Consider the following 230686-nt stretch of genomic DNA (forward strand, 5'->3'; position numbering starts at 1 on the left):
TCACCGGTGCGCTGGTCGGCTCATCCGGCGCGATCCTGTCCTACATCATGTGCAAGGGCATGAACCGAAGCTTCATCTCGGTCATTCTCGGCGGCTTCGGTGGCGAGACGGCAGCGGCCGCCGATGACGGCATCGAACGCACGGTCAAGCAGGGTTCTGCCGACGATGCCGCTTACCTCATGATGAACGCCCAGAAAGTCATCATCGTGCCGGGCTACGGCATGGCCGTTGCCCAGGCGCAGCACGCGCTGCGCGAAATGGCCGACAAGCTCAAGGCCAATGGCGTCGACGTGAAATACGCCATTCATCCGGTCGCCGGCCGCATGCCCGGCCACATGAACGTGCTGCTCGCCGAAGCCAACGTGCCTTACGACGAAGTGTTCGAGCTCGAGGACATCAACTCCGAATTCGCGCAGGCCGATGTCGCCTATGTCATCGGCGCCAACGACGTCACCAACCCGTCCGCGCGGGACGACAAGTCCTCACCCATCTACGGCATGCCGATCCTCGACGTCGACAAGGCGCGCACCTGCCTGTTCGTCAAGCGCTCGCTCGGTTCGGGATACGCCGGCATCGACAACACGCTGTTCTACAAGGACGGCACCATGATGCTGCTCGGCGATGCCAAGAAGATGACCGAAGAGATCGTCAAAGCCATGGATCACTGATCAGGAATCAGCACCGAGACAAGCCAAGAACCGCCCGGCTTCGCGCCGGGCTTTTTCTTGGCCGTGCTTTCTTGGCTTGACGGCGATTTCGGCGCTACGATGACGAATTCCCGCCTCGACGGCGGGACTGTCGTCGACGGAGACGTTGGTGCCTGACCTGATCGCATCGCTGCCCGGAAAACCGCCGCGCAAGCCTGGCCAGGCGGTGGTGATCGTGCATGGCATGGGCGAACAGCGGCCGATGGATACGCTGCGCGGCTTTGTCCAGGCTGTCTGGAGCCACGACCCCAGCCGCGCGCCGTTTTATGCCCATGTCGCCGATCCGGCCGACCCCGCCGGCGCGAAGATCAACCAGAGCTGGATCACTCCCGACAGCCGGACCAATTCGTACGAACTTCGCCGCATCACCACGCCCTACGATGTCGATGGGCGCCGCACCGATTTCTACGAGCTTTACTGGGCCGACATCACGCAGGGCACGACGCGGGGCCGGCTTGCCGCCTGGGTGATAAACCTGCTGTGGCGCAAGCCCGCCGACATACCGCCCGACGCCCGAAAGCTCTATCTGGTCACGCTTCTGGCCGTCATCATCGTTCTGGTCGCGGCTCTCGCGCTTGCGACGTCGGTTTGGCAGCAGCAAATTTCGTGGACCGTCGGCTCGCTCGTCACCATCCTGGCCTCGTTCGTCATCTGGTCGGTGGACCGTTTTGGCCTTCCCTATTTCGGCGATGTCGCCGCCTATGTGCGCGCTGAAGCTGCAACCGTCGAGAAGCGGGCTCTGATCCGCAGCCGCGGTCTGAAGCTGCTTGAGCATCTGATGATGGACGATACCTACGATCGCATCGTGCTGGTCTCGCACAGCCTCGGCTCGATGATCGCCTATGACCTGCTGCAGATCTTGTGGGCCGATTTCAGGCCCCGAAAACTGGAGGCCATCCGCGACAAGGCGAAACTGAAGGCGCTCCGCGCCATCGACAAGGCGACGCTTGTTGCCGACGGCTCGGCATGGCCCGGCAGCCTGGACGATCTTGCCGGGTTCAGGCGCGATCAGTGGGAGCTCTATCGCCAACTGCGCACCAAGGACGACAACCATCGGCCTTGGAAGATCAGCGATTTCGTCACGCTTGGCAGCCCGCTGACCCACAGCGAATTTCTGGTGACGCACAATCTCGCCGAATTCAGACGCGGCATCGCCGAGCGTCTGTTCTCGGCATGTCCGCCGGTCGCCGAGGGAGCGGCGGCCGGTGGCACTGTGCTTTATCAGGAAGGGCGCAACCGTTCTTCAGGCAAGCCGCAGCGTGCGGTTCATCATGGCGCGGTGTTTGCGGCGACGCGGTGGACCAACATCTTCGACAGCGGCAATGGCTGGCTGACCGGCGATCCGATCTCGGGGCCGATGGCGGAGAATTTCGGCCCAGGCGTGGAGAACATCCAGGTCGAGCTACGCGGTTGCCTCGGCCGTGTCTTCACCCACACGCTGTACTGGTCGTTGACGGCGACCGGTGTCGAGGTCGGCGATCGGCGGCGCTCGCATCTTGCCGTGCTGCGCGACGCGGTCGACCTCGGTCGCAAACTGGAGCCGAGCCAAGCCGAAGCACCGACGATTCCTCCCCGAAAATAGGAACGGATTTCAGCGAACGGGGCCGAGGCATCGCTGTGCGACAATTTCAAAGCAAAGCCACTCCGGCGGGCCGGAGTGGCTTTGTTGCAAGTGCAGTTCAGCGGTTGGCGATAAAAACCGCTTCCTCATCGTCGCGCTGCCTGCCTCCGAGGGCCGCGGCGGCACTGGCGATAAAGGCGCCGATGGCCAGCGAGAGCGCACCAAGCAGGGCAAACGTCGCACTGGCCTTCCTGGCGGTGTCGGCGGCCTGCTGCGCCTTGACTTTGGCGTCCTGAGCCCTGGCGATGATCGCATCCACCCGCGCCTTGGCATCTGCTTCCGAAAGACCGGTGCGGGCGGCGACGAGTTGCGACAGATAGGTCTTGTCGTCTGCCGAAACCTCGCCTGCCGCCGCACCGGCGATCAGGATGCGCGAAGCCTGACCGACCGCAGCCGCATCGCTGTCCGGATTGGCGGCAGCCAGCCTGCCCGGATCAGCCGGACGGAACAGTGAATCCACCAGGTAGGAGGTCGCATTGTCGGCCGATGTGCTGCCGACATTGGCCGAAGCCCCCGCCGACGCGCCCATCGCCGCGCCAGACGCGATGGTGGACACCGCCTGCACGCCTGAGCCTATCGCAGCGGAAAGCGCGGAGCCAAGCACCCCGACGACGAGCAACGTGGCCAGCGCCCAGGCAAGAAAGCCGTGTGCGGTGTCCCGGAAATAGACTTCATCGGTGTGGATGCCGACCCATTTGGTGCGCAGGCGTCCGGCAAGATAGCCGCCGACGCCGGAGGACAGCCATTGCACGATGACAAGCCAGATCGCGGTGGACGCCGCGAAAGTGGTCACAGATGCGCCCGATCCCGACCATGGCGACACCATGGTCAATCCCAGCCCCGAACCGAGCAGCATGAGGATGAGGGTCAATGTAGAGGCCGCGAAGGCTCCGGCGATGATCGGTCCCCAACTGACGGCGGTGGAGGAGGACTCGGTTGAGGCGGAAACATCGACCGCCGACAGGGTGGACTGCATGGAAGCCCCCTATCGTACGAACAGCATGATCAGAATGATGATCGGAATCGGAATGCCGAGCAACCAGAGCAAAATGCCACGTCCCATGGAGGCCTCCTGTTAGAATATTGTGAATCGATGTTGTCACAATGTTCCAAGGGAACTTCCGTTCCGGCGCGTTGTAAAATGATTTTCTTGCCGCCAGCGGAACATTGGCGCGCCGCAGCGCGCCAATTCAGATTTGATGTCCAGATCAGATGTCCAGATTGGCGACCGACAGCGCGTTGTCCTGGATGAACTCGCGCCTGGGTTCGACCTCATCGCCCATCAGCCGCGAAAACAGCGAATCCGCATCGGTCGCGTCATTGACCTTGACTTGCAGCAGCGAGCGCACGTTCGGATCGAGCGTGGTTTCCCACAGCTGTTCGGCGTTCATCTCGCCGAGACCCTTGTAGCGTTGCATCGTCAGGCCCTTGCGGCCGGTCGCAAAGACCGCGTTGAGCATCGCCAGCGGCCCCGAGATGGTTTCGGAGACATCTTTGCGGCGCAGCACCGGCGGCGACCCGTAGACCTCGCTGAGGCGCTGTGCGTAGCGGTCGAGCTGGCGTGCGTCGGCCGAATTGATCAGCGCCAGGTCGAGATGCGCGTATTCCTTGACGCTGCGCACCGTGCGCTCGAACACATAGCCGCCGACGCCTTCATTCGAGGTCGACATGCGGCCGGTCCAGCCGCGCTCGGTGTCCTCGGCGATGATGTCGAGGCGTTTTGCAATCCGCTCCGCCATGTCGTTGGCGCGGCCGAGATCGGTGAACACGTCCGGGTTGAGCCCGCCGGCGATCGCCGCCTGCTCGACGACGCCTCTGTTGTAGCGCGTGTGCAGGCCGTTGATCAGCTGGCGCACCGCCAGCGCGTCGTCGATGGCTCCGCGCAGGTCCTGTCCGATGCGAACCTCGCCCGAGCCGAGGGTAAGCGATGCTTCCTCCAGTCCCGAGCCGATCAGGAACTCCTCGAACGCGCTCTCGTCCTTGATGTATTGCGAGCTCTTGCCGCGCGTCACTTTGTAGAGCGGCGGCTGGGCGATGTAGAGATGGCCGCGCTCGATCAGCTCCGGCATCTGCCGGAAAAAGAAGGTCAGCAGCAAGGTTCTGATATGGGCGCCGTCGACATCGGCGTCGGTCATCAGGATGATCTTGTGGTAGCGCAGCTTGTCGGCGTTGAACTCGTCCTTGCCGATCGAGGTCCCGAGCGCCGTGATCAACGTGCCGATCATGTCGGAGCCGAGCATGCGGTCGAAGCGGGCCCGCTCGACATTGAGGATCTTGCCGCGCAGCGGAAGAATGGCCTGATTCTGGCGCGAACGGCCGCCCTTGGCCGAGCCGCCGGCGGAGTCACCCTCGACGATGAAGATTTCGGACTTCGCCGGGTCGCGTTCCTGGCAGTCGGCCAGCTTGCCGGGCAGGGAAGTGACGCCGAGCGAGCTCTTGCGGGTAATATCGCGCGCCTTGCGCGCCGCTTCGCGCGCCGCCGCGGCCTGGATCACCTTGTCGACGACCACCTTGCCTTCGCTCGGGTGTTCTTCCAGCCAGGTGCCGAGCGCTTCGTTGACCAGGCCTTCGACGACAGGACGGACTTCCGACGAGACCAGCTTGTCCTTGGTCTGCGAGGAGAATTTCGGATCTGGAACCTTGACCGACAGCACCGCCGTCAGACCTTCGCGGCAATCGTCGCCGATCAGCGAGACCTTTTCCTTCTTGGTCAGCCCAGAGGATTCGCCATAGCCGGTGATCTGGCGCGTCAGCGCGCCGCGAAAGCCGGCCAGATGCGTGCCGCCATCGCGCTGCGGGATGTTGTTGGTGAAGGCCAGCACGTTCTCGTGGTAGCTGTCGTTCCACCACATCGCCACTTCGACGGTGATCCCGTCGCGCTCGGCCTTGATGGCGATCGGCTTGTCGATCAGCGGTTTCTTGACCCGGTCGAGATATTTGACGAATTCTTCGAGGCCTCCATCATAGTGCAGTTCATGGCGCACGACATCGGCGTGACGGGCATCGGTCAAAATGATGCGCACGCCGGAATTGAGGAAGGCAAGCTCGCGCAGCCGGTGTTCCAGCGTGCCGAAGTCGAACTCGACCATGGTGAAGGTCTCGGACGACGGGAAGAAGGTGATCTGGCTGCCGCTGCGGCCCTCATAGGTGCCCGGCTGCTTGTCCTGCTCATAGCTGCCGGTCGCCTTCAGCGGTGCGTCGGCATTGCCATGCGTGAAACTCATCTCGAAGATCTGGCCGTTGCGGCGGATTTTCAGCTTCAGCCACGCCGACAGCGCGTTGACCACCGACACGCCGACGCCATGCAGGCCGCCCGAGACCTTGTAGGAATTCTGGTCGAACTTGCCGCCGGCATGCAGCTGCGTCATGATCACTTCGGCCGCCGAAATGCCTTCTCCGGTGTGGATATCGGTCGGAATTCCGCGGCCATTGTCGATCACAGTGACCGAACCGTCGGGGTTGAGCGTCACGGTGACGAGGTCGGCGTGACCGGCCAGCGCCTCGTCGATGGCGTTGTCGACCACCTCATAGACCATGTGATGCAGGCCCGAACCGTCGTCGGTATCGCCGATATACATTCCGGGGCGTTTGCGGACAGCATCCAACCCCTTCAAAACCTTGATGGAATCGGCGCCGTATTCGGCTTCAGCGCCGTTGTTGTTGTCGATCTGATCGCTCATGAAAACCTGTTGTCTGGATGCCGCTTGCACAGCGCAAAAAATCCGCGCCGAATCGCGCCTCTGATATCGACTAGATATAGGCGCAAAAGGCGGTTTTTCCAAGGTTTGCAGGCATTTCACGGGGAATCAGCCGGCTGTCCACGACAGGCTCTCGCCAAGCCCTATTTCACCTTGGCCAGCCGGTCCTTGAGAAACTTGATCATGAACTTGTATCGTGGCGCCAGCCGCCCGCTACGGTCGAGCTCCAGCGTCATGTCGAGCGCTTGCGAAAGCACCGTCTTGGGGTTCTTGGCGACCTGAGCGTAGTCGATCATGGCAACCACCAGGTCGCGCTGCCAGGTAGCGTTGTCCGGATCTGCCTCGGCAAGCCGCTGGCGGATGTCCAGGCTGTCCTGGAAAGCCTGCCGCGCGCCTTTGACGTCGCGCTGCTTGGCCTTGAGCATGCCGATCTCGGACAGAGTGATCGACAGGTCGCGTTGCCAGTCGGCATTGGCAGGGTCGAGCTTGGCCAGCCGGTCGGCGATGGCGAAACTATCTATATAGGCCTTGAGTGCTCCGGCGCGGTCGCCCTGAATCGCCAGAATGCCCGCTACTTTTTCCAAGCTGACCGAGAGGTCGCGTTGCCAGTCGGCGTTGGCAGGGTCACTGGCCGCCAGCACGCGGGCTATCGAGAGGGCCTGCCTGTAGGCGGCGAGGGCTGCCGGCCAGTCCTCTTGATCGCTCAGCGCATTGCCGATCTTTGCGTTGCCGACCGACAGGTCGCGCTTCAGCTCACTGTTGTCGGGGTCGCGGCCCACCAATTGTTCGACAATCGCATGGCCCGCTTTATAGGACGCGAGTGCGCCCGCCGCATCGCCGCGCTCGCGCTTGAGGTCGCCGATCGTATCATGGCTGACGGAGACATCGCGTTGCCGCTCGGCGTCCCGCGGCTTCTTCTCGGCCAGCGCCAATCGGACCTTCAGGCTCTCCTCGTAGGCCATCTGGGCGTTGTCCAGTCGCCCCATGACCCGGGCAAGGCCGCCGATCTCGTCATAGGTGATGGTCAGGTCGCGCTGCAGCTCGGCGCGCTCCGGTTCGTTATCGGCAAGCTGCTTCTTGATCGACAGGCCCTCCTGGTAGATTTGCGAGGCCCCAGCCAGATCGCCTTGCGTCACCAGCACATTGCCGATTTTGTCGTCGGCCATGGCGAAGTCACCGAACCATGACAGCCGATCGGGTTCGGCAGCGGTCAAATCCTTGAGCATGGTTCTGGCGGTCTGATAGTTTTCCAGCGCTTCCGGCAGGTCCCCTTGCGCCAGCTTGACGTTGCCGAGCTTGATGTGGCTGACGGCAAAATCGCGCTTGACGCTCGTGTCGGTTTCCCGGGCCGAACGCAGCTCGAGATTGGATACCAGCGCTGCAAAGGCGCGGCCTGCCGCATCGGTGTTGCCGACAAGGGTGTAGAGCTTGCCGAGCTCGTCCAGCGTGCGGATCTGGCGGTCGGCGTGGTCCAGGGTCAGATCGGTCTGCCCGGCCTCGCCGTAAAGGGCCAGGACCGATTCATAATCCTTGATGGCCGTGGCGTAGTCGAGGTCGGCGCGCGCCGCACCGCCGGACAGGAAACGCGTCGCCGCCTCGGACAGCGTGCGGTTGACGAAGTTGGCCTTCAAGGCGTTGCGCGAAACATTGTCGATGTCGGCGGCCTTTGCGAGGATGGCGCGAGCCCCATCGAAAGCGCCGAGCGAAAGCTGCTCCTCGGCCTGCCGGCGCAGCTCCGTCACCTGCGGATCATCGGAGGCCAGCGTCCTCATTTCGCTGCGCACCTTGACGAAGGCGTCCGCCGCCTCGCGCAACCGGGCATTCAGGCTGTCCGCCGAAAGGTGGCTGGCGTCGGAGCTGATCAGCACGCCGTAGAGAGGCGCCAGCGGCATGTTGGCATCGCTGGCAACCTGCTCGACCTCACCGCGCATTTCCGGCGTTACGTCGGCCATGGCAAGCAGCAGGCGCTCGCGCTCCGGCAATTGTTCCTTGGCGGCCTCGGCGAAGAACAGCTTCGGCAGGCCGCTCTCGACATAGGGCAGCTGCTTGCCCCGCGACAAATCGTAGACCTCCTGCTGCACCAGCGTCAGCACCGAGCGGATCTCGAGCCCGTCGGTGCCGAGATATCTGGTCAGCGCTGTCGTGAACGGCGAGTTCTGGCCGGTTCCGTCGGCGGCCGTCTCACCCGGTGCGGCGGAAAAGGCGAACAGGATGTTTTCGGCGCGGCCAGTCCGGCCGAGACCCGGCTTCACCTTGTCGGCGACATCCTTGGCCAGCGAGATCGCGCCGCGCCCTTCGCCGCTGCTTCCCGAGAAGGGATCGCTGCGGCAGGCATCGAGCATGATCAGGCCGACCTTGGCGGTGGCCGCCACGCTGTCGCGCACCTCCTCCAGCGGCAGGCTGGTCTTCTCCAGCGCATCGAGCGAGGAGGCGTCGGCATCGACCGGGAGCAGCCGGTTGTCGCCAGAGATTTCGACGCCGTGGCCGGAGAAATAGACCAGCGCCACGTCGGCGCCTTTGGCATCCTGGCGAAAATCGTCGAGCGCGCGGCGCATGCGCCGCAGGTCGCGGTTGGTTTCGAGGACGACCTCGAAGCCGAGCTTCTTCAGCACCGCTCCCATCGCCTCGCCGTCATGAACCGGGTTGGCAAGCGGCCGGATCAGGCGGTAGTCGTCGTCGGCGATGATCAAGGCCACGCGCCGCTCAGCCGCCGCGGTGGCGGTGGTCATGAGCATCAGCAGCAAGGCAAAAAGCAAACGCAAGTCGAACCGCCCCCCGGCTTGTCCCTTTGCGCGAACATTCCACCTCTTTATGCCATGAGCAAGCCGGGCTTTTTGCGGAAGACCAGCGTTTTCAGGCAGCCCGCATAGGCTTCAAAGCCTCGCTCCAGCGCAACAGCTCGTCGAGCATGGTTTTGGCTCCGCCCTGCACCTGTTCGCCGGCGTTGAAAGCGCCGTTCTCGTCGAGCAGTTTCTGATACATCGGCAGGGCGACGCCTTCCGAGATCGGCATGACACCCACCGAGGTCAGCAGCGGCTTCAGCGCTTGCGCCGCGCGCAGGCCGCCGGAGACGCCGCCATAGCTGAAAATGGCGGCAGGCTTGTACTTCCATTCACGCGAGAGATAATCGATCGCGTTGACGATCGCCGGCGCCACGAAATAATTGTATTCCGGCGCCACGAAGACGAAGGCATCGGCGGCATCGATCGCTTTCGACCAGGCCTTGGTATGGTCGTTCTGGTAATTGCCGAGTCTTGGATGGTGCGGTTCGTCCAGCACTGGAAGCTTGAACGTGTCGATGTCGGTCAGTACCGGCTCGAATTTTCCATGCTCGCGCGCGAACGTCTCCAGCCACTTGGCAAAAACCGGCCCTGCGCGGCCTGGCCGCGTGCTGCCGATGATGATGTTCAACTGGTGCTTCAAGCTGGGCTCCTGCGATAGCGGTATCCATTGGTGACTGCCACCTAGGGCATGCCGCTCGGGGCAACAAGAAGGCACCTCACGGTAACCGGTCACGTTCCGGAGAGCAGGGCCTTGCCGTACGGTCACATGGACGCCTGCTTTGCGGCCCACTACATTGGGTCATCAGCGGAGCACAGCATGGACATCCAGCCCGCCCCCTTCATTCCCCCGGCGCCGAAGCCGCGCACGACGCCGCCCTCGACGCTGGAGATGATCCGCATCGTCTACCGCAACCCGCTCGAATTGTGGGGTGAACACACCTACAACGAGCCTTGGATTTCGGCCAATGGCGTTGGCGGACATCTGATCGTCGCCAACGATCCCGGCCTGATCCGCCATGTGCTGGTCGACAACGCCAGGAACTACAAGATGGCGACGGTGCGCCAGAAGATCCTGCGGCCGATCCTGCGCGACGGCCTGCTGACCGCCGAGGGCGAGGTCTGGAAGCGGTCGCGCAAGGCGATGGCGCCGGTGTTCACGCCGCGCCACATCTTCGGCTTCGCCCAGCCGATGCTGAGACGCACGCTGGACTTCGTCACCCGCTATGAAGACGGCGGCACGTCCGACATCGCTCATGACATGACGCTGCTCACTTACGACATCCTGGCCGAGACGCTGTTTTCCGGCGAGATCGCTGGCGAGCCCGGCAGTTTCGCCAACGAGATCGACCGCCTGTTCGAGACCATGGGACGCGTCGACCCGCTCGATCTGTTGCGCGCGCCCGACTGGCTGCCGAGGCTGACCCGCATCCGTGGCCGCAAGACCATGGCCTATTTCCGCAAGATCGTCACCGACACGGTCAAGATGCGCGAAGCGAAATTCAAGCGCGACCCCGATGCCGTGCCGCAGGATTTCCTGACGCTGCTGCTCAAGGCCGAGGGACCCGACGGACTGACGCGGGCCGAGGTCGAGGACAACATCATCACCTTCATCGGCGCCGGCCATGAGACGACGGCGCGTGCGCTCGGCTGGACGCTCTATTGCCTCGCGGAATCGCCGTGGGAGCGCGACAGGGTCGAGCAGGAGATCGACCAGGTGCTGGCGCGCGAGCCCGATCCGACGAAGTGGCTCGATGCCATGCCGTTCACCCGCGCGGCCTTCGACGAGGCGCTCCGGCTCTATCCGCCGGCGCCGTCGATCAACCGCGAGCCGATCGAACCGGAAATGTGGAAGGATCTTTATATTCCGAAGCATGCCGCCGTACTGGTGATGCCCTGGGTCGTGCATCGCCACAGGAAACTGTGGGACAGGCCGGATGCCTTCCTGCCGGAGCGCTTCCACCCGGGAAATCGCGAAAAGATCGACCGCTTCCAGTATCTACCGTTTGGCGCCGGCCCGCGCGTCTGCATCGGCGCCAGCTTCGCCATGCAGGAGGCGATCATCGCGCTGGCGATCATGCTGTCGCGCTTCCGCTTCGACACCACCGCCGAAACCAAGCCCTGGCCGGTGCAGAAACTCACCACGCAGCCGCAAGGCGGCCTGCCAATGCGGGTCACGCCGCGATAGGCATGAGACACAGCTTCAGACGGTTGTGATAAATCAAGCTGCAGGCTTGCGCTGCTGGAACTGGCCGGCGGCGCGGTAGCGCCAGAGATAGCTGGGCAGGATCGTCGCGATCGATTGCGGCTGGATGCCGAGCCCTGCAAGCGTCCTGTTGGTCTTGTTGGCGGCGTCCGAAACGATGTTGTGCTCGCGCAACTGCATCACCTGGTCCTTGGTCAGCAGCGGATTGGGCAACAGGCCGAGGATCGAGGCCTGGATGTTGGCCACCCACCACGGAACCGGCACCAGCAGCCGCTTGCGCTCGATCACGTCGAGCAGCTCTTCCATGCACTGCTTGAAGGTGAGCACTTTCGGTCCGCCGAGTTCATAGATCTGGCCGCCATCCACCTTGCCGTCGACCGAGCGCGCCACCGCTTCGGCCACGTCGCCGACATAGACCGGCTGGAACTTGGTCTGGCCGCCGCCGATCAGCGGCAGCACCGGCGAATAGCGCGCCATGTTGGCGAAGCGGTTGAAGAAGCTGTCCTCAGGGCCGAAATTGATAGACGGCCGGAAGATCACGGCGTCTTTGATCGTCTCCAGCACAGCCTTTTCGCCAAGCGCCTTGGTTCGCGCGTAGTCTGATTCGGAGTCCAGATCGGCGCCAAGCGCAGAAATGTGGGTCAGGCCGGCGCCGACCGAGCGCGCGGCCTCGGCCACTGCGCGGGCGCCGAACTCATGCACGGCGGAGAATTTCTGCCGGCCGCTCTCATGCAGGATGGCGACCAGATTGACGACATGGTCGGCGCCTTGCACGGCGCGGTCTACCGACCAGCGCACGCGCACATTGGCCTGCACCGGCTGGATCTGGCCGACATTGCCGAGCGGCTGCAGATGGCCGGCGAGATCGGGCCGCCGGCAGGCGACCCGGATGCGATAGCCGCGCTTGGCCAACGCGCGCACGACATGGCGCCCGACAAAGCCTGACCCGCCAAAGACGACGACGAGCTTTGGGGTCTGCAGGATTTCGGTCATGGCTGGCTCCGGCGCTCGCAAGCTTGGCTGAAGCCGTTTCATAATCCGTTTCGTGCCAAAGGCAAAGGGCGACGCGTCGTCGCTATCAGCCTGTCAGAACGCTTTGCCGATACGGGCGTCGACCGAATGGCGGTTGCCGCCGCGAATGACGAAGAAGAGCAGGATCGCCGCCCACAGCAGCGACTTTTCCGCGCCCGAATAACCTTGGCCCATGGTGACCCAGTGGAACCAGACCGTGACCAGCAGCACGAACAGGCCGGCAAAGGCGGCCGGCCGCGTCAAAAACCCGATGGCGATGAAGATGCCACCGAAGAATTCAGTGCAGGCCAGAAGCAACGACCACAACGCGCCCGGATAGAAGCCGAGACCCTCGACCATCTCGGCGGCGCCGAAGGGATTGGTGATCTTCTGCGAACCGTGGATGGCGAGAAACCCACCGGCGACGACGCGAAGAACGGTTTCGGCACCATCGTGCAGAGCCGCGTAAAACCTGCCAAGGGCCGGAATGATAAGGGCGTTGCGGGGATTGTCCGTGCTTGCCGACATTGTAGCTCCTCTGTTTTGCTTGATCAGCGCAAACGGCCGATCAGGTCGGACGAAGTCAAATAAACAAAAGTTGACCAAACTACGAATGTTTTACCATTGCGCGATCAAAACGCAGAAAACCCCGCAGAAGCGGGGTTTTCCGGGCGACGTCCATGCGAAGTCAGGGGCCGACGGAGCGGCCTGACCTGAGACGGTATCAGGAGGGCGTGAAGCAAGTACGCCCACCCCAGCCCTGAACATCCGACATGGTGCCACCAACCTTCTTGCAGGCGGCGACGAAATCGGCGCTGCAATTGGCGAATTTTGCATGGCCGTTCTTGCAGTAGTGATCTTCGGTGGCCCCGCCGCTCGGGGCAGTGATGACACCCGGGCTGGACGGCTTGGCCGGCGCGGCCTTCAGGGTGGCTGCCTGTGTGGCACCCATGAACGAGCCGAGCAGAAGGACAGCGGTCAGCATGGTGATCTTGGTGTTGGTCATGACAATTTCCTTTTGATTTGGGTTGAGTTTTCCGAGGCGCGAAGGACCGGCCTTCGCGTGATGCAGGCTTTCGATTTCGGTTTGCTGCTTCCCCCGGGTGTGGATCGGGCAAGCTCGCCTTGCCCTGGACAAAGCTGTGTCGCAGCAAGGCGCGGAAAGGTTCAGCGGCGCGCAAAGAAAATCGCACCGCCCCGCGTCTCAGGCGGGCAGATTCCAGATATCTGTCTGATATCTAATGGATTATTCAGGAAGAATAGCGCGCCGCGAATTCGGAAATGCGCTGCACCACGGCCTTGGACGCGGTGATGCCTCGCGCTTGCGCCTTCTCTGCCGCCTCTGCACGGGCGCGGCCCGGCACGTGCACGCCGAAGCGCCGCCGCAACCGGTCGAGTTGGTCCTTCATCCGCTGCTCGAAATCCGGATCGAGCAGCTTGGGCTCGACGGCAAGCACGAACAGGCCGGTACCGGGACTGTCCGGCCCGCCGCTGAACCATGGCGCGTCGAGCGACCAGTTGGCGCCTGACAGGCCGGCTGCCAGCACTTCGACCATCAACGCGATGTTGGCGCCGCGCTGGCCGCCGAAGGCAAGCATGGCGCCCTTCATGGCGGCGGCCGGATCGGTGGTCGGGTTGCCGCTGGCGTCCAGCGCCCAGCCTTCCGGGATTGTCTTGCCCTCTTCGGCCGCCTTGCGGATATTGACGAAGGCGGTGGCGCTTGACGACTGGTCGATGACCAGCGGCGCGCCGTCGGCGGCGGGTGCGGCAAACGACATCGGGTTGGTGCAATAGACCGGCTTGACCGAGCCCGAGCCGGCAAGCACGGCCGGGCCGTTGGTGGCGGCGAACGAGACCAGCCCGAGTGCTGCCAACCTTCCGGTGAAGTAGCCGAGCGCGCCGCATGTATAGGCGTTTTTCTGCGAGAAGATGGCGACGCCGAACAGCTTTGCCGCCTTGGCGAGGTCGTCGATGGTGCGGTCGAAGCCGGTATGCGCCAGCCCGCCGCGTGCATCGGAGAGGTAGACCGCAAGCGCCGGCCGGGTGATCACCGGGTCGGCATTGCCGTCGATGCGTCCGGCTTCCAGCGCCTCGAGATAGTCGATGAAATGCGACAGACCGACCGAGGAAAGCCCTTCGGCCTCGGCTGATATGATCGAAGCAGCGAGCGATTGTGCCGCTTCCTCATTGGCGCCGGCGCCAAGTGCCGCCATCCGGCACAGCCCTTTTGCCTGGTCGAGACTGAGTTGCATCATGGCCGTCCTAGGGGAGTAAGGGAATAGGGGAGTACGGGACAGTGAGCAGTGAATAGCGAATGGGGATGGAAATGTGAATGTGGATAGTAGCCGGATACTCCCCTACTCCCCTACTCCCCTACTCCCCTACTCCCCTCTAACCAATCTTGTTGGGGATCCGCGCCTCGATCCTGCTGAACGCAAACACCAGAATGCCGGTGATCGTCATGTAGATCAGCGCCAGCAGCAGCAAGGGTTCATAGGTGAGATAGGTGTCCTGCCGCACCTTGGACGAAACGGCGAAGATGTCGATGACGCTGATCGTCGCCACCAGCGGCGTCGACTTCAATTGCAGCACGGTCTCGCCGGTCAACGTCGGCAGCGCCCGGTAGATGGCTTGCGGCAGCCAGATGCGCCGGAACGCCTTCCAGCGGCTCATGCCGAAGGCGCGGGCAGCCTCCAGTTGCCCCTTGGGCACGCCGGCAAAGGCGCCGCGCATCACCTCGCCCTCATAGCCGGCGAACGACAAGGTCAGTGCCAGCACGCCATAGGGCCAGGCTTGCCGCAGATATGGCCACATCCAGGATTCGCGGATCCACGGATACTGCGGGAACAGCGAACCCAGGCCGTAATAGAGCAGCCAGAGTTGGATCAGCAGCGGCGTGCCCCGGATAACGGTGCAGAACACCTTGGCGGGCGCGGCGAACCAGAATGAGCCGGCGGCTTGCGCCAGCCCTAGCGGCACGGCCAGCAGGAAGCCCAGGACGCAGGTGACGGCGAGGATCCACAGCGACCGCCAGATGCCGATCAAGCCCATTTCATAATATTGCGGCAGCCAGTCCCAGCGCATGAAAAAGGCGGCCGACAGAACCAGGCCGAGTGCGATCAGGATCAGCACGATGCGGTGCGGCTGCAGCCACAGCGACGTTCGCGCGACGACGTTGATGATGGCAGCCTCGTTGGCCATCAGCGCGCCTCCTTGAGCGAAGGCATGCCGCGCCGCGACCAGGTCTCGACACGGCCGATGACGAGGTTGGAGAACAGCGACAAAAGCAGATAAAGCACGCTCGCCGCGAAAAAGAAGGTGAAATAAGCTTTGGTGACACCCGCCGCCTGCCGCGTCGCCAGCGCCAGTTCGTAGAAACCGACGACCGCCAATAGCGCGGTGTCCTTGGTGGCGATCAGCCAGAGATTGGCGAGGCCCGGTATGGCGAAGGGCAGCATTGACGGCAAGGTGATGCGCCGCAACATCAGGCTCGGAGACATTCCATAGGCGCGCGCGGCCTCGATCTGGCCCTGCGGAATGGCCAGAATCGCGCCGCGTATCACCTCTGTCGAATAGGCGCCCTGGACGAAGCCGAGCACGGCGATGCCGGCGGCAAGGCCACTCACGTCGACGCGCTGATAGCCCATGGCCGTCAGCGCCTGGTTGATCAGGTCGGTCCCGGCGTAATAGAGCAGCAGGATCAGCACCAGTTCGGGCACCGCGCGCACGATGGTGGTGTAGACCGCCAGGAGATCGCGCACCACCGGCCCGCCATAAAGTTTGCCATAGGCGCCGCCGGTGCCGATCAGAAGGCCGAGGCACGTGGCGCCCAGCGCGATCTCGATCGAATGGAGCAGCCCAACCAGAAGAGCCCCGCCCCAGCCTGGCGGGTAGGGCGAGAGAAGCTCGGTGATGCCGGCCGCGGAGGCCGAAAGAAGTGCGTCGATCAGCGTCGCCCCCGAAGTGCTGGCCAACCGCCGACGGCTGCGTCGGCGGCAAACATGCCTGGGAAAGATCGAGCAGGGGGCATGGCGCTGGCGCCATGCCCCACCGCTCATACGAGGATCGTCAGTTCGACTGTGCGCCGCCACCGCCGTAAATGTCGAAATCGAAGTATTTCTTGGAGATCTCGTCATATTTGCCGTTGGCGCGGATCGCCTTGATGCCGGCGTTGATTTTGCCCTTCAGTTCGGTGTCTTCCTTGCGCACGCCGGCGCCGACGCCCGGTCCGAGCACTTCGTCGTCCGGAGCGACCATCCCCTTCAAGTCGCAGCAGGCCTTGCCCTGGTCGGATTTCAGGAACTCGCCAAGCGCGATGGAATCGGCCTGAACCGCATCGAGGCGGCCGGCGGCAAGATCGTTGTTGGCTTCGTCCTGGGTCTGGTATTCCTTGATCTCGGAGGCTGTGCTGCCAAAATGCTTCTTGGCGTAGACAGCGTGCACCGTCGAAACCTGCACGCCGACGATCTTGCCCTTGAGGTCGTCCGGGGCGGAGCCGAATTTCTGGTCCTTGGGGCCGATGATCGCGGTCGGCGTGTTATAGTACTTGTCCGAGAAATCGATCGTCTTCGCGCGTTCGGCGGTGATCGACATCGAGGAGACGATGAGGTCGATCTTCTTGGTCGTCAGTGCCGGGATGATGCCGTCCCAGGCGACCGGGGTAATGACGCAATCGAGCTTCTCCTCGGCGCAGACGGCATCGATGAAGTCGATCTCCCAGCCAACCCACTTGCCCGAAGCATCGGGCGAGGTGAAGGGCGGATAAGGCTCGGCGGCGACGCCGATCTTGACCGGATCGGCCTTGGCCACGCCCATGGCGGCGACGCCGAGCAGCATCGTTGCGGCGAATGTTTTCAGAACAGTCTTCATGTCACGACTCCCAGTTTGTTGTTGGTTCCCGGTTTTCTTCCGTCCCGGCCTGTCCTAGCCGATGTTGCGGATGAACTGCTTCAGCCTTTCGGATTTGGGCGCGCCGAAGATCTGCTCGGGCGGGCCCTCTTCCTCGACCAATCCATTGTAGAGATAGACGACATGCGTCGCGACCTCGCGGGCGAACTTCATCTCGTGGGTGACCAGCACCATGGTGCGGCCTTCGCGCGCCAGGTCGCCGATCACCTTCAGCACCTCACCGACCAGCTCGGGATCGAGCGCCGAGGTCGGTTCGTCAAACAGCATGACGCGCGGATTGATGGCCAGCGCCCGGGCGATCGCGGCGCGCTGCTGCTGGCCGCCTGACAGATAGGCCGGATAGACGTCGCGCTTTTCGGCCAGACCGACGCGGGCGAGCAGCTTTTCGGCCTCGTCGATCGCCACATCGCGCTTGATGCCAAGCACATGTACGGGAACCTCGATGACGTTTTCGATCAGCGTCATGTGGCTCCAAAGGTTGAAGTTCTGGAACACCATGCCAAGCTTGGAGCGGATGCGCTCGATCTGCTTGCGGTCGGCCGGAACCGTGTGCCCATGGCTGTCGGCCTTGAGCTTGATCTCCTCGCCATTGACGCGAATGATGCCGCTCGTCGGGTTTTCCAGGCAGTTGATGCAGCGCAGCAGGGTCGATTTGCCCGAGCCCGAGCCGCCGATTATGGCGATGACCTCGCCGTCGCGCGCCGACAGCGAGACGCCCTTCAGCACATGCAGCTCACCGAATCTCTTGTGCAGGTTCTCGACATGGATGGCTTCGGCGGCGCCGTCCTGCGCCGTATGTTTCAATGCGGGTGCGGCGCTTTGCGCTGTCATCCCGGATGCGGCGCTTATGGCCGTCATTCCTTCCACGCTCCGCGGAGCGTTCGAGCTCGTCGCTGCTGGTATCTTTTACCCATTACCCGTCACTGGACAGAGTTCCCATGCTCAGGATGGACCGTTCCGCTTGCCTCCGTCAACCATGGTTTTTGGACTATTGATCACAGCTTGCTGTAGTGGTTAGTGGCGCCAACCGACGTTGAGGGAGAATTTAGTGGGCAAATCATACGGGTCGCAGTCCATGGCCGGACCCCTGAAACGCGTGTTGATGCGGTCCGCCACGAGCGCCATGCGTCATGCCAGGGCACAGGAATGGCACTATGGTCCGGGGTTCGATCCGCAGAAGGCCGCGGCCCAGCATGAGCGGCTGACCAGCATGGTCGCGGCTTCCGGCGCCGAGATCGAATGGTTGACGGACGCCGATGACGGGCTGGCCGATTCCGTCTTCACCCATGATCCGTCGCTGATGACCGATCATGGCGCGATTATCCTTTCGATGGGCAAGGCGCTGCGCCGGGCCGAACCCGGTCTGCACGAGACAGCTTACAAGCGCATGGGGATACCCATTCTCGGCCGGATCGACGATCCGGGGCAGGTGGAAGGCGGCGACTGCGTCTGGGTCGATGCAACCACGCTGGCCGTCGGTCGTGGCGTACGCACCAACCAGGACGGCATCCAGCAGCTTTCGAACCTGCTCTCGCCCAAGGGCATTTCGGTCTTCGGTTTCGACCTGCCGCTCTGGCACGGCGAGGAAGCCTGCCTGCATCTGATGTCGGTGATCAGCCCGCTCGCCGACGATCTGGCGCTGGTCTACCCGCCCTTGCTGCCGGCCCCCTTCTACCAGATGCTGCGGGGTCGCGGCATCAAGCTGGTGGAGGGCGATGCCGACGAGTTCTTCGCTTCCAGTGGGCTCAGTCTCAATGTGCTGCCGACCGCGCCGCGCCAGATCATTGCCGTTGCCGGCTTTCCCAGGACGGCGGCCGCCATGGAAGCGGCCGGCTGCACGGTCGCCACCTTCGACGCGGATGCGCTCTGCATCGCCTGCGAGGGCGGTCCGACCTGCCTGACGCGCCCGGTGCTGCGCCAATGACCGCCACTGCGACCACCACTGGGACGACGGTCGGGGAGGCGTTGATTTCGCTGCTTGAAGCGCATGGCGTCGACACGGTGTTCGGGATCCCGGGCGTCCACACGGTCGAGCTCTACCGCGGGCTGGCGCGCTCGAAGATCCGCCACGTCACGCCGCGTCACGAACAGGGCGCCGGCTTCATGGCCGATGGCTATGCGCGCGCCAGCGGCAGGCCGGGCGTCGCCTTCGTCATCACCGGACCGGGGCTGACCAACACCATCACCGCCATGGGGCAGGCACGCGCCGATTCGGTACCGATGCTGGTGATCTCAGGCGTCAACGCCACGCCGACGCTGGGCAAGGGGCTGGGCCATCTGCACGAACTGCCCGACCAGCGCGGCATGATGGAGAAAGTGGCGCTGGTTTCGCAGCGCGTTACCGAGGCCGGCGAATTGCCCGCTGCTCTGGCGCAGGCCTTCGCCCTGTTTTCATCGGCCCGGCCCGGCCCGGTGCATATCGAGATCCCGACCGACGTCATGGTCAAGCCGGCGGATGGTATCGCTGCCATGCTGAGCAATGTGACGCCACCCGCGCCGGAAGGTGTTGCAATTGCCAGCGCCGCCAAACTCATCACGGCCGCGCGCCGTCCGTTGATCCTGGTCGGCGGCGGCGCCAAACGCGCCGAAGCGCCATTGCGGCGTCTGGCCGAACGTCTGGGAGCGCCGGTCGTCCAGACCGCCAATGGGCGCGGCCTGCTGCATGATCATCCGCTGTGCGTGCCGGCCAGTCCCAGCCTGAAGGCGGTGCGGGCGCTGATGGCCGACGCCGATCTGGTCATCGCCGCCGGCACCGAATTCGGCCCGACCGACTATGACGGCTACAGCGATGGCGGCTTCGTCCTGCCCGCCAATCTGATCCGCATCGATATCGGCGCCGACCAGCTTGCCCGCCGCCCGGCAACCGTTTCGATCCAGGCCGATTGCGGCGAGGCGCTCGAAGCGCTGCTTCTGGAAACGGGCCATGTCCGGGCAAGCGAGGGCGGTTCGTCGCGCGCCGCTGCTACACGAAAAGCCGCCTTTGCCGAGCTCAATCCGACCCTGCAGGCGCAAGTGCGCGCCGTCGAGATGATCCGCGACGCTTTGCCGGGGGCACTCATCGTCGGCGATTCGACACAGCCGATCTATGCCGCCAACCTCTATTATGACCATGATCGCCCCGGCGGCTGGTTCAACGCCGCCACCGGCTTCGGCGCGCTCGGCTATGGCCCGCCGGCAGCGATCGGCGCCGCCCTTGCGATACCCGATGCGCCGGTTGTCTGCCTGACCGGCGACGGCGGCTTCCAGTTCACGCTGCCGGAACTGGGCGCTGCGCTCGACGCGCGGGCACCGGTCATCTTCGTCGTCTGGAATAACAGAGGCTACCGCGAGATCGAAACCTCGATGCTCGATGTCGGCGTCGAGCCCGTCGGCGTATCGCCGGCGCCGCCGGATTTCTGCAAGCTGGCCGAGGCCTATGGCATCGGCGCCGAACGGCTTGCCGACATCGACGCTCTGCCGGACGCGCTGAAACGCGCCCGGGCCACCGGACTGCCGCGCGTCATCGAAGTCACGGTTGACTGAAGGACGGTGCTACGTATTTCCCGTCTCGACGGCCCTGAACCACGGCCGGCCGGTGGGCGGACGCATGCAAAGACGCGACAACTGCCATGTCGAGATGTCAATTGAGTGATGGCGCAAAAGGCGCGACGCTTCGCGTCGGCGGCACAGAAACGACCTAACGACAAAAAAATGACAGGAGCGTCCAAGATGACGGAAACACTTGAAGGCAAGCATATCGTCGTGACCGGTGGGACCGGTGCGCTCGGCGGTGCGGTTGTCGGCAAACTGCTGAGTGACGGCGCGATCTGCCATGTGCCCAACGCTCACGCTGCCGCCCCTACGCATTTCCCCTTTACCACGCATGACCGTGTCCAACTGGTGCACAACGTCGATCTTTCCGACCCCGCCAAGGTGGAAGCGTTCTACAGCCAGGTTCCAGGCCTTTGGGGTTCGGTCCACCTGGCCGGCGGCTTCACCTCGGCGCCTGTTGAAAAGATCGAGTCGGCGTCCTTTGCCGAGATGATGGACACCAATGCGCGCACCGCCTTCCTGTGCTGCCGCGCCGCGGTACGCTCTATGCTCGCATCGGATACCGCGGGCCGTATCGTCAACGTCACGGCGCGCGCCGGGCTCGACCCGCGGCGCGGCGCCGGCATGGTCGCTTACGCCGCCAGCAAGGCGGCGGTGGCAGCCATGACGGTGGCGATGGCCGAAGAGCTGAAGCACAAGGGCATTCTGGTCAATGCCGTGGCGCCGTCGACGCTCGACACGCCGGCCAACCGTGCCGACATGCCGGATGCCGACGTCACCAGATGGGTCAGCCTCGAAGCTGCCGCCGAAGCCATCGCCTATCTCGCCTCGCCGGCCAATCAGGCGATGAGTGGTACGCTGGTGCCGCTTTACGGCAGGGCATAACCTTCCAACCTTTACCTCGGTCAAAGAAAAACCCCGCCAGAGCGATCCGGCGGGGTTTTGTTTTCGAGCCTGTGAAGAACTTCGCTTCGCGAAGGACTTCGCGGTGCGAAGGACTTAGCTGCCCTGCTTCTTCAGCGCGGCACCCAGGATGTCGCCCAGCGAAGCGCCGGAGTCGGTCGAGCCGTACTGAGCGACGGCTTCCTTCTCTTCGGCGATTTCCAGCGCCTTGATCGAGACCTGCAGCTTGCGGGTCTTCTTGTCGAAGGCGATGACGCGGGCATCGACCTTCTGGCCGACGGTGAAGCGCTCGGGGCGCTGCTCGTCGCGGTCACGGCTCAGATCGGAGCGCTTGATGAAGGTCTCGATGCCGCTGTCGACCAGCCGCACTTCCAGACCGCCATCCTTGACGCCGATGACTTCGCAGGTGACGACCGCGTTCTTGCGCAGTTCGCCTGAAGTCGCCGCTTCGCCAACCGTATCCTTGGCCAGCTGCTTGATGCCTAGCGAGATGCGCTCCTTGTCGATGTCGACGTCGAGCACCTGCGCCTTGACCATGTCGCCGCGATTGTACTCTTCGATGACCTGCTCGCCCGGACGGGTCCAGTCGAGGTCGGAAAGGTGCACCATGCCGTCCACGTCGCCTTCGAGGCCGATGAACAGGCCGAACTCGGTCTTGTTCTTGACCTCGCCCTCGACCTGGCTGCCGACCGGATGGCTCGAGGCGAAAGCCTGCCACGGATTCTCGAGCGTCTGCTTGAGGCCGAGCGAGATGCGGCGCTTGGCCGGATCGACCTCGAGCACCACCACGTCGACTTCCTGGGTCGTCGACAGGATCTTGCCGGGATGCACGTTCTTCTTCGTCCACGACATTTCCGAAACGTGGATGAGACCCTCGATGCCCGGCTCCAGCTCGACGAACGCGCCGTAGTCGGTGATGTTGGTGACGGTACCCTTGATCTTCTTGCCGATCGGGAACTTGGTGCCGATCTCGGACCACGGATCGCTCTCGAGCTGCTTCATGCCGAGCGAGATGCGGTGGGTTTCCTGGTTGATGCGGATGATCTGCACCTTGACCGTCTGACCGATGTTGAGGATTTCGGTCGGATGGTTGACGCGGCGCCATGCCATGTCGGTGACATGTAGCAGGCCGTCGATGCCGCCGAGGTCGACGAACGCACCATAATCGGTGATGTTCTTGACGACGCCTTCGACAACCTGGCCTTCTTCGAGGTTCTGCACGATTTCCGAACGCTGTTCGGCGCGGCTCTCCTCAAGCACGGTACGGCGCGACACCACGATGTTGCCGCGGCGGCGATCCATCTTGAGGATCTCGAAGGGCTGCGGGTTGTGCATCAGCGGGGAGACGTCGCGGATCGGGCGGATATCGACCTGGCTGCGCGGCAGGAAGGCCACGGCGCCGTCGAGGTCGACGGTGAAGCCGCCCTTGACCTGGTTGAAGATGACGCCTTCGACGCGCTCACCCTTGGTGAACTTCTCTTCGAGACGGACCCAGCTCTCTTCGCGGCGGGCCTTTTCACGTGAAAGCATCGCTTCGCCAAGCGCGTTTTCGATGCGCTCGACATAGACTTCGACGGTGTCACCAACCTTGAGGGTGGTGTCCTTGCCCTTGACGCCGAATTCCTTCAGCGGCACGCGGCCTTCGACCTTGAGGCCGACGTCGATGATAGCCATGTCTTTTTCAATGGCGGTGATGATGCCCTTGACGACCTGGCCTTCGCCGGAATGGCCGGCGGTAAAAGATTCTTCGAGCAGGCTCGCGAAATCGTCGCGAGTGGGATTTGCAGCTGACATTGTTTCTCCTGGAGTGCCCCGCATCTAAAAAGCGGGACGGGCGCCGTGGGTTAGCGTTGCGTTGGCCTGCCGGCGTTCCGGGCTACAAAAACCCTGGGCCGCTCTTTAAGCGGCAATTCCGGCGCATGAAGAATGCTGGCAGGCTGGTTCGTGCCCGATATGGGTATTTTCTTCGCCTCCGACAACGGAAATACGAGGGAAAACCCGGATCAGGCCTTGTCTCTTTTGGCCAGCACGTCGTCTATGATCGCCATGGCTGCAAGAAACGCGGCTTCTATAGCCATTTCGCTGGTATCAAGCAAGTGCGCGTCGGCCGCCGGCTTCAACGGTGAGTCCGCTCGACCCATGTCGCGTTCGTCGCGGCGCACGATATCGGCGAGGATTTCGGTGAAATCAGCGGTCCCGCCGATGCTCTCGATCTCTGCCAGCCGGCGCTGTGCCCGCACCTCGGCGCTGGCTGTCACATAGAGTTTGATGTCGGCGTCGGGGCAGACAACGGTGCCGATGTCGCGCCCGTCGAGCACCGCGCCCGGCGGCGTCTTGGCGAAGTCGCGCTGCTTTTCGACGAGGATGCGCCGCACCGTCGGATACACCGCGACCTTGGAGGCCGCCTCGCCGACCGCATGCACCGACAGCACCGCGCGGTCGAGCTTTGCCAAGTCGACTTGGCGGGCAGCGGTTTCGGCCGCCGAGACATTGTCGAGCGGCAGCGCGTGCTGGAGCAGCGCATAGGCGACGGCGCGATAGGTGAGACCGGTGTCGAGCAGGTTCAGCCGGTAGTGGTCGGCCAGCCGCCGGGCAAGGGTGCCTTTGCCGGCGCCGGCCGGACCGTCGATGGCGATGATGAAGACGTGTGTCATTGGCCGGCCGCCGCGATTGACAGGTGCGATGAAGAAGACGGGCGCCGCGATCCTTCACACCCCCCTCTGTCCTGCCGGACATCTCCCCCGCAAGGGGGGAGATTGGCAGCTTTGACGCTCCGCGGAATTTTATACAGTCGGCGATTGGCGAAAACCGAGATAACGGCTGATCTCCCCCCTTGCGGGGGAGATGTCCGGCAGGACAGAGGGGGGTGTTGTCCCGCCAACGTGCCAAGGCTATTGGTTGCCACGACCGTCACCCGATCTCCGCGCCCAGCGCCTTCATCAGGCCCATGAACTCCGGAAAGCTCGTCGCGATCATCGCCTGATCGTCGATGGTAACCGGCTTTTCCGTCGCCAGCCCCATGACCAGAAAGCTCATGGCGATGCGGTGGTCGAGATGGGTCTGCACGGTCGTGTCCTGGCCGTTCGGATGGCCGCCAAGGCCCTTGCCGCCCGGTTTTCCGCGCACCGCAAGCGAAGCCTCGCCCTCGGTGCAGTCGACGCCGTTGAGCTTCAGTCCGTTGGCGACGGCCGACAGCCGGTCGGATTCCTTCACCCGCAGTTCCTCCAGCCCCTGCATCAGCGTTTCACCCTCGGCGAAGCTGGCAGCGACCGCAAGCACCGGATACTCGTCGATCATCGACGGCGCCCGCTCGGGCGGCACGGCGACGCCCTTCAGTTCGGAGTAGCGCACGCGCAGATCGGCGACATCCTCGCCGCCGGCATTGCGCGGGTTGAGGATTTCGATGTTGCCGCCCATTTCCTGCAGCGTCAAAAGCAGGCCGGTGCGGGTCGGGTTCATCAGCACGTTTTCGATTGTGATGTCCGAACCCGGCACGATCAGGGCGGCCACCAGCGGGAAGCCGGCCGACGACGGGTCACCCGGCACGGCGATGGTCTGGCCGGTCAGTCTGCCCTGGCCTTCGATGAAGATGTGGCGCACGCCGCGTTCGTCGGTTTCGACCGACAGATTGGCGCCAAAACCCTTCAGCATCTTTTCGGTGTGGTCGCGTGTCATCACCGGCTCGATCACCGTGGTGATGCCGGGCGTGTTGAGACCGGCGAGCAGCACAGCGGACTTCACCTGCGCCGAGGCCATCGGCACACGATAGGTGATCGGCGCGGCATGCTTTGGCCCATGCAGCGTGATCGGCATGCGGTCGCCCGGCGTCGCCTTCAACACCTGCACGCCCATCTGGCGCAAGGGTTCCAGCACGCGGCCCATCGGCCGGCCAGACAGCGAGGCATCGCCGATGAAGGTCGTTTCCATGTCATAGGTGCCGACAAGGCCCATGGTGAGCCGCGAGCCGGTGCCGGCATTGCCGAAATCGAGCGGGCCTTCCGGCTGCAGCAGTGCGCCATTGCCTGTGCCGCGGATCACCCACTCGTCGCCGTTCTTCTCGATATGTGCGCCCATAGCCTTCATGGCAGCACCTGTGCGCATCACGTCCTCGCCTTCGAGCAGGCCGGTGATGCGGGTCTCGCCCGAGGCGAGGCCGCCGAACATGAAGGAGCGGTGCGAGATCGACTTGTCGCCAGGCACGCGCGCGATACCAGAAAGGGCTGACGATCGGCGGGCGGTGGCCGGCTTGGGCGCGGCGGCGTGAGACATGGAATTTCCCTGGACGGAATGCCGGCAGGCCGGCGCTTTTCATTTGTTGCGGCGGTCTCGTATCACGGCGGGCCGAAATGGTCATCCCCCATGGTCGTCACTGACGCGACGCCTTTCAACGTATGGTTTTGTGACGCCGGCTTTTCGCTTTGACAGCGCTGCAAACTGTGGTTAAGGGGACCACTCTTTTATTGACGAGGCTTGCCGTGGCAAAAACCGAACTTGGCACAAAACGTATCGACCCGGAGACGGGCCGAAAATTCTACGACCTGAACAAGGACCCGATCGTCTCGCCCTACACCGGCAAGACCTATCCGCGTTCCTATTTCGAGGAAGGCAAGATTGCCGCTCTCGAGGAGGAAGAGGAAGTGGCCGAGAAGGAAGTGGACGCCGAGGAAGAAGAGGGCGTTGAGGTCGTCTCGCTTGAAGAGGCCGACGAGGACGCCAAGGGCGACGACCTGCCGGATCTCGGCGACGACGAGGATGACGTCGACCTGGGCGACGACGAGGATGACACCTTCCTCGCGGACGAAGAGGAAGAAGATGACGACGTTGCCGACATGATCGGCGTCGGCGACGACGACGACGAGGTCTGATCGGGCGTTGAACGCGGGCGTTTGCAGGCTTTCGCGGCCTGCGAAGAAAAAGGGGCTCTCGAAGGCTTGATATCTGAGAAGGGCGGGGTTAGAAGCCGCCTGCACTAACGGCGCGGTCTCCAACCCGCGCCGGATCTCTTCGCCGGAAACGGCGCCGGTTGACTGCCGGAAGTGGGGCCATAGCTCAGTTGGGAGAGCGCTTGAATGGCATTCAAGAGGTCGTCGGTTCGATCCCGATTGGCTCCACCAAACAGTCCCTCTGCAATTCGCAGCCGATGAATGTGCCGTACTGCGGTCATCTGCGTTTGATGGTCAGTTCAGGCAACGCCGCTGAAAGAGCCTCCATCAAACGGAACGAACCAGTCATTTCCCGAGAGCAACTGCTCGCCGGACAAAGTCTTCGCTGTTCATGGAGCGCTTAGAGAAGCCAGCCCGATCACCACTCGGCGAAGGAGCCGTCTTTGTGGCGCCAGACAGGGTTGCGCCAGCGGTGGCCTTCCTTGGCGCGTTCCTTGACATACTCCTCGTCGATCTCGACACCCAGGCCCGGGCCGTCGGGGATGGCGACATAGCCATCCTCGTAGCGGAAGACATCCTTGTTGGCGGCATAGTCGAGCAGGTCGTTGGAGGCGTTGTAGTGGATGCCGAGGCTCTGCTCCTGGATGAAGCAGTTGTAGCTGACCGCGTCGAGCTGCAGGCACGCGGCAAGCGCGATCGGCCCGAGCGGGCAGTGCGGCGCCACCGCCACGTCATAGGCTTCCGCCATCGCCGCGATCTTGCGGCATTCGGTGATGCCGCCGGCATGCGACAAATCGGGCTGGATGATGTCGACGACGCCTTCCTCGAACACCGACTTGAAGTCCCAGCGGCTGTAGAGCCGCTCGCCGAGCGCGATCGGCGTCGAGCCGAGCGCGGCGATCTCCTTCAGCGCCTCGCGGTTTTCGCTGAGCACCGGCTCCTCGATGAACATCAGCCTGTAGGGCTCGAGCTCCTTGACCAGGGCGCGCGCCATCGGCCGGTGGACGCGGCCGTGGAAATCGACGGCGATGCCGATGTTGGGTCCGACGGCCTCGCGCACCATGGCGATGCGTTCGACAGCGGCGTCGATCTTGTCATGGCTGTCGACGATCTGCAGTTCCTCGGTGCCGTTCATCTTCAACGCCAGGAAACCGCGTGCAACCATTTCCTTCGCACCAGCGGCCACTTCGGCCGGCCGGTCCCCTCCGATCCAGGAATAGACCTTGATCGTGTCGCGCAGCTTGCCGCCGAGCAACTCATGCACGGGAACGCCGAGCGCCTTGCCCTTGATATCCCACAGTGCCTGGTCGATGCCCGCAATGGCGCTCATCAGGATCGGCCCGCCACGGTAGAAGCCGCCGCGGTGCATCACCGTCCAGTGGTCCTCGATCAGGCGGGGATCCTTGCCGATGAGGTAATCGCCAAGCTCCTTGACCGCTGCCTCGACGGTCAGCGCCCGGCCCTCGACGACCGGCTCGCCCCAGCCGGTGACGCCGGCATCGGTCTCGATCTTCAGGAACAGCCAGCGCGGCGGAACGATGTAGGTGGTGAGCGAGATGATTTTCATGCGCAGTCTCAGTTGCTCTTGAGTTTCTTGGCGCTGACGAGGTCGCGCGCCGCAAGGTCGAGGATCTTGTTTGCGGCCCCACGCGCCGCCTCGGCATTGCGCATGCGCAGCGCTTCGACCACCTCGCGGTGCGCCGCCACGGCCTCCATGCGCCGGTTGAGCGAAATCACCGCCGTGGCCTCGAGCGAGAATTTCAGCCCGGTGTCGATGAGATTGCCGATCTGGCGAAAGATCGGGTTGTGGCTCGCGGCATAGACGATCTGGTGGAAAGCGATGTCGCTGCGCGAGAAGGCGGCGAGATCCTCGCCGGCGCTGGCCATGCCGCGCCAGGCGGCCTCCAGATCGGCGATCTCCTGCAGCGTCGCGCGCGTGGCAGCCAGTTCGGCAACCAGCGGCTCGATGGCCCGGCGCGTTTCAAGAATGGCGTCGAAGAGCTTGTCGTCCAGCGCGTGCGGCGCGTGCCAGGCCAGCACCTGTGGGTCGATAATGTTCCAGTCGTCCTCGTTGCAGACGATCGTGCCGACGCGCGGCCGCGACAGCACCAGCCCCTTTGCCGCCAACACTTTCAGGGCCTCGCGGATGACAGTGCGGCTGACACCATATTCGACGCCGAGTTCGTTTTCGGTCGGCAAGGAGGATCCGGCCGGGTAGCGCCCGGAAAAGATGTCTGAGGCCATTGCCTTGGTCACATCGGGCATGACGCGCGGGCGGCGAGTGGCTGTGTCGCCTTGCGGTTTCTTCAAAGTCCCGGTCACCTCAGCCCTCCTCCAAGGCGGCGAACCGCTGGTTTCGCACAACCGGTCCGGCCTTAACGGATGCGGATCAATTGCGCCAGCGACCGCTGGTCAGAGCATGTACATTAATTATCATACCAGATCAATTGACGAGTATGATAAAAGCGATTAGAGACTCCGGCATCCGGGCTGAGCGCCCGGTCTATCGCTGGGAGGTAATCATGCGACTTCTAAAGACCGCGCTCGTCGCGGGCGCGCTTGCCGCGCTGTCCGTCACGACCATCGCTGCATATGCTCAGGACACCAAGATCGGCTTCATCGTCAAACAGCCCGAGGAGCCGTGGTTCCAGGACGAATGGAAGTTCGCCGACCAGGCCGCCAAGGAAAAGGGTTTTACCCTGGTCAAGATCGGCGCCGAGGACGGTGAGAAGCTGATGTCGGCGATCGACAATCTCGGCGCCCAGGGCGCCCAGGGCTTCATCGTCTGCACACCGGACGTGAAGCTTGGCCCCGGCATCGTCGCCAAGGCCGCCGCCAACAATCTCAAGCTGATGACTGTCGACGACCGTCTGGTCGGCGCCGACGGCAAGGCGCTCGAAGACGTGCCGCATATGGGCATTTCGGCCACCAAGATCGGCGAAGCCGTCGGCCAGGCGATCGTCGACGAAATGAAGGCGCGCGGCTGGAAAGTCGACGAGGTTGGCGCCATCCGCGTCTCCTACGACCAACTGCCGACCGCCGTCGATCGCGTCGAAGGTGCCATCTCGGTGCTCAAGGCAAACGGCTTCAAGGCCGAGAACATTTTTGACGCCCCGCAGGCCAAGACCGACACGGAAGCTGCCCTCAATGCGGCGACCGTCGTGCTCAACGCCCATGCCGACATCAAGACGTGGGTCTCCTTCGGCCTCAACGACGAGGCGGTGCTCGGCGCCGTGCGTGCAGCCGAAAGCGTTGGCATTCCGGCGGATGCCATGATCGGTGTTGGCATTGGCGGCGCGGATTCGGCGATCAACGAGTTTAAGAAGCCGACGGCCACCGGCTTCGTCGGCACCGTGATCATCTCGCCGAAGCGTCATGGCTACGAGACGGCGCTCAACATGTATGACTGGGTTGCCAACAACAAGGAACCGGAGAAGCTGATCCTGACCTCGGGTGCACTCGCCAAGCGCGACGACTACCAGAAGGTCCGCCAGGGTCTCGGCATCGAATAATCCTCCCTGTACAAACAGGCGGCGGCTCATCCCGCCGCCTGTTTGCCATTCCATAAGAGGATCGCTGCCCGTGTCCTTTCTCGACTTCTCGCACATCACCAAGACCTATCCGGGCGTCAAGGCGCTGTCGGACGTCTCGTTCGGTGTCGACAAAGGCGCCGTGCATGGCCTGATGGGCGAGAACGGCGCCGGCAAATCCACCCTGATCAAGATCCTGTCCGGCGACCAGCATGCCGATCAGGGCGAGATCCGCATCGACGGCAGGGTTCAGGCCTATACCTCGACCCGGGATGCCTTCGACAATGGCGTCATTGTCATTCATCAGGAACTGCAACTCGTTCCTGAACTCACCGTTGCCGAAAACCTCAGCCTCGGTCGTTTCCCCGCCAACGCCGGCATCATCGCCGGCCGCCGGATGCTGGACGACGTCGGCGCCAAGCTGAAATCGGCCGGTATCGACATCGACATGCGCCGCAAGGTCAAGACGCTGTCGATCGGCGAACGCCAGATGGTCGAGATCGCCAAGGCGGTCATGCTCGACGCACGCGTTATTGCGCTGGACGAACCGACCTCGTCACTGTCCTCGCGCGAAAGCGAAATCCTGTTTGCCCTGATCGACCGCCTGCGCGGCGAAGGCAAGGTCATCATCTATGTCTCGCACAGGCTCGACGAAGTGTTCCGGCTCTGCGACAGCCTGACCGTGCTGCGCGACGGCAAGCTCGCGGCGCACCATGCGTCGCTGAAAGGCGTCACCCGCGACCAGGTCGTCGCCGAGATGGTCGGCCGCGAGATTTCGGATATCTGGGGTTTTCGCGCACGAAAAACGGGCGATGTCCGCCTGAAGGTCGACGCTCTCAGCGGCCCCAAACTGAAGACGCCGGCCAGTTTCGAGGCGAGGGCAGGCGAGATCGTCGGCTTCTTCGGCCTGATCGGCGCCGGGCGCTCGGAACTGATGCGACTGGTCTATGGCGCCGATCCGCGCTCGGGCGGCACCATCAACGTCGACGGCAAGCTGGTCCGAGCCAGCGATCCGCGTGGCACGATTCGGGCCGGCATCGTGCTGTGCTCGGAGGACCGCAAGCATGACGGCATCATCCAGGGCCGCTCGGTCGAGGAGAACATCAACATCTCGTCGCGGCGCCATCACACGCGCTTCGGCGTGCTCAACCGCGCCAGCGAGATCGCCACCGCCGAAACCTTCATCAAGAAGCTCAAGGTGCGCACGCCGTCGCGCAAGCAGGACATCATCAACCTCTCCGGCGGCAACCAGCAGAAGGTCATCCTTGGCCGCTGGCTGTCCGAACAAGGGGTGCGGGTTCTCATTGTCGACGAACCGACGCGCGGCATCGACGTAGGGGCCAAATCGGAAATCTACGAATTGCTCTACCAGCTTGCGCAGGACGGCATGGCGATCGTCGTGGTCTCGTCCGAACTGCCGGAAGTGATGGGCATCTGCGACCGTATTCTGGTGATGTGCGGTGGCCGCGTCAGCGCTGAACTCACCCGCGACCAGTTCGCCGAAAGGGCGATCCTGGCCGCCGCTCTCCCCGATCAGAAAACTCCCGACGCGATCGCATCCTGAGGACTTTGGCATGACCGACCAGTTGAAAAAAATCCTGCTCGGCGAACAGGGCCTCGTCGTCATCTTCGTCGTCGCCTTCGCGCTGGTGTCGGCTCTGGTGCCGAACTTCCTTACGGACCGCAACATGCTCGGCCTGCTGCAGTCGGTGGTCACCGTCGGCATCGTCGCCTGCACCATGATGTTCTGCCTCGCCGCGCGCGACTTCGACCTGTCGGTCGGCTCCATCGTCGCCTTTGCCGGCATGGTCGCCGTCATGGCATCGAACTACACCGGCTCGATCCTGCTTGGCCTGCTGGCGGCAATCGCCTGCGGCGCTTTCGTCGGCTTCATCAACGGCGTTGTCATCGCCAAATTTCGCATCAACGCGCTGATCACGACGCTGGCCACCATGCAGATCGTGCGCGGCTTTGCGCTGATCGCGTCCGACGGCCGCGCCGTCGGCATCAACAGCTCGGATTTCTATCAGCTGGCGCTCTCGAAACTGCTCGGCATACCGACGCCGGTCTGGGTGCTTGCCATTCTGTTTTGCATTTTCGGTTTCGTGCTCAACCGCACCGTCTTCGGCAAGAACACGCTGGCCATCGGCGGCAATCCTGAGGCCTCGCGTCTGGCCGGTGTCAATGTCGACTGGACACGCATCTGGATATTCGCGCTGCAGGGCGTCGTCTGCGGTATCGCCGGCATCCTGCTGGCGTCGCGCATCACCTCGGGCCAGCCCAACGCGGCGGTCGGGCTGGAACTCTCGGTCATTTCGGCCTGCGTGCTCGGCGGCGTCTCGCTCGCCGGCGGCCGCGCCACCATGTCGGGCGTCATCGTCGGCGTGCTGATCATGGGCATCGCCGAAAACGCCATGAACCTTCTCAACATCCCGGCCTTCTACCAGTACATCGTACGTGGCGTGATCCTGCTGCTGGCCGTGCTGCTCGACAATCTGCGCTCGTCGGCACTGGGCCGGCGCTAAGCTGGAGGGACAAAAATGGCTGAGCGCCTTTCCGGCAAACGCATCTTCCTGACCGGCGCCGCGCAAGGCATCGGGCTGGCCATCGCCGAGGCCTGCCTTGCCGAAGGTGCAAGACTGTTCCTCGTCGACCGCGACGGCGCACTGCTGGACAAGGCCGTCGCCGGCCTTGCCGCGCCGCACGGCCATGTCGGGCATGCGGCAGCCGACATCAGCGACGGAGCCGCGATTGCCACTGCCGTCGGCCAAGCGACCGACGAAATCGGCCACATCAACGCGCTGATCAACAATGCCGGGGTCAATGTGTTCTCGACGCCGCTCGAGGCGACCGAGGAAGAGTGGAACCGCAACTTCGACGTCAACGTCAAGGGAGCCTGGAACTGCAGCAAGGCGGTGCTGCCGGGCATGATCGCGAGCGGCGGTGGCGCCATCCTCAACATCGCCTCGACGCACAGCTTCACCATCATCCCGCACACCTTCCCCTATCCGGTCGCCAAGCACGCGCTGCTCGGCCTGACCAAATCGCTGGCACTCGAATATGCGGCGCAAGGCGTGCGCGTGAACGCGCTGGCGCCGGGCTATGTCGAGACGCAGAAGGCGATCGACTACTGGAACAGCTTTGCCGATCCGGCCGCAGCACGCGCCAACACCATGGCGCTGCATCCCGGCGGCCGCATCGCCACGGCGCGCGAGATCGCGCTTGCCGCGGTGTTCATGATCTCCGACGAATGCCTGTTCATGAATGCAGCGACGCTCGTCGTCGATGGCGGGCTGAGCCAGCTCCAGCATCCCGCCTGAACGCCGTAACGACCATGACCAAGAGACGATCGCAGCATTGGTTCGGCGGCCAAGGCAAGGATGCCTTCATCCACCGCAGCTGGATGAAGAACAATGGCCTGCCCGACGATGCCTTCGACGGCCGCCCGGTGATCGGCATCTGCAACACCTTCTCCGAATTCACGCCTTGCCACGTCCATTTCCGTGGCCTGATCGAGCACATCAAGGCCGGCGTCCTGGAAGCCGGCGGATTGCCGCTGGAATTCCCGGTCTTCTCCTGCGGCGAATCCAATCTGCGGCCAACGGCGATGCTGTTTCGCAACCTCGCCTCGATGGATGTCGAGGAGGCGATCCGCGGCAATCCGATGGATGGCGTGGTGCTGATGGCCGGCTGCGACAAGACCACGCCGTCGCTGGTCATGGGTGCGGCATCCTGCGACCTGCCGTCGATCGTCATCTCCGGCGGACCGATGCTCAATGGCCGCTTCCAGGGCCGCGAGATCGGCTCCGGCACCGACGTCTGGAAATTCTCGGAGGATGTCCGCGCCGGCGTGATGAGCGAGCAGGACTTCGCCAATGCCGAGAGCGCCATGTCGCGCTCGCCCGGTCACTGCATGACCATGGGCACGGCCTCGACCATGGCCTCGATGGTCGAGGCGCTCGGCCTGGCGCTGCCGGGCAACGCCGCCTATCCGGCGGTCGACGCGCGCCGCAGCCGCATCGCCCGCATGACGGGGCGGCGCATCGTCGAGATGGTCAACGAGGATCTGCGCCCGTCGGCGATCCTCAAGAAGGCGGCTTTCGCCAACGCCATCCGCGTCAACGGCGCGATCGGCGGCTCGACCAATGCGGTCGTGCATCTCATCGCCATTGCCGGCCGCGTCGGCACCGAACTGACGTTGGACGATTGGGACAGATATGGCCGCGACGTGCCGACCATCCTCGACCTGATGCCGTCCGGTCGCTTCCTGATGGAGGATTTCTGCTACGCCGGCGGCATTCCGGCCGTCATGAAAGAGATCGCCGATCTGCTCGATCTCGACGCGCTGACGGTCACCGGCAAGACTATGCGCGACAACATCGCCGATGCCCAAAACTACAATCCCGAGGTTATCCGCCCGCGCGACAAGGCGCTTACCGCCCAGGGCGGCATCGCGGTGCTGCGCGGCAATCTGGCGCCGGACGGCGCCATCATCAAACCTTCAGCCGCGTCGCCAGGATTGATGAAGCATCGCGGCCGCGCCGTCGTGTTCGAGGACATCGACGACTACAAGGCGCGCGTCGACGATCCCGCGCTCGATATCGACGAGAGCTCGGTCATGGTGCTGAAGAATTGCGGCCCCAAGGGCTATCCGGGGATGGCCGAGGTCGGCAACATGGCTCTGCCTCGGAAGCTGCTGAAGCAAGGCGTCCGCGACATGATACGCATCTCCGACGCCCGCATGTCCGGCACCGCCTTCGGCACCGTCGTTCTGCACGCTGCACCGGAAGCCGCCGTCGGCGGTCCGCTGGCGCTGGTCAGGAGCGGCGACTTCATCGAACTCGATGTCGAAGCAAGAAAGCTGCATCTCGACGTATCGGAACAGGAACTGGCGCGGCGGCGGACATCCTGGGCTCCGCCGGAGCCGGCGATGCGCGGCGGCTATCAGGGACTTTATGTCGACCATGTTCTGCAGGCGGATCGCGGCGCCGATCTCGACTTTCTCGTCGGATGCCGTGGCCATGCTATCCCTCGCGAAAGCCATTGAGGCCGACCTGCATGCCCAATTTCCAGCCTGACGATTTCCACGGCATTCACGCCATTCTCTACGCGCTGTTCGACAGCGACGAAAAACTCGACCGCGCAGCGATGCGCAGGCAGGTCGAGATTTGCCTGGCGAGCGGCGTGGACGGCATGGCGGCGCTCGGTCTGGCAACAGAAGTCGCCAAGCTGACTGAGGCCGAGCGCCGGGCGATCATGGACTGGACGGCGGAAGACACCGCCGGAAAAGTGCCGCTCGCCTTCACCATCTTCGGCGCTTCGGTGGCTGAGCAGGTGGCACAGCTTCGCCACGCCGAAAGCGTCGGAGCGGATTGGGTGATCCTGCAGCCGCCGCCTGTCGGATACTATGGTGCGCCGGAATACATCAGCTTCTTCGGCCGCGTCGCCGAGGCAACCGACCTGCCGGTGGCGATCCAGAACGCGCCGGCCTTTTTCGGGCGCGGCCTGTCATCGGACGAAATCCGCGAACTCGTCACGCTTCATCCCAACGTCCGGCTGATCAAGGGCGAAGGCCCGGTCACCGACATCGCCGGGCTGATCGAGCGCACCGAAGGCCGGATACCGGTTTTCAACGGACGCGGCGGTCTGGAACTGATCGACAATTTCCGCATCGGTTGCCGTGGCATGATCCTGGCGCCCGACTGCATCGATCTCGCTGTGCGCGCCTACAATGCGTTCCGGGGCAGAGACGAAGCAACGGCCGAGATCGAGTATGCAAAAATGCTGCCGGCAGCGGTCTTCGTCATGCAAGGCATCGAAAACCTGATCTGCTATGGCAAGCGGCTGTTCGGCGCCCGCGCCGGCATCCCGATACACGATCGGGCTCCGGCGATGCGGCCAAGCGAGCCTGGCCTTGCGATGGTGGAGCGCTTTGCGGTTGGTCTCGGCCGGTTGCCTGGCTGAACGGCAACTGCCTTTCAATAGGTCGTCCGCCCACCCGACAGGTCGAACGTGGAGGCGGTTGTAAAACTGTTCTCCTTGGAAACGAGCCAGGCGACCATCGCCGCGGCTTCGTCAACCTCCAGCAGGCGGCCGCGCGGAATGCGCGAGCGCATATATTCGATATGCTCCGGCGTCAGCTGTTCGAGGATGCGCGTCTGTGCCGTGGCCGGCGAGATGCAGTTCACGGCGATGTCGTACTGCGCCAGTTCTTTGCCGAGCGACTTGGTCAAGCCGATGACCGCCGCCTTCGAGGCTGAATAGGCGGAGGCGTTGGGGTTGCCCTCCTTGCCGGCGACCGAAGCGATGTTGACGATCCGCCCGTAATTGCGCTCCTTCATGCCGGGAACCACGGCGCGATTGACGTAGAACGTACCGTTTACGTTGACGTCGATGACCTTCTTCCACGTCTCGATGTCGTAGACGTCGAGCGGGGCGGCCGGACCGGCAATTCCGGCGGAATTGACCAGAATGGAAATCTTGCCGGCCAGATCTTCGGTCCTGGCGCGCGCCGCGTCCACCGACGCCCAATCGGCGACGTCCACGATCTCTGTCGTGGCGGCGTTGCCGAGTTCCTTCTTGGCGGTTTCGAGGCGAGCCTCATCGAGATCCCACAAGGTTACCGTCGCGCCGGAGGCGACGAAACGTCTGGCCATCGCGAAGCCGAGGCCTTGGGCGCCGCCGGTGACCACAGCGTGCTGGCCGTCAAGATCGATCCTGTTCATGTCGAGCGGTTCTTTCCGTTTGAGCTACTTCCGGGATAAAGGCCGGCCTATGCAGGCGGGCGATATCGCTACATGGTCGCGCCAAGGCTCCATGGCACGAACTCGTTGTCGCCATAGCCGAGCGCTTCCGACCTGGTGCGCCCGCCGGAAGCGACGCGCAGGATCTCGGCGAAGATCTCCTCGCCCTTCTCGGCCAGCGAGACGCCGTCCAGTATGTCTCCGCAATTGATGTCCATGTCCTCGCGCATCTGCTCGAAGATGAAGCTGTTGGAGGCGAGCTTGATCGAGGGCGTCGGCTTGCAGCCGAAGGCCGAACCACGGCCGGTGGTGAAGCACAATATGTTGGCGCCGCCGGCGACCTGCCCGGTGGCCGAGACCGGATCGTAGCCAGGCGTATCCATGAAGACGAGGCCGCGCTCGTTGATCGGCTCGGCATATTCCAGCACCGCGCGCAGATTGGTGGTGCCGCCCTTGGCGGAGGCGCCGAGCGATTTCTCCAGGATGGTCGTCAGCCCACCCACCTTGTTGCCGGGCGAAGGGTTGTTGTTCATCTCCATGTCGTGCCTGGCGGTATAATCCTCCCACCAGCGGATGCGCTCGATCAGCTTTTCACCCACCGCGCGGCTCTCGGCGCGCAAGGCGAGGAGATGTTCGGCGCCATAGATCTCGGGCGTCTCCGAGAGCACGGCCGTGCCGCCTTGCCCGACAAGCAGGTCCACCGCCGCGCCGAGCGCCGGATTGGCGCTGATGCCGGAATAGCCGTCCGAGCCGCCGCATTGCAGTGCAAGCACCAGTTCGGAGGCCGGCTGCGGCGTCCTTTCGGCGGCGTTCACCGTTGGCAGCATGTCGACGATCGCCTGAACCCCGGCCTCGACCGTCTTTCGCGTGCCGCCGGTTTCCTGGATGGTCATCGTGCGGAAAATCGTGCTCTCCTCGATGTTGTACGACTGCATCCAGCGCGGGATCTGGAACGCTTCGCAGCCGAGTCCGACCATCAGCACGCCGCCGACATTGGGGTTGGTGGCAAAGCCCCATTGCGTCCGTTTCAACAGGTCGTAAGCGGGGCCCTTGGTGTCGATGCCGCAGCCAGTGCCGTGGACGAGTGCGATGATGCCGTCGACATTGGGATAGTCGCGCAGGATGCCAGACCGGTTGACCTCGTCGGTGATGAACCGGGCGACGCTGGCAGAGCAGTTCACCGAGGTCAGGACGGCAATGAAGTTGCGCGTGCCCACCTTGCCGCTCGGCCGGCGGTAACCCATGAAAGTAGCGCGCTCGGCCTCGGCAACGATCTCGGTTTGCCTGGTATTGGTGCCGAAGACGTAGTCGCGTTCGAAATTGCGCAGATACACATTGTGCTCGTGAACCCAGTCGCCGGCGACGATGGGTTCCCGTGCAAAACCAATGGTCTGGCCGTATTTCACGATCGGCTCGTCCGAGCCGATGTCGCGGAAGGCCATTTTGTGCCCGCGCGGTATGCGTGCCCTGGCCGCCACGTCCCCGACTTTTTCGCCGATCTTCAACGGATCGACCGCCAGAAGAATGTTGTCGATATCCGACAGCTTGATGAACCGTGCCATGACCCAAACTCTGAAAAAGGCCTCCCCGACAAGGAGCGTCGAGAGGCAAAAGTGATTCAGAATACTAATATAACAGAATGTCAGCGGTCAAGGTGCGGTTGCGAAAGGCTTGGACTGCAGGGGCGTAGTGGCGGATCGGTTAGGTGAGCGTGCAATGAGTGCGCCTTGCGGCGCAGTTTGAGGGCGGCAAACGGCTGGATGAAACAACGGACCGCCGTACGCCCGGGACACGGTCAATCGAGATGGAAGACCTCTTCCATGGCCGCCCACCATTCGCCGTCGGCGCGCGTCGGCAGCGGCGTCTGCATGGGGTCGCACAGTTCCCACCATTTGCGCATGGCCGGCGACTCGCTCATCCGCGCCGCATCCCTAGCGAAGTCGGTGCCGTGATACTCCCAGGAGGCGAACAGAAGGTTCTCCGGTTCGCGCAGGAAGATCGAATAGTTGCGGATGTCGGCGCGACTGATGACGTCCAGCACCTCGGGCCAGACGGCGGCGTGGACGCGCTTGTAGTCCGCGATCGCCTCGGCTTTCACGCCGATACAAAGCCCCATTCTTTGCATGCCGGTTGCTCGCGGTGTTTCAGTCGAGAAGGTCGGCGGCGACTTCGAGCGTGTTGCGGAACGACGTCTCGAGATGATGTTCCATGGCCCTTGCCGCCCCCTCGGCGTCGTGGCGCTTCAGCGCGTCGAAAATGGCCTCGTGCTGCTCGATCGTCTGTTCGCCATAACCCGGCCTTGGGATGGCGAGATAGCGTCCGCGATCCATCTGTGCCTTCGAGATGTCGACGGCTCTCCAGATCATCGGCAGGCCGCAGATCTCGGCTATGGTGCGGTGGAAGACGTCGTCGAGTTGTATCGCGGTGGCATATCTGCCGCGGGATATGGCAAGCCGGTGCGCCGCCATGTTGTCTTCCAGCAATTCGCTGGCTGCCGCTGTGAACTTGGCGGCCGCGCGTCGGGCGCTTTCCATCTCCAGGGCCCGCCGGATGACATAGGCTTCTTCCAGGTCGGCCCGGCTGATCGGAGCGACATAGGTGCCGGTCTGCGCCAGGATCTTGACCAGGCCCTCGTCGCTGATGCGCTTGACCGCTTCGCGAACGGGGGTGCGAGACACCCCCAGGGCCTCCGCGATGGCGACTTCATTGATGACCTCTCCCGGCTTCAGCTGCCCGACGACGATCAGGTTGCGGATCTTGTGGTAGATCTGATCGCGGAGCGGAAGAGCCCGATTGAGCGTCGAAGGATCCAGGTCCATTGCAAATCCGTGTCTTCGTTCACCAGAAATGGCTAGATAGTACTAGAATGTCAATTGGAACGCATCCAATGGAAGCGTCGGGTGTCGGTGACACGATGTCCATAACGACCGCCGGAATCCAGCTTGCCAGAACTGTTATATTAGTGCAATAGTCCTCATCCGCGGTGAGAAATTCAATCCGCAACCGAGAGCCTGGACTGAGTCGCGTGTTCAAAAGCCCGGACGTTCAAGCCAGTTCGAAGAGGGGTCGAGCTGCCTTGAAGAAACTATTATACTAACATATCAATGGCCGATACCGAGGACGATCGGCCAGCCGCCAGGAGGAACCTAGCCAGATATGACTGTCGCCGCCGATTGCGCCTTGGACATGCGAGGCATCAGCAAGACGTTCCCGGGCGTGAAGGCTCTGTCCAACGTCAATTTCGCCGTGAAATTCGGTACCGTTCATGCGGTCGTGGGTGAGAACGGCGCCGGCAAATCGACGCTCATGAAAGTGCTCAACGGGTCCTACGCACCCACCAGCGGCACAATCAGGGTCGGCGGCGCCGAAGTGCGCATGCGCCGGCCGGCGGACGCCCAGGCGCTGGGCATCCGCATGGTGCATCAGGAAATCAATCTGGTCCCCGACCTGAGCGTCGCCGAAAACGTCTATCTCGGCCGCATGCCGGGCAAGTGGACCTTTCTGCGCAAGGGCGAGATGATCCGGGCTGCAGCCGCCGTCCTCGATGAGCTCGGAGCGGCCATCAACCCGCGTGAACGGCTCGGCAACCTGTCGATCAGCCAGCAGCAGCTCGTCGAGATCGCCAAGGCCTACGCGGCGCAGCCCAGGATCATCGTCCTGGACGAACCGACATCCAGCCTCAGCGAGCATGAGACGGCGGCGTTTTTCCGGATCCTGCGCAAGATGCGCGATGACGGCATCGCCATCATCTACATCAGCCACCGACTGAAGGAGGTGCTCGAAATCGCCGACGAGGTGACTGTGCTGCGCGACGGCTCAATGATCGAGACGCGTCCGATCGAAGGCATAAATGCCGCTCACATGATCAGGCTGATGGTCGGTCGCGAAGTCAGCAATGTCTTCCCGAAAAGCCCGGCCGAGATCGGCAAGTCGGTGCTGCGCGTCGAACGCATCAGCGACGGCACGCGCTTCCGCAATGTCAGCTTCGATGTACGCGCCGGCGAGATACTGGGCTTGACGGGGCTGGTGGGCGCTGGCCGCACCGAGGTCGCCCGCGCAATCTTCGGCCTGTCGCGGCTTGTCGAGGGCTCGGTCAGCGTCAACGGACGCGAGGTCTCGATCAACTCGCCATCCCAGGCGGTCAGGGCAGGCATTGCCTATGTTCCGGAAGATCGCAAGGGCGACGGCGTCGTGCCTGGAATGTCGATCCGGGAAAACATCAGCCTGCCCATACTGCGCCGCCTGAGCCGTTTCGGTCGCATCAGCCGCAGCGCCGATCACTCGCTTGCCGCGGACTCGGTCAAGCAGTTTTCGATTTCACCGCCCGACGGCGAACGGCGCATCAGCCTTCTGTCGGGCGGTAACCAGCAGAAGGCGGTCATCGCCAAATGGCTTGCCGCCAAACCTTCGGCCTTGATCCTCGACGAGCCGACGCGGGGCGTCGACGTCGGCGCCAAGGCCGAGATCCACCACATCATCGGCCAACTCGTCGCCGGCGGCATGGCGGTCGTGATGATCTCGTCGGAGCTGCCCGAAATCCTCGGCGTCTGCGACCGCGTGGTGGTGATGCGCGATGGCTATGCCTCCGAGCCTCTCCTGCGCAGCGAATTGAGCGAGGAGCGCATCATGGCGCTAGCCACGGGGGAGGAGACGGCGTGACCGAAGCTGCCACGGAGATCGGCGGCGTGAACCGCAACGACCGCTTTACGCGTGGCAGCAGGCTTGTCGATGTCCTGTCGAAGGCGGGGCTGGCCTTCGCTATCCTCGCCGTGATGCTCTACGGCTCCTTCGTCAGCCCCGCCTTCTTCACATCAGGCAATTTGCTCAACGTCCTGACCTCGATGTCCATCGTCGGCATCGTCGTCGTCGGCATGACCTTCGTGCTCGTGGTCGGCGGCCTGGCCGACCTGTCGGTGCCGGCCACCATCGCCTGCGGCGCCATCCTGTCGCTCGGGCTACAGCCGATGATCGGGCCGCTGCCGGCCTTCGTGCTGGCGGTTGGTCTCGCGGGCCTCATAGGCCTGCTCAATGGGGTCCTGGTCGGATATGTCGGCATCAATCCAATCATTGCCACGCTCGGCATTGGCACGATCGGACTGGGCATCGTCCAGGCGGCTGTCGGCGGGGTCATCGTCTATGGCAGCAATCCCGCCTCCGCCGAATTCGCCAAGGGCCGGCTGTTCGGCATTCCGGTCGTGGTGCTGATCTTCCTGGTCATTGCTCTTGTCGGCCATTTCGTCCTGTCCCGCTCCTTCTGGGGCAGATGGACGCTTGCCACCGGCGGCAATTACAGCGCCGCCGAGGCAAGTGCGGTTCCGGTGCAGGCCGTGAAGGCTGGCGCCTTCGTGATCACAGCACTCGCTTCCGGCATCAGCGGCGGCCTGCTCGGGCTGACGCTGCAGAGCGCGCGGCCGCTCATCGGCGGCGGCTACGAATTCAGTGCCATCACGGCGGTGGTGGTCGGCGGCGTGTCGATCGTCGGCGGCTTCGGATCGGTGCCACGGGCCATCGCCGGCCTCATCTTCGTGCAACTGCTGACCAACGTCATGGTGCTCGACGGTGTGCGCACGCCGATCCAGGGTTTCGTGCTCGGCATCCTGATCGTCGGCGCCGTCGGCATGGATGCGGCGCTGAGCAAGCGGGGCGTGTCGTGATGCGTTTTCTTTCGCTTGTCTCGCAGTATCGCGTCATCGTCATTCTCGGTCTGACGCTCGTCATTTCCGCGCTGGTGGTCCCCGGCTACCTCTCGGCATCGACCCTCGGCCTCGGCCTCGACCGGGCGGCGACAATCGGCCTGATCGCGATCGGCCTGACGGTGCTTTTGATATCGGGCCAGATCGACCTCTCCGGTGGCGCGGTGTTTGCCCTGGCCGGCATCGTATCGGTCATCCTGCAGCGAGAGATCGGCATCCTCTCTGCCGCGATCGTCGGCATCCTGGTCGGTACCCTGGCAGGCGCCGTCAACGGCATGCTGGTCGTCGGCCTGAAGGTGAATTCGCTCGTGCTGACGCTCGCGACGATGCTCATCTTCCGCTCGCTCGCGCACTGGATCACCAACAGCCAGCCGGTGACCGGAACCGACATCATGCTTTCCCTGGCGCTGGCCAAGATATATCTCGATGTCTTCACCCTCCGCAGCGCGCTGTTCATCGCCCTGATCGTGCTGCTGCATTTCTGGCTGACGCGCACCATACCTGGGCGTAACGTCTTTGCGGTGGGATCCAACCCGGCGGCTGCCAAGGAAAGCGGTATCGCCTCGGACCGTATCGTCTTTCTCGGCTTTGTCTTTGCCGGCACGCTTGCCGGCCTGGCGGGGGTTCTCCAGAGCCTCGTCACCAACACCGGCTCGCCCGTCTTCGGCTCGGAATTGACGGTCGCCGTCATTGCCGCGGTCGTTGTCGGCGGAACTCGTCTCGAAGGCGGCAGGGGATCCGCGCTCGGCACGCTCGGCGGCGTGCTGACAATCGGCTCGCTGACCATCGCCATGGAGTTCCAGTCCGTTCCCGCATACGTCCAGCAGGTCGTGTCCGGGCTTATCCTGATCCTGCTCGTCGTGCTCGATCGGGCCGTTACCACCAAGGGGAGGGCTCCGGGCACGCGCCCGGCGCTCGTTCGCGACAATCCAATCACTCAAGGAGGAACCACATGATTGGGAGGAAACACATGATTGGCAAGAAAAGCATGCTTCACGTCGCCGCCATGGCGGCTGTGCTGGCATCGACGGGCTGGGCCAGCGCCAAGACGGTCTGCTACGTAACGGCGGCGGATTCGCATGCCTACGCAACGCCGGCCAACAAGGCGCTTCAGGCGCGCGCCGCTGAACTCGGCATCGAGATCCTGAGCCTCAGCCAGGATTTTGATGTCCAGAAAGGCACCGAGCAGCTCAACACCTGCGTTGCGCGCAAGGTCGACGGCATCATCCTGTGGCCGCTCGACCCGCAGGCCTACATACCGGGACTGGCGCGCGCGCAGCAGGCGAACATTCCGGCGATCCTCATCAATTCGCCGATGAGCGACGATGCCAAGCCGTTCATCAAGTCGTTCACCGGGCCTGACGTCTACGAGGAAGGCAAGCTGGCGGCGGACTCGCTGAGCAAGGCGCTCGGCGGCAAGGGCTCCGTCGTCATCATCGCCGGCCAGGCCGGCAACGGCACCACGATCGGACGTGTCAGCGGCTTCACCGACCGTCTCAAGGAAACCAATGCCGACATCAAGGTGCTCGACACGGTCAACGCCGACTTCGACCAGCAAAAGGCGCTGGTGGTCAGCCGCGATCTGATCACACGCTTCGGCGACCAGATCAGCGGTGTCTACGCCAATGACGACACGATGGCCCGCGGCTTCATCGACGCATGGAAGGAGGCGAACCCCTCCAAGGCCGCACCGCCGATCGTCGGCATCAACGGCCAGAAAGACGCGTTCGAATCGATCCGCACCAGTGAGATGTACTCGACCATCGTCCAGTCGCCCGTCGAGGATGGCCGCCTGGCGATCAACACGATGGCCGAAATCATCGACGGCAAGGAGGTCAAGGACCGGCTGCCCATCCCGCTGACCGTCGTCACCAAGGACAACGTCAACGCGGTCGAACCCGCGTTCTGATACGAAGGGGGCCGGCCCGGTGTATTCGGGCCGGCTCCCTTTCCTTGCCAGAGAGAGAAATTCTAATAGCGGCGACAGAATTGGAATAAACTAACTCTACAGAGTTTGTGGAATAAGCAATCTGCACTGGCGATCTGGTTTCCACCCGGACAGGACCACGCCATGCCCACTCTCTTACGCTCGCCCTCGCCCAAAGCAGACATATCCAGTCGCCTCCGCCAGGCAGCGGGAGACAGGTCATGAGCCGGGACGTGCCAGACCGCATCAAGGTGCTCTGGTTTCTGCCGACGCATGGCGACAGCCGCTACCTCGGCACGGCCGAGGGCGGCAGATCGGTCGATCTGCCGTATCTGACGCAAGTGGCGAAGGCGGCCGACACGCTCGGCTACTATGGCGTGCTGTTGCCGACCGGCCGCTCTTGCGAGGATTCCTGGGTGATCGCATCGGCCCTCGTACCGATGACCGAACGCTTGCGTTTCCTTGTCGCCGTGCGGCCCGGTTTGCAGTCGCCGACGCTGGCCGCGCGCATGACTGCGACGCTGGATCGCATCTCCAATGGCCGCCTGCTGATCAACGTCGTCACCGGCGGCGATCCGCTGGAGAACAAGGGCGACGGCATTTTCCTGTCGCATGCCGAACGTTACGAGGTGACGCAGGAATTCCTTCGGATCTACAAGCGGGTGCTGAGCGGCGAGACGGTCGAGCATGAGGGCAAGCATTTCCGCATCGAGGATGGAAGGCTGCTGTTTCCGCCGGTGCAGACGCCCTACCCCCCGCTCTATTTCGGCGGCTCGTCCGACGCTGGGTCCGTGGTGGCGGCGCAGGAGATCGACAAATATTTGACCTGGGGAGAGCTGCCAGCCGATGTAGAGCGCAAGCTGGACGGCATGCGTGAACTGGCGCAGAAGGCTGGCCGCAAGCTCTCCTTCGGCATTAGGCTGCATGTCATCGCCCGCGAAACCACCGAGGAGGCCTGGGCCGCTGCCGACAGGCTGATCAGCCGGCTCGACGACGCGACGATCGCCTCGGCGCAGAAGGTCTTTGCCCGCATGGATTCGGTCGGCCAGGCGCGGATGAGCGCATTGCATGGCGGCAATCGCGCCAAGCTCGAGATCGCCCCCAACCTCTGGGCCGGCGTCGGCCTGGTGCGCGGCGGCGCAGGTACCGCACTTGTCGGCGATCCCGACACGATCGCCGAGCGCATCGACGAGTACCGGCGCCTCGGCATCGATACCTTCATCCTTTCCGGCTATCCACATCTCGAAGAAGCCTATCGCTTCGGCGAGCTGGTGCTGCCGAAACTGCCGACCGACCATCCGGTCAAGGCAGCCGGCTCGTCCGTAAACACCGGTCCGTTCGGCGAAACCATCGCCGGCGACCACCGGCCGAAGTCGCTCGCCAGCGCCTCGTGAACTTGCTTCCTGCGTCCTCGCGGTTGCGCGTCGCCATCATTGGCGGCGGCTTTTCCGGTGCGGCGGTGGCGTGGCACCTGGCGCAAATGCCTCGACCGGAGCGCATTTCCATTTCCGTGATCGAGCCGCGACCCTTGATTGGCGGTGGCCTTGCCTATTCCAGCGAGGAACCCTCTCATCGGGTCAATGTTCCCGCGGTCAGGATGAGCATGGCTCCCGACGACCCGCAGCATTTTGCACGCTGGTTGACTGGCAGCGGAGAACTCGAACACGACCCGGATGCGATCTGGATGAACGGCGACGCTTTTCCGCGCCGGCGCGTGTTCGGTCGCTATGTTGCCGAGCATCTGGCGCCGCATCTCAATTCCGGCCTTGTCCATCATGTTGAAGGTTCCGCCACACGCGTGACACGCGATGCCAGTGGCGCGGGCTGGACCGTGCACACCTCTGCCGGACCGGTCGCCTCCGACATCGTCGTTCTAGCAGCAACGCATCCGCAGCCTGCAATTCCAGCCGCGTTGATCCACCTGACGGAAGCGCCGGGTTTCATCGCCGACCCATACGCAGCTGCGGCGCTTGCCGGGATCGGGCCGGACGCCTCGGTGCTGATCGTCGGCTCCGGGCTGACCTCGGCCGACATGGTCGCCGAACTTGACCGTCGTGGCCATCGTGGTCGCATCCTCACGCTGTCGCGCCGCGGCTTACGCTCGCGCGGACACCCCGATGTCAGGGGCGAGCCTTTTGGCGATTTTGCATCCGCGCCGGCGACGACGGCGCTCGGCCTGCTCAGGACCATTCGCGCGACGCTGGCAGCGGCAAGAGCGGCCAATGTCAACTGGCAGTCGGTCTTTGACCAGTTGCGCCTGCAGGGGCCGGTGCTGTGGGCCGCACTTGCCCCGCCGGAGCGGGCAAGGCTGGTCCGCCAGCTGCGCGTGTTCTGGGACGTGCATCGTTTCAGGATCGCCCCGCAGGTCGCCGCCGTGCTCGACCGGCGCCATGCCGCCGGTACAGTCGACACCATTGCCGCCAGGCTTGTCGCGTCGAACGATGAGGACGGCAGCCTGGCTGTCAGCTTTCAACGGCGCGGGCAGACCCGGATCGAGGCGGCGCGCTTCGCTGCCGTCATCAACACCACCGGTCCGGCTCATGGGCAGGCGCTGCAGCTGAACCCGGCGCTGAGCTCGCTGGCTGAAGCCGGCTTCATCAGGACGGACCAATATGGGCTTGGCATCGAGACAGGTCGCGACAGCCGCGCGATCGGCCGGGACGGTGAGGCGGTCGCGACACTCCTGGTCGCCGGCCCGCTGGCGCGAGGCACTTTCGGCGAGCTCATGGGTCTGCCGGAAGTCGCCCGCCATGGCCAGGCGGTCGCGGTTGAAATTGCCAAGCTGCTGGGAACGCTGCCGTCAGCCGAGGCTATCGGCGCCAGTGCCGCGCAGGGTCCGGTCATGAGCTGACACCAGCAAACGGGCTGGCCGAGCAAAATTGGTATTTCCGTCCCAAGAGGGCCTCAAAAACGGAAAATCCTTCTTTGTATATAGATTCTATAAACATAATAAATATCGACGAAACCGGCTGCGGTCGGATCGATCAACGAAATGGCCTGAATGGGAGACAGTTCATGGCACACGCAGAGACCGACGCGATCAAGTTTGCCTACTGGGTGCCGAATGTTTCGGGCGGCCTGGTGATCTCCAACATCGAGCAGCGCACCAACCATTCGGCCGAGTACAACCGCAAGCTGGCGCAGATCGCCGAGAAGTCCGGCTTCGATTACGCGCTCAGCCAGATACGTTTCACCGCCGGCTACGGCGCCGACGAGCAGCATGAATCGGTGGCGTTCAGCCATGATCTGCTGGCGGCGACCACAACGCTCAAGGTCATCGCGGCGATCCTGCCCGGACCGTGGAACCCGGCGCTGGCGGCCAAGCAGATCGCCACCATCAGCTATCTCACCAATGGCCGCGTCGCGATCAACCTCGTCTCCGGCTGGTTCCGTGGCGAGTTCCATGCCATCGGCGAGCATTGGCTCGACCATGACGAGCGCTATCGCCGCTCGGAGGAATTCATTCGTGCGCTGCGCGGAATATGGACCGAGGACAGCTTCACCTTCCGTGGCGATTTCTACCGCTTCAACGAATATTCGCTGAAGCCGAAACCGCCGCAGCCGCTGCCCGAAATTTTCCAGGGCGGCTCGTCGCGCGCCGCGCGCGACATGGCATCGCGCGTCTCGGACTGGTACTTCACCAACGGCAACACCCCGGCCGAGATCGCCAAGCAGGTCGACGACCTCAGGGCCAAGGCGAAGGCCAACAACCATTCCGTCAAGGTTGGCGTCAACGCCTTCGCGGTCGTCCGCGAGACAGAGGACGAGGCCAGGGCGGTGCTCGCCGAAATCATTGCCAAGGCCAACCCCGAGGCGGTCAACGCCTTTGGCCATGAGGTGAAAAATGCCGGCAAGGCTTCGCCGGAAGGCGAGGGCAATTGGGCGAAATCCTCCTTCGACGATCTGGTCCAGTACAATGACGGCTTCCGCTCGAACCTGATCGGCACCCCCAGGCAGGTCGCTCAACGCATCGTCGACCTGAAGCGCGCGGGTGCGGATCTCATCCTGCTCGGCTTCCTGCACTTCCAGGAAGAGGTCGAGTATTTCGGCAAGCATGTCATCCCGCTGGTCCGCGAACTGGAAAACGTCGAGGCGGCGGCGTCGCTGGCGGCGGAGTAGCCATCCCGCAGCCTGGCCCGCCACGGTCCGGCCAGTACACGCATGAAGGTTGCCGGCGCGCTCGACCCGTCGAGCGGCAATGAGGTTTTGCGCGCCTAATCAAGGACGATTGGAATGCCGTTGCCCAGTTATACGCTCGGAGTGATGGACGCTTCGGTCTATGCGCCGGAAGTCTTTGCGCGCGGCCTGCCGTCAAGCCCGCGGGAGCAGCAGTCCGAAGCCGGCAGCGAGGCGATCGGCTCCGTTACTGGTGTCGCCGCTCCGCTGCTTTCGCTCCAGGGCATCGGCCTGTCGTTCGGCGGCGTCGTCGCACTGGCCGATATCGACCTGTCGGTTCACCCAGGCGAAATTCGCGCCATCATCGGCCCGAACGGCGCCGGCAAAAGCTCGCTGATCAACGTCATCAGCGGCGTCTATCGGCCGGATCGCGGCCACGTCCGGCTCGACGGCACCTTCTATGCCCAGGTGCCGACGCAGCAGCTGGCTCACCTCGGTGTCGCCAGAACCTTCCAGAACCTTGCACTGTTCAAGGGTCTCAGCGTCCTCGACAATGTCGCTTCCGGCCTCGCCTACAAGGTTCGCTCCAACTTTGCCGGCCAGGTGCTCGGCATCGGCCGCTCGCGCGGCGAGCAGCGCGAAACACGCAGCCGCGCGGAACAGATCCTCGAATTTCTCGACCTCACCGCCATTCGCGACCGTCTTGTCGGCACCTTGCCTTACGGACTGCAGAAGCGTGTCGAACTGGCCCGCGCGCTGGTGGCCGAGCCGCGCCTGCTTTTGCTCGACGAGCCGATGGCCGGCATGACAGCGAGCGAAAAGAGCGAGATGGCGGCTTTCGTCCGTGCCGCGCGCGATCGTTTCGCCACCACCGTGGTGTTGATCGAGCACGATGTCGGCGTCGTCATGGGGCTGTCCGATCGCATCGCCGTTCTCGACTACGGCCGCAAGATCGCCGACGCCACGCCCGACGAGGTCAGGAATGACCAGTGCGTCATCGATGCCTACCTTGGCGTCGCCTCGGATAATGAGGCCCTCTCCCGCAATGAAGGAAGGGCAAGCATATGATCGCCGATTTCGACTACCAGTTCTTCATCGAAGTGCTCGTCGGCGGCCTGCTCTCCGGCGTCATGTATTCGCTGGTCGCGATCGGCTTCGTGCTGATCTACAAGACCTCGGGCGTGCTCAATTTCGCGCAAGGCGCGATGCTGTTGTTCGCGGCACTCACCTTCGTCAGCCTTATCGAGCGCGGCATCCCGTTCGCGCTGGCGCTGGTGATCACTTTCGCCATCATGGTCGCCATGGGTGTCGCCATCGAGCGCACGGTGCTGCGGCCGCTGACCAACAAGCCGCCGATCACACTGTTCATGGCGACGCTCGGCCTGTCCTACATCATCGAGGGCGCCGCCCAGCTGATCTGGGGCACGCAGGTCCACGGCCTCGATCTCGGCATCGAGGACGTGCCGCTGGAAATCGGCGGCGTGCTGATCAGCCAGTTCGACATTTTTGCCGCAGTGGTTGCCGCCGGCATGGTCCTCTTGCTGTCGCTGTTTTTCCGCTACACCCGCATCGGCCTCTCCTTTCGCGCCGTCGCCGACGATCAGTTCGCGGCCCTCGCGGTCGGTCTCAGGCTGCCGCTGATCTGGGCCACCGTCTGGGCTGCTGCCGGTCTTGTCGCACTGGTGGCGGGACTGCTCTGGGGTGCGCGCCTCGGTGTGCAGTTCTCGCTGTCGCTGGTGGTGCTCAAGGCGCTGCCGGTGCTGGTGCTCGGCGGCTTCGATTCCATCCTCGGTGCCATCGTCGGCGGGTTGCTGATCGGCGCCAGCGAGAAGCTCGCCGAGGTCTATATCGGCGACTATTTCGGCGGCGGCATAGAGAGCTGGTTCGCCTATGTCGTCGCGCTGGTCTTCCTGCTGATCCGTCCTTCCGGCCTGTTCGGCCAGAAGCTCGTCGAGAGGATCTGAGCGATGACCGCGATATCAAGCGATTTCGTCGTCGCGCCGGTGCTGCCGAAGTGGGCCTCGCCCGTGCTGCTGCTCGCCTTCGCCTATGGTGTCGTGCCGCTGATCGGCTCGAGCTATCTGTTCGAAGCCATCTTGCTGCCTTTCCTGGCGCTCAGCCTCGCCGGCGTGGGCTTGAACATCCTGACCGGCTATGCCGGCCAGGTCTCGCTGGGCAGTGCTGCCTTCATGGCGGCGGGCGCCTTCGCCGCCTACAATTTCAACCTGCGCGTCGAGGGCCTGCCGCTGATCGGCAGCATCTTCCTGGCCGGCATCGTCGCCGCCGCGATCGGCATCGTCTTTGGCCTGCCGAGCCTGCGTCTGAAGGGTTTTTATCTCGCGGTCTCGACGCTTGCCGCGCAGTTCTTCGTGCAATGGGCGCTGACCAAGTTCAGCTGGTTCTCCAACAACTCGGCGTCAGGCGTCATCGACGCGCCGAGACTATCGATTTCAGGTTTCGCGCTCGACGGCGCCATCGGCCGCTATCTCTTCGCGCTGACCATCGTCACCGTGCTGACCTTCCTCGCCCATCGGCTGGTCTCGTCGCAGACCGGGCGCAACTTCATCGCCATCCGCGACAATGAAACCGCCGCCCGCATCATCGGCATCCCGGTGCTCAAGACCAAGCTGCTGGCCTTCGCCATCTCGTCCTTCATCATCGGCGTCGCAGGCGTCATCTGGGCCTTCGCCTATCTCAGGACCGTCGAGCCGGATGGCTTCGACCTCGACCGGTCGTTCCAGATACTGTTCATCATCATCATCGGTGGCCTGGCTTCGATCCGCGGCGCGTTTTTCGGCGCCGCCCTCATCGTGGTCTTCCCGCTCGCTCTTTCACGCCTCGGCGGCTTCCTGCTTGGCGATCTCTTCGATTCGGGCGTGCTCGACATGAGCCAGCGCATCGTGCTGGGCGCGCTCATCATCCTGTTTCTGATCCTTGAACCCGACGGGCTGGTGGCGCTGTGGGACAGGGTCCGAAGACGGCTCCTGTCCGCCTGGCAGTCGACTTGAGCTGACGCATCCGAAAATGAACCAGAGGCCGAACCCAAGACGGCCCATACCGGGAGTACCTCAACCATGAATTTCCTGAACACAATCAAGGCAGCGGCGCTGTCCGCGGCGATGATCGCGTCGGTGGCCTTGCCCGCCGCGCACGCCGACGAACAATATTTCCCGCTGCAGAGCTATCGCGTCGGGCCTTATGCGGCCGGCGGCACCGGCTTCTTCGGCGGGTTCATCGACTATCTCAACCTGATCAACATCCGCGACGGCGGTGTCAACGGCGTCAAGCTGACCTGGGACGAATGCGAGACCCAGTACGAGGTCGAGCGCGGCGTCGAATGCTACGAGCGGCAGAAGAGCCATGCCGGTGCCGCCGCCTGGAACCCGCTCTCGGTCGGCATCGCCTACGCCATGATCGACCGCATCACCGCCGACAAGGTGCCGCTGATCACCGTCAATCACGGCCGCACCGATTCCACAGATGGACGCGTTTTCCCCTACGTCTTCCCGCTGCTGCTCAATCCCTACAGCGAGACATCAGGCATCGTGAACTACATCGCCTCCAAGGAAGGCGGCATCGACAGACTGAAGGGCAAGAAGATCGTCGTGCTCTATCACGGCTCGCCTTACGGCAAGGAAACCATCCCGATCTATGAATTGCTGGCGCAGAAATACGGCTTCACCGTGCAGCAGATCGAGGTGCCGCATCCCGGTAACGAGCAGCAGTCGCAGTGGCTGACGATCCGCCGCGCCAAGCCGGACTTCGTCGTCCTGCGCGGGTGGGGCGTGATGAACCCCGTGGCGTTGAAAACGGCGGTCAAGGTCGGCTTTCCCGTCGATCACATCGTCGGCAATGTCTGGTCGAACTCGGAAGAGGATGTCATCCCGGCCGGCGACGCCGCCAAGGGTTACACCGCCATCACCACCCAGGCTTCCGGCAACTCCTACCCGGTGGTTCAGGAGATCGTGAAGACGGTCTACGGCGCCGGCAAGGGTAACCTCGAAGACAAGGCGCGTATCGGCTCGGTCTACCACAATCTCGGCATCGTCAACGGCATCCTCAATGTCGAGGCGATCCGCGTCGCGCAGGAGAAGTTCGGCCACCGCACGCTGACCGGCGACGAGGTCCGCTGGGGCTTCGAACACCTCAAGCTTGATCCGGCCAAGGTCGAGGCGCTTGGCGCCAAGGACCTGTTCCACTCGATCAATGTCAGCTGGGACAATCACGAAGGCGAGGGCTACGTGACCTTCCAGCAGTGGGACGGCAAGAAGTGGAACGTCGTCTCCGACTGGATCGCGCCGGACTGGGCGCTGCTGCGGCCGATCATCGAGAAGTCCGCCGAGGCCTACGCCGCCGAGAAGGGCATCAAACTGCGCACCGCCGACGATGCCAATGCTGTGACCACCAACTGATCAGTCAGTGCCGGGCGTCGCCGACCAAGTCTCCGTGGCGCCCGACCTGTTCGGTTTTCGAACCGCGAAAGAACAGCCTATGCCGAACGATGACGTCATTCTTGCCGTGGATACGGTTCATGCCACCTACAACCACGCCATCACGGCGCTGCACGGCGTCAGCTTCGAACTTCGGCGCGGCCAGATCCTGGCATTGCTTGGCGCCAATGGCGCCGGCAAGACCACGACGCTCAAGGCCGTCTCCAATTTGCTGCCGGCCGAGCGCGGCCAGGTCAATGCAGGTATCATCCGCTATGAAGGCTCGGATGTCTCGCGCCGCAAGCCGGGCGATCTCGTGCGCGCCGGCCTGGTCCAGGTGCTGGAAGGCCGGCATTGCTTCAAGAGCCTCACCGTCGAGGAAAATCTGGTTGCCGGCGGCATTGGCCGCAGTGGCCGCCGCGCCGAGATCAACGAAGATCTCGAGCGGATCTACGGCTATTTCCCGAGGCTCAGGGAAAAGCGCCGGACATCGTCCGGCCTGACTTCTGGCGGCGAACAGCAGATGACCGCCATCGGCCGGGCGCTGATGTCGCGGCCGCGCCTGCTGGTCCTCGACGAACCGTCGATGGGTCTCGCCCCGCTCATCGTCCAGGACATCTTCCAGACGCTCAGAAAGCTGAACCGCGAGACCGGCCTGTCGATCCTGGTTGCCGAGCAGAATTCGGCGGTGGCGCTCCGTTATGCCGACCACGCCACTGTGCTCGAAAACGGCGTCTCCGTTCTCACTGGTGCGCCCGCCGAGCTTCGCCAGCGCGAGGACATCAGGGCCTTCTACCTCGGTCAATCGACCGCCGGGCAACAGCATTCGCCCGCCGTCAAACCAGCCCATCTCCATGCCGTTGCCTGAAATGAAATCCCAAGGAGCAGTGAAATGACCGTTTCGACCGTCAAGACCGACCAGGCTTCCGCCGCCGTGCCGGCAGTCGCAAGACCGACCGCGCCAGCGCACATCATCAAGGACGCCGCCGAGGCGATTGCTATCGCCCACGCGCTCGCCGCCGAATTCGTCAAGGACTCCTCAAGGCGCGACCGCGAGCGGATCTGGCCGGTTGCCGAACTCGATGCCTTTTCGCAAAGCGGCCTGTGGTCGATCAACGTGCCCAAGGCATTCGGCGGGCCGGAATTGTCCTATGCGACGCTGGCGAAGGTGATCGAGATCATCTCGGCGGCGGATTCCTCGATCGGCCAGATTGCCCAGAACCATCTCGGCGTCGTCGCCGCCATCCGCACCGTGTCCGACGCGGACCAGCAGAAGCTGCTGTTTGCCGAAGCGTTGAAAGGCACGCGGTTCGGCAACGCCTTTTCCGAGTTCGGCTCCAAACGCGCCGCCGATTTCGAAACCCGCTTCACCGATGCCGGCGACCATGTCGTCGTCAATGGCCGCAAATTCTATTCGTCCGGCGCGCTGCTCGCTCATCTGGTGCCGATCGTGGCGCTCGATGACCAAGGCCGTGCCTGGTATGCGATCGCCGACCGTGGCGCGCCCGGCCTGACCGTCATCGACGATTGGTCGAGCTTCGGCCAGCGCACGACGCTGTCCGGCACCGTCATCATCGACAACGTCAAGGTGCCGAAGACGCATCTGGTGCCCGGCTACAAGGGTTTTGACAGGCCAACCGCCGACGGCGCCATCTTCCAGATCATCCAGGTGGCGGTCGACACCGGCATCGCCCAGGCAGCGATCGACGAGACGGTCAATTTCGTCAGGACCAGGAGCCGAGCCTGGATCGACAGCGGCGTCGACAATGCCTGGGACGATCCCTACACCATCCAGGCCATCGGCGACCTGACGCTGCGCCTGCACGCGGCGCAGGCGCTGCTGGAAAAGGCCGGCCTGGCAATCGACCGGGCGGTGATCGAGCCGACCGCCGACACGGTGGCGCACGCCCAGATCGTCACCGCCGAGGCAAAAATCCTGTCGACCGAGATCGCCATTGCCGCCACCAACAAGCTGTTCGAACTTGCGGGAACCCGCTCGACTCTGGCCGAACACAATCTCGACCGGCATTGGCGCAACGCGCGCACGCACACGCTGCACGATCCGGTGCGCTGGAAATATTCGATCCTCGGCAAATATTTCCTCAACGGCGAAAACCCGCCGCTGCACGCCTGGAGCTGATTTCTCACCGGCGGGCGAGAGGCTCGCCACAGCAAAATTTTTCGGCCACTATACCCCAAGAGGTTCACTGCCATGTCAAATCCAACAGTCGTCGGCTTTTCCGGCAACATCACCCGGCCGTCAAAGACGCGCGCCTTCGTCGATCTGGTCACCAGGGACATCGCCGCCAGCCACAGCCTGTCGGCGACCACTTATGATATCGAGGATCTCGGCCCGTCGCTCGGCACGGCAAGATGGGCCCGCGACCTCGATAGCCAGGCCCGGGCGATCCTGGACGAAGTCCTCGCTGCCGACGTGCTCGTCGTCGGCTCGCCGACCTACAAGGGCAGCTATACCGGCCTGTTCAAGCACTTCTTCGACTTGATCGATCCGGCAGCGCTGCGGGGGAAGCCCATCGTGTTGACGGCGACCGGCGGTGGCGAGCGCCACGCCTTGATCGTCGAACATCAGCTGCGGCCGCTGTTCGGCTTCTTCGAGGCCTTTGCGCTGCCCACCGCCGTCTACGCCACCGACAAGGATTTCACCGACGGCGTGCTGCGCTCGGAGGCGATCCTTAAGCGTGCCGCGCAGGCGGTCGACGAGGTCGGCTTCGTGCTGGCCAACCGCTCGGCAGGCAGGATCGCCGCCGAATAGACGCCGTCGGCGGATTACGCCGCAATCGAAATTCGCGTAATGATTGATCTCGCTTACGCAATTTACGACTGCCCGCTAAAAACGTTCCTGTCTGATTCGTCTGGGACAGGAACGTCATGAGCAAAGCCCTCACATCCTTCGCACTGGTCGCCGTGCTGACCGCCTTGCTCATGGCGTTGAGCCTGGCTGTCGCCAGGCACGGCTATCCCTATGGTGCCATCGGCGTCAGGCGCCTTGACGGCATCGCCGACGCCGGCGTGTTCATCCCGATTGCCGCTGTCTATTTCTTCAGCGCAATGCTGATGATGATCCTGCCGATCAGGGCGGCCGGCATCGTCCTGACCCATGCCGCCGATGCCCTCTTCTGGACCGTGATTGCACTGTTTGCGACCATCGTCGGCTGTCTTGTCGCCAGATGGGCGTTCGGGCAGGGCAGCGCCGTGTGGGCATTGCTGAACTGGCGGTTCCTGTTTGCGGCGGCGATCGTAGGTTGTCACTTCGTCATGAACGAGCTGCGCCGCAACGTGCTGCTGCGCAGCCTGTTCTTCGTGGTCTTTGCCGCCGCGACGCTGGCCTGCCTGTTCTGGTCGTTCACGCTCTGACGTGCCGCCGGCTAAGCGGCTGATCCGGTGGCGATGTTGCCAGCCGCCGTTTCCATCCATGTCCAGAGATAGGCGGCAAGACCGCGATCGACATGGATGCGCAGCTTGCCGTCATGGCGATAGACGAGGGCGCTGATGCCGGCAAAGGAAAGCGCTGCACTGGCACTTGGCTGGCTCTGATCGAGCGTCGTTCCACGCGCGATGAAAGCATCGAGCGCCGTGCCCTCGGCCTCGAATATTTGCAACCCGGCGCTGATCGCCGTCGCCGCGAACCCGTCTGCATGCCAGCCCGTGGGGATGGGGAGCGGGCTCTTCGACACGACGAGCAACCGGTCGCGCGCCAGCCGCGCCGCATAGCGGTCGCCCTGTGCGGTACCAAAAGCACCCACGCCAGTTCCGTCGATACCGGAAGCCCGTGCCCACGCGTCGAGGTTGCCGCTGACCAGCAACTGGTTGAGGCCGAGGGCTGCTCGTATCGCAAGGCCCGGCGTGGCGATAACCGCGCCCTGCCAGTCCGGTGCAACGGACCATCTTTCCGCGAGATCACGCATGCAGCCGGTCTCCTGCCGGGTCGAAGGCGCAAGGTGCGGTAATCGTCGCCTTGCTGATCTTGCCGAGATGCTGGATGTCGATCGCCTCGCCGTGGCGGGCCGCGCCGCGCTCGATCAGGCCAAGCGCAACCGGTCGGCCAAGCGTCGGGCTGTGGTAGCTCGAGGTGACAAAGCCCTGGCTGCGCAATCTGCCGTCGATCCGTCTGATGCCATGCGCGCCGGTTGGCAGCGGCGCTTCGCCTTGCGGCACCGCCAGCCCGACAAGCTGCACGCGGTCGCCGCGCGACGCCTCCTCGGTGAACAATGAGCGGCGGCCAACGAACTCAGTTTGGCGCTTGGCGCGCGGACCGTCGACGCCGAGATCATGCGGCAACGTGGTGCCGTCAGTGTCCTTGCCAATAACGATAAAGCCTTTCTCTGCCCGCAGGATCATCAGCGCCTCGAGTCCGATGACAACGGCCTCGAGCGCCTGGCCGGCCTGGCGCAGTTGCGCCCATAACGGCTCGGCGCGATCGGCCCGGATCGAAATTTCGTAGCTCCGGTCGCCGGTGAAGCTGACGCGGGCGATGCGGACTTCGTCGCCGGCATAGGTTCCATGACCGACCGCCATATGTGGCAGGTCGGCGTCGTCGAGCGAAAGGCTGAGGTCCAGCGCCTCGAGCAGTTTTCGGGCGTTCGGTCCTGAAACTGTCAACGTTGCCATGTCCGATGTGGCGTTGTGAATATAGACCGCGCTACGCCCGAAACGGTCCTGGCGCCATTCCTCCAGCCGGGCGTGAACGGCAGCGACATGCGAGGACGAGCACGAGACGACGAAGCGATGCTCGTCCAGCCGCACCAGAACGCCGTCGTCGAAGACCACGCCGTTCTCCGACAGCATGAAGCCATAGCGGCAGCGGCCGGGCTTCAGCGTCGACATGGTGTTGTAGTACAGAAAATCCACGAATGCGGCCGCCTGCGGCCCGATCACCTCGATCTTGCCGAGCGTCGAACCATCGAACATTGCCACCGACTGGCGGGCGCGCCGTGCCTCGTCCTGGATAGAGCGTTCCGCGTCCGCGTTGCCGCCATAGTGGGCGGGGCGCAGCCAGCCGCCATATTCCTGGAAGACAGCGCCGCTAGCGCGGTGGATAGTCTCCAGCGGCAGCCGCCGCACCGGCGCCATCAATTCGCCGACGCGCGCGCCGGCAAAGCTTGCCAGCGGCACCGGGGTGAATGGCGGACGATAGGTGGTGGTGCCGACCTCCGGCACGGTGCGGCCGGTGATGCCGGCCATCAGCGCCAGGCCGGGCAGGTTGGAGGTCTTGCCCTGGTCGGTCGCCATGCCGAGCGTGGTGTAGCGCTTCAGATGTTCGACCGAGACGAAGTTTTCGCGCGCTGCCAACTCGACGTCCTTCACCGTCACGTCGTTTTGATAGTCGATCCAGATGCGTCCCTTCGAGCCCGGCATCGGCCATGCCGCGACTATGCCGTCCGTTGCCTCCGGCCCGGTGCTCCGCGGTAGGGGAGCCTTCGTCTGGCCGAGCGATGCAACGGCGGTGCTGGCGCCAGCAAACACCTCCGACAAGGAAACCGCGCCGGCAGCCGCACCTGCCACCGCGATGTTATCGACCGGATCGCCCGGCAGAAAGGCCGCGCGCGCCTCGCTCCAGGCGAGCTTGCCCTTGGCTTGGCCGAAGAGATGGATGGTCGGCGTCCAGCCGCCCGAGATCAGGACGCAATCGGCATCGAACCTCGTGCCGTCGTCGAGCGTTACACCGTCGACGCGCAGCCTGCCGCTGGCGGATATGAGAGAACGCCCTTTGGCCAGCCGGACATTGGCCGGCGCGGCAGGCGTGCCGTCGCGCCGGATGTCGACAAGCCTGACTTCGGCGCCGGCCTCGGCAAGCGCCCCCGCCACCTCATAGGCGCTGTCATTGTTGGTGGCGACGACGATGCGGCGGCCGACCAGCACAGCGTGGCGCCGGAGATAGGCGAGCGCCGCATCCGCCGATAGGATGCCCGGCAGGTCGTTGTTGGCGAAGGGCAGCGGCCGCTCGATGGCACCAGTCGCCAGCACGATCCGGCGCGGCCTGACCCGCCACAGCGTATCCGGCCGGCCGTCGAGATGACGCTGGTTCAGCCCGACCAGATTGTGGTCGTAAATGCCGAAGGCGGTGGTCGAAGGCAGGATGAGGTGACCGCCAGCGGCAAGCTCGGCAATCGTCTCCTTGACCCATACGGCCGCCGGCTTGCCGTCGATCTCCGCGGCACGATGGCTGAGCGATCCGCCGGGGCTATGCTGGTCGTCCACCAGTGTGACGGTCAGGCCAGCACCAGACGCCAGCCTTGCCGCCGCCAGCCCGGCCGGTCCCGCGCCTACAACCAGCACATCGCAATGATGGTTTATCTGGTCCGCCGTGCCCGGCGAGATCCAGTCGGCCTCGACTGTGCCCAATCCCGCCATAGCGCGGATGCGCGGCTCGAACCTGTGCCAGTCCGGCCACATGAAAGTCTTGTAGTAGAACGCCGCCGGTATGAAGCGTGCGAAACGGTCGAGAAAGGCGTTGCGGTCGGCCAGCGCGCTGGGCGTGGCGTTGACGCTTTTCGCCACCAGCCCGTCGCGCGCCGGCTCGGTCGTGGCGCGCGTGTTGGGCTTCGCCGGCACGCTGCCGCCGAGATCGACCAGCGCGTTCGGCTCCTCGACGCCGGCACCCCAGATGCCGCGCGGCCGGTGATATTTGAAGCTGCGGCCGACGACCGCGACGTCGCCGGCCAGCAGCGCCGAGGCGATGGTGTCGCCGGCAAAGCCATGCACGGTGGCGCCGTCGAAGCTGAAGCGGATCGGGCGGGAGCGGTCGATAGCGCTGCCGCCGGTGGCAAGACGCGAGGCGGTCACGCGGCATGCTCCCCGTCGAGAGCGGCCGAAGACAGCACCTTGTGGCTGATGGTGTCCCGCTCCATGACGAAGAACTCGCCGCAAATCATGTGGGCCCAGATCTCGCGCGCCGTGCCTTTCGGATTGCCGCGCAGATAGAGGTACTCAGCCCAGCGATCGATCGGCACGTCGGCACCGTCAGGCCTGATGTTGCCGGCATCGCCGCCATAGTGGAATTCGGTCTCGTCACGCGGGCCGCAAAATGGGCAAGGGAACAACTGCATGATTGCCTCTAATGCGCGATGCCGGAGCCGGCCGCTTCGTCGATCAGCCGCCCGCTGGCGAAGCGATCGAGGTCGAAGGGGCGGCTGATGTCGTTGTGCTTGCCGGTCGCCAGCAGGTTCGCAAGCAGCGTGCCGCCGGCGGGGATAGCCTTGAAGCCGCCCGTGCCCCAGCCGCAATTGAGGAACAGGCCGGGCAGCGGCGATTCGCCGATGATCGGCGAGGAGTCCGGCACCACGTCGACGATACCTGCCCATTGCCGCATCAGCTTGAGCTGGCCGAAGATCGGAAACATTTCCAAAAGGCCGGCAATCACCCCCTCCAGCGTCGGCAGATTGCCGCGCTGCGCATAGGATGGAATGCGGTCTAGGCCGCCGCCGATGACGATCTCGCCCTTGTCCGACTGGCTGACATAGACGCCGCAGCCGGGCGACAGCACCACCGTGTCGAGGATCGGCTTGACCGGCTCGGACACGCAGGCTTGCAGCGCATAGGAATTGATCGGCAGCCGGAAGCCGGCCTTTGCCGCCAGCACCGAAGAATGCCCGGCTACCGCCATGCCGATGCGCTCGGCACGGATCGCGCCACGCGAAGTCTGGACGCCGCGACAGCGGCCGCCTTCGATGATGAAATCGGTGATCTCGCAGTTCTGGATGATATCGACGCCGAGCCGGCTCGCCGCCCGCGCGTAGCCCCAGGCGACGGCGTCATGGCGCGCCGTGCCGGCCCTGCCTTGCCAGATGCCGCCGAAGACGGGAAAACGTGCATTGGCTGAGAAATTGTAGATCGGCGCCACGCGGCGCACATCCTGCGGAGAAAACAGCTCGGCATCAATGCCGTTGATCTGCATGGCGTTGACGGTGCGCGCGCCGATCTCCATCTCGGCGGTCGAGTGGCAGAGATTGACCATGCCGCGCTGCGACAGCATGACATTGTAGTTCAGGTCTTTGCCCAGCCCTTCGTAAAGGCGGTGCGCCAGCCCGTAGAGCTCAACGCTTTCCGGGTAATAGTAGTTGGAGCGCACCACGGTGGTGTTGCGGCCGGTGTTGCCGCCGCCGATCCAGCCCTTTTCCAGCACAGCGACCCTGGTGATGTTGTGGTTCTTTGCCAGGTAGTAGGCCGTCGCCAGCCCATGGCCGCCGCCGCCGATGACGATCGCGTCGTAGGCTGGCTTCGGCTCGGGCGATCGCCAGGTCGGTTGCCAACCGGTCTGGCCGGCCAGGCCCTCCTTGAACAGCGAAAAGGCGGAATAGCGTGTGGTCATGACGTGCCGGACAGGTCTGATTTTCGCAAAGAAATGTGGATCATCGAATGGTCTTCCGCACCGACGTCATCGGTTCGATCGGTCATGCCCGCATCGCCTTGCCCAGTGGATCGTATGGCGACGAAGCGATGACGCGCGCACCTCTTTCGACGCCGACGATGTGGGTTGTCAACTGCGTATCGATCTCGGCCGCCTCGCGCTCGACCAGCGCCATGGCGAGGCTCTTGCCGACCGTATGGCCATAGCCGCCGGAGGTGACGAAGCCGGCAAGCCTGCCTCTGTTCCAGACCGGCTCGTAGCCACTGGCATCGGCATCCGCCGCGTCGATTTCGAGCGTCACCAGCGTGCGCCGGGATGGAGCCTTCTGCTCTTTCAGTGCCGCCTCGCGCCCGATGAAATCGCTCTTGTCGAAGGCGACCCAGCGGTTCATGCCGGTCTCGGCCGGCGTATAGTCCTGCGTGAACTCGCGCGACCAGATGCCAAAGCTCTTTTCGAGGCGCAGCGAATTGACCGCGCCGAAGCCGTATTCGGTGACGCCCAGATCGCTGCCTGCGGCAAGCAGCGCACGGCGCAGGTCCGCGTGCTCATTGGCCTCGCAATGGATCTCGTAGCCGAGTTCGCCGATGACCGACAGCCGCCCGACCTTGGCCCGCACCAGTCCGACATCCAACGTCTTGCAGGCAAGAAAGCCGAAGGCCTGGTGCGAAACGTCCTGATGTGTGAGGCGCTCAAGCAGCATTCGCGCATTGGGACCGGCGAGCGAGAAACCAACAATGGCGTCCGAAATGTCGCGGACGGTGACGCCGTCGCTCATATGCTGCTCGAACCAGCGCATATGCCACTGCCGCAGATAGTAGGACCCCATGATCCACCAGGAGCCATCGCCCCAGTTGAAGACGGTGAGGTCGCCCTTGAGCTTGCCGTTTTCGCCCAGCATCGGCGCGAGTTTGGCGCGACCCGGCTTGGGCAGGGGACAGGCAAGCAGCCGGTCGAGCCAGGCTTCAGCCCGCGGTCCGGTGATCTCGTAGCGCGAGAAGGCGGTGATATCGAGCAGCCCGACGCCTTCGCGCACCTTGCGGCATTCCTGTGCGACGATGTCGAAGGCGTTGGAGCGCTTCAGCGTCGGTGTCTCGACGAAGCCTTGCGGCGCGAAATAAAGCGGCACTTCCATGCCCCAGGAATTGCCCCACCGCGCGCCGGCGGCATCCATGGCGTCATGCGCGCCGGCCGTCTTTAAGGGCCGTCCCGCCGGCAACTGCTCATTGGGGTAGCTCATGACGAAGCGGCGCGAGTAGAACTGGCCGGTGGTCTGCCTGATGTATTCGCGGTTGGAGGCGAAGTCGCCATAGCGGGCGATGTCCATGCCGTAGACATCGGCTTCCGGCTCGCCATGGATCCTCCATTCGGCGAGCGACTTGCCGACGCCGCCACCTTGCAGGAAGCCGGCCATGACGCCGCAGGCCACCCAGTAATTGGGAACGCCTCGCACCGGGCCGACCAGCGGATTGCCGTCCGGCGAGAACGTGAAAGCGCCGTTCACCCAGCGCTTGATGCCGGCATTCTCCAGGCAGGGATACCGGCTGAAGCCGAGCGCCAGCTCGTCGGCGATGCGGTCGGTGTCCTCCTGGATCAGTTCGATGCCGTAGTCCCATGGCGCGCCTTCCATGTTCCAATGCTTATGGTTGATCTCGTAGATGCCGAGCAGCAGGCCTTTCTGCTCCTGGCGCATGTAGGTGAAGCCTTCGAGATCGACGATCAGCGGCAATTCCTTGTCCAGCGCCTGGATCTCGGGCAGCGCCTCGGTGACGAGATAGTGATGCTCCATCGGCGACACCGGCAGGTCGATGCCGGCCATCCGGCCGACCTGCTTGGCCCACAGCCCGCCGGCATTGACGACGTGCTCGGCAATCACCGTGCCCTTCTCGGTGACCACGTCCCAACTGCCGTCGGTGCGGCGGTTGAGTTCCAGAACCCGGTTGTGCTCGATGATGTCGGCACCGCGCAGCCTGGCTGCCTTGGCATAGGCGTGCACGACGCCCGAGGGGTCGATATGGCCTTCGCGCGCTGCATAGAGCCCACCCAGCATGCCGTCGGTGTTGAGGATCGGGCAGCGCTGCTTAATTTCGTCGACGCCGACCAGATGGACGTCATCGATGCCCATGGTCTGGAAGATGCGGTAGGAGGCCTTCAGCCATTCCCAGCGCTCCGGCGCCGAGGCTACCGAGATGCCACCGGTCATGTGCATGCCGATGTTCTGGCCCGATTCCTTCTCGACTTCGGAAAGCAGGTCGATCGTGTAGGCCTGCAGGGCGGCGATGTTGGGATCGGCGTTCAGCGCATGGAATCCGCCGGCCGCATGCCAGCTCGATCCCGCTGTCAGTACCTCGCGTTCGATAAGCGCGACGTCGCTCCAGCCGAACTTCGCCAGGTGATAGAGCACCGAGGCTCCAACCACGCCGCCGCCGATGACGATCGCCCTGTATTGGGATTTCATCCTGTCGCACTCCACCCAGTCAGTGTGGCGTACACTATCGGTATTGTACATATGTGTCTAGAGCTTGGCGGAGGACGGAATGAACGGTCCATGATGTCGCTTTGCGCCGATGCGGCAGAGGGGCGCCTCCGCTGCTGTCGGCAGCAAACGTGCTTGCTATTTGGGCCGATGCGCGCCCGCGAAGTCGCCAGGCGCGGGGGCCGAACGGGCCGTACTATCGGTTGCGCGAAAGCGTTTTCTCGACATAGCGCGAGAAGTCTTCGACATCCTCCGCCGGAGGCTCCTGGCCGGTGAAGCTGCGCAGATAACCGGCGACGTGAGGCAGGCGGCTGCTCATCGGCTCGTTGAGCTCAAGCGAGTAATAGCCGATCTGCATGAAGTACAGCACACGGGCTCGCACGAACGCGTCTTCTTCCTCATAGCCGTGGCGCATGAACATGTCGCGGATGGCGTTGACGCGCTCCTCGTCGGCTTCGTCGAGCGCGCGCCTGATGGCGGGCGAGCGGCGGGCCCAGGCCCTGATCGCGAAATCCAGCTGCGGATCGAACAGCCTTTCGTCCACCCAGCATTCGAAAATGCTCATCACTCCGCGGATGACGGTCGCGGAAGGCCGCCTGGCCCGTTCGACGATGAACCTGGTGTTGGTCTGCCGCCAGTAATCCAGCAATTGATCGAGCAGATCCTGTCGGCTCTTGAAATACCAGTAGAAGCTGGAACGCGACACATCGAGCTTCTGTCCAAGCGTCAGCACGCGGACGCGTTCGACCCCGTCAGAGATCAACGTTTCAAGCGCAAGCTTCAGCCAGTCTTCGCGAGTGGCCTTGATATTGCCGGTGGCGCCGGCGCGCTGAATCGTCGTTTCGAGAGCTGCCATCGACACGACGCATGACACGCTGCCTCAGGCAAATCAAGGCTATGGACATTTGTGTACAGACCAAATCGGCCCCAAGCCGAACGATGCATCGTGGCTGTTGGCTGCATCGAGGCTCGATGGGGCATTGTCGTCGCCCGCCATCCGCGCGGCGCAAGCGGGGATTTTTGTCGCGGCTGCTGGTTCACTGTTTGCTTTCCCGCGAGGCAATTGTCTGGCAAATACCAGTTCAGACAGATGCCCGCGCGGCCAACAAGCAGGAACATACGATATGACGCTGTTTCGAAAGAACCTCATCGATGGCGAGTGGGTCGGCGACGCCGGTTCGCGCAACATCAACCCCTCGGATACCGACGACGTCGTCGGCGATTATGCCTCGGCGGGTGTCGAACAGGCCAAGCAGGCGATCGCCGCGGCCAAGGCAGCGTTCCCGGCTTGGTCCCGCTCCGGTCCGCTGGCGCGTCACGCGGTGCTGAAAAAGGCCTCCGACGAGATTTTGGCGCGCAAGGACGAGATTGGCCGCAACCTTGCGCGTGAGGAAGGCAAGACGCTGGCCGAAGGCATCGGCGAGACCATTCGCGCCGCCCAGATTTTCGATTTCTTTGCCGGCGAAACGTTGCGTTTGACCGGAGAGGTCGTGCCGAGCGTGCGACCGGGCGTCGGCGTCGAGATGACGCGCGAGGCGGTCGGCGTGGTCGGCATCATCACGCCGTGGAATTTTCCGATCGCCATTCCGGCCTGGAAGATCGCTCCGGCGCTGACACACGGCAACACCGTCGTCTTCAAGCCGGCGGAGCTGGTTCCCGAGAGCGCCTGGACCATTGTCGACATCCTGCATCGCGCCGGCCTGCCAAAGGGCGTGCTCAATCTCGTCATGGGCAAGGGTTCGGTGGTCGGTCAGGCGATGCTCGACAGTCCCGACGTCAACGCCATCAGCTTCACCGGCTCGGTCGGTACCGGCAAGCGCGTTGCCGCGGCAAGCATCGAACACATGCGCAAGTTCCAGCTTGAAATGGGCGGCAAGAACCCACTGGTCGTGCTCGACGATGCCGATCTTGCGATCGCCGTCGATTGCGCGCTCAATGGCGCCTTCTTCTCGACCGGCCAGCGCTGCACCGCGTCGTCCAGGCTGATCGTGACCGAGGCCATCCATGACCGTTTCGTCGATGCCCTCAAGGATCGCATGAGCAAACTGGTCATCGGCGATGCGCTCGACGCGCAGACCCAGATCGGTCCTGTCGTCGACGCGACGCAGCTGAAGCAGGACGAGGACTATATCGCAATCGGCGTCAGGGAAGGTGCCACGCTCGCCTTCGGCGGGGAGCGGCTCGATCGCAAGACACCGGGCTTCTACCTGCAGCCGGCATTGCTGACCGAGGCCACCAATGCCATGCGCAGTTCGCGCGAGGAGATTTTCGGACCTGTCGCCAGCGTCATTCGCGTCAAGGACTATGACGAGGCGCTTTCCGTCGCCAACGACACGCCCTTCGGCTTGACCTCCGGCATCTGCACCTCGAGCCTCAAGCATGCCACGCACTTCAAGCGCAATTCGGAGGCCGGAATGGTGATGGTCAACCTGCCGACGGCGGGTGTCGATTTCCATGTTCCCTTCGGCGGCCGCAAGGGTTCGAGCTATGGGCCGCGCGAGCAGGGCCACTATGCGGCGGAGTTCTACACCACGGTGAAGACGGCCTATACGTTCGCTGGCTGATCGGTCACTGCCGACCATGCCGGCAACACCGCCATGCACATCTGGATTGGAGCGGCGCGAAAGGATGACAGTGCAAGATCTGGCCTGGTTTAACCCGCCGCCGCACCATTCTATCGACGGCGACAGCGTTCGTGTGCGCACCGGTAAGGAGACCGATTTCTGGCGCGAGACCTTCTACGGTTTCTGGCGCGACAACGGCCACTTCCTGCACCGGCCGGTCGAAGGCGATTTCAGCGCCGAAGTCACGGTCAAAGGCGACTACGAGGTCCTCTATGATCAGGCCGGGCTGATGGTCCGGCTCAGCGAAACGCACTGGATCAAGGCCGGTATCGAGTACACCGACGGCCTTGCCTATTTCTCCGTTGTCGTCACCAACGACACGTCAGACTGGTCGCTGGTCGCCATTCATGCCGATCCGAACGGCGTCAGGATTCGGTTGACCCGTCACGCCGAGGCGATCCGCGTCCAGTACCTCGATGCTTCCGACGGCCACTGGAAGCCTGTGCGGCTTGCCTATTTCCCGACCTCGAAGACGGTCGATATCGGCATGATGTGCTGTTCGCCGCAACGCGAGGGCTTTGAGGTAACGTTCTCCTATTTCTCCCTCGGTCCGCCGATATCGCGGGAATTGCACGATTGAGACGTGTGGTCTTGCGCTGAACCGCAAGCACTTCGACCTTTGCCACGATCAAGTCTGTAGACCGCCGCGTGCCTCCGTCCGTGCCGGGAGTTGGTCGCGGCACTGCAGCCGGCGAGATCGTCAGCCAGTTGCGACGCCGCCAGACGGCTCGAATTTTTGGCCCGGGTTCGGCTCAAGGCGAATATGCCAGGCAGGACGTTGCAACGCTATTGGCATCCGCGCTAGGAGTTGCCGATGGGCAGGTTTCGAAGGGCTGTCAAAAGAGCCGTCTATTCCAGGGCGCTAAGGTTTCTTGACGTTCCGCCCGTGCTGTGGTCGCAGGGCATCGGGCATTTCTGCGATTTCGCCGGGCCGCGCTGGTATCGCAACGCGCCAACTGCATCGACGCAGAGCGAGGCATTTTTCCGCCAACATTACAGCGGCGCGCATGGCATCGTCTGGCTGCGCCTGAGCACCTTGTCCAGGGATGCGCAAACCTGCGACCTCGACACGTTCGTCAGGATCGTGCTGCCGACGATCACGGCACCGTTCACGCTGCTGACGACCGACGGAGATGCTTCGGTGCCGTCGGATCTGGCGAAGGACACCGTCGACCAACTTCTCGCCAACCCTTTCCTGGTCTCCTGGTACAGCCAGAATTGTGACGGCACTCACCCCAGAGTGAAGCCTTTCCCGATCGGGCTCGATCTTCACACGCCTCGGTCCCTTGCCACGCCGGCAGGGCTTGTGAAGCAACTGGAAATCATACGCGCCCGGCAGGATCATGTGGACCGCCGCCCGCCCAGGCTGTTCTCTGATTTCAGCATCAGCAATGGCTCGAGGCAGCGCCGGGAACTGCTTGATGCCCTGGGCGGATGCCCGCACGTCGATTTCCTGACGAAACGGGTCTCGCAGCGCTCGATCTGGCAACTATACTCGCAATACCCGCTCGTGCTGTCCACCGAAGGCAATGGCCTGGACTGCCATAGGACATGGGAGCTGTTTTATCTCGGCTGCATCGTCGTCACCAGGACCTCGCCGCTCGACCCGCTCTACCAGGGCCTGCCTGTCATTATCGTCGACGACTGGCATGAGGTGAGGGACCCCGATGCGCCGAGACGCTGGATAGAGCAGGTCGCGCATCTGACCGACCGGGGCCATGTTTGGGGACGCTTGCATCCGCAAACCTATCTCGGCCCCATTCGGCAAGAGCTTCAGCACGCATCCTGATAGGGCAGACCACGAAATTCCGGCTGGACGTCGTGCGAAGCGGGCTCCTGCAAGCGATGTGGAACGATGTGGCTCCTCCATATTGGTGGAGGGACGGATCATGTGCCAGCCTCGTCCAGCCCCAGCCCGCCGCGGACGGCATTGCGGATGGCTTCTGGGCCGAACCTTGCCCAAACCGCTTGATGCGCGCGGATGCGCTGCCGTGCCCTGCGGTCGCCATCCAGGCAGAGTCCGACAGCCATTCCGGCAAGCCCTTCATCGGTATCCGACAGCAGCAGCTCCTCCCCGTCGACCAGATCCAGGCCCTCGGCCGCCAGAGGCGTGGCAATCACCGGCACGCCCCACGCCATCGCCTCCAAAATCTTGATGCGGGTGCCGCCGCCTGCCGCAAGCGGGATGATGGTGAGATGCGCTCTCGACAGAAGCGGCGCCATGTCTTCGGGGTCTTCAACGAGCTCCACGCCAGGCAATCCTGCCAGCGCTTGCACGGCCGTTTTCGGATTACGCCCGGCGAGAATTAGTGTCGCGGTCGGCAGGACCAGTCGGATGCGTGGAAATATGGAGCCGGCTAATCTCTGGGCGGCATCGACGTTTGGCGGATAGCCGAGATGGCCGACGAACAGGATTACCGGAAAGCTTTCGCCGGATCCGGGCTCGGCGGGCAGCGTTTCGGGGCTGTGCCCGGCCTGCGGAATTCCGTTTGGAACGACATCGATCGGCAACTTATGCCGGGAAAGCGCCATCAACCGCTCTCGATCCTGGCTCGAGCAGACCCAGACCCGGTCGACAAGGGCAAGCGCCTTTCTCTCGAGACGCCTGATGCCAAGGCCCGCGCTGATCGTCGCCACCCCAGGCCGCTTCACATCGACGTGCCGCAACTGCCCCGCCAAGTCGGACTCGACGTTGTGCATGTCGAGGATGAGATGTTTCGTCAGTGCCCGCAAAGGCCGCAGCAGCTTGAACAGGCCGATGCCCTCGATCAGCACCGTATCGGGGCGGAAGTCCCGAACCAGTGCCTCCAGCCGCGTCAAGGCGACGCGCGAGATGCGACGCTCCGCCCTTATGCGCCACCACCCGATCGAGGCGGAGCGGGCCTCTCCCTTGATCGACAAGGCTTCGGTGCGGATCGACGGAGCGGTTGTTTCCGTCGCCTGCGGCAGCACAGACACCAGGCAGACCGGGCCGAATTGCGCAGCAGACTCAGCATTGCGGTAGTTCCGCAAATCCGCCCCGGAGATCGGCGGAAAGGCCGGATCGTGGGACACAACCAGCACACGTCGCCCGGCTTTCGCCGCGGAGACAGCGTCGAGCGGTTGTGCGTCCGCGGGTTTCAAAGCGGACGCTCTGGGCTTTGCGCCGGAGGCTTTCATTCCAGACGACATGCGCGACGGCCCCAAAACCACAACAATCGGCTTCGACTTGTTCAGCCGAACGCCGCTTTCGTCAAGCGCCGCATCGTCGCTGAATGTCAGATGCACCAGCTGCGCGGCCTGCCGAATGTCACCATCGCCTGGACCACGCCAACCAGCGGCCCGCCAGACGCTTCCACGATGAGGTGAGCCTTGTCCGCCGATAGGCGTCACCGGCCATCTTGATGCCTTGCGCCTGCGTCGGAAATGGATGGATGACGTCGGCCAGCGCCCGCAGTCCCATGCCCGATTTGATCGCCAGCGACACCGCATTGATCATCTCGCCGGCATGGCTGGCGACGACCGTGGCGCCCAGGATGCGGTCGGACCCCTCCCTGACGTGGATTTTGACAAAACCCTCCTCCTCGCCGTCCATCACCGCACGGGCGACATCGTGCATCAGCACCGTATAGGTCTTGACCGGAATGCCGCTCTGGCGCGCCTCCGCCGGATAGAGGCCGACATGGGCGATCTCCGGATCGGTATAGGTGCACCACGGAATGACCAGTTCGCTCAGTTTCCTGCGTCCGAGAAACAGGGCATTGCGCACGACCATGCGGGCTGTCGCCTCGGCGGTGTGGGTGAATTTGTAGGCGAGGCAGACATCGCCCGCCGCATAGATGCGCGGATTTGTGGTGCGGAGACAGTCGTCTACCTTGATACCGTCGGCATCATATGCCACCCCGGCGTTTTCCAGGTCGAGGCCGTCGACATTGGGCGATCGGCCGATGCCGGTGATGATCTCGTCGACGGAAATCGTCGTCGTGACGTCGTCGCACACCAGGTCGGCGAGCTTCTTGCCGCCTTCCGTCCGCACCGCCACCACCTCGGTGTTGAGGCGAACTTCGACACCTTCGCGCGCCAGCGCGTCCGAAAGAATTTGGGCGGCATCGCGTTCCTCACCGGGCAGGAACATCGGTTCGCGCTGCGCCTGGATGACCTTTGCGCCCAGCAGGCAGAAGGCCTGCGCCGCTTCGCAACCGAGTGGTCCGCCGCCGATGACCAGAAGCCGCTTCGGGCACTCCGTGAGATCGAACATGGTCTCGTTGCTGAGATAGCCGGCGTCGGCAAGCCCCGAGATCGTCGGCAGCCTCGGGCGCGCGCCTGTCGCGATCAGCGCCTTTCTGAAACGCAAGGTTTGTCCGGCGACCGTGACAGCGTCCCTTCCGGAAAACCGCGCTTCGCCGAAATAAAGGTCGATGCCTTCGGAAATCAGGCTATCGGCGGCATCGGCGCGGCTGATCCGCTGCCGGATCTGCCGCATCCGCGTCATGGCGCGCTGAAAGTTGACGTGAAGACGGTCCGGCATGTCGCCGCCGAAATTCTCGGCGTCGCGCATGTCGGCATAAAGCCTTGCGGTGCGGATGATCGACTTCGACGGGATGCAGCCGACATTGACGCAAGTTCCGCCGATCAGGTTGCGCTCGATGAGCGCGACCTTTGCGCCGAGGCCGGCCGCTTCGTAGGCGGCGGTCAGTCCAGCCGGTCCGGCACCGATGACGACGAGGTTGTAGGGACCGTCCGGCTGCGGGTTCTTCCGGTGCGGCGGATGGGCGCCCTTGATCAGCTCAATGTCGTTGTGATCGACAGGAAAGGCGGCAGCCCTGGTCCGGTCACGCGACATCGCCGCCACCCGACGCCGGGCTTGCCGGCTGAGACAGCCAGCCGCCATTGAATCCGGCCTTGCGCAAGCCGTTGCGGATGTGTTGATTTGACCGCATCAGTCTCCAGATCAACCCTGACCGATGGTTCTCGATCATCATCACCACGATGCCTTGATCCAGCCCATAGTGGCCTTCCGACACCCAGCCGTGCCTCCCGAATTTACGCCGGTTCGCCAATGTCGGATTGAAACCGCTCGGCAGTCGGAAATTGTCGATCACCTGGGGGTAGCGATCACCGAGATGGCGCAACGCCGCCAGGCAGATCTCCGGGGCGAAAGGCAGTGATGCCGGATAGGACCAAGGCGCGATCGTCCCGTCATCGGGCCCGAACGGCGCGCCGCGCGCGGCATAGCCGGAAAACCGCCGGCGCTGTCGCTCCACGCTGGTGCGAAAACCGCCTGGCCCGTCGCCCGCCGAAAGACCCCAAAGGTTCTCGTCGTAGCCGCCATAGCCGTAGGGGTTGTGACGTGCATAGTCGCGATGCAGATAGGTCGAGCGGCGGCTGTTTTCGAAATAGTCCGAGTTCTTCTCGCGCATGAAGGCGTCGCGGATGCCGGCGAAATCGATCCAGGCATGCGAGAACTGGTGCATGAACAGCGGACCGCCATACAGCACGTCGTAGCCGTAAATGTTCTCCCACTGATAGGTCGCCGTCCAGCCCTCGTAGCTGTTGTCCGAGGTCGGACTGTCGGGCGAGGCCATCGACAGGACGTAGAGGATCGTGGCTTCGTTGTAGCCCTCCCAGCCATAGTGGAGAAAGCCGCTCCTCGGCTTCCAGCCTTGTCGCAAGGTCGGGCTTGAGCCTTGTGCCCACCGCCAGTCGACGCGCCGGTAGAGCGCCTCGGCCAGTTGGCGGATTTCGGCTTCCTCGTCATCGTCACCGGAGAAATAGGCGCCCGCCACCAGCATGCCCGATATCAGCAATGCCGTATCCACCATCGACAGTTCGCAGCGCCAGACGCGCAGGCCGGTCCGCATGTCGAGGAAATGGTAGTAGAAACCCTTGTGGCCGGTAACCTCCTCGCCATTGCCTTGCGAGCCGGCCGAGAAGAAACGCAACGCGGCCAGCGTCAGCTTCACGGCGGCATCGCGCGCCATCCAGCCGCGCTCGACGCCGACCGGATAGCTGGACAGCGCGAAGCCGACGACAGCGATGCTGGCCGGCGAATTCGGCCGCGAGGTGTCGGCGACCAGTCCGTTTTCGGGGTTCACGTTCTCAAGGAAATAGTCGAAGGCGGCGCGCTGATAGCGGTCCAGAAGCTCGTCCTCGGACAGCGCGCCAGGCTCGGCTCTAAGCAAAGCAAGCAAGCTCCCGCCGGATGGCTGCAGCGTCCGTCAACCGCCAACCAGTTGCCCCGCGCCGGCAGGTCATCACGCATGCTGAACTGTCATGCCGCGTCATAGCTTTCCCGCATAGCTTTGTTGCGTCAACGTCGATTCGACGTCTGGGACTATACGCCCCTACGCTCCAGTTCGTTGCGTCGTCACGCGGAATTGAGATGCGTCCTGCCTCAGTAGGTGGCGCGGCCGCCGGAAACGTCGATACGGCGGCGGTCGTGAACGAACACTCTTCCGAGGCGATCCAGCAGATCAGCGCCGCCACCTCGTCGACCTCGCCGAAGCGCGCCATTGGTATCTTGGACAGCATGAAGTCGATGTGCTCCTGGCTCATCTGCCTGAAGATCGCGGTGCGCACGGCCGCCGGTGTGACGCAATTGACCGTCACCTTGGTCTTGGCCAACTCCTTGCCGAGCGACTTGGTCAGGCCGATCACCGCGGCCTTCGAGGTGCTGTAGGCCGACGCGTTGGCATTGCCTTCCTTGCCGGCGATCGAAGCGATGTTGACGATGCGGCCATAGTTGCGCTCGAGCATGTGCGGGACAAGCGCCTTGTTGCAATAGAAGACGCCATTGATGTTGATGTCGATGACCTTCTGCCAATCTTCGACCGAGTAATTCCAGGTCGTCATGTTGGGTCCGGTGATCGCTGCACTGGTGACCAGGATGTCGACACCGCCAAGCGCTTCGATCGCCGACTGCTTGGCGCGTTCCACGCCGGCCGCATCGGCGACGTCGATGGCAACGCCGTGGAGGCCGGGAAGGATAGCCTTGGCCTGTTCGATCTGAGCCGGATCGCGATCCCAGACTGAAACCCGTCCGCCCTCTTCGACAATCCTCTGAGCCACTGCCAGACCGATGCCCGATGCGCCGCCGGTGATCACCGCCGCTCGACCGCTGAACCGTCCTGCAAAATTCATCGGCATCTGATTCTCCCCCCGTCACCTGAACCCGATGGCCGCCGACCACGCGCGACCGCCATACCATCGACGGCGACTGTGCGGTCACCATCAGGCAAGTTCAAGCCGGCATGCGAGGCCGATCGTCTGGGCCAATCCCGTTACCCGGGATTTCCCTCGAGCTCTCTGCCCAGCGCCTTCACCATCGCCACCAGCGCCGGTCCGATCTCTGCATGCGCGCGCTCTTCCGTGATGATCTCGCCGATGCCGCCGCAGGTGATGGCAACCAGCGGCGAGCCGTCACTCGGACGGAACGGCACGCCGACTGCATGGATGTAGCTGTGCCAGGCGCCGAACGACGTCACATAGCCCTTGTCGGCATACTGGGCGATCGCATCGTCGATCGCCGCCCCGATCATCGCCGCCCTGTCCGGCTCGGCCTCCTGCAAAGCCTCCACAAGGCGGGCACGCTCCTCGGATGAAAGTGCCGCCGCATAGGCCAGCCCCATCGATGTCTTCCAGATAGGCAGATAGGAGCCCGGGTTGAGGCGCAGCGTGACAAGGCTCTCCGACCGGCAGTTGGCGAGATAGACCATGTTGAGGCTGTCGCGGGTGCCGAGCGCCACCGCCGCCCCCGTCAAATCGGCCAGCGGCTGCATCAGCGGCCGGGCTACGTGGACAACCGCACTGGAACTCAGTGCCGAATAACCCAGCGCCACGGTGGCTGGTCCCAGGCTGTAGCGGCCGAGGTCCTTGTCGTAGAGGAGATAGCCGAGCGCGCTTAGCGTATAGGTGATGCGCGAAACCGTGGCCTTGGGCAGGCCGGTGCGGGCAATGATGTCCTGATTGCCGAGTGAGGCATCGCCCGGGCGGAAAGCGCGCAGGATGCCGAGCCCGCGCACCAGCGACGACGAAAGCTGCGCGCCTTCGACTTCAAGCTCCGTCTCGTCCCTGGTGGCTCGCTTGCGCACGCTGAGGTCTTTCTGGCGTCGTCGTCCGCCTGTCGGGTCGGTGTCGCCGGCGCTGTCTCAAAAATGAAATTAAATTCCATTTATATTGACAGGCGCTTTCCCCCACTGTCAATATGCTTCCCTCGATGGCATCTCCAAGCGCCTTGTGCCATCTTACGAAGCCCCTCCTTGTGAAGGTAGCCACGTGTCTCGCTATATTTTGCGCCGGCTTATCGCCATGCCGTTTCTGGTGCTCGGCATCGTCACCATTGCCTTCCTGATCACCACGGTGACCAAGGGCGATCCGCTGACCGCGATTGTCGCCGAACAGCAGATGAGCAACCCCGAAGTGGTGGCCGCCGCCAAGGCGCGCTGGGGTCTCGATCGTCCTTTGCCGGAACGCTATATGATATATCTTGGGAATCTGCTGAGCGGCGATCTTGGCACCTCGTTCATCACCAAGCGCAATGTCGGCACCGACATTCTCTACCGCTTGCCGGCAACGCTCGAACTGGTTTTCGCTGCGATGATCTTCGGCACCACGCTCGGCATTGTGCTTGGTGTGCTGGCTGCCTATTTCCGCAACAGCCTGATTGACCATGGCGCGCGGCTGTTCGCCTTGTTCGGCTCTTCGCTGCCGGTGTTCTGGTCGGGGCTCGGCCTGTTGTTCATCTTCTCCGTCATGCTGAACTGGCTGCCGGGGCCGGGCAGGGTCGATGCCCGCTTGGCATTGCCGCCCGGCATCACCGGCTTCCTGACCATCGATTCGCTTCTGGCTGGCGACTGGACAGTCTTCAGGGACGCGCTCTGGCATCTGCTGCTGCCGGCCTTCGTGCTCGGCTGGACGGTTTCCGGCACCATATCGCGGCTGGTGCGCGCCAACATGCTGGATGTGATGAGCCGCGAGTTCGTGCTCACCGCGCGCGCCAAGGGGGCCAGCGAATTCCGCGTCGTCATTGTCCACGCGCTGCGCAACACCATGGTGCCGACCTTGACCGTCATCGGCTACTCCTTCGCCTATCTGATCACCGGCGCGGTGCTGACCGAGACCATCTTTTCCTGGCCGGGCATGGGTTCCTATGCCGTCGAGGCGGCGCGCTCGCTCGACTTCCCGGCAATCATCGGCGTTACCATCGTCGGCGGCCTGGCCTTCCTGGTCACCAATCTCATCACCGACATACTCTATGTCGTGGCCAATCCGCGCGTGAGATTGAGCTGATGTCGGCGGTCGAGACCAGATCCCGTTCCGCCGCCGTTCCCGAATGGCTGACCGCGCCTTTGGTCATCGGCACGATCGTCATCCTGTTCTGGCTGTTCATGACCGTATTCGCCAATCTGGTCGTGCAGTTCGATCCGCTCGAAATGGTGGCGCGCCGGCTGCAGCCGCCGAGCTGGGCGCACTGGCTGGGCACCGACGCACTCGGGCGCGATGTGCTGGCCCGCACTCTGCACGGGGCCGCGCATTCGCTGCCTATCGCGGTCCTGGTCGTCGTCTCGGCTGTGGTGATCGGCTCGCTGCTCGGCGCCATTTCCGGCTTCGTCGGCGGCCTGACCGGCGCGGCGATCATGCGGCTTGTCGACGTGACTTTGTCGTTCCCGCCGATGCTGCTCGCCATGGCCGTCGCGGCGTCGCTCGGACCCGGCCTCGGCAATGCCGCCATCGCCATGGTGCTGGTCTGGTGGCCGGTCTACGCCCGGCTGATGCGGGCGCAGGTGCTGGAGGTGAAGGAGCGCGAGCATGTCGAGGCAGCGATCGCTGCCGGCGCCAGGCCTCGACGCGTGCTGTTCACGCACATATTGCCGCTTTGCTGGACCCCGGTGCTGATCAGCGCGACCATGGATCTTGGCCAGGTCGTGCTGCTTGCCGCGTCGCTCAGCTTCATCGGTCTCGGCGCCACACCGCCGACGCCTGAATGGGGCTCGATGATCTCCGATGGCGCCGTCCATTTCTACCAATGGTGGATCGCCTTCGGTCCCGGCGTCGCCATCCTCACCATCGTGCTCGGCTTCAACTTCATCGGCGACGGCCTGCGCGACATTCTCGATCCAAGGTCGGATTAAGCGATGAGCGCACAGATACCTACAGCGCCACCGGGCGCAGTCGACAAGGCAGCCGAGCGCGAGCCGCTGCTGTCCATACGCGGCCTGCGGGTAGACTTCCGACGGGCAGGCGATCAGTTCGAAGCGGTGCGCGGCATCGACCTCGACGTCGCCAAGGGCGAAGTGGTCGGCATTGTCGGGGAGTCCGGCTCGGGCAAGTCCGTTGGCATGCTCGCCGCGCTCGGCCTGACGTCGAAGAATGCGGTGGTCACCGGTTCGGTCCGCTTCAACGGCGACGAACTGGTGGGCAAATCGTCACGCGAAATGCGCAAGATCAGGGGCGCGCGCATAGCCATGATTTTTCAGGACCCGTTGTCCTCGCTAAACCCGGTGATGACCGTCGGCGCCCAGATCGCCGAGGCGGTCAGGCTGCATCAGCGCGTCACCCGCAAGCAGGCCATAGCGCGCGCGGTGGAATTGCTCAATCTGGTGGCGATCCCGCAGCCGGAGCGCCGGGTGAACCAGTATCCGCATGAATTCTCCGGCGGCATGCGCCAGCGCGCGGTCATAGCCATGGCCGTCGCCAACGATCCCGATTTGCTAATCGCCGACGAACCGACCACGGCGCTCGATGTCACGGTGCAGGCGCAGATATTGGCCGTGCTGCGTTCGCTGCAGGAACGGCTTGGCCTTGGCCTGGTGCTGATCACCCATGATCTCGGCGTCGTCGCCGGTCATGCCGACCGCGTCGCGGTCGTCTATTCCGGCCGCGTCGTCGAACAGGCTGGCGTGTCCGAGCTGTTCGACGACCCGCGCCATCCCTACACGCGCGGCCTGATTGCCTCGATCCCCAACCTCGAGGAAAGCCGCGAGCGGCTGTTCTCGATCGACGGTTCGCCGCCCGCACTTGGCCGCTTGCCGGGCGGCTGCGCCTTCCATCCGCGCTGCATCTATGCCGAGGCACGCTGCCGGACCGAGGATCCGCCTTTGCACGATATTGGCGGCCGGTTCTCGGCTTGCCATTTCGCGACGACCTTGCCGCCCTTCCACAGCGCTGCGCTGGCGGCGGCCAGCCTGGACAATGGAAGCGTGAGCCCATGAGCGTAGCGGAGCAAATTCAAGTCGAAACCAAGCCGGCGGCAGCGCTTTCGGTACGACATCTCGTCAAGGACTTCCCGGTTCGCGGCGGCCTCGTCTTCGACCGTGCCGTTGCCCATGTCCGTGCGGTCGCTGATGTCTCGTTCGACGTAGCCCCCGGCGAAACGCTGGGCCTTGTCGGTGAATCCGGTTGCGGCAAGTCGACCCTCGGGCGCTGCCTGATGCGGCTGATCGAGCCGACCAGCGGCGAAAGCTGGTTCCGGGGCCAGAACCTGCTCGCGCTCAATCACGAAGACATGCGCCTGATGCGGCGCTACATCCAGCTGGTCTTCCAGGATCCGTACGGGTCGCTGCATCCGCGCATGCGCATCGCCGACAACATCGCCGAGCCTTTGCGCATGAGCGACATGTCGGCGGCCGACCGCCGGGCGCGCGTCGCCGAATTGCTCGAACTCGTGCGGCTCAATCCCGATCACGGCAAGCGCTATCCGCATGAACTGTCCGGCGGCCAGCGCCAGCGCGTCGTCATCGCCCGCGCGCTTGCGCTCAACCCGCAAGTGGTGATCCTCGACGAACCGGTTTCGGCGCTCGACGTTTCGGTGCAGGCCGGCGTGCTCAATTTGCTTAGGGATATTCAGCAGTCCTTCGGCACATCCTATCTGTTCATCGCACATGATCTTTCGGTCGTGCGCCACATCTCGCACCAGGTCGCGGTGATGTATCTCGGTAAGATCGTCGAGATCGCACCCGCGGCCGAGCTCTATTCGAGGGCGTTGCATCCCTATACGCAGGCGCTGCTGTCGGCGGTGCCGCTCGCCAATCCCGAGAAGGAGCGCAAGCGCGAGCGCATCGTGCTGACCGGTGACGTGCCGAGTCCGCTCAACCCGCCGTCAGGCTGCCGCTTCCGCACGCGCTGCTTCAAGGCGCAGGCGATCTGCGCTGCCGTCGAACCGCCGCTCGATCCGCCTGGCGTTTCGCATCGGGTCGCCTGTCATTTCCCGGAGCCGGTCAACACGTTCAAGACTGTCTGACCGGTCCTCACGATTGCTGTACCCACGAAGGATATTATCGTGACTGAAGCTCAAACCGACGATGCCAGCACGGCGGGCCGCGGGCGCCTGCCGCTCGAAGGCATCAAGGTTCTCGATCTCTCGCGCGTGCTGGCCGGTCCGTGGGCGACGATGAGCCTGGCGGATCTCGGCGCCGAAGTCTGGAAGATCGAGAACATCGATGGCGGCGATGACACCAGGGCGTGGTCGGTGCCGAGCTACAAGGGTGTCTCGACCTATTATCTCTGCGCCAATCGGGGCAAGCAGAGCATCGCGCTCGACATGAAAAGCCCTGAGGGGCTGGCCATCGTGCGCGAGTTGGCGGCGAAGGCCGACATCGTCGTCGAGAATTTCCGTGCCGGCACCGCCGATCGCCTCGGCGTCGGTTTCAAGGAGCTCAGCGCGTCAAACCCGCGGCTGATCTATTGCTCGATCTCCGGTTACGGCCAGACCGGCCCCGATGCCGGACGGCCCGGCTATGATTTCGTCATGCAGGCCGAAAGCGGCCTGATGGCCATCACTGGCGAGAGCAATGGCGAGCCGATGCGTGTCGGCGTCGCCATCACCGACATCGTCTGCGGCATGGTCGCCACGCAGTCGATCCTGGCAGCGCTTTTCGAGCGAACGACGACCGGCAAGGGCCAGTTCCTCGACCTGTCGCTGATCGACTGCGCGCTCAGCCTGCTGATCAATGTCGGCAGCGGTTATCTCAACACCGGCCGAGAGGTCGCCCGATACGGCAATGCCCATCCGACGGTCGTTCCCTATCAGATATTCGAAGCCTCCGATGGCAGCTTTGCGCTGGCGGTCGGCAATGACCGCCAGTTCGCGGCGCTGTGCGAGAAGGTCGTTGATCTGCCATATCTGGCTGGGGATGCGCGCTTCATCAAGGCAGGGGCGCGCGCCACCAACCGCGAGGCTCTGATCCCGCACCTCACCGCCGTCTTCAAGACCAAGCCGCGTGACCACTGGATGTCGGCTTGCGCCGCCGCCAGCGTGCCGGCCGGCACGGTGAAATCGATACCAGAAGTCTTCGATAGTCCCAATGTGCGCGAACGTGGCCTCGTTCAGACCTTGCCGCATCCGCATCTCGGTTCCGTCGCCATGGTGCGCCCGGCGCAGGGACTTGCCGCGCAGTTGACCGCCGACTTCACCGCGCCACCGATGCTGGGCCAGGACACAGCTGCCGTGCTGGCCGACGTGCTCGGCTACAGCGCCGAGACCATCGACCAGTTGGTCGGCACTGGGGCTGTCAGCGTCTACACGCCTGCCGCCGAACCGATCCCCGCCTGATCTTTCACGGAGCGTGACATGTACAAGAACGTGCTTCTGCACATCGACGGCGCGTGGCGCCCGGCCCGCGATGGCCGCACCATGCCGATCGTCAATCCGTCGACCGAGGTCGAACTCGGCTCGCTCGCTCATGCCGGGATCGACGATCTCGACGAGGCGCTGGCTGCTGCCGCCAAGGGGTTCGAGACATGGCGGCGCGCCTCGCCCTTCGACCGCTCCAAGCTGATGCGCAAGGCCGCCAACATCCTGCGCGACCGCAACGAACACATCGCCACGCTGATGACGCTCGAACAGGGCAAGCCGATCGCCGAGGCGCGCATGGAGGCCTTTGCCGCGGCCGACATCATCGACTGGTTCGCCGAGGAGGCGCGACGCAGCTACGGCCGCATCGTGCCGGCACGCCTCGATGGCGTCAGCCAGTCGGTGGTCAAGGAGCCCGTCGGCCCGGTGGCCGCCTTCACGCCGTGGAACTTTCCGCTCAACCAGGCGGTGCGCAAACTGTCGGCCGCACTCGCCGCCGGCTGCTCGATCATCATCAAGGGACCGGAAGAAACGCCGGCGTCGCCTGCCGAACTGGTGCGCGCCTTTGTCGATGCCGGCCTGCCCGACGGCACAGTGAATCTGGTCTATGGCACGCCGTCGGAAATCTCGACCTATCTCATTGCGCATCCGGTCATCCGCAAGATCTCCTTCACCGGCTCGACGCCGGTCGGCAAGCAACTGGCCTCCCTTGCCGGACTGCACATGAAGCGGGCGACGATGGAACTCGGCGGCCATGCGCCGGTCATCGTCTTGCCCGACGCCGATCTCGACCGCGCCGCGCGCTCGATGGTGGCGGCGAAATTCCGCAATGCCGGCCAGATCTGCGTCGCGCCGACGCGCTTCCTTGTCGACCATGCGGTCTATGACGATTTCGTCGGCCGCTTCGCCGAGGCGACCCGCCAGATCAAGGTCGGGGACGGTCTTGCCGAAGGAACGACCATGGGCCCACTCGCCAATCCGCGTCGTGTGCAGGCGATGGAGGAGCTGGTCCACGACGCCGTGCAGAAAGGCGCCGAACTCGTCACCGGTGGCAAGCGCATCGGCAATTCAGGCTATTTCTTCGAACCGACAATCCTCTCCGGCGTCGGCACCGATGCTCGCGCCATGAACGAGGAGCCGTTCGGGCCGCTGGCGCTGATGACGCGGGTGAGCGGATTGGACGAGGCCTTAGCCGAAGCCAACCGGCTGAACTACGGGCTGGCCGCCTATGGCTTCACCCGCTCGGCGGCGAGCGCGGCAAGGATGTCGTCGGGCATCGCCAGCGGCATGGTGTCGATCAACCATTACGGCCTGGCACTGCCGGAGGTGCCGTTCGGCGGCATCAACGATTCCGGCAACGGCACCGAGGGCGGCGCCGACGCGCTGGACAGCTATCTCAACAGCAAGTTCGTCTCGCATTTACAGGTCGATTGAATAACCGCTGTCGTTTGCGGTGCATATCGTTGTCCCAAAACCGCTGCGCACTTTTGGGCGACATGCACTATTTCTGCTGACCGTAATTCTTGTAGCGCCCGCGAATGGCGGGTATCTCGCTGCCCTCGATGAGCACCGGTGTGCCGGCGCTGCGCGCCAAAAGATACTGCCGCGCCAGGGTTTCCAGCTTGATGGTGCGGGTGAGCGCCGTGTCGAGATCCCCGCCGAAGGCGATCATGCCATGATTGGCGAGCAGGCAGGCTGATCTGTCCTTGAGGGCGACGACGGCGACCTTGGCCAGCTCGCTTGACGCGAACAGCGCATAGTCCGAGCAGCGCACATCATCGCCGCCGAAGCCCGCCACCATGTAGTGGAACAGCGGCAGTCCTTCGCGTAGGCACGACAGCGCCACGCAATGGTCGGGATGGGCGTGCACGACGGCGCCGGCCTCGGGAAAAGCCTTGTAGATCTCGGCGTGCATTTCCCATTCACTCGACGGCCGGAATGCGCCGTCCCAGGATCCATCGAGCTGCATCGCCACCATCTGCTCCGGCCGCAAGGCGCTCGTGGCTATTCCCGTCGGCGTGATCAGCATGCCGCCGGTCGTGCGCACACTGATATTGCCGGTGGTGCCGACATTCATCCCGCTGGCGTCCAGCGTCTGCGTCGCGGTGATCAGGCTGGCGCGTGCAGTCTCGGTGTCCATCACGATGCTTTCCCTGTGGTTGGCCGCATGACAGGTTTTGCCGGTGGCCATATATCGATCGCCGGCGCGACGGTGGTCGCCCGTGTCATGTCTTGCAGGACGTCGGCGAAAATATCCGGGCCGCCGAGCTTTCCCGATTTCAGCATCAGCGCCAGCGGATCGGATGGCAGGTCGGGGAGGTGGGCGATGGCGCGCGACAATCCCGGGCCCTCATAGGCGCCCATTGCGATGCGGTCGATGCCGAGCGCCTTGACCACCGAACCGGCTGTCTCTCCGCCGGCGACGACCAGCCGCCGCACACCGAGATCGAGCACAAGAATTTGTGCGATCCCGGCCAAGATCTCTTCCGCCCTTGCTGCCACCACATCGCGGCCGTGCGCCTGCTGCAGCGCTTCGACCGTCGCTTGCGGCGCTGTCGTGGCAATGGCGATCATCGTGCCGGGCAAATGCCGCTGGGCAAAGGCACGCGCCTGCGCAACGACATCGGCGCCGGCAAAGGTGCTGGCAAGATCGATCGTCAGCAGCGGGTTATTCTCAGCAAACCGCTCGAGCTGTTCGATGGTGCGGTCGGCGACGCTGCCGGCCAGCACCGCTGCCGGCCCTTCGACGGCCGGCAGGCTGGCGGCAACGAGGTCGCCTGAATTCAGCAGGCTATGCGCCAGCCAGGCCGGTGGCAGATGTGCGGCGACCGAGGAATTGCCGGTCATCAGCGGCAGGTCGAAGGTCGCTTCCGCGATCGCAACCAGGTCGCGCTCGCGGATCGTATCGGTGATCAGCAGTATCTCGCCGCCCGCGCTGTGCTCTCGTATGGCGTTGCGGATGGCCTCCGACCCGGCATCGACGACGAGATAGGGCACCAGCCCGACCTTGCCTTTGCTCTGCGCCTGCAGCACGCGAACCAGATTGGAATCGGTCATCGGCGTCAGCGGATCGAAGCGCTTGGGCGATTCACCCAGCAATTGGGCGCCGCCGAACATGTGTCCCTGATAGACGGTGCGGCCGGTCTCACACAGGGCCGGGGTGAACAGCGTGACGCCGCCGCCAAGACGCTCGAGCAGCGCCTCGGCGCAAGGACCGATGTTGCCGGCAGGTGTCGAATCGAAGGTGGCGCAGTATTTGAAGAAGATCTGCCGCGCGCCCGCTTCGACCAGCCGGTCCGCCGCCTCCAGCACCTGGCGCACCGCATCGCTGGCCGCGATGACGCGGGTCTTCAGCAGGATCACATGGGCAAGATTGCCTGATGGGATCGGCGCGTCCAGCCCGACCGTGCATCCCGTGGGAATGCCGCGCGCGACCAGCATCGACGCCAGCTCGGTGCCGCCGGTCAGATCGTCGGCAATGGCGCCGAACAGCAGGGAAGGCATCGACGCGGTCATGCGGCCCGTCTCATGTCTGCCGGTTTCGGGGTGGCTTGTCTCATGTCGGTGGTCAGGCCATTCGTGGTATCATATACACAGGCCACGCGACGCAGGCCACGCCTGCGCCACTGCAAGAACGGAGAGCGGATGTGACTGCTTCTATCGCGCCGATCGCGCGCGACAATCTGACGACGCGTGTCTACGAGGAGCTTCGCCGCGCCATGATGGAAGGCCGTTTCTGGCCGGGCCATCGCTTCAAGATCCGCGACCTCGCCGCCAGCCTTCAGGTCTCCGAGACGCCAGTGCGCGAGGCGCTGATGCAGCTGGTGCGCGAAAAAGGCCTGGAGATGGAAGCTGGCCGCTCGATCACCGTCGCCCAGCTGTCGCTGGCCCAGTATCTGGAACTGCGGAGCATCCGGCTGCATCTCGAAGGCATGGCGGGTGCCGCGGCAACGACGCGCATCGAGCCGCGCGAGATCGACCGTCTGGCCGCGGTGCATGACAAGCTGATTGCCAACGAGGACAATGGCCGCTGGTTCGAAGCCGTCCGCGACAATTGGGAATTCCACCACTCGATCTACCAGGCGGCTGGTATGCCGGAGCTGCTGGCCATCATCGAGGGCATCTGGCTGCGCAACGGTCCGCTGGTGAACTATCAGTACCCGCACGCGAGGCCGACCTATGACGGCCGCCACCGGCATCTCGACATCCTCGACGCGCTGCGCGCCCGCGACGAGAACGGCGTGCGCAAGGGCATTCAGCAGGACATGATCGAAGGCGGCCGCCTGTTGGTCAAGGTGCTCGAGCGACTGAACGACGGTGCGGTCACGCCCGAGGAACTGCGCCGCGCGGCGCAGAACGGCCGACTGGTGTCGGCCGCCGGCTGAACGAACTTTTTCTCCGAACCGCATCGGCGCCGGTCACGCCACCTGCGCCGCGGCAGCCATGCCCGCATCGGCAGCCTGCAGGGCGAGATCTATGTCTTTTGCGGTGTGTGCGGCGCTCAGGAACATGTTGTGCCGGGGATGGAAATAGGCGCCTTCGCGCAAGGCGGCCGAGCAGAAGGCATTGGCCAGCTTGAACTCGGCATCGCCGTCGAAAAGCACCATCGGCATCGACACCGGACCGGTCTGTCGCAGCGACAGGCCATGCTTCTTCGCTGCCGCGTCGAGACCTGAGCGCAGCCTGTCGCCGGCTTCGGTCATGCGGGCAATGGCGTCGGTATCGCGCAGCGTGCTGATGGTGGCGATCGCGGCCGCCATGGCGACGGCGCCATACCAGAAGGAACCCGTCACATAGATCTTGGTCGCGGCCTCGCGAAACCGGTCGGTGCCGGTGATGGCGGCCAGCGGATAACCATTGGCGATAGCCTTCGAGAAGGCGGAAAGGTCCGGCCGTACGCCGAGCGGCTCCCAGCTGCCGGCGAGGTCGATGCGGAAGCCGGCCCGCACATCGTCGACGATCAGTGCCGCGTCGGCGGCGGCAGTCAGTTCGCGCGCCCGTTTGGCGAAGGCGGCTGTCGGCAATTCCTGGTCGCGGGCGATGTCGTGCCGGAAGGCGGTGACGACGACAGCAGCGAGATCGTCGCCGGCCTGCTCGACGGCTGCCTCGAGGCTCGCAACATCATTGTAGTCGAAATGGATGAGATGGGCGCGGTCCTCGGCGGTGACGCCGGCCAGCGATGGCGTGCACCACGGCACGGCGCCGTGATAGGAGCCGCGCGCGACCAGCACCTTGCGCCGGCCGGTGCCGGCACGCGCGATTGTCACGCAGGCCGTGGTGGCGTCGGTGCCGTTCTTCTGCAGCATTGCCCAGTCGGCATGCGCGACGGTCTTGACCAGCAACTCCGCCAGCTCGACCAGAACTTCACCCGGGCCGTTCATCGCATCGCCCAGGCGACGTTGCTTCTCGGCTGCCTCTTCGACGGCCTGGTGATGGTGGCCGAGGATGTTGGGCCCCCAACTGCACATCAGGTCGATGTATTCGCGCCCATCGACGTCCCAGACCCGGCAGCCGTCGGCGCGTTCGAAGAATTGCGGATAGGCGGAGCCGAGATAGCGCGTCGCCATGTGTCCCCACATGCCGCCCGGAATGACCGAGGCCGCACGCTCGCGCAGCAACTGGTCCTTGGAGTTGATCAGGGAAGGCATAGCGAGGTCTCCGTACATTGATATATCATATATTGAGTTTTGGCGCTGGAAGAACAGGATTTGCTGATCATCCAGGATGAGGAAACGGGAGGCGTCAGGCCGCCTCCCGCATCTTTCGCTCAGTGGCTGAGTTCCGCCAGCGGCAGGTTGCAGCAGGCGCTGTAGCGCACGCCCTTGACGTCCGACTTGTAGGCCAGGATCAGGTTCGGGCTGATCAGCGGCAGGATGATCCTGTCCTTGATCATCTCCTCGCCGGCCTGGTGCCACAGCTTGGCAGCCTCGTCGCCGCTCGCCGCGAGGGCTGCCTTGTAGATATCCGCTTCCTTTGGGTTGAGCACCGACGGGTCGCGCTCCGCGCCGGCGCGGCGTGCCCACGGGCTGCCCTTGGTCATGGCGAAATAATCGATGTATTGCGAGGTGCCGTAATAGTCCGGCGCGTAGAACACCGCGGTCATCGGGATGCCGTCGCCATTGACGCGTTCGCGCCAGTTGGCGAAGGGGATCGGCTGCAGATCGAGCTTGATGTTGATCTTGGCCAGATCCTGCTGAACCTTCTGCATCAGAAGCGACAGGTCGACGCCGTAGACGTTCATGCCGGGAAACGCCGCTTCCATCTCGAAGCCGTCGGCGTGTCCGGCCTTGGCCAGAAGTTCCTTTGCCTTGGCGACGTCATAGGGCTGCGCCTCGAAGCCCGAACCGCCGGGGAAGCCAAGCGGGATCGGCGCGCTGATCAGCTGGCCCTCGGAGCCGATGGTGAAGTCGAGGATGCTCGGACGGTCGAGGCCGAGCGAGATGGCCTCACGCACTTCGGGCGTCAGCGGAACCTTGTTGGCCTTGGCGCCCGGCGACAGCGCCACATAGATGAAGTTGTAGGACGGCACGGTCTCGATCTTCACGTCGCTGCCGGTCATCGTCTTGGCCGTGTCCGGGTCGATCTGCATGGCGATGTCGGCGGTGCCGCTCTGCAGCATCTGCGCCTGCGCCACCGCATCCTTGGTCTGGCGGATGACGACTTCGCTCAGCGCCGGCGCCGTGCGCCAGTATTTGTCGTTGCGTGCCAGCCGCAGCTCCGAATTGGGCTCATAGGATTTCAGCACGAACGGCGCGCTGCCGGCCGAATGCGCCAGGAACCAGGCCTCGGCATTGTCTGTCGTCGAGGCGTCCGCATCGGCCTTGGCGCCGGCTTCGGAAGCAACCTTGCTGTTGACGACCGCTGCGTAGGGCGCCGCCGCGATGTTGAGGAATTCGGAACTCGGCGCGACCATCTTGACGACCACCGTATGCGCGTCCGGGGTCTCGATCGAGGCGACATTGTCCATCAGAAACGAGGCGCTGCCCTTGAGGTTCTTCAGCCGCTCCCAGGACCATTTCACGTCCTTGGCCTCGACCGGCGAACCGTCCGAGAATTTGGCGGCCGGGTCGAGCGTGAAGGTGAAGCTGCTCTGGTCGGCATTGCCTTCCCATTTGGAAGCGAGCAACGGGATCAGCTTGTTGTCCTTGTCCAGCGTCAGCAGCGATTCATAGACGCTGGAATTGTAGATCTGGCAGGTGTCGCAGAACGCGCGGTGCGGATCGAGCGAGTTGAGGTCGATGTTGCGCGCGATGACCAGCGGCTTGCTGTCCTGCGCGAAGCTGGCCGGCGCCCAGAAGGCGCTGGTGGCCAGCAGCACGGCCGCCAGCATCGTTGCCTTGGTCTTGTTTCTCGGTAGGATGGTCATGTCAGTTCTCCCATTTTCTTGTCGGATCTTTGTGGCAATGCGTTCGCTCTATCCACTCACGGCAGTGAGGGATTGAAGCGCGGCCTTGAGCTTTTCAGCGCCGCCCAGTGCGGCGCGGTTGAGCGGGGCCGATACGACGGGAGCCGAGAGGCTTCCCGTCACATGCAGGATCTCGTGATCGAGATAATCGAACACGCGATCCTGAATCTCCTGTGTCAGTCGTCCGCCAAGCGATAGCCCACGCTGTACCTGCTCGATGACGGCCACTCGGTTGGTCTTGCGGATCGAGGCTTCCACCAGCGGCCAGTCGAGCCCGGTCGGGTCGAGGCTGCGCAGGTCGATGATCTCGGCATCGGCGCCGGTCTCCTCGACCACCTGTCTGGCGACGGCAACCATGCTGGCGCTGGTGAGCAGTGTGCAGGCGCTGCCCGGCCTGACGATCTTCGCCTTGCCGAGCCGCACGCAATAGTCGCGGTCGTCCGCAGGCACAGGGCCTTCGCTCGGGAACAGTTCGACATGCTCGATGACGACGACCGGATCGTCGCATTTCAGCGCTGAATTCATCAGGCCGATATAGTCGAAGGGCGTCGTCGGCGCGACGATGCGCCAGCCGGGAAACAGGGCGAACAGGCCGGACGGATCACCCGAATGCTGCGAGCCGTAGCCGGTGTGCGGCGAGACGCGCACCCTGACCACGATGGGCACCGGAAAACCGCCGCCGAACATGTGACGCACCTTGCTGACCGCGTTGAACAGCTGGTCGGCGGCAACCAGGCAGAAGTCGCCGAACATGATCTCGACGATCGGCCGCAAGCCGCAAAGCGCCGCACCCAGCGCCACCCCGACAAAACCGTTCTCGGCGATCGGCATCGCCAGCACGCGCTCCGGCCAGCGTTCCAGCGCACCTTTTGTGGCGCCCGAAACGCCGCCGCGCAGCCGGTGCACGTCCTCGCCCATGATGATGATGCGCGGATCCTGCTCCATGGCGCGAGCGATGACCTCGGACGCGGCAACCATGAATTTGACCGGCTTGGTCTCGGCCGGCGGCACGTCCTCGATCTCGAGGAAACGCTCGCCCTTCAGTTCGGAGAGATCGCCTCGTATCTGGTTGTCGACGTCGCTTGGGTCCGGCCACAGATGATCAGGAATGCGCAGCGCATTGCCGCTCATTTCGGTCAGCGAATCGGCAGCATTGTTGATCACGTCCATAACGCGCTGGTCGAGTGTACCGAGATCCGAATCGTTCAGGATGCTCATCGTCTTCAGGCGAGCCGCCATCGTGGCAAGCGGGTCGCGCGCTTTCCAGGCGTCCTCTTCGGCCCGCGTGCGATAGCCGAATTCGCTGCCCGGGCGGGCGCCGCTCTGATGCAGGAAGCGGTAGCAGAGCGCCTCGACCAGCACCGGGCCCCCGTCTTCCTCGATCGTCCGGCGCGCCTCGCGCATGGCATGGTGGACTGCCACCACATCCATGCCGTCGCATTCGATGCCGCGAAAGCCGAGCATAGGTCCGCGCGAGGCCAGCCGCGTCTCGCGCGTCTGCTCGTTGATGTGCGTCGAGACGGCATAGAGATTGTTTTCGGCGAAAAAGATCACCGGCAACCGGTAGAGCGCGGCGATGTTCATCGCCTCATAGGCCGGCCCCGCCATCATCGTGCCGTCGCCGAAGAAGGCGACCGAGACGTTGCCGGTGCCGAGCAGCTTGTCGGCCAGCGCATAGCCCGCCGCATGCGGCAGGTTGCCACCGATAATGGCGCTGGTGCCCGGTATGCCGGAAGCATCGTCGCGCATATGCATCGAGCCGCCACGGCCGCCGCAATAACCTGACTTGAGGCCCATGATCTCGGCCATCAGGCCGCGCACCGAGCCCTGCATGTCCGGGTTGAAAGCGTCATGCAACGGGTCGAATCCGCCGGGCGTCTGCGCGTTGACAAGCTTGGCCAAGACCTGGTGATGGGCGCGGTGGGTGCCGTTGATGCGGTCGCCCATACCGAGCACGGACATGGCGCCGACCGCCGTCGCCTCCTGGCCGATGCTGGCGTGTGCCGGACCATGCACCAGCCCGGCATTGGCGAGATCGAGCACTTTTTCCTCGAAACGGCGGATGAGCAGCATCTGGTGATACCAGCGCACCAGGCTCGAAACCTCGGCGTCGTTCCAGTCCGAATCGTCGACGTCTAGCCGCAACCAGGGCGCCGATGGCTGGATCGATGTCTGCTGGACCATGTCAGCTAATTCCGTTCTGGTAGATGATATATCAAATATTTCTCAGTCGATTGCAGCGAGTCATTTTCCTAGGCGCCGCGCTAGCTTGCGGCGTTGCCAAAATGGAATTAAATTTCATTTTCTGCACGAAGCCGAGACTAAGCCGGGACGGCGGCGTTCCGCAAGAGGAATTTTGAGGGGCGCTTTCGGGTCATTCTGCCAGATTGCAGCGAAAGCAACACCCTTAAGCAAGGCATGCCGGTTCTCACCGGATGACGGCGTCAGATTTCAGGTGCGGCTCTACGTTGGTATGATATAATCACACCGACGTTATAGGAGAAATTATGGCCGCCACCGAAAAACGCACCTTCAGCCTGCCGGCAGAGCAGGCTGCTTTCATCGACCAACTCGTTAAATTGGGAACCTATGCGACCAGCAGCGAAGTGATCCGCGCCGGCCTTCGCGCCCTGCAGGAGCGCGACGCAGCCGTAGAGCGCTGGCTCCGCGACGAAGTCGTGCCGACTTATGACAGATGGAAGGCAGATCCTTCTCAAGTGATCCCAGCCGACCAGGGTTTTGACAGTATCCGCGCTCATCACGCTGCCCGTCTCAAGGGGGATGTGTGAAGCGCCGGCATGTTGTTCTGTTGCCGGAGGCCCTAGCGGACTTACGATGGATATACGACACCATTGAGATCGCTGCCGGCAACGTCACGGCCATACGCTATATCGAACGGCTCGAGGCCTACTGCTTGGGTCTCGATTACGTATCGGAGCGCGGAACACGCCGTGACGATCTGCGGCCAGGGCTTCGGATCATCGGTTTCGAGCGCCGTGTGACGGTGACCTTTACCGTGGAATCCGACCAAGTGGTGATTTTGCGCGTGTTCTATGGCGGCGCCAATTGGGAGGATGAGCTCTAATCCGCAGCGGGAGAGAACAGTAACCGCTTGGCTGTCCGAACCCCACCTACCGCTCCGCTCGGTGTTGAAAAAACTGCAAGAACAATTCCCGCTCGGTGGTGATGTCGAGCTTCTCATAGATGCGCCGGCGATGGTTCTTGACCGTGCCGACGGTGATGCCGAGGCGCTCGGCGATGTTCGCGGTCGGGTGGCCGGCCAGGATCAGCTGGACCAGCTCCCGCTCGCGCAGCGACAGCTCCGGCCACAGGCTGGCTGGGATGGTCGGCTCCTGCCGGGGCGAGGCGCCGGGGCCTGTCGGCGCCGACGTACGGGAGAATTCCGTTCCGCGCGCCTTGATGTCGAGCGCGTGCAGCGCCTCGAATACCGGCAGCCGCTCATCCAGCAGGGCGATCTCGCTATCCTTGAATGACGTGGTCGAGCGGTCGAGGAAGATGCCGAGGCACCAGTCGCCGCCATCAGCAAGCATGATGCCGACCTCGTCGCAGATTTCCGACTGCGCCAGGAAGCCGGCTATGTATTGGCCGCGTTTGGCCGCGTCGTCGGCGAGCCGTTTCAGCGGCATGATGCCGAGCCTCCGTTCGCGCCGCCACGAGGCATAGAACGGGTCGAAGACGTAGTAGTTGTCGAGATAGCGGCGGACCATCTCGTCCGAGAAGCGTCGGTGTTTGATGAATTCGGGTGTCTGGGTCGCCGAATAGCGCGTCACGGTGACGAGATCGTGCTCGATATCCGCGCCGATCAGGTCGATCAGGCAGTCGACATGCCTGTCTGTGCCGGTGGCGGCGATCGCCCTGGCGAGCGGCGCCCAAATATTGCCCATGCGCATGCCCTTCTCGGCGATGTCAGCCCAGCCGTCATTGTGTCTTTAGGCATATGGCGCGAGTGCGCCCATCGAATCTAGCCTTGCGTCAACCTAGACCAGATCCGAGGCGACCGTGACCCAACCAAACCTGACCAGTCCAATCATTGGCAATCCAATCGTCGTTGGTATCGACGCCGGCGGCACCATGACCGACACGATCCTTGTCGATCAGGACGGCCACTTCAAGATCGGCAAGTCGGCGACCACGCCGAAGAACGAAGCCGAAGGTTTTCTGGCCTCGGCCGAGGATGCGGCGGATGCTTGGGGCATCTCGCTCGAATCACTGTTTTCCGGCGTCAATGTCGTGCTCTATTCCGGCACCGGCATGCTCAACACGCTGTTGTCGCGCACCGGGCGTCGGCTGGGTCTGATCACCACCAAGGGCCTTGAGGACATGATCCTGATGGGCCGCGGCCTGCAGGCCTGGGCCGACTATTCCTATGCCGACCGGCTGCATGCGGTGACCCATCACCATCCCGACCCGCTGGTACCGCGCCGCCGCACCCATGGCGTCACCGAGCGTATCGACCAGTTCGGCGACATCGTGCTGCCGCTCTACGAGCATGAGGTCTCCGCCGCCGCGAAAAAATTGATCGCCGACAAGGTCGAAGCGATCTGCATCATGACCATCTTCTCGCATGTCAATCCGGTGCACGAGAAGCGCATCGCCGAGATCTGCCGTGAGGAGGTCGACAAGGCCGGCGCTGACATCATCGTCTACACCAGCCACGAGGTCCGCCCGGTCATCCGCGAGCAGTCGCGGCTGAACTCGGTGCTGATCGAGGCCTACGCCACCTCGCGTGGCCGCAAGCAGCTCAAGGGCATCGAAGACGTCTCGAAGAAATACGGCTTCAAATATGGCGTGCAGACGCTGCTTTCCTTCGGCGGCCTGACCTCGATCAACCACCCACGCCTGCACGAAACCATGATCTCCGGCCCGATCGGCGGCATCCTCGGTGCGGCCTATGTCGGCAAGCTGATCGGCAACGACTCGCTGATCTGCTCGGACATGGGCGGTACCTCCTTCGACATGGGCGTCATCACGCGCGGCCAGACGCGGATCGAGAACGAGCCGCTGATGGACCGTTTCAAGCTCAACGTGCCGACGTTGCATCTCGACACGATCGGCGCCGGCGCCGGCATGATCCTCAAGGTCGATCCCCTGACCAAGAAGGTCTCGCTTGGGCCGGAAAGCGCCGGCTCCGATCCCGGCCCGATCTGCTTCGATCGCGGCGGCACCGAACCGACCATCGCCGATTGCGACGCCATTCTCGGCCGGCTGAACCCGCACTATTTCCTTGGCGGCAAGGTCGTGCTGCAGGTCGAAAAGGCCCGCCGCGCCTTCCAGGAGAAATGCTCCGACATCCTTGGCGTCGGGCTGGAGGAAGCCGCCGAAGGCATGATCGACATGCTGGAGTCCGATGCCAACAACGCGTTGCGCCGGGTCATCTCGGGTCAAGGCATCCACCCCTCTGAGTCCACGCTGCTGTCCTATGGCGGCTCCGGCCCGTTGCATCTGGCCGGCTGCTCCAGGGGCATCGGCTTCAAGGACATCATCACCTTCCAGTTCGCGGCCGCCTTCTCCGCCTTCGGCTGCACCACGGCCGATTTCATGCGGCGTCATTCCGTCTCTACTCAGCACGACATCCCGTCACGCCCCGACGAGGCTACGCTGGCCGCCTTCGGCGCCAAGGTCACCACTGTCTGGGACGACCTGACCAGGGCCGCGGTCGACGAGATGATCGCCGACGGCCATGCCAGGGAGAAGATCAGGACCGTGCCGTTCCTGATGATGCGCTACACCGGCCAACTCGAGGACGTCGAGGTCATGGCGCCGCTTGCCAAGGTCGATTCGGCCGACGAGATGCGCAGGGTTCTCGACGAGTTCGAGGCGGTCTATGCCAAGGTCAACCATCGCGTGTCGCGCTATGGCGAAGCCGGCTTCACCATCACCGAACTCGGGCTGATCGCCACCGCTGACAAGGTCAAGCCGGTGCTGCTCAAGCGACCCCTCGGCGCTTCCAATCCTGCTTCCGCCCACAAGGGTGTGCGCGAGGCGTATATCGGTGGGCGCTGGCACAAGGCCAATCTCTACGAGATGGACCTTTTGCAGCCCGGCCATGAAGTCATCGGCCCGGCCATCATCGAACATCCCGCCACCACGCTCGTCGTTCATCCGCAGGACCGCGTCCATGTCGATGAATGGACGTTGCTGCACTACACCCACGCTTGAGAGGGCGACCGCCATGTTGGACAAACCTGCCTCGGCCCTGCGCCTTCGCGAAAGATTGCTCGATTCCGAGCGGCTGATGGAGGAGACCGGTTGCTATGACGGCATCACCGAACTCACGCTGCGCAACCAGGATCCGCTGAAATTCGAGACGCTGCACACCAAGCTGCGCGCCTATTGCGTCTCGGCACGCGAAATGGCCCGCCGCATCTCGGCTTCGCCCGGCGTGCGAGAGGTCGGCGAAATGGTGGTCGCCATCTACACGCCCGAGGGCGACGCCATTGCGCTCTCCAACGGCATCATGGTGCATGTCCATACGATGAGCCGCTTCATCAAATGGATGATCAAAAACGGCTACGAGGACAACCCTCGCATCCGCGAGGGCGACATCTTCGCCAACAACGATGCCTTCATAGGCACCGTGCAGGTGCCAGACGTCATGGACGTCGTGCCGATCTTCCATGAAGGCACGCTGGTCGGCTGGGCCGGCGCTGTCTGCCACGAGCTGGAAGCCGGCGGCATCACGCCGGGCGGCGACGTGTGTCTGGCGCAGGAGCGCTTCACCGAGGGTCTGTTCGTCTGCGCCGAGAAGATCGGCGAGAATGACGAGATCCGCCGCGACTACGTCATCCGCTGCGAACGTAATCTGCGCATGCCGATCTACTGGGTGCTGGACGAAAAGGCCAAGGTCGCCTCCTGCATCGACATGCGCGAAAGCGTCAAGCAGCTGATCTCGGAGATCGGCCTAGACTACTGGATGAAGGTCTCGAAGGAGTTCATCGAGGAAGGCCGCCGCGCCCAGCTCGCCCGCACCCGCCAGCTTACCGTGCCCGGCATCTATCGCGGCCACACTTTTTACGGCCATGTCACGGCGGGAAAGCCCGGCTTCCAGCTGCTCGGCGATCCCGACTGGCTCTATAATATCCCGATCGAGATGGAGATCACCACCGACGGCAAGATCACCATGGACTTCGAGGGCACGCAGCCCTGGGGCTACCATTCGATGAACTGCACGCCGGCCGGCATGGATGGCGGCATGTTCGTGACGCTGACCCAGCACATGAATTTCGAAGGGCTGGTCAATGACGGCGCCTGGATGGCAACCGAACTGAAACTGCCGCACGGCACCTGGACCAACCCCGACAACGAGATGGTGGCGACCGCCACCTCGTGGGCGCTGCTGCTGCCAGCCTATGGCGTCTTCCAGCGCCTGCTGTCGCGCGGCTTCATCGCCCGCGGCTTCGTCGAGGAGGCCTTTGTCGGCCAGGTCAACAGTCCTATGATCGAAATGGGTGGCGAGAGCCAGTACGGCACGCCGTTCGGCATGGCGCATTTCGAATGCGCCGCCGCCGGCTCCGGCGCGCTCGCCATCAAGGATGGTCTCGACACCGCCTATGTCGGCTGGAACCCGGAATCCGACATGGGCAACATCGAGGTCTGGGAACAGTCGATGCCGATGGTCTATATCGGCCGCTCGATCGTGCCGAATTCCGGCGGTGCCGGCAAATATCGCGGCGGCTGTTCCTTCGTCTCGACCTGGCTGATCAACAAGACCTCGCATCTGCGGCTCCACACCTCCGAGCACTCCTCGCGTGTGTTCGACAACGCCGGCATGTGCGGCGGCTATCCGGCGCCGACCTGCCAGAAGCATCGCGCGGTGCGCAACTCAGACATTCACGAACTGGCGGCAAAAGGCGAACCGCTGGCGCATGCGCCCGGCATCGATCCGCATGTCTCCGACTACGAGCGGAACATCGGTGGCGACCATGTCGTGGTCGAGGGCCCCTACATCACCTCGCCGCACAAGTCCGGCGACATCTTCAGCCATTCCTACAATGGCGGCGGCGGTTACGGCGACGTTCTGGAGCGCGATCCGATCAAGACGGCCTGGGATGTCGAGAACGGCTTTCTCACCCGGCAAGCGGCGGACCAAGTGTTCGGCATCGTGCTTAAGGACGATGAGGACGGTTATCCCATCGCCGATATCGACGCCACGGTCGAGCGCCGAGCCGCCATGCGCAAGCAGCGTCTGGTCAAGGCGATTCCGGTGGCGGATTGGATTGCGGCCGAGCGCGGCCGTGTCGAGAAAGCCGACTTCGCGCCTGAGGTGAAGAAAATGTATGCCAGCGCGATCAAGCTGTCGTCGCGCTTCACCAAGGAATTCAGCGATTTCTGGAACGTCGACGCTAAATCGATCTTCACGCCGGGAGCAAAGCCATGACCTCGTACAGCAGGGAAGTCCTAGGCGATCTGGCCGCAGGCAAGCTGCCCTGGCCACAGACAAGGCGGATCATGAGTGCCTACAAGGACGATGACCGTTTCTTCAAGATGGTTGCCGTCTATCAGGATCGCGTTGCCTGGACGGACCCGATCCTGCTGCCGGTCTCGGACCATCTGTTCATCTGCCAGAGCGGCGATGAGCGCATTACCCGCTGCGAATGCGGCCACTCCTTCGGCGACTACCGCAAGAACTGGAAGCTGAAGGCTGCGATCAACGTCCGCAACACCGAGGAGGCTTTGCGCGAGATCTACCCGAACAGCGATCTCCCCGATCCCGAGTGGATGGAGATCCGCGAATTCATCTGTCCGCAATGCGGCACGCTGCACGAGGTGGAAGCGGCGGCACCTGGCTATCCCATCCTCCACGATTTCGAGCCCGACCTCGAAGGCTTCTATCGCGAATGGTTAGGCAAACCGCTCCAGCAAACATGAAACGCTGGCGATGGAGGCTGCGCCGGTGTGATTGCCAAATCCGGTCAGGCCTGATTGCCTGCCCGGAACGAAGTGGAGACCGTGCGCCATGACAAACCTTTCCGGCCGTAGCGCCATCGTTACCGGTGGGTTCTCGGGCATGGGCTTTGCCATTGCCACGGCTTTGGCTGAAGCCGGCGCCAATGTCGCCGTCGGCTCCTACATCGCGCCGTCCGGCGCCGACAGGTCCGACGCCGCTTGCTATCCCGGCGCGGACGAAATCGAGCGCGTGCATGCGGCCCTTGCCGCCCACGGAACGAGGGTTCATGCCGCTCATCTCGACGTGCGCGACAGCGACGTCACCAATCGGTTCGCGGCTGACGCCGAGGCGGCCATCGGCCCCGCCGACATCCTGGTCAATGCCGCTGGGACGACCGCGGAGCAGCCGGTCTGCGGTCACTCCGATGCGTTGTGGGACAAGATCGTCGATACCAACCTGACGGGCGCCTTCCGCGTCACGCGTGCGGTACTGCCGGGCATGATCGAACGCGGCTGGGGCCGCATCGTCAATATCGGCTCAACCGCCGCCTCGGTCGGCTGGAAGGACAACCCAGCCTACTGCGCGTCCAAGGCCGGCCTTCTCGGCCTCACACGCTGCGTGGCCCTGGAAGGGGCAGCGCATGGCGTCACCTGTGTCATGATCAGCCCGACCTGGGTCGAGACCGAACTGATGCGCCGCAATGTGGCGCAGGTCGTCGAGCGCGAAGGCAAGGGGCGCACCGCTGAGGAAGCGATGGCCGAGATCGCCAAAGGCAACCCGCAGCAGCGCATGCTGCAGCCGCAGGAGATTGCGGCTCTGGCGGTATTCCTGTGCTCGGATCTCGCCAAGGGGATCACCATGGAGAACATCCAGATCACCGGCGGAGCGCTTTGGTAGCGTCTCGGACGCGCAACCAGCCGATCTCTCCGCAGATGCCTCGCTGTAAGACAAGGTGACCGGATTTGCCATTGAGCGCCGGGCGCAATAGGTTATATTGCACTGCACAATGGAGACGCCGTTTATTGCACGCCCATATTTGCGAAGATTCCGGCCGGCTCATGGCTTGCCGGCCTTGGGTCGTGTCGGCGAGACTCTGAGATGAAGATTCCAAAGTCCCTGCTGATCGATCCCGAGAAGAATTCGGTCTATGGCGCCTTTGCCGTAGTCGTCTCGATCTGGGCGTTTTCCTATTCGGTCATTTTCGGCCAGGTGCTGATCCTGGCCTACTATGCGGTCTGGCTTCCGCTCATCCTGGTCGACTACCGGCGGTTTTCGCGACATCTGTCCAGCGCCTGGCTGCCGCTGCTGTTTGCGGCCTATGTCTGCTTCTCGGTTTTCTGGTCGCAGGCTCCCGGCGTCACCGCAAGGACGTCGGTCCAGTATTTTTCCCATATTGCCTGCGCCTACATAGCTGCGCGCACCGTCAGCGTGCGCACGTTGACCATAGGGGCGCTGGTCGGGATATTCGTCGTCCTCCTCTATTCTGTGAAGGTCGGGAATTATTCCGAGGATGTCCTTGACGGCACCGTGAACTTCGTCGGCGCCTTTGCCTCCAAGAATCAGATCGGCTTTGTCGGCTCGCTTGGCATCTATTTCTGCGTTGTCTTCCTTGCATTCTACAGACGCGGCCGGCTGAGCTTCATACTGGCGGTGCCCGTCGTGCTGCTGTCGGCCTATGTACTGGTCGCCTCGCATTCCGCCACCTCGATGGCCTCGATACCCGCGGTTCTGGCGCTGGTGGCGCTTCTTGCGATGAGCAAACTTCTGTCACGCCGCTATCGCCGGGTCATCTTCCTGATCGGCGCCGGCCTGCTGGTCGTGACGGCCTTCGTCGCCTTGAATCTCGGGCTGATGGACTTCGTCCTCGGCCTCTTCGGCAAGGATTCGACGCTCACCGGGCGAACCTATCTTTGGGAGCAAGGCTGGAACACGGTGCAGAAATCGCCGATTCTCGGCGTCGGCTATGCCGCCTATTGGGTGCAGGGCTTCGCTGAAGCCGAGCGGCTGTGGAACGAATTCTACATCACCACCCGCACCGGCTTTCACTTCCACAACACCTACATCGAGGCCCTCGTCGAACTCGGCTTCGTCGGAGCGACGCTGGTGTCGCTGATCATGCTGCGCACGCTCTACGGCCACGTCTCGGCGGTGATCTTCAAGGCATGGCAGGCGGACTCGGTGATCCTTTTCGGCGTGATGGTGCTGCTGCTGATCCGCTCCTTCGTCGAGGTCGAGATTCTCAACCCCTACATCATGGGTTCTTTCCTGATGTATTTCAGCTTCTTCAAGCTGGCGCGGCTGCCCGTTACCCGCAGGCGGCGGTCGCCGCGTCCCGAGCCGGCTGACGCGGCCGGGGGCGAGGCTGACTGGCCTCGGCGTGCCCGCCGTCCGGCGGTCGCCGATCAGGCGTGAGCTATCGTCTCGGGACCTGAAGTCGCGTCAATACAAATTCTCCTGATCGAAGCTCAAGCAGGCCGGGCGCGAGGCGGGAAATCCATGCCTCCGCGAAATAGACTGAAACGCTGGATTGTCAGACTCGCGTGCTCCGAGCGACCAGGACGTCCGGCGCGCAGCTGTTACTGTCCAAAAGCCGTGCTCCAGAAGCGCCAGCGCGTCCGGCCGGCACTTCCAGTTACGGCGCCGCGAAAACCAATCTCAGAACGTGCAAATGCGAATATCCGCGGACCATCCGCTCACAGAAGGCGACGAGCGTATGAAGCGGTTCTGCATTTCTGTAAAATGATGAACCGCTCAGCGCTTAGCAAGTCTACTGGCTGGCCAGCGGCGCCAGCTTGACCTTGATCACATCGCCAGGCAGCACCGGGGTTTCTTCCTTGGCGGCTATCTCGGTGGTCTTGCCATCGAGATTGCGCACCAGTGAATAGAGCAGGGTAGGTTGCTGATCGTTTGTTATAGCGGCCGCCATCGCGGGATCGCTGGCCTGGGCTATCAGGCCTTTCTGCATGTTCACCTTCAACGCGGCCTCGTTCAGGTCGGCTTCGGTCTGCTGCCGGTCAGTGGCGAGACTTGAACTCAAGGTGTTCTGGGCATCGATAGCATCCTGCTTCGCCTTGCTGATCGCCTGCTTGGCGGTGAGGATGGCGGTTTCGTAGTCCAGGATCTTGCCCTGCAGGTCGGCCACGGACTGGCGCGAATCCAGCAGACGGGCATTGGCGATCAGGCCCTTTTGCGCCAGCGGACCGATGCTGGCGAGTTGCTGCTGCGCCAGGTCGACCTGCTGCTGCTGATTGACGATCTTCTTCTGCAGCGATTCGATCTCGGACTCCAAGACACCTTTCAGATCGTCGAGCGCCTCGAGTTTCAGCTTCAGCGCCTTTTGGTCGGCCGTCAGGATCGTCATCTCGTCCGCGACGATGGCTGGCAGCCTTGGATCGCCCTCGACCTCCTTCGGCACGTCGAAACTCGCCTTGCCGGCCATATCCGCATCGATGCGGGCGCGCCTGACGATCAGTCGAATGTGCTGGTCGTCGGAGATGTCGAACATGCCCTTGGCGGTGACAAGGTCCTTGCCGAGCTGGGGGCCGTAATCGGCGTTGCGCCTGATGCCGCCCGCGACGCTGATCGCCTTCAACACCGTCAGGTCTGGGACATAAGGAAATTGGCCTGGGTTCTGAACTTCGCCCGAAATGTAGAATGGCCTGAACTGCGCCATCTCGACCGAGGCTTCCGGTCGGTCTGACAAAGCGAGCTTTTTCTGCAAAGCCTCGCCGATCGCCGTCGCGATTTCGGACGTGGTCTTGCCGGATGCCGGCAACTCGCCGGCGAACGGCACCGACAGCGTACCGGATGGACCGACCGTGTACTCGCCATTCACCGCCGACCAGTCGCGAAATGTGCCTTCGACGGTCTGCCATTCGGCGACGCGGATGGTGAGCTTGTCTTGCGAGCCGAGGCGATAGTCGCCGGCGGCGGCGATATGCGGGACGACGAGCGCCATGGCAAGGCATGTGGCCAGCAAACGCGCCCGCCGCAGCCGGCCGGAATCCGGGCCGCTGCGAAAGGCTTCGAACAAATCTGTTTTCAACTCAACGTTCCGATCCGCTATAGCCCCATCGCCCGATGAGCTTGCGTCGAATGGCCGATGCCAATGTCTGGCATTGGCCACCGGCCGGTCAGTAAGAACCGCGCGACATCCAGACGGCCGGGACGGTCTTGATGATGATGCGAACGTCCTCGAACAGCGACCAGTTCTCGACATAGTGGCGATCGAAGGCGACGCGGCTGTCATAGGACACATCGTTGCGGCCGCTGACTTGCCACAGGCCAGTCAGGCCCGGGCGGGATTTCAGGTAATAGACGGCGGACGTGCCATAGATCTCCAGCTCGTCGCGCACGACCGGACGAGGGCCGACAAGGCTCATGTCGCCCTGCAGGATGTTGATGATCTGCGGCAACTCGTCGAGGCTGAGTTTCCTCAGCACTGCTCCGACACGGGTAACGCGCGGATCGTTCTTCAGCTTGCGGGTGGCGATCCATTCCGCGTTGGCGTCCGGGTTGGTGGCGAGATAGGTTGCCAACACCCTGTCGCCGTCCGGAACCATGGTGCGGAACTTCAGGCAAGGAAAAATCCGCCCGCCGCGTCCAATTCGCCTGTGACCGTAGAAAATCGAGCCGCCGTCGGAAAACTTGACCAGCAGCGCTATCATGACAAACAGCGGGCTGAGTGCGATCAATCCAATCAGTGAACCGGCGATATCGAAGCTGCGTTTGAGCAAGCCGCCGATCGGTGGCGGAAAATCGATGTCAGCCTGCGAAAAGCTCGCCGTGGCCGACTTGGCAACGTCCCTCATGCCGTAAACTCCATGCGTTGAACGAATGGTTCACCGCACGATACCAAAAAAATGTTGCAGCGCAACACACAATTTACCACCCCGTTGAAATAGTCACGTCATGAATTGACTAAATAATAAGCTTGTCATGCACAAATTTCGGCGTATTTAGCACATTTGTGACAATAAATGGGCACGGCCGAAAAAATAGAGGCCTTTGTGGGGCCGTTTTTAGGCAGACCTACCTATCTGCCAAGGCAAGCTGCAAACTAGTGCTTTATCCTGCCCTGATGCATGGCGAAAACCGTATAAAATACTACTTAATATTGTCTATCTTACTGAAAATGCCGAGGAGAGGAGATCGGCTTAGCTCCCGTCGCGTGCATTGCAGCATGGCAGAGTCGATCGCAAAAGCTCGATCAAAAATATCCGAAGTTGCCCTTGCCGCCTATTGCTCGCCTTAATAGAATTGCAAATTATACCTGTCACGGTGACGATAGGTGGAAAAGGCCGGAAGCAACCGGTCGAGGGTGGGCGACCTTAACAAGCCCACATGACAAGGGACGGCGCTCGGGTGGGGCAATCGTGATAAATACCCGAGCCGGTTTATGGGCTGTTGGGCATGGCACTTCCAAAATTCATCCTCGGGATGATTTTCGCTCTGGCGATCGTCGTCGGCTGGTCCTGGCTGGGCGGTGCGTCGATAGGCACGATATTGGTGCGCGTCATCATCTGCGCCGTGATCATTCAGGCCGGCTATTTCGTGCTCATCTACACCATGATCGCCAGGAGCGCGCCGACGCCTGCCGACATAGCTCGTGACGCCGAGCGCAAACTGAACGCACCCGAGGTCGCCGAAAGCGAGAAGCTGGGCGGTGCCAGGCGCGGCCTGCATTGATGCAGAAACCTGCCCCCGGTTTGGAGGCATGCTTCGAAACAGGAGACTAGGCGCCGCGTGAATCCGTTTCGGCGCGTCTTGGTCGCCGGCTCACGCGACATCGGCGGGTTCGCTCTCTGACTGTTCCCCCGACAGCATCCTCGACAACCGGCTGCCGGTTTTTTCCTTCAGCCGCTGATATTGGCCGACCTCGACGATACGGCCGTTTTCCATCGCCACCACCCAGTCGGCGAAGGCGATCATCGACGGCCGGTGCGCGATGGTCAGGATCGTCATCGTGCCGCGCAATCCGTCGATCGACCTGGCGATCAGCGACTGGTTCTGCCAGTCGAGCGCGCTGGTCGCCTCGTCCAGGATGAGTAGCGACGGCTTGCGCAGCAGCGCGCGTGCGAGCGCGATGCGCTGGCGTTCGCCGCCCGAGAGCCGCACGCCGCGATCGCCGACCACCGTCTCGAGCCTGAGGTCGAGCCGTTCGACAAACTCGCCGGCGTGCGCCTGATGCAGCGCGGCCCACAGGTCGCCATCGCTGGCCCGTGGCGCGGCAAGGCGCAGGTTCGCCGCGATCGTGTCGTGCAGGAGGAACACGTCCTGCGGCACATAGGCCACCTGGTCGCGCCAGCGACGGCGATTGCTGGCATCGATCTCGACGCCGTCGACAAGCATCATGCCGGTGGTAGGCTCCAGCAGGCCAAGCAGCATATCGGCGATCGTGCTCTTGCCCGATCCGGACGGGCCGATCAGGGCGGTGACCTTGCCGGCCGGCAGGCCGAAGGTGATGCCGCTCACCACCATCTTGGCGCCAGCATCTCCGTAGGCGAATGAGACACCGCGAATATTCAATCCTGTATTGAGGGAGAGTGTCCCGGCGTCGGCGAACTCGGTATGGCCTGGTTCGCGTTCGGCGTCGAAACGTGCCTGCAGGCTGCGCATTGCCGTAAAGGCGGGCAGGTTGATCAGCACTTGCTGGGCTTGCGTCTGCATGTCCATGAAGCGCGGCGCGATGCGCATGAAGACCAGGAGCAGGACGACGATCTCGGCCAGCGACAGGTTGAAGCGGACCAAAGCCACATAGATGAACAGGCTCAGGCCCACCACGCTCGCCACCTGGAATACCGCGGTGCCGATGGTGCTGTTGCGCACATAGTCGATATTGTCGGCCTTCATCTTCTCAAGCGTCGACCGCAGCTGCGCGAAATAGCTGTCCTCGACATTCAGGCTCTTGACCACCTTGATGCCGCCGAGAAATTCCGAGACCGTCCGGTACTGATCCTGGCGATTGGCGGTCAGCACACGGCCGAAGGCAGTGGCCCGTGCCCGGAAGGGCCGCAGCGCCACGAACATCAGCATGCCGATGACGACGGCAAACAGCGTCATGACCGGCGAGATGAACATGGAAACCAGGAGATAGCCAGCCAGAAGAACGGCGATCTGCACCAGCATCAGCAGTGAGAACGCCGCGCCCTGGACGCGGTCGATGTCGCCGGTCAGGGCATGATCGAGATCGGAACTGCGCATGCGGGTAAAAACGCCCCAGCGCGCCTTGCCGATGCTTTCGAACAGGTTCATGCGAACGCGGTTGACGAAATCGAACAGCAATTTGGCCATGTAGACCGACTTGAAGCGATTGAACGCCGCCTGCGCTGCAACAAGCCCGACCAGCGCGCAAAGCACGGTCGTCAGCTGCAGCGTGCCGTCAGGCACCAGCCAGCGCACGAAATCATTGTTGGGCAGCCGAACAGCGAAATCCTGGTCGGCGCGTCCGACCAGATGCAGCAGCGGGATGAGCAGCAGGATGGAGATGCCCTCGGTCAGGCTGCCGAGGATGAGGAAGAACAGCGCCGTCCATGTTCGCCGGCCGCCGATCCGGGCAATGGCGGCGCCGAATGCGGCAATTTCTCGAAACAGCGACAGGCGAAGGATTGGCTTCGACATGGTTGCGCTCACGGCCGCCGGCTGCCAGCCGACAGATCCTTTTCGATCAGCTCCACGGCTTCGCCGATCCTGTCCAGGCCCGTCGGGACTTCCAGCCGGTACACGCCGATATGGTTAGCAATCCATGAACATTGCTGAAGATGCGCCGCCGCGAAGTCGTCGGGCAGCGCCGCACGGCCGAAGCGCGTCACATAGGAGAATTTGATGACGGCCGGCAGGGCGGCAATGGCGGGCAAGGGCGTGATGTCAGCCCTTTCGCCGCGCTCGAGGATATAGATCCTGGTCGCCGGCACCTTGTCGCCCGAAAAGTCACCGTTCAGGCGATGCTGCATTTTGTCGATCGCCGGATGCACTTGCGGCCGCACTTCCGCTTCCCCGAGCGAGATCGCCGCAGCGGCGTCGGCCGCCAGCTTGATCTGCGGAAAGCCCGGAACGGTCATTGGCTCACGCGGATTGGCAAGGTCCAGCGCCACCACGTCATCGGTAAGCAGTCGATGCCCGGCCCGGATCATCGCGCTTGCCGTCGTCGACTTGCCGGCTCCCTTGTCACCCATGAAGATGGCGCTCGTGCCGGCGGCGGCGATGGCACTGGCATGCAGGACAAGCAGGCCGCGCCGGTGCAAGAGCAGCGCCATGACCGGACCGAGCAGCGGAAACGCGAGCAGCGCATCGTCGACGCCGGGCGCCGGTTCGATGTCGATACGGCTGAAATCGGTGATCAGGAACGCGCCCACGGCATGCCAGGCCAGATATTGCCGGTCCGGCTCGAAGCGAAAATCGGTCGCGGCTTCGGGCGCCGGCTTTGGCAGGTCGATCGCGCCGACAGCGATCACGAGATCCGCCACCCCCGGCGGCGCCGGCTGCAGTTCGGGCAACATCACCTCCGACGCGATGGTCAGACCATAGGCGCGGTAGAAGCGGCGTTTTCGCATGGCCCGGCCATGTGAAAAGGCATCATCATTGTATAGAGCGAGCGGCTCGTTGCGCGGCATCACGTGGGGCTCCCGCCGTGCTGGAGTTGCCGCAGCCAGAGCGACAGCGAGGCCGAGCGCCAGACATACTGGACGTCCAGGGGGGCTGCCTGATCGGGTTGGCGCAGCAGCCGCGCATAGGCAGCACTCACTTGAGGCAGATTGACGTAGGGCGCGATGCGGTTCGCATCCGAGACCAGCAGCTGTTCCAGGAGGTCGCGATGGTTGCGCAGCATGCCGTTGACGAGACTGGCGGTGAAGTCGATCTTGTCGCGCCGCCACTGCACCGCCGCCGGCAATACGCCTTGCATGGCGCGGCGCAGCACATAGCGGCCAAAACCGTGGCTCAGCTTCTCCTCGCCCGGCAGTGCCAGGCAGAATTCGACCAGCGGCTTGTCCCAGAAGGGGTAGCGCGGCTCGACCCCGAAATTGGCGGCGGCCTTGTCGAGAACCTCGAAAGCATGCGGGACATAGCCGTTCGACAGGATCCAGCGATGGCTCAAGGCGTCGCTGGCCTGAACGCCGGGCGGCATATAGCCGGCCCGGTGAAACCGGTCGACAAGCTCGGTGCGCTTGGCAAGGTCCGGATTGATCAGGTCGCGCCAGCTTCGTGCGCGCTGCACGTGCTCGGGCTTGCGGATCCTGTTCAGGGCACGGTTGGCCAGATGCCTCAGCTTGGCGATGCGCCAGGCCGGCCCGTAGAGGGTCAGGAACTGGAGATAAAGGCCAAGCGTGCTGTCGCCATAGGTATTGGAGGCGCTGCGGACCTCGCGCCACAGATCCATCCATCGGCCGCCATTCGCAAGCTCGTGCAGGTGACCATGGCCTTGGGAAACGACCTCGTCGCCGCCATGGCCGTCCAGCAGCACCTTGATGCCCTTGGCGCCGGCAGTCCGGTAGATACCGCGGGTGAGCGTCAGGCCCGGCGCCAGGAACGTTCCTTCCTGTTCTTCCAGCACGCGTTCGAATTCGGCGAATGGGGCATAGTTGCCGACCGGGATCAGCGTCGCGTCGACCTTTTGCTGGTCGAGAACGGCCTCGATGAAGGGCCGCTCGTCCATCGGCGAGCCCCTCTCGAAAATCAGCGAGAAGGTCGGCAGCTTCGGCTTGCGCGCAGCGGCATTCTGCAGGCCGGCGACACAGGCGATAGATGAGGAATCGAGGCCGCCGCTCAGCATTGCGCCGACTGCCGAGGTCCCTCGCATGCGGTTGCGCACCGATTGCGAGAACAGATGGGCGAATTCCTCCGATGCATCCGACCGCAAGGGCCGCGCCGACGGCTCGATCTGCCAGTATCGACGCAACATCACCTGTTGCGCGGTGACGGTCAGGCTGTGGCGGGCCGGCAGGCTGAATATATCGCTGTAGGGGGTCGACTGCGGGTCGTCGGGAAGCCCGGCCAGGAAGCCGGAGATCTGGCGCTCGCTGACACGTGCGCGGATACCTTCGACCTCCAGGATCGGCCCGATCTCGGACGCAAAGGCAAAACGCCGGTCCGCCGCGTGGTAGTAGAACGGCTTGACGCCAAAATGATCTCGCGCGCAAAACAGCGATTGCCGCTCGTCATCCCAGATGGCGAACGCGAAATCGCCTTGCAGATGCTCCGGACAGGCTTCGCCCCAACGCAGATAGGCCCGCATCAGCACGATCGCGTCGGCCACCGACTGGTCGCGGATACCGAGCCTGGCCAGCAACTCGTCACGGTTGTCCAGCCGGCAATCGGCGGTGATGGCGAGCCGGCCGCCAGCCATCGTCAAAGGGCCTGGACCGACCTCATCCGATGTGTTGAGCCAGGCGTGGCCAAGGGCGATGCTGGTGTCCAGCCACCATGAAGCGCCGTCGGGACCGCGATGGCGCATGCGCGCCAGCATTTGCTGAATGTCTGCCGCCGCGACCGCCGGTGCGTGTGCTCCGCGCAGCAGGATTCCGGCGACGCCGCTCATCGGCTGCCGTGGTCGACGAGATGGGCGAAGCCGTCGATCGATCCGCCAAGCACGATATGGTTGTCGCTGACCAGCCAGGCATGTGCTTTCAACTGCTCGCCCGTACCACGTTCGATGCCGATGCGTATCGTCGATTCATTGCCTTGGCGGGCGAGAATATACTGGCCGGAGAGCGCCTGGGTCAGGCACGTAGCGTAAGGGACGAAACGGGCCGCGGCGGCAACACCCCAGGCGACACGCCGCAGTTCGCCCATCGAGGCGCACTGCCGCGCGTCGAGCCGCGTCACCAGGCTGCGTACACGATTGTAGGACAGCAGGGTCAGCCCCAGCCGAACTGTCGCCACCACCAGCAGGCAATGGCCAAGGAAGATCATTTCCGAGCCGCTCAGGGAGAAAATCCTGACCAGCCCGTGCCGGCTTCCGCCGCGCTTCGACTGCTTGAGGCCTGTTTCCCTCGCGGGTTCCTGCCGTAAAGCCGTGGCCCGCGAAACCAGGGCCCGCGAAACCAGGGTCCGCGAAACTATGGCCTGCCAAACCAGCGCCTTGTGCTGGGTCGGCTTAGACAAGTGCCTCATGATGCCGTCTCGCAAGCCCATTATCAGTCAGGCCCTTCAGCAATGCGTCGACATCGGCCTGGCAGCGCACCGGGTCGACATTATAGCGCGCAAGCACGGCGCTGCGGATGTCGCCGATCGACCGGGGCTCCTGGATCAAATCCCAGATGAAGGCGCCGACGCCATTCAGGCTGTAGTAGACATTGGATTTGAGATTGAGCAGCGCCAAGCCATCGCCGAACTCGCAAGCCACGGCATCCTTGGTCGCACTCACGCTATCGTGGTCGGCCAGATCATGGTCGGATTGCTTCCAGTTCATCCCCGCACCTCACTGACAAAACGCTTCGACATCTCCGGTTGGCGCAGGAGAAGTCGGGAGGCTGGCCCCCCGACCCTCTTACGTCTGCTTTTGAATCCAGAGTCCCAAAATGTCACTCTGGAAACGGCTATAAGTCTCAGGAGAACGTCAGGTCGCCGATCGGCGTGTGCGCGGGGAACGATGCGTCGATCGCCGTGTTGCCGCCGCCACCCTGGGTGATGGTCTCAATCGAACCATGAACCGTCAGGCTTGGTGTCTCGTATTCATGCTTTTCAACGTTCTGTTCCATTTTACTCTCCGATTTAGGACTGGAAACGGCCTGTCGAGTGCCGTCAGCACTTTTATGCTGCAATGCAATAGCTGCACGGCAGCATTCATGAGTCAAGACTGTTTTACCTTCCGTTAATCAATTACGTTGCTGGCGTCAGGACATGAGCGGCCATGCCTAAAACTTGTCACTTTTTAGCCGATTCCTTGGGCGCGATGGCAGCGCCCGCGCTGATTCTTTAAGCATGTGATTTTGCTTGCATAAGTCGTTTGCCTTGTGCCTATTTTTAGGCCTCGCTAATGGAAAGAATTTTCTGTTTGGAAAATTCGGCCGGGGATCGGCTAAAAGACCTGACAAGGATATTTCAGCCGCGGTTCTCACTTCTTTCCAACGCGATCTCGATAGGCGCTCGGTTGCAAAAATTCGCACTGCAAAAGGAAAGGCTTTACGGCACCGAGGTTTTTGGTGATGTTTGCTTCGCACATGCAGCATAAGTGTTCGCGCAAACCGCTTTCTTTGGAGATTGTGCGCTAAATGGCCTTGCCTGACGGCTCATACGAACGATTGCGCGCCGCCGGCTGTGCCGACGAGGTGGCCTACGTGCAGGCCTGCCTGCGATTGTATTTTGCCGGGCCGCACGCCGGCGCGGGCGACATTTCGATGCGTGATCTGGACGGTGCCAAAATTGCCGACATCGCCAGGCTGAACAAGGTCGCCACCTTTGTCCTTAAGGCCCTTTCGCGCGCACCCGCGCTTGAGAGGCCGCCTGAGCTTTTCCGATGGCTCGACACCTACCGCAGGAGAACGGTTTCGATGAACGCGTCCTGCATCATGGATTCCATGGCGGTCCATGATGTGCTGCGCGCCAGCGAGATCGATTTTGTTTTTCTGAAGGGTCCGTTCCAGCAGCAGCTTCTCTACGACGACCACTTCATGAAGCCGTCCGGCGATGTCGACATTCTGGTTTCGCCGCTCGGATTTTTCAGGGCGCGTGATGCCCTTCGCAAGATCGGTTATGAGGTATCAGGCAAGTCGAACTCCGTCTGGTGGGTCCGCTTCCTCGGCGAACAGCACATGACCCGGGACGACGGGCCGAGGTCGTCCACGGTAGATCTCCACTACCGCCTCCAGCAGCCCGGCTCGCCAAGCCCGCGCGACGCGGACGGGTTCCTGCGGCGCAAACGACAGGTCGAAATCGCCGGCGCGACGGTGCCGTTCACCTCGGTTGCCGATACTTTGCTTTTGTCCTGCATCAGCGTTGCCAAGGCACTTTTCAACCGGGAACCCTGCGCGGGCTACGTCTGTGATATCGGCGCCAGCGCCGGCCGGCTCGACGAGGCGGATCAGCAGCGTTTGCTCGATGCCGCAACCGTGCAAGGTTTGGACGACACGCTGCTGCTTGGCCTGCGCGCCGCCGATGTGCTACTCGGCGGTGCTGGCACGCTGCTGTCGAAGCGCGCGACCAGGATCCTGTCGCGCGTCGGCAACGAGGATCTGCTCAGCATGGTCATCGCGCCGTGGCTGCCGTCGCTGCGGTGGCCACAGCGGCGAACGGTGCTTTGGGAACTGTGCGGCCGCGCGCCGGTCCGCTACCTGGCCGAAGCCGGCTGGGCGGCGTCCGCCGATATCAGCCGCCGTATCTTCGAGCGGCCGGGGAGTCGCTGAATGAAGGCAAATGGGTGCTGATGGCAATTCTGTAGGGCATCGAAGGAGTACGGGGCGAGGGCAATCGATATTACCTGTACGAGAGGCAAATCCATGTCGATGACGAAATCCGAGGTCTGCGTGATCATCGCGGCAAAAAACGCCGCAGCGACAATCGCCGTCGCCATCGCATCCGCGTTGCGCGAACCGGAAGTGGCGGAGGTCGTCGTTGTCGATGATGCCTCCACCGACCACACCGCCGATGTCGCACGATCCGCCGATGACGGCAGCGGGCGGCTCTCCGTGATGCGCCTCGATGTCAATCGCGGCCCCTCCTTTGCCCGCAACGCAGCCATCGCCGGCTCGAAATCGCCGTTCATCAGCATTCTTGATGCCGACGATTTCTTCCTCGAAGGCCGGTTTCGCAACCTGTTTGCCGGCGCCGATTGGGATTTCGCAGCCGACAACATCATGCTGATCAGGGATGATGCGACGGGCGACGCGACGAAAATCGTCGCGCCGCAATTTGCCGCCGATCCGGAATTCCTCGATTTCGAGCGCTTCGTCGAAGGCAACATCTCCAGGCGCCGCGTGCAGAGGGGCGAACTGGGCTTTTTGAAGCCGGTGATCAGCCGTGCCTTCCTCGACCGCCACGGGTTGAGCTACGACGAGAGCCTGCGGCTGGGCGAGGACTATGAACTCTACGCCCGCGCGGTCGCATGCGGGGCGCGGTTCAAGGTCATTCGCTCCTGCGGCTACGGCGCCGTCGTCCGCGCCGATTCTCTGAGCGGCCGCCACAAGACCCAGGACCTGAAGCGTTTGGCCGATGCGGATCTGGCGCTGCTGGCGATCGACAGTCTGCCGGAAGGCTCGAAGGCGGTGCTGCGGCGGCATGAACGGCACGTGCGCGACAAATATCGGCTGCGCAATTTCCTTGACGTCAAGGCTGAGCGGGGGCTGGCATCGGCCGCGGCTTACGCTTTCGCCAGCCTGTCCAACCTCGTCCCCATCGTCCAGGGCGTGGCTTCCGACAAGCTCGAGGCGCTGTTTCGTCGCGTCGGCCTTATGTCCAGCCAAAAACATGTCCCGCCGCAGCGTTTTCTGATGGCCGGAACCAGCATGGGCAAGGAACGCTGAGAGCGGACCCCGGTGCTTGCAATTTGTCCTCGCGGCACGTCATCACGGAAACCATTTCGGCCGGATTTATGAGTTTACGAATTGGGTGGTTGCCTCGCGGCCCCGACGATGGCAGTCTATGTTGCGGTGCAGCATAGTGGACGACCAGCCGAACTGGCCCCCGATCGGATTGGTCTGATGTCTCTCCAGAGCAGGACAACGCAACACGAGTTTTTGAGCCCCGGCTGCGGGGATCGGCCAGAAGCCCGGCCCACAAGCCGGCGATGACAGGAACCTGAGTCCATGGCCTCGATATTCGGTTTCAGATCAAGGGATCCGGCCCGCGACCGGCAGGCCGATGTTTCACGTCTTGATCGTCTGGCAAAGCTGTTCGAGCAGATTGCGGCCGAGATCGAGGCCGAGAGAACCGGGCTTGAGAATCGCTACCGGACAACGTCGACCAACGCCGCCTTCCTGGTCGAAGCCATGGAAAACGGCTCAGCTTCCGACAAGCGGTCTTCGGAAGTCAGCGCACTGACACAGTCGATCCTGAATTGCGAACGCCGCATCGCGGCGCTGTCGCGCCAGGACGGCATGATGAAAGAGCTCCGTCATTCGCTGGATATGGTCTTCGACGAGAATGCCGATTCGGCCACCTCGGCGGAATTCGCCTGGCCGGCAGGCGCAGGCAGAGGTTGAACGTGAAGGCTCGGAACTGTTGCAACAGATTTGATGCAGGGCGGGAAGCAATCGAGAGGGTCACAAGGGAGGTCAAGGTTGGCCCGTTCAGGAGCGGTTCGAACGTCGACTTTGGGTTGGGGACACACAGCGCAAAGGTGAGTTTGGTATGAATTCGAATCCGAAACCTACGACAGCAATTGACGCACCGTCTCTCTCATATCGGGCCGGGCAAGCCGCCCGGCGGCGGCTGGGGTCGCTCGGTGCGTTGCTGCTGGCTGCTCTTGGCGCTTTCGTGGCAACCCCTTCCTACGCCCAGGACATTCCGACATCGCCGTCCTTCGTCGATGATTTCAAAAGCTTCGATCGTGCGCGCTGGTATGTTTCCGACGGCTGGAACAACGGCAGCCATCAGAATTGCACCTGGTCGAAAGGCATGGTCGGACTGTCGAATAATGTGCTGTCGCTCGGCTTCGAAAAGCAGACGTTGAAGGATCGCGACTACGTCTGCGGCGAGATCCAGACCAAGCAGCGCTTCGGCTACGGCACCTATGAGGCACGGCTGAAGACCGATACCGGCTCTGGCCTCAACGCGGCGTTCTTCACCTATATCGGTCCCAGCGACAAGCAGCCCTGGGACGAGATCGACTTCGAGGTCCTGACCAAGGACACCTCCAAGGTGCAGGTCAATGCCTATATCGCGGGCAAGGGCAAGAACGAGAAGCTGGTCGACGTGCCGGGCGGCACGGAGAACGCCTTCAACGACTACGCCTTCGTCTGGCAGAAGGACAGCTTGCGATGGTACGTCAACGGCCAACTGGTGAACACGATTACCGACCCGGCGAAGCTGCCCAGCCATGCACAGAAGATATTCTTCAGCTTTTGGGGCAGCGATACGATGAAGGGTTGGATGGGAGCGTTCGCGGATCCGGGCCGCAAGCTTTCCCTGCAGATCGAGCGGGTTGCCTTCACGGCGCTCGGCGAACCCTGTCAATTTCCGGAATCGCTGGCATGCAGTGTAAAGTAGTTGGGAAAGTCGTTTTGAACCGGCGGGACCGAAAACGGTCCGCTGCCTTGCATGGGAATGAAACCGAATGAATTTGACGGTGTTTGGAATTGGCTATGTCGGCCTCGTGCAGGCGGCGGTCCTTGCCGAAGTCGGGCACCAGGTGGTGTGCGTCGACATCGACGCCGCCAAGGTCGAGCGGCTCAACCAGGGCCTGGTTCCCATTTTCGAACCCGGTTTGGAAAACCTCGTCAAGGAGAACCATGCCGCCGGCCGCATCAAGTTCACCACCGATGCCGCCGCCGCTGTCAGGCACGGCGAGATCCAGATGATCGCGGTCGGCACGCCGCCGGGCGAGGACGGCTCGGCCGACCTCAAATATGTGCTGGCCGTCGCCGAGACCATCGGCCGCGAAATGGACAAACCCAAGATCATCGTCGGCAAGTCGACGGTGCCGGTCGGCACCTGCGAAAAGGTGAAGGCCAGGATCGCCGACACGTTGAAGAAAAGAGGCCGCGAGGACCTGGCTTTCGATGTCGCTTCAAATCCGGAATTCCTCAAGGAAGGGTCCGCGGTCGCCGACTGCATGAAACCGGACCGCATCATCGTCGGCACCGACAGCGAGGACACCGAGGCTGTGATGCGCGAACTCTACGCGCCGTTCAATCGTAACCACGAGAAGATGATCGTGATGGACGTCCGCAGCGCCGAATTCACCAAATATGCCGCCAACTGCATGCTGGCGACCAAGATCAGCTTCATGAACGAGATGGCCAATTTGGCCGAACAACTCGGCGCCGACATCGAGGAGGTCCGCAAGGGCATCGGCAGCGATCCGCGCATCGGCTACCATTTCATCTATCCGGGCCTCGGCTATGGCGGCTCGTGCTTCCCCAAGGACGTGCGGGCGCTGATCAAGACCGCCGAAGGCGTCAAGTTCGACGCCAAGCTGCTGCGCGCCGTGGAGGAGCGCAACAACGCACAGAAATCGGTTCTCTTCGACAAGGTGGACCGCTATTTCAAGGGCAACCTCAAAGGCAGGACCTTTGCGCTGTGGGGCCTGGCCTTCAAGCCCAACACCGACGACATGCGTGAGGCGCCGGCGCGCGTCCTGATGGAAGCGCTGTGGAAGGCCGGCGCCAATGTGCAGGCCTATGATCCCGAGGCGATGCAGGAATGCCAGGCCATCTACGGGCTGCGCGACGACCTGCTTCTGTGCGGCACCAAGGAGGCGGCGCTGCGCGGCGCCGATGCGCTGCTGATCGCCACGGAATGGAAGAGCTTCCGCGCTCCGTCCTTCGACGCGGTGAAGGATGCGCTGACCACGCCGGTCATTTTCGACGGCCGCAACCTCTATGACCCCAAGGTCATCGCCCGCCACGGCATTGAATATCACTCGATCGGCAGAATGGCGGCATGAGACCGGGCCCTGGCGGACGGATGCAAGACCGGTCCGCACACGGCCTGCGGGCGCTGGGACTGAGCGCGTATTTCTGTGTGGAGTTGTAGCTGATGGTGCTGGACGTAAAGCCGGAGCAAATCACCAAGGATCATTTCGATCTCGTCGCGATCGGTTCCGGCTTCGGTTCGGCCTTCTTCCTGCATGAGTTCGCCAAGCGCCGAAAGGCGCGCATTCTGGTGCTGGAGTGGGGACGCCACAACACCCATGAATGGCAGCTCGAACAGAACGTCAACACCGACATCGAAGACGAGACGACCTACAAGACCAATTCCGACAAGCCGTGGAACTACACGATCGGACTGGGTGGCGGGACGAACTGCTGGTTCGCGCAGACGCCAAGATTTCATCCCAATGATTTCCGGCTGAAAAGCAGTTACGGCATCGGCAATGACTGGCCGATCAGCTATGACGACGTCGAGCCGTTCTATTGCAACGCGGAAGACATCATGTCGATCTCCGGCGATCCCGACATGGCGGCGATGCTGCCTCGCTCGAAGCCGTTTCCGCAACCGCCGCATCGCATGTCGACGCCGGACAGGATGATGAAGGCGGCGCAGCCCGACCAGCACTTCGTCATGCCAACCGCGCGGGCTCGCGTGCCGACCGCGCAGCGCAGCTCGTGCTGTGCCAATCTGCGTTGCTGGCTGTGCCCGGTCGACGCCAAATTCACCGTCAACAACGGGTTGATGCACGTCTTCGAGCATCCCGACGTCTCGGTCTGCCTCGGTGCGGAAGTCCGCCGGCTCGATCACGTCGGCGGCGCTGTCCGTTCGGTCACGTTCAGCCATGACGGCAAGGAATACCAGGTCAGCGGCGATCTCTTCATTCTCGGCGCCAATGCCATCCAGAGCGCGGCGATCATGCTGCGATCCGGCCTGGGCGGCGAATTCGTCGGCAGCGGCCTGCACGAATCCTACGGCTGGAATTTCGAGGTCTATCTCGACGGCGTCGACAATTTCGACGGCAGCACCATCACCACCGGCCTGAATTTCGGCCTCTATGATGGTCCTCACCGATCGAAGCATGCGGCGGCACTGGTCTATTTCGAGAACCGCTGGCAGCACGGATTGCGTGCCGAAAAAGGGCGGCTGCGCCAGGCGCTGCCGCTTGTCGTGGTCACCGAGGACTTGCTCGATCCCGAGAACTTCGTCACGCTTGACGCGGATGAGAATGCCTTCGTCAGCTTCAAGGCGCCATCGGACTATGCGGTGAAGGGCATGGCGCGCGCTCTGGAGAAATTGCCTGACCTTCTGGCGCCGCTGCCGGTCGAAAAGCTCTTCGACCGCGGCATCCGGCCCACCGAATCGCACGTCCAGGGCACGCTGAGGATGGGCACTGGCCCGGCCGATTCTGTGGTCGACAGCGGCATGATCCACCATCAGCTCAGAAACCTGGTCGTCGTCGGCACCAGCACCTATCCAAGCTGCTCCTGCGCCAACCCGAGCCTGACTGCGGCAGCGTTGTCCCTGCGGGCGGCGAGCCTGATTGTGTGAAAGGAGGTACGAGATGATCGAGATTTCCAGACGCTCGGCCCTGGCCGTCATGGCCGGCGGAGTGGTCTCGACAGGGGTCGCCTACGCCACTGTTTCCTCCTTCTCGGACGAAGATCTGGTGCGCGTCACGCTGGAAAAATACCTTGGCAAGTTGAACATCCGCATCGAGCATCTGCAGCAGTTCGTGCTGGCGTTCCGCAACCGGAATCCGTGGAACTTTCCAAGCGGAAAACTGAGTGACGCCGTCACCCTGGTGGAGGAACTCAAATTGGGTGCCGCACGCCGCCTGCTGCCCCGGCGGAAGCGGGAAGATCTGGTGCATTTCGACCGCTGGGTGGTCGCCGAATTCCATATGCTGACGGACTACGCCTGGCGCAGTTCGCCCAACGACCCGATCCGATTTACCGGCTGGCAATCCTGTACCAATCCCTTCGCCAATCTGGAGCCGCCGAAACTTGCCTGACGTCGAAAGCGAGGCGGCGGACTTTGCCTGTTGTCTCCGAGCAAGGATACGAGATGCGACAAGGAGCCCGATCATGAAAGTTCTCTTTGCAGGCGGCAACGGCTACCCGCCCGAGTTCAGCGGCGGCGTTCAGTCGAGCACGCATCATCTGGCCGAACAGCTGATCGAGCACGGTCATGAAGCCGCTGTGCTCGCCGCCCTGTTCGGTGATGGTGTCTTCGGCTTCAAGGCGCGCGCCAAGATGAAGCTGTTGCGGCAGCCGGCGGTTGTCGACAGCTATCCCGGCTATCCGGTGGTGCGGGCCTGGTTTCCCTGGGAAGCGGCGGCCTTTGCCGTCGAGAGGCTGAAGCCCGATGTCGCCGTGGTCCAGTGTCACAAATCGGTTCCGATCGGCAAGGCGCTGCAGGCGGAGGGCGTGCCTCTGGTCGTCTATCTCCGCAATGTCGAGTTCCATGAACTGGGCGGCGATCTGCGCGAATTGCATTCAGCGCTTTACATCGCCAATTCTGACTTCACCGCGCGTACCTACAGACAGGAATTCGGCATCGAGGCGGTGGTGATCCCGCCGACCATCAATCCGGCGCACTACTCGACGCCGACGACGGGCCAGTTCGTCACGCTGATCAACCCTTATGAGGAAAAAGGGTTTGAACTCGCGGTGCGGATTGCCGGCGCCTGCCGCGAAATTCCATTCCTGTTCGTCGAAAGCTGGAAGCTCGACGACGATCACCGGGCGCGGATCGAACAGACGATCGCTCCCTTGGGCAATGTCGTCCTGGAGAGCCGCACCAGCGACATGAAGACGGTCTATGGCCGCACGAAGATCCTGCTTGCTCCCAGCAAGTGGGAAGAGGCCTGGGGCCGCGTCGCGTCGGAGGCCCATTGCAGCGGAATCCCCGTTGTCGGCTCGCGGCGCGGCGGTCTGCCTGAAGCGATCGGCTCCGGTGGCGTGGTGCTGGATTACGATGCACCGCTGGCCGACTGGGTCGCGGCCGTCAGGCGGCTGTGGAACGACCACCAGGAATATGACCGGCTTTCCAGTCTCGCTCGCAGCTTCGCCGGGCGCCCGGAACTCGATCCCGATCGCCAGTTCATCACCTTCTTCTCGATACTGGACAGGGCCATGCAGCAGCGCGCGCGACAGGCGGCGTAACGGCGCCGCCTGAGCGGGTCAGGCCGGGCGCTTGACCCGGCTTTTCAGCGTCTCGTAGCCGCGGGCGCCAAGCAGCGCGCGGGCAATGGTCTTGGCGGCGCTCTTGCGGCCCTCTTGCGACTTGATCTGCCGCAGCCTTGCCGGCAGGTTGCGGGCCGCCTGGCCAAGTGCCGGCAGCGACAGCGTGTTGGGAAAGCTGACCATATGCGTTTCCACGCACAGCACCGGCTTGCCTGACAGCTCGGTGATCCTCAGCGCCTGTTCGTGCTCGCTCTCGATGAACAGGATGGCATCGGACTTGCGGTAGAAGTCGGCCTTGAAACTGCCATGCGCGCCGAGCCGTTGCCGTTCCGCCTTGCTCGGCAGATCGAGCATGATCAACTGGTCGTATTTGATCTCATGCTTGGCGAGCCATGCCTCGGTGAGCGCGCGGTATTTCTCCAGCCGGCTGGTGACCAGCCAGCCGATCCTGTGGGTCGCGACATGGAGCGGCCGCGCTTCGCTGAGGAATTTCTCATAGGCCGGGCCGTCGTCATTTTCCGCCTCTGTCGGATCGAGGCACAGCACGCCGTCAATGTCGACGCAGCATTGCGCCAGGAATTTGTGATGCATGAAGTTCCACTGGAACATGCGCGGATGCGGCACGACCTCGAAGACGAGGTCGGTTTCCTGGTGCAGGGGCTCAAGGCCGAACACGGCGGCAAAGGTGAACTCCGCCTCGATGCCAGCAGCCTGGATGCGGGCGCGTGCGTCGCGCATGGCGTTGCCGCCGGCGACGCTGTCGTCGATCACCAGCACCTTGCGCATCTCGGAAACCTTGCGGTCGAGAGCGGCACGGCGCTTGGTGACGCCAGACGTATAGATACGCCCTTCCAGGAAGCTGTCGAGATCGGTCATCGGGATGTTCGCGGCAAGGCTGACCAGCGTCGCTGCCAAAACGCCGCTTCTCGGCACACCGACGACCAGGTCGATGTCGCGCGGCAGCCGGTGCAGGCCCCTGACGATGGCGTCGTTCATATCGGAGATCGATCGGTAGTGCATGGTTCAGACCTGGTCCTGGAGGAGATGTCCGTAGCAGTCGAAGACGCCCAAATTATTGCGCTTCGCGCGGCGCCGCCGCGGGCAGCCTTGCCGGCAGCATCTTGAGCGCCTCGCGCAAGGCTTCGCGGCCGGAGGCGAATGCCAGTGCGATGACGACGGTGATGAGGTAGGCGAGCACGGCGCCGCTGGCCAGGGCGACGACATGCTGCTGCGGCAGCGCTGGCTTGATGAACCAGATCGCGGCCAGCGCCAGATGGGCGCCAAGCACGAACGGCGCTGCCGCGCGAAGCACATGGTGCGCCTGCAGCGGCCCGCTCTTGCCGACATACAGCCACAGGAACGGCGTCCGCAGATACTCGCTGATCGCATAGGCGATCGCCACGCCCAGCGCGCCATAGGGCAGGCCGAGCATGAAAGCCAGCACCGACGTCACGGCCGTTATGATGCCCCAGCGCATGAAATCGCCGGAGCGGCCCTGGCTGACGAAAAGCCACCCCGCCGGATTGTTGAGCGGCTGCAGCAGCCCGGCAAAGCCGAGCGCCAGGAAAATCGAGGCGCTTGCGCGCCATTGCTCGCCGAGCACGAAGGGGATCAGCACATCCGACATCGCGGTGGCGAAGGCGACGCCGGGAAGCGCCACCAGCAGGATCAGCGGCATGACGCGCAGATAGGCGCTACGGTAGCGATCAGGCTCGTCCTTCAGCCTGGAAAGCGCCGGAACCATCACCTTCGACAAGGGGTTGGTGATCTGGCTCAGCGGAAACAGAAGCAGCTTGTAGGCGCGGTCATAGAGGCCCAGCTGCGCCTCGCCCCAATATTTGCCGATCAGCACATTGTCGAGGTTGCGGGCAAAGAAATTGGCGAAGTTGAAGCCGGTGATGCCGGCGCCGAAATTGATCAGCTCGCCGATGCCGGCGACCTTGCGCGGCAGGCCCGGACGCCAGCGCGAACTCGCCCAGTAGCAGAGCGTCGGCAGCACGGCGCCGGTCAGCGTGCCGGCAAACAGGGCCCAATAGGAGCGGTCGATGAAGGTCCAGGCGATCGACACGGCAAGCCCGGCAATGGCGCTGGCGACGTCGATGACGGCCAGCCGGCCGAACTGCATGCGGCGCGTCAAGAGCGCCAGATGCTGGGCGCCCAGCCCATAGGCCATGATCTGCAGCCCGAACGCAGCCACCAGACCCGTCACGCGCGGCTCGCCGTAGAAGGCGGCAACCAGCGGCGCCGCACCCGCAAGCACGCAAGCCAGGATCGCGCTGACCGCGACATTGATCCAGAAGAGGTAGTTCACCTCCTCATGCCGGATGCCTGACTTCTGGATCGTCGCCTGGGTCAGGCCGAAATCCTGGAACAGGGCGATAAAGGCAAGCACCGGGGCGCACATCGCCACGACACCGAAATCCTGTGGCGACAACAACCGCGACAAGACGATAACGGACAGGATCTGTGTCGCGACCCGCACCGATTGCGCCATGGCCGTGACAACCGCGCCGCGCCCAACTGATTTGCGCAAGGAGCCTTCTGGCGGATCGAATGCATTGGCTTCCAAATTCAGGATTCCTGATTTTTTACGTGGATTTTCCGAGCCCGAAAATCCACGACCGCCGCCGACCACAAACTACGGCAATAATTTTGCAGTGCAACAGAAAACGTCGATTGGTGCAGCAAAAATGTTGCGATGCAGCAAGAGCTGTACTAGCATTCCCTCGGGTGGGCCAACAGCGGTCGAGTTTTTATGCTGCATGTCTTGTACCTTGTGCACGACGTTTCCGACCCGGCGGTGCGCCGGCGGATCACGATGCTCAGGGCAGGTGGGGCCCAGGTCACCTTGGCCGGCTTCCGTCGCACCGCGAATCCGATTGCGGATATCGAGGGACTGCGGCCGATCGACCTCGGCGCGACGCGTGACGGGCGATTCGGCCAACGCCTCGCGGCCGTCGCCAAAGCAGCCGTTTCGATAGGCTCGAAGCTTGGCGGCATGCCAAAACCGGATCTCATCATTGCGCGCAACCTGGAAATGCTGGCGCTTGCCCGCCGCGCCAGGTCAGCCTTCGGTGCATCGGTTCCGATCGTATACGAGTGCCTCGACATTCATCGGCTTGTGCTGCGCAACGATGTCCTGGGCAAGGCGCTGCGCGCCACCGAACGCGTTCTGGCCAGGGATGTGAAGCTGCTGGTGACCAGTTCTCCTGCCTTTATCGCCAATTATTTCAAGCCGTTCGGCCAGGTCGCGGCACCCATCGAGCTGGTCGAAAACAAATATTTCGAGGCCGCGACGATCTTGCCCGGCGCTCCGGAGGCTGAAGAGAGCCCGGTCGGTCCGCCATGGCGGATCGGCTGGTTCGGTGCGCTGCGCTGCCGCCGCTCGCTCGAGCTGCTGGCCGATTTCTCCCGCCGCATGGAGGGCCGCTTTGAAATCGTGCTGCGCGGACGTCCGGCTTTGTCGGAATTCCCTGATTTTCACGGCTTTGTCGAAGCCGAGCCGTGGCTGTCGTTTCTCGGGCCCTACCGCAATCCGGAAGACATGGCGGCGATCTACAATGATGTCCATTTTTCCTGGGCGATCGATTTCTTCGAAGCGGGGCAGAACTCCGAATGGCTTCTGCCCAACCGGCTCTATGAAGGTTGCCGTTTCGGGGCGGTGCCGATCTCTATGGGCAACACCGAGACCGGGCGGTTCCTCAAACAGCAGGATATCGGCGTGCTGTTGCCGCAGGCGTCGCCCGAAGCGCTCGAAGCCGTGCTCGGCAAGATGGAAGAGCATCGCGTCGCCAGGCTGAAGGAGCACGTTCTGGCGCGCAATCCGAGGACCTGGAGCTACGATCGCAGCGATTGCCGGGCGCTTGTCGAGCGGCTGCGCAGCCTGACGGCCGTGCCCGGCTCCTTTGCCGCCGAGGCATTGGCATAGGATGGCCAAGGATGGACAGAGGCAAGATGGACAGGGGTTGATGACGCAAACCGAAAGACCCTCATCCAACCTGATCGTTATTCCGTGCCTGAATGAAGCCGCCCATATCGGTGCGCTGCTCGATCAATTGCGGCCCGCGGCCGCCCGGCTTGGCGCCCGGATCATCGTCGCCGATGGCGGCAGCACCGACGGCACGCTTTCCATCGTCGAGGACGTGATTGCCAAGGACCCGCGGGTTATCCTGCTCCACAACAAGCGGCGCATCCAGAGCGCGGCGATCAATCTCGCCGTCGGTACCTTCGGCGATGGTGCCGACTATCTCATTCGCATCGATGCGCATGGCGGTTATCCCGACGATTATTGCGACCGGCTGGTCGAGGAAGCCCTGGCTACATCAGCGGATTCGGTCGTCGTTTCGATGCTGACCAGCGGCAGCGGTGCCGTGCAGAAGGCGGCCGCCGCGGCGCAGAACTCCAAGCTCGGCACCGGCGGCTCGAAGCATCGGCATCTTTCGCAAGGACAGTGGATCGATCACGGCCATCATGCACTGATGCGGATATCGGCGTTCGGCGCAGTCGGCGGCTACGACGAAGCGTTCAGCCATAACGAGGACGCCGAGCTCGATTACCGCCTGCGCAAGGCCGGCTACAAGATCTGGATGAGCGGCAAGACGCAGATGGTCTACTATCCGCGCGCCTCGCTCTCAGGCCTCTATTTCCAGTATCTCGCCTATGGCCGTGGCCGCGCCAAGAATGTGCTGAAGCACCGCGTCATCCCGAAGGTGAGGCAGATGGTGCCGCTGCTGGTGTTTCCGGTGGTGCTGCTGGCGGCCTTCTCCTTCGTGCACTGGCTGGCGGCAGTGCCGCTGCTGCTGTGGGCGTCGGTGTGCCTGGGCTACGGACTGGTGACGGCTATCCGCCAGCGCAAGGCTGACGTTGCGCTGGCCGGTGTCTCGGCCATGGTCATGCATCTTGGCTGGTCGGTTGGCTTTTGGCTGCAGCTTCTCGGCCTCGGCTCGCGACGCGGAGTGGCCTGATGGCGGTGTCGACAAAGAACCGCAGCATCGACATCGGCGTCTGCACGTTCCGCCGGCCGGAGCTGGCTGACACGCTGCGCTCGCTCGACGCCATGGAGATGCCGGCGGGATTCGATATCCGCATCGTCGTCGCCGACAATGACGACACCCCGACGGCCCGTGACCTGGTGGCGGCGCTGTCGCGGGAATTGACGGTGCCGATCCACTATCGGCATGCCCCGGCGCGCAACATCTCGATCGCCCGCAATGCCTGCCTCGATGCGAGCACAGCGGATTTCGTCGCCTTCATCGATGACGACGAGACGGCCACGCCTCAATGGCTCGCCGAACTGGTCGCGATGGCGCAGCAAAGCGGTGTCGCCGTCGTGCTCGGCCCGGTCAGGGCGCGCTATCGCCCAGATGCGCCGGACTGGATGCGGCGCGGCGATTTCCATTCGACCTTGCCCGTCTGGGTGCGCGGCGAGATCCGCACCGGCTACACCTGCAATGTTCTGCTGCGGATGGGCTCGGACAGCTTGCGCGGCCGCCGCTTCAGCCTGGCGCGTGGCCAGACCGGCGGCGAGGACACCGAATTCTTCGACCAGATGCACAAGGCCGGCGGCCGCATCGCCTTCGCGCCCGAGGCGTGGGTCGACGAGGTGGTGCCGCGCTCAAGGGCGGCATTCGACTGGCTCGGCCGCCGCCGCTTCCGCGTCGGCCAGACGCATGGCCACCTCCTGGGCAGCAGCGCCAGCGGCATCGGCCTGGTCAAGCAGGTCGGCCTGGCCTCGGCAAAGGCCATCTATTGCTTCGCCTCGGCACTTCCGGTCGTCGTCAGTCCGGTCCGCAGGAACCGTAGCGTGCTGCGCGGCATTATGCATGTTGGTGTCGTCAGCGGCCTCGTCGGCATCCGCGAAATCCGCCTCTATGGCCAGCCGTCGCCACAGGAGGGAGGCAAGCGTGCAGTCTGACGTCAGCTCTGTCCCGGATGTTTCCTTCGTCATTGCCGCCTACAACGCCGAGGCGACCCTTGATCGGGCGATTGCCAGCGCCATCGCCCAAAAGGGTGTCAGCGTCGAAATCATCGTCGTCGACGACAAGTCGCGCGATGCTACGCTCGACGTGGCGCGGGCCTATCCAGGGGATATCGTCCGTGTCGTCGCCCTGGCCAGCAACCGCGGCCCCGGCGGCGCCAGGAATGCCGGCCTCGACGCCGCCCGAGGCAGATGGATCGCGGTTCTCGATTCCGACGACGCGGTCTTTCCTGGCCGGCTCGCGGCCATGATCGCTCGTGCCGAAAGCGCGGAGGCCCAGATCGCCGTCGACAATCTGCAGGTCGTTCGCGAAGATGGCGTCATCGAGGACGCGATGTTTCCGCGGCAGTATCTGGAAGGCTTGCGCGAGATTTCGCTGGCCACCTACATCGCCGGCAACGTTGTCTTCGAATCCAAGTTCAACCTCGGCTATCTCAAGCCGATCTTCCAGCGCGAGTTCCTGAACGAAAACCGGCTTCGCTACGACGAGAAGCTGAGGATCGGCGAAGACTACGTCCTGTTTGCCGAAGCCCTGGCCAAGGGCGGCAAATGCGTCGTCGAGCCCGATATCGGCTATGTCTACCATATTCGCCGCGGCTCCATTTCGCGCGTGCTCGAGCTTCACCACGTCGAAGCGATGCGCAGGGCGGATGCCGTGTTCGCTCAAACCCATCGGATGGACGAGGCCGCGCAGACCGCGTTCGCCCGGCGCGGCCGCAGCCTGCGCAAGGCGGCATCGTTTCTGTCACTGGTACAGCACATCAAGGCGCGGTCCCCGCTCAAGGCGATCCGGACAGCGCTCAGCGACCCGGCGGCGGTCAGGCATATGGGCATGCCGATCGCCGTGCGGTTGCGAAGAATGGCGGCACAATTTGCCGTTGGGGCGGGGAGGTGAAGATGCAGGCACATGGAGGGATTTTTCGTGGCCTGTGAATGGACTGAAGTCGATCTCCTCAGAAGGAATTTGCGATGAAGAAAATCAGGAAGGCCGTGATACCGGTGGCGGGGCTTGGAACACGGTTCCTGCCGGCGACCAAGTCGATGCCGAAGGAAATGCTTCCCGTCGTCGACAGGCCTGTCGTGCAATATGCGGTGGACGAGGCCTTCGAAGCGGGCATCGAGCACATCGTCTTCGTGACCGGTCGCAACAAGGCGGTGATCGAGGACTATTTCGACCTGCATCCGGAATTGATCGGCACCTTGGAGCAGACCGGCAAGAAAACCCAACTGGAGGCGCTCGAAAGCATGCTGCCCGTGGCCGGTGCCACCAGCTTCATCCGCCAGCAATCCCCGCAAGGCCTCGGCCATGCCGTCTGGTGCGCGCGCGAGGTTATCGGCAACGAGCCCTTCGCCCTGCTGCTGCCGGACATGGTGTCCTTCGGCGGGCGCGGATGCCTCGCAGAAACCGTCGAGCTTTATGAGCGCACGGGCGGCAACGTGATCGCCGTCGAGCGTTGCGAACCGAGCGAGACCAACAAATACGGCATCGTTGGCCGTGGCGCCGAGATCGGCGGCGGTTTCGAGGTGACGGCAATGGTCGAGAAGCCGGCGCCGGCCAATGCGCCGTCGAACTTCTACATCAACGGCCGCTACATCCTGCAGCCCGAGATTTTCGCTCTTCTGGGCAATCAGCAGCGCGGCGCCGGCAACGAGATCCAGTTGACGGATGCCATGGTTCGTCTGTCGAAGGATCAGCCGTTCTTCGCCCAGCCTTTCCTCGGCCGCATGTTCGACTGTGGTTCCAAGGAAGGGTTCATCCAGGCCAACATCGCCTTCGCGCTGGCGCGCGATGACATGAAGGGTCCGGTTTTCGAGATGCTTCAGGAGTTCGTCCGGTCGCATGAACGCCAGGAAGAAGCCGCATAATGCCCATCTTTCGGGAGTATTGTCAGACGGCCGGCGAAGAGGGGCCGGCAAGTTCTCGCCGTCTGGCACGACGCTTGCTTTGCTTCTGGCGATGCTCCCGATCTTCGAGGCGCCTGCAAGCCAAGGCATGATCCCGGAAAGTGGGTCCCGGTTTCCGGAAAAGGTCGTGTTGAAACAGTGAGATAGAGCCATTGCGACGGACCGGCTCTAGAATTGGACCGAAGATGAATTATGCCAATTTTCCTCTCGACAAGAGGATGCCATTGCCGAATTCGGACGCAGGAGACGGCGAAGACTTCATCGATATCGAGCGGCTGCTTGGCATGGCCGCACGGCAGGCCAAGGTGGTTGCCGTGTGTGCCGTCATCGGTCTCTTCCTGGGCCTGTTCTATTTGCAGACAACGCCGCCCAAATATCAGTCGGTCGCCAGCGTGCTGATCGACGAAGGCTTGAACAAGATTGTCGACGATATTTCGGCGGCGTCGACAACCATGCAGACCGATTCCGCCATCCTGAGCCAGATCGAGATCCTGACCTCGACGCGGCTTGCCGCCGTGGTCGTCGACAAGCTGAAGCTCGACCAGAACGACACGTTCATGAATCCGCCCCAGTCGGCGCTTGCCCAAGGCATAGGCCTCATCCGCAGCGTGATCCAGTATGTCCGCCCCAGCCCTTCCCTTCCGGGTGGTGCCGACTTCAGCAAGCTCGACCCCGCCGCCCGCGATGCGCTGATCGCCACGTCGCGCCGCGACTACGCTATCCTCAAGCTGCAGAACGAGATCCGGGCGGAACGCGTCGGCCGAAGCTACGTCATCGCGCTCGGCTATCAGGCGACGGATCCGGCCTTGGCAAACGCCATCACCAAGGCCTATGCCGATGCCTATCTCGCCGATCAGCTCGATGCGAGCTTCGATGCCACCGAGCGGGCTGCGGTGTGGCTGCAGGGCCGGTTGACGGAGCTGCGCCAGAGTTCGCAGGCAGCTTCGCTCGCGGTTGAGAAATTCAGGGCCGAACATGGGCTGGCCGCCAACAGCGATGGCCAGCTGATGAGCGACAAGCAGCTTTCCGACCTCAACGCCCAGCTTATCGTGGCGCAGGCCGACACCGCACGCGCCAGCGCCCGCTACCAGCAGTACAAGGCCATTGTCGACAGCGGCTCCGAAAACGCCTTCAAGGATGCCGCCATATCGAGCGACCAGCCAAGCAGTTCGGTCATATCGGCGCTCAAGACCCGCTACCTCACAGTGGCCAAGCGGCTGCAGGACGTCGAGGCGAATTTCGGCCCCGAGCACCCGCAGGCGGTGGCTCTCTCCAAGGAGAAGGCCGACATATCGACGCAGATTTTCGGCGAGCTGAAGCAGCTGACCGAAAGCTATCGCAACGAATATGAGGTGGCGCAGGCACGCGAGACCGCGCTCAGGGCCAACGTCGCGGCCGCGCAAGGCAAGAGTTCCGTCGACAACCAGACGCAAGTCAAGCTGCGTGAACTCGATCAGCAGGCGACGGCGCTCACCACGCTCTATCAGACATTCCTGGGTCGTTACGAGGAAGCCGCGCAGCAGCAATCCTTCCCGGTCGGCAAAATCCGCATCATCTCGGACGCCTCGATGCCGTTTGCCGCGTCAAGCCCGCGCACCATCGTCGTGCTCGGACTTTCGCTGGTGCTTGGCCTGCTGATGGGCGCCGGCTTTGGTGGGCTGAACGAGTTCAACGAACGCTTCTTCAGGACCGGCGAGGACGTGCGCGACCGCGTCAACCTGAAATTCCTCGGCTATCTGCCGACGATCGGCGGCAAGCTCGGCAAGGAAGAAAAGCCGGGTGAGACCCAGGTGGACGCCAAGACCACCCAATCGCTGTCGGCGGCCGAAAGGCGGGCGCGCATGCGGGTCAGCATCGATTCTCCAGCCTCGATGTTCTCCGAAACGCTGCGCAGCGCCAAGATCGCCTTCGACGTCGTGATGGAAGGGCAAGGCAGCCGCGTCATCGGCATCATCTCGGTGCTTCCCGGCGAGGGCAAGTCGACGGTCGCGGCAAATCTCGCCGGCTTGCTTGCCGCCAATGGCGCCAAGACGCTGCTGATCGACGGCGACTTGCGCAATCCCGGCCTCAGCCGGGGCCTTGGCATGGAAGCCGAGCAGGGTTTGATGGAAGCGGTTGTCAGCGGCCAGACTTGGCAGTCTGTCGGCAAGATCGACAGGCAGACGAAGCTGGCGATCATCCCGGCGGTGCTGCGCGGTCACTTCTCGCATACCAGCGAACTTCTCTCCTCGGCCGGCATGCGGCGCTTCATCGAGAACGCCAAGGAGACGTTCGAATACATCGTCGTCGATCTGCCGCCGCTCGGACCGGTGGTCGACGCCAAGGCCTTCGCCCCCTTGGTCGATGGGTTTGTCCTGGTCACCGAGTGGGGGCGCACGCCTCGCGCGATGGTCAGGTCGATGCTGGAATCCGAACCCTATGTCGCCAACAAGATCGTCGGCGCGGTGCTGAACAAGGTCGATTTGAAGAAACTGGCCAAATACGGATCGTTCGGTGGCTCGGAAAAGTTCTTCGATAAATATTCGAGCTACTATCTGGAAAAGTCGGAAGTGCGCGGCAAGGCGCCGGTCTGACATCGGTCATTGCGCGCGTGGGGCCACTTTGAGGTCTATCGATCTTCAGGTCAGCACACCTGAACATCGATGCGTCAGGAGAAGATCAGCCTGCCTTGCTTGTCGGCGATCCTGACGGCGGTCAGGCGTCCGCTCTGGAAGGCGGCTGTGTCGATGCCGAGCCGGCGCCCTTCGAGCTTCGGGACATCCACCGGCGTATGCCCGTGCACCACCCAGCGGTCGAGCAGGTGTGTTGCCTCGAAGAAGTCCGAACGGATGGTAATTAGGTCGTGGTCGGTTTGCGCCGCAAGGTCGACGCCGGGCCTGATGCCGGCGTGGACAAACACGAACTTCCGCGAGCGGACCATGATCGGCAGCCCGCGCAGGAAGCTGACGTGATCCTCTGGAATGATCTCCCTTATGCGTCTGTCGATCTGCGCGCTGCTCCCGTAGAGGCTGGTGAGGCGCGCCGGATCGATGCCGTAGGAAAACAGGGTTTGCAGGCCGCCCGTCGCCAGCCAGGGCTCGCGCGACAAATGTCCGTCGAGATAGTTCAGCATGGCCACTTCGTGGTTGCCCGCAAGACAAATGCGCTGAAACCCTTTCGGCGCCGGCGCCAGGAGGTGATCGAGCACCCGCGCCGACTGGAGCCCCCGGTCGATGTAGTCGCCAAGCATGACGATGATCTTGCGGCTCTGGAAGCGCAGCGAATCGAGCAGGATGTTCTGCTCCAGGGCGCGGAGTTCCTTGTAGCAGCCATGCACGTCGCCGATCGCGTAGACAACGGCATCCTGCATGTCGATATCGAGGCGCGGACGCGCCGCGATGCGGGGTTTTCGCTGGAACAGGGTCACGTGCGGGGCGTCTCGAGGCGAACTCTCATGCGGAAGGCATAAGCGCCTGATATCATGCCCGAAACGGAGAATTCCGCAATCGTGGAAAATGCAGCCGCGCCGGGTCGGGACCGCCAATGCATGTCGCCCAAAAATGAGCTCGGTTTTGGAAGAACGATCTGTGGAAACAAAGGCCTGAAGCGGGCCTGAATCCGCTCAGGCGCGACATGCTTCACGTCGGCCGTCCGGCCGGTAATGCCGGATCGTCGTCAGGCTGCCTTGAGCCGATAACGGAACACGGTGTGGTCGAGCAGCAGCCGGATGCGTGGTTCGGCCTCGATCGCCACCAGCCAGCTTGCCGCGATCATCGTCGCGCCGACGACCGCCATCGAGAACAGATGTGGCAGACCGGCGCGGACCAGGATGCCGAGCAGGGCCGCGCCGACGACATCGTGCAGCAGGTAGAGCGGATAGGTCATCAGCCCGATCCGGCGCCAGCCGCTCCAGGACAGGTCGAGCCGCAGCGACCATGCCATCAGCGCGATGCCGATGAGGAAGATGAGGATCGGCGGCGCGAACGGCATATCCCGCCCGACCTTCAGGATATGAACGTCGACCGAACTGGCGATCTGCAGCACACCACCGGCCAGAAACAGGGCGCAGAAGGCAAGTCGGGCGCCTGTCACCGCCTTGAAGCGCATCAGCCACAGCATGACGCCGGTCGCGAAGAAAACGCCGTGATGCACCAGCAGCAGGTCGAGTGTGCGTGTTTCGGCAAGATCGGCCCAGCCGAGCGGGTAGTAGAGGCACCAGAACAGCGTGCTGACCAAGCCGATGGCGACGGCCACAATCTCCATCAGATGGAAGCGGCCAAGGCTGAGTAAGATCCAGACGATAGCATAGAAGGCGATCTCGATGCCCAGCGTCCAGTAGACGCTGTCCACCCAAGGCGCGTACGGAACGAACAGGCCGGTGCGTAGGAGCCTGATAACGGCATCGGTCGGCCAACTGAGGCCGACAAGCAGCAGCACCACCGCCGTGACCGGTGCGCAGATCCAAACCGCCGGCGCCAGCCGTTTCACCCTTGCTTCGAAAAACTGTAGGGGTGTCGACCTTTCGGCGCTGAAGGCGATGACGAAACCGCTGATGACGAAGAAGATCTGGACGCCGACCCAGCCGGATTCGACCCAGGCGCCTATTGCCGGTTGCGGGGGAACGCCGCCCGTGGCGCGCGCCGAAACACCGTCCGGATACGCCCACACCCAGAAGCCATAGTGATAGACCATGACCATGACGGCGGCGAGAAAGCGCAGGATGTCGACGCCGCCAAATGTAATCTTCTTTTGAGCCATGCGACCTTTGTCGATGGCCCCCCGCAAGCACTGTAGGGCGCATTGCTGCGTTGCACAATAAAAGATTGCTCGTCGATCCGAAAAGCGGCCTCGACAAGCCAAAGCCTTCAGCCGCTCAAAGGCCGATCCCACGGTCCTTCAGGGCCTTGGTGATCTCGTCGAGGATGATCGGATCGTCGATCGTCGCCGGCATGGTCCATTCTTCCTTGTCGGCGATCTTCTGCATGGTGCCGCGCAGGATCTTGCCCGAACGCGTCTTTGGCAGGCGCTTGATCGTCACCACAGTCTTGAAGGCGGCAACCGGGCCGATGCGTTCGCGCACAAGGCCGACCACTTCATTCTCGATCAGGCCGACGTCACGCGTCACACCCGCATTCAACACCACGAAGCCCAGCGGAACCTGGCCCTTCATGGCGTCGGCAATGCCGATGACCGCGCATTCGGCGACATCGGGATGGGCCGAAAGCACCTCTTCCATGGCGCCGGTGGAGAGCCGGTGGCCGGCGACATTGATGATGTCATCGGTGCGAGCCATAACGTAGAGATAGCCGTCCTCGTCGATCATGCCGGCATCCGCCGTCTTGTAGAAGCCGAGGAACTCGTCGAGATAGGCTTGGCGGAACCGTTGATCGGCATTCCACAGCGTTGGCAGGCAGCCCGCCGGCAGCGGCAGTTTGATCACCACATTGCCCAGCGTGCCGCGCGTCACCTCATTGCCACCATCGTCGAGCACGCGGATGTCGTAGCCGGGCATCGGCACGCCGGGCGAGCCGTATTTCACCGGCAACAGGCCAAGGCCGGCGGGATTGATCGTCATCGGCGAGCCGGTCTCGGTTTGCCACCAATGGTCGACCACAGGCACACCTAGCTTCTGCTCCGCCCATTTGATGGTTTCCGGGTCGGCGCGCTCGCCGGCAAGAAACAGCGTGCGGAATTTCGAGAGGTCGTGTTTGGCAATGAACTCGCCCTTCGGGTCCTGCCCCTTGATGGCGCGGAATGCGGTCGGCGCGGTGAACAGCGCGACCACGCCATGCTCCGCTATCACCCGCCAGTAGGTGCCGGCATCGGGCGTGCCGACAGGCTTGCCCTCGAACAGGATGCTGGTGCAGCCATGCAGCAGCGGTCCGTAGACGATGTAGGAATGGCCGACCACCCAGCCGACATCGGACGCCGCCCAGAACACCTCGCCCGGCTTGACGCCGAACTCGTTTTCCATCGTCCATTTCAGCGCGACCATATGGCCGCCATTGTCGCGCACGATGCCCTTGGGCTGGCCGGTCGTGCCCGATGTGTAGATGATGTAGAGCGGATCGGTGGCCAGCACCGGCACGCAATCGACATTGGCGCCTGCGGCCCGCTCGCGGGCGACGGCGTCGGCATAGTCGATGTCGAAATGCTCCTTCAGCTCGCAGCGCAACTGGTCGCGCTGCAGGACCAGGCAGGCGTCCGGCTTGTGGCGGGAGATCTCGATCGCCTTGTCGAGCAACGGCTTGTAGGCAACGACGCGGCCCGGCTCCAGGCCGCAGGATGCCGAAATGATCAGCTTCGGCCTGGCATCGTCGATGCGGGTGGCAAGCTCATGCGAGGCAAAGCCGCCGAAGACCACCGAATGCACCGCGCCGATGCGAGCGCAGGCGAGCATGGCGATGGCGGCCTCGGCCACCATCGGCATGTAGATGATGACGCGGTCGCCCTTGCCGATGCCGCGATTCTTCAGCACAGAGGTGAGTGCAACCACCTCGCGCTTCAGCTCGGCATAGGTGAACTTCCTGACCGTTCCTGTGATGGCGCTGTCATGGATCAGCGCGATTTGATCGGCGCGCCCGCCCGCGACATGGCGGTCGATGGCGTTGTAGCAGGTGTTGCAGGTGGCGCCGGTGAACCAGCGGCCATAGACGCCGGCCGCGGCGTCGAACACCTTGTCCCAGGGCGAATACCAGTCGATGCCGCTGGCCGCGTCCGCCCAGAAGCGCTCCGGGTCGCGCTTCCAGCCTTCATAGACCTCGTGATAGCGTGAAGCCATCCGTACCTCCCCGGGAAATGTTTTTCTTCCTTCCAGATAGCGCGCTCTAACCTTGGCCGCAAATCCACGCCATTGTGGCGACGGCATCGACCTGGCGCTTGGGGGCAAGCAGCTATGAATTGCGAGACAGGATTGGGGTGGTGATGTTTGCTGCTGTGCGGTTCATCGGGCGCTTTGCGCAATCATCGGTCACGGGCGCCCTACTTGCTATGTCCACCGGAACCGCTGAAGCCGGCGATGCCGCGGCACGGCACATCATCGGCTTTTCGCCGGATGGCGCTTATTTCGCCTTCGAGCAATTTGGAACGCTCGACGCCGGCGTCTCGGACTCCGGCTGGTCGCAGATCGATATCATCGATACCCGTACGGATCAGGTGGTTGGCGGCAAGCCGATCCTCGTCGTCGACGAGACGGAGGAAGCGATACTGACCCTGGAGCAGGCGAGGGCTCAGGCCGCCGCTCAGGCAGCGCCCATTCTGGCCCAATATGCGATCACATCTGTGGCCGAGCAGGCGGCTTCCGACAAGTTCACCTTCCCCGGCGAAATGGTTGCCTACAACGACATCTCCCGCCTCGAACAGGTGTCGCGGAAATGGCTGTCGCCGCTCCACGGCGAAACAGGCATTTCGACCATCCAGCTCGACGAAATCCTGGCGGCCAGCGCGACCGATTGTTCGGCGAGTGTCGATGCGAGGCAGCGAGGCGACCAGGCACTTCGAGGTGAAAAGCCACTTCAAGGTGAGAAGGCAGGCAAGGCGCTCGGCTTCCGGCTGACGCTGCAAGGCCAGGATGGCAAGCCGATCAAGATCCTGCACGAGGACAAGACCGTGCCGGGCTCAAGAAACTGCCCGACCTCCTACAGCCTGTCGGAATCCTACCAATTCACCCCGGCCGACAAGCCGGCGGTGATCGTCGTGCTGGTCCAGCGTTTCAGCCAGGGTTTCGAGGGGCGCGATCGTCGCTTCCTTGCAGTGACCGGGCAGCCACGCTGAGAGGTTGCGCCCAGGCGCCGGCAGCCGCTGTGTCTGAAGGTTGTTTCTAGATCGGCAGGGCCACAAGCATGAGGCCAATGCCGCCAGCGATCAAAATGGCTGTAGCCAGCGCTTTTCTGTGACGTTCAAAGCTCGTCGGAGCTCGCTCCCAATTGTAACGCATACGCTATCTCCCCAATACCCGGACAGGTTTTACCTTACTTAGGGGAAGAAATGCAACGTCCGCTGCCGGCAGGCCCGCTGCTTGTCACATTTCATCGATGACTATTTCTGGGACGAATGCGGCCGGGAAGACGCAACCGAGCAGGTTCTAAAGCGACTGGCGCGGAGAATCTGTCAGCAAAGCCGTTGGTCCCGTGCACTGGGCTCCCATGATCAGCTGATAGACAGCGCTCCACCTCCGCGCTATCTGATTTCCGGGATGAGCGTGGCTTGGAGGGGCGTGGTGGAAATAGTCTCTGGAACCGTTCTGCGGCTAGCCGAGGATGCCTCCGTGCAGCATGTGGGCGATGGCGCAGTCGTGCTTTTGGCGCGCAGCGGCCAGCTTTATACATGCAACGGCACGACCGAAGCCTTTCTCGACAAGGTGGACGGCGCGCGCAACCTCGACCAGATCGTCGACCTGCTTTGCGAGGAGTTCGAGGTTGACAAGGGGACGCTCGATCAGGACATGGCGGCACTGGCCACGGATCTGATCTCTGAAGGTATCCTCGCCGCGCCAGGTGCTTGATGGCTGACGGCCCGCTCCTGCGCGCTCTGTTTCGCTGCCATCTCTGGGCAAGCGCGCGGCTGATGCCGGTCCTTGTCACCAACCGGAGCTTCGAGGAGGTGCTCAAATGGGCGCCGCTCGCCTCGTCGACGCCCTATCGCGGTCTGCCGTCCGCCTACATCGTCGCGAGCGTCAACCGCGCCGTCCGCCATCCCTGGCTGATGCGTGACCGCAGGTGCCTGAGGGAGGGTCTGCTAGGTCATCGTTTCCTGCGCCTAGCCGGTTTCGATCCGGACCTGCGCTTCGGCGTCGATCCGCAGTCGATGCAAGCGCAGCGCCTGGCAGCGCATTGCTGGGTCTGCCTCGATGGCAGGCCGGTGGTCAGCGACAAGCTTCCCGGCATGGTCGAAATCTATCGTCATCATGCCGATGCCGTAAAGGCGCGCCCCGCTTGACCAGACCTTCAGCCTGCTATGGCCTCAACGGCCTGATCCTGGGCATATCGGCCGAGCGCCCCGAGCTGTGGCAGGATTTCGACCGGATGCTGGGCAGCCTGCGTATCGCGGAACCCGTCGAGCCGGACTTTCGTCTCGAGATCGCCGAGACAGTCACCTTGGACGAGGCACCCAACGGATCCCTCGTCTTCGATGGCGAGATGCCGGAGGATGGTCACTGCCGGATGATCGAGGATGGTGGTATCATCCATCTGGTCTTTCCCGAGCGTCAGACCGTTGCCATCAATGGCGTGGCGGGCTGGGCCGAACTCCGGATCCGCCCTGGCGCGAAAGCCGCGTGGACACCGGCAATGCTGGTGCTCGACGCCGCGCTCGACGCCGGTGGCCAGCATATGCTGCACACTGCCGGCTTGACGTTGCCGGACAGCGATGCGGTGGTGCTGATCCATGCTCCGAGCGGCACCGGCAAGACCACGACGTCGCTCGCGCTGGCAACACAGGGCTTTGGCCTCTGCTCCGACGACGCCATGATCCTGAATGTCGCTTCTGGCAAGGTTGTCGCCTGGGGCTTGCCGCGCGCCGTCAAAATCCACCAGAAGACTGCCGAAATGATCCCGCAGGTGGCGCCATGCCTTGGCGAGGCGTGGGATCGCAACAGCGAACAGCCCGTCTCGCTTGAAAGGCTGGAGGATATCATCCAGGTGGAAAACGCGTCCGCCCGGCCGGTGGCGGCCCTCCTGCACCTGGCGCGCTCCACCGGAAGCCAGACCCGGCTCGTCGCCATGGCCGGGACCGACGCAATGGTGGCGCTGGCAGTGGACAATGTCCGCACCGGCATGACCGGGCTGCTGCCGATGCAGAAACGCCGGCTAACGACCATCGCCGGGCTGGTCAATGCAGTGCCGACCTTCCGGTTGGAGGTGGGCGCGCGCCCGGCTGACGCTGCGGCGCTGATCAGCGCCGCTCTGACGACGCGGGACTGAACAGCCGATCAAGCAGCGTGCGGCCTGGCCTTGGCCAATCTCTGGATCCACCGGAAGGCGTCGCGGCGCAGGCGCGAGCCCAGTCTGTCCCTGGAATTGACGCCGAGCAGCGTATTCGTGGTGATCAACCGCTTGGCCAGCCGTATCGAGAGATCGGGCTTGATCCGGGCGGCGAGTTCAAGCGCTCGGCTCTCCTTGAACAATTGGCCCGTCACATCGAGCACAACAGCCAGTTCGAGTTCGATGCCGGTGATGCGGGCAGCGTCGAAGAGGCGTGCTTCCGCTTCGGGTGATTGCAGCGCCCGCACGCCTTGCAGCACGTCGACGCAAAGCTGCAGCCGGTGGAATTTGTGGCCGCCGGCGGCGTGAACGATGGCGATCGTCAGAAGAGCCACCGGCGTGTCGGTCGCCTCGCCGTCGATGGCGCGCAATTCAGGCAAACCCAGCGACAGGCGCCGCCGCATGCCGGTGTCATGCACGAGGTCGCCATGCAGTTCGACCAGCAGGCTGGAATTCTCCTTTTCGAGCCATTTGAATTCCTGCAATTCGTAGGATTCGGCCTCGTTGCTGCCAAGCTCGAAGCCGCATGCCGCGATCACCCGGTTTGCCCTGGCCAGATTGGCGGGTTCGACGAGGATGTCGATATCGGTGAACGGCCTGTCGGCGACGTTGCGGTAGAGCTTTCGCGCGAAGACCGGCCCCTTGACGATCCGCGCCGGAACATTGTCCGCCGTCAGTCCCTTCATGATGCGGTCGCCATGATACTTCAACAGCATCGACTGGCCGGTGGCGATCGTCGCTTTCTGGCGCAGGTCCTCCAGTTTGTCTCCCAGCTCCTGATCCGATGGGAGTTGCGCGTCGCCGCTGAGCTTGCGCAGCATGATCGGCAGGACGCCATGGAATTCGGCGTTGTCGAGCAGCGACATCAGCGTCTTTGCCGACAAATTATCGACGTCGACAGTCGGCGCTTCCGGATCTGCGTAGCGCAGCAGCAGCTTTTCTTCGGCAGGGGTAAGCGGTGGCAGCATCAACCCGGACAATGTTGCGATTGAAGGGAAAGATGTTGCAGAAAAGCAGGGTGGAAGCCAGCTTTACATACCCCAGCGCAGCGCTGCCGTGTGTACCGGCGCATCCCAAAATCCGGTCGTTTCGTCGTCGAGCATGGTCAGCGTGATCGAGCAGCCGGCCATGTCGAGCGAAGTGACGTAGGAGCCGACCAGCGAACGGGCCACCGTCACGCCATGCGTCTCGAAGATCAGCCGTGCGCTGTTGTACATCAGATAGAGTTCCATCAGCGGCGTGCCGCCGAAGCCGTTGACGAACAGCAGCGCCGGACCCTTCGCCCTGTCCCCGAGATCGCCCAGGATCGCGGCACAGATCTCCTGCGCGATCGCATCGGCGCTTTTCAACGTGTCGCGCCGGCGGCCGGGCTCGCCATGGATGCCGACGCCGAACTCCATCTCGCCATCACCGATATCGAAAGTCGGCTTGCCCGCCGCCGGCACGGTGCAACTTGTCAGCGCCACGCCCATCGAGCGGGTGGCCGTGTTGACGCGGTCGCCCAGCGCCTTCAACGGCGCCAGCGCCAAGCCATGTTCGGCCGCCGCGCCGACGATCTTTTCCACCACCAGCGTGCCGGCGACGCCACGCCGGCCCGTCGTATAAGAAGAATTCTCGACGGCGACATCGTCATTGGTCACGATCTGCTGGACGCCTTCCGACAGCTCGGCCGCCATCTCGAAATTCATCACATCGCCCTCATAGTTCTTGACGATGAACAGGCTGCCGGCGCCGGTGTCGACGGCTTGCGCCGCCGCCAGCATCTGGTCCGGTGTCGGCGAGGTGAACACCTGGCCGGGGCAGGCGGCGTCCAGCATGCCGTGACCGACAAAGCCGCCATGCAGCGGCTCGTGGCCGGAGCCGCCGCCCGAGATCAGCGCCACCTTGCCCGGCCGCAAGGTCTTGCGCCGGATGAATTTGTGCGCGTCGCCAAGCACCAGGATGTCGGCATGGGCGGCCACGAATCCGTCGAGGCTCTCGGTCAGCACCGTGTCCACCGAGTTCATGAACTTCTTCACGATCGTCTCCTCCCGAAATAGGCCTTCCAAACAATTCCAGGAAAAGTATGTCGCGTTTTTTCCGAAATTGCGTAAAACAAAGAGTTCGATCAGCTACCCTTGCCGGTGATGCTGGTGATCTTCTGGATGAAGTCGTTTACCGCTTTGTCGAGCGCGGCGTTCTGCTTGTCGTCGCCGAAATCCGGCACGATGAGCGAAACATGCCGCGTCTTGCGCATGCCTGCTGCGATCGACATCTTGCCTGGATGCGCCTGGTGGTAGGCGGCGAGAAACTGGTCCCGCTCGGCCGGGCTGAAATGGCACACCGAAAATATAGAAGGCAAATGCTTTGACGGAATCGGGATCGAATAGGCCGGGCTGGAAATCTGCGTGACGAAGCTGCGGTGCTTGCCGAGCGCGTCGGCCAGACGCTGGCGCATGCCGGATGGGCGCTGGTCGATGACGTGCGACAGGATCGTCTTGTAGGCGCGGATCGCCTCTTCGGAACCGGGTTCGGGTGTCCTGTCGACCATGCCAGCCGCGCCTAGACAGAAACGTCCGCGATGGCCGCCTTGGCCATGGCGAGTTGCGCCGGGGCGACGGAAAAGTCGCGCAGGCCCGCCTCAAGCAATGACGGGATGGAGGCTGGATCGCCGCCGGCATCGCCGCACAGGCTGACCGGGATATTTTCACGCGAGCCGAACGCAGTCACGGCAGCGATCAGCCGCAGCACGGCCGGATGGCGGACCGAATTGAGATGTGCCACGGCAGCGTTGTCGCGGGCCGCCGCCATGACATATTGGGTGAGGTCGTTGGAGCCGATCGAGAAGAAGGCGGCATCAGTAAAGGCTTCCGGCACGATCGCCACCGAAGGCACCTCGACCATAATGCCGAGGGGCGGCATCTTGTTCGCGATACCGCGCGCGGCAAGTGCGGCCTGCTCCTCGGCGAACATCGCCGCTGCCTGTCGGTATTCCTCCAAAACGGCGACCATCGGAAACATCACTTTCAGGCTGCCATGGACGGCGGCGCGCAGCAGCGCCCGGATCTGTACACGAAACACCTCCGGCCTTGCCAGCGACAGCCTGATCCCGCGCAGGCCGAGGAAAGGATTGCTCTCCTCGACGGTGAAGCCGGGCACCGGCTTGTCGCCGCCAGCATCGACGGTGCGGATCGTCACCGGTTTTTCGCCGGCCCACTCCAGCACCTTGTGATAGGCGCGATACTGCGTCTCTTCATCGGGAAGCGTCTTGCCGAACAGGAATTCGGTGCGCATCAGCCCGACCCCGTCGCAGGTGGCGATATCGATGCCGTCGACCTCGGACGGGTCGGCGATGTTGACCTGCACCCGCACCGCTGTGCCGGTCTTGGTGATCGCCGGCCGCGCCAGGAACGTTGCGGCTCGATCGCGGCGCGCCCGGAACGATGAGGAGGATTGGCGAAAGGCAGCGATTTCAGACTTGGAGGGTGATAGCACGATGCCGCCATGTTCGGCGTCGAGCAGCGCTGTGCCGGCTAGATGAGCTAGCGAAGTGCCCAACCCGACAACCATCGGCACGCCGCGCGAACGCGCCAGCATGGCGACGTGGCTGGCGGTGCTGCCCGCCTTCAGCGCGATGCCGCCGCCGCGGCTCCAGTCGGTTTCGAGAAAACGCGTCGGCGCGATGTCCTCGCCATAGAGGATGGCGCCGGCTGGCGCCTGGACGTCGCCATCCTCGGACAGCGCCCGCAGCACCTGATCCCTGATGTCGCGGATGTCGGCGGCACGCGCGCGGAAATAATCCTGGTCTGAAGCATCGTAGCCGGCAGTCTCAGCATCAAGCGCTTGCCGCCATGCTTTGTCGGCTGGCAGGCCGGTGCGGATCGCGGCAAAGGCCGGGCTGCTCAGCGCATCGTCTTGCAGCATGGCGATCTGGAATTCGAGGATGTCGGCGGCATCGCCCTCGGCCATCCCGATCATTGCAGTGAGACGGCCCGTGGCAATGCCGATTGCGGCTTCGAGCGCGGCCTTCTCATCGTCGGCTGTTTCTTTGCCGACATAGGAGCGGACAGTCTGGTCGAGGTCGAAGAGCGGCCCTTCGGCATAACCGGCCGAGGCCGAAATGCCTTTAATCCTAAGCGGTTCGGGCATGGTCCGCGCCTTCGTCGAAATCGCGCCGCACCAGTTCGACCAGCGCGTCGACGGCATCATTGGCGCCGTCACCGCTGGCCCTGATGCGCAGCACCGTGCCCTTCGGCGCCTTGGCCGCCATCACCTTGACGATGCTCTTGGCGTCGAACCATGGTCCGTTGGCGGCAAGCGCGATTTCCACCTCGGCGGCAAAGCTCTTGGCCAGCTTGGTGAACTTCACCGAAGGACGCGCGTGCAGACCCACCTCATGGGTGATCACAATGGTCGCTTCGGCGGATGCGGACATGTCTTTCAAAATTCCCGTTCGTTCACGACGGCGACAATTCATGCGCCGTCGCCACCACTTCCCTGAGCGATGCGCCACCGGACGACTCTGTCGCCGCCATCACCGCGCCTTCGACGATAGGCGCGTTGCAGACGATGATCTTTTGCGAGCGTGGCTCGCCGATCATCTCCACCGCCATTTCCGAATTGGTCTCGGCGCCGCCGAGATCGACCAGAATGGCGACACCGGCTTCCGACCAGGCCTTGTCGATAGCGCCCATGATCGCCTCGACATTGGTGCCGAGCCCGCCATGGCCGTTTCCGCCGCACCACGCAAGAGGCACTTCGTCGCCCACCATCTGCCGCACCATGTCGGCCGTGCCCTCGGCAACCAGCGGCGAATGCGAAACGATGACGATGCCGACATTGCTCATGGCTGACCTTCCAGCGTTTCGACGATCGTGCGCACCAGAAGCGCGGTCGAACGTGCACCGGCATCCATGTGGCCGATCGAGCGGTCGCCAAGGAACGAGGCGCGGCCACGCAAGGCTTTCATCGGCACGGTCGCCTCGGCCGCCGCCTCGGCGATATCGGCGATTTCAAGAGCTGTCTTTCCCTGCAGCAGCGCGTCATGCACCGGCTGCAGCACGTCAAGCAGGGTTTTTTGTCCGATCTGCGATTTGCCCCGCGCGGCCACCGCTTCGATCGCCTTGCCGAACGCCGCCGTCAGATTGGCGCGATCAGGCGCCGCTGAAATCTCCTTGCCGAGCGCCAGGAACAGGGTGCCAAATAGCGGGCCGGAGGCGCCGCCGACCGTCATCACCAGCTTGGTGCCGATCGCCTTCAGGGCATCGGGCAGCGGTTTGGCCGAAAATGCTTCGGCTTCGGCGCGCACGGCCTCGAAGCCGCGCTTCATGTTCAGCCCGTGGTCGCCGTCGCCGATCGCCTGGTCGAGCGCCGTCAACTCCTCGGCGTGAGCGGCAATGGTATCCGCAGCGGCCGCGATCAGCCGGGCAAGGTTCAATGCCGCCATGTCACCCGCATTCCCGGTTTCCATGCCGCCCGCAGTATCGAAAGAACGCTCATTCGACAACTGGAGCATGAATCAGGCCGCTTCGTGGAGCGCGGCCGCCGCCGCGAAAACCTCGGCCACTGCATAGGCGCCGGGGTCGGCCACGCCTTGCAGCTTGCTGCCGACATAGGCGGACCGCCCGGATTTTGCCCTGTCCATGGCAGCGGTGGCCTCGGCACCATGGCGAGCCGCGATAGCCGCTTCGTCCAGGCTCTTGGCATCGAGCGCTCTGAGGGCAGGCTCCAGGGCATCGACCATCGTGCGATCCCCCACCCTTGCGCCGCCATAAAAGGTCATCCGCTCAAGGCCGGCAAGCAGCGCCTTGGCCAAGCTCGCGCCGCTATCCAGAGCCTGCGCCGCCGCCGTGAAGAAGATCGACAGCAGCACGCCGCTTGAGCCGCCCATCGAGGCGCTCAGAATGTCGCCCATCGCGCCAAGGGTCGCCGCCGGCTCGGCAAGCGGCAGCGCATCAAGCCGCTCGAGGATGCTGCGCGCGCCGGCCGCGACCGTCGAGCCCGTGTCGCCGTCGCCCGCCTTGGCGTCGAGCCCGTTCAACGTGGTTTCCAGCGCGATCAGTCGTTCGCAGATGGTGACGAGAAGAGAGCGGGTCCGCGCATCCTGGCTGGGCTTGCGTGGCGCGCTCTGTCCGGCCGCTTTTGCCATCGGCACGATGGCAGGCGGCACAACGGGCTTTGCCGGCATCCAGGCATGCGGGCCGACCGGCGCCAACAAGGCTGCTTCGCGCGCGGCGTCGAGCCGGATCAGCGACAGCGAGAAGCCGTTCATGTTGAGCGCCGTCATCAGCGGCCCGGGCCCGATCGTCAGCTTGACGATCTTGGCGAGCGGCGATGCAAGCACCGCATTGGCGACGACAGACATTTCGAGCGGCGGCACGGAGCCGAGATTGTTGATCAGCAAGGCGTAGGTGGCCTTGGGATCAAGCCGTGCCGCGAGGCGCTCCGCCATGATCGCCACCAGCTTGTCGGCACTCTGCACCGCAATCCTTTCGACGCCCGGCTCGCCATGAATGCCGAGGCCGAGTTCACCATCGTTCTCGCCAAACCTGTCTTCGTGCGGCTGGCCGGGGATCGAGCAGGACGACAGCGACATGCCGAGCGAAACGATATCCTTGGCCGCCGCGCGAGCGGCCGTTGCGACGAATGCCAGATCATGGCCGGCCTCCGACAGATGGCCTGCGATCTTGTGCACGAACAAAGTGCCGGCAACGCCGCGCGGCTGGTTGATGTCCGGCAGCGCCATGTCGTCGGCGACGATCACCATCTCGACGCGAAACCCTTCGGCGCGCGCCTTCTCGGCCGCCAGGCCGAAATTGAGGCGGTCGCCGGTGTAGTTTTTGACGATCAGCAGGCAGCCGGCCGGACCGCTGACCGCCCGGATGGCCGCCAGCACGGCTTCGACGCTTGGCGAGGCAAAGATCTCGCCCGAGACCGCCGCCGTCAGCATGCCCTTGCCGACGAAGCCGGCATGTGACGGTTCGTGCCCGGCGCCACCGCCCGAGACGACGCTGACTTTCGTCTTGTCCCAGTCGGCGCGCAGGATGACCTTGATCTCGGGATAGCCGTCGAGGCGCGCGAGATCGCCTGATCCGATGGTCCGTAACAGGCCGTCGAGCGCCTCGGTGACGATCGTTTCCCTGCGGTTGAAAAAGTGCTTCATCGAATTCGTCCCGTACTGGCAAAGTCAAAACCGGTGCTGAATCACCGAAAACCGCTCACATCAATCGCTGTCCATCGGCGCCGAAATACAGCGGCGCCCGGTAGCGGATCACCACTTTGTCACCCTGCGCCAGATCCGTGTCGGGATCGGTCAGCGTCACCAGTTTCTTGGTCCCCACTGTCACATGCAAATGGTTCTGATCACCGAGATGCTCGACCCAGTCGACGACGCCGTCGGCATGACCATTCGCAGCCTTCGCGATCGAAAGATGTTCGGTGCGCGCGCCGATCGTCTTGGTCCCGGCTGGTGCGCCGGCATCAGGCAGCAGTCCGGTCGGCAGAAGATTGATCGCCGGTTGGCCGAGCCTTGCCGCGACATGCAGGTTTGCCGGCTCGGAATAGATGGTGCGCGGCGAGCCTATCTGCACCAGCACGCCATCGGCAAGGATGCCGATACGGTCGGCCATGGTCATCGCCTCGATCTGATCATGCGTGACATAAAGCATGGTGGCGCCGAGTTCGGTCTGGATGCGCTTCAGCTCGAGCCTGAGATCGCCGCGCAGCTTGGCGTCGAGCGACGACAGCGGCTCGTCCATCAGATAGATCGAAGGCTTGCGCACCAGCGCGCGGCCGATGGCGACGCGCTGCATTTCGCCGCCCGAAAGTCTGGTCGAGCGGTTGGCGAGCTTGTGATGGATGCGCACCATCTTCGCCACCTCCTCGACCCGGCGTCGGATCTGGTCTTCCGGCATTTTCCGTGCCGGCGAGCGCAGCGGGAAGGCGAGATTGTCGAACACCGACAGATGCGGATAGAGCGAATATTGCTGGAAGACGAAAGCCGTGTCGCGCTCGGCCGGCGAGAGTGTCGTGGCATTGTGGCCGCCGATCTCGATCGTGCCGGTATCCGGCCGTTCCAACCCGGCGATGAGCCGCAGCGTCGTTGTCTTGCCGGCCCCAGTCGGCCCGAGCAGCACGACGAATTCACCATCTGCTATGTGCAGGTCGAGGCCGTTGACAGCGGCATGGTCTCCGAAACTCTTGGTCACGTTCTTGATCTGTACCTCAGCCATGCTGGGCCCTCCGCTCAGAGGCGACATCGTGGATCGCGGTTCTCACCGCGCGGCCGGATCCCTTCTCGAACAGCGACAGCCGCGCGCTGCTCAGCGTCAGGCCGACGTGATCGCCGGTGGCGAGCCGAATCTCGGCCGGCACGCGTGCCTTGATGATGCCGTCCGCCGTCTCCACCGCGACGATCTGCGTGGTGCCGAGATATTCGGTGCCATAGATGGCGCCGCGCAGCTTGGAGGCGTCGTCGAAGCGTATGTGCTCCGGGCGGATGCCAAGGGCCATGTCGCTGGGTGCGATGTCCTCTCGTACCTCCGGCACCGCGACCTTCGCACCTTGCACGATGATCTCCCTGGCGCCTTTGGCCAGCCCGCCGCCAAAACCCAGAAAATTCATCGGCGGCGAGCCGATGAAGTCGGCAACGAACATGGTCGCCGGGCGGTCGTAGATTTCGCGCGGCGTGCCGAACTGCTCGATGACGCCATGGTTCATCACCGCGATCTTGTCGGCCATCGACATCGCTTCCATCTGATCGTGCGTGACATAGACGGTGGTGGCGTGGATGCGGTTGTGCAGTTCGCGCAGTTCATGGACCATCAGATCGCGGAATTCGGTATCAAGGGTCCCCAGCGGCTCATCCATCAGGAAGCACTTCGGCCGCCGCACGATGGCGCGGCCGAGCGCCACACGCTGACGGTCGCCGCCGGCAAGTCCGGAGACGGATTTGTTGAGCAGATGGTCGATGCGCAGCAGCTTCGCCGTTTCTTCGACCCGTGTGCGGATTTCGGCCGAAGGCATGCCTTGCGCCAACAGCGGGAAGCCGATGTTTTTGCGCACATTCATGTGCGGATAGAGCGCGAACAGCTGGAAGACGAAGGCGATGTCGCGCTCGCGGGCCCGCAGCATGGTGACGTCGTCGCCGCCGAGCAGGATCTGGCCGCCGGTCGGCAGCTCGAGTCCCGCGATCATGCGCAAGGTCGTCGTCTTGCCGCAGCCGGATGGTCCGAGCATGACGAAGAATTCGCCATCCTCGACGACGAAGTTGGAATCCTGCACGGCGACGAAATCGCCGAAGGCCTTTCTCAGATGCTGGACGCGAATTTCAGCCATGATTATTCCGGGAACTTGGAGACGATGATGAACATCACCGTGCCGGCGAGCATGGTGATGAAGGAATAGGTGTAGAGCGACAGCGCGAAGGGCTGGAACAGCATCAGGAAGCCGATGGCGATCAGTGCCGTCGCGATGTTTTCCATCAGGCCGCGCCGTGCCCAACGGGGCCATGATGGTTTGATGGGAGCAACAGGACGCGTCATGCTCCACTCCCTTCCTTCTCCCCGTTCACGGGGCGAGATGGCTGCCAGGTGGTTCCCCCACTCCGTCGCTGCTTCGCAGCGCCACCTCTCCCCCCTCCGGAGGGAGAGGAAGGGAGCCTGGCTAAATTAAGTTCGCGCCCTTCCTCTAGCCCGTCGATCGGGGGAGAGGTGTCGAGCGAAGCGCGACGGAGTGGGGGTCGACCTGACGCGGCGCGAGACGATACACGTGCCTGCTTGCCATGCACGCTCTCGCTAAATGCTAAGCGTTCGCAAATGTGTCGATCCCGTAGCCGTGAACGAGGAGAGGGTAAACGGTGACACCGGCGGCCTCTTATTCCCACATCAATCATTTGCGCACCGCGCCGAAGGTGATGCCGCGCAGCAATTGCTTGCGGAGCAGGATGGTGAAAACCAGGATCGGCACCAGGAAGATCGTCGTGCCGGCTGCGACCGCCGGCCAGTCCTGGCCGCCTTCGCCGATAATGGTCGGGATGAAAGGCGGCGCGGTCTGCGCCGTGCCGGAAGTCAGGAGCGTAGCGAACGCATATTCGTTCCAGGCGAAGATCAGGCAGAAGATGGCGGTCGCGGCAATGCCCGTGGTCGCCTGCGGCAGCACGGTGCGCCAGAAGGCTTGCAGCCGCGTATAGCCGTCGATCATCGCCGCTTCCTCATATTCGCGCGGGATCTCGTCGATGAAGCCTTTCAGCAGCCATACAGCCAGCGACACGTTGACCGCCGTATAGAGCAGGATCATGCCGAGCGCGGTGTCCGACAGGCCAAGCTCGCGGTACATCAGGTAGATCGGAATGGCGACGGCGATCGGCGGCATGAAGCGCGTCGACAGGATGAAGAACAAAAGGTCGTCGGCGAGCGGCACCTTGAAGCGCGAGAAGCCATAGGCCGAGAGCGTGCCGAGGAACACGGCGCAAAAGGTCGAGCCGAAGGCGATGATCAGCGAATTGACGAAGCGCGGCAGGAAGTTGGACGGGCCGGCGATCACCATGTTGCGCTTGCGCGTGGTCTCGTCGCAGAAGCCCGTCGCCGGGCCGAGCGAGTTGATGTATTCCGGCGTCTGCCGGGTCCGCGTCGTGAACAAATTGCAGTAGCCCTCGAGGCTGGGCTGGAACAGGATCTTGGGCGGATAGGCGATTGAATCCGGCGGCGTCTTGAAGCTGGTGGCGAAGATCCACAGCAGCGGCACGATCGAGATCAGTGCGTAAAGCACGATGATCGTGCCGGCGATCCGTTTCGAGTTGCTGCTCGGTGCGACGACCGAGTGGGCTGTGGTCAGGCTCATCTCTGCTTCACCTTGTTGAGCGCCTTGACGTAGATGTTGGCGAGGCCGAACACCGCCACGAAAAGAATGATTGCGAAGGCCGAGGAATAGCCGGTGCGCCAGCTTTCGAAAGCCTGCCGCTTCAGCGTTATCGAGGCGACCTCGGTGGTCGAGCCCGGCCCGCCGCCGGTCAACAGATTGACCATGTCGAACATCTTGAAGTTCTCGATGCCGCGAAACAGCACAGCCAGCATGATGAAGGGCAGCGCCATCGGCAGCGTGATCGACCAGAATTGCCGCCAGTTGGAGGCGCGGTCGACCTCGGCCGCCTCGTAGATGTATTCGGGGATGGAGCGTAGGCCCGCGAGGCAGATCAGCATCACGTAGGGTGTCCACATCCAGGTGTCGACGATGATGATCGACCAGGGCGCCAGCGAGACGTTGGAGAGCATCTGGATATCGGTCGGCGGGATCCTCGTGACGAAGGAAATCGCGTAGGCGAACAGGCCGATCTGCGGCTCGTAGAGGAAGCGCCAGAAATTACCGACCACCGCCGGCGACAGCATCATGGGCACCAGGATCAGCGTCGTCCAGAAGGCGTGGCCGCGGAACTTCCGGTCGATCAGCCAGGCCAGCGTGAAGCCGATCAGCGTCTGCAACAGGATGGTCCAGAACACGAAATGCGCCGTCGTCTGCATGGCGATCCAGATATCCTTATCGCCGAGGATGCGTTGGTAGTTGGCGAGCCCGAGATTCTTCACCACCTCGTTCGGGCGGTTGGCCCGGTAGTTGGTGAACGACAGATAGATCGCCCAGAACAGCGGGAAGATGTTGATGGCCAGCAGCAACAGGATCGTCGGCGAGATGAACAGCCAGGCGAGGCCCTTGTCGCTGATGCCCCGGACCTTGCGGGCCAACGGCTCCGGGGTCGCCCGGGCAACGTTCTCCGCGGTCCGATTGAGCATGGTGAGTCCTGCTTCGGTCACTTGGTCGTCTCTGTCATGGAATTTATCTGAACTGCGTCCCGTGCCAAGGGCGGCACGGGACGCTAGGGCCCTAGCTCGGGAGGAGCCGATTACATCTTGCCATCGTCCTGGAAGACCTGCGTCCAGTCCTTGACCAGGCCGTCCAATGCATCCTTGGCTGAACCCTGGCCGGCGACGACATAGTCATGGAAGCGTTTCTGCGAAGCCTGCAGCAGCGGTGCGTAGCTCGGCTCGGCCCAGAAGTCCTTCACGATGGCCATCGAGTCGAGGAAGGTCTGCGCGTAGGGCTGGCTGGCTGGGAAGCCCGGATCCTTGACCACCGCGTTGAGGCAGGAATAACCGCCGAGCGACCACCACTTGGACTGCACGTCCTTGTTGGCGAACCACTTGATGTATTTCAGCGCCGCCTCCTGCTTGTCGGAATAGGACACCACGGAGATACCCTGGCCGCCGAGCTGCGCGAATTGCTCGCCGTCCGGACCTTTCGGGTTGACGAAGTAGCCGATCTTGTCGCCGCCGACATTCTCGTCCTTCTGCAGGCCGGGCCATGTGAAGGCGAAGTTCATGTGCATCGCCACCTGGCCGGATTTGAAGGCATCGACGCCTTCGCCCATGTAGCTGTTCGAGGCGCCGGGTGGGGTGCAGCAGTCATAGAGCGCCTTGTAGAACTCCAGGCCCTTCACCGACTTGTCGGAGTTGACGAACCCTTCCATCTCGTAGGGCTTCTTGGGGTTTTCGTACTGGAAGCCATAGCTGTAGAGCACGTCCATGGCGCCCATGGTGATGCCTTCAGAGCCGCGCTCGGTGTAGATCGAGGCGCCGTAGACGGTCTTGCCGTCGATCTCACGCTTCTGGAAGAACTCGGCGACCTGCTTCAGCTGGTCGAAGGTGGTCGGCGGGCCGAGATCCCAGCCGTATTTCTCCTTGAATTCCTTCTGCAGCTCCGGCTTGGAGAACCAGTCCTTGCGATAGGTCCAGCCGACGACGTCGCCCATGGCCGGCAGCGCCCAGTAGTTCGGCGTGTTCTTCGGCCATTCCGAATAGCCGACGACGGTTGCCGGCACGAAATCGTCCATGCTGATCTTCTCCTTGTCGAAGAAGTCGTTCAGCTTGACGTAATGGCCGTTCTCGGCAGCGCCGCCGATCCACTGGCTGTCGCCGATGATCAGGTCGCACAATTTGCCGTGCGAATTCAGCTCGTTGAGGAAACGGTCGGCATAGTTGGTCCACGGCACGAACTCGAATTTCATGCCGATGCCGGTTTCCTTGGTAAAATCCTTGGACAGTTCGACAAGCGCGTTTGCCGGGTCCCATGCGGCCCAGCACAGTGTCAGGTCTTCAGCGTGCGCGACATTCGAGACGGCTGTCGACGCTGTGATCGCCGAGGTCAGTCCCAACGCCAGTTTCAAGCTCGATTTCATGACTTCCTCCCATTTGCGAAACGCGCCCGGATGACGGTTTCAAAAGCCCTCAACCCCTCTCCTCAGGGGCCCAAACATGGCTGCGCGGTTACGCTGCGGATGTTTAGTAATTTGTTTAGTGATGCAATTTTTACTAAACAAGGCAAGCGAATTCGTTGCTGCGCCGCAGCATGCTTATGGCGATGTCTGAAAACGTTGGGAAAAGCGCGGGCCGCTGGTCGGCTTACCGAAGCTGCTCAGGCCGATTCTGACCAGGACGTGGGGCAGCCTCGGCTTTCAATCGACCCTTCTGGTGCTCACCATCACCTTCCGGATCGGCGGCGCCGGCGGCAGCAGCATACGGATATCGGCGAACGGGAACGACGGTTCGAAGCGGAACGCTTCGGCCAGCGAGCCTTGCACGCCGTTGCACTGGCCGGCGCGAAAGGCGTTCTGTGTCCGCGCGATGTCGACGAAGCGGTCGGGATCCTGCGACTGATGCATTCGGATCGCCTCAACCTTGACGTCGGCATACCCGGAAATGTCGACGTAGTGCGTCGGCGAAAAACCGGTGCCGCCCATCGTGTCGGCATGCAGCACCGGGACGGTGAAAGACGCCGCGATGCGCACGCCGTCCGACAGCGCGCGATGGTCGGCGTGATAGTCGTTGGGCGCATGCGTGATCACCAGATCCGGGCCGGTTTGACCAATCAGTGCTTTCAGAGCTCCGATCAGCGCTGCATCTGCCACCAGCTCGCCGTCGGGGAAGTCGAGGAAGCGTGGCGTTGCACCTACCAGCGCGGCCGCGGCCGTTGCTTCGTCGCGACGGACACGAGCGAGAACAGCGGGATCACTCGTGCCGCCCCTGGCACCGTCCGTGGCTATGGCAAAAGTGAGTTCTGCGCCTTGCGCGGCATAGGCGGCCATCGTACCGAACATGAAGATCTCGATGTCGTCCGGATGCGCACCGAGCGCTAGGATTTTCAAATCACTCTCTCCCCGGAACTGGAACAACGTGACGAACGGAATCCTGCTCGCTCTGATCGCCTACGCAAGCTATTCGGGCAGCGATGCCGTTGTCAAAAGCCTGGGCGGTCAGCTCACGATCTTCGAGATCGGCTTTTTCATAACCTTGTTCGCGGGCTTCTTCCTATTCTTCACGCGGCCTGCGGGTGAACGCTGGCGTGATTTCTGGCGCACCAAAAGGCCATGGGCGGTGCAGGCGCGTGCCTGGGCGGGTATCGCTTCCGGCGTGCTCAGCGTCTACGCCTTCACCACCATTCCGCTGGCCGAGTCCTATGCGCTGATCTTCCTGGCGCCGCTCTGCGTCACCATCCTCTCCACGGTGATCCTCAAGGAGAAGGTCGGCCCCTGGCGCTGGCTGGCGGTGGTCGCCGGTTTTGCCGGCGTCATGCTGGTGGTGCGGCCTGGCTTTCGCGAGCTCAATCTCGGCCATCTTGCCGCCTTCGGCGTTGCCTTCCTCGCCGCCACCAGCGTCATCCTGATGCGCTCGCTGGCGCAGCAGGAAAAGCGCACCACCATGCTCGGCGTGCTGGTCGGTTGCGGCCTGCTGTTCAACGGCATCGGTGCCGCCGCCACCGCCTTCACTGTTCCCAGCGGAAAGCAGTTGCTGTGGCTGGCAATGGCCGGAGCCTTCACCGCAGGTGGACAATTCCTTCAACTGCTGGCCATGAAATACGCGCCCGCCAACCGCGTTGCGCCGACGCATTATTCGCAGATCGCCTGGGCGGTGGTCCTCGGCGCGTTGTTCTTCCAGGAATATCCGGACGGGCTGTCGCTGGTTGGTCTGGCGGTCGTTGGCGGCGCCGGCCTGTTGACCATGGTGCGGGAGGAAGCGCGGCTGGGCACCGTGCGCTGGAACCCGTTTTCGCGCACCCGGCTTTGAACCGTCTCTGGTTGCGCCGTGGCCACAACCGCTGATATGCGGGCGCCATGACCACAAAACCCCTGCCGGAGCTTCCTGTATCTGCCGTGCTGCCGGCGCTGAGGGAAGCGCTCGGCCATGGCAACAGCGCCGTGCTGGTGGCGCCGCCGGGCGCCGGCAAGACGACGCTGGTGCCGCTGGCGCTGCTTGACGCGCCTTGGCTCGGCGCCGGCAAGATCATCCTGCTTGAACCGCGCCGCCTCGCCGCCCGCGCCGCCGCCCGCCGGATGGCTGAATTGCTTGGTGAGGAACCTGGCGCCACCGTCGGCTATGCCATGCGCATGGAAAACCGCATTTCGGCAAAGACCAGAATCGTAGTCGTCACCGAAGGCGTGCTGGCGCGCATGATCCTCGACGATCCCGAATTGCCCGGCGTTTCGGCTGTCATTTTCGACGAATTCCACGAGCGTTCGCTCGATGGCGATTTTGGGCTCGCACTGGCGCTCGACGTGCAGGGTGCGCTGCGGCCGGACCTGCGCTTGGCTGTGATGTCGGCAACGCTCGACGGCGCGCGGGTCGCGAAACTGCTGTCGGGTGCGCCGGTGATCGAGAGCGAGGGGCGCGCCTTTCCTGTCGACATCCGCTACGACGAGCGCCCTACCGGCATTGCCATCGAGGACGCGATGGCCAAGGCGATCCGCACAGCCCTTGCCGACGAGATCGGCAGCGTGCTTGCCTTCCTGCCCGGCCAACGCGAGATCGAGCGAACCGCCGAGCGGCTGGCCGGCAAGGTCGGCACTGAAACCGACATCGTGCCGCTCTACGGCATGCTCGACGGCAAGGCGCAGGACGCCGCGATCAAGCCGGCGCCTTCAGGCCGCCGCAAGGTGGTGCTGGCCACCTCGATCGCCGAAACCTCGATCACCATCGACGGTGTGCGCGTCGTCATCGATTCCGGCCTGTCGCGCCTGCCGCGCTATGAGCCGGCCAGCGGCCTCACCCGGCTGGAAACCGTGCGTGTCAGCAAGGCTTCCGCCGACCAGCGCGCCGGCCGTGCCGGGCGCACGCAGGCTGGCGTCGCCATCCGGCTGTGGCGGGCCGAGCAGACGGCTGCACTTCCCACTTTCACGCCGCCGGAAATCCTCGAGGCCGATCTGTCCGGACTGCTGCTCGATTGCGCTGCCTTTGGCGTTGCCGATCCGGCAGGGCTCGCCTTTCTCGATCCGCCGCCTGTTCCGGCCCTTAGTGAGGCAAGGGCACTGCTGCGCGCGCTGGATGCCATCGACGAGACGGGCCGCCTGACGGAGGCGGGTGCAGCGATGCGCAAGCTCGCTCTGCCGGTGCGGTTGGCGCACATGGTTGCCGAGGCAGCCGGCAGCGGCCATGCCTTCGAGGCGGCGATGCTTGCGGTGCTGCTCACCGAACGCGGTCTTGGTGGCGACGGCGCCGATCTGGAGCGACGGCTGATGCGCTTTCGTGGGGAAAGATCTCCGCGCGCTACCGCCGCCAAGCAGCTCGCCGAACGGCTGGCGCGGCAGGCCGGCACCTCTTCACCCTCCCCCTTGTGGGGAGGGTCGATCCGCGAAGCGGAGCGGGGTGGGGGTAGGCCGAGCGCTGCACTCCCACCCCGTCTCCCTCGCCTTGCTGCGCAAGGCGCGCTCGCCGACCCTCCCCACAAGGGGGAGGGTAAGTCAGCCGGTCCCCTGCTCGTCCACGCCTGGCCGGATCGGGTGGCGAAGGCGCGTGGCGAGCGTGGCCGTTTCGTGCTGGCCAACGGCTCCGGCGCCATGCTCGACGCCGGCGATCCGCTGGCGGGCGAGCCGTTTCTGGTCGTCGCCGACCTGCAGGGCAAGGCACAGAATGCGCGCATCACGGCGGCGGCGGCGATCGGCGAGGACGATGTCCGCGCTGCGCTGGCGGACAGGATCGAGGTCCGCCGCGAAACGAGCTTCGACCGCGACAAGCGCGCCGTGCGTGTGCGTGAAACCGTGCGCCTTGGCGCCATCACGCTCGCCGAACGCATGCTGCCGCCGCCAACGGGGCCCGACGCCGACCGCGCCGTCCTCGATGCGGTGCGCCAGCACGGGCTGTCGCTGCTGAATTGGAGCAAGGAGGCGCAAACGCTGCGCCAGCGGCTTGGCTGGCTGCATCGCGGCCTTGGCGCGCCTTGGCCCGATATGGAGGATGCTGCTCTCATCGCGCGCCTCAATGACTGGCTGCTGCCTTACCTGTCCGGCGCGGCATCGTTTGCCGCCATAGATGCGGGCGTTATCTCGGCCGGGCTGGCCAGCCTCGTGCCGCATGATCTGCAGCGCAGGATCGATACGCTGGCGCCGACCCATTTCGATGCCCCGTCGGGCAGCCATGTGCCGATCCGCTATGACGGCGAATGGCCGGTGCTGGCGATTCGCGTGCAGGAGCTGTTCGGCCTCGACCGCCATCCCGCCATCGCCAATGGCAGTGTGCCGCTGACGCTCGAACTCCTGTCGCCGGCGCACCGGCCAATCCAGACGACGCGCGACCTGCCCGGCTTCTGGCGCGGCTCCTGGGCCGATGTGCGCGCCGATATGCGCGGCCGTTATCCCAAGCACGTCTGGCCGGAAAACCCGCTGCTCGCGACCGCCACCGCCCGCGCAAAACCCAGAGCATGATCCCAAAAAGTGGAAACCGGTTTTTGGAAAGGTCATGCTCAAACAAGAAGTAGAGCCCCATCCGACTCCTCGGATTGGGGCGGGACCTAGCCTTCAGCGCTTCGCGGCTGTAATTCATGGCCATGATCAACGTTTTGCGTTCGCCCGATTTCCAGCAGAGCCAGAGACTGCGCCTCAACACGCTGATCCGGTTGCGCTGGCTTGCCATTGTCGGTCAGAGCCTGACGGTGCTCGTCGTCGCCTATGGGCTGAAGTTTCCACTGCCGGTCAGCCTCTGCTTTGCCCTAATCGCCTGTTCGGCCTGGATGAACCTGTTTCTCGCCTTTCGCTTTCCGGCGGCGCACCGGCTCACGCCGCTTGCGGCCTTCGGCATCCTCATCTTCGACAGCCTGCAGCTTGCCGGCCTGCTCTACATGACCGGCGGCCTCACCAACCCGTTCTCGCTGCTGATGACCGTGCCTGTCGTCATTTCGGCGACATCGCTGCCCCTGCGCCTGACCGCCATCCTCGGCGGGCTGGTGATGTCGGCGGCGACCTTTCTGGTCTTTGTCCATCTGCCGCTGCCCTGGCATGAGGACGCGCCGCTGGCGATGCCTTTTCTCTATGTCGCCGGCATGTGGATGGCGGTGCTGTCCTCGATCGCCTTCACCGCCATATACGCCTTCCGGGTGGCCGCCGAAGCCCGGCTTCTGGCCAATGCGCTCGCCGCAACCGAGCTCGTGCTGCAGCGCGAGCAGCACCTTTCGGCACTCGACGGGCTGGCCGCCGCGGCCGCGCACGAGCTCGGCACGCCGCTCGCCACCATCGCGCTTGTCGCCAAGGAGATGGAAAAGGCGCTCGGCAAGGATCCGAAATACGGGGAAGATGTGACGCTGTTGCGTTCGCAGAGCGAGCGTTGCCGCGAGATTCTCAAGCGGCTGACCAGCCTGTCCTCCGAGGGCGAGGCGCATCTTTCGCGATTGCCACTGACTTCGCTGGTCGAGGAGGTCACCGCGCCGCACCGGGACTTCGGCATCTCGATCAAGCTTCGGCCCGGCGAACGCATCGGCCCCGAGCCGGTCGGGCGACGCAATCCGGGCGTCATCTACGGCCTCGGCAACCTGGTCGAGAACGCCGTCGATTTTGCCCGCAAAAGCGTAACCGTGCGCTGGAGTTGGGACGAGGCCATCGTCACGTTCTCGATCATCGATGACGGCCCCGGCTTTCCAGCCGAGATCATCGACCGCATCGGCGAGCCCTATATGTCGACGCGCCAAGGCAATGAAACAGGCGGCGGTCTGGGCCTCGGCCTGTTCATCGCCAAGACCCTGCTCGAACGCTCTGGTGCCGTGCTCGATTTCCGCAATTCGAGCGGCCTGGGCGAGGGCGCCATGGTCCAGATATCGTGGCCGCGTGGTGTGTTCCTCAATCCGGAAATCACTTCGGCCAGCATGTTTGACACCGCCTGAGAGCCTTGAAGGACCTCTAAAAATTGGACAAGGAGGCTCAGGAACTATATTTGCGTAAAATTAAGGCAGCAGGAATTTTGAGACTATGACAGGCGACGAGAATATTGGCGCAATGGTTGAAGGCGAGGACACCTCGCTGCTTGTCGTCGATGACGACAAGCCGTTCCTCACGCGTCTGGCCCGCGCCATGGAAGCCAGGGGCTTCGTGGTCGAGACGGCCGAGAGCGTCGAGGAGGCGGTTGCCAAGGCGCGCGCCAATCCACCCGCCTACGCCGTGGTCGACATGCGGCTCGGCGACGGCAACGGCCTCGACGTGGTCGCGGCCATCCGCGAAAAGCGCGAGGATTCCCGCACCATCATCCTGACCGGCTACGGCAACATCGCCACCGCGGTGACCGCGGTGAAGCTCGGTGCGGTCGATTATCTCTCCAAGCCCGCCGACGCCGATGATATCTTCGCGGCACTCACCCGCACCGCCGGCGAGCGCGCGGCGCCGCCGGAAAACCCGATGTCAGCCGACCGCGTTCGATGGGAGCATATCCAGCGCGTCTATGAGATGTGCGAGCGCAACGTCTCCGAGACAGCGCGCCGGCTCAACATGCACCGACGCACCTTGCAGCGCATACTGGCCAAGCGGGCGCCGCGTTAAGGCCGCCGTTTGCCATCTTGCGGGATCGAAGCCCGCCAAAACAGACGGCATGACGGAGGCGACATGCAGGACTTGAAGCATCGGCCGGTTTCCGTCTTCCGCGAATTCCTCGATAGTGAAGCGGCTGGCGGCATCATCCTGATGGTGGCGGCGGCACTGGCCCTGATCGTCGCCAATTCGCCGCTCGCCGAAACCTATTTCTCCGCGCTCCACGCCTATCTCGGCCCGCTCAGCGTCTCGCATTGGGTCAATGACGGGCTGATGGCGGTGTTCTTCCTGCTCGTCGGACTGGAGATCAAGCGCGAGATGCTGGACGGCCAGCTCTCCACCTGGCCCCGGCGCGTGCTGCCCGGCATTGCAGCCGCCGGCGGCATGGTGGTTCCCGCACTCGTCTATGTGGCCGCCAACCGCGACAATGCGGCCGCCCTGTCCGGCTGGGCGATCCCGACCGCCACCGACATCGCTTTCGCGCTCGGCGTGCTGTCGCTGCTCGGCAGCCGCGTGCCGGCTTCGCTGAAGGTGTTCCTCACAGCACTGGCGATCATCGACGACCTCGGTGCCGTCATCATCATCGCCATCTTCTACACCAGCGGCCTGTCGCTGGCTTATCTGGGTGCTGCCTTCGCCGTCATTGCCGCGCTTGTCGTGCTCAACCGCATGCGGGTGATGACGCTGGTTCCCTATCTCGTGCTCGGCGTCATCTTGTGGATGCTGGTGCTAAAATCCGGCGTCCATGCCACGCTCGCCGGCGTGGCGCTGGCGCTGACCATCCCGCTTGAGCGCTCCGCCGGGATCGGCCACGATCTCGACAATTCGCCGCTGCACCGGCTTGAGCATGGCCTGCACAAGATTGTGGCCTTCGTCGTCATCCCGATCTTTGGCTTTGCCAATGCCGGCGTTTCGCTCGCCGGTCTCAGCGTCAGTGCACTGGTCGAGCCGTTGACGCTGGGTGTCGCCGCCGGCCTGGTGGTTGGCAAGCTGGTCGGCGTGTTCGGCTCCTCGGCGCTTGCCATCCGGCTCGGTCTTGCCGACCTGCCCGCCAATGCCGGCTGGACGCACATGATCGGCATATCGCTGCTGTGCGGCATCGGCTTCACCATGAGCCTGTTCATCGGCCTGCTCGCCTTCGCCGGCGACGTGGCGCTGCAGGACGCGGTCAAGGTCGGCATCCTCGCCGGCTCCTTCATCGCCGCCATCCTGGGTGCTGCCGTGCTGCTCATGGCGCCCACCAAGGGTGGCGTGGAGGAAGATGAAGAGCAGAGCCGGTCATAGACTGAAGGACGGCCGTTACTCGCTCTCACCCTCCAGCGCCGGCACCGACACGCCGGCAAGCTCTGCCGCCAGCAGCCGCGAAGCGCCGGCCCGCGCGACCCGCAGCATCAGCGCCTTGCGCGTTGCCGCTGCCATGCGGTGCTCGGGCGCATCGCGCAGGATCTCGGCGCCATAGCCGTCGGAAAGGATGAAGCCGCATTCCTGCGGAAAGATTTCCGAGGGCACGCCGGGATGGGTGGCGAAGAAGAAGCGGTCGGAATGCAGCCGGTAGTCGGGCCATTTGCGGTCGACCCTGAAATCCTCGATCGAGGATTTGATCTCGATGATCCAGATATCGCCCTGCCGGGTCAGCGCGACGAGGTCGGCGCGGCGGCCCGTGGCCAGCGACAGCTCGGGCAACACATGTGCGCCCATATCCATGAGCAGCCGCTGTACGCCGCGCCGCACCAGCATGGCGCGTTCGGACTGGCGGCCGTCGATGAGAGGATTGATGGGGATGGGGGAGATGATCGGCATGCCAGGCACCATGCCAGATTCTGTTCACGGTTTGAACCTGTTTTATGTGCGCTTTCAGGTAATCGTCGGGCTTCCACTCTTTCATCGCGGGCTACTTCCGCGCGATCCATTCCGCTAAACCGGGCTCGATGTCGTCGCTATCCGTATACTCCCGGATCAAAAGCTCGGCCCTCGGCCCGCCATTTGTCCTCTGGAATGTTCTTCTAGATGACGATTTTTATGAACGCGCTGCGCAAAATATCGCAGTCAAAAGCCGATACCGAGCTATCGAACTGAGACATGGCCAACCTCCCATCCATAAGGGCGGGAGCTTAGCGTTACTCTCAACCACCGGTGCGCCGTTAACCCGTAGCCGGTGACCTTGGGATTTTTAATACGCTGTGAGGTGGCTTCAATAAGGATTCACTGTACGTTTTTAACCAAGCGGCTGGGCCTCAATTGCCGGCCAATTCGCGCGCTCTAGCTCCCGGCAGGCGGCAACCCCTCAAAGAAGCCGCAGTGGCCGGCGCGGATCATCATTCATCCGGCAACCCGTGCCGGCCATTTTGGCGTTGGGTCTGTCAAATATATAACCGCCTTTATGTAGGCGATCGTGTAGTTGTCGGACCTCAATGAACGCCCGTTTTGGACAGCAGGTTTAAAACCAGCACTCCAGCCAAGATCAGGCCCATGCCGACAAAACCTGCCACGTCGGGCCGTTGCCCGTAGACAATCCAAGCGACCAGCGCGACCAGAACAATGCCGCCGCCCGCCCATACTGCATAGGCAACGCCGACCGGTATACGGTCCAGCACCTGGGACAGAAAGAAAAACGCCGCAGCGTAACCGAGCAGCACCAACATCGACGGGCCAAGCCTGGTGAAGCCTTCCGAGGCCTTCATCGCGCTGGTCGCGATGACCTCACCGACAATAGCCAGGGCAAGAATGGCATAAGCAGGCATTCGATGAACCTCCAGTGGCGGGAGGCATCTAATGATCAGAACGCTACGATGGCGTCACGTTCACTTTCCCGTGATCGCGCCTCGCCGCGAGCGGCGCAGCGTCTCGTCGATTGCAAGGGCGCGCGCCTGTCCGATGAGGCCCACCCAGCTACACTCCGGGCTGCGTCGCTCCTGTTAATTAGCTAGAGCGAATATAAGTGAAAGGTGATATTTTCGAAGCAGCCGGGGCTCCCCCAATACACCCCGCTCCGGTCAGGCCCGGTGGCGGTCCACCCAAAGGAAGGCTACCGGGCCGATCCCTGCAACCAACCGGTGACCCGCTCGTTGATCCCATGCCGGGTTGATCCCCCGGCACTCCAGGACCTGCCCGCTGCCGAGGGGCGGCGGGCCTTTTTTGCCGATTGGGTTCAAGCCTACAGCGATAGCGAAGGCGCCGGCGGACTCCGGGACCTTCGCGTTGCAGGTCTCGTCAGAAGTGGATCCAGAAGGATCTGCGGAAACACCTGCGGCGCCAGGAACCGTGGCGCCAATAGCGACGGCAAACCCGCCTCCACCCGCGTCGACGACGGCGGCGGTGCCACCTGCGGTGCCGCACGAACTCGACGCCGTCCTGAACATCGGGACCATCCGGGTCGAGAATGTCGTCGGACGGTTTGTCGAGTTCATCGAGAATGCCGGGCCCCGTATTGGGGATGCCGGCCAAGGCGGTGGCAGGACGCGCGATTGCGACGACGGTCGCAGCCCCTGCCAGCCCAAGCATTCCAGTCAGAAACAATCGCCGATCCATGCCAATCTCCATCGTTGATCATTGCAACAAGGGAAGACATAGCGCGGCAGATTGACGCGCCCAGATGCCGAAGAAAATTGGGTCAATCGCTCTGCCGTGCCGGCGGTGGGCCTATTTAGCGATCTCTGACAATCCACGCGGCCAAATGCGCCTGTTCCCGGGGATCATTCCTTCGACAAGCCGGCCGCCGTTGCGTCCGTTTCAATGCTCACCGGTACGCCCTGGCGCAGGGAGTTGCTGACCGTGGAAATCGCCGCGGCCCTTGTGATGATCTCCGCCGGGTCGGAGCCGTCCAGCGTCGTGCAGGAAACCGTGATGGGTGACGAGGTCGCGAGCAAAGGCCTGCCTTCGAGGTTCAGCGTCACGGTCACGGCGATCTTGTTGAGCGTTACGCCCATTTCCTCGGCGACGTAGCGAAGGTCGTTGCAGAAGCAGCCGCCGATCGCCAGGGCGAGCAGCTGGCCGCCATTGAAGCCCAGGCCCATGCTGCCGGCCTTGCCTTCGGGCCGGTCGACGATGATCGTGTGGCCGCCGGCCCAGCCCATGGCCGCCTGCGTGTCCTCCACATTGCGCAGTTCGACGGTCATCGAGACCATTGTGGACGTCCTCCCGGCAGGAGTCGACCAGGCGCGGGCCTCGTCGACGTAGGGTCATTATGCAGGCGCAGAGGTGCCCCTGTCGCTGAGCAACGCCGCTCCCGCCATGTCATCAAGGATCGGACAATCCGGCCTTTCGTCGCCGTGGCAGGCATGGATCAGTTTCTGCAGGGTCGAGCGCATCGACTGCAACTCGCGCACCTTCTCCTCGATCGCCGTGACATGGGCGGCGGCGATTTCGCGGACGTTCTGGCTGGCGCGGCTGCGATCCTGGTAAAGCGCCATCAACTGGCGGCAATCGTCGATGGAAAAGCCGAGATTGCGCGCGCGGCGCAGGAAGGCCAGCCGATGGATGTCGTCTCCGGAATAATCGCGGTAGCCGTTGGCGGCGCGCGCCGGGGCGATCAGGCCGATCTCTTCATAGTAGCGGATAGTCTTGGCCGGCAGGCCGGAGCGGTGGGCGGCGTCACCGACATTCATGACGGTTCTCCTCGATTTCCAGGAGCCCATGGAGCAGGCCCCTTGAATTTGCTTCACAATCCTGTGAGCCCTGTTGCCAAAATGCCATAGTGATACGCTTACCGGTACGTCAAGGCAGGCATATAGGCATCGCGCGCTTGGCAAGCAAAGCAAATGCCAGCATGAATGATGATGAGAGAGCGGCCGACTCGTGCCGCCGAAGTTGGGCGGGGCACCGGATCACCTGATGCGCATGAAGTCGTTTGCAATCATCGCCGCACTGGCGCTCTCCACTGCTATCGCCGGTTGCAGCACCATCGGCTCGCAGATCTTCTCCAACGACTACGGCGCGGTCACCGACGCCGGTTATCAGCTGCCGCGCATCCCGATCGAGAAAGTGCCGATGAAGTACCATCGGCAGGAAGTGAACTACGACAGCCCGGAAAAGCCGGGCACGATCATCGTCGATACGCAGAACAAGTTCCTCTACTTCATCGAGGGCGACGGCAGGGCCATTCGCTACGGCATCGGCGTCGGCCGCGAGGGCTTCGAGTGGCATGGTACCGCCCACATTGCGCTCAAGCGCGAATGGCCGACCTGGACGCCGCCGAGGCAGATGATCCAGCGCCAGCCGGAATTGGAAAAGTTTGCCGGCGGCATGGAGCCGGGCCTGAAGAACCCGCTCGGCGCGCGCGCCATGTACCTGTTCAACAAGGGCGGTGATTCAGGCTATCGCCTGCATGGCAGCCCGGAGTGGAATTCGATCGGCAAGGCTATGTCGTCTGGCTGCATCCGCCTGATGAATCAGGACATTATCGACCTCTATGACCGCGCCTCGGTCGGCGCCAAGGTCATCGTTCTCTAGAGGCAGTTTTCGTACGCGGACCGTCTAGGCAACAACGGACGTCCCAAGCAGAAAACCGGGCAATTCGGCCCGGTTTTTTGTTGTTTGCCTCTAATGCCTCGAGAAGGAGGTCTCTACGAGACCTGCTCGACCTGCTGCACTTCCGGCACAAAATGGCGCAGAAGGTTCTGGATGCCGTGCTTCAGCGTCGCCGTCGAGGACGGGCAGCCGGCGCAGGCGCCCTTCATGTGCAGGAACACCGTGCCGTTCTCGAAGCCGCGGAAGGTGATGTCGCCGCCATCCTGGGCGACCGCCGGGCGCACCCGTGTATCGAGCAGTTCCTTGATGGTGATGACCAACTCCTCGTCGGCCTTGTCGTAGAACTCACCGGTCTGGCTGGTCTCGGCGGCCGGGCCGGCCTTGGCCATGACGGGCGCGCCGGACATGAAATGCTCCATGATGGCGCCGAGGATCGCCGGCTTCAAATGCTGCCAGTCGGGGCCATCCTTGGTCACGGTGATGAAGTCATAGCCGAAGAAAACGCCGGTGACGCCAGGAATTTCGAACAGCCGGCCGGCCAGCGGCGAGGCGACGGCGGCGCTGTCGGCATCGCGGAAATCGGCGGTGCCTTCCAGAAGCACTTCCTTGCCGGGCAGGAATTTCAGCGTCGCCGAGTTTGGCGTCGATTCGGTCTGGATGAACATGGCCGTCTCCGTGCCCGTTTGGGCATCTAGTTTGGAATAATTCTAAATAGGCTCAATTGGCTGGACATTCAAGCGAAACGCATCGCCGGAACAGCTGGCTGGCGGAATGTTTTTTCGCGCCCAAAATCGGACCGGCATCACCTGAAGAGCAGAATCTCAGGCCAGGCTGTCTATTTCCTCGTCCGACAGGTTCTGCGGCACCACAGTCACTGGGATCGGGAAGGCGGCCCCCTTGCCGGCCACGGCGCCGACAAGCGGCCCAGGGCCTTCCTTGCCCGCACCGGCGGCCAGCACCAGGATGGCAATGTCCTGGTCTTCCTCGATCAATTTGTGGATCTCTTCCGTCGGCTTGCCTTCGCGCACCACCATCTCGGGCTCGATGCCGAGCTTCTGGCGCACCTTGTTGGCATAGCTGTCGAGTGCGGCGCGTGCCGTGGCGTTGGCTTCCTCGCGCATGATCTTCTCGACACCCAGCCAATGCTGGAAATCGTCCGGCACGATGACATAGAGCAGCACCAGCGTGCCGCTGGTGCTCTGCGCCCGTTTCGAGGCATAGGCGACGGCGCGCTCGCATTCCGGCGTGTCGTCGATGATCGTCAGGAATTTCCTGCGATGGCCGGCTTCGCGGCTGAGGCGTTTGGAGACCATGTCTATCTACTCGGTGTCTTGCGGCCGCAATCTGCCACTGCGGGGGACCGGCGGCAAGCCGCCGGCCTTGTGCCAGTGCACCCGATGTCGCGATCAGCCCTGCAGCAGGCCGATAATGTCGCGCACCGTCTTCATCGTCGCTTCGGCCAGCACGCCGGCGCGCTCGCCGCCATCCTTGAGCACCGCGTCGACATAGGCGCGGTCATCCGAAATGCGGCGCATCTCGCTGGCGATCGGCGCCAGTTTTTCCACTGCAAGATCGGCCAAGGCCGGCTTGAACACGGAAAATTGCTGGCCGGCGAATTCCTTGAGTACATCCGCCTTCGACATCTCGGCGAGACCCGCATAGATGCCGACCAGGTTCTCCGCCTCGGGTCGGCCGGCCAGGCCGTCCAGCTCGCTCGGCAACGCTTCCGGGTCGGTCTTGGCCTTGCGGATCTTCTTCGAGATGTCGTCGGCATCGTCGGTCAGGTTGATGCGCGACAGATCCGACGGGTCCGATTTGGACATTTTCTTGGAGCCGTCGCGCAGCGACATGATGCGCGCCGCCGGCCCGCCGATGACCGGCTCGGTCAGCGGGAAATAGCCGTTCACGGTCTCTTCGCCGACCTGCATCTCGACACCGACACCAAGGGCCGCGATGCGGTCGGAGAAGTCGTTGTTGAATTTCTGCGCGATGTCGCGTGTGAGCTCCAGATGCTGCTTCTGGTCCTCACCCACCGGCACGTGGGTGGCACGGTAGAGCAGGATGTCGGCAGCCATCAGCGAGGGATAGGCAAGCAGGCCGAGCGACGCGTTCTCGCGGTCCTTGCCGGCCTTGTCCTTGAACTGCGTCATACGGTTCATCCAACCGATGCGCGCCACGCAATTGAAGATCCAGGCAAGCTCCGCATGTTGCATGACCCGCGACTGGTTGAAGACGATGTGCTTCTTCGGGTCGATGCCCGAGGCCAGGAATGCAGCGGTGATCGACCGCGTCTGGTCGGCTAGGTCTTCATGAACGAGTTGAGCTGTCAGCGAATGCAGGTCGACGACGCAATAGATGCAATCGGAGGTGTCCTGCAGGGCGACGAATTTCTTGATGGCGCCGAGATAGTTGCCGAGGTGCAGATTGCCGGTCGGCTGGACACCGGAAAAGACGAGTGGCTTGAAGGCGGTCATGATTGTCCTCATGGCTTGTGGAGGGCCGTATAAGCGTGATTCCGAAAAGTTGCAGACTTTTCGGAGCCAATCACGCGGCTGGAAACCGCGCGCGGCGAAAGTCTTGCGACGGCGCGCTTATGGACGAGAGCGGTGAGAGGATCAAGAGGCCATTGGGCCTTGGAGCAGACTATAAGGAACAGGGACAAGAAACCGGGAGTGTCTCGGTTTGAAATTTGAAATATGCGAAAGCACCTATATGCTTCGCGGAAAGCAGGGGCCGGATACTTGGCGCGAGTTTGGAAGATTGTACGCCACGGGGCGCCCGATCAATGGGAGGATTCCATCCCAGAGAAGTCGCTGGCCGAAGGGCAATTAGTCGTGCTTCTATCGCGGCTAGCCGCGAGCCATCTGCCACTCGTCGCCACGACCCCATTGCCACGAAACGCTCCGCGGTTCACTACGTCGCTCACTGTCAAAAACGACCGCTTTGGCAACAAGCACTTCATCATGTACGCGAGCGGCAGCCGGGTGCATTACATAGCGACCTTGGAGGAGACGCCTTGAATGCCCACCGGATCTGAAGGTCAGAAGCGCCCCGCCAGCGTGGTCGGTATGCAAGAGGCACTGCACCGCAGGCGCAGCCGCGAGACGCCGCTGGAGACCGCGGCACGGCTTCGGGCCGAACTCGGAATTGAACTGAGGGGGCAGGCGCGCAACACCTTGCCACCCTCCGTCTACGACGAATTGTCTGGAGAAGACTAATGTTTGTCGAAGCAGCCGCTATCGTCGCAATGAGGGGTGGGACATTGCAATAATTCCGGCTCACGGATCTGGAGACTGTTCCTTGACAGGCGGCGATCCCTTCCGTCCGACATTGCGCCGGATCATGCCGAAATCGGCGCCGCCGGTCGCAAACGCGGTGATGAAATAAAGCAGCGCCCCACCGGCAACCAGCGACAGCAGGGTCACCGCCTTGACCACCAGCGGCGAGCCCGGCCCAAGCCTGATGGCGAACCAGTGTTCGGCAAAATAGAGCGCAGCGCCCATCACCACGGCAGACAGCACCAGACGTGGAATGCGCTTCATCAGCGGTACGTCGCGGCCCCAATGGCCGCGCCGGATCAAGACGCCGAGCAGCATCACCGCGTTGACCCAGCCGGCGACGGCCGAGGCCACCGCAATGCCGGGCGCCCCCATCCGTGGAAACAGCGTCAGCGCCGTGGTGACGTTCACCGCCACCGAGATGGCGGCAAAGATCATCGGCGTGCGCGTGTCCTCGCGGGCGAAATAGCCTGGGGTGAACGCCTTGATCAGCACGAAGGCCGGCAGGCCGAGGCCGAAGATCGCCAGGATCGCCGCCACCGTCGGCGTCGAGCCGTTGGCGGCGAACGCGCCGCGCTCATAGACCAGCCGCACGATCGGCTCAGACATCACCCAGAGTGCCGCGGCTGCCGGCAGCGTCAGGAACAACGTGAACTCGACCGAGCGGTTCTGCAGATTGGCCGCCTCGATCAGATTGCCCGACTTCAGCGCCCGCGACAGTTCGGGCAACAGCACGATCGCCACCGCAACACCGACCACGCCGAGCGGCAACTGGTAGATGCGGTCGGCATAGGCGAGCGAGGACACCGCGCTGTTCTGCGCCGAGGCGATCGCCGTACCGATCAGCTGGTTGATCTGGGTGATGCCGCCGGTGATGGCCGCCGGCAGCGCCAGGATCAGCAGCCGCTTGACCGCGGGCGTCATTTTGGGACGGCGAAAGCCGATCGAGATGCCGGCATGGCGCACCGCCACCCAGACGATCGCCAGTTGCACCAGTCCGGCGGCAAGCACGCCCCAGGACAGCCCGTAGCCGACTGTGAGGGCATCCGAGCCCTTGTACCAGGCATAGGCGAGTACGCCGATCAGGATGATGTTGAGGAACACCGGTGCCACTGCGGCGGCGAAATAGCGGCGCAGCGAATTCAGCATGCCCGCCATCATCGCGCCCAGCGACATGCAGATCAGATAGGGAAACATGATCGTCGCCAGCGTCACCGTGGTGTCGAACTTCCCCGGCGTGCCGGCAAAACCCGGCGCCACCAGATAGCGCACGATCAACGGCATCGACAGTTCCATGATGATCGTCAGCGCCAGCAGCGCCGTGAACAGCACGCCGAATACTTCCTCGGAAAAGCGCTTGGCGCCTTCGGTACCGTGGGTCTCGATCTCCTTGGCGAACAGCGGCACGAAGGCGGCGTTGAAGGCCCCCTCGGCAAACAGCCGGCGAAAGGTGTTGGGAAACTGGAAAGCGGCGTTGAAGGCATCGGCGACCGGTCCGGTACCGAGTGCAGCAGCCATCAGCATCTCGCGGCCGAAACCGAGCGCGCGGCTCATCAGCGTGCCGGAAGCGACCGTTGCGAATTTCTTGACGAGGCTCATGCTTTTGGGAACTGCCTGCGCAATTGGGACAAAGTGATGGTCGTTGTCACTCGGCCGCCGCCCTGGGTTTGCCGCCGCGTTCGGGCACGATGCCTTCGAGCGTTGCCATCAGCCGATTGCGGATGGTGGCGATGCGGGCCGGGCTATCTATCTTCTGGCCAGTGAGATCGGTGACATAGAAAGTGTCGATGACCTTTTCGCCGAAGGTGGTGATGTGGGCCGATGCGATGTCGAGCGACAGGTCGGAAAGCGTTCCGGTGATCTCCGACAGCAGTCCCGGCCGGTCGAGGCCCTCGACCTCGATGACCGAAAAACGGTTCGACAGCGTGTTGCGGATTTCGGCACGCGGTGGGATCTTGAACACCTTGGAGCCGCGCCGCGGCTTGGTGCGCTTCTCGATCATTTCCGGCAGCCAGCTCTTGCCCGACAGCACGTCCTCGATCAGCCGGCCGACACGCTCGGCACGCCGGCGCTCGTCCTCGTCGCGATCGAATTCTCTGCTGATCAGGATCGTGTCGAGCGCGCGGCCATCCGACGTCGTGAAGATCTGCGCGTCGACAATGTTGCCGCCGGCTCCGGCGCAAGCCCCGGCGATGACCGAGAGCAGGCGGGGGTGGTCCTGCGCCAGCACGGTGATTTCGGTCACCGCCTCGAACTGGTGGGTCTTGACCATGGTGGCAAGCTTGTTGCCTGACACGTCGGCTTCGCGGATGAATTCGGCATGGCGCAACTGGTCTGCGAGATCGACGGTCAAAAGGTAATTCTCGTAGTGTTGGCCGACATAGCGCTTGCGGGCCTTGTCCGGCCAGTCGGCAAGCGCCTCGGCCAGACGCTCGCGCGCCGCTGCGGTGCGCTGGGCGCGCGACACTTCCGAAAACCCGCCCGTCAACAGCAATTCGGTCTCGTAATAAAGCGTGCGCAGCAACTGGCCCTTCCAGCCGTTCCAGACACCGGGTCCAACGCCCCTGATGTCGCAGACGGTGAGGATCAAAAGCAGCTTCAGCCGCTCGACCGACTGCACGATCGCGGCAAAATCCTCGATGGTCTTGCGGTCGTTGAGGTCGCGGGTCTGTGCCGTCATCGACATCACCAGGTGGTTCTCGACCAGCCAGGCAACGGTTTCGGTATCGGCCGCCGACAACCCCATATGCGGGCAGATGCGACGGGCGATCCTGGCGCCCGCTTCCGAATGGTCTTCGGGTCTGCCCTTGGCGATGTCGTGCAGAAGCACGGCGACATAGAGCGCCTCGCGGCTCTTCTTCAGCCCCGGCATCAGCGTGTGCGAGAGGGGATGGACCTTTTCGCCGTCGCCGCGCTCGATCTCGGCCAGCACGCCGATGCAGCGGATCAGGTGCTCGTCCACCGTGTAGTGGTGGTACATCGAGAACTGCATCATGGCGACGATCTTGCCGAAATCCGGGATCAGTCTGCCAAGCAGCCCGGCCTCGTTCATGCGCCGCAGATTGAGTTCGGCATTGCGATCCGAGGTCAATATGTCGAGGAACAGCCGGTTGGCCTCCTCGTCGCGCCGCAGCGACTTGTTGACCAGGCCGAGCGAACGGGTCAGCAGCTTGAGCGCGTCAGGGTGGAATTCCAGACCGTGCTTGTCGGCGAACCAGAACAGCCTGAGCAGATTGACCGGATCGCGCTCGAACACCTGGTCGTCGGCGATGTTGATGCGGTGGTTGTCGACGATGAAATCGGAGGTGCCGGCCAGCTTGCGTTTGCGCCTGGAGAAAGTCAGGAAGATGCGGTTGAAGCCAGGAACGTGCTTGGCCTGCTCCTCCTCGAGCGCCGCGCAGAAGATGCGGGTCAGGTCGCCGACGTCCTTGGCAACGAGGAAGTAGTGCTTCATGAAGCGCTCGACCGCCGACAGGCCGGGGTGTGTGGTGTAGCCGAGACGTTCGGCGATCTCGCGCTGGATGTCGAAATGCAACCGCTCTTCGGCCTTGCCGGTGAGGAAATGCATGTGGCAGCGTACCGCCCACAGGAAATCCTCCGCCTTCTGGAACTCGCGGTATTCGCCCTCGGTGAAGACGCCCTTGTCGACCAGTTCCTCGCCGGTGCGCACCCGATAGAAATATTTGCCGATCCAGAACAGCGTCTGCAGGTCGCGCAGGCCGCCCTTGCCGTCCTTGACGTTGGGCTCGACCAGATAGCGGCTTTCGCCGGCCTTGGCATGGCGGTCATCGCGTTCGGCAAGCTTGGCCTGGACATATTCGGGGCCGGTCGTGCGCACCACCTCATGATCGAACCGCAGCATCAGTTCATCATAGAGCTTTTCCTCGCCCCACAGGAAACGTGCTTCGAGGATCGAGGTGCGAATGGTGACATCGGTGCGCGACAGGCGCAGGCATTCGTCGATGTTACGGGTGGCGTGGCCGACCTTCAGCCCCAGGTCCCACAGCATGTAGAGCATGTATTCGACTGTCTGTTCGCCCCACGGCGTCTGCTTGTAGGGCAGCAGGAACAGAAGGTCGATGTCGGATCCGGGCGCCAGCGTTCCACGGCCGTAGCCGCCGACAGCGACGACGGCCATGCGCTCCGCCGAGGACGGGTTCTTGACCCGGTAGACATGGGTGACGGCGAAATCGTAAAGCGCCCGGATGATCTCGTCCATGAGATGCGACAGCCGCGCCGCGCAGGCGCTGCCGCCGCCATCGTCCATCAGCATTCGTTCGGCAATGGCGCGCCCTTCCGCCAGTCGTCCCTTGAGCAGTTGGAGCACGCCATTGCGCGCGGCCTGCCCTGAGCCATCGTCCGCCGTGGCCGCGGTCAGCGCGGTCATCTCGCGGCGCAAGGCTTCGCCGTCGATCAATTCGTCGAGCTTCAGGGAGATTCTTGCCATATATCCAGTCGGCCTTGCCGTTTCGGCGGCGTCTATAGCGCGTTTTCGTGGCGCTGGGTATGGGGCGTTGAAAGCCGGTTCAAGACCCGGCTGAGCTTTGGCTCGGATAAGTAAATGGAATAACCATTCTCCGCTTCAGTCGACAGAAATCGACAATGCGCTTGCCTATCCGGCGAGCCTCGGCTTTGACCTTCGCTATGGCTGTCTTTCTGCGTTTCCCGGTCCCGGCGGCGCACTGGATATCCCGCTTTTCCCTGAGCAGGCTTGGCAATTGGAGCGCCCTGTCGCCAAGGAACTGATCTTGCGCGCAGAGCGCAGGAACAAGCTGATAGATTGTCTCGCCTCGCAAAACCGAAAACTCGGGGTTGAAAACAATGTCGTCGACAGCGATGCCGATCTCCTCGGTGGCCTTGATCAGGTCGAGCGCGGTTTGCCTGGAGATGATGTAGCCGGCGGTTCCTATATGTCCGGCGTCGAGTTTGGATGTGGAAAAGCCGTGACCGATGTCAATGCGCTTGCGTCGGATCACGGTCTTGCAAAAATAGCTTTCGAGCTTGACGACTTCGGCATCGGCTGGAATCCAGTCGCTGTCGCGAAGCAATGCGCCGGCTTTCGCGGCAAAGACGATGTCGTCCTCGAAGATTGCCCCGTAGCGAGCGTCGCCTTGCGCGATGGCGGCCCAGCAGGCCCGGTGACTGAGCAGGCAGGCGATCTCGCCGTCAGTCAATGGCAGCCTGTTCCGATATCCGACATTTTGCGGCAGCTGGTCCAGGTCCGGCCGATCCCGTGCGTCGATGGCCTGAACGCGTTCGAATGGGACGCCGATGCGGGCAAACTCCGCCGTCACACGGGCAAGGCGATCGGGAGACCGATCGAGATTGATGACCAGACGCTTCATTGCCAAAGAAAATCTCACCCCCGGGACGCTCGCTCTCTAGCAGGCGTGGTGTTGCCGCGTGAGACTTTTTCTGGGGAGGATGGACGCGCTGTGGACCGGAGAAGAAAAGTCGAAACAGCCCTTGACCTTCCAGTTACTGGAAACCCTACCTCCACGTCACACACCGATCCATCGAGGCATTTTCGAATGACGCATTCCGATCACGATCATCACGCGCATGGTAGCTGCTGTTCGACAAAAGGCGCCGTGCCCACCACGAAGAGCGTCGTCCGCGACCCGGTCTGCGGCATGACTGTCGATCCGGTCGCCGGCAAGCCGACGACCGAGCATGATGGCCATCCCTATCATTTCTGCAGCCAGGGCTGCCGCACGAAATTCGTCGCCGAGCCGGAAAAATTCCTGACGGCCACCGATCCGGTCTGCGGTATGAGCGTCGACCGCGCGACAGCCAGGCACTTTGCCCGCCACGAAGGCCAGGGCTTTTACTTCTGCTCGGCCGCCTGCCAGGCGAAATTCGAGGCGGAGCCGCTAAAATATCTCGGCGACAGGCCGGCACCGCAGCCGATGCCCAAAGGCACGCAATACACCTGCCCGATGCATCCCGAAATCATCCGCGACAAGCCAGGATCCTGCCCGATCTGTGGCATGGCGCTGGAGCCGATGGGCGTGCCGACGGGCGATGAAGGGCCAAATCCCGAGCTGGTCGATTTCACCAGGCGGTTTTGGGTGAGCGCTGTCCTTTCGGTCCCCCTTCTGATCATCGCCATGGCGCCCATGATCGGCTTGATGTTTGAAGGCCTGGTCGAGGACCGGACAAAGGTCTGGATCGAACTGGTCCTGGCAAGTCCGGTGGTGCTTTGGGCCGCCTTTCCCTTCTTCCACCGCGGCTGGGACTCGCTGGTCAACCGCAGCCCCAACATGTGGACGCTGATCTCGCTCGGCGTTGGTGCTGCCTATCTCTACAGCGTCGTCGCCACACTGTTTCCGGATATCTTTCCGCATCAGTTCCGCGGCCATGGCGGTGCGGTGCCGGTCTATTTCGAGGCTGCTGCCGTCATCGTTGCGCTGGTCTTCCTTGGCCAGGTGCTGGAGCTGCGCGCCCGTGAAAAGACCGGCTCGGCAATCCGCGCCTTGCTCGATCTGGCGCCGAAGACAGCGCGGCTGATCGCCGCCGATGGTTCCGAAAACGACGTGCCCCTCGACGCCGTCAAGGCCGGCGATCGCCTGCGCATACGCCCCGGTGACGCCGTGCCGGTCGATGGCACGGTGCTGGAAGGGCGGTCCTCGATCGACGAATCGATGATCACGGGCGAGCCGTTGCCGGTCGAGAAGGTCGAGGGCGATGCGCTGACCGGCGGCACGCTCAACAAGAACGGTTCGCTGATCATGCGCGCTGAAAAGGTTGGCGCCGAGACGACACTGGCGCGTATCGTCGAGCTCGTCGCCAAGGCGCAGCGCTCGCGCGCCCCGATTCAAGGTCTGGCCGATCGCGTTTCTTTCTACTTTGTCCCGGCTGTCGTCCTCATCGCGATCGCCGCTTTCATCGCCTGGGCCGTGTTTGGACCCGAGCCCAGCCTGATCTTTGCCATCGTCTCGGCAGTGTCGGTGCTGATTATCGCTTGCCCCTGTGCGCTCGGCCTCGCCACTCCGATGTCGATCATGACCGCCACCGGGCGCGGAGCGCACGCCGGTGTGCTGATCAAGGAGGCCGCAGCACTCGAACGCTTCGCTTCCGTCGACACGCTGATCGTCGACAAGACGGGGACGCTGACCGAAGGCCGGCCGAAGCTGACCGATGTCGTTGCGGCAAACGGTTTTTCCGAGGAGGAATTGCTGGCGCTTGCCGCCGGTCTGGAGAAGGGATCGGAGCATCCGCTGGCTGAAGCCATCGTCGACGGCGCCGCTACGCGCGGCGTGACAGTTGCCGAGGCCAGCGCCTTCGAGGCGGTCACCGGCAAGGGCGTGTCCGGTTCGGTCTCGGGAAAGACGGTCGCGCTCGGCAATGCCGCGATGATGGCCGACCTTGGCGTCGACATCGCATCCATCTCGGCCAAGGCCGAGGCGTTGCAACTCGAAGGCAAGACGGCGATGTTCGTCGCTGTCGACAAAAAACTGGCCGGCATCATCGCCGTCGCCGACCCTATCAAGGCAACGACGGCCGAGGCGATCAAGGCGCTGCATGAAAGCGGCTTGCGGATCATCATGGCAACCGGCGACAATGAACGCACGGCCAACGCGATCGCCAGAAGCCTCGGCATCGACGAGGTCCGCGCCGGCCTGCTGCCGGAACAGAAGGCGGCCCTTGTCGAGGAACTGCGCGCAAAAGGCGCCGGCGTTGCCATGGCCGGCGACGGCGTCAACGACGCACCGGCCCTTGCCGCCGCCGATGTCGGCATCGCCATGGGCACCGGCGCCGATGTCGCCGTCGAAAGCGCCGGTATCACTCTGGTCAAGGGCGACCTCAACGGTATCGTGCGCGCCCGCACGCTGGCGCAGGCGACGATCCGCAACATCCGTCAGAATCTGTTCTTTGCCTTCCTCTACAATGTGCTGGGCGTGCCGGTCGCCGCCGGCGTGCTCTATCCGCTTACCGGCACGCTTCTGTCGCCGATGCTGGCGGCGGCGGCGATGAGCCTGTCTTCGGTGTCGGTGATCGCAAACGCATTGCGGCTGAGAACATTGAAACTCTGACCAAAGCCCCCAAATACGAAACCCACTCAACAGGAGACCATGAATGACCTTGGCCAAAAAACTCGTGCTGCTGCTGATGGCGGCCGGAATGCTGGTTGCCGTCTTCCTCGAAAGTGTTCCGGCGCAAAGTGAGGAGATGAAACACGACATGGGCGCCATGGCGACGGACGCGACCAGCCCCTCGACCGAGGGCTACAAGGCAGCGATGGACAAGATGCATGCCGACATGATGGCATCTGAATATACCGGCAATGCCGATGTCGATTTCGTCAAGGGCATGATCCCGCACCATCAGGGTGCCATCGACATGGCCAAGGTCGAGCTTGCCAACGGCAAGGATCCGGAAATCCGCAAGCTGGCCGAAGGCGTCATCGCCGCGCAGGAAGCCGAGATCAAGCAGATGCAGGCCTGGCTCGCCGCCCATCCGGTGAAGTAAGTCTTCAGCCATCGCCAGCGCGGCGAGAACGCCTCTGGATTTCTCGTCCAGCCTGTGATGCGATCGGCCCAAATGGAGCCCGCCATGCCGCCGACCATCAGAACCACCAAACTGCCCTCAGGCGAAGCCGTTCAGGTGCTTGGCCAGGGCACATGGAAGATGGGCGAGGATATCAGTCGCCGTGCCGATGAGGTGAATGCCCTCAAGCTCGGCCTCGACCTCGGCATCACGCTGATCGACACCGCCGAAATGTATGCCAGCGGTGGCGCCGAGGAGGTGGTGGCCGAGGCTATTGCCGGGCGCCGCGACGAGACCTTCCTGGTTTCGAAAGTTCTGCCATCGAACGCTTCGCGCGCGGGCGTGCAGCGCGCCTGCGAAAACAGCCTGAAACGCCTGCGCACCGACCGCATCGATCTCTATCTCTTGCATTGGCCGGGCAGCGTGCCGCTGGCGGAAACGGTCGCGGCCTTCGAGGCCCTGAAAAAGGCTGGCAAGATCCGCCACTGGGGCGTCAGCAATTTCGACACCGACGAGATGGAAGAGCTGATCGGCCTGCCCGACGGCGGCAATGTCCAGACCAACCAGGTGCTCTACAATCTGGTCCGGCGCGGCCTCGAATTCGACCTGGCGCCGTGGAGCCGGCAGCGCGGCATTCCGCTAATGGCTTATTCGCCGGTCGAGCAGGGCGCGCTGGCGCGCAATGCCAGGCTGGAAGCCATTGCCGCCCGCCACAACGCCACGGCGGCACAGATCGCCCTGGCCTGGGTGATGCACCAGGAGGGCGTCATCGCCATCCCGAAGGCAAGCAGCCAGGAGCACGTCCGCCAGAATGTCGCCGCGCTCGACATCAAGCTTACCGGCGAGGATCTCGCCGATCTCGACCGCGCCTTCCCGCCGCCAGCGCGCAAGCGCGGGTTGGAGATGATCTGACTACGTCCCCGCCAACCCTTTTAGCCGGTAGAGCGCTTCCAGCGCCTCGCGCGGCGTCATCTCGTCGGGATTGATCGCGCCGAGCGCGTCGCCGAGCGCATCGTTTTTCGCCGGCTTTGGCGCTTCGCGCTTCACCGCCACCGAAAACAGCGGCAGGTCATCCACCAGCCGGTTGGTCTTGCCGGAGACTTCGCCTTCTTCGAGCTGATGCAGCACTTCCTTAGCCCGGTCGACCACCGCCTCCGGCAGGCCGGCCAGCCGCGCCACCTGCACGCCGTAAGAGCGGTCGGCGGCACCCTTGCCGACCTCGTGCAGGAAGACGACGTCGTTTTCCCATTCCTTGACCCGCATGGTGACGTTGGAGAGCCGCGCCAGCTTGCCGGCCAGCGAGGTCATTTCATGGAAATGGGTGGCGAAGATCGCCCGGCAGCGGTTCTTCTCGTGCAGATACTCGACCGCCGCCCAGGCGATCGACAGGCCGTCGAAAGTGGCGGTGCCGCGGCCGATCTCGTCGAGGATCACCAGCGCGCGTTCGCCGGCCTGGTTGAGGATCGCCGCCGTCTCGACCATCTCGACCATGAAAGTCGAGCGGCCGCGCGCCAGATCGTCCGAAGCGCCGACACGCGAGAACAGCCGGTCGACGACGCCGATATGGGCCGATGTCGCCGGCACAAACGAGCCGGTCTGGGCCAGGATGGCGATCAGTGCGTTTTGCCGCAGGAACGTCGACTTACCGCCCATATTGGGGCCGGTCAAAAGCCAGATCGCACCATTCTTGGCGCTGCCCTCCGGTGACAAATCGCAATCATTGGCGACGAACGGGCCTTCGCCCGAACGGCGCAGCGCCTGCTCGACCACCGGATGCCGGCCGCCCGCAATCTCGAAGGCAAGGCTGGAATCCACCACCGGCCGGCACCAGGCCTCGCTTTCGGACAAAAGCGCGAGTGCCGCCGAGACGTCGAGCACGGCCAGCGCATCCGCACCGGCGCGGATCTTTTCGGCTTCGCCAACCGCTTCCGCCGTCAGCGCCTCGAAGGCCGACAGTTCGATGCTGAGCGCCCGGTCGGCGGCGTTGGCGATCTTGGTCTCGAGTTCGGCAAGCTCGGTCGTGGTGAAACGCATGGCATTGGCCATGGTCTGGCGGTGGATGAAGCGCGCCTTGGCGCCGTCGCTGCCGGTCATCACCGCATGATGGTTGGCGGTCACCTCGATGTAGTAGCCGAGCACATTGTTGTGCCGGATTTTCAGCGAGCGGATGCCGGTCTCATCGATTAGCGAGCGTTCCAGCCCGGCGATCACCTTTCGCGATTCGTCGCGCAGCGCCCGCATCTCGTCGAGATCGGCATGGTAGCCGCCGCGCACGAAGCCGCCGTCACGCTTGAGCAGCGGCAGCTCGTCGCCAAGCGCCTGCGTCAGATGCTGCGAAAGCGCTTGGGGCAGTGCATGGATGGCGGCGAGTGCGGCCGTCAATTCCTGCGGCAGGGCGGTCGCGGCAAAAATCTCGGCGATCGCGCCTGCCGCCTCGAAGCCGGCGCGCAGCGCGCCGAGGTCGCGCGGCCCGCCCCGGTTGAGCGCCAGCCTGGACAGCGCGCGCGGCATGTCGGCGACGCTCTTCAGGCTCGACCGCACCGCCTGGCAGAGCCGGGTCTCGGAACGGAAGAACGACACCGAATCCAGCCTGGCGCCGATCGCCACCGGGTCGGTCAGCGGCGCCATCAGCCGGTCGGCGAGCAGCCTTGCGCCGCCGCCGGTGACCGTGCGGTCGATCGCCTTGAACAGCGAGCCTTCGCGGCTGCCCGACAGCGTGCGTAAGAGTTCGAGATTGCCGCGTGTTGCCGGGTCGATGAACAGGGTCGATCCCTGCTCCTCGCGCTCCGGCCGCGACAGCGGCGGACGCTCGGCTTTCTGCGTCTTCTCGACATAGGCGATGGCGCCCGAGATCGCCGATAGCTCGGCGCGCGAAAAGGCGCCAAAGCTATCCGGTGTCGCCACATCGAAGAAGCGGGCGATGCGTCCCGTGGCCGATGCCGAATCGAACAGCGACGGCGGCTGCGGGCTGGCGACGCGGCCAAGCACGTCGAACACCGGCTTCAGCTCCGGATCATGGAACACCGGCTCGGCGACGATCAGCTCGCGCGGATCGACGCGGAAGATGTCGGCCAGCAGCCGGTCGGCGGTGGTGTCGGTGACGCGAAAGGCGCCGGTCGAGATGTCGATCCAGGCCAGCGCAAAGGAGTGGTCCGCTCCACCCTTCACCCGCCCCAGCGCCATCAGGAAGCTCGATTCCGAGGGGGCCAGCAATTTGTCCTCGGTGATGGTGCCTGGTGTCACCAGCCGCACCACGTCGCGGCGCACCACCGATTTGCCGCCGCGTTTCTTGGCCTCGGCCGGATCCTCGATCTGTTCGCAGACGGCAACGCGGAAACCCTGGCCGATCAGCTTTTGCAGATAATCGTCGGCGGCATGCACCGGCACGCCGCACATCGGAATGTCGAGCCCTTGATACTTGCCGCGTTTGGTCAGCACGATGCCCAACGCCCGGCTCGCCTTCTCGGCATCGTCGAAGAACAGCTCGTAGAAATCGCCCATGCGATAGAACAGCAGCGAATCGGGGTTCGCCGCCTTGATCTCGATGAATTGCTCGATCATCGGCGTGGCGCCGGCGGTCGGCACCGGCGTCATCGCCTCGGGGGCGTCCGGCTCGTTTGGAATGTGCATGTTCATACGCGGCACGCTAGCAGATGTGATGATGCGGTTTAATGCCATAGCTTCGAAAAACAGGGGACGACCGGTGATGGCCGTTTGTCCGCAATTGCCGAGACGGACAGCGATTCCCGAGCACTGGCGGTTTACACGCGGCGGCGCGTGGTCTTAATTCGGTCCGACACAAAGCACCCGCTTCAACGAGGTGCTGCACCGGTGAGGAAATCAAGAACATCATGGCCAGGAAAACCGAGAACAACGGTCCGTCCGTCAGTGCGCAGGAAGCGCTCGAATTCCACGCCATGGGTCGCCCCGGCAAGCTGGAGGTCGTTGCCACCAAGCCGATGGCGACGCAACGCGACCTCAGCCTCGCCTATTCGCCTGGCGTCGCGGTTCCTGTTCTGGCCATCGCCGAAGACCCCTCGCGCGCCTTCGACTACACGACGCGCGGCAATATGGTCGCCGTCATCTCCAACGGCACCGCCATTCTCGGCCTTGGCAATCTCGGCGCGCTGGCCTCCAAGCCGGTGATGGAGGGCAAGGCGGTGCTGTTCAAGCGCTTCGCCGATGTCGATTCCATCGACCTCGAGGTCGATACCGAGGACGCCGACGAGTTCATCAACTGTGTGCGTTTCCTCGGGCCCTCTTTCGGCGGCATCAATCTCGAGGACATCAAGGCGCCGGAATGCTTCATCATCGAGCAGCGCCTGCGTGAATTGATGGACATCCCGGTCTTCCATGACGACCAGCACGGCACCGCCATCATCTCGGCCGCCGGCCTGATCAACGCGCTGGAGATCACCGGCCGCGACATGAAGACCACAAAAATGGTCTGCAACGGCGCTGGCGCCGCCGGCATCGCCTGTATCGAGCTGATGAAGGCGATGGGTTTTGCCCCCGAAAACATCACTTTGTGCGACACCAAGGGCGTGGTGTTCCAGGGCCGCACCGAAGGCATGAACCAGTGGAAGTCGGCGCATGCGGTCAAGACCGAGGCGCGCAGCCTCGCCGAGGCGCTCGACGGCGCCGACGTCTTCCTCGGCCTCTCCGCCAAGGGCGCGCTGACCACCGCCATGGTGCAGTCGATGGCCAAGAACCCGATCATCTTCGCCATGGCCAATCCCGACCCGGAAATCACACCGGAGGAAGTGGCTGAGATCCGCACCGACGCCATCATGGCCACCGGGCGTTCTGATTACCCCAACCAGGTCAACAACGTGCTCGGCTTTCCCTACATCTTCCGCGGCGCGCTGGATGTCAGGGCAACCACCATCAATGACGACATGAAGATCGCCGCCGCGCAGGCGCTGGCGGCATTGGCACGCCAGGATGTGCCCGACGACGTCGCCGCCGCCTATCAGGGCAACCGGCCGAAATTCGGCCCCAACTACATCATCCCGGTGCCGTTCGACCCGCGCCTGATCTCGGCCATCCCGATCGCGGTCGCCAAGGCGGCGATGGACTCAGGCGTCGCCCGCAAGCCGATCCTCGATCTCGACCGCTACGCGCAGGAGCTGTCGGCCCGCCGCGACCCGATCGCATCGACCCTGCAGCGCATCTACGACCGCGTGCGCCGTCAGCCCAAGCGCATCGTCTTCGCCGAGGGCGAGGAGGAGCAGGTCATGCGCGCCGCCGTCTCCTATGTGAACCAGCGGCTCGGCACCGCCATCCTGCTCGGACGCGACGACGTCATCAAGGAAAACGCCAAGCACGCCGGCATCGACCTCAACAAGCAAGGCATCGAGATCATCAACGCCCGCCTGTCGCGCCGCAACGGCATCTACACCGACTATCTCTACGAGCGCATGCAGCGCAAAGGCTTCCTGTTCCGCGACTGCCAGCGGCTGATCAACAACGACCGCAACCATTTTGCCGCCTGCATGGTGGCGCTGGGCGACGCCGACGGCATCGTGACGGGTGTGACCCGCAACTATTCGACAGCACTCGACGACATCCGCCGCGTCATCGACGCCAAGCCCGGCCACCGCGTCATCGGCGTCTCGATCGTGCTCGCGCGGGGCAAGACCGTGCTGGTCGCCGACACCGCCGTGCACGACATGCCGAACGCCGAGCAGATCGCCGACATCGCCGAGGAGGCGGCAGGTTTCGCCCGCCGCATGGGTTATGAGCCGAGGCTCGCCATGCTCGCCTATTCCACCTTCGGCCATCCGCAGGGCGAACGCTCCGAACGCGTCCAGGAAGCCGTGCGTATCCTCGACAAGCGCCGCGTCGATTTCGAATATGACGGCGAAATGGCCGCCGACGTGGCGCTCAATGCGCGGGCCATGGCGCAATATCCGTTCATAAGGCTGACCGGCCCGGCCAATGTGCTGATCATGCCGGCGTTCCACTCGGCCTCGATCTCGACCAAGATGCTGCAGGAACTCGGCGGCTCCACGGTCATCGGTCCTCTGCTGGTCGGCCTGAACAAGCCGGTTCAGATCGTGTCGCTCAACGCCAAGGACAGCGATATCGTCAACATGGCGGCGATCGCGGCGTATACGGCGGGGACTTGAGGCACGAGCCTTAGCGGAGGCGTTCAGCCCGGCGCAAACACGCTCGCGGCTTCGATCACCTCGTCGACCTGATCCTGCCGCAGCAAGTCGATTGGGACGCGACCGTCGAGCTGCGCCGAGGGGCGCGTCAGCCACAGCCACGCCAGTCTGGGATTGCTGATCAGCGACAGCACGTCGCGAATGCCTGCAACCGGCCGCCCGTCGACGAACTGCGCCAGCGGGAAGACATGTTTGCGGCCGCCCTTGCGCAAGGCGATGACCTCGCCCCGCCGCTGCCAGCGGTGCAGGGTCGAGCGGGCGATGCGCAAATGCTCCTCCAGATAGGTCGAGCCGGCGACGCGGCCCGCCCAGTCCTCGATCAGCATCGATTCAAGATCGTCCGACTTTGGCAGCGTAGGAGGCTCGACGTCGGCCAACGGGGTCGTCGGCGGATTTGTCACGCCGGTAATACCGGCTTCGCTGCGGCGCGCGGCTTCAGCCGCCAGTGCGCGCACGAATTTCGATGCCAGGCCGGGAAGGTCGGCGTGAATGGCGTCGATGGCGCGCTGGTGCTTCGGTGACAGCAAGGTGACAGCGGACGCTATGCTGCCGGCGATCTTGCCGACCGAGACCATGGTGGGCTTGTTGATGGCCTCGTCATAGTGCGCAAGCGCGCGCTCGACGTCCTCCGCGACCATCTCCGCGAAGTCGTCCTGTTTGAGGCCCTGGATCTGAAATCTGTTCATGCATCTGTCTTCTGGCCGCGCGCTCCCCTCAGCTGCGGCCGATTGTTGAATTTCTAGTGCGGAAAACGGAAATCGCGGCGGCAACGAATCCGGCCGCTCGACAGCATGCTGTCCAGCATTTCTTGACACCCCAACGGACTGAGGGCGCACCGAAATGTCAGTCGCGGGACGCCCAGATTGCGTGTAGGTGCGATGTATGACAGCCGCGCGACGGTGAGAAGCGGTCCGCGCAGCGGATGAAAAGCCAATTGCTTGGCTTTTCGAGCTTCGAACGCCCTGAGCCTGCGAAGGGCAGCGGCGCGACCGGCCGCCTACGGCACAAGCGCCGGGCTTTAAGGTTACAGCAACCCCGCCTGCTCAGCCTCGCGGCGCAGATTCTGCCGTGGCCTGGGGCCGATCTGCTGGATCACCAATCCGGCCGCCAGTGAGCCAAGGTCGCCGCAGGTCTGCAGGTCGCGGCCTTGCGTGTAGCCATGCAGGAAGCCGGCGGCATAGAGATCGCCGGCGCCCGTCGTGTCGACCAGTTCCTTGATGGCGGTCGCCTTGATGACCACGGTCTCGTCGCCGCGCACGATCACCGAGCCTTTTTCCGAGCGGGTCACGGCGGCGATCCGGCAATCCTTGCGGATCTGCGCCAGCGCCTCGTCGAACGACGACGTCTGGTAGAGCGACTTGATCTCGTGGCTGTTGGCAAAGACGATGTCGACCGTGCCCGAGCGCATCAGGTCGAGGAATTCGTCGCGGTAGCGGTCGACGCAGAACGAATCCGACAGTGTCATGGAGACTTCGCGGCCTGCCGCGTGCGCCAGCTTGGCCGTCTGCCGGATTGCTTCCTTGGCGCGCGGCGGATCCCACAGATAGCCTTCGAAATAGGTGACCTTGGCGCCAGACGCCTTGTCGGCCTCGACATCCTCCGGGCCGAGCTCGACGCAGGCGCCGAGATAGGTGTTCATCGAGCGTTCGCCGTCGGGGGTGACGAAGATCATCGAACGCGCCGTCGGCGGCTCACCCTTGAGCGGCGTGGTGTCGAAGGCGACGCCCTGCGCATGGATGTCGTGCGCGTAGATTTCGCCCAGCGCATCGTTGGAGACCTTGCCGAAGAAGGCGGCGCGGCCGCCAAAGCTGGCGACGCCGGCCGCCGTGTTGCCGGCGCTGCCGCCGGAGGCCTCGATCGCCGGACCCATGCGGCTGTAGAGCAGTTCGGCGCGTTGTGTGTCGATGAGGTTCATCGCGCCCTTGATGATGCCGTTGGTCTCGAGGAATTCCTCGTCGCACTGGGCGATGATGTCGACAATGGCATTGCCGATGCAAAGCACGTCATAATCCGGCATCAAAATCTCCGCCAAAAACCCGAGCCGGCTTCTTGCCACGCCGGCCCGGCGCGGGTCTAGCGATTTGAAACCGGTTTGCCTAGGGCGAGACACGCAACTTTGGCGGAACAGGCAAAAGGCGCCTCAGCCGCGAGGCGCTATGACAATTCGACCGTGGCCGAAGCATTTCGTCGCCGCACCGCCTACAAGCTTGGTTCAGCCGATCCCGTTTCGAAGGCGAGCCAGCCCCATGTCTACAAAGAAGATCTCGACAAAGAACGAGCCTGCAAAGAACGACATGACCACCGACCTTGCGCTGCTCGTCGTGCTGGCGGTGCTCTGGGGCGCCTCCTACACCTTCATCAAGATCGGCGTCGAGACAATCCCGCCGGTCACCTTCATTGCCGCCCGCACCCTGATCGCCGGTGGCATCCTGTTCGCCATCATCCGCTGGCGCGGGCTAGCCATGCCGGGCGACGCGGCAAGCTGGCGCCGCTTCGCCTTCCAGGCCTGTCTCAACAGCGTCATCCCGTTCACCCTGATCGCCGCGGCAGAACGTTCGGTCGATGCCGGCCTCGCTACCATCCTGAACGCGACCTCGCCGATCTTCACCTTCCTCTTGACAGCGCTCATCACCCGCCACGAGCCGGTCACGGTGCGCAAGCTGATTGGCGTCGGCGCTGGCATTGCCGGCATCTGCCTCATCATCGGCACGCAGGCACTGGGTGGCCTCGGTCACGAGTTGTGGGCGCAGTTGGCCATCGTCGCGGCAACAATCTGCTATGCGGGTGCGGCCATTTTCGGCCGTGGTTTCAAGGGCCTCGACCCAATGCTGCCTGCCGCCGGTTCCATGCTGTGCGGCGCAATCATCCTGGTGCCGCTCAGTCTTGTGTTCGACCAGCCATGGACGCTCGCGCCCTCGACCGCATCGATCCTGGCCCTGCTCGGCCTGTCGGTGTTTTCCACCGCGCTGGCCTTCGTCATCTATTTCCGCCTCATCCACACGCTGGGTTCGGTCGGCACCACCTCGCAGGCCTATCTGCGCGTGCCGATCGGCGTCGGCATCGGCGCTCTCTTCCTCGGCGAAAGCCTGGGCTCGACGGCATGGCTGGGCATGGGTTTTGTCGTGGCCGGAGTCGCCGCCATGACCATCCCGGTTCGCAAGCCGGCGTTTGCACGGTAGAGCAATTCCAGGAAAAGTGTGAAGCGGTTTTCCCGGGAAAAGCGGATAGCGCTTTCCCTTGGGAATTGCGTCAAAGCAAAGAACCAGCCCGCTTGTGCTCGTGGCCTGCGCTGCCTATCTCGGAAGCGTCCGCCTTTTCGGCGGTGTCTGGTGACCTGGGGGTAAAGCACGGTGATTTTCGACGCTGCCCGCACTGCGGCCCTGGAGTTGCTTTCGCCTCCCTTTCGGGCCGTGTTCCTCAAGACATTGGGTCTGACGCTGCTGGCGCTCGTCGCTTTGTGGTTCGGCCTGACCAGCCTCGTCGAGTGGCTCGCCCTGCCGTGGCTGCAGACGCTGTTGCCCGGCATACCGTCCTGGGCCGGCTGGCTGGGTGGCATCATCGCCGCGATAGCGCTAGCCTTCGGCATGGCATTGCTCATCGCGCCGGTGACGGCTGTTGTCGCCGGCCTGTTCCTCGACGATATCGCCGAAGTGGTCGAGCGCACCGACTATCCCGGCGATCCGACCGGCCGCGCCATGCCGGCGCTGCGCTCGCTGGTGCTGTCGGCGCGATTCCTCGGCGTCGTCATTCTCGGCAACATCGTCGCCCTGCTGCTTCTGCTGGTGCCGGGCGTCAACATAGCCGCCTTCTTCATCGTCAATGGCTATCTGCTCGGGCGCGAGTTCTTCGAATTCGCCGCCCTGCGCTTTCGCGGGGAAGACGAAGCCAAGGTCTTGCGCAGGCACTATGCCGGCACGGTGTTTCTCGCTGGGCTGCTCATCGCGGCTTTCCTCGCCGTGCCGTTGCTCAACCTGCTGACGCCGCTGTTCGCCGCCGCCATGATGGTGCATCTGCACAAGGCGATCTCGGTGCGGGAAGTGGCTCGCTCCTCGCGCCACTGAGCATTTTCTTCAGAGCAACAGGAATCCGCGTCCGAGCTCGTCGTCCGCTTCGACGATAAACTCAGTCCTGCCACTATAATAGGCGCGGCCGCCGACGCGGGCGATTATCGCCTCGTGCGGGCCAGCCTTTGCCGTCCGCACCACGACTCCCGAAAAACGCGAGCCGGCAATGCTTTCGAATGTGCGCGTCTGTCCGATCGCGATCTCGCCCTTGGCATGCATGGCCGCCAGCCTTGCGGTGACGCCGGAGCCGGTCGGCGAGCGGTCGACCTCCGCCTCGGCGAAGACGCAGATGTTCTTAGTCACCTCGCTGGAAAACGCGTCGCGGCCATCGGTCAGGATGGTGCCGTAGAGGAAGGCAAGGTCGGCATGGTCGGGATGCGACAGCGGCAATTCGGCCTTGAGCCCGTCCGTCAGCGCGGTTGCCGCATCGACGAAATCGCGCACCCGGCTTCTGCCGAATTCAAGCCCGAATTGGTGACAATCGGCCAGCGCGTAGAAGGCGCCGCCATAGGCGACGTCGAAGCCGATCGTGCCATGACCCGCCAGCTCTATCGTCTGCCCGCCGGCGAACAGGAAGGCCGGCACGCTTTCGAACGACACCGCACCGGCCTTGCCGTCCCTGACCTCGACCGAGGCGACGACCAGCCCGCACGGCGCCTCGATATTGACTGTCGTGATTGGTTCCTGTTTCGCCACCAATCCCTCATCTACGGCGTAGCGGCCGAGCGCGACGATGGCGTGGCCGCACATGGTCGAATAGCCCTCATTGTGCATGAACAGCACGGCGAGATCGGCGCCGGGCAGGTCCGGTTCGACCAGCAAGGCGCCATACATGTCGTAATGGCCGCGCGGCTCGAACATCAGGATTTTCCTGAGATGATCGAGGTGGTCGCGCACATAGGCGCGCTTTTCCAGGATGGTGCCCTTCGGGATGCTGGGATAGCCGCCGGTGACGATCCTGAGCGGCTCGCCGCCCGTATGCATATCGACGACGGTAAGCGTCATGCGATAGGCCCCGTTCAAGCTGAAGACTTGCCGAAGAGGGCCTGCAATCTGGCGAACGGCATGGCGGCGCGGGTGAAGCCGAATGTGCCGTCCTGCTGGATCTCGCGCGCCGCCGTCTCCAGCATGCCATAGGCGAAATTGGTCAGCCACGGGCCGAGCGAGATGCGCTTGACGCCGGCCATGGCGAGGTCGGCGATGGTGAAGCCAGGCTTTGCCATGACATTGACCGGCTTGCTGACCGCCGAGCAGACAGTGCGGATCATCTCGACGTCGCCGATGCCTGGCGCATAGAGCACGTCGGCGCCGGCCTTCTCGAACGCCTGCAGCCGCTTGATGGTGTCGTCGAGGTCGGACTTGCCCCACAGGAAATTCTCAGCCCGTGCCGTGAAGACGAAATCGCGCTTCAGCGCCCGCGCCGCCTCCACCGCCGCCGCAACGCGCTCGACGGCATGCGCGAAATCATAGATCGGCTTGTCGGGGTCGCCAGTGTGGTCCTCGATCGAGCAGCCGGCAAGACCGGCCGCTTCCGCCGCGAAGATGGTTTCGGCGGCCTGCTCGGCGCTGTCGCCCTTGCCTTTCTCGAGATCGGCCGAGACCGGCAGGCTGGTCGCCGCCGTCACCTCGCGGCAATGATGGATCATCTGGTCGAAGGTCACGGCGCCATCCGGCTGCCCGCGCGAAAAGGCAAAGCCGGCGCTGGTCGTCGCCAGCGCCGTGAAGCCGAAAGAAGCCAGCAGCTTCGTCGTGCCGATATCCCAGGGATTGGGCATGACGAAGGTCGAGGCATGCAGGTCGCGAAAGATCTTGCCCTTGTCCATGGTAGTACCCCCATCATGTGCGCTGTGGCTAAGCGGAATCTATCCTGCCCGATTTCGCCGGGCAAACGAATGCGGTTGGTTCAGAAGCGTTTGGCGTTCTCTCCTGCCAATTTGTCCAGCGTGTCGGAATCCTTGATGTAGCGCGATGTCTTTTTGTCCCAGTGATAGGTGACGGAAATCTCGTGGGACTCTGGTCTGGGCGGGGTGTCGTCGCAGTTTTCGCCGTTGAGCACCGTGGCATCGGTCACCGTCACTTTGATGGCAGCATAGGGCTTCCCCTCCGCGATGGCCTGAAAAGCTACATCCTGCTTGCGGCTGTAGGCGCACAGGTTTTCGTCGAACGTATAGATCATGTCGATCAGTTCGAATTTGTCGTCGCGGACCATGATCAGCGGCGTGATCACATAGTTCTGGCTCGAATTGAAATGCACGCTCATGGTGATGAGGACGTCATCGTTGGCGCCGACGGAAAGCTTGCCCGGTTCGCGGAAATAGGTGCCGCGGTCGAGCGCGACATTGACGGCGTCGAGCAGCTTTGGCTTGGCCGTGATGTCGTAGAGCGCCAGCACCGCATAGCCTTCGGCGCTGTCGGGAGAATCGCCGAGGTCGAACAGCATGGTCAGCCGGTCCTTGCCGCCGGCGCGCCGGCCGCGGTCCATAGAAACGGCAACAGCATCAAGGCGAGGATGAGGCGGAGCAGGCTGAGGTTCATGCGTGGCCTCGAGTTGGCGGCGCCAAGCTAGCACGGACAATCGAGGCGTACAGCTGCAGGCTGAAGATCAGGTCAGTGGATCGGCACCAGCCCGGCCAGCTCGCGCATGTCATCGAACAGGATGCCGCCGGCCTGGATCAGGCCAGCGCGGTCGGAATAGGGATCGGCATGATAGGAAAACACCCGCATGCCGGCGGCGATGCCGGCTTGCGTACCGGCGACGCTGTCCTCGATGACGATGCAGTCGGCGGGCGCGAAGCCCATGGTCTTGGCCGCATGCAGGAACAGGTCCGGGAACGGCTTGCCACGGCTGACCATGGTCGAGGAAAACATCGCGTGTTCGAACAGCGGCAACAGCCCGGTCTGGCCGAGCGTGATGTGCATCTTCGACACTCGGGCCGAGGTGGCGACGCAATAGGCGATACCGGCTGAACGCACGGCTTCGACAAACTCGCGGACGTAGGGGATCGCCTCGACGCCATGGGCAAACAGGTCCGGCAGGCCGGCATTCCAGCGATCGACGAAATCGGCGCCGAGCCTGACGCTGGTCTCTTCTTCGATCTCTTTCTGCACCGACGCCATGCTGCGGCCGGAGAAATTCTTGCGGCAATATTCGAAGCTTGTCGGATAGCCGGCAGCGGTCAGCCATTCGGCGAGGCGCCGATTGGCGAGGTTCTCGGTGTCGACCAGGATCCCGTCGCAGTCGAAGATGACAAGTTTAGGCAGTTCAGGCATCAGGCGGTGCCGGTCGACCCGAACCCGCCCGCGCCGCGCGCCGTGCCGCCAGCTAGGTTGCGCTCTTCCACGGCGGCTTGCGTCACCGCGGCAAAAACGATCTGGGCGATGCGCATGCCGCGCGTCACCGCGAAGTCCTCATCGCCGAGATTGATCAGCAGCACCTTCACCTCGCCGCGATAATCGCTGTCGATGGTGCCGGGCGTGTTGAGGACGGTCAGGCCGTGCTTGAAAGCAAGGCCGGAGCGCGGCCGCACCTGGCCCTCCATGCCTTCCGGAATTTCCAGGATCAGCCCGGTCGGCACCAAAGTACGCTTGCCAGGCAGGATCAGCAGCGGCCGGTCGTCGGGCACGGCGGCGCGCAGATCCATGCCGGCAGCACCGGTGCTTTCATAAGCAGGAAGGGGAAGTCCTTCAGCATGCGGCAACCTGACGAAGCCGACGGTTGGACCGATGACGGAGGGAGTTTGAAGGGCTGCGCGCATAAAATCGATCCTATCGGCGCGAACGGCGATTCGGTCAACTCGACTGTAATTCTATCAACGGCTTTCTTTTGGGCGGCACTGTGACCTGGTTTCGGGCACAGGAGTTTTGATGGGTTTGTTGCGCTGAAGGATTGCGTGCTTGGCGATTGGCGAAAACGTCCATGCTTCGTCATCCACGGGCGGAGCAAGGAGCGTAGCGACGCGGCGCAGACCCGAGGATCCATGTCGCGACTCCAACGCGTCACGACGGTGCAGAGTTCTGCGCCGTTGCACTCTTGGGTAGGTCACGGCATGGATATCAGGGTCTCCGCGACGCCGCTTCGCGGCTGCTCCGCCCTGGTATGACGAAGTTGGGGAGGCTTCGGCCAAACGCGAACGTAGCGCTACTACCTCAGTTCCATCGGAACGACGGTGGTCTCCTTGATCTCCTCCATCACGAAGGAGGCGGAGACATCAGACAGCGCCACCTTGGCGATTAGCCGCTGGTAGAGCCGGTCATAGGCCTTCACGTCGGCGACGCGGGCGCGCAGGACATAATCGAGGTCGCCGGACATGCGGTAGACGCCGATGATCTCGGGAAAGCCGGTCACCGCCGCCCGGAACTTCTGCAGCCACTCCGGATCGTGGTTGGACGTGCGGATCAGGATGAAGACGGAAAGACCAAGCCCGAGCTTTTCGGCATCGACCAGCGCCACCCTGCCGGTGATGACACCAGCCTCTTCCAGCCGCTTCACCCGGCGCCAGCAGGCATTGCGCGACAGCGCCACCCGTTCCGACAGCTGGTCGACCGACAGCGTGCCGTCGCGTTGCAATTGGGCGAGCAATTTCCGGTCTATTTCGTCGATTTCCAGCGCCATGTGGGATAATTGTCCCATGGATCACCGAAATACAAGGACATTTTGAGACCGATGAACCAGCGAAGCGTGTCAGGATACTCATATCAGAACTTGAAGCGCTGAAGGGGACCAGCATGTCGGTCGCAAGGATTTTCACCTCTCATCCGGCCAAGGTCGGCGAAACCTATTTCAGCCACATGGGCTTTGCCGCCTGGTTCTCGTCGCGCCTGTTGATGGCGGCTTGTGCTGCGCTCGTTCATGCTTTCTTGCCATTTCTGTTTGAGACTACCGCCAGCCGAATCGTTCGCGAGCTTTATGAGCGGACGGACAACAGAGGCAAACACGCGACCAAGGAGCCTGCGGCTCTTATGGATCGCGCCTAGGGACGACAGAAGCGATGTGCCGGTGGGCGGCCTATCTCGGTGAAGCGGTCTTTCTCGAAGACATCCTCACCGCGCCCTGTCACTCGCTGATCGCCCAGAGCCACTGCGCCCAGGAGGCGAAATCGCCGACCAATGGCGACGGTTTCGGCCTTGCCTGGTATGGCGACCGCCCGGAGCCGGGTCTCTATCGCGATATCCTGCCGGCCTGGTCCGATCCCAATCTGAAAAGTCTGTGCCGGCAGATCAAATCCGGCCTGTTCCTTGCCCATGTGCGGGCGTCGACCGGCGGCGCCACCAGCCGCATGAACTGCCATCCGTTCATCTCCAGCAACTGGTCGTTCATGCACAACGGCCAGATCGGCGGTTTCGAAAAGATCCGCCGCGTGCTGGAGAACTCGCTGTCCGACGCCGTCTTCGACCAGCGCGAGGGCACCACCGATTCCGAATTGTTTTTCCTGCTGATGATCGACGAGGGATTGGCCGCCGATCCGCAAGGCGCCGTCTCCCGCGCCACCAGCCGCGTGCTCGAAGCTTCGCGGCGCGCCGGCCTCGAACCGGCGCTGAAGCTCACCGCCGCCTTTTCCGACGGGCAGGCGCTGCATGCGGTGCGCTATGCCACCGACGCTCACGCACCGACGCTCTACACGTCTGTCCTGCGCAAGGGCGGCGGCCGCTGCATCGTTTCCGAACCGTTCGACCGCGAGGGCGGCGACTGGCAGGCGATCCCGCCGTCGAGTTTTGTGACGATCACTGGCGATGGCATGGTCATTCGTCCTTTCGCACCCGCATCGGCCAGGCTGGCACTGGCCGTCTAGTTGCAACAGTGCGGCAACGCCGCGGGACAGCGCCCCCCTCTGTCCTGCCGGACATCTCCCCCACACGGGGGGAGATTGGCACCTGCGACTGCCGCGCTATTCCTTGCAACGTCCGAGATTGGCGAAAGCTGTCGTGACATCCAATCTCCCCACCTGTGGGGGAGATGTCCGGCAGGACAGAGGGGGGCGCCGTAGAGCGCCGACCTCAACAGACTATCGGCACAATTTCGATCAAACGCGGCCAATCGTCGAATGCTTCCACTCACTTGAAGTCATGCCGTTGTCCGCCATCTTGATCAGGCGAGCGGCCAAGCCGGAGCATTCACTATGGACCTCGTCTTCTCCTCAACCGTCGATCTCGCCGCAGCCATCGCCACACGGAAAATCTCCGCCGTGGAAGCCCTCGACGCGCATCTGGCGCAGATCGATGCCCACAACGATGCGGTCAACGCCGTCATCTCGCTCGACAGGGAAGGGGCTCGCGAGCGTGCCAAGAAGGCGGACGCCGCCCAGGCGCGCGGCGACGCTCTCGGACCTCTGCACGGCGTACCGTTCACACTGAAGGACACGCACGAAACGTCAGGCATGAAGACCACGGTCGGCTTTCCGCCCTTTGCCGACTATGTCGCCAAACAGGACAGTCCGGTCGTCGCCCGCTTGCGTGCGGCTGGCGGCGTGCTGATGGCCAAGACCAATGTCGCGACCATGCTTTCGGACTGGCAGTCGAACAACCTGCTGTTCGGCCGTACCAACAATCCATGGAATCTCCAGCGCACCGCCGGCGGCTCCAGCGGCGGCGCGGCGGCCGCACTTTGCTCGGGGATGACGCCGTTTGACGTCGGCACCGACATGCAGGATTCGATCCGGCTGCCGGCCGCCTTTTGCGGTGCCTATGGCCTGAAGCCGACGGAGCACCGCGTCTCGCTGACCGGCGCCTTCCCCGATCCTGGCGGTGCCGCGCGCGGCGTGCGGCTGATGTCCTGCCTCGGGCCGTTGGCGCGCAGCGTGGAAGATTTGGCGCTGATCTATCAAATCATCGCCGGCCCGGATGGAAGCGACACCGATCTTGCGCCGGTGCCGGTCGACGACATGCCGAAGCTCGACCTCAAGACATTGCGCATTGCCTCCGCGCCGTTCTTTCCCGGGTTTCCAGTGGCGGGCGACCTCCGCGCCGCGGTCGAAAGTCTCGCAAGGCAGTTACAATCGGCAGGAGCGATCGTCGAAGAAGCAAAACTGCCGAAACTCGACCTGCATGACGATCTGGAGCAGGGCGGCGCGCTGATCGGGATGATGCTGGAGGCCGCTCAGCCGGAGCCAACGGAGGGACCGGCACCGGTCTCGCGTTGGTTCGAGGCACTCGCCCGCCGCGATAGGTCCATTCTCGCCTGGGACCGGTTTTTCGAGGACCATGACGTGTTGCTCTGCCCGGTCGCCATGACCACGGCCTTCCCGCATTGCGAGCCCGGCAAGCCGATCAAGGTCGACGGCAAGGAGCAGAGCTATTGGATGCTGCCGGCCTATGGCGCGGTGTTCAATTACAGCGGCCATCCGGCCCTTTCCATCCCATGCGGACAGGACAGCGCCGGCCTGCCGATCGGCCTGCAACTGGTCGGCCAACGCTGGTCGGAGTCACAGCTGCTCGGCATGGCCAGGGCAATCGAACCCCTGACCGGCGGCTTTCGCCGTCCGCCCGCCTATTGAGCGAAGCGCGACAATCCATAAGGGGCAAGTAAGGGGTCGCGCTCGCCGTCGAGAATTTCCCTTGTGGCGAACAGGCCGACGGCCGGCGCCAGTGTGATGCCCGAATGCATGACCGCGACATAGACACCGTCCATGCCTTCGGCGCGGCCGATGATCGGAAAGCCGTCGATCGGCGTCGGCCGGTAGCCGATCGTGTGGAAGTCGAATTCCAACCCGTCGCTGCCGCGCAACATGGCTTTCATGGCCGCAAACAGCGCGTGGGCGGTGGCTTCGGCATTCATACCCGGATCGGCGCCGCCGAAATCCGAGCCTGCGATGATGCGGCCTTCGGCCGTCTGGCGCATATGCAGCCGCTCGGCCAGCACGAGGCCGTTGAGCAGCTTTTTGGTGGGCTGGGAATGGACGATCAGGCCGGGCGGTGTTTCGATCGGCAGGCTGATCCCGGCCGTCGCGGCAATCTCCGGCGCGCCGACGCCAGCGGCGATCACCACCTCGTCTGATGCAATCAATCCGTGCGATGTGTCGACACCGGTGATCCTGCCGCCGGTCTGGACCAGGGCCGTCACCGTGCTGGAGATGGTCTTCGCGCCATGTCGCTTCGCGTCTGCCAATAGGGCATGGGCGGCGGCCACGGGCTCTGCGACACCTTCCTCAGCCACATGCAGAGCAAAATCCGGAAGCTCGGTGAGATTGGGCTCGATTCGCGCGGCACCGGCGCGGTCGACTTGGCTGATGCCATAGCCCCAGGCGGAATGTTCCGTGGCGTAGGTTTTCATGTCGGCCGCCGGCAAATCCCAGCACAGGCCGCCGCACCAGCTCAGCGGCAGGCCGGGCAGGTCCTGCGCCAGCCGCGACCACCCGGCCATCGCGCGGGTGCGCAGCCGGAAATAGGGCTCCGGATTGCCCCAGCTGGCATTGATCCAGGCAAACGAGTTTGGGGTGGCGATTCCACCGACGGGGCTGTCGGAAATGACCGTGACCTGTGCTCCCGCCTTGCTCAGATGCCAGGCGATGGACGCGCCGATGATGCCGGCGCCGATGACGATCACTTGTTTCGCCGCTGTCATGTTCGTTCCTTTGCCTCGTCATTCCGTGGGGTGTTCATCCAGTGCCATCCCGGCAATCGCTTGCCAACGCGAAATATGTGGCAATGCTCACCCGAACCACAGCATGTCTGAGCTCCATGCTGTGATGGCGAGGAGGCACCCGCGCCGTCGGACCGGTCGACAGCCCGGCACTGCGCTGCTAGAAGCCCGGCCTGTCACACGGAAATCCCAGAGAATGCCCGAAGCAATAGAAGAAGAAGTGGCGCGCCGCCGCACCTTCGCGATCATCGCGCACCCGGACGCCGGCAAGACCACGCTCACCGAAAAGCTGCTGCTGTTCGGCGGCGCTATCCAGCTTGCCGGCGAGGTCAAAGCCAAGAAGGACAAGATCCAGACCCGCTCCGACTGGATGAAGATCGAGCGCGAGCGCGGCATTTCGGTCGTCACTTCGGTGATGACCTTCGAGTATGAGGACAATGTCTTCAACCTGCTCGACACGCCCGGCCACGAGGATTTCGCCGACGACACCTACCGCACGCTGTCGGCGGTCGACTCGGCGGTCATGGTCATCGATGCCGCCAAGGGCATCGAGCCGCGCACACTGAAGCTGTTCGAAGTCTGCCGGCTGCGCGATATCCCGATCATCACCTTCATCAACAAGATGGACCGCGAAAGCCGCGATCCGTTCGAGATTTTGGACGAGATCGAGCAGAAGCTGGCGCTGGATACTGCCCCCGCCACCTGGCCGATCGGCCGCGGCAAGAATTTTGCCGGCACCTATCATCTGGCGCTGAATGCCGTGCGCAGGGGCGACGCGGAGAAAGAACGCACGCCGGTTAATGGTCCCGATTCCAACCGCGTTGCTGGCCTTTTGCCAGAAAACGAACGCGAAGCCTTCATCGAGGAACTGGAGCTCGCGCGGGAAGCGTGCAGACCCCTTGATATAGAAGCCTTCCGAGAGGGCCATCTGACGCCGGTCTATTTCGGCTCGGCGCTGCGCAATTATGGCGTGCGCGACCTGATCGAGGCGCTTGGCGCTTTTGGACCGCCGCCGCGCGCGCAGGAGGCCGACACCCGCAAGGTCGAGGCAACCGAGGAGAAGATGACGTCCTTCGTCTTCAAGATCCAGGCCAACATGGATCCCAACCACCGCGACCGCATTGCCTTCGTCCGCGTCTGTTCGGGCAAGCTCGAGCGCGGCATGAAGGCCAAGCTGGTGCGTACGGGAAAGCCTATGTCGCTGTCGGCGCCGCAATTCTTCTTTGCCCGCACCCGCGTCACCGCCGACGAGGCGTTCGCCGGCGATGTCGTCGGCATTCCCAACCACGGCACGCTGCGTATTGGCGATACGCTGACCGAGGGCGAGGAAATCCTGTTCCGCGGCGTTCCGAATTTTGCACCGGAAATCCTGCGTCGTGTGCGCCTCGGCGACGCGATGAAAGCGAAAAAACTCAAGGAAGCGCTGCACCAGATGGCCGAAGAGGGCGTCGTGCAGCTGTTTTCGCCGGAGGACGGCTCGCCTGCCATCGTCGGCGTCGTCGGCGCCCTGCAGCTCGACGTGTTGAAGGAGCGGCTGAACTTCGAATACACGCTGCCGGTCGAATTCGAGATGTCGCGGTTTTCGGTCTGCCGCTGGATCTCGGCCGACGACAAGGCCGAGGTCCTGCGCTTCATCGAGGCGCATCGCGGCGACATCGCCCGCGACCTTGACAACGATCCGGTGTTCCTGGCCCAGCACGCCTTTTCGCTGAACTACGAAGCGGAACGCTGGAAGGCGATCAAGTTTGCCACGATCAAGGATTATCAGGTCCGCGACAAGGCGGCGTAAGTCGGCTTTTTCCTTCTCCCCGTTTACGGGGAGAAGGTGCCCGAAGGGCGGATGAGGGCGGCGCCGGCGTTGAAGGTTTCGCTCAGCCTTTGGCCGCTTCTTCGATCTGGGCGATGTCGATCTTGCCCATCTGCATCATCGCCGACATCACCCGGCCGGCCTTCGCCCGGTCCGCATCCCCGAGCAGCCTGGGCAATTGCTCCGGCACGACTTGCCAGGAAACGCCGAATCTGTCCTTCAGCCAGCTGCAACGGCCGGGTTCGCCACCGCCTTCGGTGAGTTTGCTCCAGAAATGGTCGACTTCAGCCTGCGTCTTGCAGTCGATCGACAGCGACATGGCCTCTGTGAATTTGTATTGGGGGCCGCCATTGAGCGCCTGGAACTGCACGCCGTCGAGTTCGAATGAGGCCACCAACACCTTGCCTTCCTGGGCGTGGCCCTGTGGCCAGCGCGTGACGCTCAACACCTTGGAATTCTTGAAGATCGATACGTAGTGGTTCATGGCCTCTTCGGCCTGGCCGTCGAACCACAGGAAGGTTGTGATCTTTTGCATTGTCTGTCTCCTTGGCATTTCTTTGGGGAAGGGTCAGGCGGCGCCCTTGGCGGCGTCCTGGAGTGAAAAAAGATAGGCGTCGAGCTGGGCGTAGCTGTTGGCCATGCCGCTGGTCATGCCGGTGCCGAGAGCGCCGTCACGGGCTGTTTGCGAAGCGTAGAGCACCGTCTGCGTTAAAAGGGTTTTGCCGGTCTGATCGGTAAAGGTCACCGTTCCGATCGTTTCGCCACCGGTCCAGTCCTCGTCGAACAGTTCGGTTGCGACGATCCGGCTCGGCCGTACGATTTCGCGATAGGCGCCGCTCATACCCATACTGCGACCGTCGCGGTGCTGCCAGACATAACGCGTCGCGCCGCCGACTCTGAGGTCGATCTCGCAAACCGTCAGACGCCAGCCGCCCGGGCCGTGCAGCCAGCCCTTCAGCAGCTCCGGCACCGTCCAGCAGTCGAAGACCATCGGCCGTGGCGCCGCGAAGAGGCGGGTGATCTGGATCTCACGGTCGCTGGGCGTGGTCACTGTCAAGGTGGCGACGGTTGAGCCGGGCAGAATTGTGGTGCTCACGATGATCCTCCTTATGTTGTCCAAGGACGGCCGGCCGGCCAGCGATCCGACACGGTCTCGATTTTTTTCCGGCTACTGGTCTGCCTCGCCGGGAGCTTTTTCGGCTTGCATGGCGCCCAACAGGGCGTCGAGGCGCTGGAAATTGCCTTCCCAGATTTTGCGATAACGCTCCAGCCAGTCATTGGCCTCGGCCAGCGGCTCGGCTTCCAGCCGGCATGGCCGGCGCTGCGCGTCGCGGCCACGAGAGATCAGCCCAGCGTTTTCCAGCACCTTGAGATGCTTGGAAATAGACGGTTGGCTCATCGCGAAGGGTTCGGCGAGCTCCATGACCGAAGCTTCGCCCTGGATGAGCCGCGCAAGGATCGCGCGCCGTGTTGGATCGGCGAGCGCGGCAAAGGTAGCGTCCAGCTGGTTCATCTGTCATCCATAGCCAATAAGGTATATACCCATTTAGCTATATACAGATGAATGACCCTCGTCAACCAAGTTGCGCCTTGCATTCTGGCGCATTGCAAAATTGTGGCCAGACCATATTTGCGCGTCTATAACGCCAGCGGTCCGAATTCAGCTCTGCCGTGCCATTCTTGGGCTGCGGCCAGCCACCAAGGAAAAAACATGCCTGCCTATCGCTCCCGCACCACCACCCATGGCCGCAACATGGCCGGCGCTCGCGGCCTCTGGCGCGCCACCGGCATGAAGGACTCGGATTTCGGCAAGCCGATCATCGCGGTGGTCAACTCCTTCACCCAATTCGTGCCGGGCCATGTCCATCTGAAGGATCTCGGCCAGTTGGTCGCGCGCGAGATCGAGAAGGCCGGCGGCGTTGCCAAGGAATTCAACACCATCGCCGTCGACGACGGCATCGCCATGGGCCATGACGGCATGCTCTATTCGCTGCCGTCGCGCGAGCTGATCGCCGACTCGGTCGAGTACATGGTCAACGCTCACTGTGCCGACGCCATGGTCTGCATCTCCAATTGCGACAAGATCACGCCCGGCATGCTGATGGCATCGTTGCGCCTCAACATCCCTACCGTCTTCGTTTCCGGCGGTCCGATGGAAGCCGGCAAGGTGGTGCTCGCCGGCAAGACGCAGGCTCTCGACCTCGTCGATGCCATGGTGGCGGCCGCCGACGACAGAATTTCCGACGAGGACGTCAAGGTCATCGAGCGCTCGGCCTGCCCGACCTGCGGCTCCTGCTCGGGCATGTTCACCGCCAATTCGATGAATTGCCTGACCGAGGCGCTTGGCCTGTCGCTGCCTGGCAACGGCTCGACATTGGCGACGCATGCCGACCGCAAGCGGCTGTTCGTCGAGGCGGGCCACCTGATCGTCGATCTCGCCCAGCGCTATTACGAGCAGGACGACGAAACCGCGCTGCCACGCAACATCGCCTCCAAAGGTGCGTTCGAGAACGCCATGACGCTCGACATCGCCATGGGCGGCTCGACCAACACCGTGCTGCACATCCTGGCTGCCGCGCATGAGGGCGAGATCGATTTCGATCAGGACGACATCGACGCGCTGTCGCGCAAGGTGCCGGTGCTGTGCAAGGTTGCTCCGGCCAAGTCCGACGTCCACATGGAAGACGTCCACCGCGCCGGCGGCATCATGGCCATCCTCGGCCAGCTCGACAATGCCGGCCTGCTCAACCGCGACCTGCCGACGGTCCATACGCGAACGCTGGGCGAAGCGCTCGACCATTGGGATATTTCCCGCACGACCAGCCAGAGTGTGCGCGATTTCTTCCTCGCCGCCCCTGGTGGCGTGCCGACACAGGTCGCTTTCAGCCAGGACCGCCGCTGGGACGAACTCGATCTCGACCGCGAGAAAGGCGTCATCCGCTCGACCGAACATCCCTTTTCCAAGGATGGCGGCCTCGCCGTGCTGAAAGGCAATCTGGCTCTCGACGGCTGCATCGTGAAGACGGCCGGCGTCGATGAATCGATCCTGAAGTTCACCGGCCCGGCCCGCGTCTTCGAAAGCCAGGATTCCAGCGTCAAGGCGATCCTGTCCAACGAGATCAAGGCCGGCGATGTGGTCGTCATCCGCTATGAAGGGCCGCGCGGCGGCCCAGGCATGCAGGAAATGCTTTATCCAACCAGCTATCTGAAGTCGAAAGGGCTCGGCAAGGCCTGCGCTCTGGTCACCGACGGCCGCTTCTCCGGCGGCACGTCGGGCCTGTCGATCGGCCACGCATCGCCGGAAGCCGCGGAAGGCGGGCTGATCGGGCTGGTGCAGGAGGGCGATACGATCGAGATCGACATCCCGAACCGCAGCATCCGTCTGGCTGTCGATGAGGCGGAACTCGCTGCGCGCCGGGCGGCGATGGAGGCCAAGGGCGCCCTGGCCTGGAAGCCAGAGGAAAAGCGCAAGCGCAAGGTGACGACCGCCTTGCGTGCCTATGCCGCGATGGCGACCAGCGCGGCCAAGGGCGCGGTCAGGTTTGTGCCGGAATAAGGTTCGCGACCAGGCCCCCTCATCCGGCCGCTACGCGGCCACCTTCTCCCCGCTGGGGAGAAGAGGCTGGCGCCGGCGCTGACGATCTCTTCTCCCCTCGGGGAGAAGGTGGCCCGAAGGGCCGGATGAGGGGGCCTGGCTCCAACATCCGGAACACCATCACGGCATCAACTGATACTCATAAAGCTTCTGGTAGAGCCCGCCCTGCTTGAGCAAGGTCTTGTGCGGGCCGCTTTCCACCACCTTGCCGGCTTCGAGCACCACGATCGTGTCAGCCTGGTGCACGGTCGACAGACGGTGCGCGATAACGATCGTCGTGCGGCCTTCCGTCAATTGCTGCAGCGCGTCGCGGAACAGCGCTTCCGATTCGGCATCGAGCGCGCTGGTCGCTTCGTCCAGCAGAAGGATCTCGGCATTGCGCAGCATGGCGCGTGCGATCGAGATCCTTTGGCGCTGCCCGCCCGACAGCAGGCCGCCATTCTCGCCGACATCCGTCTCGTAGCCTTTCGCCTGCGCGCTGATGAAGTCATGGGCGTTGGCCGCCTTGGCGGCGGCGATCACCTCTTCATCGGTCGCACCCTCGCGCCCAAGCCGGATGTTGTGCATGATGGTGCCGGCAAACAGGAACGTGTCCTGGCTGACATAGGCGATCTTTTCCCGCAGCGATGCGAGCGTCGCATGGGAAATATCCTGACCATCGAACAGCACCTTGCCGCTCTTCGGGTCGTACATGCGCATGATCAGGTTCAGAATCGTCGACTTGCCGCCGCCGGAAGGCCCGACCAGCGCCGTCATCTTGCCGGGCGCAAGCGTCAGATCGAACCTGTCCAGCACCGGCGGCCCGTTCTGATAAGCGAAGTCGACGGCGTCGAACCGGATCTCGCCCGGTCCGGCCAGAAGCGGCTTCGCGTCCGGCTTCTCGATCAGAGTCAGCGGCTGGTCGGCGAGCTCGAACATCATGCGCACGCCGACAATGCCGCTTTCCAGCGATATGCGCACGCGCGCAAGGCGCTTTGCCGGCTCATAGGCGAACAGCAGCGCCCCGATGAAGGCCATGATGTTTCCCGGCATCTGGCCGCCCTGCAAGACCAGGAAGCCGCTGACGAAGATGGCCCCGGCAATTGCCAGTCCGGCCAGCGTCTCCATCACCGGGCTTGTCGCAGCCTCCAGCGTCGCGATGTTGTTGGCCCGGTTCTCGACGTCCGACACGGCCTTGTACATGCGGTTGCGCATTGCGCCTTCGAGGTTGAAGGATTTGACGACGCGCACGCCGATTGCCGTTTCCTGCATCACCTGCACGATCTGGCCGACCGAGCGAAACTCCATCGCGGCGAACTTGCGAACACGTTTGAGGATGCGGTTGACCCCGTAGATAGCCAAGGGGCCGACGACAAAGCAGATTATGGACAAGGCTGGCTGCTGCCAGACCATGACTCCTACCAGGACAACCAGCGACAACAGGTCGCGCACATAGGACGTGACAACGAGGTCGAGCACGTTGCGCGCCGCCTGCGCATTGTTGGTCATGCGCGTGATCAGGTCGGACGACGAGGTCGAATGGTAGAATTCGATGCCTTGCGCCAGGATGCGGTCGTAGATCTTGCGCTGGCGGTCGGCGATGATGGCGTTGCCGACCCGGCTCATGAAATAGGCCTGGATGAAGTTGGCGAGACCCTTGAGGATGAAGATCGTGGCAACCCCCGCCGCAATCAGGTTGACGCGGTCAATCCGCTTGAAGACCACGAATTCGTCGGTGATCTCTTTGAGAATCCAGGCGCTGGCGCCGGTCGTGGCGGCCACCACAAGCATCGACAAGATCGCGGCGCCGTAGCCAAACCTGTGCTGGTAAAAGGATTCCCGGATCAACCTCGCAACGAGGCGCTGGTTTTCCGTCGAGCGGAAGAAACGAAACAAACGGCGGATCCTTGAAGCCGGGACAACGAAGGCGGCTTATAGAGGGAGTTGCGGCCGGATGGAACCATCACGGCCGCCGCGGACAAACCGCTGTTGCAAGCGGCATCGACGGGATGCGATTTTCAGCCTCGGCTATATCAGATGATTCTTTTGACGGGATGACGACAGATGGATTTCGACCTTATCGTTCGCGGCGGCACGCTGCCTGATGGCAGCGTTGCCGACATCGGCATCAGCGGCGAGACGATCGCGGCGATCGAGCCCACTCTGCAGGGTTCTGCGTCGACCGAGATCGACGCCCGTGACAATCTGGTCTCGCCGCCCTTCGTCGATCCGCATTTCCACATGGACGCGACGCTCTCCTACGGCATTCCGCGCATCAACGCGTCGGGTACGCTGCTCGAAGGCATTTCGCTATGGGGCGAGTTGAAGCCGCTTTTGACGCATGAGGCGGTACGCGACCGCGCATTGGCCTATTGCGACTGGGCGGTGTCGATGGGCCTGCTCGCCATCCGCACCCATGTCGATGTCTGCGATGACAGGCTGCTGGCGGTCGAGGCGCTGCTCGAGGTCAAGAAAATGGTCGCTCCCTATATCGACCTGCAACTGGTCGCCTTCCCGCAGGACGGGTTCTATCGCTCGCCGACGGCGCGGGAGAACACCATCCGCGCGTTGGACATGGGCGTCGACATTGTCGGCGGCATCCCGCATTTCGAGCGCACCATGGCCGACGGCACGCGCTCGGTAACGGAGCTGTGCGAGATCGCGGCCAGGCGCGGCCTGATGGTCGACCTGCATTGCGACGAGACCGACGACCCGCTGTCGCGTCACATCGAACAGCTTGCCTATGAGACGCAGCGCCTTGGTCTGCAAAACAGGGTGGCCGGCTCGCATCTCACATCGATGCATTCGATGGACGATTACTACGTCTCGAAGCTGCTGCCGCTGATCGCCGAGGCCGGCGTCTCGGTCATTCCCAATCCGCTGATCAACATCATGCTGCAGGGCCGCCACGACACCTTCCCGAAGCGCCGCGGCCTGACTCGGGTCAAGGAAATGCTGGCGCTCGGCATTCGCGTCGGCTGGGGTCAGGATTGCGTGCTCGATCCCTGGTATTCGCTTGGTACCGCCGACATGCTCGATGTCGCCTTCATGGGTCTGCACGTTGCTCAGATGTCGAGCCCGGCCGAGATGGCGCGCTGCTTCGACATGGTCACCAACGTCAATGCCGCGATCATGGGCCTCGATCATCTCGGCCTGGCGGTCGGCAAGCGCGCCAGCCTTGTCGTCCTCGATGCCGGCAATCCGGTCGAAGCCCTGCGGCTGCGCGCCGAGCGCCTGTGCGTCATCGCCAGGGGCAAGGTGGTGGCGGAGCGAACGAAGCAGGAAACCAGACTGTCCATCGACGGAAGGCCGGTACTTGTGAACCGACGGCACGATTCGCATCAGGCCCAATAGGACGCCGCATCTGCATCAAGGCTCAAAGCTTCGCCCGTTGGGAAATAAGTCTACATTAAGCCTCCACTTTATTCCGAGGAGGATTCCATGTGGCGCAAGACTGTGATGGCGGTGGCGCTGACGGCGCTTTGCGCCGGCTGCACGACGGTGACGGCAGAGGATCGCCGCACCGCCGACGAAGCGAAATGCCGATCCTACGGCTTCGTCAAGAAGAATGACGCCTTTGCCGAGTGTCTGCAGCGCATCGATCTGGAGCGGCGTGCGGAGCTCAGACGCACCCCGGCTTTCGACCCCTGGGACAGGCCAGTGATCTATCGGCCCATTATCCTCAGGCCGCAGCCAAAAGGGAACTGAATCGCGCAGACCCAGCCGATTCCCGAGGCTGGCCTTGCCGATTTCCGGTTTTCTCCTCGTCAAAGCAGCCACTTCCGTCTACGACGCGGCTTACCAGGGAGGAATCGGGATCGGCATGACGCAGCCCGTGGCGCAGAATTCGACGATCAGGAATGTGCTTCTGGCCGGCATTCTGCTGATGCTGGCCGGCGACTTCCTGTTTGCGCTGAACGACGCCATGGGCAAGTGGCTGGTCGCCAGCTTCTCCGTCGGCCAGGTGGTGCTGATCCGCTCCATCGGCGCCTTCTTCGTGCTCGGCCCGATGATCGCCAACCAGGGCCCGGCCAGGCTGTTTCGCATGGAACGCCTGGAGCTGCAGCTGCTGCGGGTGGTGATGACCACGCTCGACACCGCGCTCTTCTATGCCGCCGTGGTCTATCTGCCGCTTGCCGATGTCATGAGCTTCTACATGGCCGGGCCGATCTATGTGGCGGCGCTCTCGCACCTCCTGCTTGGCGAGAAGGTCGGCTGGCGCCGCTGGATGGCGATCCTGCTCGGCTTCTGCGGCGTTTTGATCATGCTGAAACCGTCCTCGGCGACGTTCTCGCTGTCATCGGGTTTTGCGCTGGTAGGCAGCATCTCCTTCGCCTTCGCCATCATCCTCAACCGCCGCCTGCGTGGCACCAGCGACACCAATCTGGTGACATGGCAGACCATCGGCACGCTGCTGGTCGGCGGTGTGCTGACCATCGGCGCCTGGCAGACGCCGTCGGCACTCGATCTCGGCGCCATGCTGCTGCTGGGCATCGTCTCCTGCGGCGCCCACCTGATGATCACCAGGGCGCTCAAGCTGGCGCCGGCTTCGACATTGGCGCCGCTGCACTACACGCTGCTGCTATGGGCGGTGGTGTTCGGCCTGGTGTTCTTCGGCGACGTTCCCGGTCCGCGCATCCTGATCGGCTCGGCCATCATCGTTCTCGCCGGCCTGTTCATCTTCCATCGCCAGAAAGTGGTCGAGACCACGGTGCCGCCCGAAAACGTGCCGAAAGGCGTGAATTAGTCCAGGCTCAGCCCCGGTGTATTGCTGCCAGATGCCCCGAAAACTCCGGCGTCTCCATCAGCGCCTTGCAGCGCGCGAACCGCCCGTCGGCATAGGCACGGAAATCTTCAACCGGGTTGTTATTGGCGAGCTGGATCAGTCCCCATAGCGTCCACAACAGATCGCACATTGCCTTGTAGATGACGATGCGGCCGCGCTCCGCCGGCCTCGCCTCGCCGCCGAAATAGGCGCGTATCATCTCTTCGTCCTGGGCGGCGTCGAACTTGCCCTCCACGCTGAGGTCGCCAAGGTCCCAGAGCGGATCGTTCATGCCCGAATATTCCCAGTCGACGATCCACATCCTGTCGCCAGTATCGAGAAAGTTCTCGCACAGCGGGTCGCAGTGGCAGGCGACGATCGGCAGCGGATGGGCGGCCAGCGCCGAGCGCACGCTCTCGGCGTCGCGCACCACGTCATGATAACCGGCGGGCAGGGCGACCTCCTTGGTGGACAGCACCTTGAGGTAATCGTCGATCATCGCGAACAATTCGAAGCGGAAGGGAAACACCGCGCCTGAATCGTGCAGCTTGCGAAAGGCCTCGCCGGCGCGGGCCGGACCGCCCGGACGTGTCCGGAATTTCTCCGGCGACATCGTTTCGGCGCCGGCGATGTAGCGTGTCACCATCACCCCGGTCTCCGGGTCGACATGCAGCACCTCGGGACTGACCCCTGCCTTTGCCGCTTCGCGTGCAGCCACCGCTTCGTTGACCCGGTTGATGTATTCCTCGGTGCCCTTGCCGGGAATGCGCAGGCAGAAGTCGCCGGCCTTGAAGACGAGATTGGTGAGGCCGCCCAGCCGTTCCAGCGGCCCGCTGTAGCCGGCCAGCATGGGAATGGCGTCCAGTGCCGCACGCGCCTCGTCTGTCACCATGCCTGCGCCCCCACGCTGTTATTTGTCGCAGCGACGGTTCCACAATTTTCGCGCTTTGGCTATCATCACTGCGAGATCAAAAATTGGCGGACTGATAAAAGTGGCGGACAGCAAACATCAGGGCGCGCTCGGCGCGGCCTACGCGGCAAAGCGGCCCGAAGAGGTGGCCGCACTCTATGATCGCTGGTCGGAAACCTATGACGCCGACATGTCGGCCGCCGGCTATCGCCACCCGACGATCTGCCTTGCCTTGCTGGCCCGCCATCTGCCGCGCGGTTCAGCACCGCTGCTCGATGCCGGGGCCGGCACCGGGCTCATCGGCGAATGGCTTGATATTGCTGGTTACCCGCAAGTCGAGGCACTCGATATTTCACAAGGCATGCTGGATCAGGCGGCCCGCAAGGGCGTCTATTCCGCGCTCCATTGCCTGGCGCTCGGCGGTCATCTGCCCTTTGCCGATGATGCCTATGCCGGGATCATCTCGGCCGGCGTCTTCACCTCGGGCCACGTCGGCGTCGAGGGGCTGGACGAGCTAATCCGCATCTGCCGCCCGGGCGGCGTGATCGTGCTGACGGTCAAGAACACGCTGTGGGATGCCGGCTTTGCCACGCGTGTCGGCGAGATCGAGGCGCAAGGCCTCGTCACCCGCGTCGAGGAAACGCGCCCTTACGTCTCCATGCCGGGCGAAGCCGACACCGTGCCCAGCCGCGGTCTCGCACTGCGCGTGACCTGACCTACGCTTTGACCCTGGCGCCTGCCGGGTCGTACATCGGCTCGAGATGGATCTTGGCCGGTGTTCGTTCCATCGCAACCACCAGTTCATAGTCGCCCGAGACCAGAAAATCGTCGCTCACCCCGTCGGCGTTGCGCACATAGCCGTAGCCGATGGTCTTGCCCAGCGTGTAGCCATAACCACCGCTGCTGAGATAACCGACCGGATCGCCATTGCGCAGTATGGTTTCGCGACCGAGCAGCACGATCTCGGGGTCGTCGACCGTGAAGCCGGCAAAGCGTTTCTTCAGTGCCGCGCCGCTGGTCTTCTCCAGCGCGCGCCGTCCAACGAAATCGGTGTTCTTGCGCAGCTTGACCGCCCAACCGAGCCCGGCTTCCTGCGGCGTGTCGTTGGGGGTGATGTCGGAGCCCCAGGCGCGATAGCCTTTTTCCAGCCGCAGCGATTCCAGCGCCCGATAGCCGACCGGGCGGATGTCATGCTTCTCGCCTGCCGCCAGCAACGCGTCGAAGACTTCGCCGGTGGCCGCGATCGGCACATGCAGTTCCCAACCAAGCTCGCCGACATAGGTGACGCGCAGCGCCCGAACCGTGTGGCCGGCGATGGCAATCTCATGCACACGGCCGAACGGGAAGCCGGCATTCGACACGTCGGCTCCGGTCGCCGCCGAGAGCACGTCGCGCGCCCGAGGACCCATCAGCGACAGCGTGCCGAAATCCTCGGTGACGTCGACAAGCCTGGCGTCGAGCCCTTCGCCGATATGATCGCTGATCCATGAGAAATCATGCGTGCGGAAACCTGTGCCGGTGACGATGTAGAATTTCTCCTCGGCCAGCCTCGCCACAGTGAGATCAGCCTCGATACCGCCGCGCGTGTTGAGAAGCTGTGTATAAGTCAGCCGGCCGACCGGCTTGCTGACATCGTTGGCGCAGATCCAGTCCAGCGCCTTCAGCGCATCAGGCCCGGTCAGCTCGTATTTGGCGAAAGACGATTGATCGAAAATGCCGACCTTTTCACGCACATGCCGGTGTTCGTCGCCGACCGCCGCGAACCAGTTCTGCCGGCCCATCGAATAGATGTCCTCCGGCTCGACGCCTTGCGGTGCGAACCAGTTCGGCCGCTCCCATCCGAGCTTCGAGCCGAATACGGCGCGCTGCTGTTTCAGCCGGTCATAAAGCGGCGAGACGATGCGTGGTCTCCCGCTGGCATACTCCTCATGCGGGAAGCCGACCGTGTAATGCTTCCCATAGGCCTCCAGCGTGCGGTCGCGGACCCACTGCCGGTCGCGGTACAGTTTGGAAAAGCGCCTGACGTCGACCACCCACAGGTCGAGCGGCGCTTCGCCGTCGACCACCCATTGGGCCAGCACCCAGCCGGCGCCGCCGCCCGAGGCAATGCCGAAGGCGTTGAAGCCGGCGCCGACGAACATGTTGGCACATTCGGGCGCTGTGCCGAGAATGAAATTGCCGTCCGGCGTAAAACTCTCCGGCCCGTTGATCATCTGCTTGACGCCGACGGTTTCCAGCGCCGGCACGCGCGCGATCGCTTGGCTCATGTGCTGCTCGAAATGGTCGTAGTCGTCGTCGAACAGCCTGAACTCCCAATCATTGGGTACGTCGCCGCCGGGGAGACCAGTCGCCCAGGCCTGCGGGTTCGGCTCATAGCCGCCCATCACCAGCCCGCCGACTTCCTCCTTGAAATAGGTGCGTCGGTCAGGGTCGCGGATGGTCGGCGCGTCGGTCGCCAGACCGTCGATCTTCTCGGTGATGATGTACTGGTGCTTCACCGGCTGAAGCGGCACGTTGATGCCGGCCATGGCCCCCACTTGCCGCGCCCATTGGCCCGCACAGTTGACCACCTTGTCGCAGGCGATGTCGCCCTTGCTGGTCTTCACCGCCGTGATGCGGCCGTCCTTCATCTCGAAGCCGGTGACGCGAACATCCTCGAGCAGTTTGGCGCCATGCATGCGCGCGCCCTTGGCCAGCGACTGCGTGATGTCGGAGGGGCTCGCCTGGCCGTCGGTCGGCAGCCAGGAGGCGCCGACGAGATCGCCGGTCTCCAGCAGCGGCCACATTCTTTTCACCTGGTCCGGCGACAGCAATTGCATGTCCATGCCGAAGCTTTTTGCTGTCGTCGCCAGCCTTTTGTACTCCGTCCAGCGGTCGGCATTGGTGGCGAGCCTGAGGCAGCCGGTCATCTTCCAGCCGGTGGCGAGACCGGTCTCGGCCTCAAGTCCCTTGTAGAGGTCGACGGAGTATTTCAGCACGCGGGTGATAGACGCCGACGAGCGCAATTGCCCGACAAGGCCGGCGGCATGCCAGGTCGAACCCGAGGTCAGCTTGCCCTGCTCCAGCAGCACCACGTCAGCCTTGTGGTCGCGCGCCAGATGATAGGCCGTCGAACAGCCGATGATGCCACCGCCGATGACGACGATGGCGGCCTGGCTCGGCAATGTCATGATTTCTGTATCCCGTATTTTGTCCGGTAGTTTTCCAGTGCCGCGTCGAGCCGGACGAGATTTTCCTCGGTGTAGGCGACGTAGTCGATGCCCGGCGCGTCCAGATAGAGCTCGGAGACCATGCTCCACATCGCCTCGCGCAGCAGCGAGGCGCATTGCATGGCCGCGTGCGAACGGCGGATCGCATCGTCCGGTTCCTTCATGAAGTAGGCGGTCAGGAAGGCAAAGGATTCCTCGTCGCTCATGCCGGCGTTGGAGGCGGCGCCTGCGAGGTCGAACATCGCCGTGTTGAAACCGGCATATTCGAAGTCGATCAGCCACAGCCTGTTGCCGTCATCGAGAATATTGGCCGGCAGCAGATCATTGTGGCCAAAGACGATCGGCAGCAGCTTCTGCGCGCGCTCCAGTTCGTCGGCCAGCGTCAGCAGATGCGGCAAGTCGCTGCGCTTGCGGCTGCCGCCTTCTTCAAGCGTGCGCGCATAGTCGCGAATGACATGGAACACCCAGAACATGAAGCCGGCGCCGGAGACATGATTGGGCATTTCCCGGTGGAAGGCGCGCATCAGAGCCGCGACGCGGCCGAGATTGGCGCGTACGTCCTCGGCGAGATAGGTCTTGGCGCCGAGAAACTCTGTGACCAGGATGCCCGGCTCGGCGTGGCGGACGGCTGGCGCGAAACCGGCGGCATGCGCCGCCCGCGCCGTCATCACCTCGCGCTCACGAAAGACATGATGGAACGGATAGTCCTTGCCGAAGCGCACAACATGTCGTCCGGCCGCGTCCGTAACCACATAATTCGCGTTGCTCAGACCGCCGGGCAGCGGTGCGATCTCGATGCCACCGGTCCAGCAGGGCAGGGCGCGGATGCGATCTTCGGCGGTCACGGAATCATCCCTGGTTTGCTGGGCTTCGACAAGGCGCCGTGAACAGCGCAACGACGGCGGGGAGAAACGTAAATACTCTCGTCGGTGCGGGACGCCAGGATCGGTATCCCGCGCCGCACCGACGAGCCCCTTGGCCAGGTTTTTGAGCCCGGCATCCGCCCCCGCGGATCTGAAAATTCCTTGTACAGGCACGTTCCAAACGGCCTGACCACTGAGTTGCGTCTCTGCCCCCAGTCGCAGATCTGAAGCCTGTCGATGTCTTTGATTTCACGCCCGGGTTGCCCGCTTGTCAATAAAAAGGTGTGACTTTTTTTGGGTATTTTGCCCGAAGCATAAGGTAGGTCCTTTAAAAGCACTTGAATTACCTTAGAACCGGTCAGGAGCATCAGTTCGGGAAACCAGATGGCCCAGTCCAAACGACACGGCGAGATCCTGCGTCTCCTGCAGGAAGAGGGCACCGTCACCATCGCCAGTCTGGCCGACCGGCTGGGCGTGTCGCTCGAGACAGTGCGCCGCGACGTCAAGCCACTGACTGGTGATGGCTCTGTCCTCAAGATGCATGGCGCCATCGGCCTGCCGTCGATGATCGGCGAAGCGCCGTTCGAGCGGCGTATGCGTGAGAACGCCGACGCCAAGCGCGTCATTGCCCGCATGGTCGCCGCCACCATACGCGACGGCGAATCGATCATGCTCGACACCGGCACGACGACCTCGTTCCTTGCGCGTGAACTGCTTGGCCACCGGCGCCTGACGGTCGTCACCAATTCCTCGGATATTGCCCGCACCCTGGCCACCATCAACGGCAACAAGGTCTATATGGCGGGCGGCGAGCTGCGCAGCGATTCCGGCGCTGCTTTCGGCGCCTCGGCAATCGATTTTGTCAGTCGTTTTTCGGTCAGCCACGCCATCATTTCCACCGGCGGCGTTGACGCGGTGATGGGCGTCATGGATTTTGATCTGGATGAGGCCGAGTTCGCCCGCATGGTGCTGTCGCGCGGCCAGCGGTCCCTGGTCATCACCGATCACTCGAAATTCGGCCGTCCTGGTCTGGTCCAGGTCTGCGGCTTCGACAGCTTTTCCGAACTCGCCACCGACCGCTCGCCGCCGCACGACCTGGCCGCCGCCCTTGCGCAGGCCGGCGCGCGGCTCAGCATCGCCGGCGAGGAAAGCGGGTTTTAGCCGAACACCAGCGATTGGTATTAAACGCGCCCACACTCAGGTGGTGGCTTGCGGGAATGTCTCTATAGGCAAAGCGCGAAAACTCATCCGGAAGCAGGCGCCATTCGGCTTGCCGTCGAGGATGTCGATGCGCCCGCCGTGCAATTGCATGATCTCCTGCACCAGGTTGAGGCCGAGCCCCGCGCCGTGATCCTGCGGGCGTAGCCGGTAGAATGGCTCGAAGACGCGTTCCCGCTCGCTCAGTGGCACGCCACCGCCTTCATCCCGCACTTCGATGATGGCAGGGGCGGTGACGCCGACGGTGATCTTGCCCGAACGGCCGCCATGCTCGATGGCGTTCTGGACGAGATTGGTCAAGGCGCGTTCGATTGCCGTTCGGTCGCCGGTGGCGAAAATTGTTTCTCTTTCCGGTTCGAACGACATCTCGTACCCGGCCGAGAATGCCATCGGCGCCAGGTCGACGATGACGCCGCGCGCGATTGCCACAAGGTCGATCCTCTCGAACGGTGTCGTCTGCCGGTCGAGGCGCTGCAGGTCGAGCAGCTGGTCGGTCAGCGTTGAAAGCCGGGCTGCATCCTGCAGCAGCCGTGCCCGCTCGGGTGTCGCCGGCAGCGAGGCGAGGCGCGTGTTGAGGATGGCGACCGGCGTGCGCAGTTCATGCGCGGCGTCGGTCAGAAAGCGCTTGTGGCGCTCATAACCCTTGTCTAGGCGCGATAGCGCGGCGTTCACCGCCTTGACCAGCGGCGTCACCTCGACCGGGACATCCTTCAGCGGCAGTTGCACGCCGCGCTGGTCGATGTCGATGCGTTCGGCCTCGGCGGCCGCATGGCCAAGGCCCGAAAGCGCGCCGCGAACTACCCAAGGCGTGGCGAACAGCGTGGCCAGCGCCATCAGCGCGGCGAGTGGCAATATCCCTTGCAGGAAAAATTGTGGCGCCTGTTGGAGCAGGCGCATGAGCGAAAGCCCGCCCTTGGTGCCGGTGAAGATCTGGACGTTGCCGGCCGCCGTATCAGTCCAGCGTATCTTTCCCCCGGGCGGCGCGGCTTGCCCGATTGCCTGGTCGATACGGGCATCGCTGATGGTGTCCAGCAGTCCGACGAAGGGCTGGAAGATAGTCGGCACCGTTCCTTCCTGCAGCCGCTGCCCTTGCTTGTCGCGAATGATGAACCAGAGGTCCGGAACTCCAGATCGCAGCTTTGCCACATCCGGCGTCTCGTTGAGGACAAGCTTGCCGCTGGCGTCACGCACCACCGCATCCGCCAGCACGTCCATCGTGCCGTCCTCATAGTCGTTTGGAATGAGCCCGGTTGCCAGCATGGCGCCAAGAATGCCGACGATGATCAGTGTCAGCATTGCGCATTGCAGCAGCGCGATGCGCAGCACCAGGCTCCATTTCAGCGAACGCGGGCGCTTGATGGTCATGTCGTCTCGCGCAGGAGATAGCCTACGCCGCGAATGCCGTTGACCGTCACGCCACCGTCGGCGTCGGCAAGCTTGCGGCGCAGGCGCGAGACGTGGGTGTCGAGTGCGTTGGACTGGATCTCGTCGTCGAGGCCGAACACCGCTTCCATCAGCGCCTCGCGCTGCACCATGCGGCCGGTCCGCCGCATCAGCGTTTCCAGCACCAGGAGTTCGCGGCGCGGCAGGCTGAGTGGCTCGCCACGGATCGACACCTCGCGATGCCCGACATCGAGCACCAGATGGCCGGCGCGGATGAATTGCGACTGCATCGGCACCGGGCGCCTGAGCAGCGCGCGCAACCGAGCCAGCAATTCCTCGAAGGCGAACGGCTTCGCCAGATAATCGTCCGCGCCCATGTCCAGCCCGTCGACCTTGTCCGACGTATCCCCCTTCGCCGTCAGCATCAGCACTGGTGTGGTGTTTTTCGCCGAACGCAATCTTGGAACCAGCGACAGCCCGTCGCCATCCGGCAATTGGCGGTCGAGCAGGATGGCATCGTAGCTGTCGGTGGCAACGAAGCCCTCCGCCTCGAGCAGCGAGCCCGCGTGATCGACGACCATGTCGTGGCGCTTCAGCGCGGCACGCAAGGCCGAGACCATCTCAGGCTCGTCTTCGACCAGCAAGATACGCATCCACCATCCTCTTACAAAGACCACTGCTGCGGGCGCTATAGCGCCAACATTGCGCAAGCATGGCAAATCCTGGCAGCGGGCGTCGACGCGCCCTTTCTTTGCATCTGCCACCTTGCGCAATGTCTATGCAATCCAGTCGCGGCAAACAGCGCCGGTCGGCACGGACCGCCATGCCGGCATCAAGGCGTCGGGCCCGAATATGCAACAGGTCGGGTCCGACGCTGAAACGAAAATCAAATGGCCGCACCAAACTGATTGTCGCGCTGCTGTCCGGATTGAGGTTAGCTATGTCTGCAAATGATGCTTTGTCTTTTCTCATGGCGTGGACCGTGGCGCCGTTCAGGATCGGCTCCGTCACGCCGTCCAGCTCCAGCCTGGCTGCGCTGATGACGCGCGACATAGGTTCCGACACCGGCCCTGTGCTCGAGCTTGGTCCTGGAACCGGCCCGTTCACCCGGGCGCTGCTGGCGCGCGGGGTCAGTGAAGAGGATTTGACGCTGATCGAATCCGATCCGGATTTCGCCGCGCTGCTCAAGCGGCGCTTTCCCGCCGCTCGAGTGTTCGAAATGGATGCCGTCGGTCTGCGCCATCTGTCGCTGTTCCAGGGGCCGGCTGTCGGCGCCGCCATCAGCGGATTGCCCTTCCGCCTGATTTCGCCGCGCAAGACGCTCGCCATTCTCGATGGTGTTTTCGCAAATCTTCGCGCGGGCGGCGCGCTCTATCAGTTCACACTCGGCCGGCGCTGTCCGTTTGACCAGTCGCTGCTCGATCGGCTCGATCTCGAGGTCACCCGGGTTGGCCATACCTTTCGCAACTTCCCGCCGGCGACAGTCTATCGCATCGCCAGGATCAAGACGCTCAGCACCTATGACTGGCGCTTCGCATGACGGGGCCGCTGGCAGCCATCCTCGGTTTCGGTCTGTTCGGCGTCTTCTGCCTCGCCTTCACTGAAAAGATCCTGCCGGTGCCGCCCTCGCACGTGCTGCTGCTGTTCCTCGGCATGACGGCGGCGCCGGATGCTTCGACGCTGGCGATCCTGCTGCTGGTGACGACGCTTGCCTCCGCCAGCGGCTGCCTTGTCTGGTATGCGGTCGGCCGCCGGATTGGACCTGACCGTGCCGACAGGCTGGCCGAGCGTTTCGGCAAGTACGTCTTCCTGCGCCACGCGACCTACCGCTGGCTCGGCCAGGCCTATCGGCGCAATCACGTCCGGGTGTCCTTGCTGGCGCAGTTCATCCCGACTGTGCGCAATTATTTGCCGATCGCCGCCGGCGCGCTCTGCCTGCCGGCCTTGCCCTTTGCGGCCGCGACGCTGCTCGGCGCCACGCTCTGGAACGCGGGCTTTCTCACCACCGGCTATCTGCTGCGCAGCAGCGGCCGTGATTCCTTGACGGTGGGCCTGCGCATCATTGTCATTGTCGTAGCACTGGAAACGGCATTCATGCTTGCGCTGCGCTATGGCCCCGCATGCCGGCGGCGCATCAAGTTGGCGCTCGGCTGAGCGCCAGCTCTCCGGTCATGGGATAAGCTCTGCAGTCGGCTTTCCTTCGCTCGGCCGCCGGTGTTTAGTCCGGGCCATGGCTTTCACCATCCGCCAGTTGCAGTTCTTCATCGCCGTCGCCGAGCAAGGCACGGTCTCGGGCGCCGCGCAGAACCTGTCGATCTCGCAATCGTCGGTCACCGAAGCGATCAAGGAGCTCGAAAGCGATCTTGGCGTCGAACTGTTCGAGCGCCATCCGCGTGGCCTCAACATCACCCACAAGGGCCACCAGTTCCTGCGCCACGCGACGAAGATTCTCGCGGACGTTTCCGACGCGCGCCGCTCTTTCTCGGGCGAGCAGACGGTGGCGGCCGGCCGGCTGCAGCTCGGCGTCACCTCACTGGTCGCCGGCTATGTGCTGTCGGATCTGCTCGCCCGCTACCGCCGCGCCTATCCCGGCGTCGAGGTCTCTGCCATCGAGGACAATGGCGATTATCTCGAACACCTCCTGATCGGCGGCAAGCTCGACATTGCCGTCATGGTCACCTCCAATTTGCGCGACCGCACCGCGTTGCAGTCGGAAATCCTCGAAGTCTCGGCCTATCGGCTGTGGCTGCCGCTCGGTCATCCGCTCGTCGGCGCCGACATCATCAGCATTGGCGACATTGCCTCCGAAACGCTGATCATGCTGACCGTCGACGAGATCGAGGAGAATACCGGCAAGCTGCTGACGGCGATCGGCGCTAAGCCGCATGTCGCCTTCCGCACCCGTTCCGTGGAGGCCGTGCGCAGTCTGGTCGCCACCGGCGCCGGTGTGGCGCTGCTGCCCGACCTCGTCTACCGGCCCTGGTCGCTGGAAGGCGACCGCATCGAATCGCGCGATATTTCCGGCTCCTTGCCGGTGGTCCAGGTCGGCATGGTCTGGCGGCGCGGCTCCGGTCTGCCGCAGGCGGCGCGCGATTTCATCGGCCTTGCCCAGTCGCAACGGACGGTCCGCCAGCGTCCCTGAGAGATCGGCTGCCCACCTATCGGAAAAACCGATATCGCCCTTCTGATAAATGAATTTGCGAAACCGGAATTTTCGAAGCACTTTCGGTTAGGGACCAAAGCCGCCATCAGAGCGGCATCAAGCCCAACGGACGAACTGACAGTTTTCAGTCCGCGCGTGACCCCTAGCGAAGACCGAAACCGGCTTTCAGGGTCAGGCGCCTAAATGGGAGATCGACAATGAATTCATTCCTGAAGTCGTGCACTGCTCTGACGGTTGCGCTGACCTTTTCCGGTCAGGCCGTCGCCCAGGTCAAGGAACTTGGCAAGGGCGAAGGCCAGGTCAACATAGTTGCCTGGCCGGGCTATATCGAGCGCGGCGAAACCGACAAGGGCTATGACTGGGTGACCTCCTTCGAGAAGGAGACCGGCTGCAAGGTCAACGTCAAGACCGCCAACACCTCCGATGAGATGGTCTCGCTGATGAATGAGGGCGGCTTCGACCTCGTCACGGCTTCGGGCGATGCCTCGCTGCGCCTCGTTGCCGGCAAGCGCGTGCAGCCGATCAACACCGATCTCATCCCGAGCTGGAAGACCGTCGACGAGCGCCTCAAGGACGCGCCGTGGTTCACCGTTGGCGGCGCCCATTACGGCGTTCCCTACCAGTGGGGTCCGAACGTCCTCATGTACAACACCGACGTGTTCAAGGAGGCTCCCAAGAGCTGGAACATCGTCTTCGAGGAAATGAAGCTGCCTGACGGCAAGTCCAACAAGGGCCGCGTCCAGGCCTATGACGGGCCGATCCACATCGCGGATGCCGCCAACTATCTGATGTTCCACAAGCCGGAACTCGGCATCAAGGACCCCTACGAACTGAACGAGGATCAGTACAAGGCTGCGCTGGAATTGCTGCGCGTCCAGCGCACGCTGGTCGGCCGCTATTGGCACGACGCCGCCATTCAGGTCGACGATTTCCAGAACGAAGGCGTCGTCGCTTCCGGCTCGTGGCCGTATCAGGTCAACACGCTGGTCGCCGCCAAGAAGCCGGTCGCGTCCACCATCCCGGAGGAGGGCGCTACCGGTTGGGCCGACACCACGATGATGGAAGCCGATTCGGCCAACCCAAACTGCGCCTATATGTGGATGGAACATTCGCTGTCGCCCAAGGTGCAGGGCGATGTCTCGGCCTGGTTCGGTTCGCTGCCCGTCGTGCCCGCCGCCTGCAAGGGCAACGAGCTTTTGACCGACGAAGGCTGCAAGACCAACGGCTACGAGAATTTCGACAAGATCAAGTTCTGGAAGACGCCGGTGTCGAAATGCACCACCCAGAACGACCAGTGCGTGCCCTACTACCGCTGGGTGTCGGACTATATCGGCGTCATCGGCGGGCGGTGATTTTTCTTACCCTCCCTCTCGTGGGGAGGGTCGACGCATAGCGTCGGGGTGGGGTCGGCTCGGCGTTTTTCGAGGCACCCCCACCTGCGGCTTCGCCGCGACCTCTCCATAAGGGGGGAGGTAGGACGTCGCGCGACATCAGCACACCAAACCGGCAACGGACTGACAGCCCATGACCTCCGCCGTCTCCTTCCAGAAAGCCTCGCGCCATTTCGGCAGCGTGCGCGCCGTCGACGCGGTCGATCTCGATATCGCGCCGGGGGAATTCTTCGCCATGCTCGGGCCGTCCGGTTCCGGCAAGACCACTTGCCTGCGCCTCATCGCCGGCTTCGAGCAGCCGACATCGGGCTCGATCTCGATCTTCGGCGAACGCGCCGAGGGCGTTCCGCCCTATCGCCGCAACGTCAACACCGTGTTTCAGGACTATGCGCTGTTCCCGCATCTGAACGTGCTCGACAACGTCGCCTACGGGCTGATGGTCAAGGGCGTCGGCAAGGCTCAGCGGCACAAGGCGGCGGAAGAGGCGCTGTCACTGGTGCGGCTGCCCGGCTATGGCGCCCGCCGCCCCGGCCAGCTTTCCGGCGGCCAGCGCCAGCGCGTCGCGCTCGCCCGTGCGCTGGTCAACCAGCCAAAGGTGCTTTTGCTCGACGAGCCGCTCGGCGCGCTCGACCTCAAATTGCGCGAGAACATGCAGGAGGAACTGAAGTCGCTGCAGAAGGCGCTTGGCATCACCTTCGTCTTCGTCACTCACGACCAGGGCGAAGCGCTGTCGATGGCCGACCGCGTCGCCGTTTTCAACGACGGCAAGATCATGCAGATCGGCACGCCGGAGGATATCTACCAGCGGCCGAAGACGCGTTTTGTTGCCGATTTCGTCGGCTCATCGAATGTACTGCCACCGGATTTCGTCCAGCGCTATTCCGGCCAGCATCGCTGGGGCAGCCTGCGCCCTGAATCCATTCGCGTCGGCGGCGCGGCCAGCGGGGTCATAAGTGGTGAAGGCGTATCCGCCCGCCTCGTCTCGACCAATTATCTTGGTGCCACGACAAAACTGGCGCTCGACGCCGACGGGCTGCGGCTGCACGCCATCGTGCCCGCCGGCGCGGCCTTGCCCGGGGAAGGCGAGGCGGTGGTGCTGACTTTCAACCGCGAGCACCTGCATCTGATGGACGAGCCTGCATGATGAAGGTTTGCGCATTGCACCCCCCTCTGTCCTGCCGGACATCTCCCCCGCAAGGGGGGAGATTGGCTGTTACCACTGGCTTCGCCAGCTTCCAACGCTGCAGAGCCGGTGAGGCGGACAAGCTGCTGATCTCCCCCCTTGCGGGGGAGATGTCCGGCAGGACAGAGGGGGGTGTGAAGGATCTCGGCCTCTCATACATCCTCCATGAGTACAGAGCTCCATCATGATGACCGCCGCGCTCAGCTCCAATCCCGCCCCCGCCATCTTGCCTGGCAGCGGCGGCTTGCGCGGCGCCCTGTCGGATCTTTTCTGGCGCAAGCCGAAGGTCCTTCTGTTGCTCATGCTGCTGCCGCCGGTTCTATGGCTCGGCATCGTCTATATCGGCTCGCTGTTTGCGCTCCTGGCGCAGAGCTTTTTCTCCATCGACGAGTTTTCCGGTCTCATCAACCGTGAGTTCACGCTCAAGACCTATGGCGACCTGTTCCAGGCCGCCAATCTCGATATCATCCTGCGCACGGTGACGATGGCGGCTCTGGTCACGCTGGCCTCGGCCGTCATCGCTTTCCCCATCGCCTACTACGCGGCGCGCTATGCGCGCGGTCGCTGGAAGGCCTTGTTCTATCTCGGCATCATGCTGCCGCTGTGGTCGAGCTATCTGGTCAAGATCTACGCCTGGAAGCTCATCCTGGCCAAGGAAGGCATTCTCACCTGGCTCCTCGCCAAGCTGCATTTATTGTGGGTGCTCGACGCCTGGCTGTCGCTGCCGATCGTCGGCGGCAATTCGCTGTCGGTATCGTTCACCGGCACCTTCATCGTCTTCGTCTATGTCTGGTTACCGTTCATGATCCTGCCGGTACAGGCGGCGCTCGAGCGCGTGCCCGGCAATCTCGTCGAGGCCTCGTCCGATTTGGGCGCTTCGCACCGCCAGACCTTCCGCAACGTGCTGTTCCCGCTGGCGTTGCCGGGCATCGTCGCCGGTTCGATCTTCACCTTCTCGCTGACGCTCGGCGACTATATCATCCCGCAGATCATCGGCACCTCGCGGCTGTTCATCGGCCAAGCCGTCTATTCGCAGCAAGGCACGGCCGGCAACATCCCGCTCGCCGCCGCCTTCACCGTGGTGCCGATCGTCATCATGGGCTTCTACCTCTGGGGCGCCAAGCGCATGGGGGCCTTCGATGCGCTCTGATGGTTCCCAGTCGGCGTCGCTCGGCCTGAAGATCGCCGCCGCCTGCGGCCTGCTGTTCCTGCATCTGCCGATCCTGCTGATCTTCGTCTATGCCTTCACCACCGAGGAGAAGAGTTTTGTCTGGCCGCCGCCAGGGCTGACGACGCAATGGTTCGCCGTGACCTGGAACCGGCCGGATGTCTGGCAGGCGCTGTCGCTATCGGTCAGGGTTGCCTCGATCTCGACTGCGATTGCTTTGGTCCTAGGGACGCTCTGTTCGGCGGCGGTGTCGCGGACAAAATTCTTCGGCCGCGAAACCATCTCGCTGCTGGTCATCCTGCCGATCGCGCTGCCCGGCATCATCACCGGCATCGCGCTGCGCTCGGCCTTTTCGCTCGCCGACATCCCGTTCTCGTTCTGGACGATCGTGCTCGGCCACGCCACCTTCTGCGTCGTTGTCGTCTACAACAACGCCGTCGCCCGTTTCCGCCGCACATCGGGATCGATGATCGAGGCATCGATGGATCTCGGCGCCGACGGTTTCCAGACTTTCCGTCATATCGTGCTGCCCAACATCGCCACGGCACTGCTTGCCGGCGGCATGCTGGCCTTCGCGCTGTCCTTCGACGAGGTCATCGTCACCACCTTCACCGCCGGACAGCAGCAGACGCTGCCGATCTGGATGCTGGAAGAGCTGATCCGCCCGCGCCAGCGCCCGGTCACCAATGTCGTCGCCATGGTCGTCATGCTGGTGACGCTGCTGCCGATCCTTGCCGCCTATTACCTCACCCGTGACGGCGACCAGATCGCCGGAAGCGGGAAATGAAAAACAGCGAGTAGGGAGTAGCGAATAGGGAATTTCGACGGTCAAACCCTACTCGCTACTCCCCATTCGCTCCTGTTAAGGGAGAAACCTTATGGACACCCAGATGCTGATCGGCTCGAAATTCGAGAAGGGCACCGAAACCGAGGAGCCGATCCTCAATCCAAAGACCGGGGCGACCATCCTCAACCTGCCCGAGGCCAGCCAGGCACAGATTGAGGCGGCGGTCACCGCCGCCGAACAGGCGTTCGTCACGTGGTCGCGCACCACTCCGGCACAGCGCTCGGGCTATTTACTGAAGATCGCCGACCGCATCGAGGCTGCTGCACAAGAGTTCGCTACGCTCGAGGCGCTCAACTGCGGCAAGCCGATCAACGCTGTGCTCAATGACGAAATCCCGGCGATCGTCGACTGCTACCGCTTCTTCGCCGGAGCCGTCCGTTCGATGCCGGGCGTCGTCGCCGGCGAATACATTCCCGGCCATACTTCGATGGTCCGCCGCGACGCCATCGGCATCGTCGCTTCCATCGCGCCGTGGAACTACCCGCTTATGATGATGGCCTGGAAGCTGGCGCCGGCGATCGCCGGCGGCAACACCGTCGTCTTCAAACCGTCCGAGCAGACACCGCTGACGGCGCTGAAGCTGGCGAAAATCCTTGCGGACATCTTGCCCGAAGGCGTGGTCAATGTCGTGCTCGGCCGCGGCGACAGCGTCGGCAACACGCTGATCAACCATCCCAAGGTCAACATGATCTCGATCACCGGCGATGTCGCCACCGGCAAGAAGGTGCTGCAGGCAGCTGCCAAGTCGGTCAAGCGCACGCATCTCGAACTCGGCGGCAAGGCGCCGGTGATCGTCTTCGACGACGCCGATCTTGGCGCCGTGGTCAACGGGCTGCGCGCCTTCGGCTATTACAATGCCGGCCAGGACTGCACCGCCGCCTGCCGTATCTACGCCGGCAGGAAGATTTACGACAAACTCGTCGCCGATCTCTCCTCGGCCGTCTCGACCATCAAGTACAACCGTCCCGACGACACCGAAAACGAGATCGGCCCGCTGATCTCCCGCCGCCAGCGCGACCGCGTCTCCAGCTTCGTCGAGCGCGCCTCGGAACTGAAGCACATCGAGATCACCACCGGCGGCAAGCCGGGCGAGGGCTCAGGCTTCTACTACCAGCCGACCGTCGTTGCCGGCGCGCTGCAGGAGGACGAGATCGTGCGCCGCGAAGTGTTCGGACCGGTCGTCTCCATCACCCGTTTTTCGGAAGTCGACGAGGCGGTGAACTGGGCCAATGACAGCGACTACGGCCTGGCGTCCTCGGTATGGACCAAGGATGTCTCGCGCGCCATGGCGACGGCCGCCCGCCTGCAATATGGCTGCACCTGGATCAACACCCACTTCATGCTGACCAACGAGATGCCGCATGGCGGGTTGAAGCAGTCCGGCTACGGCAAGGACATGTCGCTATATGCGCTCGAGGACTATACCGCCGTGCGCCATGTGATGGTTGCGCATGGGTGAGAAGTGGTCCGCGTAGCGGACGAAAAGCCAATTGCTTGGCTTTTCGAGCTTCGAACGCCCGGAGCCTGCGAAGGGCCGGGCGTGGCTATTTTCTCTTCTCCCCCGTTCACGGGGAGAAGAGTCACTACTCCACAACGCGATAAATATTCCACAGGCTGGTGCCCGACACGACATAGGGCTCGATCTCCTTGCCCCATTTCGCGTGCGCGTCGATCTGGCCGATCTTGGCGAAGAACGCCTCCAACTGGGCCAGGCTTTCGACCTGGTGATGGGACTCGACGGTCGCCTCCCGCGCGCCGATAGAACCGGTCATGATCTGGAACTCCAACTCGGCGAGGCCGACCTGCGAGCCTATCTCGCGTTCCCATTTCTTCAACAGGTCGAGCACGGTCTGCTTGTGTCCGAACTTGGCGTCGATCTGCCATCTGGCGCTGAACATCGTCTTCTCCTCCAGGTTTGCGGCCCAGGCCGCGGTTGATCCACCGGCTGTTGCCTACTCGTCCCAGGCCTGCACGACGGTCTGCCTTGCGATCCGCCCGTTCTTTAGCTCCAGCATCGCCGCGCAGAACACCTTGGTTCCGTCCGGATAGGCGCAGGCCTGGGTGAAGGCGAGGCTGTCGCCGTCGGCGATGGTGGTGTCGACCTTGTGGGTCATCGCCCGGCTGCAGATGTCGTCCCAGAATGTGGTGATCGCGGCGCGCCCGCGGATTTCACGCGGCTTGCTCGGCGGGTTGTTGCGGTCGATCACCCGCACCAGCGCGTCGTCGGCGTAGAAGCTCGACAGCATCTTGCCATCACGGGTTTCGATGGCCTTCTTGATCGCCGCGCCATCCACTGTTTGGGTCTTGGTCAGCATTTCATCCTCCATTGGCCCGTCTTCCGGGCGGTTGATGGTCGAAGTGCTGCCCGGCGCTCGTCGCCGGGCAGGGGTTCTTACTGCGACTTCGCCTTGACGGCTGCGAACACGTCGTCGGCCTGCTTCTTGAAGGTCGTCAGATCGACCTGGCTGCCGTTGAGCATCGTCGACCAGTGGCGCACGATGGCGGCCATCGCCACCGCCTCCTTGATCTCCTCGTCATTGGCGCCGTTGAGCTTGGCCGCCTCGGTGTGGAAATAGATGCAGTACTGGCATGGAATCTGCGACGCTACGGCGAGGCCCAAAAGTTCCTTGGTCTTGCCGTCAAGCGCGGTCTTCGGGTTGAGCTGCACGCCCTTGATCTCGGCCCAGGCGCCGGCGATGGCAACATCCGGCAGCGTCCTGAACATGTCCGGCACCGAGCCGAGCGTTGCCTCGATGTCCTTGTAGGCGGCCGCCGCGGACGCGTCCTCGGCCTTTGCCGGAGCGATGGCGAACAACGCGCCTACGCTTGCAGCGATCACAAGCAATTTGAGTGTCCGGTTCGACTTCAGCATTTCCTCCTCCGTTCGCAGCACCTTTTCCGGCGACATCCGCCTGGCCTGCATGGAGAACACTGATACCGCTTACCCGCCCTTGGCCGCTTCGCCCGAAAGCGCCATGGCTCTCATGGCCCGTGCGGGCCAGGGTGCCTGACCGAGAACGCCGCCGCCGCCGCCCGCGACGGCAGGTCCAGCTTGAGCAGTATGTTGGCGACATGGCGCTTGACCGTATGTTCGCTCAGCCTCAATTCGGCGGCGATCGCGGCATTACTCTTGCCGTCGGCGACGAGGCTCACCACCTCGCTTTCGCGCGCTGTCAATGCAGCCGGCTCGGCAGCCTTGGGTTTCGGCCGGCAGGCGGGTTCCAGATGTTGTTCGGACGTCGCGTGGACCAGCGCCAGCGGCTCCTCCAACTCGTCGACGCTGATGCGCCCGGCGTCGGTGAAATGCAGGCCCGACCCAGCCGCCAGGTCGGCGATGAGACGCGACGCGATAATGTCGCCGCGCCCGGCATGGGCGGCCAGTTGCATCGCCACCCGCGCCGTCATCCCGACGGGCGGACCGCGCACTTCGGTCTCGCCGACATGCGCCCCTTGCGCGCTTGCCACGCCGATTTCCTGCGCCGCCTCGCGCAGCGCCGCCGCGCAGCGTATGGCGCGTGCCGGGCCGTCGAAGCGCGAAATCATCAACTCGCCATGCAGGCCCACAGAGCGCCCACCATGGCGCCCGACCAGCAGCCGCCAGGTTTCCTGGAAGCGCTGGCTGCGTTCGCTCCACATGCGGTCGCCGAGCCGAGCCGTGTCGTAGATGCGTGTCACCAGAAGTGCCGCCAGCACGCGGTCAACTTCGCCCACGGCGCGCTCGCCGGTCAGGAATTCCTCTATCAGGTCGGCCACCCCTTCGACATCGCCGGTCCAGATCGGATGGTCGCGTCCGGGAATCTCGACGAGCCGGGCACCGGGGATCTTCTGTGCAAGGAAGTGGCTGGCATCGGGGTCGACCCGCGCATCGTTGCGGCGATGTATCACGAGCGTCGGCGCGCTGATCACGCTCAGGATATGGCGGATGTCGACGTCGGCGTTCATGCGCGCCAGCGCCGCCGCCGCCGTCGGGCTCGCCGATAATCGTTCGAAACGTGCCCACCACTGAGCGAAATGCGCGTCGTCGACCCGGCTCGGCGCGAAATGGGGCAGCGTGGCGCCGGTGCCCCAGGCTGTCTCCGCCATCTCGATGAAAGCGTCGAGGCGTTCGCGCGACATCACCCATTTGTGGAAATGCGCATAGCCGCCATAGAGCGCCAGAGCTCGCGTCCGCTCCGGATAGGTGGCGGCGAACAGCATCGCCATCGGCGCGCCTTCGGAGGAGCCGAGCAGCGCTGCACGGCCGCTGCCGGCGGCGTCCATAACCGCGCGCACATCGTCCATCCGCGTTTCGAGACTGGGCAGGTTATGCGCGTCGACGCGGTCAGACAGGCCGGTGCCGCGTTTGTCGAACAGGATCAGCCGCGAGAATGCCGAAAGCCGCTTCAAGAGCCTGGTATAGCCCTCGTCTTCCCAGTGCAGGTCGAGGTTCGAAATGAAGCCCGGCACGAAGACCAGATCGAACGATCCCTGCCCGACCACCTGATAGGCGATCCGCACATCGCCGCTACGGGCGTATCGCGTCTCGATCGGCCTCACGAGATTTCCACCCCGGCCTGACGATTTCTGGTCGTCAAACCATAGCAGAACAGCGCAGATTGCGGCAGCTAAACTTTAGCGATGGAGAATATAGCCGGCGCGGCTTGGCGACTATTCCTGCGAGGCGGCGACATCGGCAGGGGAGGGCTCGAGTCCGAGTTTGAGGTCGGCCGCAGCCGGCGTGATCGGCCGCCTGATCCTGGCGGAGGCGGCCACCACCAACTCGTTGAAGTTCCCGGTGCCGTCGTCCAGCATTTCGAAGAACTGCCGCCGCATCCTCGGCTCCCAGAACTTGTTGATGTGCTCGGCGACGCCGGCAATGCCTTCCTCGCGCGGCTTGGAATGGAAGAAATCGGCGATCTGGTTTGCCATGCGCACCAGCTTCTCGGCGGTGCTCATAATGTGTTCTTCGTCATGCGACATGCTTGGCAACTCCGCAAACCACCCGGTCGGGGTGGGTGAAAATATCAAAATCGTCGCCGCGAACCAGCGCCACCAGCGTCATGCCAGCCTCTTGCGCCGTCCGGATGGCAAGGGCGGTCGGGGCCGAGACGGCGATGATGAAGGCCGAGCCGATAGAAGCCGTCTTCTGCACCATTTCAACCGAAACCCTGGATGTCACCACGACAGCACCGGATGCACCGTCGATGCGGGCTTTGGCCAGCGCGCCGGCCAGCTTGTCGAGCGCATTGTGACGGCCGACATCTTCGCGCGCCATGACGATGCCGTTGCCAGGTACATAGAAGCCGGCGGCGTGCACGGCTCCGGTCTCGGTGTGCAGCGGCTGCACTTTCGACAGAAGCTTGACCGAACGGACAATGTCGTCGGCATCAAGCGTAAGCTTTGAAGCACCAACCGCATCGACCGAGCGCATCGCCTCCTCGATCGATTCGATGCCGCAGAGCCCGCAGCCGACCGGGCCGGCGAGCCTTCGCCGCCGCGCTTCAAAACGTGTGTTGGCTCGGTCCTTCAGCCGGATCTGGATGTCGATGCCGGCGCCATGGTCCTCGACCTCGATCGCTTCGATCTCATCCGGTAACGAGATGATGCCTTCGGTCAGCGAGAAGCCGAGCGCGAAATCCTCGAAATCGGCCGGGCTTGCCATCATCACCGCATGCGTCGTGCCGGCAAAGGAGAACGCCACCGGCGTCTCTTCCGGCACCATCCGGTCGGCAGCCGTTGTCCCAACCGCGCGGTGCGCCAGCCGCGATACCTGCGTCGTGGCTTTGCGGCGCGCGCTCAAGACTACTCCGCCGCCTGCAAAGACGCGATGCGCCGGCTCTGCTTGGCCTGCTCGTCATAGTCTCGCTGCCATTCCGAAGGCCCGTTGGAGGCGCCGACCTGCACCGCCGTCACCTTGTATTCCGGACAGTTCGTCGCCCAGTCGGAGAAGTCGGTGGTGATGACGTTGGCCTGCGTGTCCGGATGATGGAACGTCGTGTAGACCACACCGGGCGACACACGGTCGGTGATCAGCGCGCGCAGCGTCGTTTCGCCCGAGCGGCTCGTCAGCCGGACCCAGTCGCCGTCGCGCAAGCCGCGGTTCTCGGCATCGTGCGGATGGATCTCCAGCCGGTCCTCCGAGTGCCACATGCTGTTGTCGGTGCGCCTGGTCTGCGCGCCGACATTGTACTGGCTGAGGATGCGGCCGGTGGTGAGCAGCAGCGGGAAGCGTGGCCCGGTCCGTTCGTCCGTCGCCACATATTCGGTGCGGATGAACTTGCCCTTGCCGCGCACGAACCCGTCGATATGCATGATCGGGGTGCCGAGCGGCGCCTTCTCGTTGCAGGGCCATTGCACGGATCCTACGCGGTCGAGCAACTCGAAGGAGACGCCGGCAAAGCTCGGCGTCGTCATCGCGATCTCGTCCATGATCTGCGAGGGATGCTCATAGTTCCAGTCCAGCCCGATGGCGCGGGCAAGCTCCTGCGTCGCCTCCCAATCGGCGTAGCGCGCCTTCGGCTCAAGAACCTTGCGCACCATGTTGATGCGGCGCTCGGCGTTGGTGAAGGTGCCGTCTTTCTCCAGGAAGGTCGAGCCCGGCAGGAAGACATGCGCATAGTTCGCGGTCTCGTTGAGGAACAGGTCGTGCACGACGACGCATTCCATCGCGGCAAGGCCGGCGGCGACATGCTTGGTGTCGGGATCGGACTGAAGAATGTCCTCGCCCTGGATGTAGATGCCCTTGAAGCTGCCGTCGACGGCGGCGTCCAGCATGTTGGGGATGCGCAGGCCGGGTTCGTCGTCCAGCTTCACGCCCCACAAGGTCTCATAGATATCGCGCACGGCTTCGCCGGAGATGTGGCGATATCCCGGCAGTTCGTGCGGGAAGGAGCCCATGTCGCACGAGCCCTGCACATTGTTCTGGCCGCGCAGCGGATTCACGCCGACGCCGGGCCGGCCGATATTGCCGGTGGCCATGGCGAGATTGGCGATTGCCATCACCGTGGTCGAACCCTGGCTGTGTTCCGTCACGCCGAGGCCGTAATAGATCGCGCCGTTGCCGCCGGTGGCGTAGAGACGCGCAGCACCGCGGATCGCCTCGGGATCGACGCCGGACAATTTGCCGACGGTTTCGGGGCTGTTTTCCGGCAAGGCGACGAACGATGCCCAATCCTGGAACTCCGTCCAGTCGCAGCGTTCGCGGATGAAGGTTTCGTCGAACAGGCCCTCGGTGACGATCACATGCGCCAGCGCCGTCAGCACGGCGACGTTGGTGCCGGGCTTCAGCGGCAGGTGGTAGTCCGCTTCGACATGTGCCGACTTGACCATCTCGGTGCGACGCGGATCGAGCACGATCAGCTTTGCGCCCTGGCGCAGCCGCTTCTTCAGCCGCGAGGCGAACACCGGATGGGCCGAAGCCGGATTGGCACCGATGATGACGGCGACGTCGGTGTAATCGACGGAATCGAAATCCTGCGTGCCGGCCGAGGTGCCATAGGTCTGGCCGAGCCCGTAGCCCGTCGGCGAATGGCAGACGCGTGCGCAGGTATCGACATTGTTGTTGCGAAAACCCTGCCGCACCATCTTCTGGACGAGATAGGTTTCCTCATTGGTGCAGCGCGATGAGGTGATGCCGCCGATCGCGGTGCGTCCGTACTGGTACTGGATGCGGCGGAATTCCTTGGCCGTATGGGCGATCGCCTCTTCCCAACTCACCTCGCGCCACGGATCGGTGACCTTTTCGCGGATCATCGGCGACAGGATGCGGTCCTTGTGGGTGGCGTAGCCATAGGCGAAACGGCCCTTGACGCAGGAATGGCCGTGGTTCGCCTTGCCCTCCTTGTAGGGCATCATGCGAATGACCTCGTCGTCCTTCACTTCGGCCTTGAACGAGCAGCCGACGCCGCAATAGGCGCAGGTGGTGACCGCCGAGCGCTCCGGCAGGCCCTTGGCAAGCACCGTCTTCTCGCGCAGCGCATCGGTCGGGCAGGCCTGCACGCAGGCGCCGCAGGACACACATTCCGAATCGATGAACGCCTCGTGCATTCCCGCCGAAACCCGGGATTCGAAACCACGTCCCTCGATGGTCAGCGCGAAGGTGCCCTGCACCTCTTCGCAGGCCCTCACGCAGCGCGAGCAGACGATGCATTGCGAGGCATCATAGGTGAAATAGGGATTGGATTCGTCACGGGCGATGTAGTCGACCGCCAGCGAGCCGTGGCCGGGCGCCACGCCACCTTCCGGCTTGACGTGGTTGCGGCCCTCGATGCCGTAGCGGTTCTCGGTCAAGCCGATCGACTTCGCCACCGCATCGAACTCGCTGGCGCCGGTTCCGGCCTGTTCGTTCCAGCCGGTCGGATGGTCGGAGACGTAGAGTTCCATGACGCCGCGGCGAATGGCGTCGAGCCGCTCGGTCTGCGTACGCACGATCATGCCTTCGCCGACGGGCGTCGTGCAGGAGGCCGGCGTGCCGCCGCGCCCTTCGATCTCGACAAGGCAGACACGGCACGAACCGAAGGAGTCCAGCATGTCGGTGGCGCAAAGCTTCGGGATCTCGACCCCGCCTTCCATCGCGGCACGCATGATCGAGGTGCCTTCCGGCACCGTGATGCTGCGGCCGTCGACGTTGAGCGTGACCTGCTTCTGCGCGTTCGATTGCGGGGTTCCGTAGTCGATCTCTTCGACGAGGGAGGGGAAGTCGGCCTTGATGTTCATCTGCCAGCTCCTATTCGGCAGCCACGCGCACGGGCGCTGGCTTGAAGTCGTCGGGGAAATGGGTGATCGAGCTCATGACAGGGTAGGGCGTGAAGCCGCCCAGCGCGCACAGCGAGCCGAATTTCATCGTGTTGCAGAGGTCGGTGACCAGAGCGAGGTTCTTCTCCGGCTCGATGCCGGCTGCGAGCTTGTCGATGGTCTCGACACCGCGCGTCGAGCCGATGCGGCAGGGCGTGCACTTGCCGCAACTTTCGATGGCGCAGAACTCCATGGCGAAGCGGGCCTGCTTCAGCATGTCGGCGGTGTCGTCGAACACCACGATGCCGGCATGGCCGATCAGCCCGTCCTTGGCCGCGAAGGCTTCATAGTCGAATGGCGTGTCGAACAGCGCGCGCGGAAAATAAGCGCCGAGCGGTCCACCGACCTGCACTGCCTTGACGGGGCGCCCCGTGGCCGTGCCGCCGCCGATCTCGTCGACGATCTCGCCAAGCGTCATGCCGAAAGCGGCTTCGAACAGCCCTGCGTATTTGACGTTGCCGGCGATCTGGATCGGGATCGTGCCGCGCGAGCGGCCCATGCCGAAATCCTTGTAGAAGGCCGCACCCTTGTCCATGATGACAGGCACCGAGGCCAGCGAGATGACGTTGTTGATCACCGTCGGCTTGCCAAACAGCCCCTTATGCGCCGGCAGCGGCGGCTTTGCCCGGACCATGCCGCGCTTGCCTTCGAGCGAGTCGAGCAGCGCCGTCTCCTCGCCGCAGACATAGGCGCCTGCGCCGACCCGGATCTCCATGTCGAAAGCGTAGGGCGAACCCAGCACGCTGGCGCCAAGAACGCCGGCCTTGCGGGCGATCTCGACGGCCTTGTTCATCACCGCCACCGCATGCGGATATTCCGAGCGGACATAGACAAAGCCCTTGGTCGCGCCTGTCGCGATACCGGCGATCGTCATGCCTTCGATCAGCACGAAGGGATCGCCCTCCATGATCATGCGGTCTGCGAAGGTGCCTGAATCGCCTTCGTCGGCGTTGCAGACGATGTATTTGCGGTCGCCTGATGTATCGAGCACCGTCTTCCACTTGATGCCGGTCGGGAAGCCCGCGCCACCGCGCCCGCGCAGTCCGGATTCGGTCACCTGGGCGACAATGGCGGCAGGCGTCAGTCCCAGCGCGTTCGTCAGTCCGTTCAAGCCGCCATGTTTCTTGTAGGATTCCAGCGACAGCGGGTCCGTGACGCCGCAGCGCGCAAAGGTCAGCCGCGTCTGCTTGGCCAGGAAGGGGATCTTGTCCGGCGCGCCCAGCCAGCGCTTGTGGTGGCCGCCGGTGAGGAAGCCGCTGTCGAACAGGCTTTTGACGTCGGAGGTTTTCACCGGCCCATAGGCAACGCGGCCGTTCGCTGTCGCAACTTCGACCATCGGTTCGAGGAAATAGGCGCCGCGCGAACCGTTGCGCACGATCTTGGCCTCGATGCCGCGCTCGGCGAGTTCACTTGCGATTGCCTTGGCGACCTTTTCTGCGCCAAGCGCCAGTGCGCCGGAATCGGCGGGAATGTAGATACGCGGGATCATGAGCGCACCTCGGCAACGATCTCATCGAGCTTTTCATCGTCGAGCCGCCCGATCACCTGGCCATCGAGCATTGCGGCGGGCGAACAGGCGCACAGGCCGAGACAATAGACCGGCTCCAGCGTGACCGAACCGTCGCGGGTCGTCTCATGAAAGCCGATGCCCAGCAACTGCTTCAGTTTGGCGGCGATGGCGTCCGAACCCATCGACTGGCAGGATTCAGCCTGGCAGAGCTTCAGCACATGCCGGCCGGCCGGATGGCTGCGGTAATCGTGATAGAAGCTGACGACGCCGTGCACCTCGGCCCTGGAAATATTCAACGCCTCGGCGATGACCGGCAGTGCATCCTTGGGTACATGGCCGAACTCTTCCTGGATGCCGTGAAGGATCGGCAGCAATGGGCCTTCAAGGCCTTTCAGCTCCTGGATGATCGCGGCCGTGCGCGACGTGATCTCGGTACTTGCAGGCTGCATTGTCATGCAGCGCCCTCCCTATCGTAGCGACCCATGCATATCGGCCAAAAGCATCAAACTGTTTTGGAACAACGACCTGTGTGTGCCGCTTTATCGCTAAGTGCTTAAGAAACCAGAGAAAACCTCTGAAATCAATAAAGCGGTTTCGTCGCACGATAGAAAATTTCTATCGTGCCGTTGACTAGCCTTGTCTAGCGGAACGGTTGGCGTGGAAATCGTCCGCCAGCGCCATTGCCTCGTCCAGCAGCGCCGAGACCAAAGGCGTGTGCGGTTCGCGCGGCGCCGCCACCAGGCCGACCGTATGGCTGGCGTCCGGTTCGACGATCGGAATGGCCCGGATCGGTTCGGAAAAGCCGAATGTTTCCGCAAGGTTGAGCGGCATGATCGACGACCATTTGCCGGTGCGGATATGCGAAAACAGCACGATCATCGAATTGGATTCCAGCGTCGGCCGCACCTGCACGCCGGCTTCGGCCAGATGCTGGTCGATGATGCGGCGGTTCTGCATGTCCGGTGTCAACAAGCACAGCGGCAGGCTTGAGAGCTCCGCCCATGTCACTTTGTCGCGATCGGAATAGGGATTTCCCATCGCGGTGATCAGTTGGTAGCGCTCGTCATAGAGCGGTACGCTGGTCACTCGCCCCAGCGGCTCATTGTCGAGATAGGTGATGCCGGCATCGATGTCGAAATTGCCGAGCAGCGACAGCACTTCGATCGAGGTCCGCGACAGCACCGAGAACGTGACGCCGGGGTGTTTTTCGCGGAACGGCGTCGTCAGCCGCGGCAGCATGGCGAGCGCCGTCGGGATGGCGGCGATGCGGATACGGCCGGAAAGTCCGTGGCGCGCCGCGCGCATTTCCTCGCGCATGGTTCTGGTGTCGCCGACGATGCGGCGCGCCCACACTAGCACCTGTTTTCCCTCCGGCGTCAGCCCTTGGAAGCGTGAGCCGCGCAGAACCAGCATGACGCCAAGCTGGCCTTCCAACTGCTTGATGCCGGCCGAGAGCGTCGGTTGGGTGACGCCGCATACCTCCGCCGCCCGGCCGAAATGCTCCTCCCTGGCGAGCGCGATGAAGAATTCCAGCTTGTCGATCATGCGATCTTTCCGGTCGTTCGCTGCAAGGTCGGGGAAATTGTGCTCTACCGCAAGCACCACAATTGCCCTGCATCCACACCTTTAAGCCGGCTACCTGTTTCCTGCGGCGGGATGCGGCGCTATGTGGATGAAACTGGGAGATCGACCATGCTGGGCTGGTTCCGCAAGCTTTTGCCGCGCGAAGATCGCTTCTTCGACCTGTTCGAACGACATTCCCGCACCGTGGTCGGCGGCGCCGAGGCGCTGGAGCAGCTTCTCCAGGGCAGGGATATCGACCTCTGGTGCCAGAAAATCATCGATCTCGAAGATGAGGCCGACCACATCACCGCGGAAGTCCTGCTGGCGGTGCGGCGCTCCTTCATCACGCCCTTCGATCGCGGCGACATCAAGGACCTGATCCAGTCGATGGATGATGCCATCGACATGATGCACAAGACGGTCAAGACGGTGAAGCTGTTCGAGCGCAAGGAGTTCGATCCGCTGATGCAGGAAATGGGTGGCGTCATCGTCGCCGCCGCCAAGCTGGTGGCCGAGGCGATCCCGCTGCTCAACAAGGTCGCGACGCATACTGTGCGCCTCAACGCCATCGCCGAAGAGGTGATGCGCGTCGAAAGCCGGGCCGACGACCTGCATGAGCAAGGGCTGAAGGATCTCTTCAGGAAGCACGGCAGCAGCGATCCGATGGCCTATATGATCGGCTCAGAGATTTATGGCCAGCTGGAAAAGGTCGTGGACCGCTTCGAGGATGTCGCCAACGAGATCAGCGGCATCGTCATTGAGAATGTCTAGGTGATGGAAGCAACCATCGCCTTTCCGGTACTGGTCGGCCTCGTCGGCGTTGCGCTGTTCTTCGACTTTCTCAATGGCCTGCACGATGCCGCCAATTCCATCGCCACCATCGTTTCCACCCGCGTGCTGCGGCCGCAATACGCGGTGCTGTGGGCGGCATTCTTCAACTTCATCGCCTTCATGTTCTTCGGCCTCCACGTTGCCGAGACCGTGGGCAAGGGTATCATCGACGTCAGCATCGTCACCCCGGCGGTGATCTTTGCAGCGCTCGTCGGCGCCATCGTCTGGAACATCGTCACCTGGATCGCCGGCATCCCGTCGAGCAGCTCGCACGCGCTGATCGGCGGCCTGGTCGGGGCCGGTGTGGCAAAGGCAGGCGTGGGCGCCATCGTCTGGACAGGGCTTGGCAAGACGGTTGCGGCAATCGTCGTGTCGCCGGCGACCGGCTTTGTCCTGGCTCTTGTCCTGATCCTTGCCGTTTCCTGGCTCTTCGTGCGCCAGACGCCGTTTGCGGTCGACAGCACCTTTCGCGTCATGCAGTTCTTTTCTGCCTCGCTCTATTCGCTCGGGCACGGCGGCAACGACGCCCAGAAAACCATGGGTATCATCGCCGTGCTGCTCTATTCGCAAGGCATGCTCGGCGAAAAATTCTACGTGCCGCTGTGGGTCGTGCTCACCTGTCAGACGGCGCTGGCGCTCGGTACGTTGTTCGGCGGCTGGCGCATCGTCCACACCATGGGCTCGAAGATCACCCGGCTGAACCCGATGCAGGGTTTTTGCGCCGAGACAGGTGGGGCGATCACGCTGTTTGCCGCCACCTGGCTCGGCGTTCCCGTATCGACCACGCACACCATCACCGGCGCCATCATCGGCGTCGGCGCCGCCCGTCGCGTCTCGGCCGTGCGCTGGGGCATTGCCGGCAATATCGTCATTGCCTGGATCGTCACTTTGCCGGCCACCGCTTTGCTTTCGGCGCTCACCTACCTCGCGGTTGGCCTGGCGAGGTGAGGTGAAGACATCTACCTGTCCACAAGGTTCAGGATGTTGCCGTCTGGATCCTTGAACCAGGCGACCTTCATTCCGTAACCGACGTGGAGATCGCCCTCCAGCGTCAAGCCCGGCATCTGATAGTGCTCGAAGGCGACGCCCTTCGACTTCAGCTCCTTGACGATATCGCCGATCTCGTCGCCAACCATCCAGGTCACCGCTGTCGCCTTGTTGGTTCCGGCAAATTGGGAATGATAGACGTTGAGGGTGGTATCGCCACTTTTGTAGACGATCAGTTCGCCGCCCTCATCGTGCACCTGTTGCAGGCCAAGCGTTCCCTCGTAGAAAGCCTTGGCCTTTGCCAGGTCGCTTACCGCCAGATTTGCCGTTGCGTTGCTGTTTGCGAGCATGATGGTCTCCTTTCCTGGTTGTCGGCCCGTACTGGTCACCGAAATAGGTCGCCGCGATTGTTTGACGACTGTCGCCTGACCTGATTACTGGCCGCATCGGCACTCGATTACCTGGAAGACGTTTGGCGCGGATAAAATCCGACAGGACCCGCCGCTTTTTCAGGCACGCCAAGACAGCCATTGCTCCACGGCTTGGTTCTGTCCGGAAACTGCATTATCTCAGGTGCAAGCTGCATCTCAGGCGCAAGCTGCGTAAGGAAAAACTGCTATGTCCGTCACCAAGGAAATCGTCACCGAGCGTCTGAAGACGGTCAACGGGCCGGATTTCACCGGCAACATCGTCGACCTCGGCATGGTTTCGGAAATTTTCATCGCCGACGGGAAGGTCTTCTTCTCGATTACCGTTCCCGCCGCTCGTGCCCAGGAGATGGAGCCGCTGCGCGCCGCCGCCGAGCGTGTCGTCAAGGCGATCCCCGGTGTCGCCGGCGCCGTCGTCGCGCTGACGGCCGAAAAGAAGGGCGGCGGCATGGAGGCGCCGGTTCCCTCGCGCCCCGCACCCAGGCCCGCGCCGCCGGCTCAGCCCGCTGCCGCCGCGCCGCGCACCGCCCCCCACGCGCCTGCCTCGCACAGCTCGGGCAAGCGTGGCGTGCCCGGTATCGAGGCAATCATCGCGGTTGCGTCCGGCAAGGGCGGCGTCGGCAAGTCGACCACCGCCGTCAACATCGCGCTCGGCCTCGCCGCCAACGGCTTGCGCGTCGGCGTGCTCGATGCCGACATCT

Annotated in this window: 204 protein-coding genes, 1 tRNA gene and 1 pseudogene (2 of these 206 cut by a window edge); 100 read left to right on the top strand and 106 right to left on the bottom strand. The window is 63.4% G+C overall.

Going from position 1 to position 230686, the window contains the following annotated elements:
* Together NKH52_RS00260 and NKH52_RS00265 are read left to right on the top strand one after the other, a co-directional pair.
* A protein-coding gene (locus NKH52_RS00260) for an NAD(P)(+) transhydrogenase (Re/Si-specific) subunit beta (protein WP_109665727.1) crosses the window boundary here: on the top strand, window positions 1-668 show its end. It extends 730 nt beyond the left edge of the window; the window shows 668 of its 1398 coding nt (coding positions 731-1398); its start codon lies beyond the left edge, outside the window; it ends in the stop codon at window positions 666-668.
* Between the two features lie 148 nt (window positions 669-816).
* Window positions 817-2289 carry a hypothetical protein gene (locus tag NKH52_RS00265; protein ID WP_352732570.1) on the top strand — a complete coding sequence of 491 codons (1473 nt, stop codon included), beginning with the start codon at window positions 817-819 and terminating at the stop codon, window positions 2287-2289.
* A 97-nt stretch (window positions 2290-2386) separates the two neighbouring features.
* Here NKH52_RS00265 and NKH52_RS00270 read toward each other — a convergent pair whose 3' ends face one another.
* The 4 genes from NKH52_RS00270 to NKH52_RS00285 all read right to left on the bottom strand — a co-directional run bounded on the left by NKH52_RS00270 (window position 2387) and on the right by NKH52_RS00285 (window position 9449).
* Window positions 2387-3304 carry a hypothetical protein gene (locus NKH52_RS00270; protein ID WP_352732567.1) on the bottom strand — a complete coding sequence of 306 codons (918 nt, stop codon included), beginning with the start codon at window positions 3302-3304 and terminating at the stop codon, window positions 2387-2389.
* 232 nt (window positions 3305-3536) lie between these two features.
* Window positions 3537-6008, bottom strand: coding sequence for a DNA topoisomerase (ATP-hydrolyzing) subunit B (gene gyrB, locus NKH52_RS00275; RefSeq protein ID WP_128302797.1), 2472 nt, complete (start codon window positions 6006-6008; stop codon window positions 3537-3539).
* Window positions 6009-6169: 161 nt separating this feature from the next.
* Complete coding sequence (locus NKH52_RS00280; RefSeq protein WP_352732565.1) at window positions 6170-8788, bottom strand: caspase family protein; 2619 nt, start codon at window positions 8786-8788, stop codon at window positions 6170-6172.
* A 91-nt stretch (window positions 8789-8879) separates the two neighbouring features.
* Entirely contained in the window at window positions 8880-9449 is a 570-nt protein-coding gene (locus tag NKH52_RS00285; protein ID WP_023811502.1) for an NADPH-dependent FMN reductase, read from the bottom strand.
* Between the two features lie 177 nt (window positions 9450-9626).
* Between NKH52_RS00285 and NKH52_RS00290 the strand changes: the two genes are divergently transcribed.
* Window positions 9627-10994 carry a cytochrome P450 gene (locus NKH52_RS00290; RefSeq protein ID WP_352732562.1) on the top strand — a complete coding sequence of 456 codons (1368 nt, stop codon included), beginning with the start codon at window positions 9627-9629 and terminating at the stop codon, window positions 10992-10994.
* A 33-nt stretch (window positions 10995-11027) separates the two neighbouring features.
* On the opposite strand, the gene NKH52_RS00295 is transcribed toward NKH52_RS00290, so the two are convergent.
* From NKH52_RS00295 to NKH52_RS00330, 8 genes are all read right to left on the bottom strand, one after another.
* A complete protein-coding gene (locus NKH52_RS00295; protein ID WP_127289790.1) occupies window positions 11028-12005 on the bottom strand; it encodes a complex I NDUFA9 subunit family protein in 978 nt (325 codons plus the stop codon).
* Window positions 12006-12098: 93 nt separating this feature from the next.
* The gene (locus tag NKH52_RS00300) at window positions 12099-12551 is read right to left on the bottom strand and encodes a DoxX family protein (RefSeq protein ID WP_127289792.1); all 453 of its coding nucleotides are present in this window, start codon (window positions 12549-12551) and stop codon (window positions 12099-12101) included.
* 196 nt (window positions 12552-12747) lie between these two features.
* Entirely contained in the window at window positions 12748-13029 is a 282-nt protein-coding gene (locus tag NKH52_RS00305; RefSeq protein WP_023811506.1) for a hypothetical protein, read from the bottom strand.
* A gap of 244 nt (window positions 13030-13273) precedes the next feature.
* Window positions 13274-14275, bottom strand: a complete 1002-nt coding sequence (locus NKH52_RS00310; RefSeq protein ID WP_164892839.1) for an Ldh family oxidoreductase — start codon at window positions 14273-14275, stop codon at window positions 13274-13276.
* A 139-nt stretch (window positions 14276-14414) separates the two neighbouring features.
* Window positions 14415-15224, bottom strand: coding sequence for an ABC transporter permease (locus tag NKH52_RS00315; RefSeq protein WP_027039831.1), 810 nt, complete (start codon window positions 15222-15224; stop codon window positions 14415-14417).
* The gene (locus NKH52_RS00320; protein WP_502908002.1) at window positions 15224-15889 is read right to left on the bottom strand and encodes an ABC transporter permease; all 666 of its coding nucleotides are present in this window, start codon (window positions 15887-15889) and stop codon (window positions 15224-15226) included. The genes NKH52_RS00315 and NKH52_RS00320 overlap by 1 nt, the downstream gene beginning before the upstream one ends.
* Before the next feature lie 202 nt (window positions 15890-16091).
* Window positions 16092-16892 carry a transporter substrate-binding domain-containing protein gene (locus tag NKH52_RS00325; RefSeq protein WP_352732557.1) on the bottom strand — a complete coding sequence of 267 codons (801 nt, stop codon included), beginning with the start codon at window positions 16890-16892 and terminating at the stop codon, window positions 16092-16094.
* Between the two features lie 54 nt (window positions 16893-16946).
* Window positions 16947-17762, bottom strand: coding sequence for an ABC transporter ATP-binding protein (locus NKH52_RS00330; protein WP_127290112.1), 816 nt, complete (start codon window positions 17760-17762; stop codon window positions 16947-16949).
* Between the two features lie 244 nt (window positions 17763-18006).
* Here NKH52_RS00330 and NKH52_RS00335 point away from each other — a divergent pair, with 244 nt between their 5' ends.
* The 3 genes from NKH52_RS00335 (at window position 18007) to NKH52_RS00345 (ending at window position 21347) form a co-directional block, all read left to right on the top strand.
* Window positions 18007-18855 carry a dimethylarginine dimethylaminohydrolase family protein gene (locus NKH52_RS00335; protein WP_352732555.1) on the top strand — a complete coding sequence of 283 codons (849 nt, stop codon included), beginning with the start codon at window positions 18007-18009 and terminating at the stop codon, window positions 18853-18855.
* Window positions 18852-20453 carry a 5-guanidino-2-oxopentanoate decarboxylase gene (locus NKH52_RS00340; RefSeq protein ID WP_352732553.1) on the top strand — a complete coding sequence of 534 codons (1602 nt, stop codon included), beginning with the start codon at window positions 18852-18854 and terminating at the stop codon, window positions 20451-20453. Before NKH52_RS00335 ends, NKH52_RS00340 begins: the two co-directional genes overlap by 4 nt.
* A 186-nt stretch (window positions 20454-20639) precedes the next feature.
* The gene (locus tag NKH52_RS00345; protein WP_352732550.1) at window positions 20640-21347 is read left to right on the top strand and encodes an SDR family NAD(P)-dependent oxidoreductase; all 708 of its coding nucleotides are present in this window, start codon (window positions 20640-20642) and stop codon (window positions 21345-21347) included.
* A 114-nt stretch (window positions 21348-21461) separates the two neighbouring features.
* On the opposite strand, the gene rpsA is transcribed toward NKH52_RS00345, so the two are convergent.
* The 3 genes from rpsA to aroA form a co-directional block, all read right to left on the bottom strand.
* Complete coding sequence (gene rpsA, locus NKH52_RS00350; RefSeq protein WP_023811516.1) at window positions 21462-23159, bottom strand: 30S ribosomal protein S1; 1698 nt, start codon at window positions 23157-23159, stop codon at window positions 21462-21464.
* A 209-nt stretch (window positions 23160-23368) separates the two neighbouring features.
* Window positions 23369-24019 (bottom strand): (d)CMP kinase, encoded by a 651-nt coding sequence (gene cmk, locus NKH52_RS00355; protein WP_352732547.1) that lies wholly within the window; start codon window positions 24017-24019, stop codon window positions 23369-23371.
* A gap of 256 nt (window positions 24020-24275) precedes the next feature.
* A complete protein-coding gene (gene aroA / locus NKH52_RS00360) occupies window positions 24276-25634 on the bottom strand; it encodes a 3-phosphoshikimate 1-carboxyvinyltransferase (protein ID WP_352732544.1) in 1359 nt (452 codons plus the stop codon).
* Window positions 25635-25840: 206 nt separating this feature from the next.
* On the opposite strand from aroA, the gene NKH52_RS00365 reads away from it, so the two are divergent.
* Complete coding sequence (locus tag NKH52_RS00365) at window positions 25841-26230, top strand: TIGR02300 family protein (protein WP_023811519.1); 390 nt, start codon at window positions 25841-25843, stop codon at window positions 26228-26230.
* Window positions 26231-26403: 173 nt separating this feature from the next.
* A tRNA-Ala gene (locus NKH52_RS00370) sits at window positions 26404-26479 on the top strand.
* 187 nt (window positions 26480-26666) lie between these two features.
* Here NKH52_RS00370 and dgoD read toward each other — a convergent pair.
* Both dgoD and NKH52_RS00380 read right to left on the bottom strand, forming a co-directional pair.
* Window positions 26667-27815 (bottom strand): galactonate dehydratase, encoded by a 1149-nt coding sequence (dgoD, locus tag NKH52_RS00375; protein WP_352732541.1) that lies wholly within the window; start codon window positions 27813-27815, stop codon window positions 26667-26669.
* A gap of 8 nt (window positions 27816-27823) precedes the next feature.
* Window positions 27824-28570: a FadR/GntR family transcriptional regulator gene (locus NKH52_RS00380; RefSeq protein ID WP_352732538.1), complete on the bottom strand. Its 747-nt coding sequence runs from the start codon at window positions 28568-28570 to the stop codon at window positions 27824-27826.
* A 200-nt stretch (window positions 28571-28770) separates the two neighbouring features.
* Between NKH52_RS00380 and NKH52_RS00385 the strand changes: the two genes are divergently transcribed.
* From NKH52_RS00385 to NKH52_RS00410, 6 genes are all read left to right on the top strand, one after another.
* A complete protein-coding gene (locus tag NKH52_RS00385; protein WP_352732535.1) occupies window positions 28771-29760 on the top strand; it encodes an arabinose ABC transporter substrate-binding protein in 990 nt (329 codons plus the stop codon).
* Window positions 29761-29830: 70 nt separating this feature from the next.
* On the top strand, window positions 29831-31342 hold the full coding sequence (araG, locus tag NKH52_RS00390; protein WP_352732532.1) for an L-arabinose ABC transporter ATP-binding protein AraG: 1512 nt from the start codon (window positions 29831-29833) through the stop codon (window positions 31340-31342).
* Window positions 31343-31352: 10 nt separating this feature from the next.
* Window positions 31353-32303, top strand: coding sequence for an L-arabinose ABC transporter permease AraH (araH, locus tag NKH52_RS00395; RefSeq protein ID WP_127289814.1), 951 nt, complete (start codon window positions 31353-31355; stop codon window positions 32301-32303).
* A 15-nt stretch (window positions 32304-32318) separates the two neighbouring features.
* Window positions 32319-33098, top strand: coding sequence for an SDR family oxidoreductase (locus NKH52_RS00400; protein WP_352732529.1), 780 nt, complete (start codon window positions 32319-32321; stop codon window positions 33096-33098).
* Window positions 33099-33112: 14 nt separating this feature from the next.
* A complete protein-coding gene (gene araD, locus NKH52_RS00405; protein ID WP_352732526.1) occupies window positions 33113-34825 on the top strand; it encodes an L-arabinonate dehydratase in 1713 nt (570 codons plus the stop codon).
* 11 nt (window positions 34826-34836) lie between these two features.
* Window positions 34837-35742, top strand: a complete 906-nt coding sequence (locus NKH52_RS00410; protein WP_352732523.1) for a dihydrodipicolinate synthase family protein — start codon at window positions 34837-34839, stop codon at window positions 35740-35742.
* Window positions 35743-35756: 14 nt separating this feature from the next.
* Here NKH52_RS00410 and NKH52_RS00415 read toward each other — a convergent pair whose 3' ends face one another.
* From NKH52_RS00415 to NKH52_RS00430, 4 genes are all read right to left on the bottom strand, one after another.
* On the bottom strand, window positions 35757-36503 hold the full coding sequence (locus NKH52_RS00415; RefSeq protein WP_352732520.1) for an SDR family NAD(P)-dependent oxidoreductase: 747 nt from the start codon (window positions 36501-36503) through the stop codon (window positions 35757-35759).
* Window positions 36504-36571: 68 nt separating this feature from the next.
* Entirely contained in the window at window positions 36572-38083 is a 1512-nt protein-coding gene (locus tag NKH52_RS00420) for a UxaA family hydrolase (protein WP_352732518.1), read from the bottom strand.
* 233 nt (window positions 38084-38316) lie between these two features.
* On the bottom strand, window positions 38317-38646 hold the full coding sequence (locus tag NKH52_RS00425; protein WP_352732515.1) for an L-rhamnose mutarotase: 330 nt from the start codon (window positions 38644-38646) through the stop codon (window positions 38317-38319).
* A 19-nt stretch (window positions 38647-38665) separates the two neighbouring features.
* Entirely contained in the window at window positions 38666-39340 is a 675-nt protein-coding gene (locus NKH52_RS00430; protein WP_128287601.1) for a GntR family transcriptional regulator, read from the bottom strand.
* Window positions 39341-39677: 337 nt separating this feature from the next.
* On the opposite strand from NKH52_RS00430, the gene NKH52_RS00435 reads away from it, so the two are divergent.
* The 15 genes from NKH52_RS00435 (at window position 39678) to NKH52_RS00505 (ending at window position 56062) form a co-directional block, all read left to right on the top strand.
* Window positions 39678-41180 carry a sugar ABC transporter ATP-binding protein gene (locus NKH52_RS00435; RefSeq protein ID WP_352732512.1) on the top strand — a complete coding sequence of 501 codons (1503 nt, stop codon included), beginning with the start codon at window positions 39678-39680 and terminating at the stop codon, window positions 41178-41180.
* The gene (locus NKH52_RS00440; RefSeq protein WP_352732509.1) at window positions 41177-42175 is read left to right on the top strand and encodes an ABC transporter permease; all 999 of its coding nucleotides are present in this window, start codon (window positions 41177-41179) and stop codon (window positions 42173-42175) included. Before NKH52_RS00435 ends, NKH52_RS00440 begins: the two co-directional genes overlap by 4 nt.
* Window positions 42175-43170: an ABC transporter permease gene (locus NKH52_RS00445; RefSeq protein ID WP_352732506.1), complete on the top strand. Its 996-nt coding sequence runs from the start codon at window positions 42175-42177 to the stop codon at window positions 43168-43170. Before NKH52_RS00440 ends, NKH52_RS00445 begins: the two co-directional genes overlap by 1 nt.
* 14 nt (window positions 43171-43184) lie before the next feature.
* Window positions 43185-44123, top strand: coding sequence for a sugar ABC transporter substrate-binding protein (locus NKH52_RS00450; protein WP_352732503.1), 939 nt, complete (start codon window positions 43185-43187; stop codon window positions 44121-44123).
* 239 nt (window positions 44124-44362) lie between these two features.
* Window positions 44363-45535 (top strand): FMNH2-dependent alkanesulfonate monooxygenase, encoded by a 1173-nt coding sequence (ssuD, locus tag NKH52_RS00455; protein WP_352732500.1) that lies wholly within the window; start codon window positions 44363-44365, stop codon window positions 45533-45535.
* Window positions 45532-46992, top strand: coding sequence for an FAD/NAD(P)-binding protein (locus NKH52_RS00460; protein WP_352732497.1), 1461 nt, complete (start codon window positions 45532-45534; stop codon window positions 46990-46992). Before ssuD ends, NKH52_RS00460 begins: the two co-directional genes overlap by 4 nt.
* Window positions 46993-47156: 164 nt before the next feature.
* A complete protein-coding gene (sfnG, locus tag NKH52_RS00465) occupies window positions 47157-48260 on the top strand; it encodes a dimethylsulfone monooxygenase SfnG (protein ID WP_352732495.1) in 1104 nt (367 codons plus the stop codon).
* A gap of 114 nt (window positions 48261-48374) precedes the next feature.
* Window positions 48375-49325 carry an ABC transporter ATP-binding protein gene (locus NKH52_RS00470; protein ID WP_352732492.1) on the top strand — a complete coding sequence of 317 codons (951 nt, stop codon included), beginning with the start codon at window positions 48375-48377 and terminating at the stop codon, window positions 49323-49325.
* Window positions 49322-50221, top strand: a complete 900-nt coding sequence (locus NKH52_RS00475) for a branched-chain amino acid ABC transporter permease (protein WP_352439783.1) — start codon at window positions 49322-49324, stop codon at window positions 50219-50221. Before NKH52_RS00470 ends, NKH52_RS00475 begins: the two co-directional genes overlap by 4 nt.
* Before the next feature lie 3 nt (window positions 50222-50224).
* Window positions 50225-51265 (top strand): branched-chain amino acid ABC transporter permease, encoded by a 1041-nt coding sequence (locus NKH52_RS00480; protein WP_352732489.1) that lies wholly within the window; start codon window positions 50225-50227, stop codon window positions 51263-51265.
* A gap of 66 nt (window positions 51266-51331) precedes the next feature.
* A complete protein-coding gene (locus tag NKH52_RS00485; RefSeq protein WP_352732486.1) occupies window positions 51332-52669 on the top strand; it encodes an ABC transporter substrate-binding protein in 1338 nt (445 codons plus the stop codon).
* Window positions 52670-52748: 79 nt separating this feature from the next.
* Window positions 52749-53555 (top strand): ABC transporter ATP-binding protein, encoded by an 807-nt coding sequence (locus NKH52_RS00490; RefSeq protein WP_352732483.1) that lies wholly within the window; start codon window positions 52749-52751, stop codon window positions 53553-53555.
* 24 nt (window positions 53556-53579) lie between these two features.
* The gene (locus tag NKH52_RS00495; RefSeq protein ID WP_352732480.1) at window positions 53580-54827 is read left to right on the top strand and encodes an SfnB family sulfur acquisition oxidoreductase; all 1248 of its coding nucleotides are present in this window, start codon (window positions 53580-53582) and stop codon (window positions 54825-54827) included.
* 72 nt (window positions 54828-54899) lie between these two features.
* On the top strand, window positions 54900-55460 hold the full coding sequence (msuE, locus tag NKH52_RS00500; protein WP_352732477.1) for an FMN reductase: 561 nt from the start codon (window positions 54900-54902) through the stop codon (window positions 55458-55460).
* A 116-nt stretch (window positions 55461-55576) separates the two neighbouring features.
* On the top strand, window positions 55577-56062 hold the full coding sequence (locus NKH52_RS00505; protein ID WP_023811545.1) for a hypothetical protein: 486 nt from the start codon (window positions 55577-55579) through the stop codon (window positions 56060-56062).
* Between the two features lie 11 nt (window positions 56063-56073).
* Here the strand turns inward: NKH52_RS00505 and NKH52_RS00510 are convergent, their stop codons facing one another.
* The 6 genes from NKH52_RS00510 to NKH52_RS00535 all read right to left on the bottom strand — a co-directional run bounded on the left by NKH52_RS00510 (window position 56074) and on the right by NKH52_RS00535 (window position 64384).
* Window positions 56074-56613 (bottom strand): hypothetical protein, encoded by a 540-nt coding sequence (locus NKH52_RS00510; RefSeq protein ID WP_352732474.1) that lies wholly within the window; start codon window positions 56611-56613, stop codon window positions 56074-56076.
* Entirely contained in the window at window positions 56606-59491 is a 2886-nt protein-coding gene (locus NKH52_RS00515) for a sarcosine oxidase subunit alpha family protein (RefSeq protein WP_352732471.1), read from the bottom strand. The genes NKH52_RS00510 and NKH52_RS00515 overlap by 8 nt, the downstream gene beginning before the upstream one ends.
* Window positions 59488-59754 carry a sarcosine oxidase subunit delta gene (locus NKH52_RS00520; protein ID WP_352732468.1) on the bottom strand — a complete coding sequence of 89 codons (267 nt, stop codon included), beginning with the start codon at window positions 59752-59754 and terminating at the stop codon, window positions 59488-59490. The genes NKH52_RS00515 and NKH52_RS00520 overlap by 4 nt, the downstream gene beginning before the upstream one ends.
* An 8-nt stretch (window positions 59755-59762) precedes the next feature.
* Entirely contained in the window at window positions 59763-61016 is a 1254-nt protein-coding gene (locus NKH52_RS00525; RefSeq protein ID WP_352732465.1) for a sarcosine oxidase subunit beta, read from the bottom strand.
* Between the two features lie 82 nt (window positions 61017-61098).
* Window positions 61099-63510 (bottom strand): GcvT family protein, encoded by a 2412-nt coding sequence (locus NKH52_RS00530; protein WP_352732462.1) that lies wholly within the window; start codon window positions 63508-63510, stop codon window positions 61099-61101.
* Between the two features lie 214 nt (window positions 63511-63724).
* On the bottom strand, window positions 63725-64384 hold the full coding sequence (locus NKH52_RS00535) for a TetR/AcrR family transcriptional regulator (protein WP_164893147.1): 660 nt from the start codon (window positions 64382-64384) through the stop codon (window positions 63725-63727).
* A 268-nt stretch (window positions 64385-64652) separates the two neighbouring features.
* Here NKH52_RS00535 and NKH52_RS00540 point away from each other — a divergent pair, with 268 nt between their 5' ends.
* The 3 genes from NKH52_RS00540 (at window position 64653) to NKH52_RS00550 (ending at window position 67941) form a co-directional block, all read left to right on the top strand.
* Window positions 64653-66092: an aldehyde dehydrogenase family protein gene (locus NKH52_RS00540; protein ID WP_352732459.1), complete on the top strand. Its 1440-nt coding sequence runs from the start codon at window positions 64653-64655 to the stop codon at window positions 66090-66092.
* 64 nt (window positions 66093-66156) lie between these two features.
* The gene (locus tag NKH52_RS00545) at window positions 66157-66732 is read left to right on the top strand and encodes a DUF1349 domain-containing protein (RefSeq protein ID WP_352732456.1); all 576 of its coding nucleotides are present in this window, start codon (window positions 66157-66159) and stop codon (window positions 66730-66732) included.
* A 234-nt stretch (window positions 66733-66966) separates the two neighbouring features.
* Window positions 66967-67941 (top strand): hypothetical protein, encoded by a 975-nt coding sequence (locus tag NKH52_RS00550; RefSeq protein ID WP_127289841.1) that lies wholly within the window; start codon window positions 66967-66969, stop codon window positions 67939-67941.
* A 98-nt stretch (window positions 67942-68039) separates the two neighbouring features.
* Here NKH52_RS00550 and NKH52_RS00555 read toward each other — a convergent pair whose 3' ends face one another.
* The 5 genes and pseudogenes from NKH52_RS00555 to NKH52_RS00575 all read right to left on the bottom strand — a co-directional run bounded on the left by NKH52_RS00555 (window position 68040) and on the right by NKH52_RS00575 (window position 74221).
* A complete protein-coding gene (locus NKH52_RS00555; protein WP_352732453.1) occupies window positions 68040-69110 on the bottom strand; it encodes a glycosyltransferase family 4 protein in 1071 nt (356 codons plus the stop codon).
* 331 nt (window positions 69111-69441) lie between these two features.
* Entirely contained in the window at window positions 69442-70974 is a 1533-nt protein-coding gene (locus NKH52_RS00560) for a mercuric reductase (protein ID WP_352732450.1), read from the bottom strand.
* Window positions 70964-72313 carry a glucoamylase family protein gene (locus NKH52_RS00565; protein WP_352732448.1) on the bottom strand — a complete coding sequence of 450 codons (1350 nt, stop codon included), beginning with the start codon at window positions 72311-72313 and terminating at the stop codon, window positions 70964-70966. Before NKH52_RS00565 ends, NKH52_RS00560 begins: the two co-directional genes overlap by 11 nt.
* 212 nt (window positions 72314-72525) lie before the next feature.
* Window positions 72526-73277, bottom strand: a pseudogene (locus tag NKH52_RS00570) (SDR family NAD(P)-dependent oxidoreductase).
* Between the two features lie 134 nt (window positions 73278-73411).
* A complete protein-coding gene (locus NKH52_RS00575) occupies window positions 73412-74221 on the bottom strand; it encodes an IclR family transcriptional regulator (protein ID WP_128364558.1) in 810 nt (269 codons plus the stop codon).
* A 184-nt stretch (window positions 74222-74405) separates the two neighbouring features.
* Here NKH52_RS00575 and NKH52_RS00580 point away from each other — a divergent pair, with 184 nt between their 5' ends.
* From NKH52_RS00580 to NKH52_RS00605, 6 genes are read left to right on the top strand one after another with little or no spacing between them, the layout of a single operon-like run.
* Window positions 74406-75419, top strand: a complete 1014-nt coding sequence (locus NKH52_RS00580) for an ABC transporter permease (protein WP_352732445.1) — start codon at window positions 74406-74408, stop codon at window positions 75417-75419.
* Entirely contained in the window at window positions 75419-76261 is an 843-nt protein-coding gene (locus NKH52_RS00585; RefSeq protein WP_352732442.1) for an ABC transporter permease, read from the top strand. The genes NKH52_RS00580 and NKH52_RS00585 overlap by 1 nt, the downstream gene beginning before the upstream one ends.
* Window positions 76262-76264: 3 nt before the next feature.
* A complete protein-coding gene (locus tag NKH52_RS00590; protein ID WP_352966467.1) occupies window positions 76265-77341 on the top strand; it encodes an ABC transporter ATP-binding protein in 1077 nt (358 codons plus the stop codon).
* Window positions 77338-78369, top strand: coding sequence for an ABC transporter ATP-binding protein (locus NKH52_RS00595; RefSeq protein WP_352729285.1), 1032 nt, complete (start codon window positions 77338-77340; stop codon window positions 78367-78369). The genes NKH52_RS00590 and NKH52_RS00595 overlap by 4 nt, the downstream gene beginning before the upstream one ends.
* A gap of 39 nt (window positions 78370-78408) precedes the next feature.
* Window positions 78409-79680: a CaiB/BaiF CoA transferase family protein gene (locus tag NKH52_RS00600; RefSeq protein WP_352729284.1), complete on the top strand. Its 1272-nt coding sequence runs from the start codon at window positions 78409-78411 to the stop codon at window positions 79678-79680.
* An 18-nt stretch (window positions 79681-79698) separates the two neighbouring features.
* Window positions 79699-81135 carry an NAD-dependent succinate-semialdehyde dehydrogenase gene (locus tag NKH52_RS00605; RefSeq protein WP_352729282.1) on the top strand — a complete coding sequence of 479 codons (1437 nt, stop codon included), beginning with the start codon at window positions 79699-79701 and terminating at the stop codon, window positions 81133-81135.
* Between the two features lie 67 nt (window positions 81136-81202).
* Here the strand turns inward: NKH52_RS00605 and NKH52_RS00610 are convergent, their stop codons facing one another.
* On the bottom strand, window positions 81203-81841 hold the full coding sequence (locus NKH52_RS00610) for a class II aldolase/adducin family protein (protein ID WP_352729280.1): 639 nt from the start codon (window positions 81839-81841) through the stop codon (window positions 81203-81205).
* Entirely contained in the window at window positions 81841-83217 is a 1377-nt protein-coding gene (gene otnK, locus NKH52_RS00615; RefSeq protein ID WP_352729278.1) for a 3-oxo-tetronate kinase, read from the bottom strand. The genes NKH52_RS00610 and otnK overlap by 1 nt, the downstream gene beginning before the upstream one ends.
* A 131-nt stretch (window positions 83218-83348) precedes the next feature.
* Here otnK and NKH52_RS00620 point away from each other — a divergent pair, with 131 nt between their 5' ends.
* Window positions 83349-84086 carry a GntR family transcriptional regulator gene (locus NKH52_RS00620; RefSeq protein WP_352729276.1) on the top strand — a complete coding sequence of 246 codons (738 nt, stop codon included), beginning with the start codon at window positions 83349-83351 and terminating at the stop codon, window positions 84084-84086.
* Between the two features lie 33 nt (window positions 84087-84119).
* Here the strand turns inward: NKH52_RS00620 and NKH52_RS00625 are convergent, their stop codons facing one another.
* The 3 genes from NKH52_RS00625 to NKH52_RS00635 form a co-directional block, all read right to left on the bottom strand.
* The gene (locus tag NKH52_RS00625) at window positions 84120-85349 is read right to left on the bottom strand and encodes an aminotransferase class III-fold pyridoxal phosphate-dependent enzyme (RefSeq protein WP_352729274.1); all 1230 of its coding nucleotides are present in this window, start codon (window positions 85347-85349) and stop codon (window positions 84120-84122) included.
* Window positions 85350-85468: 119 nt separating this feature from the next.
* On the bottom strand, window positions 85469-87031 hold the full coding sequence (locus NKH52_RS00630; RefSeq protein WP_352729302.1) for an ABC transporter substrate-binding protein: 1563 nt from the start codon (window positions 87029-87031) through the stop codon (window positions 85469-85471).
* Between the two features lie 84 nt (window positions 87032-87115).
* Window positions 87116-89290, bottom strand: a complete 2175-nt coding sequence (locus NKH52_RS00635) for an alpha-ketoacid dehydrogenase subunit alpha/beta (protein ID WP_352729272.1) — start codon at window positions 89288-89290, stop codon at window positions 87116-87118.
* A gap of 323 nt (window positions 89291-89613) precedes the next feature.
* On the opposite strand from NKH52_RS00635, the gene NKH52_RS00640 reads away from it, so the two are divergent.
* The gene (locus NKH52_RS00640) at window positions 89614-89895 is read left to right on the top strand and encodes a type II toxin-antitoxin system ParD family antitoxin (protein WP_352729270.1); all 282 of its coding nucleotides are present in this window, start codon (window positions 89614-89616) and stop codon (window positions 89893-89895) included.
* Window positions 89892-90191, top strand: a complete 300-nt coding sequence (locus NKH52_RS00645) for a type II toxin-antitoxin system RelE/ParE family toxin (protein WP_352729268.1) — start codon at window positions 89892-89894, stop codon at window positions 90189-90191. Before NKH52_RS00640 ends, NKH52_RS00645 begins: the two co-directional genes overlap by 4 nt.
* Window positions 90192-90237: 46 nt before the next feature.
* Here NKH52_RS00645 and NKH52_RS00650 read toward each other — a convergent pair whose 3' ends face one another.
* Window positions 90238-91017 carry a helix-turn-helix transcriptional regulator gene (locus NKH52_RS00650; protein ID WP_352729267.1) on the bottom strand — a complete coding sequence of 260 codons (780 nt, stop codon included), beginning with the start codon at window positions 91015-91017 and terminating at the stop codon, window positions 90238-90240.
* Between the two features lie 139 nt (window positions 91018-91156).
* Between NKH52_RS00650 and NKH52_RS00655 the strand changes: the two genes are divergently transcribed.
* The 5 genes from NKH52_RS00655 (at window position 91157) to NKH52_RS00675 (ending at window position 98426) form a co-directional block, all read left to right on the top strand.
* Window positions 91157-93286 carry a hydantoinase/oxoprolinase family protein gene (locus NKH52_RS00655; RefSeq protein WP_352729300.1) on the top strand — a complete coding sequence of 710 codons (2130 nt, stop codon included), beginning with the start codon at window positions 91157-91159 and terminating at the stop codon, window positions 93284-93286.
* A 13-nt stretch (window positions 93287-93299) separates the two neighbouring features.
* On the top strand, window positions 93300-95504 hold the full coding sequence (locus NKH52_RS00660) for a hydantoinase B/oxoprolinase family protein (RefSeq protein WP_352729265.1): 2205 nt from the start codon (window positions 93300-93302) through the stop codon (window positions 95502-95504).
* Window positions 95501-95995 carry an acetone carboxylase subunit gamma gene (locus tag NKH52_RS00665; RefSeq protein ID WP_352729263.1) on the top strand — a complete coding sequence of 165 codons (495 nt, stop codon included), beginning with the start codon at window positions 95501-95503 and terminating at the stop codon, window positions 95993-95995. The genes NKH52_RS00660 and NKH52_RS00665 overlap by 4 nt, the downstream gene beginning before the upstream one ends.
* An 88-nt stretch (window positions 95996-96083) precedes the next feature.
* The gene (locus NKH52_RS00670) at window positions 96084-96911 is read left to right on the top strand and encodes an SDR family NAD(P)-dependent oxidoreductase (RefSeq protein ID WP_352729261.1); all 828 of its coding nucleotides are present in this window, start codon (window positions 96084-96086) and stop codon (window positions 96909-96911) included.
* 201 nt (window positions 96912-97112) lie between these two features.
* A complete protein-coding gene (locus tag NKH52_RS00675) occupies window positions 97113-98426 on the top strand; it encodes an O-antigen ligase family protein (protein WP_352729259.1) in 1314 nt (437 codons plus the stop codon).
* A gap of 355 nt (window positions 98427-98781) precedes the next feature.
* On the opposite strand, the gene NKH52_RS00680 is transcribed toward NKH52_RS00675, so the two are convergent.
* Together NKH52_RS00680 and NKH52_RS00685 are read right to left on the bottom strand one after the other, a co-directional pair.
* Window positions 98782-100047, bottom strand: coding sequence for a polysaccharide biosynthesis/export family protein (locus NKH52_RS00680; protein WP_352729298.1), 1266 nt, complete (start codon window positions 100045-100047; stop codon window positions 98782-98784).
* Window positions 100048-100147: 100 nt separating this feature from the next.
* Window positions 100148-100825: a sugar transferase gene (locus NKH52_RS00685; protein WP_023811581.1), complete on the bottom strand. Its 678-nt coding sequence runs from the start codon at window positions 100823-100825 to the stop codon at window positions 100148-100150.
* A 601-nt stretch (window positions 100826-101426) separates the two neighbouring features.
* Here NKH52_RS00685 and NKH52_RS00690 point away from each other — a divergent pair.
* Entirely contained in the window at window positions 101427-101702 is a 276-nt protein-coding gene (locus NKH52_RS00690) for an exopolysaccharide production repressor protein (protein WP_023811582.1), read from the top strand.
* Between the two features lie 90 nt (window positions 101703-101792).
* On the opposite strand, the gene NKH52_RS00695 is transcribed toward NKH52_RS00690, so the two are convergent.
* From NKH52_RS00695 to NKH52_RS00720, 6 genes are all read right to left on the bottom strand, one after another.
* Window positions 101793-103634, bottom strand: a complete 1842-nt coding sequence (locus NKH52_RS00695; RefSeq protein WP_352729257.1) for an ABC transporter ATP-binding protein — start codon at window positions 103632-103634, stop codon at window positions 101793-101795.
* 8 nt (window positions 103635-103642) lie between these two features.
* Complete coding sequence (locus NKH52_RS00700) at window positions 103643-104629, bottom strand: phosphoenolpyruvate carboxykinase (ATP) (protein ID WP_352729255.1); 987 nt, start codon at window positions 104627-104629, stop codon at window positions 103643-103645.
* A complete protein-coding gene (locus NKH52_RS00705; protein ID WP_352729253.1) occupies window positions 104626-106548 on the bottom strand; it encodes a lasso peptide isopeptide bond-forming cyclase in 1923 nt (640 codons plus the stop codon). Before NKH52_RS00705 ends, NKH52_RS00700 begins: the two co-directional genes overlap by 4 nt.
* Complete coding sequence (locus NKH52_RS00710) at window positions 106545-107123, bottom strand: lasso peptide biosynthesis B2 protein (protein ID WP_352729251.1); 579 nt, start codon at window positions 107121-107123, stop codon at window positions 106545-106547. The genes NKH52_RS00705 and NKH52_RS00710 overlap by 4 nt, the downstream gene beginning before the upstream one ends.
* The gene (locus NKH52_RS00715) at window positions 107107-107421 is read right to left on the bottom strand and encodes a PqqD family protein (protein ID WP_127289880.1); all 315 of its coding nucleotides are present in this window, start codon (window positions 107419-107421) and stop codon (window positions 107107-107109) included. Before NKH52_RS00715 ends, NKH52_RS00710 begins: the two co-directional genes overlap by 17 nt.
* A gap of 136 nt (window positions 107422-107557) precedes the next feature.
* Window positions 107558-107710 (bottom strand): lasso peptide, encoded by a 153-nt coding sequence (locus NKH52_RS00720; protein WP_013891488.1) that lies wholly within the window; start codon window positions 107708-107710, stop codon window positions 107558-107560.
* 513 nt (window positions 107711-108223) lie between these two features.
* On the opposite strand from NKH52_RS00720, the gene NKH52_RS00725 reads away from it, so the two are divergent.
* From NKH52_RS00725 to NKH52_RS00760, 8 genes are all read left to right on the top strand, one after another.
* Entirely contained in the window at window positions 108224-109354 is a 1131-nt protein-coding gene (locus tag NKH52_RS00725) for a nucleotidyltransferase family protein (RefSeq protein WP_352729249.1), read from the top strand.
* A 93-nt stretch (window positions 109355-109447) separates the two neighbouring features.
* Window positions 109448-110470 carry a glycosyltransferase family 2 protein gene (locus NKH52_RS00730; RefSeq protein ID WP_352729247.1) on the top strand — a complete coding sequence of 341 codons (1023 nt, stop codon included), beginning with the start codon at window positions 109448-109450 and terminating at the stop codon, window positions 110468-110470.
* 282 nt (window positions 110471-110752) lie between these two features.
* Complete coding sequence (locus tag NKH52_RS00735) at window positions 110753-111148, top strand: single stranded DNA-binding domain-containing protein (protein ID WP_023811590.1); 396 nt, start codon at window positions 110753-110755, stop codon at window positions 111146-111148.
* A gap of 148 nt (window positions 111149-111296) precedes the next feature.
* Window positions 111297-112154, top strand: coding sequence for an endo-1,3-1,4-beta-glycanase ExoK (gene exoK, locus NKH52_RS00740; RefSeq protein WP_127289886.1), 858 nt, complete (start codon window positions 111297-111299; stop codon window positions 112152-112154).
* A gap of 67 nt (window positions 112155-112221) precedes the next feature.
* Complete coding sequence (locus tag NKH52_RS00745; RefSeq protein ID WP_027039760.1) at window positions 112222-113553, top strand: UDP-glucose dehydrogenase family protein; 1332 nt, start codon at window positions 112222-112224, stop codon at window positions 113551-113553.
* A 92-nt stretch (window positions 113554-113645) separates the two neighbouring features.
* Complete coding sequence (locus tag NKH52_RS00750) at window positions 113646-115088, top strand: GMC oxidoreductase (protein ID WP_352729245.1); 1443 nt, start codon at window positions 113646-113648, stop codon at window positions 115086-115088.
* 13 nt (window positions 115089-115101) lie between these two features.
* Window positions 115102-115551: a hypothetical protein gene (locus tag NKH52_RS00755; protein WP_352729243.1), complete on the top strand. Its 450-nt coding sequence runs from the start codon at window positions 115102-115104 to the stop codon at window positions 115549-115551.
* Between the two features lie 73 nt (window positions 115552-115624).
* On the top strand, window positions 115625-116704 hold the full coding sequence (locus tag NKH52_RS00760) for a glycosyltransferase (protein WP_352729241.1): 1080 nt from the start codon (window positions 115625-115627) through the stop codon (window positions 116702-116704).
* 18 nt (window positions 116705-116722) lie between these two features.
* Here the strand turns inward: NKH52_RS00760 and NKH52_RS00765 are convergent, their stop codons facing one another.
* Both NKH52_RS00765 and NKH52_RS00770 read right to left on the bottom strand, forming a co-directional pair.
* Complete coding sequence (locus NKH52_RS00765) at window positions 116723-117745, bottom strand: phosphoribosyltransferase (RefSeq protein WP_352729239.1); 1023 nt, start codon at window positions 117743-117745, stop codon at window positions 116723-116725.
* A gap of 52 nt (window positions 117746-117797) precedes the next feature.
* Entirely contained in the window at window positions 117798-119294 is a 1497-nt protein-coding gene (locus NKH52_RS00770; protein WP_352729237.1) for a lipopolysaccharide biosynthesis protein, read from the bottom strand.
* Between the two features lie 186 nt (window positions 119295-119480).
* Between NKH52_RS00770 and NKH52_RS00775 the strand changes: the two genes are divergently transcribed.
* The 6 genes from NKH52_RS00775 (at window position 119481) to NKH52_RS00800 (ending at window position 127180) form a co-directional block, all read left to right on the top strand.
* Window positions 119481-120653, top strand: coding sequence for a glycosyltransferase family protein (locus NKH52_RS00775; RefSeq protein ID WP_352729235.1), 1173 nt, complete (start codon window positions 119481-119483; stop codon window positions 120651-120653).
* A 40-nt stretch (window positions 120654-120693) separates the two neighbouring features.
* Window positions 120694-121689: a glycosyltransferase family 2 protein gene (locus NKH52_RS00780; RefSeq protein ID WP_352729233.1), complete on the top strand. Its 996-nt coding sequence runs from the start codon at window positions 120694-120696 to the stop codon at window positions 121687-121689.
* On the top strand, window positions 121689-122639 hold the full coding sequence (locus NKH52_RS00785) for a glycosyltransferase family 2 protein (RefSeq protein ID WP_352729231.1): 951 nt from the start codon (window positions 121689-121691) through the stop codon (window positions 122637-122639). The genes NKH52_RS00780 and NKH52_RS00785 overlap by 1 nt, the downstream gene beginning before the upstream one ends.
* A complete protein-coding gene (locus NKH52_RS00790) occupies window positions 122629-123597 on the top strand; it encodes a glycosyltransferase family 2 protein (protein ID WP_352729229.1) in 969 nt (322 codons plus the stop codon). Before NKH52_RS00785 ends, NKH52_RS00790 begins: the two co-directional genes overlap by 11 nt.
* 74 nt (window positions 123598-123671) lie before the next feature.
* The gene (locus NKH52_RS00795) at window positions 123672-124568 is read left to right on the top strand and encodes a UTP--glucose-1-phosphate uridylyltransferase (RefSeq protein ID WP_013528099.1); all 897 of its coding nucleotides are present in this window, start codon (window positions 123672-123674) and stop codon (window positions 124566-124568) included.
* A gap of 224 nt (window positions 124569-124792) precedes the next feature.
* Complete coding sequence (locus tag NKH52_RS00800; RefSeq protein ID WP_127289904.1) at window positions 124793-127180, top strand: polysaccharide biosynthesis tyrosine autokinase; 2388 nt, start codon at window positions 124793-124795, stop codon at window positions 127178-127180.
* 74 nt (window positions 127181-127254) lie between these two features.
* Here NKH52_RS00800 and NKH52_RS00805 read toward each other — a convergent pair whose 3' ends face one another.
* The 3 genes from NKH52_RS00805 to NKH52_RS00815 form a co-directional block, all read right to left on the bottom strand.
* Window positions 127255-128013, bottom strand: a complete 759-nt coding sequence (locus NKH52_RS00805; protein WP_023811603.1) for a metallophosphoesterase family protein — start codon at window positions 128011-128013, stop codon at window positions 127255-127257.
* A 248-nt stretch (window positions 128014-128261) separates the two neighbouring features.
* Window positions 128262-129344 (bottom strand): acyltransferase family protein, encoded by a 1083-nt coding sequence (locus NKH52_RS00810; protein WP_352673361.1) that lies wholly within the window; start codon window positions 129342-129344, stop codon window positions 128262-128264.
* Between the two features lie 115 nt (window positions 129345-129459).
* Window positions 129460-131367: a propionyl-CoA synthetase gene (locus NKH52_RS00815; protein ID WP_352729226.1), complete on the bottom strand. Its 1908-nt coding sequence runs from the start codon at window positions 131365-131367 to the stop codon at window positions 129460-129462.
* A 209-nt stretch (window positions 131368-131576) separates the two neighbouring features.
* On the opposite strand from NKH52_RS00815, the gene NKH52_RS00820 reads away from it, so the two are divergent.
* The 4 genes from NKH52_RS00820 (at window position 131577) to NKH52_RS00835 (ending at window position 134506) form a co-directional block, all read left to right on the top strand.
* Complete coding sequence (locus tag NKH52_RS00820; protein WP_352729224.1) at window positions 131577-132359, top strand: DUF2259 domain-containing protein; 783 nt, start codon at window positions 131577-131579, stop codon at window positions 132357-132359.
* 244 nt (window positions 132360-132603) lie between these two features.
* Window positions 132604-133089 carry a PqqD family protein gene (locus NKH52_RS00825; protein ID WP_352729222.1) on the top strand — a complete coding sequence of 162 codons (486 nt, stop codon included), beginning with the start codon at window positions 132604-132606 and terminating at the stop codon, window positions 133087-133089.
* A complete protein-coding gene (locus NKH52_RS00830; protein WP_023811607.1) occupies window positions 133089-133523 on the top strand; it encodes a lasso peptide biosynthesis B2 protein in 435 nt (144 codons plus the stop codon). The genes NKH52_RS00825 and NKH52_RS00830 overlap by 1 nt, the downstream gene beginning before the upstream one ends.
* Window positions 133520-134506, top strand: coding sequence for a phosphoenolpyruvate carboxykinase (ATP) (locus tag NKH52_RS00835; RefSeq protein WP_352729220.1), 987 nt, complete (start codon window positions 133520-133522; stop codon window positions 134504-134506). Before NKH52_RS00830 ends, NKH52_RS00835 begins: the two co-directional genes overlap by 4 nt.
* An 8-nt stretch (window positions 134507-134514) precedes the next feature.
* On the opposite strand, the gene NKH52_RS00840 is transcribed toward NKH52_RS00835, so the two are convergent.
* The 15 genes from NKH52_RS00840 to NKH52_RS00910 form a co-directional block, all read right to left on the bottom strand.
* Window positions 134515-135534 (bottom strand): nucleotidyltransferase family protein, encoded by a 1020-nt coding sequence (locus tag NKH52_RS00840; RefSeq protein WP_352729218.1) that lies wholly within the window; start codon window positions 135532-135534, stop codon window positions 134515-134517.
* A 63-nt stretch (window positions 135535-135597) separates the two neighbouring features.
* Window positions 135598-136584: a dihydroxyacetone kinase subunit DhaK gene (dhaK, locus tag NKH52_RS00845; protein WP_352729216.1), complete on the bottom strand. Its 987-nt coding sequence runs from the start codon at window positions 136582-136584 to the stop codon at window positions 135598-135600.
* Window positions 136585-136673: 89 nt separating this feature from the next.
* A complete protein-coding gene (locus NKH52_RS00850; RefSeq protein ID WP_352729214.1) occupies window positions 136674-137096 on the bottom strand; it encodes a hypothetical protein in 423 nt (140 codons plus the stop codon).
* A gap of 11 nt (window positions 137097-137107) precedes the next feature.
* A complete protein-coding gene (ptsP, locus tag NKH52_RS00855) occupies window positions 137108-138694 on the bottom strand; it encodes a phosphoenolpyruvate--protein phosphotransferase (RefSeq protein WP_352729212.1) in 1587 nt (528 codons plus the stop codon).
* Window positions 138678-138980, bottom strand: coding sequence for an HPr family phosphocarrier protein (locus NKH52_RS00860; protein ID WP_352729210.1), 303 nt, complete (start codon window positions 138978-138980; stop codon window positions 138678-138680). Before NKH52_RS00860 ends, ptsP begins: the two co-directional genes overlap by 17 nt.
* A gap of 22 nt (window positions 138981-139002) precedes the next feature.
* Window positions 139003-139392 (bottom strand): dihydroxyacetone kinase phosphoryl donor subunit DhaM, encoded by a 390-nt coding sequence (dhaM, locus tag NKH52_RS00865; RefSeq protein WP_352729208.1) that lies wholly within the window; start codon window positions 139390-139392, stop codon window positions 139003-139005.
* Window positions 139389-139991 (bottom strand): dihydroxyacetone kinase subunit DhaL, encoded by a 603-nt coding sequence (dhaL, locus tag NKH52_RS00870; protein ID WP_352729206.1) that lies wholly within the window; start codon window positions 139989-139991, stop codon window positions 139389-139391. Before dhaL ends, dhaM begins: the two co-directional genes overlap by 4 nt.
* 72 nt (window positions 139992-140063) lie before the next feature.
* On the bottom strand, window positions 140064-141707 hold the full coding sequence (locus NKH52_RS00875) for a dihydroxyacetone kinase subunit DhaK (protein ID WP_352729204.1): 1644 nt from the start codon (window positions 141705-141707) through the stop codon (window positions 140064-140066).
* 55 nt (window positions 141708-141762) lie between these two features.
* Complete coding sequence (locus NKH52_RS00880; protein WP_352729202.1) at window positions 141763-142776, bottom strand: ABC transporter ATP-binding protein; 1014 nt, start codon at window positions 142774-142776, stop codon at window positions 141763-141765.
* The gene (locus NKH52_RS00885) at window positions 142769-143881 is read right to left on the bottom strand and encodes an ABC transporter ATP-binding protein (protein ID WP_352729200.1); all 1113 of its coding nucleotides are present in this window, start codon (window positions 143879-143881) and stop codon (window positions 142769-142771) included. The genes NKH52_RS00880 and NKH52_RS00885 overlap by 8 nt, the downstream gene beginning before the upstream one ends.
* A gap of 2 nt (window positions 143882-143883) precedes the next feature.
* Window positions 143884-144087 (bottom strand): hypothetical protein, encoded by a 204-nt coding sequence (locus tag NKH52_RS00890; RefSeq protein WP_352729198.1) that lies wholly within the window; start codon window positions 144085-144087, stop codon window positions 143884-143886.
* Between the two features lie 346 nt (window positions 144088-144433).
* Entirely contained in the window at window positions 144434-145384 is a 951-nt protein-coding gene (locus NKH52_RS00895; RefSeq protein WP_352729196.1) for a carbohydrate ABC transporter permease, read from the bottom strand.
* Window positions 145381-146328: a carbohydrate ABC transporter permease gene (locus NKH52_RS00900; protein ID WP_013528078.1), complete on the bottom strand. Its 948-nt coding sequence runs from the start codon at window positions 146326-146328 to the stop codon at window positions 145381-145383. The genes NKH52_RS00895 and NKH52_RS00900 overlap by 4 nt, the downstream gene beginning before the upstream one ends.
* 110 nt (window positions 146329-146438) lie before the next feature.
* Window positions 146439-147770 carry an ABC transporter substrate-binding protein gene (locus tag NKH52_RS00905; RefSeq protein ID WP_352729194.1) on the bottom strand — a complete coding sequence of 444 codons (1332 nt, stop codon included), beginning with the start codon at window positions 147768-147770 and terminating at the stop codon, window positions 146439-146441.
* 276 nt (window positions 147771-148046) lie between these two features.
* The gene (locus NKH52_RS00910) at window positions 148047-148736 is read right to left on the bottom strand and encodes a PIG-L deacetylase family protein (RefSeq protein WP_352729296.1); all 690 of its coding nucleotides are present in this window, start codon (window positions 148734-148736) and stop codon (window positions 148047-148049) included.
* Between the two features lie 28 nt (window positions 148737-148764).
* Here NKH52_RS00910 and NKH52_RS00915 point away from each other — a divergent pair, with 28 nt between their 5' ends.
* The 5 genes from NKH52_RS00915 (at window position 148765) to nhaA (ending at window position 155654) form a co-directional block, all read left to right on the top strand.
* Window positions 148765-149655 carry a DMT family transporter gene (locus tag NKH52_RS00915; protein ID WP_352729192.1) on the top strand — a complete coding sequence of 297 codons (891 nt, stop codon included), beginning with the start codon at window positions 148765-148767 and terminating at the stop codon, window positions 149653-149655.
* 47 nt (window positions 149656-149702) lie between these two features.
* The gene (hrpB, locus tag NKH52_RS00920; protein ID WP_352729190.1) at window positions 149703-152285 is read left to right on the top strand and encodes an ATP-dependent helicase HrpB; all 2583 of its coding nucleotides are present in this window, start codon (window positions 149703-149705) and stop codon (window positions 152283-152285) included.
* A gap of 116 nt (window positions 152286-152401) precedes the next feature.
* Complete coding sequence (locus tag NKH52_RS00925) at window positions 152402-153733, top strand: ActS/PrrB/RegB family redox-sensitive histidine kinase (protein WP_032909257.1); 1332 nt, start codon at window positions 152402-152404, stop codon at window positions 153731-153733.
* An 85-nt stretch (window positions 153734-153818) separates the two neighbouring features.
* The gene (locus NKH52_RS00930) at window positions 153819-154382 is read left to right on the top strand and encodes an ActR/PrrA/RegA family redox response regulator transcription factor (RefSeq protein ID WP_013528072.1); all 564 of its coding nucleotides are present in this window, start codon (window positions 153819-153821) and stop codon (window positions 154380-154382) included.
* A gap of 63 nt (window positions 154383-154445) precedes the next feature.
* Complete coding sequence (nhaA, locus tag NKH52_RS00935) at window positions 154446-155654, top strand: Na+/H+ antiporter NhaA (protein WP_352729188.1); 1209 nt, start codon at window positions 154446-154448, stop codon at window positions 155652-155654.
* 15 nt (window positions 155655-155669) lie between these two features.
* Here the strand turns inward: nhaA and NKH52_RS00940 are convergent, their stop codons facing one another.
* The gene (locus NKH52_RS00940; RefSeq protein WP_023811626.1) at window positions 155670-156170 is read right to left on the bottom strand and encodes an MmcB family DNA repair protein; all 501 of its coding nucleotides are present in this window, start codon (window positions 156168-156170) and stop codon (window positions 155670-155672) included.
* Window positions 156171-156778: 608 nt separating this feature from the next.
* Window positions 156779-157111, bottom strand: coding sequence for an SMR family transporter (locus NKH52_RS00945; protein ID WP_352729186.1), 333 nt, complete (start codon window positions 157109-157111; stop codon window positions 156779-156781).
* A gap of 520 nt (window positions 157112-157631) precedes the next feature.
* On the opposite strand from NKH52_RS00945, the gene NKH52_RS00950 reads away from it, so the two are divergent.
* Window positions 157632-157916, top strand: a complete 285-nt coding sequence (locus NKH52_RS00950) for a hypothetical protein (protein ID WP_352966471.1) — start codon at window positions 157632-157634, stop codon at window positions 157914-157916.
* Between the two features lie 146 nt (window positions 157917-158062).
* Here the strand turns inward: NKH52_RS00950 and NKH52_RS00955 are convergent, their stop codons facing one another.
* Both NKH52_RS00955 and cueR read right to left on the bottom strand, forming a co-directional pair.
* Window positions 158063-158494: an OsmC family protein gene (locus tag NKH52_RS00955; protein ID WP_352729184.1), complete on the bottom strand. Its 432-nt coding sequence runs from the start codon at window positions 158492-158494 to the stop codon at window positions 158063-158065.
* A 57-nt stretch (window positions 158495-158551) separates the two neighbouring features.
* A complete protein-coding gene (gene cueR / locus NKH52_RS00960) occupies window positions 158552-158974 on the bottom strand; it encodes a Cu(I)-responsive transcriptional regulator (RefSeq protein WP_352729182.1) in 423 nt (140 codons plus the stop codon).
* Window positions 158975-159200: 226 nt separating this feature from the next.
* Here cueR and NKH52_RS00965 point away from each other — a divergent pair, with 226 nt between their 5' ends.
* Entirely contained in the window at window positions 159201-159818 is a 618-nt protein-coding gene (locus tag NKH52_RS00965; protein WP_013528066.1) for a L,D-transpeptidase, read from the top strand.
* A 113-nt stretch (window positions 159819-159931) separates the two neighbouring features.
* Here the strand turns inward: NKH52_RS00965 and NKH52_RS00970 are convergent, their stop codons facing one another.
* The 3 genes from NKH52_RS00970 to trpS form a co-directional block, all read right to left on the bottom strand.
* On the bottom strand, window positions 159932-160501 hold the full coding sequence (locus NKH52_RS00970) for a NifU family protein (protein ID WP_352729180.1): 570 nt from the start codon (window positions 160499-160501) through the stop codon (window positions 159932-159934).
* A 156-nt stretch (window positions 160502-160657) separates the two neighbouring features.
* Window positions 160658-161149 (bottom strand): universal stress protein, encoded by a 492-nt coding sequence (locus NKH52_RS00975; protein ID WP_013528063.1) that lies wholly within the window; start codon window positions 161147-161149, stop codon window positions 160658-160660.
* Between the two features lie 93 nt (window positions 161150-161242).
* The gene (gene trpS / locus NKH52_RS00980; RefSeq protein WP_352729178.1) at window positions 161243-162310 is read right to left on the bottom strand and encodes a tryptophan--tRNA ligase; all 1068 of its coding nucleotides are present in this window, start codon (window positions 162308-162310) and stop codon (window positions 161243-161245) included.
* Window positions 162311-162856: 546 nt separating this feature from the next.
* Between trpS and NKH52_RS00985 the strand changes: the two genes are divergently transcribed.
* Window positions 162857-163054 (top strand): hypothetical protein, encoded by a 198-nt coding sequence (locus tag NKH52_RS00985; protein ID WP_352729176.1) that lies wholly within the window; start codon window positions 162857-162859, stop codon window positions 163052-163054.
* Between the two features lie 60 nt (window positions 163055-163114).
* On the opposite strand, the gene murJ is transcribed toward NKH52_RS00985, so the two are convergent.
* The 3 genes from murJ to NKH52_RS01000 form a co-directional block, all read right to left on the bottom strand.
* Window positions 163115-164713, bottom strand: coding sequence for a murein biosynthesis integral membrane protein MurJ (gene murJ, locus NKH52_RS00990; RefSeq protein ID WP_352729174.1), 1599 nt, complete (start codon window positions 164711-164713; stop codon window positions 163115-163117).
* A gap of 46 nt (window positions 164714-164759) precedes the next feature.
* Entirely contained in the window at window positions 164760-167561 is a 2802-nt protein-coding gene (locus tag NKH52_RS00995) for a [protein-PII] uridylyltransferase (RefSeq protein ID WP_352729172.1), read from the bottom strand.
* A gap of 79 nt (window positions 167562-167640) precedes the next feature.
* Window positions 167641-168459 (bottom strand): glycosyltransferase family 25 protein, encoded by an 819-nt coding sequence (locus tag NKH52_RS01000; RefSeq protein ID WP_352729294.1) that lies wholly within the window; start codon window positions 168457-168459, stop codon window positions 167641-167643.
* Between the two features lie 186 nt (window positions 168460-168645).
* Between NKH52_RS01000 and NKH52_RS01005 the strand changes: the two genes are divergently transcribed.
* The 3 genes from NKH52_RS01005 (at window position 168646) to NKH52_RS01015 (ending at window position 172516) form a co-directional block, all read left to right on the top strand.
* Window positions 168646-171150, top strand: a complete 2505-nt coding sequence (locus NKH52_RS01005) for a heavy metal translocating P-type ATPase (protein WP_352729170.1) — start codon at window positions 168646-168648, stop codon at window positions 171148-171150.
* Between the two features lie 43 nt (window positions 171151-171193).
* On the top strand, window positions 171194-171586 hold the full coding sequence (gene copM, locus NKH52_RS01010; RefSeq protein ID WP_023811639.1) for a CopM family metallochaperone: 393 nt from the start codon (window positions 171194-171196) through the stop codon (window positions 171584-171586).
* 84 nt (window positions 171587-171670) lie between these two features.
* A complete protein-coding gene (locus NKH52_RS01015; protein WP_352729168.1) occupies window positions 171671-172516 on the top strand; it encodes an aldo/keto reductase in 846 nt (281 codons plus the stop codon).
* Here the strand turns inward: NKH52_RS01015 and mutS are convergent, their stop codons facing one another.
* A complete protein-coding gene (gene mutS, locus NKH52_RS01020) occupies window positions 172517-175240 on the bottom strand; it encodes a DNA mismatch repair protein MutS (protein WP_352729166.1) in 2724 nt (907 codons plus the stop codon). It lies immediately after the preceding gene.
* 215 nt (window positions 175241-175455) lie between these two features.
* On the opposite strand from mutS, the gene NKH52_RS01025 reads away from it, so the two are divergent.
* Window positions 175456-177735 (top strand): NADP-dependent malic enzyme, encoded by a 2280-nt coding sequence (locus NKH52_RS01025; RefSeq protein ID WP_023811643.1) that lies wholly within the window; start codon window positions 175456-175458, stop codon window positions 177733-177735.
* 23 nt (window positions 177736-177758) lie between these two features.
* On the opposite strand, the gene NKH52_RS01030 is transcribed toward NKH52_RS01025, so the two are convergent.
* Together NKH52_RS01030 and NKH52_RS01035 are read right to left on the bottom strand one after the other, a co-directional pair.
* Window positions 177759-178460, bottom strand: coding sequence for an antitoxin Xre/MbcA/ParS-like domain-containing protein (locus tag NKH52_RS01030; protein ID WP_352729164.1), 702 nt, complete (start codon window positions 178458-178460; stop codon window positions 177759-177761).
* A 338-nt stretch (window positions 178461-178798) separates the two neighbouring features.
* The gene (locus NKH52_RS01035; protein WP_027039710.1) at window positions 178799-179791 is read right to left on the bottom strand and encodes an adenosine kinase; all 993 of its coding nucleotides are present in this window, start codon (window positions 179789-179791) and stop codon (window positions 178799-178801) included.
* A 229-nt stretch (window positions 179792-180020) separates the two neighbouring features.
* Between NKH52_RS01035 and NKH52_RS01040 the strand changes: the two genes are divergently transcribed.
* Window positions 180021-180953: a DMT family transporter gene (locus NKH52_RS01040; RefSeq protein ID WP_352729162.1), complete on the top strand. Its 933-nt coding sequence runs from the start codon at window positions 180021-180023 to the stop codon at window positions 180951-180953.
* A gap of 171 nt (window positions 180954-181124) precedes the next feature.
* Window positions 181125-181835, top strand: coding sequence for a sulfate transporter family protein (locus NKH52_RS01045; protein ID WP_352729160.1), 711 nt, complete (start codon window positions 181125-181127; stop codon window positions 181833-181835).
* 9 nt (window positions 181836-181844) lie between these two features.
* Here NKH52_RS01045 and NKH52_RS01050 read toward each other — a convergent pair whose 3' ends face one another.
* The 6 genes from NKH52_RS01050 to NKH52_RS01075 all read right to left on the bottom strand — a co-directional run bounded on the left by NKH52_RS01050 (window position 181845) and on the right by NKH52_RS01075 (window position 186450).
* Entirely contained in the window at window positions 181845-182843 is a 999-nt protein-coding gene (locus NKH52_RS01050) for a proline racemase family protein (protein ID WP_352729158.1), read from the bottom strand.
* Window positions 182844-182857: 14 nt separating this feature from the next.
* Window positions 182858-183661: an isocitrate lyase/PEP mutase family protein gene (locus NKH52_RS01055; protein WP_352729156.1), complete on the bottom strand. Its 804-nt coding sequence runs from the start codon at window positions 183659-183661 to the stop codon at window positions 182858-182860.
* Between the two features lie 80 nt (window positions 183662-183741).
* On the bottom strand, window positions 183742-184320 hold the full coding sequence (locus tag NKH52_RS01060; RefSeq protein WP_352729155.1) for a hypothetical protein: 579 nt from the start codon (window positions 184318-184320) through the stop codon (window positions 183742-183744).
* A gap of 125 nt (window positions 184321-184445) precedes the next feature.
* Window positions 184446-185108, bottom strand: a complete 663-nt coding sequence (locus tag NKH52_RS01065) for an HAD family hydrolase (protein WP_352729153.1) — start codon at window positions 185106-185108, stop codon at window positions 184446-184448.
* Window positions 185108-185593, bottom strand: coding sequence for a dUTP diphosphatase (dut, locus tag NKH52_RS01070; RefSeq protein ID WP_128304825.1), 486 nt, complete (start codon window positions 185591-185593; stop codon window positions 185108-185110). Before dut ends, NKH52_RS01065 begins: the two co-directional genes overlap by 1 nt.
* A 386-nt stretch (window positions 185594-185979) precedes the next feature.
* A complete protein-coding gene (locus NKH52_RS01075) occupies window positions 185980-186450 on the bottom strand; it encodes an Lrp/AsnC family transcriptional regulator (RefSeq protein WP_352729150.1) in 471 nt (156 codons plus the stop codon).
* A 113-nt stretch (window positions 186451-186563) separates the two neighbouring features.
* Here NKH52_RS01075 and NKH52_RS01080 point away from each other — a divergent pair, with 113 nt between their 5' ends.
* The 3 genes from NKH52_RS01080 to NKH52_RS01090 all read left to right on the top strand — a co-directional run bounded on the left by NKH52_RS01080 (window position 186564) and on the right by NKH52_RS01090 (window position 189328).
* Complete coding sequence (locus NKH52_RS01080) at window positions 186564-186812, top strand: DUF6356 family protein (protein ID WP_352729148.1); 249 nt, start codon at window positions 186564-186566, stop codon at window positions 186810-186812.
* 14 nt (window positions 186813-186826) lie between these two features.
* Window positions 186827-187627, top strand: a complete 801-nt coding sequence (locus NKH52_RS01085; RefSeq protein WP_352729146.1) for a class II glutamine amidotransferase — start codon at window positions 186827-186829, stop codon at window positions 187625-187627.
* 327 nt (window positions 187628-187954) lie between these two features.
* Window positions 187955-189328 carry an amidase gene (locus NKH52_RS01090; protein ID WP_352729144.1) on the top strand — a complete coding sequence of 458 codons (1374 nt, stop codon included), beginning with the start codon at window positions 187955-187957 and terminating at the stop codon, window positions 189326-189328.
* On the opposite strand, the gene NKH52_RS01095 is transcribed toward NKH52_RS01090, so the two are convergent.
* Window positions 189322-190395 (bottom strand): NAD(P)/FAD-dependent oxidoreductase, encoded by a 1074-nt coding sequence (locus NKH52_RS01095; RefSeq protein WP_352729142.1) that lies wholly within the window; start codon window positions 190393-190395, stop codon window positions 189322-189324. The two genes, NKH52_RS01090 and NKH52_RS01095, sit on opposite strands and share 7 nt — an antisense overlap.
* 214 nt (window positions 190396-190609) lie before the next feature.
* On the opposite strand from NKH52_RS01095, the gene NKH52_RS01100 reads away from it, so the two are divergent.
* Window positions 190610-192202, top strand: a complete 1593-nt coding sequence (locus tag NKH52_RS01100) for a peptide chain release factor 3 (protein ID WP_352729140.1) — start codon at window positions 190610-190612, stop codon at window positions 192200-192202.
* A gap of 82 nt (window positions 192203-192284) precedes the next feature.
* Here the strand turns inward: NKH52_RS01100 and NKH52_RS01105 are convergent, their stop codons facing one another.
* The 3 genes from NKH52_RS01105 to NKH52_RS01115 form a co-directional block, all read right to left on the bottom strand.
* Window positions 192285-192755, bottom strand: coding sequence for a VOC family protein (locus NKH52_RS01105; RefSeq protein WP_352729138.1), 471 nt, complete (start codon window positions 192753-192755; stop codon window positions 192285-192287).
* A 33-nt stretch (window positions 192756-192788) separates the two neighbouring features.
* A complete protein-coding gene (locus tag NKH52_RS01110) occupies window positions 192789-193316 on the bottom strand; it encodes an SRPBCC family protein (protein ID WP_245490298.1) in 528 nt (175 codons plus the stop codon).
* Window positions 193317-193388: 72 nt separating this feature from the next.
* Window positions 193389-193733: an ArsR/SmtB family transcription factor gene (locus NKH52_RS01115; RefSeq protein WP_352729135.1), complete on the bottom strand. Its 345-nt coding sequence runs from the start codon at window positions 193731-193733 to the stop codon at window positions 193389-193391.
* Window positions 193734-193931: 198 nt separating this feature from the next.
* Between NKH52_RS01115 and ilvD the strand changes: the two genes are divergently transcribed.
* Window positions 193932-195776, top strand: coding sequence for a dihydroxy-acid dehydratase (gene ilvD / locus NKH52_RS01120; RefSeq protein ID WP_127290014.1), 1845 nt, complete (start codon window positions 193932-193934; stop codon window positions 195774-195776).
* Window positions 195777-195935: 159 nt separating this feature from the next.
* On the opposite strand, the gene NKH52_RS01125 is transcribed toward ilvD, so the two are convergent.
* Window positions 195936-197690, bottom strand: coding sequence for an ABC transporter ATP-binding protein (locus NKH52_RS01125; protein ID WP_352729133.1), 1755 nt, complete (start codon window positions 197688-197690; stop codon window positions 195936-195938).
* A gap of 168 nt (window positions 197691-197858) precedes the next feature.
* Here NKH52_RS01125 and NKH52_RS01130 point away from each other — a divergent pair, with 168 nt between their 5' ends.
* From NKH52_RS01130 to NKH52_RS01140, 3 genes are all read left to right on the top strand, one after another.
* Window positions 197859-199148 (top strand): amidohydrolase family protein, encoded by a 1290-nt coding sequence (locus tag NKH52_RS01130; RefSeq protein WP_352729131.1) that lies wholly within the window; start codon window positions 197859-197861, stop codon window positions 199146-199148.
* Window positions 199149-199235: 87 nt separating this feature from the next.
* Window positions 199236-199502, top strand: coding sequence for a hypothetical protein (locus NKH52_RS01135; protein ID WP_127319196.1), 267 nt, complete (start codon window positions 199236-199238; stop codon window positions 199500-199502).
* Between the two features lie 115 nt (window positions 199503-199617).
* Window positions 199618-200541, top strand: coding sequence for a DMT family transporter (locus tag NKH52_RS01140; protein ID WP_352729129.1), 924 nt, complete (start codon window positions 199618-199620; stop codon window positions 200539-200541).
* A gap of 7 nt (window positions 200542-200548) precedes the next feature.
* On the opposite strand, the gene NKH52_RS01145 is transcribed toward NKH52_RS01140, so the two are convergent.
* A complete protein-coding gene (locus NKH52_RS01145) occupies window positions 200549-201451 on the bottom strand; it encodes a phosphotransferase (RefSeq protein WP_352729127.1) in 903 nt (300 codons plus the stop codon).
* Window positions 201452-201551: 100 nt separating this feature from the next.
* Between NKH52_RS01145 and NKH52_RS01150 the strand changes: the two genes are divergently transcribed.
* Window positions 201552-202184, top strand: coding sequence for a class I SAM-dependent DNA methyltransferase (locus NKH52_RS01150; protein WP_164779970.1), 633 nt, complete (start codon window positions 201552-201554; stop codon window positions 202182-202184).
* A 1-nt stretch (window position 202185) separates the two neighbouring features.
* On the opposite strand, the gene NKH52_RS01155 is transcribed toward NKH52_RS01150, so the two are convergent.
* Window positions 202186-204639, bottom strand: coding sequence for a GcvT family protein (locus NKH52_RS01155; RefSeq protein WP_352729125.1), 2454 nt, complete (start codon window positions 204637-204639; stop codon window positions 202186-202188).
* Window positions 204636-205523, bottom strand: coding sequence for a phosphotransferase family protein (locus NKH52_RS01160; RefSeq protein ID WP_023811669.1), 888 nt, complete (start codon window positions 205521-205523; stop codon window positions 204636-204638). Before NKH52_RS01160 ends, NKH52_RS01155 begins: the two co-directional genes overlap by 4 nt.
* Window positions 205524-205925: 402 nt before the next feature.
* Here NKH52_RS01160 and NKH52_RS01165 point away from each other — a divergent pair, with 402 nt between their 5' ends.
* Entirely contained in the window at window positions 205926-206702 is a 777-nt protein-coding gene (locus NKH52_RS01165) for a DeoR/GlpR family DNA-binding transcription regulator (protein ID WP_352729123.1), read from the top strand.
* Between the two features lie 36 nt (window positions 206703-206738).
* Here the strand turns inward: NKH52_RS01165 and NKH52_RS01170 are convergent, their stop codons facing one another.
* Window positions 206739-208124: a sensor histidine kinase gene (locus NKH52_RS01170; protein ID WP_352729121.1), complete on the bottom strand. Its 1386-nt coding sequence runs from the start codon at window positions 208122-208124 to the stop codon at window positions 206739-206741.
* Window positions 208121-208795 carry a response regulator transcription factor gene (locus tag NKH52_RS01175; RefSeq protein WP_352729119.1) on the bottom strand — a complete coding sequence of 225 codons (675 nt, stop codon included), beginning with the start codon at window positions 208793-208795 and terminating at the stop codon, window positions 208121-208123. The genes NKH52_RS01170 and NKH52_RS01175 overlap by 4 nt, the downstream gene beginning before the upstream one ends.
* A 287-nt stretch (window positions 208796-209082) precedes the next feature.
* Here NKH52_RS01175 and NKH52_RS01180 point away from each other — a divergent pair, with 287 nt between their 5' ends.
* From NKH52_RS01180 to NKH52_RS01215, 8 genes are all read left to right on the top strand, one after another.
* Window positions 209083-209682 carry a class I SAM-dependent methyltransferase gene (locus tag NKH52_RS01180; protein WP_352729117.1) on the top strand — a complete coding sequence of 200 codons (600 nt, stop codon included), beginning with the start codon at window positions 209083-209085 and terminating at the stop codon, window positions 209680-209682.
* Window positions 209679-210296, top strand: coding sequence for a DedA family protein (locus NKH52_RS01185; RefSeq protein WP_352729116.1), 618 nt, complete (start codon window positions 209679-209681; stop codon window positions 210294-210296). Before NKH52_RS01180 ends, NKH52_RS01185 begins: the two co-directional genes overlap by 4 nt.
* Before the next feature lie 76 nt (window positions 210297-210372).
* Complete coding sequence (locus NKH52_RS01190; protein ID WP_127808096.1) at window positions 210373-211284, top strand: LysR family transcriptional regulator; 912 nt, start codon at window positions 210373-210375, stop codon at window positions 211282-211284.
* A 218-nt stretch (window positions 211285-211502) separates the two neighbouring features.
* The gene (locus NKH52_RS01195; RefSeq protein WP_023811674.1) at window positions 211503-212657 is read left to right on the top strand and encodes an ABC transporter substrate-binding protein; all 1155 of its coding nucleotides are present in this window, start codon (window positions 211503-211505) and stop codon (window positions 212655-212657) included.
* Between the two features lie 172 nt (window positions 212658-212829).
* Window positions 212830-213840: an ABC transporter ATP-binding protein gene (locus tag NKH52_RS01200; protein ID WP_352729114.1), complete on the top strand. Its 1011-nt coding sequence runs from the start codon at window positions 212830-212832 to the stop codon at window positions 213838-213840.
* Window positions 213841-214063: 223 nt separating this feature from the next.
* Window positions 214064-215029 (top strand): ABC transporter permease, encoded by a 966-nt coding sequence (locus tag NKH52_RS01205; RefSeq protein ID WP_352729112.1) that lies wholly within the window; start codon window positions 214064-214066, stop codon window positions 215027-215029.
* The gene (locus NKH52_RS01210) at window positions 215019-215834 is read left to right on the top strand and encodes an ABC transporter permease (RefSeq protein WP_352729110.1); all 816 of its coding nucleotides are present in this window, start codon (window positions 215019-215021) and stop codon (window positions 215832-215834) included. Before NKH52_RS01205 ends, NKH52_RS01210 begins: the two co-directional genes overlap by 11 nt.
* Window positions 215835-215925: 91 nt before the next feature.
* Window positions 215926-217353 (top strand): gamma-aminobutyraldehyde dehydrogenase, encoded by a 1428-nt coding sequence (locus NKH52_RS01215; RefSeq protein WP_352729108.1) that lies wholly within the window; start codon window positions 215926-215928, stop codon window positions 217351-217353.
* A 124-nt stretch (window positions 217354-217477) separates the two neighbouring features.
* Here NKH52_RS01215 and NKH52_RS01220 read toward each other — a convergent pair whose 3' ends face one another.
* From NKH52_RS01220 to NKH52_RS01265, 10 genes are all read right to left on the bottom strand, one after another.
* On the bottom strand, window positions 217478-217792 hold the full coding sequence (locus tag NKH52_RS01220) for a hypothetical protein (protein ID WP_352729106.1): 315 nt from the start codon (window positions 217790-217792) through the stop codon (window positions 217478-217480).
* Window positions 217793-217846: 54 nt separating this feature from the next.
* Window positions 217847-218209: a nuclear transport factor 2 family protein gene (locus NKH52_RS01225; protein WP_127290047.1), complete on the bottom strand. Its 363-nt coding sequence runs from the start codon at window positions 218207-218209 to the stop codon at window positions 217847-217849.
* Between the two features lie 77 nt (window positions 218210-218286).
* Entirely contained in the window at window positions 218287-218766 is a 480-nt protein-coding gene (locus NKH52_RS01230; protein ID WP_352729292.1) for a carboxymuconolactone decarboxylase family protein, read from the bottom strand.
* A gap of 110 nt (window positions 218767-218876) precedes the next feature.
* Window positions 218877-220430 carry an alpha/beta fold hydrolase gene (locus tag NKH52_RS01235; protein WP_352729103.1) on the bottom strand — a complete coding sequence of 518 codons (1554 nt, stop codon included), beginning with the start codon at window positions 220428-220430 and terminating at the stop codon, window positions 218877-218879.
* A gap of 111 nt (window positions 220431-220541) precedes the next feature.
* On the bottom strand, window positions 220542-220853 hold the full coding sequence (locus NKH52_RS01240) for a formate dehydrogenase subunit delta (RefSeq protein WP_023811684.1): 312 nt from the start codon (window positions 220851-220853) through the stop codon (window positions 220542-220544).
* A complete protein-coding gene (gene fdhD, locus NKH52_RS01245) occupies window positions 220843-221673 on the bottom strand; it encodes a formate dehydrogenase accessory sulfurtransferase FdhD (protein WP_352729101.1) in 831 nt (276 codons plus the stop codon). The genes NKH52_RS01240 and fdhD overlap by 11 nt, the downstream gene beginning before the upstream one ends.
* 2 nt (window positions 221674-221675) lie before the next feature.
* Window positions 221676-224588, bottom strand: coding sequence for a formate dehydrogenase subunit alpha (fdhF, locus tag NKH52_RS01250; protein WP_352729099.1), 2913 nt, complete (start codon window positions 224586-224588; stop codon window positions 221676-221678).
* Window positions 224589-224598: 10 nt separating this feature from the next.
* Window positions 224599-226155, bottom strand: coding sequence for a formate dehydrogenase beta subunit (locus tag NKH52_RS01255; protein WP_352729097.1), 1557 nt, complete (start codon window positions 226153-226155; stop codon window positions 224599-224601).
* A complete protein-coding gene (locus NKH52_RS01260) occupies window positions 226152-226631 on the bottom strand; it encodes a formate dehydrogenase subunit gamma (RefSeq protein ID WP_352729095.1) in 480 nt (159 codons plus the stop codon). Before NKH52_RS01260 ends, NKH52_RS01255 begins: the two co-directional genes overlap by 4 nt.
* 175 nt (window positions 226632-226806) lie before the next feature.
* Window positions 226807-227721: a LysR family transcriptional regulator gene (locus NKH52_RS01265; protein WP_352729093.1), complete on the bottom strand. Its 915-nt coding sequence runs from the start codon at window positions 227719-227721 to the stop codon at window positions 226807-226809.
* 147 nt (window positions 227722-227868) lie between these two features.
* On the opposite strand from NKH52_RS01265, the gene NKH52_RS01270 reads away from it, so the two are divergent.
* Both NKH52_RS01270 and NKH52_RS01275 read left to right on the top strand, forming a co-directional pair.
* The gene (locus NKH52_RS01270; protein WP_013528009.1) at window positions 227869-228510 is read left to right on the top strand and encodes a DUF47 domain-containing protein; all 642 of its coding nucleotides are present in this window, start codon (window positions 227869-227871) and stop codon (window positions 228508-228510) included.
* 3 nt (window positions 228511-228513) lie between these two features.
* Window positions 228514-229518 carry an inorganic phosphate transporter gene (locus NKH52_RS01275; protein WP_127290119.1) on the top strand — a complete coding sequence of 335 codons (1005 nt, stop codon included), beginning with the start codon at window positions 228514-228516 and terminating at the stop codon, window positions 229516-229518.
* 11 nt (window positions 229519-229529) lie between these two features.
* Here the strand turns inward: NKH52_RS01275 and NKH52_RS01280 are convergent, their stop codons facing one another.
* Window positions 229530-229907, bottom strand: a complete 378-nt coding sequence (locus NKH52_RS01280; protein WP_127290059.1) for a VOC family protein — start codon at window positions 229905-229907, stop codon at window positions 229530-229532.
* A 268-nt stretch (window positions 229908-230175) separates the two neighbouring features.
* On the opposite strand from NKH52_RS01280, the gene NKH52_RS01285 reads away from it, so the two are divergent.
* Window positions 230176-230686, top strand: the 5' end (the start) of a protein-coding gene (locus tag NKH52_RS01285; RefSeq protein WP_352729091.1) for an Mrp/NBP35 family ATP-binding protein. Its footprint extends 671 nt past the window's final position; the window shows 511 of its 1182 coding nt (coding positions 1-511); the start codon lies at window positions 230176-230178; the stop codon falls past the right edge of the window.

It is taken from the genome of Mesorhizobium sp. M1066 (genome assembly GCF_040318635.1).
Lineage (GTDB): Bacteria > Pseudomonadota > Alphaproteobacteria > Rhizobiales > Rhizobiaceae > Mesorhizobium.

What these genes read in the sequence shown, in the direction of transcription:
- NKH52_RS00270 (WP_352732567.1), bottom strand. Translation starts at nt 3,304, where the DNA reads ATGCAGTCCACCCTGTCGGCGGTCGATGTTTCCGCCTCAACCGAGTCC.
- gyrB (WP_128302797.1), bottom strand. Translation starts at nt 6,008, where the DNA reads ATGAGCGATCAGATCGACAACAACAACGGCGCTGAAGCCGAATACGGC.
- NKH52_RS00290 (WP_352732562.1), top strand. Translation starts at nt 9,627, where the DNA reads ATGGACATCCAGCCCGCCCCCTTCATTCCCCCGGCGCCGAAGCCGCGC.
- NKH52_RS00295 (WP_127289790.1), bottom strand. Translation starts at nt 12,005, where the DNA reads ATGACCGAAATCCTGCAGACCCCAAAGCTCGTCGTCGTCTTTGGCGGG.
- NKH52_RS00300 (WP_127289792.1), bottom strand. Translation starts at nt 12,551, where the DNA reads ATGTCGGCAAGCACGGACAATCCCCGCAACGCCCTTATCATTCCGGCC.
- NKH52_RS00305 (WP_023811506.1), bottom strand. Translation starts at nt 13,029, where the DNA reads ATGACCAACACCAAGATCACCATGCTGACCGCTGTCCTTCTGCTCGGC.
- NKH52_RS00310 (WP_164892839.1), bottom strand. Translation starts at nt 14,275, where the DNA reads ATGCAACTCAGTCTCGACCAGGCAAAAGGGCTGTGCCGGATGGCGGCA.
- NKH52_RS00315 (WP_027039831.1), bottom strand. Translation starts at nt 15,224, where the DNA reads ATGGCCAACGAGGCTGCCATCATCAACGTCGTCGCGCGAACGTCGCTG.
- NKH52_RS00325 (WP_352732557.1), bottom strand. Translation starts at nt 16,892, where the DNA reads ATGAAGACTGTTCTGAAAACATTCGCCGCAACGATGCTGCTCGGCGTC.
- NKH52_RS00330 (WP_127290112.1), bottom strand. Translation starts at nt 17,762, where the DNA reads ATGACAGCGCAAAGCGCCGCACCCGCATTGAAACATACGGCGCAGGAC.
- NKH52_RS00335 (WP_352732555.1), top strand. Translation starts at nt 18,007, where the DNA reads ATGGCCGGACCCCTGAAACGCGTGTTGATGCGGTCCGCCACGAGCGCC.
- NKH52_RS00340 (WP_352732553.1), top strand. Translation starts at nt 18,852, where the DNA reads ATGACCGCCACTGCGACCACCACTGGGACGACGGTCGGGGAGGCGTTG.
- NKH52_RS00345 (WP_352732550.1), top strand. Translation starts at nt 20,640, where the DNA reads ATGACGGAAACACTTGAAGGCAAGCATATCGTCGTGACCGGTGGGACC.
- rpsA (WP_023811516.1), bottom strand. Translation starts at nt 23,159, where the DNA reads ATGTCAGCTGCAAATCCCACTCGCGACGATTTCGCGAGCCTGCTCGAA.
- cmk (WP_352732547.1), bottom strand. Translation starts at nt 24,019, where the DNA reads ATGACACACGTCTTCATCATCGCCATCGACGGTCCGGCCGGCGCCGGC.
- aroA (WP_352732544.1), bottom strand. Translation starts at nt 25,634, where the DNA reads ATGTCTCACGCCGCCGCGCCCAAGCCGGCCACCGCCCGCCGATCGTCA.
- dgoD (WP_352732541.1), bottom strand. Translation starts at nt 27,815, where the DNA reads ATGAAAATCATCTCGCTCACCACCTACATCGTTCCGCCGCGCTGGCTG.
- NKH52_RS00385 (WP_352732535.1), top strand. Translation starts at nt 28,771, where the DNA reads ATGCGACTTCTAAAGACCGCGCTCGTCGCGGGCGCGCTTGCCGCGCTG.
- araH (WP_127289814.1), top strand. Translation starts at nt 31,353, where the DNA reads ATGACCGACCAGTTGAAAAAAATCCTGCTCGGCGAACAGGGCCTCGTC.
- NKH52_RS00400 (WP_352732529.1), top strand. Translation starts at nt 32,319, where the DNA reads ATGGCTGAGCGCCTTTCCGGCAAACGCATCTTCCTGACCGGCGCCGCG.
- araD (WP_352732526.1), top strand. Translation starts at nt 33,113, where the DNA reads ATGACCAAGAGACGATCGCAGCATTGGTTCGGCGGCCAAGGCAAGGAT.
- NKH52_RS00410 (WP_352732523.1), top strand. Translation starts at nt 34,837, where the DNA reads ATGCCCAATTTCCAGCCTGACGATTTCCACGGCATTCACGCCATTCTC.
- NKH52_RS00415 (WP_352732520.1), bottom strand. Translation starts at nt 36,503, where the DNA reads ATGAACAGGATCGATCTTGACGGCCAGCACGCTGTGGTCACCGGCGGC.
- NKH52_RS00420 (WP_352732518.1), bottom strand. Translation starts at nt 38,083, where the DNA reads ATGGCACGGTTCATCAAGCTGTCGGATATCGACAACATTCTTCTGGCG.
- NKH52_RS00425 (WP_352732515.1), bottom strand. Translation starts at nt 38,646, where the DNA reads ATGCAAAGAATGGGGCTTTGTATCGGCGTGAAAGCCGAGGCGATCGCG.
- NKH52_RS00430 (WP_128287601.1), bottom strand. Translation starts at nt 39,340, where the DNA reads ATGGACCTGGATCCTTCGACGCTCAATCGGGCTCTTCCGCTCCGCGAT.
- NKH52_RS00435 (WP_352732512.1), top strand. Translation starts at nt 39,678, where the DNA reads ATGACTGTCGCCGCCGATTGCGCCTTGGACATGCGAGGCATCAGCAAG.
- NKH52_RS00445 (WP_352732506.1), top strand. Translation starts at nt 42,175, where the DNA reads ATGCGTTTTCTTTCGCTTGTCTCGCAGTATCGCGTCATCGTCATTCTC.
- NKH52_RS00450 (WP_352732503.1), top strand. Translation starts at nt 43,185, where the DNA reads ATGATTGGCAAGAAAAGCATGCTTCACGTCGCCGCCATGGCGGCTGTG.
- ssuD (WP_352732500.1), top strand. Translation starts at nt 44,363, where the DNA reads ATGAGCCGGGACGTGCCAGACCGCATCAAGGTGCTCTGGTTTCTGCCG.
- sfnG (WP_352732495.1), top strand. Translation starts at nt 47,157, where the DNA reads ATGGCACACGCAGAGACCGACGCGATCAAGTTTGCCTACTGGGTGCCG.
- NKH52_RS00470 (WP_352732492.1), top strand. Translation starts at nt 48,375, where the DNA reads ATGCCGTTGCCCAGTTATACGCTCGGAGTGATGGACGCTTCGGTCTAT.
- NKH52_RS00475 (WP_352439783.1), top strand. Translation starts at nt 49,322, where the DNA reads ATGATCGCCGATTTCGACTACCAGTTCTTCATCGAAGTGCTCGTCGGC.
- NKH52_RS00480 (WP_352732489.1), top strand. Translation starts at nt 50,225, where the DNA reads ATGACCGCGATATCAAGCGATTTCGTCGTCGCGCCGGTGCTGCCGAAG.
- NKH52_RS00485 (WP_352732486.1), top strand. Translation starts at nt 51,332, where the DNA reads ATGAATTTCCTGAACACAATCAAGGCAGCGGCGCTGTCCGCGGCGATG.
- NKH52_RS00490 (WP_352732483.1), top strand. Translation starts at nt 52,749, where the DNA reads ATGCCGAACGATGACGTCATTCTTGCCGTGGATACGGTTCATGCCACC.
- NKH52_RS00495 (WP_352732480.1), top strand. Translation starts at nt 53,580, where the DNA reads ATGACCGTTTCGACCGTCAAGACCGACCAGGCTTCCGCCGCCGTGCCG.
- msuE (WP_352732477.1), top strand. Translation starts at nt 54,900, where the DNA reads ATGTCAAATCCAACAGTCGTCGGCTTTTCCGGCAACATCACCCGGCCG.
- NKH52_RS00505 (WP_023811545.1), top strand. Translation starts at nt 55,577, where the DNA reads ATGAGCAAAGCCCTCACATCCTTCGCACTGGTCGCCGTGCTGACCGCC.
- NKH52_RS00510 (WP_352732474.1), bottom strand. Translation starts at nt 56,613, where the DNA reads ATGCGTGATCTCGCGGAAAGATGGTCCGTTGCACCGGACTGGCAGGGC.
- NKH52_RS00520 (WP_352732468.1), bottom strand. Translation starts at nt 59,754, where the DNA reads ATGCAGTTGTTCCCTTGCCCATTTTGCGGCCCGCGTGACGAGACCGAA.
- NKH52_RS00525 (WP_352732465.1), bottom strand. Translation starts at nt 61,016, where the DNA reads ATGACCACACGCTATTCCGCCTTTTCGCTGTTCAAGGAGGGCCTGGCC.
- NKH52_RS00530 (WP_352732462.1), bottom strand. Translation starts at nt 63,510, where the DNA reads ATGAAATCCCAATACAGGGCGATCGTCATCGGCGGCGGCGTGGTTGGA.
- NKH52_RS00535 (WP_164893147.1), bottom strand. Translation starts at nt 64,384, where the DNA reads ATGGCAGCTCTCGAAACGACGATTCAGCGCGCCGGCGCCACCGGCAAT.
- NKH52_RS00540 (WP_352732459.1), top strand. Translation starts at nt 64,653, where the DNA reads ATGACGCTGTTTCGAAAGAACCTCATCGATGGCGAGTGGGTCGGCGAC.
- NKH52_RS00545 (WP_352732456.1), top strand. Translation starts at nt 66,157, where the DNA reads ATGACAGTGCAAGATCTGGCCTGGTTTAACCCGCCGCCGCACCATTCT.
- NKH52_RS00550 (WP_127289841.1), top strand. Translation starts at nt 66,967, where the DNA reads ATGGGCAGGTTTCGAAGGGCTGTCAAAAGAGCCGTCTATTCCAGGGCG.
- NKH52_RS00560 (WP_352732450.1), bottom strand. Translation starts at nt 70,974, where the DNA reads ATGTCGCGTGACCGGACCAGGGCTGCCGCCTTTCCTGTCGATCACAAC.
- NKH52_RS00585 (WP_352732442.1), top strand. Translation starts at nt 75,419, where the DNA reads ATGTCGGCGGTCGAGACCAGATCCCGTTCCGCCGCCGTTCCCGAATGG.
- NKH52_RS00590 (WP_352966467.1), top strand. Translation starts at nt 76,265, where the DNA reads ATGAGCGCACAGATACCTACAGCGCCACCGGGCGCAGTCGACAAGGCA.
- NKH52_RS00595 (WP_352729285.1), top strand. Translation starts at nt 77,338, where the DNA reads ATGAGCGTAGCGGAGCAAATTCAAGTCGAAACCAAGCCGGCGGCAGCG.
- NKH52_RS00605 (WP_352729282.1), top strand. Translation starts at nt 79,699, where the DNA reads ATGTACAAGAACGTGCTTCTGCACATCGACGGCGCGTGGCGCCCGGCC.
- NKH52_RS00610 (WP_352729280.1), bottom strand. Translation starts at nt 81,841, where the DNA reads ATGGACACCGAGACTGCACGCGCCAGCCTGATCACCGCGACGCAGACG.
- otnK (WP_352729278.1), bottom strand. Translation starts at nt 83,217, where the DNA reads ATGACCGCGTCGATGCCTTCCCTGCTGTTCGGCGCCATTGCCGACGAT.
- NKH52_RS00625 (WP_352729274.1), bottom strand. Translation starts at nt 85,349, where the DNA reads ATGCCTTCCCTGATCAACTCCAAGGACCAGTTGCTGCGCGAGCGTGCG.
- NKH52_RS00630 (WP_352729302.1), bottom strand. Translation starts at nt 87,031, where the DNA reads ATGCTGGCGGCCGTGCTGCTGGCCACCAGCGCCTTCTGGGCGCCGGCC.
- NKH52_RS00635 (WP_352729272.1), bottom strand. Translation starts at nt 89,290, where the DNA reads ATGGTCCAGCAGACATCGATCCAGCCATCGGCGCCCTGGTTGCGGCTA.
- NKH52_RS00640 (WP_352729270.1), top strand. Translation starts at nt 89,614, where the DNA reads ATGGCCGCCACCGAAAAACGCACCTTCAGCCTGCCGGCAGAGCAGGCT.
- NKH52_RS00650 (WP_352729267.1), bottom strand. Translation starts at nt 91,017, where the DNA reads ATGCGCATGGGCAATATTTGGGCGCCGCTCGCCAGGGCGATCGCCGCC.
- NKH52_RS00660 (WP_352729265.1), top strand. Translation starts at nt 93,300, where the DNA reads ATGTTGGACAAACCTGCCTCGGCCCTGCGCCTTCGCGAAAGATTGCTC.
- NKH52_RS00665 (WP_352729263.1), top strand. Translation starts at nt 95,501, where the DNA reads ATGACCTCGTACAGCAGGGAAGTCCTAGGCGATCTGGCCGCAGGCAAG.
- NKH52_RS00670 (WP_352729261.1), top strand. Translation starts at nt 96,084, where the DNA reads ATGACAAACCTTTCCGGCCGTAGCGCCATCGTTACCGGTGGGTTCTCG.
- NKH52_RS00675 (WP_352729259.1), top strand. Translation starts at nt 97,113, where the DNA reads ATGAAGATTCCAAAGTCCCTGCTGATCGATCCCGAGAAGAATTCGGTC.
- NKH52_RS00685 (WP_023811581.1), bottom strand. Translation starts at nt 100,825, where the DNA reads ATGAGGGACGTTGCCAAGTCGGCCACGGCGAGCTTTTCGCAGGCTGAC.
- NKH52_RS00690 (WP_023811582.1), top strand. Translation starts at nt 101,427, where the DNA reads ATGGCACTTCCAAAATTCATCCTCGGGATGATTTTCGCTCTGGCGATC.
- NKH52_RS00695 (WP_352729257.1), bottom strand. Translation starts at nt 103,634, where the DNA reads ATGTCGAAGCCAATCCTTCGCCTGTCGCTGTTTCGAGAAATTGCCGCA.
- NKH52_RS00705 (WP_352729253.1), bottom strand. Translation starts at nt 106,548, where the DNA reads ATGAGCGGCGTCGCCGGAATCCTGCTGCGCGGAGCACACGCACCGGCG.
- NKH52_RS00710 (WP_352729251.1), bottom strand. Translation starts at nt 107,123, where the DNA reads ATGAGGCACTTGTCTAAGCCGACCCAGCACAAGGCGCTGGTTTGGCAG.
- NKH52_RS00715 (WP_127289880.1), bottom strand. Translation starts at nt 107,421, where the DNA reads ATGAACTGGAAGCAATCCGACCATGATCTGGCCGACCACGATAGCGTG.
- NKH52_RS00720 (WP_013891488.1), bottom strand. Translation starts at nt 107,710, where the DNA reads ATGGAACAGAACGTTGAAAAGCATGAATACGAGACACCAAGCCTGACG.
- NKH52_RS00725 (WP_352729249.1), top strand. Translation starts at nt 108,224, where the DNA reads ATGGCCTTGCCTGACGGCTCATACGAACGATTGCGCGCCGCCGGCTGT.
- NKH52_RS00730 (WP_352729247.1), top strand. Translation starts at nt 109,448, where the DNA reads ATGTCGATGACGAAATCCGAGGTCTGCGTGATCATCGCGGCAAAAAAC.
- NKH52_RS00735 (WP_023811590.1), top strand. Translation starts at nt 110,753, where the DNA reads ATGGCCTCGATATTCGGTTTCAGATCAAGGGATCCGGCCCGCGACCGG.
- exoK (WP_127289886.1), top strand. Translation starts at nt 111,297, where the DNA reads ATGAATTCGAATCCGAAACCTACGACAGCAATTGACGCACCGTCTCTC.
- NKH52_RS00745 (WP_027039760.1), top strand. Translation starts at nt 112,222, where the DNA reads ATGAATTTGACGGTGTTTGGAATTGGCTATGTCGGCCTCGTGCAGGCG.
- NKH52_RS00750 (WP_352729245.1), top strand. Translation starts at nt 113,646, where the DNA reads ATGGTGCTGGACGTAAAGCCGGAGCAAATCACCAAGGATCATTTCGAT.
- NKH52_RS00755 (WP_352729243.1), top strand. Translation starts at nt 115,102, where the DNA reads ATGATCGAGATTTCCAGACGCTCGGCCCTGGCCGTCATGGCCGGCGGA.
- NKH52_RS00760 (WP_352729241.1), top strand. Translation starts at nt 115,625, where the DNA reads ATGAAAGTTCTCTTTGCAGGCGGCAACGGCTACCCGCCCGAGTTCAGC.
- NKH52_RS00765 (WP_352729239.1), bottom strand. Translation starts at nt 117,745, where the DNA reads ATGCACTACCGATCGATCTCCGATATGAACGACGCCATCGTCAGGGGC.
- NKH52_RS00775 (WP_352729235.1), top strand. Translation starts at nt 119,481, where the DNA reads ATGCTGCATGTCTTGTACCTTGTGCACGACGTTTCCGACCCGGCGGTG.
- NKH52_RS00780 (WP_352729233.1), top strand. Translation starts at nt 120,694, where the DNA reads ATGACGCAAACCGAAAGACCCTCATCCAACCTGATCGTTATTCCGTGC.
- NKH52_RS00785 (WP_352729231.1), top strand. Translation starts at nt 121,689, where the DNA reads ATGGCGGTGTCGACAAAGAACCGCAGCATCGACATCGGCGTCTGCACG.
- NKH52_RS00795 (WP_013528099.1), top strand. Translation starts at nt 123,672, where the DNA reads ATGAAGAAAATCAGGAAGGCCGTGATACCGGTGGCGGGGCTTGGAACA.
- NKH52_RS00800 (WP_127289904.1), top strand. Translation starts at nt 124,793, where the DNA reads ATGAATTATGCCAATTTTCCTCTCGACAAGAGGATGCCATTGCCGAAT.
- NKH52_RS00810 (WP_352673361.1), bottom strand. Translation starts at nt 129,344, where the DNA reads ATGGCTCAAAAGAAGATTACATTTGGCGGCGTCGACATCCTGCGCTTT.
- NKH52_RS00815 (WP_352729226.1), bottom strand. Translation starts at nt 131,367, where the DNA reads ATGGCTTCACGCTATCACGAGGTCTATGAAGGCTGGAAGCGCGACCCG.
- NKH52_RS00820 (WP_352729224.1), top strand. Translation starts at nt 131,577, where the DNA reads ATGTCCACCGGAACCGCTGAAGCCGGCGATGCCGCGGCACGGCACATC.
- NKH52_RS00830 (WP_023811607.1), top strand. Translation starts at nt 133,089, where the DNA reads ATGGCTGACGGCCCGCTCCTGCGCGCTCTGTTTCGCTGCCATCTCTGG.
- NKH52_RS00840 (WP_352729218.1), bottom strand. Translation starts at nt 135,534, where the DNA reads ATGCTGCCACCGCTTACCCCTGCCGAAGAAAAGCTGCTGCTGCGCTAC.
- NKH52_RS00850 (WP_352729214.1), bottom strand. Translation starts at nt 137,096, where the DNA reads ATGGTCGACAGGACACCCGAACCCGGTTCCGAAGAGGCGATCCGCGCC.
- ptsP (WP_352729212.1), bottom strand. Translation starts at nt 138,694, where the DNA reads ATGCCCGAACCGCTTAGGATTAAAGGCATTTCGGCCTCGGCCGGTTAT.
- NKH52_RS00860 (WP_352729210.1), bottom strand. Translation starts at nt 138,980, where the DNA reads ATGTCCGCATCCGCCGAAGCGACCATTGTGATCACCCATGAGGTGGGT.
- dhaM (WP_352729208.1), bottom strand. Translation starts at nt 139,392, where the DNA reads ATGAGCAATGTCGGCATCGTCATCGTTTCGCATTCGCCGCTGGTTGCC.
- dhaL (WP_352729206.1), bottom strand. Translation starts at nt 139,991, where the DNA reads ATGGCGGCATTGAACCTTGCCCGGCTGATCGCGGCCGCTGCGGATACC.
- NKH52_RS00875 (WP_352729204.1), bottom strand. Translation starts at nt 141,707, where the DNA reads ATGAAGCACTTTTTCAACCGCAGGGAAACGATCGTCACCGAGGCGCTC.
- NKH52_RS00880 (WP_352729202.1), bottom strand. Translation starts at nt 142,776, where the DNA reads ATGGCTGAGGTACAGATCAAGAACGTGACCAAGAGTTTCGGAGACCAT.
- NKH52_RS00885 (WP_352729200.1), bottom strand. Translation starts at nt 143,881, where the DNA reads ATGGCTGAAATTCGCGTCCAGCATCTGAGAAAGGCCTTCGGCGATTTC.
- NKH52_RS00890 (WP_352729198.1), bottom strand. Translation starts at nt 144,087, where the DNA reads ATGACGCGTCCTGTTGCTCCCATCAAACCATCATGGCCCCGTTGGGCA.
- NKH52_RS00895 (WP_352729196.1), bottom strand. Translation starts at nt 145,384, where the DNA reads ATGAGCCTGACCACAGCCCACTCGGTCGTCGCACCGAGCAGCAACTCG.
- NKH52_RS00900 (WP_013528078.1), bottom strand. Translation starts at nt 146,328, where the DNA reads ATGCTCAATCGGACCGCGGAGAACGTTGCCCGGGCGACCCCGGAGCCG.
- NKH52_RS00905 (WP_352729194.1), bottom strand. Translation starts at nt 147,770, where the DNA reads ATGAAATCGAGCTTGAAACTGGCGTTGGGACTGACCTCGGCGATCACA.
- hrpB (WP_352729190.1), top strand. Translation starts at nt 149,703, where the DNA reads ATGACCACAAAACCCCTGCCGGAGCTTCCTGTATCTGCCGTGCTGCCG.
- NKH52_RS00925 (WP_032909257.1), top strand. Translation starts at nt 152,402, where the DNA reads ATGGCCATGATCAACGTTTTGCGTTCGCCCGATTTCCAGCAGAGCCAG.
- NKH52_RS00930 (WP_013528072.1), top strand. Translation starts at nt 153,819, where the DNA reads ATGACAGGCGACGAGAATATTGGCGCAATGGTTGAAGGCGAGGACACC.
- nhaA (WP_352729188.1), top strand. Translation starts at nt 154,446, where the DNA reads ATGCAGGACTTGAAGCATCGGCCGGTTTCCGTCTTCCGCGAATTCCTC.
- NKH52_RS00940 (WP_023811626.1), bottom strand. Translation starts at nt 156,170, where the DNA reads ATGCCGATCATCTCCCCCATCCCCATCAATCCTCTCATCGACGGCCGC.
- NKH52_RS00945 (WP_352729186.1), bottom strand. Translation starts at nt 157,111, where the DNA reads ATGCCTGCTTATGCCATTCTTGCCCTGGCTATTGTCGGTGAGGTCATC.
- NKH52_RS00955 (WP_352729184.1), bottom strand. Translation starts at nt 158,494, where the DNA reads ATGGTCTCGATGACCGTCGAACTGCGCAATGTGGAGGACACGCAGGCG.
- cueR (WP_352729182.1), bottom strand. Translation starts at nt 158,974, where the DNA reads ATGAATGTCGGTGACGCCGCCCACCGCTCCGGCCTGCCGGCCAAGACT.
- NKH52_RS00965 (WP_013528066.1), top strand. Translation starts at nt 159,201, where the DNA reads ATGCGCATGAAGTCGTTTGCAATCATCGCCGCACTGGCGCTCTCCACT.
- NKH52_RS00970 (WP_352729180.1), bottom strand. Translation starts at nt 160,501, where the DNA reads ATGTTCATCCAGACCGAATCGACGCCAAACTCGGCGACGCTGAAATTC.
- NKH52_RS00975 (WP_013528063.1), bottom strand. Translation starts at nt 161,149, where the DNA reads ATGGTCTCCAAACGCCTCAGCCGCGAAGCCGGCCATCGCAGGAAATTC.
- trpS (WP_352729178.1), bottom strand. Translation starts at nt 162,310, where the DNA reads ATGACCGCCTTCAAGCCACTCGTCTTTTCCGGTGTCCAGCCGACCGGC.
- NKH52_RS00985 (WP_352729176.1), top strand. Translation starts at nt 162,857, where the DNA reads ATGCCCACCGGATCTGAAGGTCAGAAGCGCCCCGCCAGCGTGGTCGGT.
- murJ (WP_352729174.1), bottom strand. Translation starts at nt 164,713, where the DNA reads ATGAGCCTCGTCAAGAAATTCGCAACGGTCGCTTCCGGCACGCTGATG.
- NKH52_RS00995 (WP_352729172.1), bottom strand. Translation starts at nt 167,561, where the DNA reads ATGGCAAGAATCTCCCTGAAGCTCGACGAATTGATCGACGGCGAAGCC.
- NKH52_RS01000 (WP_352729294.1), bottom strand. Translation starts at nt 168,459, where the DNA reads ATGAAGCGTCTGGTCATCAATCTCGATCGGTCTCCCGATCGCCTTGCC.
- NKH52_RS01005 (WP_352729170.1), top strand. Translation starts at nt 168,646, where the DNA reads ATGACGCATTCCGATCACGATCATCACGCGCATGGTAGCTGCTGTTCG.
- copM (WP_023811639.1), top strand. Translation starts at nt 171,194, where the DNA reads ATGACCTTGGCCAAAAAACTCGTGCTGCTGCTGATGGCGGCCGGAATG.
- NKH52_RS01015 (WP_352729168.1), top strand. Translation starts at nt 171,671, where the DNA reads ATGCCGCCGACCATCAGAACCACCAAACTGCCCTCAGGCGAAGCCGTT.
- mutS (WP_352729166.1), bottom strand. Translation starts at nt 175,240, where the DNA reads ATGAACATGCACATTCCAAACGAGCCGGACGCCCCCGAGGCGATGACG.
- NKH52_RS01025 (WP_023811643.1), top strand. Translation starts at nt 175,456, where the DNA reads ATGGCCAGGAAAACCGAGAACAACGGTCCGTCCGTCAGTGCGCAGGAA.
- NKH52_RS01030 (WP_352729164.1), bottom strand. Translation starts at nt 178,460, where the DNA reads ATGAACAGATTTCAGATCCAGGGCCTCAAACAGGACGACTTCGCGGAG.
- NKH52_RS01035 (WP_027039710.1), bottom strand. Translation starts at nt 179,791, where the DNA reads ATGCCGGATTATGACGTGCTTTGCATCGGCAATGCCATTGTCGACATC.
- NKH52_RS01040 (WP_352729162.1), top strand. Translation starts at nt 180,021, where the DNA reads ATGTCTACAAAGAAGATCTCGACAAAGAACGAGCCTGCAAAGAACGAC.
- NKH52_RS01050 (WP_352729158.1), bottom strand. Translation starts at nt 182,843, where the DNA reads ATGACGCTTACCGTCGTCGATATGCATACGGGCGGCGAGCCGCTCAGG.
- NKH52_RS01055 (WP_352729156.1), bottom strand. Translation starts at nt 183,661, where the DNA reads ATGGACAAGGGCAAGATCTTTCGCGACCTGCATGCCTCGACCTTCGTC.
- NKH52_RS01060 (WP_352729155.1), bottom strand. Translation starts at nt 184,320, where the DNA reads ATGGACCGCGGCCGGCGCGCCGGCGGCAAGGACCGGCTGACCATGCTG.
- NKH52_RS01065 (WP_352729153.1), bottom strand. Translation starts at nt 185,108, where the DNA reads ATGCCTGAACTGCCTAAACTTGTCATCTTCGACTGCGACGGGATCCTG.
- dut (WP_128304825.1), bottom strand. Translation starts at nt 185,593, where the DNA reads ATGCGCGCAGCCCTTCAAACTCCCTCCGTCATCGGTCCAACCGTCGGC.
- NKH52_RS01075 (WP_352729150.1), bottom strand. Translation starts at nt 186,450, where the DNA reads ATGGCGCTGGAAATCGACGAAATAGACCGGAAATTGCTCGCCCAATTG.
- NKH52_RS01080 (WP_352729148.1), top strand. Translation starts at nt 186,564, where the DNA reads ATGTCGGTCGCAAGGATTTTCACCTCTCATCCGGCCAAGGTCGGCGAA.
- NKH52_RS01085 (WP_352729146.1), top strand. Translation starts at nt 186,827, where the DNA reads ATGTGCCGGTGGGCGGCCTATCTCGGTGAAGCGGTCTTTCTCGAAGAC.
- NKH52_RS01090 (WP_352729144.1), top strand. Translation starts at nt 187,955, where the DNA reads ATGGACCTCGTCTTCTCCTCAACCGTCGATCTCGCCGCAGCCATCGCC.
- NKH52_RS01095 (WP_352729142.1), bottom strand. Translation starts at nt 190,395, where the DNA reads ATGACAGCGGCGAAACAAGTGATCGTCATCGGCGCCGGCATCATCGGC.
- NKH52_RS01100 (WP_352729140.1), top strand. Translation starts at nt 190,610, where the DNA reads ATGCCCGAAGCAATAGAAGAAGAAGTGGCGCGCCGCCGCACCTTCGCG.
- NKH52_RS01105 (WP_352729138.1), bottom strand. Translation starts at nt 192,755, where the DNA reads ATGCAAAAGATCACAACCTTCCTGTGGTTCGACGGCCAGGCCGAAGAG.
- NKH52_RS01115 (WP_352729135.1), bottom strand. Translation starts at nt 193,733, where the DNA reads ATGAACCAGCTGGACGCTACCTTTGCCGCGCTCGCCGATCCAACACGG.
- ilvD (WP_127290014.1), top strand. Translation starts at nt 193,932, where the DNA reads ATGCCTGCCTATCGCTCCCGCACCACCACCCATGGCCGCAACATGGCC.
- NKH52_RS01130 (WP_352729131.1), top strand. Translation starts at nt 197,859, where the DNA reads ATGGATTTCGACCTTATCGTTCGCGGCGGCACGCTGCCTGATGGCAGC.
- NKH52_RS01135 (WP_127319196.1), top strand. Translation starts at nt 199,236, where the DNA reads ATGTGGCGCAAGACTGTGATGGCGGTGGCGCTGACGGCGCTTTGCGCC.
- NKH52_RS01140 (WP_352729129.1), top strand. Translation starts at nt 199,618, where the DNA reads ATGACGCAGCCCGTGGCGCAGAATTCGACGATCAGGAATGTGCTTCTG.
- NKH52_RS01145 (WP_352729127.1), bottom strand. Translation starts at nt 201,451, where the DNA reads ATGGTGACAGACGAGGCGCGTGCGGCACTGGACGCCATTCCCATGCTG.
- NKH52_RS01155 (WP_352729125.1), bottom strand. Translation starts at nt 204,639, where the DNA reads ATGACATTGCCGAGCCAGGCCGCCATCGTCGTCATCGGCGGTGGCATC.
- NKH52_RS01165 (WP_352729123.1), top strand. Translation starts at nt 205,926, where the DNA reads ATGGCCCAGTCCAAACGACACGGCGAGATCCTGCGTCTCCTGCAGGAA.
- NKH52_RS01170 (WP_352729121.1), bottom strand. Translation starts at nt 208,124, where the DNA reads ATGACCATCAAGCGCCCGCGTTCGCTGAAATGGAGCCTGGTGCTGCGC.
- NKH52_RS01175 (WP_352729119.1), bottom strand. Translation starts at nt 208,795, where the DNA reads ATGCGTATCTTGCTGGTCGAAGACGAGCCTGAGATGGTCTCGGCCTTG.
- NKH52_RS01180 (WP_352729117.1), top strand. Translation starts at nt 209,083, where the DNA reads ATGTCTGCAAATGATGCTTTGTCTTTTCTCATGGCGTGGACCGTGGCG.
- NKH52_RS01185 (WP_352729116.1), top strand. Translation starts at nt 209,679, where the DNA reads ATGACGGGGCCGCTGGCAGCCATCCTCGGTTTCGGTCTGTTCGGCGTC.
- NKH52_RS01190 (WP_127808096.1), top strand. Translation starts at nt 210,373, where the DNA reads ATGGCTTTCACCATCCGCCAGTTGCAGTTCTTCATCGCCGTCGCCGAG.
- NKH52_RS01195 (WP_023811674.1), top strand. Translation starts at nt 211,503, where the DNA reads ATGAATTCATTCCTGAAGTCGTGCACTGCTCTGACGGTTGCGCTGACC.
- NKH52_RS01200 (WP_352729114.1), top strand. Translation starts at nt 212,830, where the DNA reads ATGACCTCCGCCGTCTCCTTCCAGAAAGCCTCGCGCCATTTCGGCAGC.
- NKH52_RS01205 (WP_352729112.1), top strand. Translation starts at nt 214,064, where the DNA reads ATGATGACCGCCGCGCTCAGCTCCAATCCCGCCCCCGCCATCTTGCCT.
- NKH52_RS01210 (WP_352729110.1), top strand. Translation starts at nt 215,019, where the DNA reads ATGCGCTCTGATGGTTCCCAGTCGGCGTCGCTCGGCCTGAAGATCGCC.
- NKH52_RS01215 (WP_352729108.1), top strand. Translation starts at nt 215,926, where the DNA reads ATGGACACCCAGATGCTGATCGGCTCGAAATTCGAGAAGGGCACCGAA.
- NKH52_RS01220 (WP_352729106.1), bottom strand. Translation starts at nt 217,792, where the DNA reads ATGTTCAGCGCCAGATGGCAGATCGACGCCAAGTTCGGACACAAGCAG.
- NKH52_RS01225 (WP_127290047.1), bottom strand. Translation starts at nt 218,209, where the DNA reads ATGCTGACCAAGACCCAAACAGTGGATGGCGCGGCGATCAAGAAGGCC.
- NKH52_RS01230 (WP_352729292.1), bottom strand. Translation starts at nt 218,766, where the DNA reads ATGCTGAAGTCGAACCGGACACTCAAATTGCTTGTGATCGCTGCAAGC.
- NKH52_RS01240 (WP_023811684.1), bottom strand. Translation starts at nt 220,853, where the DNA reads ATGTCGCATGACGAAGAACACATTATGAGCACCGCCGAGAAGCTGGTG.
- fdhF (WP_352729099.1), bottom strand. Translation starts at nt 224,588, where the DNA reads ATGAACATCAAGGCCGACTTCCCCTCCCTCGTCGAAGAGATCGACTAC.
- NKH52_RS01255 (WP_352729097.1), bottom strand. Translation starts at nt 226,155, where the DNA reads ATGATCCCGCGTATCTACATTCCCGCCGATTCCGGCGCACTGGCGCTT.
- NKH52_RS01260 (WP_352729095.1), bottom strand. Translation starts at nt 226,631, where the DNA reads ATGACAATGCAGCCTGCAAGTACCGAGATCACGTCGCGCACGGCCGCG.
- NKH52_RS01265 (WP_352729093.1), bottom strand. Translation starts at nt 227,721, where the DNA reads ATGATCGACAAGCTGGAATTCTTCATCGCGCTCGCCAGGGAGGAGCAT.
- NKH52_RS01270 (WP_013528009.1), top strand. Translation starts at nt 227,869, where the DNA reads ATGCTGGGCTGGTTCCGCAAGCTTTTGCCGCGCGAAGATCGCTTCTTC.
- NKH52_RS01275 (WP_127290119.1), top strand. Translation starts at nt 228,514, where the DNA reads ATGGAAGCAACCATCGCCTTTCCGGTACTGGTCGGCCTCGTCGGCGTT.
- NKH52_RS01280 (WP_127290059.1), bottom strand. Translation starts at nt 229,907, where the DNA reads ATGCTCGCAAACAGCAACGCAACGGCAAATCTGGCGGTAAGCGACCTG.